Source organism: Pedomonas sp. V897, assembly GCF_051304405.1.
Lineage (GTDB): Bacteria > Pseudomonadota > Alphaproteobacteria > Sphingomonadales > Sphingomonadaceae > Pedomonas.
This window is the reverse complement of record NZ_JBPPGG010000001.1, coordinates 385182-608172: the sequence shown is the minus strand read 5'-3', so window position 1 is coordinate 608172 and position 222991 is coordinate 385182. Positions and strand designations below refer to the sequence as shown.

Below are 222991 nucleotides of genomic sequence, written 5' to 3'. Positions count from 1 at the left end.
GCGGTAGCGGATGACCGGGAACGCCTCCTTGGTGAGGGTGGTGAACACCAGCTCGCCCAGCTGGCCGTCCGGCACCGGCTCGCCGGTTTCGGGATCGACGATCTCCGGGTAGAAATGGTCCTCCCAGATGGTGGGGCCGTCCTTGGAGTCGGCGCATTCCATGGCGACGCCCGGGCCCATCACCTCGGAGAGGCCGTAGATATCGACCGCGTCGATGCCGAAGGTCTCCTCGATCTCGCGGCGCATCTGCTCGGTCCAGGGCTCGGCGCCGTGGATGCCGATCTTGAGGGAGCTGTCGCGCGGGTCCAGGCCCTGGCGGCGGAACTCGTCGGCGATGGCCAGCATGTAGGATGGCGTCACCATGATGATGCGCGGCTGGAAGTCCTGGATCAGCTGCACCTGCTTCTCCGTCGCCCCGCCCGACATGGGGACGACGCAGCAGCCGAGCCGCTCCGCGCCGTAGTGCGCGCCAAGGCCGCCGGTGAACAGGCCATAGCCGTAGGCGATGTGCACCGTATCGCCCGGCCGCCCGCCCGCCGCGTGGATGGAGCGGGCGATGAGACTGGCCCAGGTGTCGATGTCGCGCTGGGTGTAGCCGACGACAGTCGGCTTGCCCGTCGTGCCGCTGGAGGCGTGGATGCGCACCAGCTTCTCCTTCGGCACGGCGAACAGGCCGAAGGGGTAGTTGGCGCGCAGGTCCGCCTTGGTGGTGAAGGGCAGCAGGCGGATGTCCTCCAGCGACCGGATGTCGTCCGGGTGGACGCCCCTGGCGTCAAAGGCCTGCCGGTAGTGCGGCACGTTCTCGTAGGCGTGGCGGACGCTCCATTTCAACCGCTCCAGCTGGAGGGCCGAGATCTCGTCCCGGCTCGCGGTTTCAATCGGATCAAGTCCAGCGGCGGTTTTGCGGTCAGCCATAGTTTCCGATTACCCTAGCGATCTGGTTGTTGTGTTGCCGGGCCCCTGACCCGTTGCTCCCCTTGAAAAGAATATGGTGCGGTCTTGCCTCACACCCGCTCGATGATGGTGGCGATGCCCTGGCCGACGCCGATGCACATGGTGCACAGGGCGTAGCGGCCGCCGGTGCGCTGCAACTCCTCCGTCGCGGTGAGGAGCAGGCGCGCGCCCGACATGCCGAGCGGGTGGCCGAGCGCAATGGCCCCGCCATTGGGATTTACGCGCGGATCATCGTCCGCGATCCCCAGATCGCGCAGCACGGCGAGCCCCTGCGCGGCGAAGGCCTCGTTCAGCTCGATCACGTCCAATTGGTCGAGGCCGAGCCCGGCAAGCGCCAGCACCTTGCGGGTGGCGGGGGCCGGCCCCATGCCCATGATGCGCGGCTCGACGCCCGCCACGGCGCCGGCGACGATGCGGGCGCGCGGCGTCAGGCCATGCCGGCGGGCCGCCTCCGCGCTGGCGATGAGCAGGGCCGCCGCGCCGTCGTTGACGCCGGAGGCGTTGCCCGCCGTCACCGTGCCGCCCTCCTTGCGGAAGGGGGTGGGAAGCCTGGCCAGCGACTCCAGCGTGGTGCCGGCGCGGGGGTGCTCGTCCTTGTCGACGACGGTCACCGCGCCCTTGCGGCCGGGAATGGTGACGGGCACGATCTCGGCGGCGAGGCGGCCGTTCTCCTGCGCCGCCACCGCCTTCTCCTGCGAGCGGACGGCGAAGCGGTCCTGATCCTCCCGCGAAATGCCGAACTGCTCGGCCACGTTCTCGGCGGTCTCCGGCATGGAGTCGATGCCGTACTGTTTCTCGATCAGCGGGTTGACGAAGCGCCAGCCGATGGTGGTGTCGTAGATCTCCGCCTTGCGGGAGAAGGCCGTCTCCGCCTTCGGCATGACGAACGGCGCGCGGCTCATGCTCTCGACGCCGCCCGCGATGGCGAGCTGGCCCTCGCCGCAGCGAATGAGGCGCGCCGCGTACAGCGCCGCGTCCATGCCCGAGCCGCACAGGCGGTTGATGGTGGTGCCGGGCACGTCCACCGGCAGGCCCGCCAGCAGCGTTGCCATGCGCGCCACGTTCCGGTTGTCCTCGCCCGCCTGGTTGGCGCTGCCGAGCACCACGTCGTCCACGGCGGCCCAGTTCACGCCCGGGTTGCGCTCCACCAGCGCCTTCAGGGGAATGGCGGCCAGATCGTCGGCCCGCACGGCGGAAAGCGCGCCGCCGAAGCGGCCGATGGGCGTGCGGATGCCGTCGCAGATGAAGGCGTCAGTCATGGAACAAGAACTCCTGCGGAGGACGCGGCGGCGTCCTCGATGATTTCACCCTGGATGCGGCGCGACAGGCCGCGGAAAATGGCGACGGCCTCGCCATCATGGCCGGTGACGAGGACATCATAGACACCGGACCGGCCGCTCCCGGCCTGCCGCCGCGCTTCGGCGATGAGCCGTGCTCCCGCCGGGACGGGCTTCAGAAACGTGATGCTGCAATGCTGCGCCACGGTGCGTTCGTTTCGGGAGTTGCAGGCGAAGGCGAAGGCCGAATCCGCCAGCACGAACAGAAAGCCGCCGTGGCAGGTGCCGTGGCCGTTGAGCATGTCCGCGCGCACGATCATGCTCACCCGCGCCCAGCCGTCCCCGGCCGCCTCGACGGACATGCCCATGGCCTGTGACGCCTTGTCCTCATTGAACATTCTGGCCGCCACGCGCTGCGCCAGACGGTCCGCTTCGGTCTCTGCCACGCGTTTCTCCCCGAGGTGGGCCCGGCATTTTCCAGATGCAAAGCCCCTTGCCGTTAATAATCCGAACGGACATACTATTAATCGGGAACGAAGCCCTGTCTAGGGGGGAAGCGCGCCGCCCGCATTGCGGACCCCGGCGATGCAGCAAGCCAGGAGAGCCATGTGACGACCTATTCCACCATCCTGTACGAGTGCCGGGACGGCATCGCCCGGCTGACCCTGAACCGGCCGGAGAAGCTCAACAGCTTCAATGTCATCATGCATGGCGAGGTGGCCGATGCGCTCAGCCGCGTGGAGGCGGACGGAGCGCGGGTGCTGGTCATCACCGGCGCGGGCCGGGCCTTCTGCGCCGGGCAGGATCTGGACGACCGCGCGGTCAAGCCGGACGACCCGGCGGTGGACCTGGGGGAGAGCCTGGAGAGCTATTACAACCCGCTCATCCGCCGAATCACCGGGCTGAAGCTGCCGGTGATCTGCGCCGTCAACGGCGTGGCGGCGGGGGCGGGCGCCAACATCGCGCTGGCCTGCGACATCGTCATCGCCGCCAAACCCGCCAGGTTCGTGCAGGCCTTCTGCAAGCTGGGGCTCGTGCCCGATTCGGGCGGCACGTGGATCCTGCCGCGCCTTGTCGGCACGGCGCGGGCGCTTGGCCTCTCCCTGCTCGGCACGCCGATCGACGGCGAGACGGCGGAGCGCTGGGGTCTCATCTGGAAGGCGGTGGAGCCGGAGGCGCTGGCGGCCGAGGTGGACGGGCTCGCCCGCCACTTCGCCACCCAGCCCACCGGGGGCCTCGCCGCCATCAAGCAGGCGATTCGCGCGGCGGCCACCCACACGCTCGACCAGCAGCTGGATCTGGAGCGCGATCTCCAGCGCGCGCGCGGCCGCTCGGCCGACTACCGCGAGGGCGTGGCCGCCTTCCTTGAAAAGCGCGAGCCGAACTTCACGGGGGCCTGATCCAATCGGCGCTTGGGCCCCGGGGACTTCCAGCCCGGGGGCAAGACCACACGAAATCCCGCCCGAAACGGGAGAGAAGGAGAACACTTCAATGAAGCTGATGAGCTTTGCCGAAGGCCGCTGGGTCGAGCCGCAGGGCCGCCTGACCGAGGTGGTGAGCGCCGTTGACGGCTCCCTTGTGGGCGTCTGCTCGAGCGAGGGGCTGAACTTCGCCGGCATGGCCCGCTACGCCCGCGAGGTGGGCGGTCCGGCCCTGCGGAAACTGACCTTCACCGAGCGCGCCGACATCCTGAAGCAGCTGGCCGCCTACCTGATGGAGCGCAAGGAAGAGCTGTACGCCCTCTCCTGGCACACGGGCGCGACCCGCAAGGACGGCTGGGTGGACATCGAGGGCGGCATCGGCACCCTGTTCGCCTACGCCTCGCGCGGCAAGCGCGAGCTGCCGAACGAGAAGCACCTGATCGACGGCGACGTGGAGCAACTCTCCAAGGGCGGCACGTTCGTGGGCCTGCATGTGCTGACGCCGCTCAAGGGCGTGGCGGTGCACATCAACGCCTTCAACTTCCCGTGCTGGGGCCTGCTCGAGAAATTCGCGCCCACGTTCCTCGCGGGCGTTCCGGTCATCACCAAGCCCGCAACGGCCACCGCCTATCTCGCCGAGAAGCTGGTGCGGATGATGATCGAATCGGGCCTGCTGCCGGACGGCGCGCTCCAGATCATCGTCGGCTCGACCGGCGACCTGCTCGACCATCTGACCATGCAGGATGTGGTCTCCTTCACCGGCTCGCTGGAGACCTCGGTGAAATTGCAGGCGCACCCCAACATCCTCCGGAACGCGGTGCGCTTCATCGCCGAGCGGGATTCGCTCAACGCCTCCATCCTCGGGCCGGACGCCGCGCCGGGCACGCCGGAGTTCGACCTGTACATCAAGGAAGTGCAGCGGGAGATGACCACCAAGGCGGGCCAGAAGTGCACCGCCATCCGCCGCGCCATCGTGCCGAGGCAGTATGCCGACGCGGTGGCCGAGGCGCTGAAGGCGCGGCTGGCCAAGGTGGTCGTCGGCAACCCGCAGGCGGAGGGCGTTACCATGGGCGCACTGGCGAGCCTGTCCCAGCGCGACGACGTGCGCTCCAAGATCCAGCTGCTGCGCTCGGAAGCGCAGGTTGTGTTCGGCGACCCGGAGAATTTCGAGGTTGTCGGCGCGGACCGGGAGAAGGGCGCGTTCCTGCCGCCGGTGCTGCTGCGCTGCGACGAGCCGTGGAAGGCAACCCACGTGCATGACGTGGAGCCCTTCGGCCCCGTCGCCACCATCGTGCCCTATGACACGCTGGAGGAGGCGGTGCGCCTCGCCAACCGGGGCGAGGGCAGCCTGGTCGCCTCCGTCTTCACCTATGACCCGGCCGTGGCCGACGAGCTGCTGTTCGGCAGCGCCTCCTTCCACGGCCGCCTCGTGTTCATCGACCGCGACTGCGCCGGGGAGTCGACCGGCCACGGCTCGCCGCTGCCGCACATGATTCACGGCGGCCCGGGCCGCGCCGGCGGCGGCGAGGAAATGGGCGGCCTGCGCGGCGTGAAGCATTACATGCAGCGCACGGCGCTTCAGGGCTCGCCCGCCCGCCTCGGCCAGCTTGGCCGGTCGTGGATTCGCGGCGGCGTCGAGATCGACGCGGGCGCGCACCCGTTCACCCGGCCGTTCGATGCGCTGCAACTGGGCGAGACGCTCTACACCCGCGAGCGCACCGTCACGCTGGAGGACATCGAGCACTTCGCCCGCTTCACCGGCGATACCTTCTACGCCCACATGGACGAGGAAGCCGCCGCCGCCAACCCGTTCTTCCCGGGGCGCGTGGCGCACGGCTACCTTCTGATCTCCTTCGCGGCCGGTCTGTTCGTCGAGCCCGCGCCGGGGCCGGTGCTCGCCAACTACGGCCTCGACAACCTGCGCTTCCTGAAGCCGGTCTCGCCGGGCGATACCATCAAGGTGCGCCTCACGGTGAAGTCCAAGAAGGCGCGGCGGGAATATGGCGAGGTGCGCTGGGACGTGCAGATCACCAACCAGAATGGCGAGACGGTCGCCAACTACGACCTGCTCACCATGAATGCTTTTGGCGGGGAGCAGGCTGCGAACTGATTTTTTGCAGAGGGTCGCGGACCCTCTGCACTCCCCTTCGTTTTCAGGGCCGCATCTTTCCTCAAGGGTGCGGCCCTTTTCCTTTGCCGGGATTTTTATCGGACTGTGCGCGGCCTGACCGGCGCGGCCGGAACCGTTCCGCGAGGTTGCCAGGAGGGTCGGAGATCCTCCTGTAAAAAACAAATCAGTCCAGTGCGACCCCGGCCGGGCGGCGCATGATCCACTGGTCGATGGCCTTGTGCGGCGTGAACAGCGTGTCGATCTCGAAGCCGAATTTCCGGTAGAAATTGATGGCCCGGTCGTTGTGGATGACGACGGTGAGCCACTGAGGCTGGCGTGGGTCGAGCCAGTCGATGCCTGCGCGCATGAGGGCGGCGGCAATGCCGAGGCCGTGGTGGTCGGGGTGGACCATCATCCAGTCGATCTCGCGGCTGTCGGCGGCGTGGCGGGTGGCGATGAGAAAGCCGCCCAGCCGGCCCTCGACGAAGGCGCACACCAGCCGCTGGTTTTCGCTGGCGGCGGCCGTGGCGCAGGTGTCGGCGCTGATGTGGACGATGCGCTGGATGGCGGCGATCTGCTCGGGGCCGAGCCCGTCGCGGTAGTAGGTGGAGCGGGTCGCCGCGTCGGTGAGGGCGGCGATCTCCGCCGCGCTGGTGCGGGTCATGGCGTCGGCATCGAACGCCAGTTCAGCCTGCCGGATGCGGGCTTCGGTCATGGACGATTCTTCCCCTGTTTTGTCTTCTGTCGCTGGCGCACCGGTCGCGGCGCGCAAGTTGGGCGGGTGTGCAAGATTTCTCATGGATTTCAAAACCATGATGCGCCCGGCAGTGGGAAATGTGCGACGTCCGCCAAGGCCCGTCCGGGCTGTCGGAGGGCTGGAACTTCCCCTCCGGCCGGCGGTTGCTCCTGGCAGGTGGAGGGCTGTCCCCCACGGACGGCCTCCCATCGCCTGTGGACACAAAGGAGGCTGACATGCCGACAAACACACCCGGCGGTACGCCGCATCTGGCGCGCTCCACCGCTGCCGCGACAGGCGACAAGGTTGCCGACGCCACCGATCTGCTGCAGCGGGATCACCGGCAGGTGGAGAGCTGGTTTCACGCCTGTGAATCGCTGAGCGATGAAGAGCAGAAGGCGGAGCTGATCGAGAAGATCTGCATGGCGCTCAAGGTGCACACGCAGATCGAGGAGGAGATCTTCTATCCCCGCTTCCGCGCCGAAACGGGCGAGCAGGGACTGGTGCAGGAAGCCATCGACGAACACGCGGAGGTGAAGCGCCTCATCGCCGACGTCGAGCAGCGCCAGAGCCAGGGCCTCGACTGCACCGAGCAGCTGGAGGCGATGCGTCAGGCAGTGCAGCATCACGTGCAGGAAGAGGAAAACGAGATGTTCGCCAAGGCGCGCAACACGGACATCGACCTGTTCGCCCTCGGCGCCGAACTGGCGACGCGCCGCTCCGAACTGATGCAGCAGTTGTCGGCGCAGAAGATGCAGCAGGGGAGCACCCTCGACTCGGGCAGCGGCATCTGACGAAGGCGGCGCGCCCATGGCTCGGGAGGACCGGTGGGGAGGCGGCGGAGGAGGCGCGCCGGAGCGCGGCGCCCCGCGCGAACTCGGCACGGCCGGCGCGACGCTGGGCTTCGCGCTGGGCGGCTTCTTCGACGGCATCCTCCTGCACCAGATTCTCCAGTGGTACCATGTGCTGAGCGGACTTGGTGATGTGTCCCGGGGCGGGGCGTCCTGGCACAGCCTGCGCGTGCAGGTGCTGGCCGACGGCCTGTTCCATGCGCTGATGTACGTCATCGCGCTGACGGGTCTGTGGCTGCTGTGGCGCGCCCGGCGCGTTGCGCCCGATCTTCCCGGCCGCCGCTTTCTCGGGGCAGTGCTGGCGGGGTTCGGCCTGTGGCATGTGGTGGACGCGATCGTCTCCCACTGGCTGCTCGGCCTGCATCACATCCGCATGGAGGCGGAGTCCGTGCTGTTCTGGGATGTGGCCTTTTTCGTCGCCGGTGCGGCGCTGCTCGTTGCGGGCGCGGCGCTGTGGCGCGAAGGAAGCCGGGGCGGCGATGGCCCGGGCGTCTCGACGCGGGGGCGGTCGTCCGGCCGCACCGCGTTCCTGCTCGGCCTCGTCGTGCTCGCGGCCGGCGGCTGGGCGCTGCGTCCCGTGCCGGAGGCATTGCCGGACGGGCTGGCGCTGGTGGTGTTCCCGCCCACGGCGCCGCCCCAGGCCGCGCTGCGGGCGGCGGGTGCGGCGGGCGGGCGCGTGGTCTGGCTCGATGCCGGGGGCGGCGTTGCCGTGCTCGCCCTGGACGGCGGCATGACGGACCGCTGGCGGCTGTACGGCGCGGGCGCGCTGTTCGTCAGCGGCACGCTCTCGCCGCCGGGCTGTTTCGCCCGGGGCCCCGCTCCGGTCCGCAGCCGGCCGGCCTGACCCTCAGTCCACCATCAGAACGCCGCAGGCGGTCGCCCGCCGGACGGCGGCCTGGCGGTTGTGCACCCCCAGCTTGCGCATGATGTTCTTCAGGTGCCACTTGATGGTCTCGGGCGTCAGGTGAAGCTGGCGCGCGATCACCTTGTTGGAGTGGCCCGCGGCCACGCCGCGCAGCACGTCCAGTTCCCGGGGCGTCAGCGCGCGCGGAGGCGGCACGACGGCCGGCTCCAGCACGGGCCGGGGCTCAAGCCGGGCCGCCGGCGTCATCAGACGCGGCAGGTGGGTGGCGACAGCCGGCGCCAGCAGCGACGCCAGGCGGGCAAATCCCATCTCGCCGGCAACCGCAGACGAATGGTTCAGGGTGAGTGAAGCTTTAGATGCCATAAGCCAAAACACACTGCATTCCGCAGTCCTCCCCGTGGCTTTTGGTGAATGCTCTTTTTTTGTTCTTGCCTGCCCGGGTCCGGCAGGGCCGGATGGCAGGAGGCGGCTTTTGCCGTTCCGTTCTTTTCATAATGGTGTGCGGTTTCGGGAAAGACTCAAGACCCGTATTTGGAAACTTTTGGGTGGTGCGACAGGGCGGATAGGGTCCAGCGAGCCTTGGCACTAGCACCGAATGCGCGGAAATCCGCACTTTCTGAAGAGGGAAAGCCGGGGCGTCAGGCCGTTTCCGGCTGCTGACGGCGGCTGAGGATTCTGCCGGGGTGTTGCATACCGACAACAGGAAAATCGCTCGACACCCCCAAAAGAGTCGCTATCCGATTCTTCAAAAAACGGTAACATGGCCGCCAAGGAACAGGGGCTGGCCAAACCGCCCCGCCAGACATGTCCAGGGGGAGGATGAGTCGATGAATCTGGAATTCTCGCCGGAGGACGAGTCGTTCCGGCAGGAAGTGCGGGCGTTCATTGCCGAGCATTATCCGCCCGCCTTGCGCGGCAGGGGAGAGTCGGTCGAAGGGCTGAGCAAGGAGGAGATTCTCTCCTGGCACCGCGTGCTCGCCAGGAAGGGCTGGGTCGCGCCGCACTGGCCGGTGGAATACGGCGGCGCGGGCTGGACGCCGGTGCAGCGCCACATCTGGGAGGAGGAGTGCGCGCGCGCCGACACCATCCCCGTCATTCCCTTCGGCATCAACATGGTGGGGCCGGTCATCTACACCTTCGGCACGCCGGAGCAGAAGCAGCGCTTCCTGCCGCCGACGCTTGCGGGCGACATCTGGTGGTGCCAGGGCTATTCCGAGCCCGGCGCGGGCTCGGACCTCGCCTCGCTGCGCACCCAGGCGCGGCGCGAGGGCGACCACTACATCGTGAACGGCCAGAAAACCTGGACCACCCTGGCCCAGTATGCGGACTGGGGGTTCTTCCTCGTCCGCACCGACCCGACCGCGCGGCCGCAGGAGGGCATCAGCTTCCTGCTCATCGACATGAAGTCGCCGGGCGTGACCGTGCGGCCCATCATCACGCTGGGCGGCGAGCACGAGGTGAACGAGGTATTCCTCGACAACGTGCGGGTGCCGGTGGAGAACCGCATCCACGAGGAAAACAAGGGCTGGACCTGCGCCAAGTTCCTGCTGGCCCACGAGCGCACCGGCATCGCGGCGGTGTCCCGCTCCAAGCGCGGGCTGGAGAAGCTGCGGGCGATCGCGCGGGAGGAGCGCAGCGGCGGCCGGCCGCTGATCGAGGACCCCTTCTTCGCCCGCAAGCTCACCGAGCTGGAGGTGGATCTGCTGGCGCTGGAATATACGGTGCTGCGGGTGCTGGCATCGGAGAGCGCGGGCCGCGGGCCGGGGCCGGAGTCCTCGCTGCTCAAGATCCGGGGCTCGGAGATCCAGCAGCGGCTGACCGAGCTGGCGCTGGAGGCGGCGGGCCATTACGGCGCGCCCTATTTCCGGGGCTTCCCCGAGGCCGGAGGCAATGTGCCGCCCATCGGGCCGGCATACGCCCACCGGGCCGCGCCCGCCTATTTCAACATGCGCAAGACGTCCATCTACGGCGGCTCCAACGAGATCCAGCACAACATCATCGCCAAGCAGGTGCTGGGGCTGTGAGCACGCCCCTGCCGCAGACAGGATATGCCGGGGAGTGAGGCATGGATTTCAATTTCACCGAGGAACAGACGCTGCTGCGGGAGCAGGTCTCCCGCTTCCTGGCGGACCGCTATGACTTCGAGACGCGCCGCCGGGTGGTGGCCTCGCCCGAGGGATGGCGGCCGGAGATCTGGCAAGCCTTCGCCGGGGAGCTGGGGCTGCTGGGCGCGGCCCTGCCGGAGAGCCTGGGCGGCTTTGGCGGCGGCCCGGTCGAGACCATGATCATCATGGAGGAGTTCGGCAAGGCGCTGGTGGTGGAGCCGTATCTGGGCACCGTGGTGATCGGCGGCGGCCTTCTCAAACATTCCGGCTGGCCGCAGGCGCGGGATCTGGCGGAGCGGATCATCAGCGGCGAGGCGCGTCTTGCCTTCGCCTATGCGGAGCACAAGGCGCGCTACACCTGGCGCCATGTGGAGACCACCGCCAGGCGGCGCGGCGGGGCGTATGTGCTGACGGGCCACAAGGCGGTGGTCATCGGCGCGCCCTGGGCGACGCACCTGATCGTCACCGCGCGGACGGACGGCGACGTGGACTCGCCGGAGGGTCTGTCGCTGTTTCTGGTGGAGAAGGGGGCGCGGGGCCTCCACGCCACCGACTTCCCGACGGTTGACGGCCTGCGCGCCTCGGAGATCCGCTTCGACGGGGTGGAGGTGCCGGCGGAAAATCTCATCGGCGCGGAAGGCGCGGCGCTGCCGCTGATCGAGCAGGTGATCGACGAGGCGACGGCGGCCGTGTGCGCGGAGGCGGTCGGCTGCATGCGCAGGCTGCACGAGGGCACGCTCGACTATGCCCGCCAGCGCCGCCAGTTCGGCGTGCCCATCGCCAGCTTCCAGGTGCTCCAGCACCGGATGGTCGACATGTTCATGGCCCTGGAGCAGTCCGTCTCCATGACCTATCTCGCCACGCTCAAGCTGGGCGCGCCGCCGCAGGAGCGGGCGCGGGCGGTCTCCGCCGCCAAGGCCTATGTGGGCCGGTCGGCCACGTTCGTGGGACAGAACGCCATCCAGATCCACGGCGGCATGGGCATGACCGACGAACTGGCCATCGGCCATTATTTCAAGCGGGCAACCATGATCGAGGGGCTGTTCGGCACCACCGACCATCATCTGTCGCGCGTCGAGACGCTCGCCGACGCCGCCTGAGGCGGCCGGGAAAAAGACCGGAAAAAAAGGGCGCGGCCGCATGGGGTCCGCGCCCTTTTCCGGTCTCTGCCGGGAGTCTGTCGAGAAGGGCGGGCAGACGGTCAGTGCGCGCTCTCGGCCCGCACTTCGCCGAGCTGCCAGGCCCGCACAAAGGGGATCAGCTGGTAAAGGGCCGACAGCCCCACCAGCGCATAGACGATGTTCGTCAGAGTCGTGTCGACTCCGAACAGGGCGGTCACCAGGTTGAAGTCCGCCAGGGCGATCAGGCCCCAGTTGATGCCGCCGATGATCGTCAGAATCAGCGTAATGAGATTCAGCGTTTTCATACGCGCCTCCATCGTCCGCCCGGGAACGCCGCAGGGTGGGGGTTGTTCCTGCCGTTGAGCCCGGCCGTCGGCGCTCTGGCGCGGAACCGCGCCTTTGCGAAACCGTTGCTGAAACAACGGCGCAGTGCCGAAACGTCAAGGAGTGGACGATGGCAGCAACAGGAGCCAGGAAGTCTGGCGGAAAGTCCCGCGGGCGGGCCGCGCAGAGCCGGAAGGGGACTGGGGCGCGGCAAGCCGCGGGACGGTCGAGGAGCGACGCGCAGATGGCGCCGTCCGACGACGCCTCCAGCCAACGCAGCCAGTCCCGGACCGCACAGGCGCGCGCGGACTCCCGCGCAGGGTCCGTCTCCCGCAGCGCCGCGAAGGCGGCGGCGGGCGGAGCGCGCACCGGCAGCGCGAAAGCCCCGGCCGGGCGGCAGGCGGCCCGGCGTGGTCAGGATGCGGTGCAGTTCCTGAAGCAGGATCACCGCCTGGTGGATGCGTTGTTCAAGCAGTTCGAGGAGGCGGGAGACGGCCGCACCCGCGCAAGCGTGATGCGCCGGATCGCCCAGGCGCTGACCGTGCACGCCCGGATCGAGGAGGAAATCTTCTACCCGGCGGCGCGGGCGGAGCTGAGCGAGCAGGATCTGCTGGACGAGGCCCAGGTGGAGCACGACTCCGTCAAGCGGCTGATCGCCGAGATCGAGTCCATGCGTCCCTCCGAGCCGCTCTACAACGCCAAGGTCACGGTGCTGAAGGAATATGTGAAGCACCACGTGAAGGAGGAGGAGCGCGAGCTGTTCCCCCAGGTGAAAAAGACCGGCCTCGACCTTGTCGCCATGGGGGAGGAGCTGGCCGCCCGTCATGCCCAGCTGATGAAGCAGGGCGGCGCGGGTCGGCGCCGCACCGCCACCGCCGAGACCGGGATGCAGGCGCGCACCTGAGCCTCGTCTGCCGGAAGGCGCCGATAAACGGAACGGGCGGTCCATCGGGCCGCCCGTTCGCGTTTCAGGGGGCGCTTGCGCTGCCCCGGCTGCTCGTCCCCGGTTACTCGGAGGCGGGCGTGTTGTCCTGCTTCTCCCCGGCCTTCCGGCGCGCAGCCCGCCGCGCCAGAATGTTGAGGGTTTCAACACCGGCCGAGAACGCCATCGCGGCGTAGACATAGCCCTTGGGCACGTGCGCGCCGAAGCCTTCGGCGATCAGCGTGGTGCCGATGAGCAGCAGGAAGCCCAGCGCCAGCATCACGACCGTCGGGTTGGCGGCGATGAAGTTGGCCAGCGGCGTCGCCGCCACCAGCATCACCGTCACCGCCACGATGACGGCGATGAACATGATGGCCAGGTTGTCGGTCATGCCGACGGCGGTGATGATGCTGTCGATGGAGAACACCAGGTCGAGCAGCAGGATCTGGCCGATGGCCGCCGTGAAGCCGATGCCGGCCTTGCTGGTGTCGAACACGTCATCGGTGGGCGTGGGGTCGACGTTGTGATGGATTTCCTTGGTGGCCTTCCACACCAGGAACAGGCCGCCCGCAATGAGGATCAGGTCGCGCCAGGAAAAGGCGTGATCGAACAGCGTGAAGATCGGCTGGGTGAGCTGCACGATGAACGCCACCGTGCTGAGGAGCGCCAGCCGCATGATCAGCGCCAGGCTGATGCCGATTCGCCGCGCCTTTTCGCGCTGCCCTTCCGGCAGCTTGTTGGAGAGGATCGAGATGAAAATCAGGTTGTCGATGCCAAGCACGACCTCCATGGCGATGAGGGTCGCAAGCGCCGCCCAGGCTGCGGGGTCGGTGGCAATCGCGGCGAGGTGTTCCATCAAGCGGAAGATCCTTCGTGTAGCTGCGTGAGGTTTCGTTTCTACCAAAGACCAAAGCGGAGAGAAGAGGATACCGAACGTAACGCACACGACCGGTAAACGGGCCGGCCGGCAGGGGGATCCTCGGCGCCGGTGGATGCGTTAGCGATACAGCCCCGCGCGCGGGGTTGTCTTCGCTGTGGAAGGGATCGTGATATGCGTTTCAAGCTCAAGGGGGCCGCTGCGGCGGGCGCTGTGGTTCTGGCGGCCGGCCTGTCCGGCCCCGGCGCTGCCCGCATCGACGAGGCGGTGGTGCCGCGCAACGTCGAGAACGCCGAGCCCACGGAACTGCCTGCGGATCAGGACTTTGAGTACGGCTGGGTCGGCCTGCTCGGGCTGGCGGGCTTGCTCGGCCAGCGCCGGATGCGCCGCACCGCGCGGGAGCACGCCTGATCGCCGGAGAAAAGGGGAGCGCCGCCGGCTCCGGCGCTCCCGCCCCCCTGTTGTCCCCCTGCGCGCCGTTACGCGCGGTTCCGCCGCCGCAGGGCGAGGCCCAGCGGCGCGAGGCCGGTCAGGAGCAGGGCCGCCGCGCCCGGCTCGGGCACAGGGTTGAGAGCGTGCATGTGCATCTCCAATGGTTGAGCTGAACGAGGGTGGTGAGGCCGAAAAGCGGACGTCACGCAAAGGAAAAGGCCCGATGATAAAGACGTCTTAGATGAAGATCCGCCCTGTTGCGGCTGGACAGCTTGCCGGAGAATCCTGGCGAGCCGGGAAGGATCTATTACAGGCGAGCTATAGCCGGACAAATCGAGGCAGAGCTTAGGCGTTGGAGCTTGCGCGACTCCATGCCTTCCTTTCCGTTTCGAGCGCTTGGCTGTAGAGAAGCGCCGATGGAAGCGTTTGATGTCATCATTCTGGGCGCGGGCGCGGCGGGCCTGATGTGCGCCGCAACCGCCGGCCAGCGCGGGCGGCGCGTGCTGCTGCTCGACCATGCCGACAAGGTCGGCTCGAAAATCCTCATCTCGGGCGGCGGGCGCTGCAACTTCACCAACGTGGATGCGGGGGCGGAGCGATACCTGTCGCAGAACCCGCACTTCGCCAAGTCGGCCCTCAGCCGCTACACGGCGCGGGACTTCATCGCCCTCGTCGAGAAGCATCGCATCCCCTACCACGAGAAGACCCTCGGCCAGCTGTTCTGCGACGGCTCGGCGCGGGAGATCGTCGCCATGCTGATGAACGAGTGCCAGGCCGGCAACGTGGATGTGAGGGTGCGCCACCGGATCACCGATGTCGCGGGCGGCGAAGGCTTCCGCGTCGAGACCGACCGGGGCGCTTTCCACGCCCCCAGCCTCGTGCTGGCGACCGGCGGGCCGTCCATCCCCAGGATGGGCGCAACCGCCTTCGCCCATCAGCTGGCCCGGCGTTTCGGCCTTGCGCTCACCGAGACGCGCCCCGCGCTGGTGCCCCTGAAGGCGGAGGCCGACCTGCTGCCCTTCTGCCAGCAGCTGGCGGGCGTGGCGGTGGATGCGGTCGCCGCGTGCGGCAAGCAGGAATTCCGCGAGAACATCCTGTTCACCCACCGGGGGCTGTCCGGCCCCGCGATCCTGCAAATCTCCTCCTACTGGCGGGAGGGGCAGGCGATTGCCCTTGACCTTGCGCCGGGGCTCGACGCGCTGGCGTTCCTAAAGGCGCGCAAGCGCGAGCGCCCCAAGGCCGAGCCCCGCACCGTGCTGGGCGAGATCCTGCCCGCGCGCCTTGCCGCCGCGCTCGCCGAGCAGCAACTGCCTCAGGGCCCCATGGCCAACCTGCCGGACAAGGCGCTCGCCGCATTCGCCGAACGGCTGAAGCGCTGGACGATCACGCCCGCCGGCAGCGAGGGCTACGCCAAGGCGGAGGTGACGCTGGGCGGCATCGACACCGACGGCCTGTCGGGCAAAACCATGGAGGCGCGCGCCGTGCCCGGCCTCTATGCCATCGGCGAGGCGGTGGACGTGACCGGCTGGCTCGGCGGCTACAATTTCCAGTGGGCCTGGGCCAGCGGCTGGGTGGCCGGTCAGGCGGTCTAGCCGCCGGACAGTCTTGTATCACCTGTTTGTCGCGTCGCCTGGGGGGAACAGGCCCGCCATCTCTTCCGTTCCCGGTGGCTCAAGGGGCAGCCGCTGGTGGCTGCCCCGGTTCATCGGGAGAGACAGGCATGGCCAATATTCTCGACGGCAAGCGCGTCGCCATTCTGGCGACGGACGGCTTTGAACTGGTCGAATTGACCGAGCCCCTGCGCGCGTTGCAGCGGGCGGGCGCGCAGGTGGAGGTGGTCGCCCCCAAGGCCGGGTCAATTCAGGGGTACAACCATCATGACAAGGCGGACACCATTCCGGTGGACCGCACGCTCGAACAGGCCCAGGGCGAGCGGTATGACGCCCTGATGCTGCCGGGCGGCGTCATCAACCCGGACGCGCTGCGGCTGGAGCAGACGGCGATCGCCTTCATCCGCCATTTCGTCGAGGCCCGCAAACCCATCGCCGCCATCTGCCATGGCCCGTGGACGCTCATCAACGCGGGCGGCGTCGAGGGGCGGCGGGTGACCTCCTGGCCGTCGCTGGAGGCGGATCTGAGGAACGCGGGGGCGGACTGGGTGGACCAGGCCGTGGTGGTGGACCGGGGGCTCGTCACCTCCCGCCGCCCCGACGACCTGCCCGACTTCTGCGTGGCCATGGTGGAGGAGATCAGCGAGGGCCGGCACGCCGAGGCCCCCGGCGGCCGGGTGGGCGCGGCGCAAAGCGGGGCCAGCTCGGCGAATATGCCGTGAGCGTGTGGGGGGAAAAGGAAAGGGCCGTGTTTCCATGCCACCTCGCCGGAAACGCGGCCCGAAAACCGGAACGGGGGTCGCAGGGGGATCAGGGATCCCCCTGCATCTCGAGCGTTCAACCCCCGGAGCGACCCTAGCAGCAGCGGGCGCCGCCCGCGCCGTAGCGGGCGGCCATCCGGTTGCGGAAGAACTCGGTCTCGCTCATGGGCGGCACGTCCGGGTGGCGCTCCGCCATGTGGCGGCGGTAGGCCTCGTAGGAGGGAATGCCGATCATCAGGTTGGCCGTGTCGCGCACGCCGCTGAAGAAGCGGCGCAGGGCATATTTTCCGTTCTGGTGCATCGCGCTTACTCCGCCGGAACGCCGCTGATTTCCGTCGCCGTCGGCCGGTCGATGCGCAGGGCGGCGATGGCCGTGCGGATGCCGAAGACGACGGTCGAGATCACCACGAACAGGAAGATGACGCACAGGGTGGCGTCGATCCAGTCGTTCATGATGACCCGCTGCATCTGCTCCAGCGACTTGGCCGGGGCGAGCACCTGCCCCTGCGCCAGCGCGTCGGAGAATTTGCGCGCGTGCGCCACGAAGCTGACCGTGGGGTCGGAGGAGAGCACCTTCTGGAGACCCGCGGTCACGGTGCAGACCACCAGCCAGGTGGCGGGCAGGATGGTGACCCAGGCGAAGCGGTGCTGCTTCATGCGGAACAGCACCACCGTGGCCAGCGTCAGGGCGACGGCCGCCAGCATCTGGTTGGCGATGCCGAACAGCGGCCACAGGGTGTTGACGCCGCCCAGCGGGTCGGTGACGCCCTGGTAGAGGAAGTACCCCCACGCGCCGACGCACAGTGCCGTGGCGATGAAGCCGGGCACCAGCGAGGACACCTCCCGGAAGCGGGGCGCAACGAGGCCGATGAGGTCCTGCAGCATGAAGCGTCCGGCGCGGGTGCCGGCGTCCACGGCGGTCAGGATGAACAGCGCCTCGAACAGGATGGCGAAGTGGTACCAGAAGGCCTTCATCGTCTGCCCGCCCACCACGTGGGAGAAGATCTCCGCCATGGCGACGGCGAGGGTCGGCGCGCCGCCGGTGCGGGAGATGATGGTGGACTCGCCCACGTCCCGGGCTGTCTGCACCAGCATTTCCGGGGAGATCGGGAAGCCCATGGCCGTCACGGCCGCCGCTGCGCTCTCCGGCGTGGTGCCGATGAGGGCGGCAGGGCTGTTCATGGAGAAGTAGAGGCCGGGGTCGAGGATGGAGGCACCCACCAGCGCCATGATGGCGACGAAGCTCTCCATCAGCATACCGGCGTAGCCGATGAACGGCGCGTCACGCTCGCTGGAGATCAGCTTTGGCGTGGTGCCGCTGGCGATCAGCGCATGGAAGCCCGAAACCGCGCCGCAGGCGATGGTGATGAACAGGAACGGGAACAGGTTGCCGGACCACACCGGCCCGCCGCCTGCCGCGAACTTGGTCAGCGCCGGCATCTGGAGCGGCGGGGCCATGACGACGATGCCGATGGCCAGCGCCACGATCGCGCCGATCTTGAGGAAGGTGGAGAGGTAGTCGCGGGGCGCCAGCAGCAGCCACACCGGCAGGATGGCGGCGATGCCGCCGTAGCCGATCAGCAGCCAGCACAGCTGCACCGGCGTCAGGGTGAACAGGGGGCCGAGCACCGGCGAGGCCGCCACGTCGCGGCCATAGACGATGGCGAGGATCAGCAGCACGAAGCCGATGATGGAGATTTCCGCCACCCGGCCGGGCCGGATGAAGCGCAGGTAGAGCCCCATGAAGATGGCGATGGGGATGGTGGCGGCCACGGTGAACAGGCCCCACGGGCTGTCCGCCAGCGCCCGCACCACGATGAGGGCGAGCACGGCGAGAATGATGACCATGATCATGAAGGCGCCGAACAGGGCGATGGTGCCCGCGACCGGGCCCATTTCCATGCGGACCATCTCGCCCAGCGACTTGCCGTCGCGGCGCATGGAGATGAACAGCACCATGAAGTCCTGCACCGCGCCGGCGAGGATGACGCCGAACAGGATCCACAGCGTGCCGGGCAGGTAGCCCATCTGCGCGGCCAGCACAGGCCCCACCAGCGGGCCCGCGCCGGCGATGGCGGCGAAGTGGTGGCCGAACAGCACGTAGCGGTTGGTGGGCACGTAATCGAGCCCGTCCTGCCGCCGGACAGCGGGCGTCGGCCGGTCGGGGTCGAGCCGCATGACGGAGCGCGCGATGTAGAGCGCGTAGAAGCGGTAGCCGATGAGATAGAGCGATACCGCTGCGATGACGATCCAGAGGGCGTTGATGGGCTCGCCCCGTTCAAGGGCGATAACGCCCAGAGCGGCTGCGGCGAGCAGGGCGACCAGCGCCCAGCCGATTTTGGAGAGAATTTGCACAGTTCCTGTCCCGTCGGTTCTGTTGGTCCCCCAAGGGGGGGGAAATAACCCCCAAGCTAATGCTCAAGACAAGCCTACGCCAAAAGATAGATTGGGGGGACGTTGTGGCCACAGGCTTGCGGCGCGCTTCGGCGCGGCGGGGCGAGGGTGGATCCGGCGGACCGTTGATACGGGCCGATGATAAAGGCTGGCTGGCCCTGTCTTCAGAAAAACTATGTGGTGCGATTGTCTATTGCCTTGGTAGGGTCGGGTATCCGCTGGAGTGTTCCGGGACGCGTACCATGACCCATCGTTCTGCCGCTGCCGCTTCTTCCCGCCTGCCTGCCGCCCCGGCGGCCGGGGCTGCGGGCCTGCGCCCGTGCAGGACGCGCCGAATGTGTTGTTGCCGCAGCATCTGAGGTTCTGCCGCACGTTTCGTTCGACACATTCGGGTTTCCAGATCATGAGTGACCGCAAACCCCTTCTTGGCATTGTCAGTTGCAGCCGCGACGTGGGCGGCCGCCAGGTCCACGCCGTCTCGCACCGCTATGTGGAGCCGGTGCTCGATCGCCTCGGGGCGACGGGCCTCATCGTGCCGTCGCAGGCCGATGCCGCCAGCGTCCGCCAGCTGGCGACGCTGTTCGATGGCCTGTTCCTGCCGGGCAGCTTCTCCAACGTGAACCCCCGGCACTACGGCGCCGAGGCCGAGGCCGGGCACGGCCCGTTCGACGAGGGCCGGGACCGTACGGTGTTCCTGCTGCTGGAGGAGATGCTGAAGCAGGGCAAGCCGGTGTTCGGCATCTGCCGGGGCTTTCAGGAGCTGAACGTGTTCTTCGGCGGCAGCCTGCGCTGCGATCTCGGCCATGAGGCGGCGGGGAGCATCCCCCATCACCTGCCGGTGCACGAGGAGACGGCGTTCGCGCAGCTGTTCTCGCTGAATCATGCGGTCTCGATCGCGCCGGGCGGCGTGCTGGAGACGGTGGTCGGCCGCCGCCGGGTGGTGGTGAATTCGGTACACCACCAGGGTGTCGACCGGCTGGGGCGCGGTCTCCGGGTCGAGGCGCTGGCGGACGACGGGCTGGTGGAGGCCATTTCCTGGCAGGAAGGCGGGGCCGCCGTCCTTGGCGTGCAGTGGCACCCGGAATGGGATCTGGCGACCGATCCGGTGAGCCAGGCGATCTTCGACCACTTCGGCCGCCTGCTGCATGGGGAGGGCCATGGCGCCCTCGCGTCTCCCGCCCTGCGCCGCGCCGGCGCGTAAGGACGCCGCGCCAGGGTCGCGCGCAGACGCGTTCTCCCCGAAAAGACAGTGCCCGGAACGCAGAAAGCCCCGGCCGTGAGGCCGGGGCTTTCCGTTTGTGCTCTTGTGTTCCGCGCGGGGGCGATGGTTGGTCTGTCGCGATGGGGCTCGTCGCTGTCAGGTTGCCCATCTGTTGCCTCGGGGTGCGGGAGGAGTCCTCCCTCACGACCCCCGCGCGGTTGGCTCTTTACGGCCGGGGCACGCCCTTCTCCGGCCAGCCCAGCTTGACCTTCTCCTGACGGACCATCTCGGCCACATCCTCAAGGAGCTTCTTGGCGTCGTAAACAACACCGTCCTTGATGGTGTAGCTGACGCCGCCAACGCGCTCCAGCTGCTGGGTCTGCTCGTTCAGGCGCAGGTGACCCGTGCCGTACAGAGTCTTGAAGTTCTGCAGCGGGTTTTCCTTCACCAGAACGATGTCAGCCAGCTTGCCGACGCGCACGGTGCCGATCGGCGGCACCTTCTGGCCCTTCGGTTCGTACAGGGTCAGCGCGCCGTTCAGCGTGGCGGCGGTGAGCACCTGCGACGGGTTGAAGCCGGCTTCCTGCAGCAGCTCCAGCTCCTCGATGTAGCCGAAGCCGTAGGTCTTGAAGATGAAGCCGGAGTCAGAGCCGGTCACCACACGCCCGCCGATGTTCTTGTAGTCGTTAAGCAGGCGCATGTACTTGGCGTAGAAGTTCTTCCACTTCGTCTCGATTTCCGTGGTCCAGTCGAAGAAGTAGGACCCGTGGTTCTCGCGCGAGGACTGGAAGAAGTACCACAGCTGCGGCATGGTGTAGGCATCGTGCCAGTCCGCATTGCGGGCGCGCATCAGGTCGCGCGAGGCCGCGTAGATGGTCATGGTCGGGTCGAAGGTGACGCCGGCTTCCTTCTGCGCTTCCAGGTAGGCCCACCATTCCTTGGAGCCCGGCTCGAAGCTCTCCCAGGCGAGGTTCGCCACGTTGCCGAAGCGGTGCTGCTCGTTCTGGTAGTTGTAGTCGACCGGCCAGTTCTGGATCGGGCCGTTCTTCAGCATGGACTCGAAGTGGCCGTAGAAGTGGGTCACGGTGCCGAGGCCCGCCTTGCCGGCCTGCGCCGCGCTCATGCGGGCAACGCCGATCTGCGACAGGTGGGCGGTGGTGCCCAGGCCCTGCTTCTTGGCCTCGTCGAGGATCGCCTCGACAACTTCCGGCGGCTGCGACGGGTCGTTGAACAGCTTGATGCCGTCGATGCCCTGCTTGGCCGCCCAGCGCACCCACTCACGCGCCTTCTCGGGCGTGTCGGTGACGCCGCCGGTCCAGCCCTTGCCGCTGCCCGGGGTCTGGTAGGCGAAGATGCGCGGCGCGACGATCTCGTTGCGGGCCGAACGGGCGCGCTCGCTGAGCGAGGTCTCCACGTCGCCGAGCGGCACACCGCGGACGGTGGTCACGCCGTGCGCCAGCCACAGCTTGTAGGAGTAGCTCATGTCCGGCGCCTTGTCGTCGGAGGAGCCGTGGGCGTGCAGGTCGACGAAGCCCGGCAGGGCGTACATGCCGGTGGCGTCCAGCTCGTAGTCGAAGTCGCGCGGTTCGCGGCTGTCCTTCATCGGCAGGCCAGGAGTGCCGGCCGGCCGGATGTCGGTGATGACGTTCTTCTCGATCACGATGTCGACCGGACCACGCGCCGGCGCGCCGGAGCCGTCGATCAGGGTGACGCCGCGGATCACCATCTTGCGGAACGGACCCGCGCCCTCGCCGGGCTTGCGGGCCGGAGCCGGCGTCACGCCGGCGAAGCCTTCGATGCGCGCCGGAGCCGGAACCTTGGTGAGATCGGCGAACTGCGCCGATGCGGTGCCGGCCATGGCAAAGGCCGCGCACGCTGCCGTACCGGCAAGAACGGTGCGGCGGAAGATGGACAGTGACTTTTTCATTAGTCCCCCGTTTGAATGGTCCCTGAAACCAGACGGGGTGCCGCCGGAAGATCCGTCGGCGCCCCGCATGGATCTGCTAGTTGAGCTTCTTCATCAGGCTGATGTCGAAGGTGAGCGGCGGCGTGCTGTAGACCGAGGTCTTGCCGCCCGTGTTCGAGCCGGAGCTGCGGTTGTTGACCGCGGTGCTGTCGAACACGTTGTTCACGAAGAAGGAGAGGCTCCGGTTGTTTTCCAGCCGGGGCTTTCCCCGGGTTTTGCCCCTTGCGCTTTCGCGGGGGGCGGTGGGCGGTCCGGCGACGTCAGCTCGCCGGACCGCACGCTTGTGCCTCGGGGTGCGAGAAGGAGTTACCCGCTCGCCCCCCGCGATCGCCGCTTACGGCCGGGGCACGCCCTTTTCCGGCCAGCCCAGCTTGACCTTCTCCTGACGGACCATCTCGGCCACGTCTTCGAGAAGCTTCTTGGCGTCGTAGACGATGCCGTCCTTGACGGTGTAGCTGACGCCGCCAACGCGCTCCAGCTGCTGGGTCTGCTCGTTCAGGCGCAGGTGACCCGTGCCGTAGAGCGTCTTCAGGTTCTGGAGCGGGTTCTCCTTCACGATGACCAGGTCCGCCAGCTTGCCGACGCGCACGGTGCCGATCGGCGGCACCTTCTGGCCCTTCGGTTCATAGAGGGTCAGCGCGCCGTTCAGCGTGGCGGCGGTGATCACCTGCGACGGGTTGAAGCCGGCTTCCTGCAGCAGCTCCAGCTCCTCGATGTAGCCGAAGCCGTAGGTCTTGAAGATGAAGCCGGAGTCCGAACCGGTCGCCACGCGCCCGCCGATGCTCTTGTAGTCGTTAATCAGGCGCATGAACTTGCTGTAGAAGTTCTTCCACTTGACCTCGATTTCCGTGGTCCAGTCGAAGAAGTAGGACCCGTGGTTCTCGCGCGAGGACTGGAAGAAGTACCACAGCTGCGGCATGGTGTAGGTGTCATGCCAGTCCGCATTGCGGGCGCGCATCAGGTCACGCGAGGCCGCGTAGATGGTCATGGTCGGGTCGAAGGTGACGCCGTTGGCCTTCTGCTCCTCGAGGTAGGCCCACCATTCCTTGGAGCCCGGCTCGAAGCTCTCCCAGGCGAGGTTCGCCACGTTGCCGAAGCGGTGCTGCTCGTCCTGGTAGTTGTAGTCGACCGGCCAGTTCTGGATCGGGCCGTTCTTCAGCAGCGACTCGAAGTGACCGTAGTAGTGGGTCACGGTGCCGAGGCCCGCGCGGCCAGCCTGCAGCGCGTTCATGCGGCCGACGCCGATCTGCGACAGGTGGGCGGTGGTGCCCAGGCCCTGCTTCTTGGCCTCGTCGAGGATCGCCTCGATCACCTCGGGCGGCTGATCCGGGTCGGCGCCCAGCTTGATGCCGTCGATGCCCTGCTTGGCCGCCCAGCGCACCCACTCACGCGCCTTCTCGGGCGTGTTGGTGCGGCCGCCGGTCCAGCCCTTGCCGCTGCCCGGGCGCTGGTAGGCGAAGATGCGCGGCGCGACGATCTCGTTGCGGGCCGAACGGGCGCGCTCGCTGAGCGAGGTCTCCACGTCCGCCAGCTCGACGCCGCGAACGGTGGTCACGCCGTGGGCCAGCCACAGCTTGTAGGAGTAGCTGAGGTCCGGCGCCTTGTCGTTGGTGGAGCCGTGGGTGTGCAGGTCAACGAAGCCCGGCAGCACGTACATGCCGGTGGCGTCCAGCTCGTAATCGACGTCGCGCGGCTCGCGGCCGTCCTTCATCGGCAGGCCGGGGGTGCCGGCGTTGCGGATGTCGGTGATGACGTTGTTCTCGATCACGATGTCGACCGGGCCGCGCGGCGGCGCGCCGGAGCCGTCGATCAGGGTGACGCCACGGATCACCATCTTGCGGAACGGACCCGCGCCCTCGCCGGGCTTGCGGGCCGGGGCCGGCGTGGTGCCAGCGCGGCCTTCAATGCGCGGCGGAGCCGGAACCTTGGTGAGATCGGCGAACTGCGCCATGGCCGTGCCGGTCATGGCGAAGGCCGCACACGCTGCCGTGCCTGCCAGGATGGCGCGGCGGCAGATGGAAAATGTGCTCTTCATTGTTCCCCCGTTTGGATGTCCCTGAAAGTGGAACGGGGCGCCCGCCCTTTTTTCCGGCGGACGCCCCGCTCGGAGCCCCTTAGTTGAACTTCTTCGTCAGACTGAGGCCGAAGGTCCGCGGCGGTGCGCTGTAGACCATCGTCTTGCCCCCGGTGTTCGAGCTGGAGCTGCGGCTGTTCACGGCCGCGGCGTCGAACACGTTGTTCACAAAGAAGTAGACGCTCCACTCGCCTTCCGGAGCCTGCACGCCGAAGCGGGCATTCACCAGCTCGTAGGAGTCAACCTTGCGACGATAGATGTCGGTCGAGCTCAGGGTGCTGTAGGACGAGCTCACGTGAGCCGCATCCAGGCGCACCAGGCCGTCCAGCGAGTCGTGGATCGCCCAGGTGTACTCGGCCGTACCGCTCAGGCTCCACTTCGGCACGAAGGCCAGGCGGTCGCCCTTGCGGCCGGTGGCCACCACCACCTCGCTCACCTGGTCCTCGGACAGCTTGGCGTCGGTGTAGCCGACGTTGGTGCTGAGCGAGAGGCCCGGCATCGGGTAGACCGACAGTTCCGCTTCCACGCCCTCGATGCGCGCGGCGCCGGCGTTGGAGATCAGGCCGAACACCGAGCCGGTGCCGGACGTGCGGCCGGAGACCTGCAGGTTGTCCCAGTCGATCCGGTAGCCGGTGAGGTTGAAGTAGACACCCGGCAGCGGCTGGCTCTTCATGCCGACTTCGTAGTTCCACAGGCTGTCGGACGAGTAGGCAGCCAGGGCGGCCGGCAGACCGATCACCTGGTTCACGCCGCCCGGACGGAAGCCTTCCGCCGCCTGACCGTAGATCATCAGGCTCGGGCTGAACTCATACGCGACGTTGATCTTGTGGACGAAGCCGTCTTCCTTCGAGCGCTGCTCCTGGTATGGCGTCACGCGCGAGGAGTAGTGCACCTGGCCCTTGTCGATGCGGCCGCCCACCAGCTTCTTGTACTCGTAGTAGCGGGTGCCGAGGGTCAGGGTCAGCGCGTCGAAGAACTTGTACGACAGTTCCGCGAACAGCGCCGTCTGCTTCAGCTTGTCGTTGATGGTACGGTCGTAGAACAGGTTCTCGTCGACGAAGTCCTGCAGCTTGCCGGTGTTCGGGTCGGCGGTCAGCAGGGTCGAGCGGACGACGGTCTTGCGATCCTGCAGGAAGCCGCCCACGGTCCAGTTGAACGGACCATCGCCGGTCGAGCTGACGCGCAGTTCGTGCGTCCAGTTCTTCACCGTCTGCGGCTGATAGAGGCTGGAGAAGAGGATCCGGTTGGTATAGCCCAGATACTCGTTCAGCTCCGCCGCAGAGCAGGTCAGCGAGGTGTCGCCCAGGTGATAGCGGGCGCAGCCGGCAGCGTTGTCGCGACCGTTGAAGGTGTCGCTCACGTCACCCACCTGGATGCGGTCGCGATCCTGGTAGCTGGACACCGCCGTGATGCTGAAGTCGTCGAAATCGTAGTTCAGACGGGCGCTGAACAGCAGATTTTCGTCGTAGTTGCCCGATTCCGCGCGACCATCGGTGGCGTAGCGAATGCCGGTCTCGTCGATCCAGCGCTGGCTGTCCGTGGAGACCTTCTCGTAGTAGGCCGCCAGGTCGAGGGTCAGACGGTCGGTCGGGGTGACGCGCAGCAGGGCGCGGCCGCCGTAGCTGTGGCCGTCGTTGATGTTCTTGTCGCCGTAGTAGACGTTGTCCACGTAGCCGGCGAACTGGTTGTAGTTACCCACAACGCGCAGGGCCAGCTTGTCCTCGACCAGCGGGACGTTGACCATCGCGTCAACCGAGGCGCCAAGGCTGCCGCCTTCAACCGCCGACAGAGAGGCGGCAACAGCGCCTTCCCAGCGGTCGGCCTTCGGCTTGTTGTAGATGATACGCATCGTACCACCCATCGAGCCCGAACCGTACAGCGTGCCCTGCGGACCGCGCAGAACTTCGGCGCGCTCCACGTCGAACATGCGGAAGTCCGGGGTGGACGAAGCGGAGTCGCTGGTGGTGCTGACCGAGCCGGCAACCGGCGATTCGTCGAAGTACACGCCCACCGTCGGCTCACCCGCCGCGGTCACGCCGCGCAGGATGACGCGACGGTTACCCGGGCCGCTGTCGACGATGCGAAGGCTCGGGGTGTTGCGGGTCAGGTCGGTGAAGCTGGTGTTACCCGCACGCTGGAGGGTATCACCCGTGACGGCCGAGATGGCGAGCGGCGTGTCCTGCAAGCGCGTGTCGCGCTTCAGCGCAGTAACGACGATCTCGCCTTCGGAGGCCTGCTGGGCCTGGGCCGGGTGAAGCATGGCAACCGATGCCACACCAGCCAGGAAGGCGGTCTTTCCCATACGCAAATCAACATAACGCAACATTCGTGCGTAGTTACTCTTATGACTCTTTAACATGGATTTGCCCCTGTTTCCTCATATCAAATCCACTCCCCCTTCAGGATTTTCTGTTTTTTTCCTGAATTTTTAAACGATATCACTGAAATTTCCGAATGTGCTTCGGTTTTGAAACCTTTTAAAAAATATCCTCTGGCGAGCGGCGGGAAACAAGCCCTAAAAAGCAAGGAAATTCGGAATCCGCGTTCAGAGTTGCAAGTCTCTGCTGCCAGCAACAAAAACGTTGAAATAAAAGATTAGCGAATCACAACATTGTTACTTGGAGTGCTGCTGGCGCGGGCCGGGGCGGGGGTCCGGCCCCGGGGCGGGCCACCGGCGGGCTCCGCGCGGGTCATGAACGGGTCACGAATCGCACTTTTGCGCCGGACGAGGGGAGGGGGGAGGCCCGGCACGGGGAGTCTGGCCCCCTGCCGGGTCTCCGGTTCGGCGTGTGCCTGCCTGGCTCCGGCCTACTTGGCCCGCTCGACAAGCACCGTGAACACATGCTCCTCGCGGCCGGCGCTGACCTTCACCAGCATCTCGGTCGGCTTCTTCTTGTTCTTGTTGACCGCCTTCTGGGCCTTCTTGGGCAATTCGAAGATGACCGTGCCGCCGAAGGAGTCGCCGGGGTCGACCGTTGTCGTGCTCAGCAGCTCCGTCAGGTTGACCGTCCGCTCCGGCCGTTCCGCGCCGGACTGGCCGAGCAGGGAGTCGCCGGCCTTCTTCGCCTTGGCAAAGGTGGCAAACTCGCTGGAGTAGCTGGCGGCCGCCGCGTTGATGCCGCTGCCGACGAGGCCCGAGAGCGTTTTCCAGAAGCCGCCGCCCTTCTTTTCCTTCTTGGCCACCTCCTCGTAGGAGAGGATGCGGATGGGCGTGCCGTCTGCCAGGGTGGCGGAGAGGTGCTCGGTGCCGAAGTCGAAGGGCTCGTCGCCCCCGTTCACCACCAGCACCTGGAAGGCGCTTTCCTCCTCGAACGGCTCGTTGGAGGCCATGAACCGGATCAGGCTCGACTCCTGCGCCGACTGGACGGCCCGGACGCCCCGGTCCATGCGGGCCTGCTGCCCGGCGGTCGCCTGGGCCTTCACACTATATTTATCGGCATAGGCCGGAGCGGATGCCGCGATCACGAGGCCAAGAGCCGTCAATGCGGTTGTTATCTGTCTCATTGTGCCGCCACGCTTTCTACTCACGCTACTGATGCGTTCAGGTTGGAAAAAGGCGGCGCATATTTGTAAGCGATCGTTAAGGATCGGTAACAAATTGTTGCTGGCAGCGGGCAATGGGAAGCGTGGCACCCGGGGCGGGCGCGCGAACGCCACGGGCAGGACAAGCCGGGAGGGTCCTGGGCCGGGGCCTGCGGGGGGTCGGACTTGCGGGGGCCGGGCTTGCCGGCGCTTTTCGTCTTTCGGGGGAATTTTCAGAAGGATCTGGCGGAGAGGGGGGGATTCGAACCCCCGATACGGTTGCCCGTATGCCGCATTTCGAGTGCGGTGCTTTCAACCACTCAGCCACCTCTCCCTGGTCTGCCGGGGCGGTGCCGCAAGGGCCGCCCGGCTGAGCGAGCCGCGTACATAAGCCAAGGCAGGGTCGTTGTGAAGCCCCAGTTTGCGACGCGCTGCGCAATTCTTTTGTCCGGCTCCGCCGTCGCGCCTGTGGGATTTCGGCATCAGCCGGCAAAAGTCCGGCGCGGGGCGCGGGCTTTTGCCCGTGTGCAGGCGTATAGTCTTGTGCGCTCGTCCTGTGAGCCGGGGCCGCGGGTGCCTGCCGAGGGACTTAAAACGGCCCCGGCTGGCTCCTATATCGGTCTTGAGGTCTTAACCTTGGGGTCAACCCCGTCGGTTCGAAAGGATCGGCATATGGAAAAGGTGCAACAGGGAAATACGGAGCTCAAGACGGCGGCGTTTCGCATCGGACAGGTTGTGCGTCACCGCTTTTATCCCTTCCGGGGCGTGATTTTCGACGTGGACCCGGAGTTCAGCAACCCCGAGGAATGGTGGCTCGCCATTCCGGAAGGCCTGCGGCCGGACAAGAACCAGCCCTTCTACCACCTGCTGGCCGAGAACGATCAGACCAGTTACATCGCCTATGTGAGCCAGCAGAACCTGGTGGAGGACGATTCGCGCGAGCCGGTCACCCATCCGGCGATTCCCCACGTCTTCTCCGGCTTCCGTGACGGCCAGTACCAGCTGCGGCGCGAGCGGACGAACTGAGGCGCCCGCCCGCCACGCCGGGCACCGTGGGCAGGCAAAGCGCTTTCTCGGGGCGAATTTCGGCCTTGGGAGGCGCTTTTCATTGATATGGCCGGGCGAATCAGGCATGGAGACGCCGAGGCCTGTTGCCGGAGGTGCAGCACGCGGGGCGGATTGTCCCGTGTCGTTGTCTTTGCGGCAACAAGCGGTTGACTCATGGTCAACGGTAAGTATAACTCCGCGCTTCCAAGGATCGGCCGCCGGGACCGAGTGTGTCCTGCTGTGCCGCCCAACGAATGAGAAGGTTTGAGCCATGTACGCTGTGGTGCGCACGGGTGGTAAGCAATACCGGGTCGCCGCCAACGACCAGATCACGGTCGAGAAGCTGGCCGGTGCGGCCGGTGAGACCGTTACCCTGTCCGATGTCCTGATGGTTGGCGAAGGCGCCGACGTGAAGCCGGGGAACGGCATCACCGTCACCGCCGAGATCGTCGATCAGACGAAGGGCGACAAGGTCGTCATTTTCAAGAAGAAGCGTCGTCACAACTACCGGCGCAAGCTGGGCCACCGTCAGCAGCTGACGGTGCTGAAGATCAAAGCGATCGGCTAAGTCAGAGGAGACTAGGTCATGGCACATAAAAAAGCAGGCGGCTCCTCGCGCAACGGTCGTGATTCCGCTGGCCGTCGTCTTGGCGTGAAGAAGTTCGGCGGCGAGCACGTGCTCGGCGGCAACATCATCGTGCGCCAGCGCGGCACCAAGTTCCACCCGGGCCGCAACGTCGGCATGGGCAAGGATCACACGCTCTTCGCGACCATCGAAGGCACCGTGTCGTTCCATGAGGGCAAGCTTGGTCGTCAGTACGTCAGCGTCGACCCGATGCCGATTGCAGCCGAGTAAAGCGCGGCCTGCATGAACGTCCGGGTCGCCGCAGGATGGTGACCCAGACGAGAATTTCCGGAGAGGGAGATGGGTCGCCATCTCCCTCTTTGCATTTTGACTCCCTCTCCCCACGTTCAACCTGACGGTGGGAGAGACCCATGTTCATTCGTACACCCCGGCTGCTGTTGCGGCCGCCCTGGCCGGAGGATGCGGCTCCCCTCGCTGCCTGCCTGGCGGACGGATCGATCGCGCGCCGGGCGGCCGCGATTCCGTACCCCTACAGCCTCGACGATGCCCGGGCCTTCATCGCCTGGTGCGAGGATGAGGGCGCGCCCCGGCCCGTGTTCGCGATTCTGGCCCGCGAGGCGCAGGGCGAGCATGGCCCGGATGTGGCGGTTGATGCCGCTGGCCTGCCGTTCGCAGGCGCCATCGGCCTGACGCGGGACGAGGTGACCGGCGCGTGGGAGCTGGGCTACTGGATCGCGCGGCCGTTCGAGGGGCGGGGCTACGCCACCGAGGCGGCGGCCCATGTCCTCGAGCTGGCGTTCCTGGGGCTGCGGCTGAAGCGGGTGACGGCAAGCCATTTCCTGGACAACCCGGCGTCTGCCCGGGTGCTGGCGAAGCTGGGCTTCCTGGAGGCTGGGCGCACCCGGCGCTGGTGCCCGGCGCGCAATTGCGACGTCGACTGCCGAAACGTGGCGTTGACGCGAGAGGTCTGGCTCGCTCATAGAGCAGGCCAAGTGGAGATGCACGCGGCATGAAGTTTCTCGATCAGTGCAAGATTTACCTCAAGTCCGGCGACGGCGGCGATGGCTGCGTCTCGTTCCGGCGCGAGAAGTTCATCGAGTTCGGCGGCCCTGACGGCGGTGACGGCGGCAAGGGCGGCGATATCGTCATCGAGTGCGTTGACGGGCTGAACACGCTGATCGACTACCGCTACACCCAGCATTTCCGGGCCGAGCGCGGCCACCACGGCATGGGCCGCAACCGCACCGGCGCGAACGGCAAGGATCTGGTGCTGAAGGTGCCGGCGGGCACGCAGGTGCTCTCCGACGACAAGGAGCACGTGCTCGCCGACCTCACCGAGCCCGGCCAGCGCGTGGTGCTGCTGCGCGGCGGCGATGGCGGCAAGGGCAACACCCACTTCAAGAGCGCCACCAACCGCGCGCCCCGCAAGTTCATCCCCGGCTTTCCGGGGCAGGAGATGTGGGTGTGGCTGCGCCTGAAGCTGATCGCGGACGCCGGGCTGCTCGGCCTGCCGAACGCGGGCAAGAGCACCTTCATCAATGCCGTCTCCAACGCCAAGGCCAAGGTGGGGGACTATCCCTTTACCACCCTGAAGCCGCAGCTGGGCGTGGTGCGCCACAAGGCGCGCGAGTTCGTGCTGGCGGACATCCCCGGGCTCATCAAGGGCGCGGCGGATGGCGTCGGCATCGGCGACCGCTTCCTCGGCCACATCGAGCGCTGCCGGGTGCTGCTGCATCTGGTGGACGGCACGGCGGAGAGCCCGACCAAGGCCTACCGTACCGTGCGGCGCGAGCTTGAGCTTTACGGCGCGGGGCTTGAGGACAAGCCCGAGATCGTCGCCCTCAGCAAGGTGGACACGATGGACGAGGCCGCGCGCAAGCGCCGCCAGCAGGCGCTGTCCAAGGCCATCGGCAAGCCGGTCTACCTGCTCTCCGCCGCCACCGGCGAGGGGCTGGAGCCGGTGCTCGACATGCTGATCGAGACGGTTGGCCGCGCCGCTCCGGTGGAGACGGAAACCGCATGGTCGCCCCTGTAGATCTGTTCGCCCCGGCGCGCTGCCACCGTCTGGTCGTCAAGATCGGCTCCTCGCTGCTGGTGACGCCGGACGGGCGGGTGCGGCGCGCATGGCTGGAAGGGCTGGTGGCGGAACTGGCCGCCCGCCGCGGCGCAGGGCAGCAGATCCTGGTGGTCTCCTCCGGCGCCGTGGCGCTGGGGGCACGCCGTCTCGCGATGCCGAGGGGCGGGCGCGCCAGCCTTGAGGACGCGCAGGCCAGCGCCGCCGTCGGCCAGATCGAGCTGGCGCAGGTCTACAGCGAACTGTTCGCCGCCCACGGCATCCAGGCGGCGCAGATGCTGCTCACGCTCCAGGACCTGGAGGACCGCCGCCGCTATCTCAACGTGCGCGCCACCGCCAACCGGCTGGTGGAGGCGGGAGCTGTCCCCATCATCAACGAGAACGACACCGTCGCCACCAGCGAGATCCGCTTCGGCGACAACGACCGGCTCGCCGCCCGCATGGGGCAGGCGGTGGAGGCGGGCGGCGTCATTCTGCTGTCGGACATCGACGGCCTGTTCACCGGCGATCCCAAGCGCGACCCGGACGCCCGGCTCATCCCCGTGGTGGAGCGGCTGACCTCCGAGGTCGAGGCGATGGCGGGGGGCGCGGGCGCCTCCGGCATGGGCTCGGGCGGCATGGTCTCCAAGCTTCAGGCGGCGCGGATCGCGGCCTCGGGCGGCTGCCACATGGCGATCATCTCCGGCAAGGTGGACCGGCCGCTCACCCGCTTCGAGACGGAGAAGATCGGCACCGTCTTCCCCGCGCCCGAATCGGCCCCGGCCGCGCGCAAGCGCTGGCTTGCCGGGCGGCTCAAGGTGGCGGGGCGGGTCGTCATTGACGACGGCGCGGTCGAGGCCCTGCGCCACGGCCGCAGCCTGCTGCCGGCGGGCGTGCGCGCGGTCGAGGGCGTGTTCGAGCGCGGCGACGTGGTGGATGTGGCGTCCCTGTCCGGCCAGCTGGTGGCGCGGGGCCTCTCCAGCTACCCCTCCCGGGAGGCGGTGCTGCTCTGCGGGCGCAAAAGCCATGAGATCGAGGGCATTCTGGGCTATGCTCCCCGGGCAGCCCTCGTGCACCGCGACGACATGGTGATTCTATGAACGAGATGTCCGCCGTTCCCGACACAACCCTGTCCGCCGACCCGGTGGCGCTGGTTCGCGGCATGGCGCAGCAGGCGCGCGCGGCCGTGCAGGCGCTGGGCCTCGCCACGGCGGAGACCAAGAACGCCGCCATCCGCGCCGCTGCCGGCGCCCTGCGCCGCCGCGCGGCGGAGATTCTCGCCGCCAACGAGGCGGACATGGAGGCGGGCCGCGCCAAGGGGCTGAGCGCTGCCATGCTCGACCGTCTGGCGCTGAACCCGGCCCGTATCGAGGGAATCGCCAGGGGGCTGGAGGCGGTGGCCGAACTGCCGGACCCGGTTGGCCGGGTTCAGTCCAGCTGGACGCGCCCCAACGGGCTTGTCATCGAGCGGGTGTCGGTGCCGCTCGGCGTCATCGGCGTCATCTACGAGAGCCGCCCCAACGTGACGGCGGATGCGGGCGCGCTCACCCTCAAGGCGGGCAATGCGGTCATCCTGCGCGGGGGCTCCGAGTCCATCCATTCGTCCCGGGCCATCCACGCCTGCCTCGCGGACGGGCTGCGGGAGGCCGGGCTGCCCGAGGCTGCCATCCAGCTGGTGCCGACCACGGACCGCGCGGCGGTCGGGGCCATGCTGACGGCGGTGAACCTCATCGACATCATCGTGCCGCGCGGCGGCAAGTCGCTGGTGGCGCGGGTGCAGGAGGAAGCGCGGGTGCCGGTGTTCGCGCACCTGGAGGGCATCTGCCACACCTACCTCGACAAGGCGGCGGACCTGGACATGGCCCTCCGCGTGGTGCTCAACGCCAAGCTGCGCCGCACCGGCATCTGCGGCGCGACCGAGACCCTCCTCATCGACCGCGCCGCCGCCGACCGGCTGGCCGGGCCGGTCATCGCCGCGCTGCTGGAGGCGGGGTGCGAGATCCGGGCCGAGCCCGCGCTTCAGGGGCTGGACGCGCGCATCAAGCCGGCGACGGACGAGGACTGGGTGACCGAGTATCTGGACGCCATCCTGTCGGTGAAGCTGGTGGACGGCGTCGCCGGGGCCATTGACCACATCAACCGCTACGGCTCCCACCACACGGACAGCATCATCACCACGGACGAGGCGGCCGCCGCCCGGTTCCTGCGCGAGGTGGATTCGGCCATCGTCGTCCACAACGCCTCCACCCAGTTCGCCGACGGCGGCGAGTTCGGCTTCGGCGCGGAAATCGGCATCTCGACGGGCCGCATCCACGCGCGCGGGCCGGTCGGCGTCGAACAGCTGACCACCTACAAGTACGTGGTGCGCGGCGACGGCCAGATCCGCCCGGCGTGAGCGAGCCGCAGCCTTGCCGTATGAGCGCTGATCCCGTCTCCGGTTCGGTGGCGCGGCGCAATGCCGCGCGCTGGCAGGGCAAGCGGGTGGGGCTGCTGGGCGGCTCGTTCAACCCGGCGCACCGGGGGCACCTGCACATCAGCCGGGAGGCGCTGAAACGCCTGCGGCTGGACGCGGTCTGGTGGCTGGTCAGCCCCCAGAATCCGCTGAAATCCGCGGACGGCATGGCCCCGCTTGCCGTGCGTCTTGCCTCGGCCCGGGCCATGGCGCGCGACCCGCGCATCGTGCCGACGGACGTGGAGAGGAAACTCGGCACCCGCTACACCGTTGATACCCTGGAGGCGTTGGTGGCTCTGCACCCGGGCACCCGCTTCATCTGGCTGATGGGCGGCGACAACCTTCAGGGTTTCCACCGCTGGCGCCAGTGGCGGCGGATTGTTCGGGTTGTGCCGATTGCGGTGCTGCTGCGCCCGAGCTATTCTGGGGCACGCCGGTCGGCGCGGGTTCTGGGGCCGCTGCGAAAAGCGCTCAGGCCCGACCGGGCGGCTTCGAGGTGGACGCAATGGCCCTTGCCTGCGATAATCTGCCTTGAACAGCCCGGTGTAGACGAGTCATCAACGGCGCTGCGGCAGCGTCGGCCGGATTGGGCAGATGCTTATGGTCACACCGACAAGTAGGGAGAAAGGATTGCCTTCGATTGTCGCCGCCGATGGTGGCGTTCAGAGTCAGACCTCGCAGGATGCTGGTCTGCATGATCTGGTGCTCAGATCGCTCGACGATGATAAAGCCGTCGATGTCATTTCCATTCCGCTGAAGGGCAAGAGCTCGATCGCCGACGTGATGGTGATCGCCAGCGGCAACTCGTCCCGTCAGGTGGCGGCCATGGCCGATCATCTCATGGAGCGCATCAAGGCCAAGTTCGGCATCGTGGCGCGGGCCGAGGGTCTGCCGCAGGCGGACTGGGTGCTCATCGATGCCGGCGATGTGGTGGTTCATCTGTTCCGGCCCGAGGTTCGCAGCTTCTACAACCTCGAGAAGATGTGGTCGGTGGAGGTGCCGGCGGGACCCGCCGCTGCCTGATGCTGCTGCACATCATCGCGGTGGGCCGGATCGGCCGGTCGCCCGAGGCGGAGCTGGTCGCCCGCTACGCGGCCCGGCTTGGCCCCTCGCTCAGGATCACGGAACTCAGCGAACAGAAGGCGCAGCGCCTCCCTCCCCCCGAGGGCGGCGTGCGCACCGTCGTGCTCGACGAGCGCGGCAAGATGCTTTCCTCCGAGGCCTTCGCCGCCCGGCTGGGTGCCTGGCGGGATGAGGGGGTGCGGGAGGTGCGGTTTCTCATCGGCGGGGCGGACGGCCATGCCGACGAGGTGCGGCAAAGCGCCGACCTGCTGCTCTCGTTCAGTCCCATGACTTGGCCGCACATGCTGGTTCGGTCTATGTTGGCCGAGCAACTTTACAGGGCGACGAGCATCCTTGCGAACCACCCCTACCACCGCGGAAACTAGGGTACCGGCGTGACCAGGCGGACGAGGCGGAGACGGACCGGCCTTGTGGTCGCGATGACGGCGCTTGCCCTGGCGGCGGGCGCGGCGTCCGCCGTTGCCCAGCAGGCGGGGGCGGGCCAGGAAAAGTCCGCCCGCAGCCGCCTCAAGGCGGTGGAGGCGGACATGGCCGAGGCGCGCAAGCGTCAGGCCGCGCTGGAGAGCGAGGCCCGCAAGCTGGCCTCCGAGATCAACGAGACCGAGCGCCGGATGGTGGCGCTCGCCCGGGACATCCAGACCCGGGAGCGCAACCTCTCCCAGATCGAGCAGCGGCTGAAGACCCTGACAGCGGAGCGCGACGCCCAGGTGCAGGCGCTCCGGGAGGGACAGCGGGAGGTCTCCCAGCTGCTGGCGGCGCTGCAAACCATGTCGCGCCGTCCGCAGGCGCTCATGTTCCTGCGGCCCGCCTCGGCGGCGGAGACGGTGCGCTCGGCCAATGTCATGAAGGCGGTGCTGCCCGCGCTTCAGGACCGCACGGCGGCGCTGCGCCGCCAAGTGGAGGACCTGAACGAGACCCAGGCCGCGCTCACCGCCGAGGAAGGCAAGCACCGGGAGGAGCTGGCCGGGCTGGTGGAGGATCGCAAGAAGCTGGAAGCCCTGCGCGCCGAGCGGGAAGGGCAGCGCAAGGAGGTGCTCGCCCGGGCGGAGGAGGAGAACGCCCGCCTGCGCAAGATGGCGGAGGAAGCGAAGGACATTCAGGACCTGCTGGCCAAGCTGGACGCGGAGGCGCGCCTGCGCGAGCGTTACGCCAGCCTGCCGGGGCCGAAGCCGCGCCCGGCGGGGCTGGCCGAGCAGGTGCGCGCCGCCCGGTCGAAGGGCGCCGAGACCACCACCGCCGCCCGCACGCCCGAGCGCACGGCCCCGCCCACGGTGGCGCTGACGCCGCCCGCCAACCTGCGCGACGGTTTCCGCATGCCGGTTGCCGGGTCCATCGTCCAGCGGTTCGGCGCAGCGACGCATGGGGGCGGATCGTCGAAAGGCATCTTGATCCGCACGCGCGCTGCGGCACAGGTAGTCGCACCCTCGGATGGTCGTGTGGTGTTTGCGGGCCCCTTCCGTGGCTATGGGCAACTCTTGATCATCGCGCACGGCAATGGATATCATTCCTTGCTTGCAGGGATGGCCCGCATCGACGAGAAAGTCGGCGCAAACGTCCAGGCTGGCTCACCCGTCGGTGTCATGGCTGCAACGGAGCAGGGTGATCCCGAGTTGTATCTTGAGCTTCGCCAGCGCGGGACTCCCGTCGATCCCCTGCCCTGGCTGGGCGGCAAGCGCGGAAATACCGCAGGATAAGGTCAGGCTCTTCATGGCATTCACTCTCCGGCGTCGCATCGTTCTGGCAGCCACCGTGGCTTGGGCCTTTGCGGCTCAGCCCGCGTTCAGCGCCCCCGATACGGAAACCTATCGCCAGCTTGACCAGCTCATGGACGTGTTCGAGCGCGTGCGCGCCGAATATGTTGAGAAGGTGGACGACAAGAAGCTGCTGGAAGGGGCCATCAACGGCATGCTGGCGGCGCTCGACCCGCACTCCAGCTTCCTCGACGCCCGCGACTTCGAGACCATGCGGACCCAGACCGAGGGCGAATACGGCGGCCTCGGCATCGAGGTGACGATGGAGGATGGCGCGGTGAAGGTCGTCTCCCCCATCGACGACACGCCCGCGTCCCGCGCCAACATCAAGGCGGGCGACTACATCACCCACATCAACAAGGAGCCGATCTTCGGCACCTCGCTCACCGAGGCGGTGAGCAAGATGAAGGGGCCGCCCAAGAGCACCATCACCCTCACCATCGTGCGGGAAGGGGCGCCCAAGCCGTTCGATGTGACGCTCACCCGCGAGATCATCACCCTGAAGCCGGTGCGCTACGAAGCCAAGGGCACCATCGGCTACATCCGCATCGCCCAGTTCAGCAAGCCGACCGGCCCGGGCCTGCGCAAGGCCATCGCCGACCTGCAACAGCAGATCGGCGGGGCGGACCGCGTCACCGGCTACGTGCTCGACCTGCGCCGCAACCCGGGCGGCCTGCTCGACCAGGCCATCGAGGTATCGGACGCGTTCCTGGAGCGCGGCGAGATCGTCTCCCAGCGCGGCCGCCGCAAGCAGGACATCCAGCGCTACTACGCCCGCTCCGGCGATCTGACCGGCGGCAAGCCCGTCGTGGTGCTGGTGGACGAGGCCAGCGCGTCGGCGTCCGAGATCGTCGCGGGCGCGTTGCAGGATCAGCGCCGCGCCATCGTCATCGGCCAGCGCACCTTCGGCAAGGGCTCGGTGCAGACGCTGATCCCGCTGTCGCCGAACACGGCGCTGCGGCTCACCACCGCCCGCTACTACACGCCCGCCGGGCGCTCCGTGCAGGAGCTGGGCATCGAGCCGGACATCGAGGTGCCCCAGCTCTCCGACCCGGACCTGAAGGACCGCTTCACCCTGCGCGAGGCGGACCTGCGCAACCACCTGCTCAACGGCACAGCAGGGGGCGAGCGGGCGGAGGAGAAGGACTCCAAGCCCGATCCGCGCTTCCAGAACATCACCGCTGAGAGCCTGAAGAAGCAGGGCATCACCGACTTCCAGCTCGACTACGCGTTGAAGCTGCTGCGCCGCCTCGGGACGGGCTCTCGCATCGCCGCGAACTGACACAACGGCAAACGGGGGCGCGAGCGGGGGGCAGCGCGGCATGGAGGAACGGGCGGATCGGGAGGACGGCGCAGAGGGGCAGAACCCGGGCGAAGGCCGGGGTGCGCTGTCCAGCGCGGTGCCCGGTACGCCGTCCGGCGGTTTGTCCGGGGCGCCCTCCGGCGCTTGGGATGAAGACGAGGATTTCCCCGATCTGCGCCGCCGCCCGCTGTGGCGCTGGCTGGCGGGCGGCCTTGCCGGCCTCGCGCTGTTCGCCGGGCTGACCGCCCTGTTCGCCGACGTGCTGGCCCGCCATGTGCGCCATGTCCCGGCCGAGGAGGTGCTCGGTGCCCTGGCGTCCGCCAGGGGTGCTGCCACAACGCCTGCTGCTCCGCCATCCGAGGGGCCCGCGCCCGCCGCGTCCGAACCTGCCGCAACCGCATCCGGGCCATCCGCACCCGCCGTGCCCGCCGTCCCCGCGCTGCCGGAGGGGCCGCACATCGTGCTGCTGCTGGCGGATGCGGGGGCCAATCCGGCGCTCACCCGCCGCGCCATCGAGGAGCTGCCGCCCGAGGTCGCCATCGGCTTCAACCCGTATCCGGCCGAGCTGCCCGCGCTGGTGGAGGCCGCCCGCGCCAGAGGGCACGAGATCTGGCTCGGCATCCCCATGGAGCCGCAGCGCTATCCGCAGGTGGACCCCGGTCCGCAGGCGCTGCTGCTGGCATCCAGCCCGGCGCGCAACCTGGCCCGGCTGGAATGGGCGCTCGCCCGCATCGACGGCGAGGTGGGGCTCTACTCCATCATGGGCTCGGCCTTCACCGCCAGCGAGGCGGCGCTGCGCCCGGTTCTCGCCGCCATGGCGGAGAAGGGCCTGCCCTTCCTCGACAGCCGCGCCACCGGTCGCACCCGCAGCCCCCGCCTTGCCGAGGCCATCGGCCTGCCGCTGCTGGTCAACGACACCTTCGTCGGCGGCGCGGTCTCGGCCGCCGACATCGACGCACAACTTGCGACGCTGGAGCGGCTTGCCCGCAACCGGGGTCGCGCCGTTGGCGTCATCGAACCCTCCGCGGCCGTCCTTGACCGCATCGGCCCGTGGGCGGCGGGCCTGTCCGCCCGCAACATCGCCCTCGCGCCGCCCCGCGCCCTGCTGGACGCGGACGCGCAGCGGGGCGGCTGAGGGGGCGGCGGTCTGCGACCAACGCACCGGGGCCGTTCAGCCCCGGCTGGGCGAAAGCGGCTGTTGCCCGTCCCCCATTCTTGCTAAAGGCGGAGCAACACAGAAACGGCGACAGGGCGGGGCGATGATCCGCAGGCTTTATGACTGGACGATGCGACTGGCCGAAGGTCCGCGCGCCCTGTGGAGTCTGGCCGCCATTTCCTTTGCGGAAAGCTCGTTCTTTCCCATCCCGCCCGATGTGGTGGTGGTGCCGATGGTGCTGGCGCGGCCGAGGCAAGCGTGGCTCATCGCCGCCATCTGCACCGTCGCGTCCGTGGTGGGCGGCCTGTTCGGCTATGCCATCGGGTACTTCGCCATGGAGTCGATCGGCGCCTGGCTGATCGAGCTGTACGGGATGCAGGACAAGGCGGCCGAATTCCACGCCAACTATGCGGAGTGGGGGCTGTGGGTCATCCTCATCAAGGGGCTGACGCCGATCCCCTACAAGCTGGTGACCATCGTCTCGGGCGCGGCCCAGTACGCGCTGGGGCCGTTCATCCTCGCCTCGATCATCACCCGCGGCCTGCGGTTCTTTCTCATCGCCGCGCTGCTGCGCGTCTATGGCGAGCCGATCCGCGCCTTCATCGAGCGGCGGCTCACGCTGGTGACCACGGTGTTCGTCGCCCTGGTGGTGGGCGGCTTCATGGTGCTGAAATACATATGACGAAAACGAAACGGGCACTGGCGGCAGCCGCCGCCACCTCGGCCGCGCTGCTGGGCGGCGCACTGGCCTTTCAGTACATCGGCGGCCTGCATCCGTGCGAGATGTGCCACTGGCAGCGCTGGCCGCACATCGCGGCGCTGGTGTTCGCCGCCGCCGGGGGCCTCGCGCTGGCGCAGGGCCGCCCGGGGCTGGCGCGCCTCGCCGCCGCACTGGCGGGCCTCGCCCTGCTGACGACGGCGGCCATCGGCCTGTTCCATGTGGGCGTGGAGCAGAAATGGTGGGAAGGCATCACCTCCTGCGCCGTCATCGGCGGCGGCGGCTCGGCGGAGGACATCTTCGCCGCGGTCATGGCGGCGCCGGTTGTCCGCTGCGATGCGATCCCCTGGTCCCTGTTCGGCATCTCGATGGCGGGCTATAACGCCCTCATCTCATTCCTCATGGGAGGGCTTGTCCTATGGCTGAGCATGACGCGGAAACGGTAACGCCTGCCGCTCCCGGAACCGGAGCCGGACACGCGCATCCCGCCACCCGGCCGCTGAAGGAACGGGCGGCGGAGATGGTGCGCGTCGACCAGGCCGGCGAGTACGGCGCGGCGCGCATCTACGCGGGCCAGCTGGCCGTCATGGGCAGCCGTCATGCCTATTCGGGGGAAATCCGCCGCATGGCGGAGCAGGAGCAGCAGCATCTCGACCGCTTCAACCGGATGATGGTGGAGCGCGGCGTGCGACCCACGGCGCTGCAACCGCTGTGGAGCGTCGCGGGCTTTGCCCTCGGGGCGGCGACCGCCCTCATGGGGCCGCGCGCCGCCATGGCGGCCACCGCCGCCATCGAGGACGTGATCGAGAAGCACTACGCCCGTCAGCTTGAGGAACTGGGCGACCAGGACCCGGAGCTGTCGGCCGTGGTGAAGCAGTTCCGCGACGAGGAGATCGAACATCACGACTCCGCCATCGCGCACGGGGCGGAAAGCACGCCCGGCTATGCGCTTCTCTCCGCCGCCATCAAGACGGGGTGCCGCATCGCGATCCGGGTTGCCGAAAAAATCTGAACAAATGGGAAGGGGGGCAAGCCCATGCGTCACCTGTTCACCATGTTGGTTGGAGTTTTCATGACTGCAAACATCGCCAGCGCCGCACCCCAGGCGGCGCCTGAAGGCCGCTACGCCATCGCCGTTCACGGCGGTGCGGGCCGGTATGAGTACGACCAGTTCTCTGACGCCCAGAAGGCCGCCTACAAGGCCGGGCTGGAAGACGCCCTGCGCGCCGCCCAGAAGGTGCTGGAGGCCAACGGCACAGCGCTGGACGCCGTCACTGCCGCCGCCATGTCGCTGGAGAACACCCCCCTGTTCAACGCCGGCAAGGGCGCGGTGCTCAACGCCGAGGGCGAGGTGGAGCTGGACGCCGCCATCATGCGCGGCGACACGCTGGAGGCGGGCGCCGTCACCGGCATCAAGACCGTGAAGAACCCCATTCTCGCCGCCCGGGCGGTGATGGAGCAATCCCAGCATGTCATGCTGCAATCGGCCGGGGCCGAGGCCTTCGCCCGGTCCGTGGGACTGGAGCTGGTGCCCAACAGCTATTTCATCACGCCGCAGCGGCGCGAGCAGCTGGAGCGCGCCAAGGCAAGCAAGGAGGCCATGAACCTCTCCAAGTTCGGCACCATCGGCGCGGTGGCGCTTGACCGGCACGGCAACGTGGCCGCCGCCACCTCCACCGGCGGCATGACCAACAAGCAGTGGGGCCGCGTGGGCGACTCGCCCGTCATCGGCGCGGGCACCTACGCGGACAACGCCTCCTGCGCCGTCTCCGCCACCGGCCACGGCGAATATTTCATCCGGGCGACCGTCGCCCGCACCATCTGCGCGCTGGTGGAATACAAGGGCCTCTCGCTTGAAGACGCCGCCAACCAGGTGGTGAGGGACAAGCTGGTCAAGATGGGCGGCGAGGGCGGCATCATCGCCGTCAACACCAAGGGCGACGTCGTGCTGGTGATGAACACGCCGGGCATGTTCCGCGGCTCGCTGAAAGAGGGCGGTGAGCCCTACACCGCCATCCTCGCGGACGAGTAAGGTCTTTCCTCCGGTTTTCGGGTTTTTGCAGGAGGGTCTCGGACCCTCCTGCAACCTCCCTATCATTTCATCGGACCGCGTTTCCCGAGCGAACTGGAACCACGGCCGAATGATCTGTTGAGAAGAATTGGGACGCGCCCTTGAGCCTGCCGGATGCGAGCCTGCCGACCGTTGCAGAAAGCACCTTCCGTTCTGCCATGCGCGGCCCGCTCAAACCCTTTCTTCCGAAAGCGCACAAGCTGATCTCAGGCGCGGCCCTTTAAACGAAGGGGAGGTGCAGGAGGGACAAGTCCCTCCTGCTTCCATAAAACCGGACAGGACCATCAATCAGGAGGGCGGTGACGTGGAGCGCTGTGCCTTGTGTGGCCGTCCGCTGGGGGCGCGGGTGGAGTGGCATCATGTGGTGCCGAAGAGCCGGGGCGGGCGCGATGTGGTTCCGGTGCATCCCATCTGCCACCGGACCATTCATGCGACGCTTTCGGAAGTGGAGCTGGAGCGGCTTTACCCCGGCATGGATGCGGTGCGCCAGCATCCGGCCATTGCCCGTTTTCTCGCCTGGGTGGCGGACAAGCCGCCTGATTTCCACAAGCGCACGGAACCAAAGGGCGGCCGCAGGCGGCGGTAGGCGCGCCTCCTCACCCGTCGGTAAGGGGCATCCATTCAGGGGCATCATCGGCCACCGGCCGTCAGCGGGGTGCCGCTCGGCGTCTGCCGGGTGGTGCCACGAGGCGATCCGGCCTTACAGGTTGAGCAGCTTCCCGAACACCGGACCGATCAGCGCGCCGATGGCCACGCCGAGCGTGACCATGCCGACGAAGGTGGCGGCCGCGGTCATGAGCCACGATTTGCTCGGCTTCTCGGCCAGCTCCAGCTTGGTGGCGAGTGTGGGCAAGACCGTCTCCAGCCCGGCCTTGAGGAGATCGTGCCGGCTATCCAGCCGGGCGACGTCATCGCGGGTGGCGAGTGTGGGCAGGACCGTCTCCAGCCCGGCCTTGAGAAGATCGTGCCGTCCCTCCAGCCGGATAAAGTCGTCGCGGGTGGCGAGAACAGGCAGACGGGCGTCGAGTTCTGCCCGGAGGGCAGCCTGGGTGCCTTCCAGCCGGGCGAAATCTTCCTTTGTGGCCAGCGTGGGCAGGCGAATGTCCATCTCGGTTCGCAGGCCGTTGAACGACTCGGCCAGCCGCGCCTGCTCGCCTTCGAGACGGGCCACATCGGCGCGGGTGGCCAGCTCGGGCAGCTTGGCTTCCAGCAGGCCGCTGAGACGGGACACGTTGGCATCGATCCGGTTCACGGTGTCGGAGAGCCGGTCCATGCCGGCTTCCAGCTTTTCGATTCTGGCAAGCATGAGATCGTCCTCTCCTTCCACGCCGCTGCTCTCCCCGGAGACCTCTCCGCTGCTCTCTCCGCTGTCTGTGGCCGCCGGTTCGTAAACGCCGGTGCCCGGCTGCGGGTGCCGCGTGGTGGGGGCCTGTTGCAGGGACGTGGCAGCCTGCGAGGGTTGGGCGGCGGCGGGCGGGTCCGCGCCGGGCACCCCGCTGGATGGAGGCCGGGTCTGGAGGGTGCCGGAGGCGGTGTTACCGGGAAGGGACGTGCGGGCGCGCGGCCGAAGGGTGGGAAGGGTGGTCGGCATTTTGTTGTTCTCTTTGCCTTCGCGTTTCGTATCGGCGAAAGAGAGCTTGCCTTGCCACCCTGCAAAGCGTCTTCTTCAATTTACAAGCATTCGACCATTTTTCCGTCGAACGCTGGTGTTCTGTCGAACGCCGCGCCTCAGTCGGTCAGGTCGTCCCACAGTTCCTTGAGGCGGGAGAAGAAGCCGGTCGATTGCGGGCACTGCTCGCCGGTTTCGATCTGGCAGAATTCCTCCAGCAGCTCGCGCTGGCGCTTGGTCAGGTTGACCGGGGTTTCCACTGTCACCTGCAGCACCAGGTCGCCGGTGCCCGTGCCGTTCAGCGCGGGCATACCCTTGCCGCGCAGGCGGAACTGCTTGCCGGTCTGGGTGCCGGCGGGAATTTTCACCTTGGCGCGGCTGCCGTCCAGCGTCGGCACCTCGATCTCGCCGCCCAGCGCCACCGTGGTGATGCTGACCGGCACCTCGCAGAACAGGGTGGTGCCGTCCCGCTCGAAGATGCGGTGGGGCTTGAGGCTGACGAAAATGTAGAGGTCGCCCGGAGGGCCGCCGCGCAGGCCGGCCTCGCCTTCGCCCGCCAGGCGGATGCGGGTGCCTTCGTCCACGCCCGCCGGAATCTTGACCTGGAGGGTTTTCTCCTTCTCCACCCGGCCGAGGCCGCTGCACGCCCGGCACGGCCTGGCGATGATGCGCCCGGTGCCCCGGCAGGTGGGGCAGGTGCGCTCCACCATGAAGAAGCCCTGGGTCGCCCGCACCTTGCCGATGCCGCTGCAGGTGGGGCAGACCTCGGGCTCGGTGCCGGGCTCGGCGCCGGAGCCGTTGCACGCCTCGCAGGTGACGGTGGTCGGGACGGTGATCGTCTCCGTGCGGCCGCGGTAGGCGTCCTCCAGCGTGATTTCCAGATTGTAGCGCAGGTCCGAGCCGCGCACGGCGCCGGAGCGGCCCTGGCTGCGCCGCCCGCCGCCCATGAATTCGTCGAAGATGTTCTCGAAGATGTCGGCGAAGCTGCTGCCGCCGAAGCCCTCGGCGCCGCCGAATCCGCCCCCGAACCCGCCGTTGCCGTTGAAGGCGGCCTTGCCGTAGCGGTCGTAGGCGGCCCGCTTCTGCGGGTCCTTCAGCACGTCGTAGGCTTCGTTGATTTCCTTGAACTTGGCTTCGGCCGCCTTGTCGCCCGGGTTGCGGTCCGGGTGATATTTCATGGCCAACTTGCGGTAAGCGGACTTGAGCGCCTTGTCGTCTGCCTGTCGATCGACGCCAAGCACCTCATAATAGTCAGTGTCAGCCATGTCTTCCTGTCCGCTTGTTACATCACTGCCCGGCATACGCAGTCCGGGCGGGGATGCGTTTTCCGCCGTGCCCCGCCCGGAATCCGTTCATGCCCGAAGGCCACGCGTGAGGCCGCGGCGGCCTCACTTCTTGTTGTCGTCCACCTCGGAGAACTCGGCGTCAACCACGCCTTCGTCCCCGCTCGAGGCATCGCCTTCGGCCGCGCCTGTGCCTGCGCCGGCAGCCGCGCCGGGCTCGGTCTTGTAGATGGCCTCGCCCAGCTTCATCGACAGCTGACCCAGCGCCTGGGTCTTGGCCTGGATGGCGGAGGCGTCATCACCGCCCAGCGCGCCGCGCAGGTCGCTGATGGCCGCCTCGATCTGCGACTTGAGATCGCCCGGCACCTTGTCGCCCGCTTCCGAAACCGAGCGCTCGGTGGTGTGGATCAGGCTTTCGGCCTGGTTCTTCGCCTCGGCCAGCTCGCGGCGCCGCTTGTCCTCGGCGGCGAACTGCTCGGCTTCCTTCACCATCTTCTCGATGTCGGCGTCCGACAGGCCGCCCGAGGCCTGGATGCGGATCTGCTGCTCCTTGCCGGTGCCCTTGTCCTTCGCCGACACGGAGACAATGCCGTTGGCGTCGATGTCGAAGGTCACCTCGATCTGCGGCACGCCGCGCGGCGCGGGCGGAATGCCGACCAGATCGAACTGGCCGAGCAGCTTGTTGTCCGCCGCCATCTCGCGCTCGCCCTGGAACACGCGGATGGTCACGGCCGTCTGGTTGTCCTCGGCGGTCGAGAACACCTGGCTCTTCTTGGTGGGGATGGTGGTGTTGCGCTCGATGAGGCGGGTGAACACGCCGCCCAGCGTCTCGATGCCCAGCGACAGCGGGGTCACGTCCAGCAGCAGCACGTTCTTCACGTCGCCCTGGAGCACGCCCGCCTGCACGGCGGCGCCCAGCGCCACCACCTCGTCCGGGTTCACGCCCTTGTGCGGATCGCGGCCGAAGAAGCTCTTCACGGTCTCGATCACCTTGGGCATGCGGGTCATGCCGCCCACCAGCACCACTTCGTCCACCTGGTTGGCGGAGATGCCGGCGTCCTTCAGCGCCTTGCGGCAGGGCTCCAGCGTGCGCTCGATCAGGTCGGCGACCAGCGTCTCCAGCTTGGCGCGGGAGAGCTGCTTCACCAGGTGCTTCGGACCCGACTGGTCGGCGGTGATGAACGGCAGGTTGATTTCGGTGCTCTGCGCCGAGGACAGCTCGATCTTGGCCTTCTCCGCCGCTTCCTTCAGGCGTTGCAGGGCGAGCTTGTCGTTGCGCAGGTCGATGCCCTGCTCCTTCTTGAACTCGTCGGCCAGCCAGTCGATGATGCGCTTGTCGAAGTCCTCGCCGCCGAGGAAGGTGTCGCCGTTGGTGGACTTCACCTCGAACACGCCATCGCCGATCTCCAGGATCGAGATGTCGAAGGTGCCGCCGCCAAGGTCGTAGACGGCGATGGTCTTGCCGTCCTGCTTGTCGAGGCCGTAGGCCAGCGCGGCCGCCGTCGGCTCGTTGATGATACGCAGCACTTCAAGGCCCGCGATGCGGCCGGCGTCCTTGGTCGCCTGGCGCTGGGCGTCGTTGAAGTAGGCCGGAACGGTGATCACGGCCTGGGTGACCGGCTCGCCCAGATACTGCTCGGCGGTTTCCTTCATCTTCTGGAGAATGAAGGCGGAGATCTGCGACGGGCTGTACTTCTCGCCGCGCACTTCCACCCAGGCGTCGCCGTTGTCGGCCTTGGCGATCTTGTAGGGAACGAGGCCGATGTCCTTCTGGGTCATCGGGTCGTTGAAGGTGCGGCCGATAAGCCGCTTGATGGCGAACAGCGTGGCTTCCGGGTTCGTCACCGCCTGGCGCTTGGCCGGCTGGCCGACAAGACGCTCGCCATCCGCCGTGAAGGCAACCATCGACGGCGTGGTGCGCGCGCCTTCGTTGTTCTCGATCACCTTCGGCTGCGTGCCGTCCATAATGGCCACGCAGGAGTTGGTCGTGCCGAGGTCGATACCAATGACCTTACCCATGTTCCTACCTCTTTCTGCCCCGCCGATCGCCTCCGGGAAGCACGATCGACGCTGGCGGTTAATGTTCTGTTGCTGTCGGACCGGGCCCACTCCCGAACCACGCTCCGTCGCTTTGCATCGCGATATAGGGAGGCAGCTTGACGGCTACAACCCATCCCGTGCGGGAATGAGGGGCGGGAAAAGCGCGAGCGGCGGTTGCGTCTGCCGCCCCGCCTCGCATGGGGGACAGGCAGCGGGCAGGTGGGGCAGACTGCCGCAAGCGACCATCTGGCACGGCTCCGGGGATTGCTGGCGGGCCGTTCCGTCCTAAAACTGTAGCGGTGCCGGCGGCCTGTCGTTTGCCGTCCGGTTCCCAATCTCCTGTCAGGGAAAGCATCCCATGCCTTTGCGCATTCTCGGGTTCGGTGCCATTCTGCTGTCGGCCGTGCTTCTGGTCATGGCCGTGTTCGGCGGCATGGCGGAGGATCACCCGCACGGCGCGGCGGCGTCCGGGGCCGGGAAGGCGTTTCCGCTCCTGTTGACCCACGATCACACGGACGAGGCGGCGTCTCATGCCAGAACGAGGATGTCAGGCGACGGATCCGGCACCGGGCTCGGTGACGGGCTCGGCGACGGGCGCGGCCAGGCTGTGGCAGGGCCTTACCGGTCTGGTCCGGCGGCTGGCCGGTAACCGTCCCCGGCCCGCCGGGCCGCCGCGCGAGCGGCCGCTGACGCAGGGGGAGCAGGCGCTGGCCGCCGCCGTGTTCGGCACTGCGCTCGATGTGCGTCGCGTCACCGTGCGCCGGCGCAAATGGTGGCCCTTCCAGCCGCGCCGCACCGTCATGGCGCCCGACGGCCACATCTACTTCCATCCCCGCTGCCCGTTCTATCGCGAGGACTTCGGCTGCGCCCCGCTTGGGCTGCAAGCGCTGTTCGTCCATGAGCTGACCCACGTCTGGCAGCACCAGTCCGGCCGCAACGTGGCGCTCGCGCGCGGCCCCTTCGCCCGCTACCGCTACCTGCCCCTCATCCTTGGCAAGCGCTTCGAGGAATACGGCATCGAACAGCAGGCCGAGATCGTGCGCCACGGCTTCGTCCTCTCCCGCGGCGGCGCGGTGGAAGGCGCCCCGCCGCTGGCGGTCTACCGCCGGCTTGTGCCCTTCGGACCGGGGGCACTGGAAAGACCGCTGGTGTAGGAAGGGCTGGCTGCGGCCCCCATCGTTTCCGGCCTTACGGGCAGGGCTCCTGCGCCCGGCAAACAAGAACGGCGGCAGGTTCGCACCCGCCGCCGTCTCGAAAATCAGACTGACCCCTGCGCGGTTACACGCTGGTGTCCACCTGCGCGCCGGGGGCGCTGGGCTCGCCTTCCGCCGGCTTGGCGACGGCAACGAGGGCCGGGCGCAGCAGGCGGTCCTTGATGACGAAGCCGGTTTGCAGCACCTGCACCACGGTGCCGGGTTCGGCCTCGTTGGTGGGCACTTCCAGCATGGCCTGGTGCTTGTTCGGGTCCAGCTTCTGGCCGAGGGCCTCCACCTGGGCGATGCCGTACTTGCCGAAGATGTTGAACACCTCCCGCTCGGTCATCTCGACGCCGGTGATGATGTTGGCGAAGGTGGGGTCGGTGCGGGCGGCGTCCGGCACGGCTTCCAGGGCGCGGCGCAGGTTGTCGGCCACGGCGAGGATGTCCCGCGCAAAGCTGGTGACGGCATAGGCGCTCGCCTCCTGCTTTTCCCGCTCGAGGCGGCGGCGCACGTTTTCGGTCTCGGCCATCTGGCGCAGCAGCTGGTCCTTCAGCGAGGCAATCTCCGCCTGCGCGTTCGCCAGCGCTTCATCCTGGGCCGGGGGGGCTGCAGCCTCAGCCGCGGCGTTGTTCTCGTCCTGCGTTTCGGTCTGCACAGTTTCCTCGGTCATTGTTGCGATACCAGTCTGGTCAGGACGCGGGCGGTGTAGTCCACCATGGGAATGACCCGCGCATAGTTGAGCCGTGTGGGGCCGATGACCCCGATGACACCAACAATCCGTTCATCGGCGCCGCGATAGGGGGCTGCGATAACCGATGAACCGGAGAGTGAAAAGAGCCTGTTCTCCGATCCGATGAAGATCTTCATGGCGCTGGCGTTCAGCGCCAGCTCCAGCAGGCGGGCCAGCTCGCGCTTGCTCTCGATGTCCTCGAGCAGCTGGCGCACCCGCTCCAGATCGCCCCGGGCGGCGGCATCCTCGATCAGGCGGGACTGGCCGCGCACGATGAGGACGTCGCGGTGGTCGTCATCCGCCGACCACACGGCGAGGCCCTTCTCCACCACCTGGGCGGCCAGCGCGTCCAGCTCGGCCTTGTTCTGCGACAGCTCCTCCTCGATGAGCTTGCGGGCCTGATCGAGCGTGCGGCCCACGAGGCGGGCGTTGATGTAGTTGGCCGCCTGGATGAGGGCTGCGGACGGCATGCCCGGCGGCAGCTCGAAGGTGCGGTTCTCAACCGATCCGTCCTCGCCCACCAGAATCGCCAGCGCCCGGTGCGCCGAGAGCGGAATGAGCTCCACCTGCCGGATGGGGATGTCCGCCTTCGGCACCAGCACCAGCCCGGCGCAGGAGGACAGGCCGGAGAGCGTGGAGATCGCCCGGCTGAGGGCATCCTCCAGGCTGATGCCGTCGGCCTTGACCTGCGCCTCGATCTGGGCGCGCTCCTCCGAGGAAATCTCGCCCACCTGCATCATGCCATCGACGAACAGGCGCAGGCCCAGTTCCGTCGGCATGCGGCCAGCCGAGGTGTGGGGGGCGGACAGCAGGCCGATTTCCTCCAGATCCTGCATCACGTTGCGGATGGAGGCGGGAGACAGGTTCATCCCGGGCAGGCGCGAGAGCGTCCGCGAGCCCACGGGCTCGCCGGTCGCCAGATAGGCTTCCACGATCTGGCGGAAGATGTCGCGCGCCCGCTCGTTGATATCGGTAATCGAAAGTGTCTTCATGGCCGGGCTCGAATGTAGGTGTACCGCCTGTATGGTTCAACCATTGTGGCCGGCAGGGCGTCCGGACCCGCCGCGCCTGGCGCATTCCAGCGCATTGTTGACGGTCTTGCCTGCCGCGCTCGCTTGAAGCGGCGCGGCGGGACCGGTAGAAGCACGGGGTCCGGCGGCGTTCGGCGCGCCGGGGACAGGGATTTTGGTTCGCTCCACTCGATACAAGGATATTGCTTCATGCGTCCCTCCGGCCGTGCTCCCGATCAGATGCGCCCTCTCGAGATGATCGTGGGGTTTGCCAAGCATGCCGATGGCTCCTGCCTGGTGAAGTTCGGCGACACCCATGTGCTGTGCACGGCCTCGGTCGAGACCAGCGTTCCGGGCTGGCTGCGCGGCAAGGGGCAGGGCTGGGTGACGGCCGAATACGGCATGCTGCCCCGCGCCACCCACAGTCGCACCCCGCGCGAGGCCGCCAAGGGCAAGCAGACCGGCCGCACCCAGGAGATCCAGCGCCTCATCGGCCGCTCGCTGCGGGCGGTGGTGGACCTGCAGAAGCTGGGCGAGCGGCAGATCGTGGTGGACTGCGACGTGATTCAGGCGGACGGCGGCACCCGCACGGCGTCCATCTCCGGCGCGTGGGTGGCGCTGCATCAGGCGCTCACCCGCCTCCAGGCGGCGGGCCTCATCGGCGAGTTGCCGCTCACCGGCCAAGTGGCCGCCGTCTCCTGCGGCGTCTATGAGGGCGTGCCGGTGCTGGATCTGGACTACGCCGAGGATTCCACCGCCCACACCGACGCCAACTTCGTGCTCACCGACACCGGAGGCATCGTCGAGGTGCAGGGCACCGCCGAGGGCGCACCGTTCAGCGAGGAAACCCTGCTGCGCATGCTGCGTCTCGCCCGCATCGGCACGAGCGAGATCTTCGCCCTGCAGCGCCGCGTTCTGGGGATCTAGAGGGGTTTGTTTTGATAATGCGAGGGTCGCGGACCCTCGCGCTCCCTTTCGTTTTTCGGGCCGTGGTTCCGGCGCGCACTGGAAAACACGGCAATTGAAAAGGGCCGCGACCTTCATGAAGCGTGCGGCCCGATAAAGGAAAGGGAGGTGCAGGAGGGTCAAGACCCTCCTGCAAATCGAATGCAAATTGCTCGTGGCAAACGTTTTGAGGATTTAACCCTATGGCGCGCAAGCTGACACCGGGCAGGCTGGTCATCGCCAGCCACAATCAGGGCAAGGTGCGGGAGATCCGCGAGTTGCTTGCCCCCTTCGGCATCGAGCCGGTGTCGGCGGGCGAGCTGAACCTGCCCGAGCCGGAGGAGACCGGAACCACCTTCGCCGCCAACGCCGAGATCAAGGCGCTGGCCTCGGCGCAGGGGGCGGGCTTGCCCGCGCTGGCGGATGACTCCGGCCTCTGCGTCGATGCGCTGGGGGGCGACCCCGGCATCTATTCGGCGCGCTGGGCCGGCCCGGGCAAGGATTTTGCCGTCGCCATGGAAAAGGTGACGCGGGCGCTGGACGAGAAGAACGTCGCTCAGGCGGACCGCACGGCGCATTTCGTCTGCGCCCTGTGCCTGGCCTGGCCCGATGGCCACACGGAAGTGTTCGAGGGCCGGGTCTCCGGCACGCTTGTGTGGCCGATGCGCGGCGCCCACGGCTTCGGTTACGATCCCATCTTCCAGCCGGAGGGCTTTGACATCACCTTCGGCGAGATGGAGCCCGCCGCCAAGCACGCCATGTCGCACCGCGCGCGGGCTTTCGCGCAACTGGTGGCTGAAGTCATTGACAAGTAACCCTCTCTCTTCCGGCGTCTCCGTGTCCGGCGAGGATGGCCTCGCGGTTTACGTGCACTGGCCGTTCTGCGAGTCCAAGTGCCCGTATTGCGACTTCAACAGCCACGTGCGGGAGAGCGTGGACCATGCCCGCTGGCGGGCGGCGCTCCTGCGCGAGCTGGCCAATGAGGCGTCCCTCACGCCGGGGCGGCCGGTCGTCAGCCTTTTCTTCGGCGGCGGCACCCCGTCGCTGATGGAGCCCGCCACGGTCGCCGCCATCATCGACGCGGTCGCCCGCCACTGGCCGGTGGCGGACGACGTGGAGATCACGCTGGAGGCCAACCCCGGCAGCGTGGAAGCCGCCCGGTTCAAGGGCTTCGCGCAGGCGGGCGTCAACCGCGTCTCGCTGGGCGTGCAGGCGCTGGATGATGCGGCGCTGCGGCTGCTCGGCCGCCGCCACAGCCTTGCGGAAGCGCTGGCGGCGCTGGAGCTCGCGACCGGCACGTTCGGGCGCGTCAGCTTCGATCTCATCTACGCCCGGCCCGGTCATACGGTGGACAGCTGGCGGGCGGAGCTGGCCCGGGCGCTCGCCTTCGGGACGGATCACCTCTCGCTCTACCAGCTGACCATCGAGCCGCAGACCCGCTTCGCCGAGCTTTACCGGCGCGGCGATCTGGTGCTGCCGGACGAGGAGACGCAGGCCGACCTCTACCAGCTGACGCAGGAAATGACGGCGCAGGCGGGGCTGCCGCTCTACGAGATTTCCAATCATGCCCGGCCGGGCAGCGAGAGCCACCACAACCTCGTCTACTGGCGCTACGGCGACTATGTGGGGGTGGGGCCCGGCGCGCACGGCCGGCGCAACGCCGTTGCCACCCAGCGCCGCCGCAAGCCGGAAGCCTGGCTGGAATCTGTGGAAACCCTCGGCCACGGCCTGGAGGAGGAGACACCCCTGTCGCCCGGAATGCGGGCGGACGAGGCCCTCGTCATGGGCCTGCGGCTGGCGGAAGGCATCGACCGCGCCCGCTTCCTGGCCCGCACTGGCGTTGCGCTTGAGGACGCCATCGACATGGACGCCGCCGCGCGCATGGCGGCGCTGGGGCTGGTCGAGCTTACGCCCGCCGTTCTGCGCGCCACGCCCCAGGGGCTGATGGTGCTCAACAGCCTGCTCGCCGAGCTGGCGCGCGTGTAATGCGCCCGTGCAGAGCGCCGGGCCGAAACGCATCCGGGCTGGCGTGCAGGTAAGGGCGGGCTGGCGCGCAGATTAGGGCGGGCTTGCGCGCAGGTAAGGGGCCGGCCGACCCCCAGCGCGTCTGAAGCACCGCCCGGCCCCCTTTGCCGGCGGCCTAATCCCTGCGGCGTTTTTCAAGCGACAGTCCGAGCCGGACCGCCGCTATCAACAACGCCAGCAGAGAAATGACGACAGCCAGCACTTCCACTGTTGGCAAGGCATACCCCTCCTTTCCAGCCCGCCGATTTCCGCGCCAACGGTTGATGCGAGCACGGATTCTGGCCGATTGACGGCAGACGCGCTGCCGTGCCTCCCAACCGGCCAGACGGGCGGGGAAATGGAAGCAGGCGAAGCATGGCTTCGCAATAGGGTTGTGGTCGTATAGTATTGAAAATAAACAAGTTTTATTAAAAACTGGGTGCACTATTCGACTATAAGGCTGTTGCACCCGATGGACCCCTAGGTAAGATGACAGCCATTCCACCAAGGCAAGGCAAAGCCTCCTTTCACAGACCCCGCGGGCGCCTACCTCGCGGGGTCTATTGAGCCCGGAGCTGGGCCCGGGGCTGAACTTGGAACGTGCGTGCTGATTCAGTTCAGCTGTTTCAGTGCATCCGGATGCCGGACAGGTTTTCGGGACTGTTCGTGGGCTTGGATGCGCCCTGAAGGCACTCGGTCAAATCGCGTCGGTAAGATCCCTTGTTGAAAGGGGGCTGCATGCCACGGAGGCATAAGCACCCCGGAACCCTGCAGGTTCGTGCCAGGGCTGCCAGAGCCCTACAGGCTCATGACAGCCTCTCGCTTGTGACGGCCTCTCGCTTGTGACGGCGGCGATTTGACGGTGGCGATTGGAATCGGAGCGGCTGGCCGAACCGTCAAGCCTGTTCCCCGCCCGGGGCCCAAGCCGGGAGGTGCTTCCCAAGACGGGAGGTGAGGTGCTTCCCAAGGCGGGAAGCGCTCCTCCAACGGGGCGTGCCAACCCGGATCCAGAGGCGTCTTGACCCAGAGGCGCCTTGACCCAGAGGCGCCTTAGTGCGTCAGCTCGGTGGGGAAGGCGTTGGGCGCGGGGGCCACAACGCGCGTACCGTCGTTCGTCACCTCGTTCACCTGCATGCCGCGCTCGGCGACGCCCGTCGCGTTGAAGCGGAACAGGCCGTCGATGCCGGTGTAGCCGCCGGGGGCCGTCAGGATGGCGCGGGGGAAGGGGGTGCCCAGCTTCCAGCCGGAAGCGGTCGCGGCGTGCACCAGCAGGATGCTGTCATAGCCCATGCTGGCGAAGCGGGAGGGGCGGCTGCCAAAGCGGCTCGCATAGCGCTGGGAGAGGGAGTCGAAGGTGTAGTCCGGCACCGAGGCGAACCATGCGCCCGTCAGCGTGCCGCCGCGGGCGATGTTGCTTTCCGTGTTCCACAGGCCGGGCCCGATCACCCGCACCTTGGCGGTGTCCACGCCATACTGCTTGAGCGCGGGGATGAAGGCGCGGGCATAGTCGGCCACGTCGGCGATCAGCAGCGCGTCGAAGCCCGGGGGCGGAAGTTTCGCGCCAGCCGCGCCGACAACGCCGGTGGCCTCCGCCGCCTGAGCGCGGGCCTGCGCCAGGCGGGCGTCGTAGTTGGCGACGCGGCGGGCAGCGGTGAGCAGCCGGGCGCGGTCGCGCGGGTAGGTCTCGATGGCGACGACGCTGCCGCCGCTGTCGCGCACCGCCTGCACGAAGGCCTCGCTCGCCCGCTTGCCGTAGCTGCCGCTGGGGATGAGGGCGGCGAATTTCTTCACGCCCTGCTGGGTGGCGTGGGACACCACCCGTTCGATTTCCTGATCGGGCTGGTAGCCCAGCACGTAGGTGCCGTTGCCGGCCAGCGTCGCGTCATTGGAGAAGGTGATGACCGGAACACCCTTGCTCGCGGCCAGCGGCTGCACCGCCTTCACGTTCTCGGCGAGCAGCGGGCCGAGGATGATGCCCGCACCGTCGGCAAGCGCCTGGGCGGCCACCGATTCCGCGCCCTGGGCGGTGTTGTAGACCTTGAGGTGGATCTGCGGATTGTTGATGTCCAGCAGCGCCATGCTGGCCGCATTGGCGATAGACTGGCCAATGGGGGCATTGGGGCCGCTCATCGGCACCAGAAGCGCCACGTGGTGCTGCTGCGGAGCCGGCTTCAGCGTCTCGGGCGGGGGCGGCGGGGCCGCCTCCTGCGCGGGCGGCGCGGCGGGCGCGGGCGCCGGGGCGCGCACGGCGGTGTTGTTCTGGGAAGCGCAGCCCGCAACCGCCAGAAGGCCGAAGGCCGCGACGATTGATCCCATCCGAAGACTGCCCATCCGAAGACTGAACGTCATGGAAGCGCTCCCTCAAAACAAGCCGCAAACGCACAAGTTGCTGCGGTTTTCGATTGCCCGTGACCGGCCCGACGGGGCACCATTGGTCATTATGAACGACACCCTGCCGCCTGGCCTATATATCGTTGCGACCCCAATCGGCAACCTTGGGGACATTACCATCCGTGCCGCCGATGTCTTGCGCAAAGCGGAACTCATCGCCGCTGAGGACACACGGGTAACCGCAAAGCTGCTGCAACATCTGGGCGTTCGCGCGCCGATGACCAGCTACCACGACCATAACGCGGACCGGGTGCGCCCGGATCTTCTGGAGCAGGCGAAGACGAAGGCGGTGGCGCTGGTGACCGACGCCGGCACGCCGCTCATCTCCGATCCCGGCTACAAGCTGGTGCGCGCGGCGCACGAGGAGGGGATCGCGGTTACCACCCTGCCGGGGCCGTGCGCGGCCGTGGCGGCGATGACCGTGGCCGGCCTGCCGACGGACCGGTTCCTCTTTGCCGGGTTCCTGCCGCCCAAAACGGCGGGGCGCACCAAGGTTCTGGAGGAACTGAAGCAGGTGCGCGCGACTTTGGTTTTCTATGAGACCGGGCCCCGTCTGGCCGATTGCCTGGCGGATATCGCGGCGGTGCTGGGCGACCGGGAAGTGGCCATCGCCCGCGAACTCACCAAGCTGCACGAGGAGGTGCGGCGCGGGCGAGCGGGCGATCTGGCGCGGGCGCTGGTGGCGGAAGGCCCGCCCCGGGGCGAGATCGTGCTGGTGGTTGGCCCGCCGGTGGAGGAAACGTTCAGCCAGGAGGCCATCGAGGCGCGGCTGAAGGCTGCGCTTGCGACCCTGTCGGTCAAGGAAGCGGCGAAGCAGGTGGCGGCGGAGACCGGCGGCAACCGGCAGGAGCTGTACAAGCTGGCGCTCGGCCTGACCGGGCGGACGTGAGGCCGGAATGGGTGGTGCGGGCCGCTCCCGGGCCGATCGGCAACAGGGGCGCCGGCGCGACGAGGCGCGGGGGCGCCTCGCCGAGGACGTGGCGGCCTGGTGGCTGCGGCTCAAGGGCTACCGGATCGTGGGGCGGCGGGTCCGCACGCCCGTGGGCGAGGTGGATCTGGTGGCGATGCGCGGGCGGTGCCTCGTTTTCGTCGAGGTGAAGTATCGTCCCACCCTCGCACAGGCGGCAGAAGCGGCCGCGCGGGGGCGCATGGCGCGGGTCCGGCGCGCGGCGGTGGTGCTGGCGGCACGCTATGGCCGGTTGGCGAATTCTGTGCGTATCGATGCGGTTCTGGTTGCGCCCTGGCGATTGCCAAGGCACCTTTGTGCAGTCGCAGGCGAGGATGGACTATGAGCCTCGATGAACTCATCCGCTTCGGGGCGCTCGATGACCCCGAGATCGATCTGGCCGAGGCAGCGCTCATGCTCGCCGGGCTCGACCATCCGCGCGCGTCCCTGGCGCAGTATCGCGCCTTTCTGGACGAGATGGCCGGGGAGGTGTTCGAACTCGGCCTGCACGCCGAAGGGCCCGCCGAACAGGCGGCGGTGCTGCAATCGGTCATTGCCGGGGCGTTCGGCTTCGCGGGCGACCGGGAGAGCTACGACGATCCCGCCAACGCCAACCTCATCGACGTCATCGAGCGCCGCAAGGGGCTGCCGGTGGCGCTGTCCATTCTCTACATCGGCGCGGCGCGTGCGGTGGGCTGGCAGGCCCATGGCATCAACATGCCGTCCCATTTCCTCATCCGCATCGGCAGCGGGACCAACGCGGTCATTCAGGACCCCTTCTCCGGCGGGGCGGTGCTGGACGATGTGGATGTGGCCGTGCTCCAGCGGAGCGTGACCAGCCCCGGGATGTCTCTCGATCCGCGCCACATGGAGCCGCTGTCCAACCGGGCCATTCTGGTCAGGCTGCTCAACAACATCGCCTGGCGGGCCGAGGAGAGCGGGGACAGCCAGCGGGCGCTGGTCATTCACGAACGCATGACCGCCATTGCACCCACCTTCAGCAACCTGTGGTGGGAGCGGGCGCGGCTGGAGCAGGAGCTGGGCCGCATCTCCTCGGCGCGGGGCTCTCTCTCCGCCATGCTGGAGACGACACGGGACGAGGCCACCTCCCGCCGGATCCGTCAGGCGCTTGAAAGGCTTGCACGCTCCATTAACTAGCCGATACTCACACGTCCCCTGATCCCAAGCGTAGGAACCTCACATGGCGTTGCAGGTCGCGGTCCAGATGGACCCGCTCGAAGGCATCAACATCAACGGCGATTCCACCTTTCATCTCATGCTGGAGGCTCAGGCCCGCGGCCACCAGATGTGGCACTACCTGCCGGACCAGCTGAGCTACCGCGACGGCAAGGTGACCGCCCGCGCCTGCCGGGTGGAGCATGTGCAGCGCGTCGCCGGCAGCCACTACACGCTGGGAGAGGAGGCGGTGCTCGACCTCTCGTCGGACGTTCAGACCATCCTGATGCGGCAGGACCCGCCGTTCGATCTGGCCTACATCACCGCCACCCACCTGCTGGAGATGGTGCACCCGAAGACGCTGGTGGTGAACAACCCGACCGAGGTCCGCAACGCGCCGGAGAAGCTGTTCGTCACCCGCTTCCATGACCTGATGCCGGAGACCCTCATCACCCGCCGTCTCGACGACGTGGAGGCCTTCCGCCGCGAGCACGGCGAGATCGTCATCAAGCCGCTCTACGGCAACGCGGGCACGGCCGTCTTCCATGTGGGGCTGAAGGACCCCAACCTCTCGGCGCTGGTGGAGGTGTTCAGCGCCATGGGCCGCGAGCCCTTCATGGTGCAGCGCTTCATGCCGGAGGTCTCCCAGGGCGACAAACGCATCGTCCTTGTCGACGGCAAGCCCGCCGGAGCCATCAACCGCCTGCCGAAAAGCGGCGAGATCCGCTCCAACCTGGCGGCGGGCGGCCGGGCCGAGGCCTGCGAGCTCACCGCCCGCGAACAGGAAATCTGCGAGCGCATCGGACCGGAACTGGCGAAGCGCGGCCTGCTGTTCGTCGGCATCGACGTGATCGGCGGCTATCTCACCGAAATCAACGTCACTTCGCCCACCGGCATCGTCGCCATCGACACGTTCAACGGCACCAACACGGCCGGCCTGATCTGGGACGCCATCGAGTCCAAGCTGGGCTGAGTTTTTGAGGGGGGGTGTTATGCGGGGGGCTCGACCCCGCGCCCCCAATCGTTTTATCCGCGCCTTTGTTTCAGACATCCCCAGCCGTTTGCAGGTACAGCTTCAGCATTTCTCGATAGCGGCTAAGTCGTTATAATTATTCATTATAATAAAGATGCTGGGGAAGTGGCCTGTTATAAATCCTCCTGACGGCCAGCACTGCGGTAATTCCGCTGTATTGCAATCTCGGCCGCCAAAGGGGGTGATATCTATAAGCGTTGAGACAATAGCCACACTGATCATCGGCGTGCTTACGCTGATGATCGCCTTCGCGATGCTTATTCTCAAGATCGTGGAGGTTTCTCGCTCGAAATAGAGCGCGGGACGGGTTCGGGGCTGGCACCCCGGACCCCCTTGATAAAGCCCGTATTCGATAAAAAAAGCCCGGACTCTGGCACGCCCGGGCTTTTTGCAAGTGGAGGTGATTTACGTTGACTCACTAGCCACGACTGCAAAATACCACAGCGGTATGCTGTTTCAAGGCACCCGCCGCCATCTACGACCATTCACGCCCTCGGGTGGGCGTTGCGGTAGATGTCCAGAATCCGGGCGGCGTCCACTTCCGTATAGACCTGGGTGGAGGACAGGCTGGCGTGGCCCAGCAGCTCCTGAATGGCGCGCAGGTCCGCGCCTCGGGCGAGCAGGTGGGTGGCGAAGCTGTGGCGCAGCGCGTGGGGTGTGGCGGAATCGGGCAGGCCGAGCGCGATCCTTGCGCGCTGCATGGCCAGCTGCACCATGCGCGGGTTGAGCGGGCCGCCGCGCGCGCCGATGAACAGCGGGCCGTCGGCGGGCAGCGGGTAGGGGCAGGCGGCAAGGTAGGCTTCCACCGCCTCGGCGACCACCGGCAGGATGGGCACGCGCCGCTCCTTGTTGCGCTTGCCGAGCACGGTCATCGCCTCGCCGAACGGGGCGGACGACCGTTTGAGGCTGAGGGCCTCGCTGATGCGCAGGCCGCAGCCGTAGAGCAGCAGCAGCACGGCGGCGTCGCGGGCGGCGATCCAGGGTTCGGCATCGGGCCGCTCGGCGGCCGCAGCGACGGCGGCCGCATCCACCGGCGCGAGCGGGCGCGGCAGCGGCTTGTTCGCCTTGGGAGATTGGAGGGCAGTAATGGCCGGGTTCTTCAGCCCTTCGGCGCGGGCGAGCCAGCGATACCAGGCCTTGAGGCTGGAGGCGGCGTGGGCGACGGTCGAGGGGCCGGCCCCCTCCGCCCGGCGGCGGGCGAGAAAGGCGCGAAAGTCGGTAAGGTCGGCCCCGGCCAGCGTCTCGGCGGTGACCGGCCCGCCGGTGTGGCCTTCCATGAAGGCAATGAACTGGCGGGCGACGCGGCCATAGGCGGTGAGCGTGTGCACGGAGGCGCGGCGCTCGTGGGCGAGGGCGGCCAGCCAGCGCTGGGCGAGACGTTCGGCGTCCGCCGTCATGCCTGAACGCTGAGCCAGTGGCCGAGGCAGCGGGCGCTGACGGCCCCGAGGAACGACAGCAGCTCGACGTTGGCGAGCGTCTCGAAGGCGTTGGGGACGCGCGAGCCGAGCGCGAGCAGGCCGCGCGGCCAGCGGTCCGCCATGGGCAGGCGGATGAGGGCCTGCGACTTGATGAGGCCGGCGGCGGGCCCGAACAGGGGCAGGCCGATCTCCACATCGCGGGCGCCGACCGCGCTGCCGCCGTCGAGCCAGGCGGCAAGCTGGCCGGGGCCGATGAACTGGAGGCCGGGCGGGGCGAGGCGCACCGCCTCCGGGCTGGTCTCCAGTGCAATCGCCACGGCGTCCACGCCCAGAATGTCCACCCAGTCCTGCGTCAGCACATGGATGAAATGTTCGGGGGAGCTGGCGTCCATCATCGCCAGTACGGCGGCGTGGATGCGGGACTGGGCATCGCCGCGGCTGCGCGCGGCGGCCAGCAGCGAGGCGTGGGACTCGCCCAGCGCATCGACCTGCTTGCGAAGCCGGGACATGGCCTCGAACTGGAAGTCGATGATGTTGGGAGTCTCTGCCACCTGCCAGTGTCCTTTGGTTTTTGGAAAGGCGAGGATCGCGGACCCTCGCGCTCCCGTACGTTTACAGGGCCGCGCCCTTCATGCCGCGTACGGCCCTATAGAAGTACGGGAGGTGCAGGAGGGGCAAGCCCCTCCTGCAAACCGAAAACCAAACGCCTTACAGGATCGACTGGCCGGTCTTTTCCCAGTCGGCGAGGAAGGCCTTGAGGCCGTTGTCGGTGAGCGGGTGGTTGGCCAGCTTCTTCAGCACGTCGGGCGGCAGGGTGCACACGTCCGCGCCGATCTTGGCCGCTTCCAGCACGTGGACCGGGTGACGCACCGAGGCGACCAGGATTTCGGTGTCGAAGCCGTAGTTGTCGTAGATGGTGCGGATGTCGTCGATCAGATCCATGCCGTTCCACGACACGTCGTCATGACGGCCGACGAACGGGGAGACGAAGGTCGCGCCCGCCTTGGCGGCCAGCAGCGCCTGGTTGGCGGTGAAGCACAGGGTGACGTTGGTCTGGATGCCGCGATCGGTCAGCTTCTTGCAGGTCTTGAGGCCGTCGAGAGTCAGCGGCAGCTTGATGCAGATGTTGGAGGCGATCTGGATCAGCTTTTCCGCTTCCTTCATCTGGGTCTCGTGGTCCATGGCGACCACCTCGGCCGACACCGGGCCATCGACGATCGAGGCGATCTCGGCGATGACTTCCAGAAAGTTGCGGCCCGACTTGGCGATCAGCGACGGGTTGGTGGTCACGCCGTCCAGCAGGCCGGTTTCAGCCAGCTCGCGAATCTGGGCCACATCGGCCGTGTCGACAAAGAATTTCATGAAACGCTCCTGAGCCCGCGGGCTCCGTTGACATGGATTTGCGGCGTTCTTAACCCTGCTCAAATGTCCACTTCAAGCGACGACACGCCACAGGCAGGCAGAATAGCGGGCAACCGCGTCCGTGTCCTCCTGTGTCAGCACGGCCTGTCGGTCTTTGACTACAGAATTCCCGAAGGCGAAACCCTCCGTCCGGGGGATGTGGTGCGCGTGCCGCTCGGCCCCCGCCAGGTCACGGGCGTGGTGTGGGACCCGGACGTCTTTGCGGTGCAGGAGGTGGCGGAGAGCCGCCTGCGGCCCGTCTCGGCGCGGCTGCCGGTGCCGCCGCTGCCGGAGGCGACGCGCAAGCTCGTCAGCTGGACCGCCCGGTATTACATGGCCCCGGCGGGTGCGGTGCTGCGGATGGTCCTCAGCGTCGCGGACGCGCTGGAGGAGGCCAGAACCATCCTTGAATACCGGGTGGCGGAGCCGCTGCCCGCAGGCGCGCCGCTGACAAAGAAACGGCTGGAGGCGCTGGAGCTCCTGGCGGGCAAGCAGGGAACGGTGCGGGATCTGGCCCGGGCGGGCGTCTCGGAGTCCATGATCCGCACGCTCATCGCAGCTGGCGCCCTGCGCGCCGTGCCGGTGGCGGCGGATGCGCCCATCCCCCAGCCGGAGCCGGACTTCGCCCGGCCCGTGCTCAGCCCCGAACAGGCCGAGGCCGCCGATGCCTTGCGCCGCCCGGTGACGGAGGGGCGGTTCGCGCCCCTGCTGCTGGAGGGGGTGACGGGCTCGGGCAAAACGGAAGTCTACTTCGAGGCGGTGGCCGAGGCGCTCCGCCAGACGAACAATGGCATGGGCGGGCAGGTGCTGGTGCTGCTGCCCGAGATCGCGCTGACCGAGCCGTGGCTGAACCGCTTCAAGGCCCGCTTCGGCTGCCTGCCGACGGCCTGGCACTCGGACCTGACGCAATCGGCGCGGCGGCGGGCGTGGCGCGCGGCGGCCAGCGGCGAGGCGCGGGTGGTGGTGGGCGCACGCTCGGCGTTGTTCCTGCCTTATCCCAACCTCAAGCTCATCGTGGTGGACGAGGAGCACGAGACCACCTTCAAGCAGGAGGAGGGCGTGCTTTACCACGGCCGGGACGTGGCAGTGATGCGGGCGAGCCTTGAGGGGTGCCCGGTCATCCTTGCCTCGGCGACTCCGGCGCTGGAGACCCGCCTCAATGCGGAGAGCGGCAAATACTCCCACGTCCGCCTGCCGGACCGCTTTGGCGGCGCGTCCATGCCCGCCATCGCCAGCCTCGATCTGCGCCGCACGCCGCCGGAGCGGGGGCGCTGGCTGTGCGAGCCGCTGCACCGGGCCGTGGCGGAAACGCTGGCGCGCGGCGAGCAGGCGCTGCTGTTCCTCAACCGGCGGGGTTATGCGCCGCTTACCCTCTGCCGCACCTGCGGGGAGCGCATCACCTGCCCCATGTGCTCGGCCTGGCTGGTGGAGCACAGGCTGACCGGCCGTCTGCACTGTCACCACTGCGGCTTTGCCATGCCCATTCCCAAGGCCTGCCCGAAGTGCGGCGACACCGATTCGCTTGTCGCCTGCGGCCCGGGCGTCGAGCGGGTGGCGGAGGAGGTGGAGCGCTTCCTGCCCGAGGCGAAGGTGGCGGTGGTCACCTCCGACACCATCTATTCCCCGGCGAAGGCGGCGGCGTTCGTCGAGAGCGTCGAGACCGGCGCGGTCAATGTGCTGGTCGGCACCCAGATGCTCGCCAAGGGCTACCACTTCCCCAACCTCACCCTTGTCGGCGTGGTGGATGCGGATCTGGGTCTGGCGGGCGGCGACCTGCGCGCGGCGGAGCGCACCTTCCAGCAGATCACCCAGGTGGCGGGGCGCGCCGGGCGCGGCGAGAAGCCGGGGCGGGTGATGCTCCAGACCTACCAGCCGGAAGCGCCGGTGCTGAAGGCGCTGGTCGCAGGGGACATCGAGGGATTCTACCGGGCCGAGAGCGCCGCGCGGGAGCGCCACGGCATGCCCCCGTTCGGGCGGCTGGCGGCGCTCATCCTCTCCGGCCCCGATCAGGGTGCGGTCAACGACGCCGCCCAGGCCCTTGCCCGGCAGGCCCCGCGAATGGCCGGGCTGGAGGTGCTGGGGCCCGCCCCCGCGCCGCTCGCCCTGCTGCGCGGGCGGCACCGGATGCGCTTTCTCGTCAAGGCCCGCAAGGGCCTGCCGCTGCAAGCGATCCTCGGCGAATGGCTGGGGCGGGTGCGCTGGCCCTCCTCGGTGCGGGTGACGGCGGACATCGACCCGCAGAGCTTCCTCTGAGGGCGCGAATCGGGGCAGGGCGCCCCCCGGTTTCGGGGGCGGCTCCGGGAGGCCCGGGTGGCGGAGACGGAATGACCCCGGGGGACAAGCCGGGGCCGGGGGCGCGCGCGGGCGGCACTCGCGGCGGCGCGAGGGGCCATATTCCCTGCGCGGATGGTCGCAGAAGGGGCGTCAAGCCTTTGTTGCCTTGCAACATGGGGCCGCGCGTGCTAGCTGGCTCGCGCTCGCGCCGGAGTAGCGTCTCCGGCGTGCTGTCTATGGTTTTACAAATGCAAGGGGCACCACGTGGCCGACGCTCAAATGAACGTTTCGGGACTTGCCGGTCGCTACGCCACCGCCCTTTTTGAGCTTGCTCGTGATTCGAACGCCATTGATACGGTCGCGGCGAGCCTGAAAACGGTGGCGGCGGCGCTCGACGAGGGCGGCGACTTCGCGGCCCTGGTCAAAAATCCGCTGGTTGGGCGGGAGGCCGGCGCAAGGGCGGTGACCGCCGTTGCCAAGGCACTTGGCCTGGATGGGCTGACGACCAATTTCCTTGGCGTCCTGGCTCAGAACCGCCGCTTGGGCGTGCTGCGCGACGTTGTGCGCGATTTCGGCGTGCTCGTGTCGGCGCACCGGGGCGAAGCTACGGCCCGGGTGACCGCGGCGCACGCGCTGAGCGACGACCAGCTCGGACAGCTTCGCGAGAAGCTCAAGGCCGGTCTCGGCCGCGACGTGGCTGTTGATCTGCACATTGATCCGTCGATTCTCGGCGGTCTCATCGTCCAGGTGGGCTCGAAGATGATCGACAGCTCACTCAAGACCAAACTCGACACTCTCTCCCTCGCCATGAAAGGGTAAGTCATGGAGATCCGTGCAGCGGAAATCTCAAAGGTCATCAAAGACCAGATCGCCAACTTCGGCGCTGAAGCCCAGGTATCGGAAGTCGGCCAGGTTCTCTCGGTCGGTGACGGTATCGCCCGCGTCTACGGTCTCGACAACGTCCAGGCGGGCGAGATGGTCGAGTTCCCGGGCGGCATCAAGGGCATGGCCCTGAACCTCGAAACCGACAACGTCGGCGTCGTGATCTTCGGCGAAGACAAGCAGATTCGCGAAGGCGACACCGTGCGCCGCACCGGCACCATCGTGGACGTGCCGGTGGGCAAGGGCCTGCTGGGCCGCGTGGTGGACGCGCTGGGCAACCCGATCGACGGCAAGGGCCCGATCGAGTACACCGAGCGCCGCCGCGTCGAAGTGAAGGCCCCGGGCATCATTCCGCGCAAGTCGGTGCACGAGCCGATGCAGACCGGTCTGAAGGCGCTCGACGCCCTGGTGCCGGTGGGCCGTGGCCAGCGCGAGCTGATCATCGGTGACCGCCAGACCGGCAAGACCGCCGTCGCCATCGACACCTTCATCAACCAGCGCGAAGCCAACAAGGTTCTGCCGGACAACCAGAAGCTGTTCTGCATCTACGTTGCCGTCGGCCAGAAGCGCTCCACGGTCGCCCAGATCGTCCGCTCGCTCGAAGAGAACGGCGCGATGGAGTACTCGATCGTGGTCGCCGCGACCGCGTCCGAGCCGGCCCCGCTGCAGTTCCTGGCGCCCTATGCCGGCTGCGCCATGGGTGAATACTTCCGCGACAACGGCATGCACGCCGTGATCGTGTACGACGACCTCTCCAAGCAGGCCGTCGCCTACCGTCAGATGTCGCTGCTGCTGCGCCGTCCGCCGGGCCGCGAGGCTTACCCGGGCGACGTGTTCTACCTGCACTCCCGCCTGCTGGAGCGCGCCGCGAAGCTGAACGACGCCAACGGCGCCGGTTCGCTGACCGCGCTGCCGATCATCGAAACCCAGGCGGGCGACGTGTCGGCCTACATTCCGACCAACGTGATCTCGATCACCGACGGTCAGATCTTCCTCGAGACGGAACTGTTCTACCAGGGCATCCGTCCGGCCATTAACGTCGGTCTGTCGGTGTCCCGCGTGGGTTCGGCCGCCCAGACCAAGGCGATGAAGAAGGTTGCGGGCTCCATCAAGCTCGAACTGGCGCAGTACCGCGAAATGGCGGCCTTCGCCCAGTTCGGCTCGGACCTGGACGCCGCCACCCAGAAGCTGCTGAACCGCGGTGCGCGTCTGACCGAGCTGCTGAAGCAGCCGCAGTACCAGCCGATGGGCTTCGAGGAGCAGGTGGTTTCGATCTTCGCCGGCGTGAACGGCTATCTGGACGCCATCCAGGTGAAGGACGTGGTCCGCTTCGAGCGCGCCTTCCTCACCGAGATGAAGACCAAGCATGCCGACGTGCTGGAGACCATCCGCACCGAGAAGGATCTGTCCGACGCAACGCGCGCCAAGCTCAAGGAGATCCTGGACGCGTTCGCCAAGACCTTCGCGTAAGCGGATTGGAGTAGCCGGGCATGCCGAGCCTCAAAAGCCTCAAGAATCGCATCGCCAGCGTGAAATCCACGCAGAAGATCACCAAGGCGATGAAGATGGTGGCCGCCGCCAAGCTGCGCCGTGCGCAGGAGGCGGCGGAGGCCGCACGCCCCTATGCCGAGCGCATGGAGGCGGTGCTGGCGTCGCTTGCGACCAAGGCCGAACGCGGTGAATCCGCGTCCCGGCTGCTGGTCGGGACGGGCCGCGACGACGTTCACCTCGTCGTTGTCGCCACGTCCGAACGCGGTCTTTGCGGCGCGTTCAATACCAACATTGTCCGCGGCGCGCGTCAGAAGATCGACGCGCTGCTGCGCGCGGGCAAGCAGGTGAAGATCCTGTGCGTCGGCAAGAAGGGCCGGGCCGTCCTGCGCCGCTTCTATGGCGAGCTGATCGTCGACACCATCGACCTCAGCGACGTGCGCCGCCTGGGCTTCGCCAACGCCCAGCCGATCGCCGAGCGCATCATCGACATGTTCAATGCCGGTGAGTTCGACGTGGCCTGGCTGTTCTACGCCAAGTTCAAGTCGGCGCTGGTGCAGGAAGTCACCGAGCAGCAGCTCATCCCGGCGGCCCTTCCGGCCTCCGCCGAGGGTGGCGCGGCCGCTGCCGAGAGCGTTGTGGAGTACGAGCCCGGCGAGGAGCAGATCCTTGAGGCGCTCCTGCCGCGCAACATCTCCGTGCAGATCTTCCGCGCGCTGCTGGAAAATGCCGCGTCCGAACAGGGCTCGCGCATGACGGCGATGGACAACGCCACCCGCAACGCAGGCGACATGATCAATCGTCTGACCCTCCAGTACAACCGGAGCCGTCAGGCCGCGATCACCACGGAACTCACTGAAATCATCTCCGGGGCCGAGGCCCTGTAATACGGTTGCACGAGGAAGGACCGACCATGGCGACCCAGAATATTGGACGCATCACGCAGGTGATCGGCGCGGTCGTGGACGTTCAGTTCAACGACCACCTGCCCGCCATTCTCAACGCGCTGGAGACGACGGTCGATGGCCGCCGCCTGGTGCTCGAAGTCGCCCAGCACCTGGGCGAGAACACGGTTCGCACCATCGCCATGGACTCGACCGACGGCTGCGTCCGCGGTCAGGAAGTGGTCGACACGGGCGCCCAGATCTCGGTGCCGGTTGGCCCGGGCACGCTCGGCCGCATCATGAACGTGATCGGTGAGCCGATTGACGAGCGTGGTCCGATCAAGACCGACAAGACGGCTCCGATTCACGCCGAGGCTCCGGCCTACGTCGACCAGTCGACCGAGGCCCAGATCCTCGTCACGGGCATCAAGGTCATCGACCTGCTGGCTCCGTACGCCAAGGGCGGCAAGATCGGCCTGTTCGGCGGCGCGGGCGTGGGCAAGACCGTGACCATCATGGAGCTCATCAACAACATCGCGAAGGGCCACGGCGGTTACTCCGTGTTCGCGGGCGTGGGCGAGCGTACCCGTGAGGGCAACGACCTCTACCACGAAATGATCGAGTCCAAGGTTATCGACCTGGAGGGCGACAACTCCAAGGTGGCCCTGGTCTACGGTCAGATGAACGAGCCGCCGGGAGCCCGTGCGCGCGTCGCTCTCACCGGTCTGACCGTTGCGGAATACTTCCGCGACGTGGAAGGCCAGGACGTGCTGTTCTTCATCGACAACATCTTCCGCTTCACCCAGGCGGGTTCGGAAGTGTCGGCGCTGCTCGGCCGTATTCCGTCGGCGGTGGGCTACCAGCCGACCCTGTCGACCGAAATGGGCGCGCTCCAGGAGCGCATCACCTCCACCACCAAGGGCTCGATCACCTCGGTGCAGGCGATTTACGTGCCCGCGGACGACCTGACCGACCCGGCGCCGGCGACCTCGTTCGCCCACCTGGACGCCACCACCGTGCTGTCGCGTCAGATCGCCGAGCTGGGCATCTTCCCGGCGGTCGACCCGCTCGACTCCACCTCGCGCGTGCTTGATCCGCGCGTCGTCGGCGAGGAGCACTACGAGGTGGCCCGCTCGGTGCAGGCGGTGCTGCAGAAGTACAAGTCGCTCCAGGACATCATCGCCATTCTCGGCATGGACGAGCTGTCGGAAGAGGACAAGCTGATCGTGGCCCGCGCCCGCAAGATCCAGCGCTTCCTGTCCCAGCCGTTCCACGTGGCCGAGGTGTTCACCAATATCCCGGGCAAGTTCGTCCAGCTGGAGGACACCATCCGCTCGTTCAAGGCGATCGTGGCCGGCGAGTACGACCACCTGCCGGAAGCGGCCTTCTACATGGTCGGCTCCATCGAGGAAGCCGTCGAGAAGGCCCAGAAGATGGCGGCCGAAGCGGCCTAAGTACGGTAGCGCGGGGGCGCCGGCCCGTCCGGTGCGCCCGCGCCCTTCCATGGCGAAGCTCGGCCCTCGCGCCGGGCTTCCTTTCAGGTGAGACCCATGGCTGACAAACTGCACTTTGAACTGGTGAGCCCCGAGCGGCTGCTGAGCTCGGCCGAGGTCGAGATGGTCGTCGTGCCGGGCGAGGACGGCGACTTCGGCGTCCTGGCCGGTCACGCGCCGCTGATGGCCACCATTCGCCCGGGCGTCATCGAGATTCACGCCGATGCCGGTGCGGCTCCCGAGCGCGTGTTCATCGACGGCGGCTTCGCCGAGGTGAACGAGAAAGGCCTCACCATCCTGGCCCAGCAGGCGATCCCGGTTGCCGAGCTGAACCCGGAGGAGCTGGCCCGCAAGGTGGCCAATGCCCGCGAGGACGTGAACCTGGCCAAGACGGACCAGGAGCGGCTTCAGGCGCAGCGCCAGCTCGCCATTCTGGAAGCCCAGCTGGCGGCTGTCCGCCACTGATCCGGCGGCATCCGGGTAAAGGATCAAACGCGGGGCGCGGTTCCGACAGGGGCCGCGCCCCGCGGCCGTTTGCGGCCCCCCGGTCCGGGCCTCTTGTCAAACTTCCGTGATCTTCCCTAAAGGAACAGCCATGTCACGCTGGACCCTCGACGATATTCCCTGGGACAGGTTCGACCCCTCCCGGGTCGATCCCGATCTTCTTGCCGTCATCAAGACAGCGGCCCTGGTGGAAGCCAACGCGGCCGATTACGTGGTCTACCTGCGCAACGTGTTCCGCGAGGACGCGGACTTCGTCGCCGCCGCCGAGACGTGGGGCGTCGAGGAGGAACAGCACGGCGCGGCGCTGGGCCGCTGGGCCGAGATGGCGGACCCCGGCTTCTCCTTCCGGCAGGCGCTGGCGGACTTCCGCGCGGGCTATTCGCTGGACCTCCAGACCACCACCTCCATCCGCGGCTCCCGCGCCGGGGAGCTGATCGCCCGGCAGGTGGTGGAGACGGGCACGTCGTCCTTCTATTCCGCCATCCGCGACGCCACCGACGAGCCGGTGCTGAAGGCCATCGCCGGGCGCATCGCCTCGGACGAGTTCTTCCACTACCAGCTCTTTGCCAAACATTTCCGCCGCTACCAGGAGCGCACCCGCCTTTCTACCTGGTCGCGCCTCAGGATCGCGCTCGGCCGTATGCAGGAGGCGGAGGACGAGGAACTGGGCTACGCCTTCTTCGCCGCCAACGTGCTCCAGCGCGACCGGAGCGCCGACTTCAAGGCGATGAACTACGGCCGCGAGTATCAGCGCCGCGCGCTGCAACTCTACCGCCGCCCGCACATCGACAACGCCGTGCGCATGGTGCTGCGCGCCGCCGACCTCAAGTCAAACGGCTGGCTCTACACGCTGGCCTCGAAGCTGCTGTGGCGGGTCATCTCCTCCAAGTCCGCCAGCATGGCGCGGGCGGCCTGAGGGGGCGTACTGATCCTCCGGGCCGATTCTCCGCAGCGCCTCAGGGCGTCGGCGGCAATTCGGAATAAGCAGCGCCGGGGACGCCCCCTGGCGCCGCCGGAGCCCTTCGCGCCAGGGCGCGGCGATTGAGGATGCGGCGGACCCAGCCCACCAGCACAGCAGCGCCGAGGAGGAGGACCGTCAGGCCCAGCCCCGCGATTGTGAAGAACTCCTTGGAGTCTTCAAGGAGCATGGGCCGGGGTGTCACGCGGGGATCGCCCCCCATCGCGCGGATGGCGGAGGCGACAGCCCGGGTCAGGCCGTTCTTGTCCCAATTGAACGTGGTCAGGTGGGTGTAGGTCTCGAGGTTGCGCTTGTACCGGTTGATCTTGTCCGCGGGGCCCCGTTCCGCCGCAAGCTGGTCCAGACGCGTGTTGAGGATTTCCGGCTGCGCCATCAGCCGCTGAACCGGAAGGAAGCGGCCGTCCCGGTCAGGGAAGGTGATGTTGTAGACCGAATCGAGGGGCGTCCAGCCGTCGGGCGTCCTGGCGAGGACGACGGTGTGCACGGGCTCGCACTGCGCGTCGCAATGGTAGAGCATGGCCATGGTGGCGGGGATGGACAGCTCGCGCAGCAAGGCCGTCAGCAGCTTGGACTTGTCCTCGCAGTCGCCGCCGCCTTCCACCACCTGCATGGGGGTCGCCTCAAGGCGCTTCCACAGGAAATACCGTCTGTTTTTCTCGAATCCTTGATTGGAATAGACCCATTGCGTCAGATTGGTGAGCGTCTCGCGCAGGTCGCCGGATCGGGATTCCACACTGTGGGCGATTTCGCCCAGGCGGCTCCGGTCCTTCTGCCAGGAGATGAACATCCCGCCCGTCGCCGTGAGCGAGAGCAGGGCGAGAAGCAGCAAGCCATAAAAGATGCCGGCAAGAATCCGGTTGGCAGACATCAGGACCTCGCCCCAGAGTGCGCGCTTCGACTCTTTCCAGTATAAACTAAATAAATTGCTTTAAATAGCGTGGGGCGACGAAATTTGTTTCAGGGCGCGAACGGACAGGCGCCGGCGGCCCATGCCCCGGCGGCCCATGCCCCGGCGGCCCATGTCCCGGTAGTCCATGCCCCGGCGTTGCTCCGGCGCCCGGATGGGGGTCAGTCAGGCCGCCAGAGGTGTTTCTGGCAGAGGTGTTTCTGGCAGACGTGCTTCAGGCAGACGCCCTTCAGGAGACGGGCTGCGCGACGTCAGGCCACGGGCCTGGCGATGTGGGCGAATTCGCGGACGATGTCCTGGTAGAGCTTGCGCTTGAACGGCACGATCAGGTTCGGCAGGCGTTCCAGATATTCCCAGCGCCAGGCGCAGAATTCGGGGTGTTCGGTTTCCAGGTTGATGTCGCCGTCCTCCCCCAGGAAGCGCATGGCGAACCACTTCTGGCGCTGGCCCCGGTAGCGGCCCTTCCACACCTTGCCCACCAGCTCGGGCGGCAGGTCGTACTGAAACCAGTCTTTCGACTCGGCGATGATCTCGGCCTTGTTGGTGCCGATCTCCTCTTCCAGCTCGCGCAGGGCGGCGGTTGCCGGGTCCTCGCCCTCGTCGATGCCGCCCTGGGGCATTTGCCAGGCCTCCTGCTCGGTATCGATGCGGCGGGCGACGAACACCAGCCTCTCCCGGTTGAGCAGCACGACGCCGACGCAGGGGCGGTAGGGAAGGTCTGAAATGTTGATGGTCATGGAAATCCCAAACCTGAAACGGACGCAGTCTGGACGTGCCCCGGGGCGGAGAACGCGCAGGCATGGCCCCGCGGCCCGACCGGAAAGCCGATGTAAAGCAGATGTCGGGCGCTTAGTCGATCATCCGGCGAAGACTGTCGAGACAGCGGGTGAGTTGCGTCTGCGCCGAGGGCAGGGCCTTGCGCATGACGAGGCAGCCGTGCACCTGCCCCGCTGCCTCCTCGTGCACCACCGGCACGCCCGCCTCCGCCAGCTTTGCCGCGTAGGCCCGGCCCTGATCGCGCAGCGGGTCGAGTCCGCAGGTGAGGACGAGCGCGGGCGGCAGCCCCGCCAGCGACTCCGCCAGCAGGGGAGAGACGCGCGGGTCTGCCCGCAGGACGCGCCGGGGCAGGTAGGCGCGGGTGAAGAACTGAAGGTCCTCCGTATCCAGCATGTAGCCCTGCGCGAACTGCTCGGCGGACGCATAGCGGTTGGCGATGTCCGTTGCCGGGTAGAACAGGCACTGGGCCAGAAGCGGCACCGGAAGCGCGCCTGAGAGCTGCTGGCTGGAGAGCTGCTGGCAGGCTACGGCGGCGAGGTTGCCGCCCGCGCTGTCCCCGGCGAGGACGAGCCCGGTGACCCCGCCTTCCAGCGCGGCGGGGCCGGAGGCCGCCCAGCGGATGGCGGCGAGGCTGTCCTCCAGCGCGGCGGGGAAGGGGTGCTCGGGGGCGAGGCGATAGTCCACCGCCACCAGGCGCAGGCCGGTCTGGCGGGCGATCTCCGCGCACAGGCGATGGTGGCTGGCGAGGTTCCCGTACACCCAGCCGCCGCCGTGGAAGAACATCACGACCGGCCCTGCCGCACCCTGCCCGTGCGGATCGTAGAGCCGCAGCGGAAGAATGCCGCCGGGGCCGGGGATGGTAACATCCGTGACGCGGGCGAGCGCGGGGGCGGGCAGGTCGAGCAGTTCGGCCGCGCCTTGGAACATGCGCCGGGCCCGCTCCGGCGGCAGGCTGGAGAGCTTGGGCGCATCCGGCAGCAGCACACGCTCGAGCAGGGCGCGGGTTTCCTCAAGCATGGACTCCGGGGGCATGGACTCTGGGGGCATGGTCACGGGCGGTCTCCCTCCACGGCGAAGGTGCGGCGATACAGGCGCGGGTAGAGCGCCCACTGGCCCATCCAGCGGGCGAGCATCAGCAGGCAGAAGGCGAGCCACAGCCCGTCATTGCCCAGCCACGGCACCAGCAGGGCCACGCCGCAGAAGAAGGCGGCCGCCCCTCCGGCCATGGTCAGCAGCATGGCGCGCGTCCAGCCCGCGCCGATGTAGAGCCCGTCGAACACGAAGCTGGCGAAGCCGCAGAACTGGGCGAGGACGCCCCACACCAGATGCTGGTTGGCGTAGGCGGCGGTGGCGGCGTCCTTGGCGAAGGCGCGGATGATGGCCGGGCCGCCGAAGGTGTAGATCGCGGCGATGCCGAGGCTGGCGACGGCCGCACCCTGGAAGCAGCCCTTCACGAGGGCGGAGAAGCGCTGCCCGTCCCGCCCGCCGACGGCGGCGCCGCCCAGCGTCTGGGCGGCGGCCTCGAAGCCGTCGAGCACCAGCGCCGCCAGCAGGAAGAACTGGAGGATGACCGTGTTGGCGGCCAGCGGAACCTCGCCCAGCCGCGCGCCGGTGCGGGTGAGCATGTAGATGCAGCCCATCAGCAGCGCGGTGCGCAGCAGCAGGTCGCGGTTGACGGCGAACAGCGCCGCCACCGCCGGGCCGCGCCAGGTGGCGGCCTGCCGCGCGATCCGGCCGACCCGCGCCAGCCCCGCGTGCGGCTGCACGCAGGCGAGGGCGGCGAGGAGCTTGGCGACCTCGGCGATCAGGCTGGCCCAGGCGACGCCCGCGATGCCCCAGCCGAGGCCAAGCGCCAGTGTGGCGGAGAGGGCGGCATTGATGAGGTTGTAGCCCACCTCGATGGCGAGCACGGTGCGCGCCCGTTGCAGGCCGAGCAGCCAGCCGGTCAGCACCATGTTGAGGAGCACGGCGGGCGCGACCCACCAGCGGATGGACAGGTACAGGTGCGCACCGGCGCGCACGCCTTCGTCCGCGCCGAAACTGTCCAGCAGCGGGCCGAGCACCAGGGGCCTGGCGAGCAGCAGCGCCAGCCCCAGCGCGCCCGCCACGGCGAGGCCGCGGGCGAGCACGGCGCGCCGCTCGGTGTCGTCGCCCGCCCCGTGGGCGCGGGCGGTAAGGCCCGTGGTGCCCATCCGCAGCACGTTGAACAGGGTGAGCAGGGTCGTAAAGGCGGAGGAGCCCATGCCGGTTGCCGCCAGCAGCACGGCGCTGGCCGCCTGCCCGATGACCCAGGTGTCGACAAGCCCGATCAGGCCGGTTGCCGCATTGGTCGCCATGGCGGGCAGGGCGATGGCGAGAATGGCGCGGCGCGGCGTTCGGGAGGCGGAGGACGGTAAACTCATGATGCCAACCTGTTAGCCCGTTTTCCGGCTTTTTGCAGGGGGTTCCGTGCGCGGACTGTGCGGGTGCGTTCCATGTCATGCCATGCGCCTGTCACAGGGGGCTGGACGCGGGGGCGGGCCGCGCCGATAGTGGCGGCGGACCATGCGCTATCCGATCTTCCATCATCCCGGGTATGTGGCCTCGCTGCCGGCGGGGCACCGGTTCCCCATGTCCAAGTACGCGGCGGTGGTCGAGGAGCTGAAGCGCCTCGGCAGCGATGACTTTGCCGAGTTTCACAGCGCCGAACCCGTGCCGCGCGCGGTGGTGGAGCGGGCGCACGAGGTGGCCTATGTGGCGCAGCTGTTCGCGCTCGACGTGGACCCGGCCATCGAGAAGCGCATCGGCTTTCCGGTGACGGAGCAGGTGCTGCGCCGTGCTCGCTATTCCTCGGGCGGCACGCTGGCGGCGGCGCGGCGGGCGCTGGAGGTGGGCGCCGCCTCCAACGCGGCGGGCGGCAGCCACCATGCCCACCCCGGCTTCGGCTCGGGCTACTGCGTGCTCAACGACGTGGGCGTCGCGGCCAGCCAGCTGCTGGCGGAAGGCGCGGTCGAGCGCATCCTGGTGGTCGATCTGGACGTGCATCAGGGCGACGGCACCGCCGCCATGTTCGCCGCCGAGCCGCGCGTGTTCACTTTCTCCATGCACTGCGAGGCCAACTTCCCGGTGCGGAAGATGGCAAGCGATCTGGACGTGGGCCTGCCGGTCGGCATGGGGGACGCGGACTACCTGTCGCTGCTGGAGACGCATCTGCCCCGTATTCTGGAGCGGCACCGGCCCCGGCTTGTGTTCTACAACGCGGGCGTCGATGTGCACGCCGAGGACCGGCTGGGGCGGCTCTCCCTCACCGACGAGGGGCTCGCCGCCCGCGACCGGTATGTGGCGCGGTGCTGCCTGGGGGCAGGGATCCCGTTCGTCACCGTGATGGGCGGCGGCTATGGGGCGGATGTCAGCGTGATTGCCCGGCGCCATGCGCGGAGCATTGTCATTGCCGCCGAGGTCTGGAGGCAGGCGATGCCCGGGCCGCAAGCGCGGGCGGCATCGACCGCAGGTTCCTCTTTTAAACCAGTGACTTGAGACAAAGGCTTCAGCCCGCCGCATGCGGTCTGGCGGGTCGGTCGCCGCACGCGTTGCGGCCTGGCTGCGGTTCATCGCGCGTTCTTCTCTGTTGGCCGCGCGCACTGGCGGCACGCCGGCGCGAAGGATTGCGCTCGCCGCCGACGTACTGTCACAAAGAGCCCATGGAAGAGGCGGACATAAACGGGCTGGACGACACGCTCCTCATGGAGCGGATCGGGGGCGGGGACAACACCGCCTTCCAGGTTCTGGTCCGCCGTCACTACCCCATGGCTCTGCGAATTGCCGGCCGCGTCCTGACCCTTCAGGAGGAGGCCGAAGATGCGGTGCAGGAGGCGTTCCTCAAGATCTGGCGCATGCCGGACCGGTTCGTCCCCGAGCGCGGCGCCTTCAGGTCGTGGCTGGTGCGTGTGGTGGTGAACCAGTGTCTGGATCGGCGGCGGACCCTGCGTCCGGTGGACTCGATCGAGACGCTCGCGGAGACTGCGGATGAGGGGCCGACGCCCGAGGACGCCGCGGCGGATGCGGACCGCAGGAGACGCCTGATGGCGGCGATGGAGACGCTGCCACCCCGGCAGAGGGCTGCTCTTGCCCTCTTCTATGGCGAGGGTATGAGTATGGCCGAGGTGGCCGACATGATGGATCTGAACGTCAAGGCGGTGGAATCGCTGCTCTCTCGCGGCCGGGCCGGGCTGCGCGGTGCGCTTGGTCTTCTGGCACGGGAGGCGGCGGAATGAGCGCACGCGAACGTCTGGCGGACATTCTCCAGTCCTGCGGGGCGGCTCCGGGCCGCTGGCCCGCCGGGGAACGCACGGCCCTGCGCGCGGCGCTGGAGGCGGACCCCGGCCTTCGCGCCATGGCGGCGCGGGAGGCGGTGCTGGATGACTGGCTCAAGGCATGGGACGTGCCCGCGCCCCGGGACTCCGCCATCGAGGCGCTGCTGACGGCCAGCCGCGCGACGGCTCAGGAGGTCGGCTGGCGCGGAGCGGCTTTCCCGCCCGCCTGGGTGCGGCCGATGCGGCGGCGGGAGCGCTGGCTCTCCAGCGGCGGCGCGGTGGGTCTGGCGGCGGGGATCGTTGCCCTGCTCCTGCTGGCGGGCGAGACGAGCCGGCAGGCGCAGGTGGAGGCGCCGGACGCCTCCATGATCGCGCTCGCCTTCTCGGCGGATCAATCGGAAGGTTGGCTGTGATGCGTATGATGACCTGGCGTCCGAACAAGCGGCATCTGGCGGCCCTTGCCGGTCTGGTTCTGGCAGGCGTGGCCGGCCCGGTGCATGCGCTGACGCCGCCTTCGTCCCCGTCGGGCCCGGTGTCGAGCCCCGAAGTGCCCCGGCCGCCACGGTTCCAGGAGGTGATCGCGCCCATGTCGCCCGCCGGGCGGGCGATCATGGAAGACGCCGTGCGCAAGAGCGCGGCGGAGCAGCAGATCCTCGACGCGCTCAAGCAGACCCGCGAGGATATCCTCCGGCTGATCGCCGCCCCCAACCTGGACGCCGAGGCGCTGGAGGCGGCCTTCATGCGCGAGCGCAAACTGTCCTTCAAGTTGCAGGCCGGGCGTCATGACGCCCTGCTGAAGGCCGCCGGGCGCCTGAGCCCGGAGGACCGGCAGATCTTCGCCGAAGGGCTGCGCGCGACCCGGCTCCATATTCCGGGCGAGACGGTCAAGCAGATCCAGAAGGCGAAGGAGCGCTGCGCGGAAGAGCCAGGCGCCCAGAAACGCGCGCGCTGACCGGCAGGCGGCCGGGGCTTATACCAGCCCCCGCGTCGCCCAGGCCACCAGACGCAGGTAAAGCCCGTAGGGCAGCAGCCGCAGGAGCTTCAGCAGGTAGGTGAAGCGGCGGGGGAAGGTGATCTCGAACCCGCCCCGGGCCATGCCGTCCGCGATGCGCCGGGCCGCCTCCTCGGCGCTGACGAGGCAGGGCATGGGGAAGTCGTTCTTGTCGGTGAGCGGCGTTTTCACGAAGCCGGGGTGAATCACCTGCACGGTCACACCGTCGCGCCGGCACTCGAACCACAGCGCCTCGGCAATGTGGGTGAGCGCTGCCTTGGATGCGCCATAGGCCAGCGCCCGCGGCAGGCCGCGAAAACCCGCAACCGACGAGATGATGGCGACCCGCCCGGCGCGGCGCGCCCGCAAGGCGGGCAGGCCCGCTTCCAGCATGTGCAGGCAGCCGGACACGTTGGTCTCGAACACCGGGCCGCAGATGTCGGCCACCGCCTGACACCGCCCCTCGGGTGCGTGAGTGGCGGCGGCAAACAGCAGCGCCTCCGGCGCGCCGTGCGCCGCCTCGATGCGCGCCCAGGCCGCCAGCATGGCCTCGCGGTTTGTGGCGTCAACGGGCACGGGTATGATGGACCCCGCCGCCGGTGCCTCCCGCGCCAGCTCTTCCAGCAACGCGGCGCGGCGGGCGGAGGCGAACACCGTGACCCCGCGCCGCGCCATCTCCAGCGCCGTCGCCCGGCCGATGCCGGTGGAGGCGCCAACGATCCAGATGGATTTGAACGACAATGCCATGCTCGCCCCTTACGGCGCAGGTTCAACGGGATGCAAGGAAGCAGGCAGTCGCTGGAGAATGCAAGGGGGTGCGAATTGACCTTGCCCTGCGGGGCCTCCTGTGTGTTTACGCTGTCGTTCGTGAACAGGTCAGGCAAGGAGACGGCGCGATGGCCGAGGCGACAAGAATGACCCCCTGCGTTTCGCTGGTGGTGGCGCGGGCGGACAACGGCATCATCGGCCGCAACAACGCCTTGCCGTGGCGGCTGCCGGCCGACCTCCGGCACTTCAAGCAGCTGACCGTGGGCAAGCCGGTCATCATGGGCCGCAAGACCTTCGAGTCCATCGGCAAGCCCTTGCCCGCGCGCCACAACATCGTCGTCACCCGCAATCCCGACTGGACCGCCGAGGGCGTCACCGTCGTCCCCAACCTGGCGGAGGCCATCGCCGCCGTCGGGCTCGACCCCAAGACCCGGGCGGAGGAAATCATGGTCATCGGCGGGGGCGAGATCTACGCCCAGTCCCTGCCGTTCGCCCGCCGCATCTACCTCACGGAAGTGCACCTGGAGCCGGTGGGGGACGCCTCCTTCCCCATGCCCGACCCGCACGAGTGGGTGGAGACCAGCCGCGAAACCTTCCCCGAGGAAGGCGAATACCCCGCCTACAGCTTCGTGACGCTGGAGCGGCGGGGGTAGTTTTTCCTGCGGAATTGTCTGCAAGGGGGTCGCCGACCCCCTTGCGATCCCCCTTCCGTTTTGAAGGGACGTGTTTCCAGCGGACACTGGAAACGCCGCCGGGATAACGAAGGGGAGGTTGCCAGGAGGGACCGAGTCCCTCCTGCGAAAATAAACAATCACAATGACTTGACTGGAATCCCTCACCCGATTGGCGGCAGGCCGAGGCGGGGGATTTCGATCTTGGGGCAGCGGTCCATCACCACCTTGAGGCCGGCGGCTTCGGCGCGGGCGGCGGCGGCTTCGTCGATGACGCCGATCTGCATCCAGATGGACTTGGCGCCCCTGGCGATGGCGGCGTCCACCACCGGGCCCACCTCCTCGGAGCGGCGGAAGATATCCACCATGTCGGGCGGCGCGGGCAGGTCCTCAAGGCTGGCATAGACGGTCTGGCCGAGGATCTGTCCCTCGGCATGGCCGGGGTTGATGGGGAACACCTCGTAGCCCTGCGCCATGAGGTACTCCATCACCTGGTAGCTGGGACGGGACTCCTTGGGAGAGGCGCCGACCACCGCGATGGTGCGGGTTTCCTGCAAGAGCGCGGCGATTTCCTTGTCCGTCTGCAACATGGCGCAACCTGTGAAATGCGTACCGGATTTGTACGGAAGATGGCGACGATGCCGGGTTTGACAAGGGCGGGCCCCGTCCGCTCCCGGCGGGGGCCCTCAGTCCACGATGCGGATGGCGGGCAGGGGCTTCTGGGGCTCCGCGTCGAAGCTGGCCAGCACCTGATCGGCAATGGCGAGGATCGCGCCGCCCGCCGTGCTGGCCGGGTCGCACACCACCACCGGGTGGCCCTTGTCGGAGCACTCGCGCACTTCGAGGGTGAGCGGGATCTCGCCGAGGAACGGCACGCCGATCTGGGCCGCCGTTTCCCGCGCGCCGCCGTGGCCGAAGATGTGGCTGGGGTTGCCGCAATGGGGGCAGACGAAGGTGCTCATGTTCTCGACGACGCCCAGCACCGGCACGTTCACCTGCCGGAACATGGTGACGGCCTTGCGCGCGTCGATGAGCGCCAGATCCTGCGGTGTCGAGACGATCACCGCGCCCGCGAGCGGCGTGCGCTGGGCCAGCGTCAGCTGGATGTCGCCGGTGCCCGGCGGCATGTCGAGCACCAGCACGTCGAGCGCGCCCCAGGCGACGTCGGTCATCATCTGCATGAGGGCGGAGGTGGCCATGGGCCCGCGCCAGATCATCGCCGTGTCCGTGTCCACCAACATGCCGATGGACATGGCCTTGATGCCGAAGGCCTCCAGCGGTTGCAGCATCTTGCCGTCCGTCTCCGGCTTGCGGTTGATGCCCAGCAGCTTCGGCACGGAGGGGCCGTAGATGTCCGCATCGAGCAGGCCGACGGTCAGGCCGAGGTGGGCAAGGCTGAGGGCAAGGTTCGCCGCCACGGTCGATTTGCCGACGCCGCCCTTGCCCGAGGCCACGGCGATGATGCGCTCCACTTGGGCGATGCCGGAGGGGCGCGTCTGGCCCTGTGTCTGGCCGCCGGGGCGGCCGTGCCCCGGCGTCTGGCCGGGGGTGCGGGCCGGGGCGTGGGCCGGGGCGTGGGCGTGCGCGTGCGCCGCCTCGGGCGGGCGCTCCGCCGTCAGCACCACCGTGACGGCCTTGACGCCGGGCATGGCGCTCACGGCCTTTTCCGCCGCCGCGCGCAGGGGCTCCTTGGTCCGGGCTGCGGCGGGCTCCACTTCCAGCACGAAGCCCACCTGATCGCCCCGCACGGTCAGGCCCGTTACCAGACCGGAGGAGACGATATCGCGCCCTGTCGCCGGATCTATCACCAAACGAAGGGTTTCCAGCACAGCTTCACGGGATATAGTCATGGCGCAAGGCTCGCATTTGTGAAATTCGACGCTTATATAGGCGCTCAAGGTCGAGGAAAGCAGCAGGAATAGGATGCCCTGGCAAAACAATGGCGGTAGCGGCGGCCCCTGGGGGTCTGGAGGCGGTTCCGGCGGCGGGCCGCGCAATCCCTGGGGAGGCGGCTCTGGTGGCGGCGGGCAGCAGCCCCCCAACCTGGATGACCTCATCCGGCGGGGGCAGGAGCGCCTGCGCGCGACCCTGCCCGGCGGCAGCGGGGGCGGCAACATCGTGGGGCTGGCCGTTGGCGCCCTGGTGCTGCTCTGGCTGGCGACCTCGTCCGTCTACCGGGTCAACGCGGATGAAGTGGGCGTGGTTCAGCGGTTCGGCGCCTATGTGCGCCAGACCTATCCGGGCCTGCACTTCAAGCTGCCCGCGCCGATCGAGACCGTCACCAAGCCGAAGGTGACGCAGGAAAACACCATCGAGATCGGCAGCGCGGACCGGGCGACCGAGACGCTGGTGCTCACCTCCGACCAGAACATCGTCGACATCTCCTACACGGTGCGCTGGAAGATCAGCGACGCGCCCAACTTCCTGTTCCGCCTGGCCAACCCGGAGCTGACCATCCGCGAGGTGGCGGAATCGGCCATGCGCGAGGCCATTTCCAACACGCCGCTCGATGCCGCCATCGGCGAGCAGCGCGGGCAGGTGGCCCTCCGGGTGCAGAACCGGGTGCAGGAGATCCTCGACAGCTACGACGCGGGCATTGAGATCACCGGGGTCTTCTTCCGTCAGGTGGACCCGCCGGCGGCGGCCGAGCAGGCGTTCAAGGACGTCTCCGCCGCCCAGCAGGATGCCCAGAGCTTCATCAACCAGGCCAACGCCTACCGGCAGCAGCTGGTGGCGAAGGCGCAGGGCGAAGCGGCCCGCTTCAATGCGGTGTACGAACAGTACCGGCTGGCTCCGGCGGTGACGCGCAAGCGCATCTATCTGGAAACGCTGGAGGATGTGCTGGGCGACGTGGACAAGGTCATCCTCGATTCGAACACCGGCAACGTGGTGCCCTACCTGCCGATCAACGAGCTGCGCAAGCGCCGCGCCGCGCCCGCTGCCCAGGCCTCGTCGGCCTCGTCTGACTGAACCGGAGACCGATAGCCCATGCCTCGTTCCTTCATCAGCGCCATCGTGCTGGCGGTCCTCGGATTGATCGTTCTGAGCAGCTCCGTCTTCACCGTGAGCGAGACCAAGCAGGCGATCGTCCTGCGTCTGGGCAAGCCCCAGCGCATCGTTCGCGAGCCGGGTGTCGCCTTCAAGGTGCCGCTCATCGAAAACGTGATCCTGCTGGAGAAGCGCATTCTCGACCTCGACATGCCGCAGCAGGAAGTGCTCTCCACCGATCAGCTCCGCCTGGTGGTGGACGCCTTCGCCCGCTTCCGCATTGTCGATCCGCTGACCACCTACCGGTCGGTCGGCTCGGAGGAAGGGGCCAAGCGCCGCCTCTCCGGCATTCTGGCCTCGCGCCTGCGCGACGAGCTGGGCCGCCAGCCGTTCACCGCGCTGCTCTCGCCCGAGCGCGGCGAGGTGATGGAGGTGGTGCAGAACTCGGTCAACCGCGAGGCCAAGCGCTTCGGCGCCGAAATCGTTGACGTGCGCATCAAGCGCGCCGACCTGCCGACCGGCGATCCGCTGAACTCGGCGTTCGAGCGCATGCGCACGGCGCGTCAGCAGGAAGCCCGCGCCATCCGCGCGCAGGGCGCGAAGCAGGCCGAGATCATCCGCGCCGAGGCGGACGCCGAAGCGGCGAAGATCTACGCCGACAGCTTCGGGAAGGACCCGGAGTTCTTCGCCTTCTACCGGTCGATGCAGGCGTATCGCCAGGCGCTGTCCAACCGGGACAACACCTCGATCATCCTGTCGCCGGACAGCGAATTCCTGAAGGAACTGCGGGGTCGGTAACGAAAACGCCCTGAGCCAGGGGAGATGGACGCGCCGCGGGACGGCTGCCCTGTCCGGCCCACCAGCCGCCGGCGGGGCAGGATGGGCGAGGGGGCGTCCATGGTGGATATGGTGGATTTCTTTGCCGCTCTTGGCGTGGCGCTGATTCTGGAGGGGGCCGCCTACGCGCTGTTTCCCGATGCCATGCGCCGCATGATTTCCCAGGTGCTGTCCACACCGGATCAGGTGGTGCGCGCGGCTGGTCTTGCTGCGGCGCTTTTTGGTCTGATTCTCGTGTGGCTGGCGCGCGGCGTGACTTGATCGGGCCGGAAACTTGCGACCATAACGATCTCAAAACAACAAAACAGCTCAGGAGAACCGACCCGTGCGTAGCCGTCTTACCGTCGTTCGTTCGGCGATGCTTGCCGCCGTGGCGGCCAGTGCCGCCTTCGGCGTTGTCCAGGTGCCGGCCCCGGTCCTGGCGCGCGCGGCTCCCGAAAGTTTCGCCGACCTTGCGGCGAAGTTGCAACCGGCTGTGGTCAACATCTCGACCACCCAGCAGATCGAGGTGGGCCGCCAGTTTCCCGGCATGCCCGCCCTGCCGCCCGGCTCGCCGTGGGAGGAGTTCTTCCGCCGCTTCATGGAAGAGCGGGGCTCCAATGGCGAGGAACAGGGTGAGCCCATCACCCGCGAGGCCCGCTCGCTGGGCTCCGGCTTCATCATCGACCCCGAGGGGTACATCGTCACCAACAACCACGTGATCACCGGCCGCGACGGCCAGACCGTGGTGGACAAGATCACGGTCATCCTCAACGATGACCGCCGCTTCGAGGCCCGGGTGGTGGGCCGCGACCCGGCAACCGACCTCGCCCTGCTCAAGATCGACGCCAAGAACCTGCCCTACGTGCAGTGGGGCGACAGCACCTCGACCCGCGTGGGTGACTGGGTGATCGCCATCGGCAACCCGTTCGGCCTCGGCGTCACGGTGACGGCGGGCATCGTCTCGGCCCTGCACCGCGAGATCGGCGTCGGCCAGTATGACCGCCTGATCCAGACGGACGCCTCCATCAACCGGGGCAACTCGGGCGGCCCGATGTTCGACACCGACGGCAAGGTCATCGGCATTGCCACGGCCATCCTGTCGCCCACGGGCGGCAACATCGGCATCGGCTTCGCCATTCCGGCGGATCAGGCCAAGCCGATCATCGAGCAGCTGCGGACCCTCGGCAAGGTCCGGCGCGGCTGGCTGGGCGTGCGCATCCAGGTGGTGAGCGAGGACATCGCGGCCGGCCTCGGCCTCGACGAGCCCAAGGGCGCGATCGTCGCCAATGTGGAGGACAACACCCCGGCCGCCAAGGCGGGCGTGCGCCAGGGCGACGTGATCCTCAAGTTCAACGGCAAGGAAGTGACCCGCCAGCAGTCGCTGCAGTCCATCGTGTCGGACACGCCGATCGGCTCGACCGCCACCATGGAGATCCTGCGCGAAGGCAAGCCGATGACGCTGCAGGTGACCGTGGCCGAACGGCCGACCGGCGACGGCCTGACCGGGGGGCAGCCGGAGCAGCAGCCCAAGCAGGAGCAGGCGCCGGGCGAGAAGACCAGCCAGCATCTCGGCCTCGGCCTCCAGCCGCTGACGGCGGAGGTGCGCCAGCGCCTCGGCCTCGGTGCGGACGTGACCGGCGTCGTCATCTCCAGCGTCAACCCGGCCAGCGATGCCGCCGCCAAGGGTCTGCGCCCGGGCGACGTGCTGCTCGCCATCAACCAGAAGCGCGTCTCGACGCCGACCGAGGCGGCAGCGCTGGTGGAAGCCGCCCGCAACGCCGGCCGCGACGCGGTGGTGCTGCTGGTCCAGCGCGGCGAGGATGTCATCCACCTCGGCATCAAGATGATGGCGCTGAAGGAAAAGACCAAGTCGGACGCCAAGAAGTAACACGCCCGGCGGGCTTGCCGTCGGCAGACATCATCCCCCGTCCGGGTCGCCCGGGCGGGGGATTTGCTTGAGAGGGGTATTCCCATGGTCCTGATCCGCATGGCCACCCCGGCCGACCGGGACGCGGTGGCGGCGCTCCACACCGCCAACTGGCAGGACGCCTATCGCGGCCTCCTGCCGGATGCCTATCTGGACGGCCCGCTGGCCGCCGACATGCAGGCAGCGTGGGCGGAGAAGTTCGCCGACAGGGCAGCGGGCAGGTCGGGCGTGCTGGTGGCGGAGGACGACAGCCGCCTCCTCGGCTTCATCCGCATCGTCCCCAATGCCGACCCCCGCTGGGGCCACTACATCGACAACCTTCACGTCGCCGCCGGAGGCCGGGGGCGGGGTGTCGGCCGCACCCTGTTCCAGGCGGGCGCAGACTGGGCCAGGACGCACGGCGGCGCGGCGGGGCTCTACCTCTACGTCTACGCCGACAACACCCCCGCACGGGCCGCCTACGCCCGCTGGCAGGGCCGCGAGGTGGAGCACTTCCTCGACGACGCACCCCACGGCGGGAAAATCCCCGCCGTCCGGTTGGTGTGGGAGGCGGGCGCCGGGGTGGAGTGATTTGATTTGTTTGCAGGAGGGACTCGGTCCCTCCTGCACCTCCCATTCGATTATCGGGCCGCGCCCTTCACCACACGCACGGCCCTGTAAAAAAGCAGGGAGTGCAGAGGGACCAGGTCCCTCTGCAAATCAAAGCCCGAAGGGCACAAAAAAGCGGCGCTGGTGCGCCGCTTTTCTTTTGAACGCGTTTGCGCCGTCAGGCTCAGCCGGCCTTGGCGACGGTGGCGATTTCCGGCTGGCGGTCGCCCGGCTGGGCGTCCAGCAGTTCCTTCAGGAACGCGCCCTTGTCGGCGACCACGGTGCCGTCGTCGCGCAGGGCGGAGCGGATATCCGGCGTCACGCGGCCCGCGCCGGCGGCGTCGAGCAGGGCCTGCTCGCCGTCCGACTTGGGCGGAAGCTGAACGCCGGTGCCGAACAGCGCCTCGATGGCCTGGCTCTGGGCGTCCACCTCATGCGGGCGGGGTTCGCCCGGCCGCGGCGGGCGCAGGTTGAAATCCGGCGGCACGACCAGCGGCGCCTGCCGGGTGACGGCCAGTTCGTTCGGCCCGGCGCTGGCGCTAAACGACTTCGGCCTGCTGCCACAGCCGGAGAGGGCCAGCAGGGCCACGGCGCCAAGCCCGATAAGGGTGCGGGTGCTGATCATTCAGCCGACTCCACTTTGTCATTCTGTTCCTGCTTTCTTAGGCCGAGAAGCAGGATAATCGCAACGCCAATGGTGATGGCGGCATCCGCCACGTTGAACACGTAGCTCCAGTAGGGGATGCCCTTCACGTCGATGAAATCCGCGACGGCCCCGAAGCGGGTGCGGTCGATGATATTGCCGATGGCCCCGCCGAGGATGGCGCCGAGCGCCACCGCCTGCCAGCGGTTGCGCTCCCGCCACAGCCAGATGGCGACGCCGACGGAGATGGCGGCGGTGAGCGCCGTCAGCAGCCAGCGGCCCAGCTCCGACTCCGCCGTGAACAGGCCGGTGGAGACGCCCCGGTTCCACACCATGGTCAGGTGCAGGAAGCCCTCGATGACGGGCACCGACCCTTTCTCCGGCAGGCGAAAGACCTCCAGGATCCACCACTTGGACACCTGATCGGCCACCAGCACCAGCACAGCGCAGGCATAGCCCAGGGCGCGGTGCGGCGTGTCGAAGGGCGCGCCCGCGCCCGAAGGGCGGGGCCAGCCGGAGAAGGCCGGGTCAGGCCGCATTCACCACCTCTTCGCAGCGCAGGCACAGGTCAGGCTGGCGCGCGCTCTTGCCCACTTCCGGCAGCACCTGCCAGCAGCGCTGGCACTTGCAGCCCTCGGCGCGGGCGGTCTTGACGGCAACGCCCGCCACCTCTTCCAGCGTAAACGCCTCGGCGGGCGGCTGGTCCAGCGAGACGGTGAGGGCGGAGGTGATGCAGATTTCCGCCATGTTGACGGTGGCGAGCAGCTGGGCGTCGCCCGATTCGGTGACATAGAGCGTCGGGGCCGATTCGAGGCTGGCGCCGATGCGCTTCTCCCGCCGGTCGATCTCCAGCGCGCCGGTGACCACCGAGCGCACCTCGCGGATGCGCTTCCACTTGGCGGCCAGTTCGTCGTTGCGCCAGTCGGCCGGGATCTCGGGCCACAGCTCCAGATGCACCGAGCCGTCTTCCGAGGGGAAGCGGGCCTGCCAGGCTTCCTCGGCGGTGAAGACGAGGATCGGGGCCAGCCACTTGGTGAGGCAGTGGAACAGCAGGTCCATCACCGTGCGGCAGGCGCGGCGGCGGATGCTGTCCTTGGCGTCGCAGTAGAGGCTGTCCTTGCGGATGTCGAAGTAGAACGAGGACAGGTCGTTGATGCAGAAGCTGTGCAGCGCCGTGTAGTAAGGGTTGAAGTCGAACCCGTTGGCCTTGGCGCGCAGGTGCTGGTCCATCTCGACGAGCCGGTGCAGAACCCAGCGCTCCAGCTCCGGCATCTGGTCGTAGGGCAGCTTTTCCGCATCGGTGAAGCCGTCCAGCGCGCCCAGCAGATAGCGCAGCGTGTTGCGCAGCTTGCGGTAGGCGTCCACCTGACCGGCGAGGATCTCCTTGCCGATGCGCACGTCCTCGAAATAGTCGGTGGAGACCACCCACAGGCGCAGGATGTCTGCCCCGTTTTCCTTGATGATGGTCAGCGGGTCGATGACGTTGCCCTTGGACTTGGACATCTTCTCGCCCTTGGCGTCGAGCGTGAAGCCGTGGGTCATCACCGCGTTGTAGGGCGCGCGGCCACGGGTGCCGCAGCTCTCCAGCAGCGAGGACTGGAACCAGCCGCGATGCTGGTCCGAGCCTTCCAGATAGAGGTCCGCCGGCCACTGGAGGGCGGGCCACTTGCCGCTCTCCAGCACGAAGCTGTGGGTCGAGCCCGAATCGAACCAGACGTCCAGAATGTCCCGCGCCTGCTCGAAGTCCTCGGCGTTGTACTTGTCGCCCAGGAAGTCCTGCGCCGGGGTCACGTACCAGGCGTCCGCGCCGCCCTGGCGCACCGCCTCGACGATGCGGGCGTTGACCGCCTTGTCCTTGAGGATCTCGCCGGTCTTCTTGTTCACAAACACGGTGATGGGCACGCCCCACGCGCGCTGGCGGGAGAGCACCCAGTCCGGGCGGCTCTCGACCATGGAGCGGATGCGGTTCCTGCCCTGCGCCGGCACCCAGGTGGTCTCGTCGATGGCCTTGAGCGCGGCGGCGCGCAGGCCGGTCTTCTCAAGGCTGACGAACCACTGCGGCGTGTTGCGGTAGATGAGCGGGGCCTTGGAGCGCCAGGAGTGCGGGTAGCTGTGCACCAGGTCGCCCTGCGACAGCAGCGCGCCGGCTTCCTCCAGCAGGCCGCACACCCGGGGCGCGGCCTTGTACACATGCTCGCCCGCGACGAGGGCCACGTAGTCGTAGTAGCGGCCATCTTCGGCCACGGTGAACGGCGCCTCGACGCCGAACTTCTGGCCGAGGGCGAAGTCCTCCTCGCCGTGGCTCGGCGCGGTGTGGACAAGGCCGGTGCCCGCGTCGGTGGTCACGTGGTCGCCCGGCAGCAGGGGCACGTCGAAGTCGTAGTGGCCGCCCGCCTCCGGGTGGCCGCGCCACGGATGGGCGCAGACGGTGCCCTCAAGCTGCGCGCCGGTCAGCGCCTCGATGACGTTCCAGGCCAGAATTCCGGCGCGCTTGGCGAATTCGGAGGCCAGCGCCTCCGCCACGAGGAAGCGGTCGCCCACCTTTGCCTTCGCGGTCTCGCTCACCTCGGTCACGTCGATGACCAGATAGTCGAGCTCGGGACCGTAGGCGATGGCGCGGTTGGCGGGGATCGTCCAGGGCGTCGTTGTCCAGATCACCGGGCGCGCCTTCAGGAGCACGGCGCGCGGGCTGGAGACCACGGGGAAGGCCACGTCGATCATGGTCGAGGTGTGGTCGTGGTATTCCACTTCCGCCTCGGCCAGCGCCGTCTTTTCCACCGGCGACCACATCACCGGCTTGGAGCCGCGATAGAGGCTGCCGTTCATGGCGAACTTCAGCAGCTCATTGACGATGGTGGCCTCGGCCTCGAAGGCCATGGTGGTGTAGGGGTTCTCCCAGTCGCCCACGATGCCGAGCCGCTTGAACTGCTCGCGCTGCACGCCCAGCCAGTGCGCGGCAAAGGCGCGGCATTCCTTGCGGAATTCGACCGGGTCCACCTCGTCCTTGTTCTTGCCCTTCTTGCGGTACTGCTCCTCGATCTTCCACTCGATGGGCAGGCCGTGGCAGTCCCAGCCGGGCACGTAGGGCGCGTCCTTGCCCTGCATCTGCTGGGCGCGGACAATCACGTCCTTCAGGATCTTGTTGAGCGCGTGGCCGATGTGAATATCGCCGTTCGCATAGGGCGGGCCGTCGTGCAGGATGAACTTGGGGCGACCGGCGGCCTGCTCGCGCAGGCGCTGGTACAGGCCCAGCTTCTCCCAGCGCTCCAGCCACTTCGGCTCCTGCGCGGCCAGGCCAGCCTTCATGGGGAAGTCGGTCTTGGGCAGAAAGACGGTGGCGCGATAGTCGGTCTTGTTGTCTTGGCTGTTGTCAGCGGTCATGCGGCACTCGGCAAATGGCAGTTGGTGTCAGGTTCTCTGGGTAAAAAGCAAAACGACCCCGGCCCCGCAGCAACTCACGAGGCCGGGCCGCTAATTCGCACGTGGAACCAGGACCCAAGCATGGGCCGGTTCTAGCGGGGAACCGCTGAGGTGTCGAGGGCTATGGCCAGCGGGGCCACCCGGGGGAGCAGCCGGGAGACGGGCGCCGAACGCGCAAAAAAAAACGCCGGTGGGGCTACCGGCGCCAAGGTTCAGGGGGAGGATCAAATTCAAACGGAGGAGGAACTGGAAGACAATCCGCACATAGGACAGGTTGGACCGTACATCCCGGGAGACTGGATCGCCCGTTGGAGAGTTCGAGGGCAGGGCATGAGGTCCGCAAGAGACCCGGTATGTCCTGCTGTTTCCCCTCATTAACGATTTGAGCCTGAACCCTGACTGAATGGCGCTGCGGCTGTGGATGGCGGCCCCATGCCCTATGCCTCGGCTTGCTCGTGCCGGTGCTCGCCCGGGGGCTGGCTGAGGGCGGTGAGGATCTGGCACTCGGCCACCGTGCCGTGGGCGCAGTGGCCGATCAGCCGGGTCAGCTCCGCCTCCAGCGCTTCCAGCTGGCGGATCTTGCGGCGGATCTCGGCGCGATGCTCCCGCGCCAGCCGGTCCACGTCCGCGCACGGGCTGTCCGGGTGCCCGGCAAGCTGGATCAGCGTGGCGATTGCCTCGATGGAGAAGCCCAGATCCCGCGCCTGCCGGATGAAGCCCAGCCGCTCCAGATGCGCCCGCCCGTACAGCCGCCGGTTGCCCGCCGTGCGGGGCGGCTCGGGCATGAGGCCGATGGACTCGTAATAGCGGATGGTCGGTATCTTCACCCCCGTCTCGCGGGAGAGGTCGCCGATCGTGAATTCCATGGCGAAAGCCTCTTGCTCCTCTAGTGACTAGAGGATCTACATAGGAAGCCATCAGGAGTCGGGAAAGAGTCTCGGGAGCAAACGATGGCAGGGACGTGCGGAACACAACAGGCGGCGCAACACGGGGCAGCCTCGGGCGGCTGCTGCGGCTGTTCCAGCGGCACCGTCACATTCGACGGCACGGACCACCGCTACCGGCGGGTGCTGTGGATCGTCATTCTGCTGAACGCCGCCATGTTCTTCGTCGAAATGGGCGGCGGCATCGCCTCGGGCTCGCTGGCGCTCCAGGCGGACAGCCTCGACTTCGCGGGCGACGCCATGACCTATGGCCTGTCGCTGGCGGTCATCGGCATGGCCGCTGCCGTGCGGGCGAAGGCGGCCCTGCTCAAAGGGTTCAGCCTTGGCCTCATCGCCGCCTACATCCTGGGCTCGGCGCTCTACCGCACCTTTGTCGTCGGCGTGCCCGAGCCGCTGACCATGGGCGTCATCGGCGTCGCGGCGCTGGCAGTGAACCTGGGCTCGGTCGCCCTCCTGTGGAAATGGCGCGAGGGCGACGCCAACGTGCGCTCGGTGTGGCTGTGCTCCCGCAATGACGCAATCGGCAACCTCGCCGTGCTCGGCGCTGCGGGCATCGTCGCCCTCACCGGCACCCAGTGGGCCGACCTCGCCGTCGCGGCGCTGATGTCGTGCCTGTTCCTCTCCACCTCCGTGCAGGTGGTGAAGGCGGCGCGAACCGAACTGGCGGCGGCGTAGGGGGGCGGAGTTCTTTCCGGTTTTTTGCAGGAGGGTCGCGGACCCTCCTGCACCTCCCCTTCGTTCGTCGGGCCGCATCCGTCATCACAGGCACGGTCCGATAAAACGAAAGGGGTGCAGGGGACCGAGTCCCCTGCAAAATAAAGGTTTATTCCCAATATCCTGGTCTTATCCCCGCGCCTTCGTCGCCAGCCAGACCACATGGCGGGTGCCGTGGGCGCGGATGACCTGTTCCTCCACGGCAAATCCGGCCCGCTTCAGGCGGTTGGTGAAGGGGCTGTCGGGGGTGATCGACCACACGGCCAGAATGCCGCCGGGTTTCAGCGCGTCGCGGGCGTCGAGGAGGCCGCGGCGCTGGTAGAGGGCGTTGTTGGCGTCCTGCACCAGCCCTTCGGGGCCGTTGTCCACGTCGAGAAGGATGGCGTCGTAGCCCGCGCCGGGCTGGATGAACTCGGCCACGTCGGCCACGGCCAGCGACAGGCGCGGGTCAGAGAGGCTGTTGCCGAAGAGGTCCGCGAGGGGGCCGCCTGCCCAGGCGACCACTTCCGGCACCAGTTCGGCGACGTCGATGCGGGCCCTGGGCCCCAGGGTGCGGAGCGCCGCGCGCAGGGTGAAGCCCATGCCGAGCCCGCCGATGAGGATGCGCGGCGCGGGCAGACCCGCCAGCTTCTCGCACGCCAGCGTTGCCAGCGCTTCCTCGGACTTGCTGAGGCGGCTGTTCATCAGCTCGATGTTGCCGAGGGTGATGGAGAACTCGGTGTCGCGCTTGAACAGCTGAAGCTGGCCACCGTCGGGCAGGGGAGCGGTGGCGAGCAGGATGCGGGGCTTCATGGGGTGTCTCCGGTGACGCGGGGCAGGGGATGCCTGTAAAACAAACGGGAGGCAGCCATGGGCCGCCTCCCTTCGCTGTTTCAGCGCTGCGTCTGCGCTCAGGCGCAGGCGGCTTTTATGCCCAGCTTCTGGAGCAGGGCGGTGTCGCGGTTTTCCGCCGGGTTGGGGGTGGTCAGCAGCTTCTCGCCGTAGAAGATGGAGCTGGCCCCGGCCAGGAAGCACAGCGCCTGAAGCTCGTCCGTCATGGTCTCGCGGCCCGCCGACAGGCGCACCACGGACTTGGGCATGAGAATCCGCGCCACAGCGATGGTGCGCACGAATTCCAGGCTCTCCAGCTCGTCCTGCCCGTAGAGCGGCGTGCCCTTCACCTGCACCAGCCGGTTGATGGGCACGGACTGTGGGTGCTCCGGCAGGGTGGCGAGGGCATGGAGCATGCCGACGCGGTCCTCGCGGGTCTCGCCCATGCCGACGATGCCGCCCGAGCACACGTTGATGCCCGCCTCGCGCACGTGGGCCAGCGTCTCCAGACGCTCGTCGAACGAGCGGGTGGTGATGATCTCCTTGTAGTGCTCGGGCGAGGTGTCGATGTTGTGGTTGTAGTAGTCGAGCCCCGCGTCCTTCAGCTTCTTGGCCTGGTGGGCCTCCAGCATGCCGAGGGTCACGCAGGCTTCGAGCCCCAGCTCCTTCACGCCCTCGATCATCCGGGCGATGGCGTCGATGTCCCGGTCCTTCGGGCGGGTCCAGGCGGCGCCCATGCAGAAGCGGGAGGCGCCCGCTTCCTTGGCGGCGCGGGCCTGCTCCAGCACCTTCTCCACGTCCATCAGCTTTTCGGCCTTGAGGCCGGTTTCCTTGGCGTACTTGGCCGATTGCGGGCAGTAGGCGCAGTCCTCGGCGCAGCCGCCCGTCTTGATGGAGAGCAGCTGGGAGAGCTGCACCGTGTTCGGCGCGTGATACTGGCGGTGAATGGTCTGGGCCTCGTACACGAGATCAAGGAACGGCCGGTCGAACAGGGCGTGGATTTCCTCGCGGGTCCAGTCGTTGCGGATGGCGGCATCGGTCATCAGGGTCATTCCTTGCTCGGGTCACATGCTGGCACAGCGGTAGCGGCGGGCCGGGACGCGGTCAACGCCGCAATGTGCAAATGAGCTAGAACGGAATGGATGTCCGTCCTCACGCCCTGGCGGCGGACCGGGGCGCCTTGAAGCGGCCGGGAGCATAGGCCGGCTGGCGCAGGATCTTGAGCGCCGAGGCGCTGTCGCTGCCGATCTGCCGCCTGAGGGCGTCCAGTCCGTCGAACTTCATCTCGGGGCGGATGAACTCGATCAGCTCCACCCGCACATCGGCGCCGTAGAGATCGCCCGAGAAATCGAACAGATGGACTTCCAGCAGCTCGCGCGGTGGGGTGAAGGTGGGACGGATGCCGATGTTGGCCACGCCCTCGGCCACCTGGCCGCCGGGAAGGGTCACGCGCACCGCATAAACGCCGTAGCGCGGGCGGGCATAGTCGCCGAGGCTGACGTTCGCCGTGGGAAAGCCGATGGTGCGGCCGCGCTGGTCGCCCCCTTCCACCGTGCCCTCGATGCCCCACCAGCGCCCGAGCAGGCGCGCGGCGGCGGTCACGTCGCCCTCCGCCAGCTTGCTGCGGATGAGGGTGGAGGAGACCGCCTCGTCGCCCTCCACGCACACGGGCTCCACGATGGCGCTGGCCATGCCGTGGCTGTCGGCCAGGCGTTGCAGGGTTTCGGTCGTGCCGCTGCGGCCCTTGCCGAAGGTGAAGTCATAGCCGGAGACCACGCCCTTGAGGCGCAGCCGCTCCACCAGAACCTGCCGGAAGAAGTCCTCGGGCGACAGGGCGGCCAGCGGCGGGTCGAAGGTGAGCACCACGAGGGCGTCAACCCCGAACGCCGCCATCAGCCGCGCGCGCTCGGCAATGGAGGTCAGCTGGAACGGCGGCTGGTCCGGACGGAAGAACCGGGCCGGATGGGGATCGAAGGTGATGACCAGAAGCGGCCCGCCGCGCTCCGCTGCAAGCGCGCTGGCCTGCCGGACGACGGCCTGATGGCCGGGATGAAATCCATCAAAGTTGCCAAGGGCCGCGACGCCGCCCGCCAGATGGTCCGGCAATGGCTGCTGCCCAGTAATCAGTTCCATGCGACGGCTTCCATTTTGTCGCGTCTATAGGGCCCTGCGGCCATCCCGCCAAGCCCTTAATGCAGCGGTATCAGGTTCAGGAAGGGGCCGGGCCAGACGATCTGCGTAAACGATCTGCTTAACCGAAAATTTAGGACAGCTCCGTAATTTGCCCTTCACGCGGGGGACCAAGGGCTGATTCCCCGGGGTGGTAATAATTTAGCTGCGGGTAACAACATGGCTGTCGACCTCTCCATGCCGATTCTGATCGTGGACGACTACAAGACGATGCTGCGAATCGTCCATAACCTGTTGAAACAGATCGGTTTCGAGAACATCGACGAAGCGACGGACGGCTCGATGGCGCTCTCGAAGATGCGTCGGAAGAAGTACGGTCTGGTGATCTCCGACTGGAACATGGAGCCGATGACCGGCTACGAGCTGCTCAAGGAAGTGCGTGCCGACGCCGAGCTGAAGACGACGCCGTTCATCATGGTGACGGCCGAATCGAAGACCGACAACGTGATCGCCGCGAAAAAGGCCGGTGTGAACAACTACATCGTGAAGCCCTTCAACGCCCAGACGCTGAAGCAGAAGCTCGTCTCGGTCCTCGGCGAATTCTAAGCCGAAGCGGCAGCACCCGCCGGGACCGTCCGGCGGGAGAGCCCGTCAGAACAGCCACGGCCGCCCATTCCGGCGGCCTTTTGGCGTTTGTGCGCGGTTTTCAAGATTGTCTGCCAAGGGGGTCTCGGCCCCCCTTGGCGATCCCCCTTCTTTTTTGAAAGGGATGCGCCAGAACGACCGGGTGCGTCCCGACAAGGAACGGGAGGTGCAGGAGGGACCAAGTCCCTCCTGCGATAAGAAAATCGCCGGGAAAACCCCCGCCTCAGGCGGCGGCGTAGCCCAGCACGGCCTTGGTTTCGAGGAACTCCAGCAGGCCGTGGACGCCGAACTCGCGCCCGTTGCCGGACTGCTTGTAGCCCCCGAACGGGGCGCGCGGGTCGATCTCGGCGCCGTTGAGATGCACGTTGCCCGCGCGCAGGCGGGCCGCGACGCGGCGGGCGCGATCCAGATCGGCGGAGGTGACGTAGGCGGAGAGGCCGTAGGGCGTGTCGTTGGCGATGCGGATGGCCTCCTCCTCGGTCTCATAGGGAATGAGCACGAGCACCGGGCCGAACACTTCCTCGCGGGCGATGGTCATGTCGTTGGTGACGTCAGCGAAGATGGTGGGGCGCACATAGTAGCCCACGTTCAGCCCCTCCGGCTTGCCCGGGCCGCCGGTGACTAGCCGCGCGCCTTCCTTGAGGGCGGTCTCGATCAGCCGCTGGATCTTGTTCCACTGCGCCTCGCTGGCGACCGGCCCGTAGGTGACGTTCGCCTCGCGCGGGTTGCCGACGACCACCTTCTCGGCGGCGGCCTTCGCGATGGCGACCGCCTCCTCGTAGCGGGCGCGGGGCAGGAGCATGCGGGTGGGGGCGTTGCAGGACTGGCCCGCGTTGACGCACACGCTGCGGAAACCCGCTGTCACCGCCTTCTCCAGGTTCGCATCGTCCAGGATGATGTTGGGGGACTTGCCGCCCAGCTCCTGGGCCACGCGCTTCACCGTGTCCGCCGCGTTCTTCGCCACCTCGATACCGGCGCGGGTGGAGCCGGTGAAGGAGACCATCGCCACGTCCGGGTGGCGGGAGAGGGCGGCGCCCACGGTCGGCCCGTCGCCGTTGACCAGATTGAACACGCCGGCGGGCACGCCCGCCTCGTGCAGCACCTCGGCGAACAGGATGGCGTTGAGCGGCGCGATCTCGGAGGGTTTCAGCACCATGGTGCAGCCGGCGGCGAGCGCCGGGGCCACCTTGGCGGCGATCTGGTTGATCGGCCAGTTCCAGGGCGTGATCATGGCGACAACGCCGATGGGCTCGCGGAAGACATGGGTGGTGCCAAGCTGCTCTTCGAAGGCGAAGTCCGCGAGGGTCTGGCGAGCGGTCGTCAGATGCACCAGCCCGATGGCGGCCTGCGCCCGCTGCGCCAGCCAGAGGGGCGCGCCCATTTCGTCGCAGATGGTCTCGGCGATGTCGTTGAGCCGGGTCTTGTAGACCTCGATGATTCGATCGAACAGGGCGAGCCGTTCCTCGCGGCTGGTGGCTTCCCAGGCGGGGAAGGCGGCCTGGGCGGCGGCCACGGCCTTGTTCACGTCCGCCTCGGTGCCGAGCGCGATCTGGCCGATGGGCTGCTCGGTGGCGGGATTGATGACGTCAAGGCGCTGCGTCCCTTCGGGCTCGACCCACGCGCCGTTGATGTAGAACCGGGTGGCGTTCTGCATGGTGTATCCTCTCCCCTCCTGCGCGGGCTCTGTCTGTCGTGTCTGCCGCGCTGACACCCCGAGTCATAGTCGGTTGGCGGGGACGGGAACAGGGGCTCAAAACGAAACGGGCGCCGCGAGGGCGCCCGTTCCGGTCTGAGTTGGGTCTGCTCCGGGAGGATCAGTACACGCGGGCCTTCGGCTTGATGTACTCCACCTCCTCGGTGAGGGTGTAGGTGTGGACCGGACGATAGTCGATGTTCACCTTGCCGTTGTCGAACCAGGCAATGGTGTGCTTCATCCAGTTCTCGTCGTCGCGGTTCGGGTAGTCCTCGTGCATGTGCGCGCCGCGGCTTTCCTTGCGGTTGGCGGCCGAATGCATGGTGATGATCGCCTGGGGCATCATGTTGTCCAGCTCCAGGGTCTCGATCAGGTCGGTGTTCCACACCAGCGAGCGGTCGGTGATGCCGATGTCGCTCATGCCCTGATAGACGTCGCCGATCTTCTGGATGCCTTCCTGCAGGATCTCGTCCGTGCGGAACACGGCGCAGTTGGCCTGCATCGTCTTCTGCATGGCAAGGCGCAGCTTGGCGGTCGGCGTGCCGCCCTTGGCGTGGCGGAACTTGTCCAGGCGGCCGAGGGCGAGGTCCGCCGAATCCGACGGCAGCGGATGGTGCGGCGTGCCCGGCTTCACGATCTCGGCCACGCGCTTGGCTGCGGCGCGGCCGAACACCACCAGGTCGATCAGCGAGTTGGAGCCGAGGCGGTTCGCGCCGTGCACCGACACGCAGGCCGCTTCACCCACCGCGAACAGGCCGGGGACGACCGTATCCGGGTTGCCGTCCTTCAGGGTGACGACCTCGCCGTGATAGTTGGTCGGGATGCCGCCCATGTTGTAGTGGACGGTCGGCACCACCGGGATCGGCTCCTTGTGCAGGTCCACACCCGCGAAGATCTTCGCGGTTTCGGTGATGCCCGGCAGCCGCTCGGCCAGAATCTCCGGCGCGATGTGGTTGAGGTGCAGGTAGATGTGGTCGCCTTCCTTGCCGACGCCACGGCCCTCACGGATTTCCATGGCCATGGAGCGGGAGACCACGTCGCGCGAGGCCAGGTCCTTGGCCGACGGCGCGTAGCGCTCCATGAAGCGCTCGCCCTTGGAGTTGGTGAGGTAGCCGCCTTCGCCGCGCGCGCCCTCGGTGATGAGCACGCCCGCGCCGTAGATGCCGGTCGGGTGGAACTGCACGAACTCCAGATCCTGCAGCGGCAGGCCGGCGCGCACCACCATGCCGCCGCCGTCGCCGGTGCAGGTGTGGGCCGAGGTGGCCGAGAAGTAGCAGCGGCCGTAGCCGCCGGTGGCCAGAACCACGGCGTGCGAGCGGAAGCGGTGGATGGTGCCGTCTTCCATGCACATGGCGATGACGCCGCGGCACTCGCCGTTGACCATGATGAGGTCAAGGGCGAAGTACTCGATGTAGAAGTCGGATTCGTACTTCAGGCTCTGCTGGTACAGCGCGTGCAGCATGGCGTGGCCGGTGCGGTCCGCCGCCGCGCAGGTGCGCTGCGCCGCCGGGCCCTGGCCCATGTTCTGGGTCATGCCGCCGAAGGCGCGCTGGTAGATCTTGCCTTCCTCGGTGCGGCTGAACGGAACGCCGTAGTGCTCCAGCTCGTACACCGCATTCGGGGCTTCGCGGCAGAGGTATTCGATGGCGTCCTGGTCGCCCAGCCAGTCCGACCCCTTCACGGTGTCGTACATGTGCCAGGTCCAGTGGTCCGGCCCCATGTTGCCCAGCGAGGCGGCGATGCCGCCCTGCGCCGCCACGGTGTGGCTGCGGGTGGGGAACACCTTGGTGATGCAGGCGGTCCTCAGGCCCGCTTCCGCCAGACCCATGGTCGCGCGCAGGCCCGAGCCGCCAGCGCCCACGACGACGGCGTCATAGACATGGTCGATAATCTTGTAGGCCTCAGGCATGTTCAGGCTCCGAACGCGATCTTGAGTACAGCGACGATGCCGGCGAGCGCGCCGACAATGGCGAGAAAGTCGATGATCAGCAGGCTGGCGATCTTGTTGCCGTGCTCATGCACATAGTCCTCCACCACGACCTTGAGGCCCATGGCCGCGTGGTAGAAGGCAACGGCAACGAACAGGATCAGGAGAACGGCCACCAGCGGGTTGGCGATCCACTCCGTCAGAACGGCGTGCGACGAGGCGACGCCCGACACCAGAGAGGCCAGAAGCCACACCGACAGCGGGATCAGCGCCACCGAGGTAACGCGCTCCATCCACCAGCGGGCGCTGCCGGACTTGGCGGCGCCAAGGCCGCGGACCTTGCCGAGTTCCGTACGCATGTCCGTCTCCTTACGCGAAAATGATGATGGCCCAGACGGCCAGGGTCAGCACCACGGTGCCCACGATGGTCAGGGCGGCCATCCGGCGGCTGCGCGCCGGCTCGTAGCCCGCGCCGGTGTCCATGTACAGGTGACGCAGACCGGAGAAGAAGTGCTGGAAGAACACGGCGGTCAGGCCGAACAGCACGAAGAGCCCGAACGGATGAAGGGCAAGCTCGAGGAACTTGCCGTAGGCTTCCTCCCCGCTCGCGGCGGCGAGAAGCCACCAGAGAAGGATGCCCGCTCCAACGATGGAGAGGCCGATGCCGGTGGCGCGATGCAGGATCGAGACCAGCATGTTGGCCCGCCAGCGGTAGACCTGGAGATGAGGTGAAAGCGGCCGTGCGCGGTTTGCTGCCATGTTATTATCGCCCAATCAGACTGCCCATTTGTGACATCGCTTTAGTCATCATGCTGCGCGGATGGAAGGTTGAAATGACGATACCCCGTCATTTGGGCAGGGAAACTGCAATCCCATGGCCCAAACAGGCATGAACTCGGGCTGCCTCTCCGCCGCCACGGCGCGTCGCTCGCCGGGCCGATTCGCGTTGCCGGCAACGAGTCGCCGCTGTGCCCGGAACGCGAGTCGACGGGACAGGGTTCGGCAGCCGGGGGCTGAAACGGCGGAAGGCCGCACCGCCGGAAGGGAAGTGAGGGAAGGACGGCAGGGGGGCGCGCACCCTGCACCGCGTCGCCTCGGCGGACCGGGTCGGCAAGCCGTGAACGGCTCATAATATCGGGTAATACCGGGAGGATCGCTCGGGGAGATGGCGGTGACGGAGGGATTCGAACCCTCGATACGGGTTATCCCCGTATAACGGTTTAGCAAACCGCCGCCTTCAGCCGCTCGGCCACGTCACCTTGTGCCAGCCCCTATAGCGAAGGCTTTTCGGTTGTTCAACGGCGCATCTGCATCGGAAGGGCGATTGGGATCAAATAATTCATCAGGTTTGAGGTAGGGCCGCTGCCCGGCCCAGAACCGCACCAGCGCCGTGACAATGCGGTCGGCGGCCTTTCCGTCACCGAAGGGGGACCGGCCCGCTGGCGGCCGGGGCGCGCCCAGCGCCTGGCGGATCGCCCGGAGCAAGGCCGCCGGATCGCAGCCGGCCAGCCAGCCGCCGTGAGAGAGGATCTCCGGCCGTTCGGTCGCCTCCCGGCAGAGCACCACCGGCACGCCCAGCATGGAGGCTTCCTCCTGCAAGCCGCCGGAATCCGTGACGACGGCGGCGGCCCCATCCAGCAGGGACAGGAGGCACCGATACGGCTGGGGCGGGAGCAGATAGATGCGCGGCTGATCGCCGAGGATGGCCCGCACCTGCGACAGCAGGGCGGGATTGGGATGCGCGAGGAACAGAATGTCGTGCGTGTCCGACAGCCTGGCACAGGCGGCAAGGGCGGAGCACAGGGCGGCGAGCCCGCCGTCCCAGTTCTCGCGCCGGTGGCAGGTGGCGAGGATGTGGGGACGGGGCCACACCGGGCGCAGCGCGCGGGGGTGGAACCGGGCGATGGCGTCGATCACCGTGTTGCCGACGCAGAAGATCGAATCGGGGTTGATCGATTCGGTCAGGAGATTGCGCACGGCCAGCGGCGTGGGCGCAAAATGCACCGTGGCGTGGGTTGCGATCTGGCAGCGGTTCAACTCCTCGGGGAAGGGGGCGTGGCGCAGGCCGGTGCGCAGCCCCGCCTCCACATGCATCACCGGGCGGCGGGCGTAGCTGCCCGCCATGGCTCCGGCCAGCGCGGAGTGGGTGTCGCCCTGCACCACCACGATGTCCGCATGGGCCTCCACCTGGGGGGCGAGCGCCGACAGAAGGGCAGCGAGGCGCGCGCCCAGACCTTCGTCGGTCGCGGAGAGGGGGACGGCCGGAAGGGAGAGCACGTCATCCGGCATGATGTCCAGCTCCCGGCACATCTGGCCGGTCAGGTCAGGGTGCTGGCCTGTGGCGATGAAGCGGACCGGCCAGTTCCGCGTCTCGGGCCGCTGCCGGAGCGCATGCAGCACCGGGGCCAGCTTGATGAACTCGGGCCGGGTGCCGGCGATCAGGCACAGGCGGGGGGATGACGCATGGTCTCCTGACGCGGATTTCATTGCCGCACGGTGCATCGCCGCGCGGTCGTTCTTTGCACGATTCATGAGGGGCGTTCCCAACGGTTGTTGCTCGGGTCATAGGCCGCAGGTGCAACAGAACAGGCCGCCGTCGGGGACTATCGGGCAATCGGACCGGGTTTGGAACAATCTCGTAGTCGAATATGGCTCGTTGCCGAAGGGGACAGAGGGCGGCGGCGTGTCAGCCGCGCCCGCCATAAAAAGGGCCATGGCGGCGTGTCAGCCGCGCCCATAGGTGTCCTCGAAGCGGACGATGTCGTCCTCACCCAGATAGGAGCCGGACTGCACCTCGATGATGTGCAGCGGGATCTTGCCCGGATTTTCCAGCCGGTGGGTCACGCCGATGGGAATGAAGGTGGACTCGTTCTCGTGCAGGTCGATCACCTTCTCGCCGCAGGTGACGCGGGCCGTGCCCTGCACCACGATCCAGTGCTCGGCGCGATGGTGGTGCTTTTGCAGGGACAGCTTCTCGCCCGGTTTCACCACGATGCGCTTGGTCTGGAACCGCTCGCCCCGGTCGGTGGTCTGGTAGGTGCCCCACGGCCGGTGCACCACGGTGTGAACCATGTGCTCCTCCCGGCCGTCCGCCTTGAGGCGGTCGACGATCTTCTTCACGTCCTGCGACCGCTCGCGGGAGGTGACGAGCACCGCATCGGGCGTTGCCACCACGATGAGATTCTCCACCCCGGCCAGCGCCACTGCCGGCCCGTTGGTGCGGGCGTAGCAGTTGCTGGCCTCCTCGATCAGCACATCGCCGTGCACGGCGTTGCCGTTGCCGTCCTTGGGGCTCACTTCCCAGAGCGCGGTCCACGAGCCCACGTCCGACCAGCCCATGTCTACCGGCACCACGGCGGCGCGGCGGGTGCGCTCCATCACCGCATAGTCCACCGAGTTCGCGGGGCAGCGGCGGAAGGTTTCCTTGTCGGGGCGGAAGAACAGGCTGTCCCAGACCCCCTTGTCCATGGCCGCGCCGGCGGCCTCGGCCATCTCCGGCTCATGGGTGGCCAGCTCGTCCAGATAGTCGGCGGCGCGGAACAGGAAGATGCCGCTGTTCCACACATAGTTGCCGTCGGCCACGTAGGTCTCGGCGGTTTTCAGGTCCGGCTTCTCGACGAAGCGGTCCACCGCATGCACGTCGTTGTGCCCCTCCAGCGGCGCGCCGCAGCAGATGTAGCCGTAGCCCGTCTCAGGCCGGTCGGGGCGGATGCCGAAGGTGAGCAGCGCGTGCCGCTCTCCGGCGGCCACCGCCGCGGCCTCGACCGCCGCGGCGAAGGCGGCTTCGTCGCGGATCAGATGGTCGGACGGCATCACGAGCAGAAGCGCCTCCGGGTCGCGCTCCAGCGCGAAGCGGGCGGCAAGGGCAATGGCCGGGGCAGTGTTGCGCCCCTCCGGCTCGAGGATGATGGCCTCGGGCGCGCAGCCGCACTGGCGCAGCTGCTCAGCGATGATGAAGCGGTGCTCCTCGTTGGCCACCAGCAGGGGCGCGCGGTACCGCGCCCCGTCCATGACCCGGCGGACCGTCGCCTGAAGCATGGTGCGGGAATCGACCAGCGGCAGCAGCTGCTTCGGATACAGGGAGCGGGACAGTGGCCACAGCCGCGTGCCCGAGCCGCCGGAGAGGATGACGGGCCAGATCGTCTTGTCGGTGGTCATATCGACTTCCCTTCCGTGGATGCGCCCGGACCATGACGGGCGGCCAGCCTTGCCACAACGGCTCTGCGCTCCTGCGCCGTCATGGCGGACCAGCGGCTGATTTCCTCTAACGTGCGGCCGCACCCGAGACAACGCAGGCCGGCCGCATCCAGCTTGCAGACGCGCATGCAGGGGGACGCCACATCGTCCTCGCCCGCCCCGGCGACGGAGGCCTTCGACAGGGCCGTTTGCGGCCGTATGGGACGACAGGGGTCTTGCACAGGCGCACGCAATCCTCAATGAAGCGGCGAGCGATCAATGCCTGGTCACTCTGGAGACAGTGCTGACCAGGGCGCTGACAGGCCGCCAACCGGCCATCAGTCTATTTGGTCACACATTGCCAAGCCGTCAACGAAGCCAAAAAGGTAGCGTGCCATGACCCTTCCTCCCGTGCCTGAACTGAGCGGCCTGCCGCTGGATGACATCCGTGCCGTCGCAGCCCAGGCGCCCGACCGGGACGAGGCGGCGGCCGCCGCGGCCGAAGCGCACCAGAAGGCGCTGTATTTCGCACCGGCGGAGCGGGGCAGGCTGTCGGCGCTGCCGGTGTGGCTGGCGGGGTGGCAGGGGCGCGAGCCCTCGGCGGCGCGTGTGGAGCTGTGCCTGTTCGCGGGCGCGCAGCGCTGGCTGGGCGAGGCGCAGGCGACCCGCGCCGAGGACGAGGTGCGCAAGCGCATCCTGCTGCTCTCGGCCGGCGGGGCGACGCCCAGCCCGCTGGCGGCGAGCATGGGGGCCGGCCTCAAGGTGTTCGACCTGGCGGTGGAGCGGCCGGCGCCCAATCCGGCGGAAGGCCTGGCGATGAGCGACCGGGAATGCGTGGCGGCCATGGCCTTCGGCATGGAGGCGGTGATGAGCCAGGCGGACGTGCTCTGCCTTGGCGCGTTCGGCGTCGGCACGCGGGAGGCGGCGGCATGTGTGGCGCTCGCCCTGTTCGGCGGCAAGCCGTCCGACTGGCTGGCGGGCCAGACGGGGGCGCTGTCGGCCCCCTATGCCCAGGCGCTGCGTCAGGTGGAGGCGGTTGCCAACGGCCCCGCCTGGACCACGGACGATCCGCTGCGAATCCTGCATCACATCGGCAACCGGGAACTGGCGGCGCTGGCCGGTGCCATCCTGGCGGCGCGGACCCAGCGGGTGGCGGTTGTGCTCGACGGATACGAGGCGGCGGTGGCGGCGGCCCTGCTGGCCCGTGTGCGGCCGGGCCTTGCCGATCATTGCCTCGTGGCGGCGCGGGATGGCTCGGCGGCGCACGACCGCCTGATCGAGGCCCTGGGCGCGGAACCTTTGATGGACCTGGGGATTGAAAAGGGCGACGGGCTTGCGGCTTTGATGGCGTCCCAGATTCTCCGAACGGCATGTGACATTCACGCGGGCGGGGCAACGATCGCCCAGATGGAACACCTGTTGAACGATGCGGCGGGCGGCGACGGCCCGGGGGATGGCGCGTAAGGGCCGATTCCCGGCGTTCTCCGGCAAAAACACGGATCCAGAACAAGGAGGCGAGGGGAGAACGGCCGGAAGTGGTTTATTAATGAACTTGGTCTAATTCTGTTGGGGTTGGACGTGCCTCGCGGGGCAGGTTTCGACGGAGCAATGGCCTCGTAATCGTGCGTTCATGCTGTCTGTGCATCTTGCCGGCCTTTGCAGTGAAGTTGCGGCGGGTCACATGGATTGATGGCGCACCGTGATATGAGGGATCCGCGAGTAGATGGCACAGTATTCGAGCCCCAATCATGGCGTAGAGAGCCAGCCAGCGCAGAAGGCCCCCAATCGGTCTGGCAGGGCGCCTGGCCTTGCCGAGACGTACAACCATTTCTTCTATTACCGCATCGCGCGAACCCCCGAGGACATCGCCGCGGCGCATCGCCTGCGCTACGAAGTCTATTGCGAGGAAACGGGCTTCCTGCCCAAGGAAGAGCACCCGGACGGCCTGGAGCGGGACGAACATGACACCCACGCCGTGCAGAGCGTGCTGTTCTACCGGCCCCTGAACCTGCCGGCCGGCACGGTGCGCGTGGTGCGCCCGATCGCCGACGCGAAGGGGTGCGCTCTGCCCGCCCGGCTCGCCGCGCCCGAGCTGGACAATCTGCCGGAGCGGATCCTGCCCCGGGGCGGAACCGGCGAGATTTCGCGCTTCTCCATCCATGCAGGCTTCCGCAAGCGACAGAACGACGGCCTCTATGCCGCCGTGCACGACCCGCGCGCGGGCGGCGGCGATCCGCGGCGCATCCTGCCCCACATGACGCTGGGGCTGATGACGTCGATCCTCGAGATCTCGCTCGAGACCGACCTGACCCACCTGTGCGCCATCATCGACCCGGCCCTGCTGCGCATGTTGCGGATGCTGGGCCTGCATTTCGAGGCGGTGGGGCCGCTGGTGGAATTCCATGGACCGCGCCAGCCGGTCTTTGCCCCGATCAAGCAGCTGGTCGATGGCGTGGAGCGGGACTTCCCCGAAGTCCATGCGGTCATCACCGCCAATGGACGTCTGCAAGTTCACGGGCACCATGCCGCGGCCTGAGGACGGCATCGACGCAAACGCCCATGCGGCGCCGCCGGGGGAGCCCGGGCTGTCTGCTCCATGGTTTGACTACGATCTCGCCTTCTCCCGCAACATCGGCTGGCTGTCCGATCTCGAGCAGGCCCGGCTCAGGGAGAAACGGGTGGCCATCGCCGGCATGGGCGGGGTTGGCGGGGTGCACATGCTCACGCTCGCCCGCCTTGGCGTCGGCCGGTTCCACGTCTCGGACATGGACCGGTTCGAGCTGGGCAACTTCAATCGCCAGATCGGGGCCTTCCAGCACACGCTTGGCCAGCCGAAGGTGGACTCCGTCGTCGCCATGGCGAAGGAGATCAACCCGGAGCTGGACGTGAAGATCTTCGGGGAAGGGGTGAACGAGGCCAACCTCGACGCCTTCCTCGACGGCGTGGATGTCTACATCGACGGCCTCGACTTCTTCGTGCTGGACATCCGCCGCAAGCTGTTCGCCCGGGCCCGGCAGAAGGGCATCCCCTGCATCACCGCCGGTCCGCTGGGCTTCGGCAGCGGCTACATCGTCTTCACGCCCGACGGCATGAGCGTCGAGGACTATTTCCGCTTCGAGGGCAAGACGGAGCAGCAGCAGTACGTCAACTTCCTGATGGGGCTGACGCCCTCGCTCCTCCACCTGCGCTACCTGAAGGACGGCTCGCGGGTGGACATGCCCAACAAGAAGGGACCCTCCACCGCCATCGCCTGCATGATCTGCGCGGGCGTTGCCGCCTGCGAGGCGGTGAAGCTGATGATCGGCCGGGGGCCGGTGCGCGCCGCGCCCCACTACCATCATTTCGATCCCTATCTGGGCCGGTTCCTCGTCCGCAAGCTGCGCTGGGGCAACAACGGCCCCATCCAGAAGCTGAAGACGGCGTTCGTCGCCTGGATCGCCAGCTCCTTCTCCCGGGGCGCACGTCCGCGCGAGGTGGAGCTGGAGCCGGGCACGCCCGTGCTCACCCGCATTCTGGAAGCCGCCCGCTGGGCGCCGAGCCCGGACAACAGCCAGCCCTGGCGGTTCGAGGAATTGGGCGAGACCCGCGTGCGGGTGCATGTGGATCTGGAGCGGGAGAACCCCTACTCCTACCGCAACTCCGAACCCCTGTGGCTGTCCCACGGCATGCTGCTTCAGGCGCTGCGGCTGGCGGCCAGCATCCACGGCTGGGGGATGGACTGGCAGCTGGCGGGCACCCCGGAGCGGCCGGTGCTGGATGTGACCTTCGACCCGGCGGCGGGGGTGCCGGTTGACCCGCTCGCCTACTACCTGAAGGCCCGGACGGTCGATCGCGGCGCGTACCGCATGAAGCCGCTCACCATGGCCGACAAGGCGGCGCTGGAGGCGGCGCTGGGGCCGGGCCTCTCGGTTCACTGGATCGAATCGCTCGGCGAGCGCTGGCGGCTGTCCTGGGTCAACGCGCGGGCAACCGCCATCCGCCTGCGCTCGCAGCGCTGCCACGCAGTGCATCAGCAGGTCATCGACTGGACCCACCGGTTCAGCCGCACCGGCATGCCGGCCGGCGCGCTCGGCATGGACCGCCTCGGCCAGCGGGTGATGAAGTTCGTGCTGGCGGACTGGGAGCGGATGAAGCTCTCCGCATCGCTGGGGGCGGGGCTCTATGCGGGGCTGGAGATGGATGTCATCCCCTCCGTGTGCAGCGGCGGCTTTGCGGTGATTCGGCGGACCGGCGCGTCGGGCGACCCCCGGACGCCGGAGGAGCGGCTGCGGGTCGGCGAGCGGCTGCTGCGCTTCTGGATCGAGGCCAACCGCCGGGGTCTGTCGTTCCAGCCGTCGCTGGCGGCGGTGTTCTGTTCGGCCCAGGGGCGGGAGGAAGACCCGGGGCGCGGACTGGAGCCGGCGCTGCGCCCGGCGGCCGCAAGGGTCGCCGAGGACTATGCCAGGGTCACGGGGATCGACCCGCTCGATGTGGTGTTTCAGGCGCGTCTCGGCGTCTCCAGGGCCAGGGCGGATGCGCCGCGGTCGATCCGCAAGCTGCTCACCGATCTGAAAACGCAGCCGGACGCGCGACTCTGACCTATATATTTTTAGTCATTTGAACTAATTCCAGGGTGCGGGAAGAAAACAGGGGGACTAACGACCGCATGATTCGCGTTTTTCGGCATTATGTACCCTTGCCTCTTCTGGTGCTGGGCATCATCGAGTTCGTGGCGCTGATTCTGGCTGCCGTGCTGGCCTGGTATGGCCGCTTGTGGCAGGCGGACCTGCAGTTCGATTCCGGTTTCAACGTCCTGCCCGAGGTGCTGACCTACGCCTGCGTCACCTATGTGGTGATGCTGGCGGTGGGTTTGTACCAGAGCCAGTGCTACCGCTCGGTGCGGATGACCGCGGTGCGGCTGGCGGTGGCGCTGGGCATCGACTTCGTTGCCCTGTCGGTGATCTTCTTCACCTTCCCGAGCGTGACCACCTGGCGGTCGGTGTTCGTGGTCGCGGCGCTGCTGACCTACGTGTTCATCCTGATGCTGCGCTGGATCTTCAGCCGGCTGGTGGGGTGGCACCGCTTCCGCCGCCGCGTGATTGTCCTTGGCGCCGGGGCGCGGGCCCGCCGCCTCCAGGCCATGGCGGAGGCGCCGGGCGCGGGCTTCGAGGTGTTCCGCTATGTGCAGATGGCGCCCGGGGAAGCGGATATCGAAGGGGCGGTGCCGCGCGAGAGCATCGGCTCGCTGGCATCCTTCATGGAGAAGAACAACGTCGAGGACGTGGTGGTGGCCTTGCAGGAGCGGCGCGGCGCGCTGCCGGTCTCCGATCTCCTCCACGTGCGCATGAGCGGCTTTGGCGTCTACGAGCTGTCCGCCTTCATCGAGCAGCAGACGGGCCGGGTGGACCTGGACTCGCTCAACCCGAGCTGGCTCATCTTCTCCGAGGGGTTCCGCAGCAGCCGCCGCTCGGCGCTCATCATCAAGCGCCTGTTCGATATCCTCGCCAGCTCCCTTCTGCTTCTGCTGACGGCGCCGATCCTGGTGGTCACCGCCATCGCCATCCGCCTGACCAGCCCGGGGCCGATCTTCTACCGGCAGGTGCGGGTGGGCCAGTTCGGCGAGCAGTTCGAGGTGCTGAAGTTCCGCTCCATGCGGGTGGATGCGGAGAAGGACGGCAAGCCCCGCTGGGCGCAGGCGGGCGACCCGCGCGTCACGCCCATCGGGCGCATCATCCGCTCCACCCGCATCGACGAAATCCCCCAGATCTTCAACGTGCTGCGCGGGGACATGAGCTTCGTCGGCCCGCGCCCGGAGCGGCCCTTCTTCGTCGAGGAACTGGCGACGAAGATCCCCTTCTACAACGAGCGCCACATCGTGAAGCCGGGCATCACCGGCTGGGCCCAGCTCAACTACCCCTACGGCGCCTCGGAGGAGGACGCCCGCCACAAGCTGGAGTTCGACCTCTACTACATCAAGAACTATACTATCTTCCTGGACCTGCTCATTCTGATCCAGACGGTTCGGGTAGTGCTGTGGCAGGATGGGGTACGCTGAGCCTCCGTCTCATGTGAGGTCGGTCATCCGGTATCCGGGTGTTCCGGGCCGGGCCGCCGTCGTGCGGTCCGGGCGCGGAAGGGGCGCAGCGCTGGGGGGAGCATGACGGGGGCATGACGCCGCTGATTTCGGAGGTCGGGCTGGTCGCCCATGGACTGGCCTGCCTTGCCTTTCTCGCTCTGGCAGGGTCGCTGGTGGTCCAGAAGGACCAGACCGTGTCCAGCATCTGGCTGGCGACGGCCGCGCTGACCACCGCGGTCTGGGCGGGGACGTTCGTCTTTGCCGTGCGCTTCGGCGGCCCGTACGTGGAGCTCGTCTCGCCGATGGAGACGCTGCGCACGGCGGCGTGGATTGCCTTTCTCGTGTCGTTGCTGGTGCGCTCGTGGCGCCTCTCGGACCGCATCAACCTGTCGTTCCTGCTGGCTGTCGCGCTCGGCTTCGTCTTCGCCGCCCAGCTGCTCACCGACCTGACCGGCTGGTTCGTCGTGCCCGATGGCTCGCCGCTGCGCCACGCCCTCGTGGCGTACCTGTTCATCATCAGCCGCCTCGTCTGCGCCATCGGCGCGCTGGTTCTGGTGCACAACGTCTACAGCAACGCCGTGCCCGACCAGCGCTGGGGCGTGCGGTTCGTCTGCATCGGCCTGGGCGGCTTCTTCGTCTACGACATCCACCTCTACACCCTGGCGGCGCTCTCGGGCGGGGTCAGCTGGGACCTCTACAACGCCCGGGGCCTCGTGGACGCGCTGGTGGTGCCGCTCATCGCCCTGTCCATCCGGCGCAACCGCCTGTGGAAGATGGAGCTGCAGATCTCCCGCGAGGTGGTGTTCCACTCCCTCTCGCTGGTGGCGGTGGGCTGCTACCTCATTGCCATGTCGCTCGCCGCCTACGGCCTCAAGCTGGTGGGCGGCAGCTGGGGCACGCTGCTCCAGGTCAGCTTCCTGTTCGGCACGCTGGTGCTGGCGGCGGTGGTGCTGTTCTCGGGACGCTTCCGCGCCTGGGCGCGGGTGAAGATCAACAAGCACTTCTTCGCCTACAAATACGACTACCGGCAGGAGTGGCTGCGCTTCATCGCCACCCTCTCGGGCGCGGGGGCGGGCGATCGCCCGTTGGAGGCGCGCGCCATCCAGGCGGTGTGCGACATCGTCGACTCCCCGGGCGGCGCCCTCTGGCTGCCGGGGGAGGACGGGGCGTTCACCCTGGCGTCCCGCTGGAATTTCCGCACCGCCGGCAACGGCGCGGAAGCGCCGGACGGGGCGCTGGTCCGCTTCCTCGCCACACGCCAGCGCATCATCGACTTCGACGAGCTGCGCGACGGCGTGGGCGACTACGACGACCTCACCCTGCCGGACTGGGCAGCGGAAGACGACCGCGCCTGGCTGGGCGTGCCGCTGCTGCACCTCGACCGGCTCATCGGCTTTCTGGTGATCGAGCGGTCGCGCAGCCCGCGCACGCTCAACTGGGAGGATTTTGATCTCCTTCGCACTGTCGGGCGGCAAACCGCGAGCTATATTGCAGAACAGACCAGTCAGGCCGCCTTGCTGGAGGCGCGACAGTTCGAGGAGTTCAACCGCCGGTTCGCCTTCATCATGCACGATATCAAGAACCTGGTGAGCCAGCTCTCGCTGGTGGCGCGCAACGCCGAGCGCTTCGCCGGAAACCCCGAGTTCCAGAAGGACATGGTGCTGACCATCCGGGATTCGGTGGACAAGATGAACGACCTGCTCGTCCGCCTCGGGCAGCACAATACGGCGCGGCGGGAGGCCGAGGCGGTGGATCTGGCCGGGCTGCTGGCGGAGGTGGTGCGGCAGAAATCCATGCAGCACAGCGGAATCAGACTGAATTGCACCGGGGGCGGAATGATTGTACGGGGGGATGCGGGACGCCTGGAGCAGGTCTTTACGCACCTGATCCAGAACGCCATCGACGCCTCGGGGGCAGAGGGTGCCATCCTGGTGGAGGCGGGCTGCCTGGACGGGCATGTGCGGGTTCAGGTGGCGGACAATGGCTGCGGCATGTCGGAGGAGTTCATCCGGCATGACCTGTTCAAGCCCTTCCGCTCGACCAAGGCGGGCGGGTTCGGCATCGGGGCTTACGAGGCCCGGGAAATTGTCAGGAGTTACAATGGCCGGCTGGATGTGAGCAGCCGGCCGGGCGAAGGCACAGTTTTTACCGTCAGCCTGCCGCTGGCGTGAGGGGGACGGACGCGGGCATGAGCGAGGAGAAGCCGAAACTGCTGGTCGTCGAGGACGACCCCGGATTGCAACGGCAGTTGAAGTGGTCTTACGAAGGCTATGAGGTGCTGACGGCGGGTGACCGGCAATCCGCCATCGATTTGCTGCGCGCCGAGGAGCCGAAGGTGGTGACGCTCGACCTCGGCCTGCCGCCCGATCCGGACGGGACCAGCGAGGGGTTCGCCACGCTGGAGGAAATCCTGCGCCTCGCGCCCAACACCAAGGTGATCGTCGCCTCCGGCCATGGCGCCCGGGAGAGCGCGCTCAAGGCCATCGCCATGGGCGCGTGGGACTTCTACCAGAAGCCGGTGGACATCGACGAGCTGGGCCTGATCGTCAAGCGCGCCTTCCATGTCCACCAGCTGGAGGAGGAGAACCGCCGTCTCCAGGAAAACGCCCAGACCAGCGTGCTGGGCGGCATCATCACGGCCGCGCCCAACATGATCAAGGTGTGCCAGATGGTGGAGCGCGTGGCCTCCACCGACGTGTCGGTGATGCTGCTGGGCGCCTCGGGCACGGGCAAGGAAGTGCTGGCGCGCGGGCTGCACCAGTCCAGCCGCCGGGCCAAGGGGCCGTTCGTTGCCATCAACTGCGCGGCGATCCCCGAGAACCTGCTGGAAGCCGAGCTGTTCGGCTACGAGAAGGGCGCCTTCACCGGCGCGGTCAAGACCACCGAGGGCAAGATCGAGCTGGCCCAGAAGGGCACGCTGTTCCTCGACGAAGTGGGCGACATTCCGCTGCCGCTCCAGGTGAAGCTGCTGCGCTTCCTTCAGGAGCGGGTGATCGAGCGCATCGGCGGGCGCAAGCAGATCGAGGTGGACGTGCGGATCGTCTGCGCCACCCACCGCAACCTCGAGCAGATGATCGCCGAAGAGAGGTTCCGCGAGGACCTCTACTACCGCCTCGCCGAGATCGTGGTGAACATCCCCTCTCTGGCGGAGCGCCATGGCGACGCAACACTGCTGGCCCATGCCTTCCTGCAACGGTTCAACCGGCAGATGGGCCGCAACCACAAGGGCTTCACGCCCGATGCCCTCGAGGCGCTGAACAGCTGGCACTGGCCGGGCAACGTGCGCGAGCTGGAGAACCGGCTGAAACGCGCCGTCATCATGGCGGAAGACAACCGCATCACCGCCGCCGACCTCGATCTGGACGGCAAGGCGACGGAGCCGGAGATCCTCAACCTCAAGCAGGTGCGCGAGGAGGCCGACCGCCGGGCGATCCGCCAGGCGCTGGCCCGCTCCGACGGCAATATCACCAATGCGGCGAAATTGCTGGGGATCAGCCGGCCAACTTTCTACGATTTGCTGCGTCAGTATAGCATTAAGGTCTAGGTTATACCGTTCAAGGCGCTGTGTTCCGCTTTCTGAGGGAGACATAAAATGACCAGGCGGATAAAAACCATGAGTGGTGCAGCGTTGGTCGCCGCAGCCGCGACACTGGGGTGTGTCACCCTCGCGCCGCAGGGCGCCTGGGCGGAAAAACCGGCAACGTCCACGAGCCCGCTCAGCCGGGCTCAGGCGCATTTCAACCGGGGCGACTACCGCTCCGCCACCATCGAATTGCGCAACGCGCTGCGCGCCAATCCCAACAGCGTGCCGGCGCGGCTCCTCCAGGCGCGGGTCTACCTGCGCCTGAACCAGGGCCTGCCGGCGCAGACGGAAGTCGAGGCCGCGCGCCGCGCCGGCGCGACGAAGGACTCCACCCGCCACCTGATGGCGGAGGCGCTCGTGCTCCAGCGGCGCTTCGCCGACGCGCTGGAGGAGGCGAAGGCCGATCTGGTGCCCGCCGCCTACGCCTCCGAGGCCGCCCGCGTGCGCGGCCTCGCGCAGATGGGCCTCGGCAAGATGGACGAGGCCAAGGCGGAGCTGCTCAAGGCCGCATCGCTCGCCCCGAAGAACGAGAACGTGCAGCTGGATCTGGCCCGCTACTACGTGGCCGCCCGCGACCGCGCCAGCGCCGAGGCGGCGGTGGACAAGGCACTCGCCCTCAACCCGCGCAGCGTGCGGGCGCTGGTGATGAAGGGCGATCTGGTGCGCGCCACGCAGGGGCTGGAGAAGTCGCTGCCGCTGTTCAACCAGGCCTTGCAGATCGACCCGCAGAGCCTGGAGGCGCGTCTGGAGCGCGCCGCGACGCTGACCGACCTCAAGCGCCACGATGAGGCGCTGGCCGACCTGCAACGGGTCGACAAGGTGGTGCCGGAGCATCCGCTGTCGCTCTACCTCCAGGCGGTGATCAAGGTGCGGGAGCGCAAGTTCCCCGAGGCCGAGGCGCTGATGACCCGCACCAAGGGCGCGCTCGACACGTTCGGCCCGGCGGCGCTGTTGCAGGGCGTGATCGCCTATGAGCGGGGCAACTTCCAGCAGGCGTCGACCCGCTTGCAGGATGTGCTGCGCATGGCGCCGCGCCACCCGTTCGCCCGCCGCCTCTATGCGGCGACGCTGCTGCGGACCGGCGACGCGGACGGCGCGATCAAGGCCGCCCAGCCGCTGCTGGAGGGGGAGAATCCGGATGGCCGCCTGCTGGCGCTGGTGGCCTCCGCCTATGCCCGCAAGGGCGACTATGATCAGGCCGAGACCTATCTGGAAAAGGCCGTGGCCGCCGATCCGAAGCAGGCGGCGCTCAAGACCCAGCTGGCCATGACCCGCGTGGCGCAGGGCGACGACGCCGAGGCGCTGCGCGACCTCGAAGCCGTGCTGCAGGAGGATCCCAAGTCGCTTCAGGCGCTGATGATGTCCGCGCTTGTCAAGATGCGCGCGGGCAACTTCAAGGAAGCGCTGGCGGCCGCCGACCGGCTGGTGAAGGCCTACCCGGACATGGGTATCGGCTACAACATGCGCGGCGCGGCCTACCTCGGCATGAACAACATGAAGGAGGCGGAGGCCAACTTCCGCACCGCCATCCAGAAGAAGCCGAACTACCATGAGGCCCGGCGCAACCTCGCCCAGCTTCTGGTGGCCGACAAGAAATACGCCGAGGCCCGGCGCGAGCTGATGCGCGCGCTGGAAGCCGACGGCCAGAACGCGAAGACGCTGATGGCGCTCTCCGAACTGGCGCGGCTGGAAGGCAAGCAGGATGAGCGTATCGACTGGCTGAAGAAGGCGGTCGCGACCAACCGGGAGTCGATCGCGCCCCGGCTGCGGCTGATCCAGGCCTATCTCGACACCAAGAAGAACCAGCAGGCCATCGCCGAGGCCAACGCCCTCAGCCGGGACTTCTCCGACAATCCGGCGGCGCTGGAGGCGATTGGCCGCGCCCAGGTGGCCGTCAACGACCTGACCGCAGCCACCGCCACCTTCGAGAAGCTCACCAAGGCGCGGCCCAACGATGTGCAGGCGCGGCTGCTCCATGCCCGCGCCCTGGCCAGCAACGGCCGCACCGAGGCCGCGCGGCGCGCCTACACCATGGCGCTCAAGATCCCCAATGCGAACCTGGTGCCGGTCTATCTGGAGCTGATCGGGTTCGAGACGCGCCAGGGCAACACCAAGGACGCGCTCGCCTACGCCAACGAACTGAAGGCCAAGTATCCCAAGTCCTCCGTGGCGGACCGGGCGCTGGGCGACCTCTACATGAGCAATCGCCAGTGGGACAAGGCGATCGCCTCCTACGAGGCGGCCCGCAAGCAGGGGGCGGACCGGGCGCTGAACCTCAGCCTCGCCCAGGCCTACCTGAACGGGGGCAAGCAGGCGCAGGCCGTCACCGTGTTGCAGGAGGCGCTGAAGAAGGACCCGCAGGACGTGGCCGCCCGCGTGGCGCTGGCGGACATCCATATGCGCGAGAAGCGCTATCAGCAGGCGCTGGCCCAGTACAACGCGCTTGACGAGAAGACGCGCCAGAACCCGGGCATCCTCAACAACATGGCGTGGCTGTACGGGGAACTGAAGGACAAGCGGGCCATTCCCACCGCCGAACAGGCCTACAAGCTGGCGCCCAAGTCGCCGGAGGTGGCCGATACGCTCGGCTTCCTGCTGGTGCAGAACCGAGTCGACGTGAAGCGCGGGCTGACGCTGCTCCAGCAGGCGGTCAAGGCGCGGCCGGACGACCCGGATATGCGCTACCACCTAGCCCTGGCGCTGGACGCCAACGGCAAGCGGGCCGAAGCGCAGAAGGAGCTGGAGAATATCCTCAGCAAACACAAGTCGTTCGAGAACATGGCCCAGGCCCGGCAGACCTTGAACCAGATCAAGTCCGCCGGGCGCTAGGGGCGCGCGGCGGCCGGGTCAAGCGAGGCCTGGCGGAAAAATGTTAAAAATCAGGTGCAACGGGGGCTTGCGATTGCCCCCTTGCGCCCTTACAAGGCTCTCCACGGTCGGAGCGTAGCGCAGCCTGGTAGCGCATCACACTGGGGGTGTGGGGGTCGTGGGTTCGAATCCCGCCGCTCCGACCAGCTTTCCTCCCCCGCCACGGCTTCTGCTTTCACGACTTCTGCTTTCACAGCTTCTCCAATCAGCAGCAGCGGTCTTTCCGCGACGGGTCTTTCCGCGACGGCACCGCTATTGCGGCGGCCGCGGCTTTGCCGGCGCTAACCTTCGGGGCCGACTGACATTTGGCGTATGCAGGGGGTTGGCGCGGCCCGGCGGTTCTGGTTTGATGCGGGCCATGAAACAGCTGTTCCTTGCCTTGTTCGCCGCCGCCGCGACGTTCGCTGCACAGGCCGCCGAGCCGCAACAGACGCAGCCCGCCCGGCTGCGGCCTGTCACCTTCTACACGGACTGGAAGGCCCAGGCCGAACATGGCGGCTTCTACCAGGCGGTGGCGCTGGGACTCTACGAGAAGCGCGGCCTCAAGGTGACGATTCGCGCCGGGGGCCCGCAGTCGGACAACACCCGGCTGCTGGCGGCGGGCGCAATCGAGACCGGTATGCTCTCCAACAGCTTCCAGGCGCTGAACCTGGCCGCCAAGGGCGCCAACGTGAAGGTGGTGATGGCCCCTTTCCAGAAGGACCCGCAGGTGCTGATGGTGCACCCCGGCACCGGCGTGAACAGCCTCGCCGACCTCAAGGGGCGGCCGATCTACGTGGCCGATGCGGCGCTCGGCTCCTACTGGCCGTGGCTGCAGCGCAAGTTCGGCTTCACCGGCGCGCAGATGCGCAAGTACGCCTATTCCCTGCTGCCGTGGCTACGCAACAAGCAGGCGGCGCAGGAGGGGTATCTCTCCTCCGAGCCGTTCACGGCGGCCAAGGCCGGGGTCAAGCCGCAGCTGTTCCTGCTGGCCGACAACGGCTGGACCGGCTACGCGGCGATGGTCGCCTTCCGGGGCGAGGTGATCGAGAAGGAGCCGGAGGTGGTGCGGGCCTTCGTCGAGGCGACGCGCGAGGGCTGGCGCAGCTACCTGACCGACGATCCCGCGCCGGGCAACCGCCTGATCCTCAAGGACAACCCGGAGATGACGCCGGAGCTGCTGGCCTATGCCCGGGGCAAGATGATCGAGCACGGCGTGGTGATCTCGGGCGACGCCACCGCCGCCAGCATCGGCACCATGACGCCGGCGCGCTGGCAGGCCTTCCACAAGGACATGGTCAGCCTCAAGCTCATCCCCGCCGCGCTTGACCCGAAGAAAGCCTACACCCTCGACTTCCTGAAGCCATGACGGCGGCAGACCCCTTGCTGCGGCTGGAGGCCGTCAGCCGCCGGTTCCCGGGCGGACTCGCGGCGGTGGAGGCCGTCAGCCTCGACGTGGCGGAGGGGGCGTTCGTCACGCTGCTCGGCGCGTCCGGCTCGGGCAAGACGACGCTCCTGCGCCTGATCGCCGGGCTCGACCAGCCGACGGCAGGGCGGATCGTCTGGCGTGACGGCGCGCCGCCGCCGCTCGGCTACGTGTTCCAGAGCCCGACCCTGCTGCCGTGGGCGAGCGTTTCCGAGAACGTCGCGCTGCCGCTGACCCTCAAGGGGGCGCGGGACGAGGGGGCCGTCGCGCGTGCACTGGCCGCCGTGGGGCTGGCGGAGCGGGCCGGGGCCCGCCCGGCCGAGCTTTCGGGCGGTATGCAGATGCGCGTCTCCATCGCCCGGGCGCTGGTGGGGCGGCCGCGGCTCCTGCTGCTGGACGAGCCCTTCGCGGCGCTCGACGAGATCACCCGCGACCGGCTGGGCACGCTGGTGCAGCGGCTGTGGCGGGAGGAGGGCCTGACCGTGGTGTTCGTTACCCATTCCATCCGCGAGGCGGCGTTCCATGCCACCCGCGCGGTGGTGCTGGAGCGCACGCCGGGGCGGGTCTCGACCGTGATCGACCTGCCGCCGCCCGCAGGGCTGCGCGACCGCACGAGCGAGGCCTATTTTGCCACCTGCGCCCGGCTGGCGGCGGCGCTGGAGGGCACCATGCGGCAGGACGAGGAGGCGCTGGATGCGTGAGCGGCTGGCCCCCCTCCTGGTGACGCTGCTGCTGCTCGCCCTGTGGGAAGGGCTGGTGCGGTGGCTGGATGTGGACCCGTTCGTGCTGCCCGCGCCCAGCGCCGTGGCGGCGGCGCTCGCGGGCAAGGGCGAGTCGCTGCTGCCGGCGTTTCTCTACACCCTCCGGGTGACATGGATCGCGCTGGGGCTGGCGCTCGCCTCGGGCGTGGCGCTGGCGTTCCTCATCCACCGCTCCCGCCTGGCGGAGGCGGCCGTTCTGCCCATCGCGGTGGTGTTGCAGGTAACGCCCGTCGTTGCCATCGCCCCCATCATCCTCATCTGGACCGGCGTCGAGGAGCCGGCGCGGGCGCTCGTCATCATCGCCTGGATCGTGGCGTTCTTCCCCGTGCTCTCCGGGCTCCTCTCGGCGCTCAAGGCCATCGACCCGGCCCTGCGCGACCTGTTCCGCCTCTATGGCGCCGGGCCGTGGGCCACCCTGTGGCGGCTGGAGCTGCCCGCCTGCCTGCCCGCGCTGGTCTCCAGCCTCAAGGTGGCGAGCGGCCTCGCGCTCATCGGCGCGGTGGTGGCCGAGTTCGCCGCCGGGGCGGGCACCTCCCAGGGGCTGGCCTGGCGACTCATCGAGGCGGGCAACCGGCTGGAGGTGGACACCATGTTCGCTTGCCTCGTGCTGCTCTCAGGGCTTGGCCTCGCGCAATACGCGCTGCTGGGCGTGCTGGAGCGGGCGGTGCTGCGCCGCCGGGGACTGCTGCGCGCCAGCCCGCAGGGCCGATAACCGGAAAGACAGAACGGGACCCGGGACGGCGTGCCGTTGTTTGCGAAGGCGCTGGCGGATGATCGTCAAACAACGATCGGTAAAAACCTATTGACAATCGTCAAACAGGAGCCTAGCGTGCGGACATTGGCGAGGGAGGCGAGGCAATGGCGATGCAGACGGGGACGGGAACGGGAAAGGCGGGGATGTTCGAGCGGCTGCTGGAGGATCTGCTGCGCCGCGAGGGCGGTTACGCCTACCACCGCGACGACCGGGGCGGGGAGACCATGTTCGGCATCACCGAGGCGGTGGCGCGCCAGCACGGCTACGACGGGCCGATGCGGTCCATGCCCCGGGCGGTGGCGGTGGAGATCTACCATCAGCGCTACTGGGTGCAGCCGGGGTTCGACCGGGTGGCGGGGCTGAGCGCGCCGGTGGCGGCGGAGCTGTTCGACACCGGCGTCAACATGGGTCCGGCGGTGGCCGGGCGCTTTCTCCAGCGGGTGCTGAACGCCCTCAACCGCCAGCAGCGGGACTATGCGGACGTGGCGGTGGACGGCAGCGTCGGCCCGCGCACGCTGGAGGCGCTGTCCCGTTACCTGCTGGTGCGCGGGCGAGAGGGCGAGACGGTGCTGCTGACGGCGCTCGGCTGCCTCAAGGGCGAGCGCTACATCGCGCTGGCCGAGCAGCGCGTGGCCAACGAGAGCTTCGTCTATGGCTGGCTGCGCACGCGGATCGGGGCGGGCGCCGCAGCTCCGTCCGGGCCGGCGATTCGCCTGATGTAGGCGGGCCGGGGCCGGGCACCGAACAGAACAACAATCCCGCAAACAGAACCAGCCGAAGGGCGAACGGGGGAGGGACAGATGGGTGTGATGGATGCGATCATCGGGCCGATGTCGCGGGTGATCGACAGGGTGATCCCCGACCCGGAGGCGCGGGACCGGGCCAAGCTCGAACTGCTCAGGCTGGAGGGCAGTCAGGAGCTGGAGCAGATGAAGGCCCAGCTCTCCGCCATCATCGCGGAGGCGCAGTCGCAGGACCCGTGGACCAGCCGGGCCCGGCCGAGCTTTCTCTACGTGATGTACATCCTGCTGCTGTTCGCCATCCCCATGGGCCTGCTGAGCGCCCTCGACGGGGAGGCTGCCCGGCGGATCACGGAGGGCATGACCGGCTACCTCCAGGCCATTCCCGAGCCGCTCTACGTGCTGTTCGGCACCGGCTACCTCGGCTACACCGCCGCCCGTCAGTGGGGCAAGGCGAAGGGGAAAGAGCGCTAGGGGCTGCCCGGAGTCCCCCTCAGACTCCAAAGGCCGGCAAGGATGGGCCTTGCCGGTCTTAACCGAGGAGACATCGCATGAGGATGCTCTTGCGGGTCGAGTGGAACCGGCTACGTCTGAGACTCGTAGTCCGCTTCTGATCTCAGCCCCCCGGGCGGAAGGGGCTGCATCCCTTTCGTCCGGGATCGGTAAGTTACCAAGGCAGCGGACCAGCGACAACGGGCATGAGGCGCGGCAGACAAGGTTTATGGTCGTAGAGCGCGGGGCAATGGCCCCGCTCGCCCCTGGCGAAACCGCGCCCATATGGTGGGGAAGGACAACCGCCACGGAGGCTTCCATGGCCCGCCACCAGCTCCAATCCCGAACGCACTCCGGCCCACAGGCCCAGGCTCAGGCGCAGCCCCAGACTCAACCCCAGACTCAACCCCAGACTCAGCCCCAGCCCCAGACTCAGCCGGAAACCCAGCCCGGGCCACGGCGGGGGCCGGAGATCCAGCCGACCACGCCGACCGATCCGCAGCCGGGCGCGCCGCCCGAAATCCAGCCCGCCACGCCGCCGGAGACACACCCCGGCGAGCAGCCGGACACCAACCCGGGGCACCGGCCCGGGGGCGTGCCCGAGGTGCCGACCTATCCCGAAGTGCAGCCCGCCCGGGAGACGCCGTGTCCCGGCCCGCTCCCCGGCCCAAGCCACGAGCCGGAGCCGCTGCCCCAGCCGGACCAGCCCCTGCCGACGCCGGGCCCCGGCCCCACCGCCGCCTTCAAGGCGTGAGGGACGGGGCGGCGTGCCGGGGGGGCGGCGAGACCCTGGGCGCCACCTTGCACGACAGATAGGTTGCAGAGGCTGGCGCGCGCGCTATAAGGCCGATGAACAAATAATAAGTGAGGACCGCGGCCATGGCTGAATTTTCATTGCCAGCGAATTCGAAGGTGAAGAAGGGCAAGACCTATCCGGCCCCTCAGGGCGCCAAGAAGGTTCGGAAGTTCAGCATCTACCGTTGGAATCCCGACGACGGCCAGAACCCGCGCATGGACACCTACGAGGTGGACATGGCGGAATGCGGCCCGATGGTCCTTGACGCTCTCATCAAGATCAAGAACGAGATCGACTCCACGCTCACCTTCCGCCGGTCCTGCCGCGAGGGCGTGTGCGGCTCGTGCGCGATGAACATCAACGGCCAGAACGGTCTCGCCTGCACCACCGCCGTCGAGGACTGCAAGGGCGACGTGAAGATCACCCCGCTGCCGCACATGGAGGTGATCAAGGACCTGGTGCCGGACTTCAAGACCTTCTACGCCCAGTATGCCTCGATCAAGCCGTGGCTCCAGACCGTGACCCCGACTCCGTCGGGCGCGGAGCGCCTCCAGTCCCGCGAGGACCGCGCCAAGCTGGACGGCCTCTACGAGTGCATCCTGTGCGCCTGCTGCTCCACCTCCTGCCCGAGCTACTGGTGGAACGGCGACAAGTACCTCGGCCCGGCCATCCTGCTGCAGGCCTACCGCTGGCTGGCCGACAGCCGCGACGAGATGACGGGCGAGCGCCTCGACAACCTCGAGGATCCGTTCCGCCTCTATCGCTGCCACACCATCATGAATTGCGCCAACGTCTGCCCGAAGGGGCTGAACCCGGCCAAGGCGATCGCCGAGATCAAGAAGATGATGGTGGAACGCCAGCTCTGATCCTGCCCCACCGCAGGAGAGGCTTTCCTCTTTTCCGTAAGGGCCGCGCCGGAAGGTGCGGCCCTTTGCGTTTGCGGGGTGTGGATACTTCGGCTCGGGACGCAGGGCCTAGAAAAAAAGGGTGAGGCAGGAGGCGCGGAGGCCGCCGGGACCGGCGCCGAAAAGGGCGGGGCGGACAGGGCTGCGGCGGCCGGCGCGGGAAGGTCCATGATGTCCGGCGCGTCCGGGCCAAGCCGGTTCCCGGCCGCGCGCGACTCGGTGTTGGGCGCGGCGGGCACGTCCGGGGCCCGCCCCCGGGCCGGTTCGGCCCGCGGCAGCGGCTCGGTGCGGGTGACCACCCGGTTGCGCCCGGCGTCCTTGGCCGCATAGAGCGCGTGGTCCGCCCGCACGAAGGCCGCGTGCAGCGTATCCTCCGGCAGGAGGATCGTCAGGCCGATGCTGGTGGTGACGTGGAATTCGTGGTGGTCCACCCGGAACGCCGTCTGCTCCAGCGTCGAGCGGATGCGCTCGGCAACGGCGGTGGCCTGCTCGAGGTCGGTGGCGGGCAGCAGCGCTGCGAACTCCTCCCCGCCCATGCGGGCCACGATGTCCCCGGCGCGGGTGCAGGACTTCAGCATCACGCCGAACTGGCGCAGAACCTCGTCGCCCGCATGGTGGCCGTAGCGGTCGTTCACGTGCTTGAAGTGGTCCAGGTCCAGCACCATGAGCGCGGGCCAGGCATGGGAGCGGTCGGCCCGGGCCAGCTCCACGTCGGCGATCTGGTTGAAGGCGCGGCGGTTGAACACGCCGGTCAGATCGTCAATCGCCACCTTGACCCGCAGCAAGCGGTGGATGCGCTCCATCACCAGCAGCACGAAGCTGATGTTGAGGATGATGCTGGTGCACAGGATTTGCAGCAGCGCCATGCTGGCGGAGGGTGCCTGGCTCCGGAACAGGGGCCCGACCGGCAGCGTCCACAGGGTGTGGATCATCCACAGGCAATGGGTGACCGCCTGAAGGGCAAACCCCAGCAGCAGGTACGGCACGGCCACCGAATAGGTGTACTCGCCCCAGCGCCGCTGCCGCAGCACCGCCAGCGGCCACAGCGCCAGCAGCGTCAGGAGGGCCGAGGTGCTGAGGAGGCGCGCCCACAGCAGCGGCTGGACATAGACGAAATAGGCGTGAACGGCGAACTGCGCGGCAATGAGGCCGCTCAGCACCACCGGCCGGGTGGGGCTCTGGATGAACCGCATCAGGCCCGCCACCAGAAGGGCGGTGCCCGCCGTCAACGTCAGGATGGGGAGGATGACGGTGACCGGCGAGGGGAAATCGGCCTGAAGGGAGGCCAGCACCGAGCCGAGGCCGATCAGCGTATTGCCCGCGGCCCACACGGCGATCGAGGACTCGCCGGGGTTGAGCCGGTAAATGCCCATCAGCAGCGCCGCACTGAACAGGCTGGCGCAGGCAATGGCGATGAAAAGGGTGTTCGAATCCAGAAACATCGGGATGATCGTTTTATCGGTCCTGGTGGCGCCCCCGGGGATGAGGCCATTAAACGCACAAGTCGGAAAAAGGTGGCGTCACCCGGCAGAAAGAGTTGCGCCGGGCGTGCGCTGTGACGCCGCTTTCGGACGGGCGAAAAATGCTTTATGGCCCGGAGCCTATGAGCGTCATTTCTGCGTATGAAAATCTGGTGGCCCAATCCGAGCTGCGTCCCGACCCGGACCAGGCGCGGGTGGCGGCCCGCCTCGACCGGCTGGCGCGGGAGCTGGATGCCTGGACGCCGCCGTCTCCCTCGTGGCTCGGCCGCCTGTTCGGCGGCGGCAGGCGGGCGGACGCGCCGCCGCGCGGGCTGTACATGTGGGGGTCGGTGGGGCGCGGCAAGTCCATGCTCATGGACCTGTTCCACGACAACGTGACCATCAGCCCCCGGCGGCGGGTGCATTTCCACGAGTTCATGCTGGAGGTGCACGCCGCCATTCACGACTATCGCCAGATGAGCGAGGCGCAGCGGCGCGAGACGTTCGGCCGCCACGCCGGGGATGACCCGATTCCGCCCGTCGCCGGAAAGATCGCCAGCGAGGCGCGGCTGCTGTGCTTCGACGAGATGCAGGTGACGGACGTGGCCGACGCCATGATCCTCGGCCGCCTGTTCACCGAGCTGTTCCGCAACGGCGTGGTGGTGGTGACCACCTCCAACCGCCCGCCGCGCGACCTCTACAAGAACGGCCTCAACCGCCAGCTTTTCCTGCCGTTCATCGACCTGCTGGAGGCGACGCTGGACGTGGAGACGCTGAACGGCCCCACCGACTACCGGCTCGACCGGCTGGGCGGCCGGCCGGTCTATTACGTGCCCAACGGCCCGGAGGCGACTCAGGCCCTGTCCGAGGCCTTCTTCCGCCTGACCGACTACGCGGTGGAGGACCGGGAGAAGGTGCCCTCCGACACGCTGACGGTGCAGGGGCGGCAGCTGTTCGTGCCCAAGGCGCTGAAGGGCGTGGCGGTGTTCTCGTTCAAGCGGCTGTGCGCCAGCCCGCTGGGCCCGGCGGATTACCTCGCCATCGCCCAGAAGTACCACACGGTCATCATCGTCGGCATCCCGAAGCTGGGGCCGGAGAAGCGCAATGAGGCCAAGCGCTTCGTCACGCTGATCGACGCGCTCTACGAATACCGGGTGAAGCTGCTGTGCGCCGCCGACGCGCCGCCGCAGGAGCTGTACACCGAAGGCGACGGCGCCTTCGAGTTCGAGCGCACCGTCTCGCGCCTCATGGAAATGCAGTCCGCCGACTACCTGGCGCAGGGCCACGGCATCGCCGCCTGACCGGCGCGCCCGCCGGAGGGGCGGGGAGGGCCGGGCGCCCTGTTTCGGCCAAATATTGGACACGTGTGTACAAAAATAATAATGGACACACGTGTACAGGAATGATATCGGCGCGGCAGTTTCTCCCCCGACCGCGAGGATTCTCCGTTCCATGCGCGATTTGACCCGTAAACGTCTGCTTTTGATCTTCTGCGTGGTGGCCGTGCTTGGCGCGGCGGCTGGCGGCATCTGGTGGTTCACCACCGGGCGCTATTTCCAGAGCACGGACAACGCCTATGTGGAGGCGGAAATCGTCCACATCGCCCCCAAGGTGGAAGGCTATGTGGCCGAGGTGGCGGTGGAGGACAACCAGCCGGTCAAGGCGGGCGACCTCCTGCTGCGGCTGGACGACAAGGATTATCGCGCCCGGGTGGCCGAGGCGGAGGCGGCGCTGGCGTCGCGCTTCGCCATGGAGCGCTCCCTGCACGAGTCGCTCAAGAAGCAGGAGCTGAGCGTGCGCGAGGCGGAAGCCGCGCTGGCCAGCGCCCGCGCCGACGCGGAGCGCGCCACCAAGGACCGCACGCGCTACGCCGAACTGGCCAACAAGCAGTGGGTCTCCGCCCAGCGGCTGGAGTCGGCCGTGGCGCAGGCCCGGCAGGCCGAGGCCTCGGTGGCGGAGAAGCAGGCGGCACTGGGCGGCAGCATCCAGCAGCTGGGCGTTCTGAGGACCCAGCTGGATGCGGTGGCCGGCAGCATCAAGCAGGCGGAAGCGCAGCTGGAGGAGGCGCGGCTGGCGCTTTCCTACACCGAGATTCGCGCGCCGCGTGACGGCGTGATCGGCAACCGCACGGCGCGGGTGGGCCAGTTCGTGCGCCCCGGCACCACGGTGATGGCGCTGGTGCCGCTTCAGGACGTCTATGTGGTGGCCAACTTCAAGGAAACCCAGCTGACCCGGGTGGCCGAGGGCCAGCCGGTGACGCTGGAGGTGGACGCCTTCCCGGGCGTCGAGGTGCGCGGCCGGGTGCAGAGCATCGCCCCCGCCAGCGGCTCGCGCTTCTCGCTGCTGCCGCCGGAGAACGCCACCGGCAACTTCACCAAGATCGTGCAGCGCCTGCCGGTGAAGATCGTGCTCGACCAGCCCCTGCCCAAGGGCGTGTGGCTGACGCCGGGCATGTCGGTGATCGCCACCATCGACACCCGCGGCGGCGCGCAGAAGAAGACCGAGGCGCCGTCCGCCATGCACCTGGCGGCGGCCGGGGGAAGCGACTCCCATGAGTGAGTCGACCCCGGCGGCCGCGCCTGCCGGCGCCGCCGGCGACGCGGGGGAGAAGACCGGCTGGTACCCGGGCTACGACGGCCCCGAGTGGCCGCCCGTCCGGCTGCTGGTGGGCTTCTTCCTGATGGTGCTCGGCATGTTCATGGCCGTGCTCGACATCCAGATCGTCGCGGCCTCCATCGGCGACATCCAGGCCGGCCTCGCCGCCAGCCCGGACGAGGCGAGCTGGGTGCAGGGCTCCTACCTGATCGCGGAGATCATCATGATCCCGCTCTCGGGCTACCTCTCCCGCGCGCTCTCGACGCGGGTGATGTTCAGCCTGTCGGCGGCGGGCTTCACGCTCGCCAGCATCCTGTGCGCCACCGCCACCTCCATGGAGGAGATGATCCTCTACCGCGCGATCCAGGGCTTCCTCGGCGGCGGCATGATCCCCTCCATCTACGCCAGCATGATCCTGGTGTTCGGCCGCAGCCGCCAGAAAACCATGATGGTGGTGGTGAGCCTCATCGTCACCATGGCGCCCACGGTGGGCCCGACGCTGGGCGGCTGGATCACCGACGCCATCAGCTGGCACTGGCTGTTCCTCGTCAATGTCGTCCCCGGCATCATCGTGGCGGTGGGCGTGTGGCTGTGCGTGGACGGGCTGGACAAGCCGGACTACGCGCTGCTGCGCCGCGTCGATCTGCTCGGCCTCCTGATGATGGCCGTGTTCCTCGGCTGCCTCGAATATGTGCTGGAGGAAGGGGCCAAGGACCAGTGGTTCGAGGACAGCACCATCTTCTGGCTGACGGTGATCTCGGTCAGCGCGGGCGTGGCGTTCATCTGGCGCACGCTCACGGTGAAGGAGCCCATCGTCAACCTGCGGATCTTCGGCAACTACAACTTCACCTTGGGGGCGCTGCTCGGCTCGCTGGTGGGCATCGGCCTGTTCGGCCTCGTCTACATCTTCCCGCTGTTCCTCGGGCGGGTGGCGGGCCTGTCGAGCGTGCAGATCGGCAGCGTGCTCTCGATCAGCGGCATCGCCATGATCCTCGGCGCGCCGGTCACCGGCTTCCTCCAGAAGCACGTGGACCTGCGCCTGCTGGCGGTGATCGGCATGGCCATGCTCGCCTACGCCACCTGGATGACCCACACCCTGACGGCGGACTGGCGCTTCCACGAGCTGATCGTGCCTCAGGTGCTGCGCGGCTTCGGCCTGATCCTGTGCCTGTCCACCCTCAGCGCGATCTCGTTCGCGACGCTGCCGATCGACCGGCTGAAGGACGCAGGCGGACTCTACACCCTCTGCCGCAACTTGGGCGGCGCGTTCGGCCTCGCCTTCATCAACACCGTGCTCCAGTGGCGGGAGAACTTCCACTGGTCGCGGCTGGGCGAACACCTGAACCACGGCCGGCCGGAGGTGGAGGCGTGGCTCGGCGGCGTCGAACAGCGCATGACCGATCTGGGGCTGCCCGACCCGACGGGCGCGGCGATCAAGCAGCTGCTCCTCCTGTTCCAGCGGGAGGTGACGGTGCTGAGTTACGCCGATTGCCTGGCCCTCCTGGGCGGCATATTCTTCGTGGTGGCGGTCCTGCCGCTGCTGCTGAAACCGGCCCGGGGCGCGGCCGGAGGAGAAGCACATTGAGGCACGACGATCCCGTTTCCGCCAGGGCCCGCAAGGGCCGCCGCCCGGGGCCGGGCCGCCCCGTGGACCTGGCCAAGCGCGAGGCGATCCTCACGTCCACCCGCGAGCTGCTCCAGCAGCGCGGGCCGGCGGTGACGCTGGAGGAGGTAGCGGAGGCCGCCGGCGTCTCGCGCCAGACCATCTACAACAACTGGACCAGCAAGGAGCAGCTGATCGACGAGGTCATCGGCAGCTGCGTCGACGAGCTGATGACCCCCCTGCGCACGGCGGCGGAAGACGCCAGCGTGGAGGAGACGCTGACGGCGCTGGCCACCGCCTACCTCAACATGCTCATCAACGCGGCCACCCATGCGCTGCTGCGGGTGGTGCTGTCGAGCCGCGAGCAGTATGGCCCGTCCTTCTACGCTGCCGGGCCGCGCCGCACCCAGCGGTATCTGGCGGACTATTTGCGCCGCCAGGCCGCGCGGGGCGTTCTGGAGATGGAGGACCCCGACCTCGCCGCCGAGCATTTCATCGGCATGCTCAAGGGCAACTATTTTCTGAAGGTGATGCTGCATGGCCCGAACGCCATCGAACCGGAGGGGCATATGCAGCGTATCACGACGAGCGTCGCCACCTTCTTGCGTGCCTACGGACGCCGCCGGTAAAAGAGACCGGCGGCGCAACGGTGTGGCGGAGACCCGGGGTCCTGCCCGTGTCGGGCGCGACGCAGCGGAACGTTAGGGAGCGCGGCGTGGGTGCCATCTCAACCGACCAGGCCTACCGCCAATACCTGATCCGGGCGACGCTGGCCGAAGGGCAGGGCCGTCTGGACGAGGCGATTCAGGCGCTGGAAATCGCGACGGCGCTGGAGGAGAAGCGGCCGGAGGCCTGGCACCATCTCGCCCGGCTGCTGGCGCTGGACCCGGCCCGCCGCGGCGAGGCCGAGGAGGCGCGCGCGCGGGCGGACGGCCTGCGCCGCCTCAACCCGCCGCCGGGGCGCCCCGGCCAGACCGGAGGCGCGCCGCTGTCGGGGGAAGGCTCCCGGTCCCTTTCGGAGTCCCTGTCCCTGCCGCCCCACGCGCTGGGGCCGACCATGGCCGACGAGCACGCCGAGGCTGCCTGGCTGGAGCGGGCCGGGCGGTATCTGGACGCCTGCGCGGTGTGGGAGCGGATCATCGCCGCCCACCCGGACGACGCCGAGGCCTGGGTGAACCTGGGCCGCCTGCTCGCCGACCATCTGGCCCGGGACGAGGACGCGGAGGCGGTGCTGCGCCGCGCCGTCGCCATCGACGACCAGAGCGAGGTGGCCTGGGCCTATCTCGGCCGGGTGATCCACGACCGGGAAGGCGACCTGGACGAGGCGGAGGAGGCGCTGACCCAGGCGCTCATGCTGGACTGGAACTACGCCACCGCCTGGGCCTGGAAGGCGCGGGTGCTGCACACGGCGGGCGAGCGCCTCGAGGAGGCGGAGGAGGGCTACCGGCGCGCCATCGCGCTCAGCCGCAGCTACCCGTGGGCCTGGGCGCAACTGGGCCTGCTCTATCAGGAGGAGCTGGGCCGCTTCCGCGACGCCGAGCACGCCTACCGCAAGGCGGTGGAGGAAAACCCGGACTATGCCTGGGCCTGGGGCCAGCTCGGCCAGTTGCTCGGCACCGAGCTGAAGCGCCCGGCGGAGGCCGAGGCGGCGCTGCGCCGGGCCCTCGAACTGGACCCGGAGGACGACTGGGACTGGGCCCAGCTGGGCGAGCTGCTCTCCCACCAGCCGGGCCGGGAGGAGGAGGCGGACGCGGCCTTCCGCAACGCCATCGACCGCGCGCCCGACTATGCCTGGGCGCTGGCCCACTACGGGCGGTTCCTCGCCGACTCCATGGACGCGCCGGAGGAGGCGGAGGCCCTGTTCGAGCGGGCGCTGGCGGCCCGCCCCGGCTACTGGTGGGCCGAGGGCCAGCTGGCCCATGTGCGGCACCTGAAGCTGGACAAGCTGGCAGAGGCCGAGGCGGGCTACCGGCGGATGCTGGAGGGCGAGCCGGACAACGCCTGGGCCTGGGCGCAACTGGGCCATCTGCTCGCCTTCAAGATGCAGCGCCCGGCCGAGGGCGCGCGCGCGTTCCAGGAGGCGCTGCGGATCAACCCGGACTACGAATGGGCCTGGGCCCATCTGGGGCAGGTCTACCACGAATGGCTGGGCCAGCCGCGCGAGGCGGAGGCCGCCTACCGGCGCGCGCTGAATCTGGCGCCGCAGGAGCCGTGGAACTGGAGCCAGCTGGGCGCGCTCATCGCCCAGACGGATCTCGCCCGCGCGGATGAGGCCGAGTCGGCCTTCCGGGAGGCGTTGCGCCTGAAGCCCGACTACCGCTGGGCGTGGAGCGAGCTGGGCCGCCTGCTGGCGCAGGTGCCGGGCCGCGCGGCGGAGGCGGAGGCCGCCTTCCGCCGGGCGCTGGAGCTGGACCCGGACCATGCCTGGACCTGGGCGCAGCTGGGGATGCTGCTCTACCCGGCCATGCAGCAGCCCGAGTCCGCCGTGGCGGCGTTGCGGGAGGCGCTGGCGCGGGAGCCGAACACCGCCTGGCTGTGGCAGCGCCTAGCAGAAGTGTTAGCCGACGGGCTGAGCCTGACGGCGGAGGCGGAGCTGGCGCTGCGGCAGGCAGTGGCGCTGGCCCCGGATGACCATGAGGTGTGGCACCAGCTCGGCGTGCTGCTGGAGACCAGGCTGCACCGCACGGATGCCGCGCGGGAGGCCTACGAGCGTGCCTTTTCGCTGAATCCGGCCTGTCCGACCATCCGGGGCGACCTGGAGCGGCTGCGTCAGGGCGGAGAGTCGGGGTCGGACGCCACGTCGTCCTGTCACGGCGTGTAAAGACCCGGTAAAAATTGCGCTCAGGGCGGCGGCAATTCTGACTGCGCGCCCTTGCGAGCGCAGGAGATTCAGTCTATTCCCACGGCCGTTTGGGCATTCGTTTCGTGTGTCCTGCGACTTTTGAATGGCAGTCACGATAGAGACGTTCATGGCACGCAAAAAAATTGCGCTGATCGGCAGCGGGATGATCGGGGGAACGCTTGCCCACCTGATCGGCCTGAAAGAACTTGGCGACGTGGTGCTGTTCGACATCGCCGAGGGGCTGCCGCAGGGCAAGGCGCTGGACATCGCCGAATCCTCGCCGGTTGACGGGTTCGATGTCCGCCTGCGCGGTGCCAACGACTACAAGGCCATCAAGGGCGCGGACGTGTGCATCGTCACCGCGGGCGTGCCGCGCAAGCCGGGCATGAGCCGCGACGACCTGCTCGGCATCAACCTGAAGGTGATGAAGTCGGTGGGCGAGGGCATCCGCCGCTACGCCCCGAAGGCGTTCGTCATCTGCATCACCAATCCGCTCGATGCCATGGTGTGGGCGCTGCGCGAGTTCTCCGGCCTGCCGCACAGCAAGGTGGTGGGCATGGCCGGCGTGCTGGACTCCGCCCGCTTCCGCTACTTCCTGGCCGAGGAGTTCAATGTCTCCGTTGAGGACGTGACGGCCTTCGTCCTGGGCGGCCACGGCGACACCATGGTGCCGCTGACCCGCTACTCGACCGTTGCCGGCATCCCCGTGCCCGATCTGGTCAAGATGGGCTGGACCACGCAGGAGCGGCTGAACCAGATCGTGCAGCGCACCCGCGACGGCGGCGCCGAGATCGTCGGCCTGCTCAAGACCGGTTCGGCCTACTACGCTCCGGCCGCCGCGGCCGTGCAGATGGCCGAGAGCTACCTGAAGGACAAGAAGCGCCTGCTGCCCTGCGCCGCCTATGTTGACGGCGCCTACGGGCTTGACGGGCTCTATGTCGGCGTTCCGGTCGTCATCGGCGAAGGCGGTGTTGAACGGATCGTCGAGATCGACCTGAAGGCTGCGGAACGCAAGATGTTCCAGAACTCGGTCAATGCGGTGCGCGGCCTCGTCGATGCGTGCAAGCAGATCGATCCCACCCTGGCTGGCTCCGCCGCTCCGCGCGCGAAGGTTGGCCGTCCCGCCAAGGCTGCTTCGGTCCCGGCTCCGGCCGCTCCGAAGAAGCGTGGCCGTCCCAAGAAGAAAGCGTAAGCGACGATGAACATTCACGAGTATCAGGCGAAGGAACTGCTCGCCAAGTTCGGCGTGCCCGTTCCGGCAGGCTATGCTGCCTTTACTGCTGATGAAGCCGCCGCAGCTGCGGAAAAGTTGCCCGGACCCATTTACGTGGTCAAGGCGCAGATCCACGCGGGTGGTCGCGGCAAGGGCAAGTTCGTGGGCGCTGCCCCGGACGCGAAGGGCGGTGTGCGTCTCGCCCGCTCCATCGACGAAGTGCGCCAGCACGCGTCGGAAATGCTGGGCAAGACCCTGGTGACCGTCCAGACCGGCCCGGCCGGCAAGGAAGTGGGCCGCGTCTACATCACCGACGGCGTGGACATCGCCAAGGAACTCTACCTCTCCATGCTGGTTGACCGTGGCACCGGCCACATCGCCATCATCGCCTCGACCGAAGGCGGCATGGACATCGAAGAGGTGGCCGAGAAGACCCCGGAGAAGATCGTCACTGTCGACATCGACCCGGTGATGGGCCTGTCGGGCTTCCACGCCCGCAAGGTGGCCTTCGCGCTGGGCCTGAGCGGCGACCTGTTCAAGCAGGGCGTGGACGTGGTGACGAAGCTCTACAACGCTTTCGTTGCCTGCGACTGCTCGCTGCTCGAAATCAACCCGCTGGTCATCACCCAGGACAACCAGATCAAGGTCCTGGACGCCAAGATGTCCTTCGACTCGAACGCGCTGTTCCGTCACCCGGACATCCTCGCGCTGCGTGACATCACCGAGGAGGACCCGAAGGAAGTCGAGGCCTCCAAGTTCGACCTGTCCTACATCGCGCTGGACGGCAACATCGGCTGCATGGTCAACGGCGCCGGCCTTGCCATGGCGACCATGGACATCATCAAGCTCTCGGGCGGCGAGCCGGCCAACTTCCTCGACGTGGGCGGCGGCGCTTCCAAGGAGAAGGTGACCGCGGCGTTCAAGATCATTCTGTCCGACCCGCAGGTGAAGGGCATTCTGGTCAACATCTTCGGCGGCATCATGCGCTGCGACATCATCGCCGAGGGCGTGGTGGCAGCGGCCCGCGAAGTCAGCCTTTCCGTGCCGCTCGTGGTGCGTCTGGAAGGCACGAACGTTGAACTCGGCAAGCAGATCATGCGCGATTCCGGCTTGCCCATCATCCCGGCAGACGACCTGGGCGATGCCGCCCAGAAGATCGTGGCAGCAGTTAAGAAGGCGGCGTAACCATGGCAATTCTGATCAACAAAGAGACGAAGGTCATCTGCCAGGGCTTCACCGGCAAGCAGGGCACCTTCCACTCCGAAGCGGCGATTGCCTATGGGACCCGCATGGTCGGCGGCACCGCGCCGGGCAAGGGCGGCACCACCCACCTGGGCCTGCCGGTGTTCGACACCGTGGCCGAGGCCAGGGAAAAGACCGGCGCCGATGCGTCCGTGATCTACGTGCCGCCCGCAGGCGCGGCTGACGCCATCCTCGAAGCCATCGACGCCGAGATCCCCCTGGTGGTCTGCATCACCGAGGGCATCCCCGTGCTCGACATGGTGCGCGTGAAGCGCGCCCTCCAGGGCTCCAAGACCCGCCTGATCGGTCCGAACTGCCCGGGTCTGCTGACCCCCGGCGAGTGCAAGATCGGCATCATGCCGGGCAACATCTTCAAGAAGGGCAAGGTGGGCGTCGTCTCCCGTTCGGGCACGCTGACCTACGAAGCCGTGTTCCAGACCTCGGCGGTCGGCCTCGGCCAGACCACCGCTGTCGGCATCGGCGGCGACCCGGTCAACGGCACCAACTTCGTTGACGTACTGGAGATGTTCCTGGCGGACCCGGAAACCGAGTCCATCATCATGATCGGCGAAATCGGCGGCGACGCCGAGGAGCAGGGCGCGGAGCTGCTGAAGCGCTCGAAGATCAAAAAGCCGACCGTCGGCTTCATCGCGGGCCGCACGGCGCCTCCGGGCCGCCGCATGGGCCACGCCGGCGCCATCGTCTCCGGCGGCAAGGGCAAGGCGGAAGACAAGATCGAGGCCATGCGTTCTGCTGGTATCGTTGTCGCCGACAGCCCGTCGGCTCTGGGCACCACCCTTCTTGAGGTGTTAAAGGGCTAATTGATCGTGTTCCGGCCCCGAGTGGGGGAGTCTCGGGCCGGAACCGCAGGCTTTGGCCGTCCGCGATGCGCCTGTCGGTCGCGGACGGCCCAGGTTTAACGATAGGCTCGTTTTGGCGCGCCGGATGTACGCGCGCCGGACTAAGGAGCAGAGTCGCAATGGGTTACGAAGGCGATCTTCCCCAGGGCATCGAAGGTGCCAGTGCAGCCTTCATCGAAGCGTTGTACGAGAAGTATGCGGCCGACCCGAACGCGGTCGACCCCAGCTGGCAGCGCTACTTCGCTGGTCTGGAAATGGCTGCGGGCGCAACCAAGGCGGGCCCGTCATGGCAGCGCAGCAATTGGCCGTTGCAGCCGAGCGACTCGCTGACGCAGGCTCTCGACCCCACCCAGATGAGCCTTGAGCCGAAGCCGGCCAAGGGCAAGGGCCAGGAGGCCGCCCCGGCCGCCGCGCCGGCCGCCGGCGCCACCGCCGAGGACATCCGCCGCGCCGCCGACGACACGCTGCGCGCGTTCACCTTCATCCGCACCTTCCGCGTGCGCGGCCACCTTGCCGCCAAGCTGGACCCGCTGGGTCTGGAGAAGCGCGCGGAGCATCCCGAATTGCAGCCGGCCTTCCACGGCTTCGGCCCCAACGATCTGGACCGCCCGATCTACCTCGGCGGCCTCCTCGGCCTGCAGATGGCCACCATCCGTCAGGTGCATGAGACCCTGTGCCGCAACTACTGCGGCAACATCGCGGTCGAGTACATGCACATCAACGACATCGAGGAGCGCCGCTGGATCCAGGAGCGCATCGAGGGCCCCGAGAAGGACGTCTACTTCACCAAGGAAGGCAAGCTCGCCATCCTCAACAAGCTGATCGAGGCCGAGTCCTTCGAGAAGTTCCTCGCCCGCAAGTACGTGGGCACCAAGCGGTTCGGCCTGGACGGCGGCGAAGCCATGATCCCGGCGCTGGAAGCCGTCATCAAGGTGGGCGGCGCCCTCGGCGTCGAGGAGATCGTGATCGGCATGCCGCACCGTGGCCGCCTGAACGTGCTCACCAACGTGATGCAGAAGCCGTTCCGCCAGCTGTTCCATGAATTCGCCGGCGGCTCGTCCCAGCCGGACGAAGTGGGCGGCTCGGGCGACGTGAAGTACCACCTCGGCACCTCCACCGACCGCGGCTTCGACGGCAACATGGTGCACCTGTCGCTGACGCCGAACCCGTCGCACCTGGAGACGGTCAACCCGGTGGTGCTGGGCCGCGTGCGCGCCAAGCAGACCCAGCGCGGCGACAAGGAGCGCACCAAGGTGCTCCCGCTGCTGCTGCACGGCGACGCCGCCTTCGCCGGCCAGGGCGTGGTGGCCGAGTGCTTCGCCATGTCCGGCGTGCCGGGCTACAACACCGGCGGCACCATCCACTTCATCGTGAACAACCAGGTGGGCTTCACCACCTCGCCGAAGTTCGCGCGCTCCTCGCCCTATCCGTCGGACGTGGCGAAGATGGTGCAGGCGCCGATCTTCCACGTGAACGGCGATGATCCCGAGGCCGTGGTGTTCGCCACCAAGCTGGCCACCGAGTTCCGCCAGACCTTCAAGCGCGACGTCGTCATCGACATGTGGTGCTACCGCCGCTTCGGCCACAACGAGGCCGACGAGCCGGGCTTCACCCAGCCGAAGATGTACGCGGCCATCAAGAGCCATCCGTTCGTCTCGGCCATCTACGCCGAGAAGCTGAAGGCCGAGGGCGTGGTCACCGACGAACAGGTCAAGCAGATGGAAGACACCTACGTCTCCCGTCTGGAGGACGAGTTCGAGGCCTCCAAGGGCTACAAGCCCAACAAGGCCGACTGGTTCGAGGGCCGCTGGTCGGGCCTGCACCGCCCGGTCGAGGGCGTGAACGGCCGTCGCGGCGCCGACACCGGCGTGTCGGCCGAGGCGATCAACGCCGTCGGGCAGGTGATGACCACCTGGCCGGAGTCCTTCAAGATCCACCGCACCCTCGAGCGCGTGATCAAGGCCCGCGCCGAGGCGCTCAAGTCCGGCGACGGCATCGACTGGGCCACCGCCGAGCAGCTCGCCTTCGGCACCCTGCTGAAGGAAGGCTTCGGCGTGCGCCTGTCGGGCCAGGACGTGGGCCGCGGCACCTTCTCGCACCGTCACGCGGTCTTCACCGACCAGGAGACGGAAGAGAAGTACATCCCGCTGCTCCAGATCAGCCCGAACTACGAGGTCTATGAGTCCATCCTCTCCGAGTATGGCGTCATGGGTTACGAGTACGGCTTCTCGCTGGCCGAGCCCAACTGGCTGACCCTGTGGGAAGCCCAGTTCGGCGACTTCGCCAACGGCGCGCAGATCATCATCGACCAGTATCTGTCGTCGTCGGAAGTGAAGTGGCTGCGCGCCTCCGGCCTCGTGCTGCTGCTGCCGCACGGCTACGAGGGCCAGGGCCCCGAGCACTCCTCCGCCCGCCTGGAGCGCTACCTCCAGCTGTGCGCCGAGGACAACATGCAGGTGGCCAACTGCACCACGCCGGCCAACTACTTCCACATCCTGCGCCGCCAGCTGCACCGCGCCTTCCGCAAGCCGCTGGTGATCATGACGCCCAAGTCGCTGCTGCGTCACAAGAAGGCGGTCTCGCGCCTCGAGGACTTCCTCGAGGGCAGCCAGTTCCACCGCGTGCTGCGCGACGATGCGGAAACCGGCCGCCAGTCCGAGCTGAAGCTGCGGCCGGATGAGCAGATCACCAGGCTCGTCCTCTGCACCGGCAAGGTCTACTACGACCTGCTCGAGGAGCGCGACCGCCGCGGCCAGGACGACACCTATCTCCTGCGTGTCGAGCAGCTCTATCCGTTCCCGGCACAGGCGATCGCCAAGATCGTCTCCCGCTTCCCGAACCTCAAGACCGTGGTCTGGGCGCAGGAAGAGCCGAAGAACATGGGCGCGTGGAGCTTCATCAATCCGCTGATCGAGGAAGTGCTGGTCGAGTGCGGCACCAAGCCGACCCGGCCCGTCTACGCCGGCCGCGCGGCTGCGGCGGCAACCGCGACCGGCTTTGCGAAACGTCACGCCGAGGAACAGGCCCGCCTGGTGGCCGACGCCCTCGACGCTTAATCTGGTATAGGAGCGAGTACATCATGGCCACGGACGTCAAGATCCCGGCGCTCGGCGAATCCATCACTGAGGCGACAATCGCCGAATGGCTGAAGAAGCCCGGCGATTACGTGAACCAGGACGAACCCATTGCCAGCCTGGAGACCGACAAGGTCGCCGTCGAGCTGCCGGCCCCGGTCGCCGGCGTGCTGACCGCGATCTCGCAGGAAGCCGGCGCAACCGTCCAGGTGGGCGCGATCGTCGCCCAGATCGACGAAACCGCCACCGCTGGCGCCGCTGCCCCGGCTCCGGCCGCCGCCCCGAAGGCCGAAGCGGCGCCCGCTCCGGCCCAGACGGCCGCTCCGGCTCCGGCCGCGGCGCCCGCCCCGGCCGCCGCTCCCGCCGCGCAGCCGGCCGCCGAGCTGGTTGCCATCGCTCCGGCGGTGCGCAAGATCCTCGAGGACTACAACCTTGATCCGGCGTCCATTTCCGGCACCGGCAAGGACGGCCGCCTCACCAAGGAAGACGTGCTGAAGGCGATCGAAAACGGCACCGCCCGTCAGCGCGCCGCCGCCGGCGCCGCCCCGGCCGCTGCCGCTGCGCCGGCCGCCGCCGAGCGCGTCGAGGAACGGGTCAAGATGACCCGCCTGCGCCAGACCATCGCCCGCCGCCTCAAGGAAGCCCAGAACACCGCCGCCATGCTGACCACGTTCAACGACGTGGACATGTCGGCCGTGATCGAGGCCCGCGCCAAGTACAAGGACCTGTTCGAGAAGAAGCACAACATCCGCCTCGGCTTCATGGGCTTCTTCACCAAGGCCGTGACCCTGGCGCTGAAGGAAGTGCCGGCGGTCAACGCCTCCATCGAAGGTGACGAGATCGTCTACCGCAACTACGCGGACATCGGCATCGCCGTCTCCGCCCCGAACGGCCTCGTCGTCCCCATCCTGCGCAACGCCGACAAGCTGTCGTTCGCCGAGGTGGAAAAGGGCATCGCCGACTTCGGCAAGCGCGCCAAGACCGGCCAGCTCAAGCTGGAGGAACTCCAGGGCGGCACCTTCACCATCACCAACGGCGGCGTGTTCGGCTCCATGCTGTCCACCCCGATCCTGTCGCCGCCGCAGTCCGGCATCCTCGGTATGCACCGCATCGAGGAACGCCCGGTCGTCCGCGACGGCCAGATCGTCATCCGCCCGATGATGTACCTGGCGCTGTCCTACGACCACCGCATCATCGACGGCCGCGAAGCCGTCACCTTCCTCGTGCGCGTCAAGGAAGCCATCGAAGATCCCACCCGCCTGCTGCTGGACATGTAAGCCAGCACAGACCCAAAGGGTTCGCAAGAAAACGGCTCCGGTGCCAACCGGGGCCGTTTTTGTCTTGCCGGGGGATTTTTTTTGACAGGGAAAAAGGAGGAAAGGGGGTCTTGGACCCCCTTTCGATCCCCCGTTCGTTATCGGGCCGCGTCTCCCGCGCCTTCTGAAGGGGCGGGGGCAGGGCAGGGGCGCACCCGGCATTTGCGGGTGCGAAGGCTGGATGGGAGCGGCGCAGCCGCTCCTTAAAATCATTCAAGGTATGTGGGGCAGGGGGAGTAGGGCGCAGCCGGAGAAAACCCGGGCTTGCCAGAGAGGCGCATAGCTGGATGCCGTGCGCGTCCCTGAAAACGAAAGGGAGGTTGCCAGGAGGGTCCGAGACCCTCCTGGCGAAAAACACTCAAATCTCGACAGAAGTCCCGAAGAGACGCCCCGAAACAGACGTCCGGGGCAATTCCTCTCAGGCGGCGGTGCGGCGGCGGCGCAGGGCGGCGATGCCGATGAGGCCGGCGCCGAGGAGGCCGAGGGCGGCCGGCTCGGGCACTTCCTGGACCGGGGGCGGCACCGGCGTGCCGCTGGTGCGGTTGTAGAAGCCGAGGGTGTGGTTGTCGGATTCGTAGCCCGCGTTGCCCGGTCCCTGGCTGAAGACCACGCGATCGAACACGGTGCCTTCCGGGGCGAAGAAGTTCAGGAAGACATAGGGCTCGTGATCGTTGTCTCCCTCGTACTCGCCCGGGCCGGGGTGGCCCCAGTATTCGGGCTTGCCGGTGAGCAGGGCTTCCACGTTGCCCTGGTTGAATTCGAACAGCATCTCATCGCCGTTCCAGAAGGAGACGTAGTTCTCCGAGTCGAGCGCGGAGAGCCAGTAACCGAAGTAATTGACGCCCTTGGCGTCGGTCCCGGTGGTGATGATGTCGATCGTGTAGGAGGTGGTGAGGCCCAGGCCCGCGACGGCGTAATCCGTGCCATTCGCGCCGCCGTACTTGTCGGCATTGCGAATCATCACGTTGTTGTATTCGAGGAAAATCGTCACGCCGTCGTGGGTGAACGTCGAGGTGAAGTTGGTCTGCCCGGCCTTGCCGTCGAAGGTTTCGATGCCGAGGTAGTCGAAGCCGGCCGAGCTCGTGGTTTCGCCCGCTGCTTCGTAGGTCACCAGGAAAGGTGCCGCCGCGGCAGGGGTTGCGATCGAAGCAATGGAAGCGAGGGCCGCAACCGCTGCGAGAGAGGTGATGCTGCGCATGAATTTCACTTTCCTGGCAGTTCGATATCCGTTTGTTTGGAACTCCTCCAAGCAACGGCCGTGCCAGTTGCGTAACATTATGAAAATGTGACTGTTTTCATTGTCGACGAGAAATATTTATCAGCAACTTCGTAAGAATTTCCGACGAAGCGTCGCCGTGCCGCTGACCTGCGCCTTTTGGCCCTTTTGGGGGCTTTTGCGGGCCGTGTGCGTTCCGGATGTGCCGAATGCGGCAAAGTCGTTTGCCGTTGCGGGGCATTGCGTTAGAACGGGCGTGGGATCGGGATTCCCGACCTGCGCGAAGCGGAGCGGCTGGCGGCCGGTGACCTGGCAAGGCCGGATCGTGCCCCCTTCAACAGGATGGCGAGGCGGTGTACTACCGCCGGGATTCCGGCGTTTCATCGGCTGAGTGAGGACAGACATGGCGTACGACTTTGACGTGGTGGTAATTGGCGCGGGGCCGGGCGGCTATGTGGCCGCGATCCGGGCGGCGCAGAACGGCCTGAAGGTGGCCTGCATCGAAAAGCGCGGCACGCTCGGCGGCACCTGCCTCAACGTGGGCTGCATCCCGTCAAAGGCCCTGCTGCACGCCTCCGAAAAGTATGAGGAAGTGACCAGCGGTCAGCTCAAGACCTACGGCATCAGCATCAAGGACGTGAAGTTCGACCTTGAGGACATGATGTCCGACAAGAACGAGACCGTGAAGCAGTTGACCGGCGGCATCGAGTTCCTGTTCAAGAAGAACAAGGTGGAATGGATCAAGGGCTACGGCCGCTTCCAGGACGCCCACACCCTCGAGGTGGAGGCGGAGGACGGCTCGAAGCGCACCGTCACCACCCGCAACACCATCATCGCCACCGGCTCGGACGTGGTCAGCCTGCCGGGCGTGGCGATTGACGGCGAGATCGTCGTCAGCTCGGATCAGGCCATCGCCCTGCCGAAGGTGCCGGAGCATCTGGTGGTCATCGGCGGCGGCGTCATCGGCCTGGAGCTGGGTTCGGTGTGGCGCCGCCTCGGCGCCAAGGTGACCGTGGTCGAGTACCTCGACCGCATCCTGCCGACCATGGACGGCGAGGTCTCCAAGGAGATGGGCCGCATCCTCAAGAAGCAGGGCATGGACATCAAGACCGCGACCAAGGTCGTGGCGGTCGAGGTGGACAACAAGGGCAAGAAGCGCGGCGCGGTCGTGCGCGTGGAGCCCGCCCAGGGCGGCGCGGCCGAGGAGATCAAGTGCGACGTGGTGCTGATGGCGATCGGCCGCCGTCCGTTCCTCGACGGCCTGAACCTGGACAAGGTGGGCGTTGCCGTTGACGAGCGCGGCCGGGTGAAGGTGAACCACGACTTCTCCACCAGCGTGCCGGGCATCTACGCCATCGGCGACGCGATCCCGGGGCCGATGCTCGCCCACAAGGCCGAGGACGAAGGCGTGGCCTGCGCCGACAACATCGCCGGCCTCAACGGCATCGTGAACCACGACGTGATTCCGTCGGTGGTCTACACCATGCCGGAAGTGGCCTCCGTCGGTAAGACCGAGGAGGAGCTGAAGGCGGCGGGCGTGAAGTACAAGGCGGGCAAGTTCCCGTTCCTCGCCAACAGCCGCGCCAAGGCCAACCACGACACCCAGGGCTTCGTGAAGGTGCTGGCGGACGCCGCCACCGACCGGGTGCTGGGCGTGCACATCATCGGCTCGCTGGCGGGCACCATGATCGCCCAGGCAGCGCAGGCGATGGAGTTCGGCGCGTCGTCCGAGGATATCGCGCTGACCTGCCACGCGCACCCGACTCACTCGGAGGCGATGAAGGAGGCCGCCATGGCCGCCCACGCCAAGCCGATCCACATCTGAGACCGGACAGAACAGCGGCGACGCGGGGGCGGCATCCGCCCGCGCGTCGACCGGAACGCGAAGCCCCGGCCGGAGCCCTCCGGCCGGGGCTTTTCTTTTGGCGCACCGTCGTTTCGGCTCGCTTACAGTAATCGACAAAATCAATAAATCGATATTTCCACTGAGGGGAAAGATCGCAATTTTGAGCCAAATATGTGAAAAGTCACAAAAAATAGGGCGTTATCGAGGTTGTCTTTCACAGTAATCAGAATAATTCCTGCCAAGTAGGGTTGCGCTGGTGCTTCGAAAATCGATATGTTCGATTTGTAACCCGTGAGCGCAGCGTGCCGGCCCCGGCTGGCGAGAAAAACAAAGTCCGATTGTTGGGAGATACCCCCGTGTCAGAGAAACAGACTTGCCCCTATGCGTCGATGGCACCATCCACCACAGCCGCTGGCGCACCCGCCGTCAGCGACCGCAATTCGCTGACCCTCGGGGCAGACGGGCCGATCCTGCTGCATGACGTGCACCTGATCGAGCAGCTCGCCCACTTCAACCGCGAGAAGGTGATCGAACGCCAGCCGCACGCCAAGGGCTCGGGCGCGTTCGGCATCTTCGAGACCACCGAGGACGTGTCCGCCTACACCAAGGCGGCGCTGTTCCAGAAGGGCGTGACCACCGAGCTGCTGCTGCGCTTCTCCACCGTCGCCGGGGAGCAGGGCAGCCCCGATACCTGGCGCGACGTGCGCGGCTTCTCGATCAAGTTCTACACCAGCCAGGGCAACTACGATCTGGTCGGCAACAACACGCCGGTGTTCTTCGTGCGCGATCCGATGAAGTTCCCCCACTTCATCCGCAGCCAGAAGCGCCTGCCGGACCGCGGCCTGCGCGACAACCACATGCAGTGGGACTTCTGGACCAACAACCCGGAATCCGCGCACCAGGTGACCTACCTGATGGGCCGGCGCGGCCTGCCGCGCACCTGGCGGCACATGAACGGCTACGGCTCGCACACCTACATGTGGGTGAACGCGCAGGGCGAGAAGTTCTGGGTGAAGTACCACTTCCACTCCCAGCAGGGGCTGGAATTCTTCTCCAACGCCGAGGCGGCGAAGATGTCGGGCGAGGACGCGGACTTCCACCGCCGCGACCTGTTCGAGGCGATCGAGCGCGGCGCCTACCCCAGGTGGACGCTCTCGGTGCAGGTGATGCCCTATGACGTGGCCAAGACCTACCGCATCAACCCGTTCGATCTCACCAAGACCTGGCCGAAGAAGGACTTCCCGCTGATCAAGGTCGGCGTCATGACCCTGAACCGCAACCCGGAGAACTTCTTCGCCCAGATCGAACAGGCGGCGTTCTCGCCGGGCAATGTGGTGCCGGGCATCGGCCTGTCGCCGGACCGGATGCTGCTGGCCCGCTCGTTCGCCTACGCGGACGCCCAGCGCAACCGCATCGGCGCCAACTTCCACCAGCTGCCGGTCAACCAGCCCAGGTGCCCGGTGAACACCTACATGTTCGACGGCCCCATGGCCTACCACCACACCGGCAGCGCGCCGGTCTACGCCACCAACAGCGGCGGCCGCCCGTGGTCCGACCAGACCGGCCCGGTGGACAACGGCTGGGAGGCGGACGGCACCATGGTGCGCATGGCCTACACCCTGCGCGAGGGCGATGACGACTTCTCGCAGGCCGGAATCCTCGTCCGCGAGGTATTCTCCGACGCCGAGCGCGACGATCTGGTGGAGACGGTGGTCGGCTCCCTCGCCGGCGTGCGCGAGCCCGTGCTCTCCCGCGTGTTCCAGTACTGGAAGAATATCGATGCGGACGTCGGCGCCCGCATCGAGGCCGCAGCGAAGGCGCGAAGCGCCTGACCCCCCGGCCCGTTGTGTTGCGTGAAGTTGCGTTTGTTGCGTCCGCGTATTGTTCGTGTCGTGGTGAGTATGCGTTGCGTTGCGTGACGTTGCGTCAGGCGTAACAGGAAAGGCCCCGGCCGGACTGCTCCCGCCGGGGCCTCTTGTTTTCCGGGGGACGTGATTTTTCATTCGCAGGAGGGTCGCGGACCCTCCTGCACCTCCCTTTTTTCAATAGGGACGTGCGTGTGAGAGCGGGCGCGGCCCTTTTCTTCGGCTGATTTATTGGGTCGTGCGGGTGGGGGCGGGCGCGGCCCTGTCAAACGAATGGGAGCGCGAGGGTCCGCGACCCTCGCATTCTATCCTTCAGAATCCTGCCCGTCACATGCAGGGTCAGAGGCTCGTTTCGTACCAGATGAGGAGGCCGATGATGATCGCCGCCGCAAAGGCGAGCAGGCCGATGAGCTTCTTGTCCTGTGCGAGGCTGGGTTTGGCTTTCTTCTTCGACATGCCTACAGGCTAGCGCGGCGATCGTTTCGGTCAAGTCTCGGCGGGGTCGGAGGCCGTGGCGGGCTGGGGCGCGGGCAGCCAGTCCGGCCAGGTGACCTCCACGGCCGCGCCGCCCAGGGTGAGGGGCGCGCCCGCCTCCACATGCTCCAGGCGCAGGAAGGCCAGCCCCAGCGTGCCGTGGTGGCTGCGCAGCTCGCCCGCCTCCTTGCCATCGGCGGTGAGGAGGGACGTGTCCGCGCCCGTTGCCGGGGCGGCGAGGCGGACCGGGAGCAGGCGCTTGCGCACCTTGGCGCGATGGTACATGCGGGCGGTGTTCTCCTGCCCCACGTAGCAGCCCTTGCGGAAATCGACGCCGTTGAGTTCGGCGGCGTTGGTCTCCAGCCACAGCATCCGGTCGACGGCGATGTCGCGGCTGCCGTCCGGGATGCCGTGCTCCAGCCGGTGGCGGTCGTAGTCCTCGGGCGTGGCCGTTGCTGCGAGGCCGGGGGCGGCGATCCAGCGCCAGCCGAGCGCGGCAAGGCGTGGGTCGGCGGCGGCGCCCGCGGGCGCGGGGCCGTCGCCCCAGGCGGCATGGACCGCCAGGTCCGGGCGGGGCGTGATCTCGACCCTGGCGCGCAGGCGGTACAGGGAGAGGCGCTTCGCCAGCGGCTCCAGGCGGTCGGCTTCCGTGTCCAGCAGGAAGCCGTCTCCCTCCGGGTGCGCGAAGATCAGGAAATCGAACAGGTACTTGCCCTGCGGGGACAGCAGCCCCGCCCACACCGGCGCACCCGGGGCAACCCGGGTGACGTCGTTGGTGACAAGGCCTTGCAGGAAGCCGGTTGCGTCCGGTCCCCGGACTTCGAGGACGGCGCGGGCGGGAAGGGACGTGAGATGCGTGGTCATGTCCCCAAGGTAATGGCTGTGCTGCCCCGCTCAAGAGGCGATGGCGGGTTCCGGGGCGCGATCGGCGATGCGATCAGGGCGCGATCAGGGCGCGATCAGCGGTCCTTGCGGCGACCGCGGCGCCCGCCCAGGAGGGCGAGACCGGCCAGACCGCCCAGCGCCACGCCCAGCGTGCCCGGCTCCGGCACCTTGACCGGCGGCTTCGGCGGCGGAGGCAGCGGTGGGGGCAGTTCGCTGTTGGGCGGCGTGTCGCCGCCCGGCGGGTTGCCACCCGGAGGATTACCGCCCGGCGTGTCGTCGCCCGGAGGATTGCCGCCCGGCGGGGGATCATACGGCACGGTCTCATTGCTGCCGCCACCGCCGCTGCCACCGCCGCCGCCGATGCCGCCGGGCATCATCGGCACGGTGGGGCCCACATTGCCGGGGCCGGACGACTGCGGCCGGCCCGGCGCCAGCGCGGTCAGCGGCGACAGGACCGGGCTCTGCATCGGGCTGATGTCGGGGAACACCGAGGCCAGCGCTTCCTTGCCTGCGCCGGGCTCGATCAGATCCTTGAGATTGGTCGGCAGCCCGGCCAGGTCTTCCGGGTTGCTGCCCGCGCCGGGGCAGGCATCGGGAATCACGAGCGGCTTGGCCGCCACGGTGGTGACCTTCGGCTTGGGCTTGGGGCGCGGCTTCGGCTTGGCCTGCGCCACGGCAGCGCCCTCGGCCGGTTGCGGCAGGGGCTGGGCCGGCGTGGAGACGGGGGCCTTCTTCGCGGCCACCTTCTTCACAACCGGTTTCTTCACAACCTTCTTGTCGGGCTGGGGAATGACAATCGGGTCGCAGTCCTCAGCCGAAAGAAGGGTCTGCGGCGGCGTCGCGGCCACGGCGGTCGAGGCGCCGACCATCAGCGCGACCATTGCCGATGCCGCGCCAAAGGCCCGATGGCGCAACAGCCTGCTTCCGCGGGATATGGTCCTGCTCTGCGATAGGTTGCGGGACACCCTCGATCACTCCCAGGTTCCGGTCACGATACGTCTGGCGGACCGCGGTTCTGTCGCTGCCGGCAGTCGCGGGATAGCGGAAATGGTTCCGCGTGCGTACCGTGCCCTTAATACCAGCGAACGCTTAATATGCAATTTCTTACAGAACGCAACCCCAGGTTCGGCATAGGTCGCCGATCCGCACGCAAATTTTGCGGACTAATCATGAATATTTCATTAAAATAATTGGTAAATATATTCAGTGAATAGCCAGACTAATGCTTTGGCGGGTCAGCAGATCCGGTTTGACACCATCGACCGTCAGCACGCGAATTTCGCGGATGCGGCAGCCGGGGGTGCGCTGGAGCTGCTCCACATAGGCATGGAGCACGGGAAATTCGGGCGCCAGATCCAGCTCCTGGCCGTAGAGGGTCTTGACGACGCCGGGCGCGTCGTCGGTCTCGATGTCGATTTCGGCCGATGTCAGCCGGTAGCCGCGATACCACAGGTGCGACTGATATTCGCGGGGCAGCCGGTTGAAGGGGAGCAGCAGCTCGTCCAGCGGGAAGGTTTTGTGCGCGTCGGCCATCGGACTCCAGCCCTTTCCAAACGCCCCCCGTGGTCTCTATAAGTCCCCGCGCCATGAGGTACGGGAAGATGGTAAACAACCCGTTAATCATTTCGGGGCGGAGCAATCACGGTCACGGCCAGGGACGTGCCGGGTTCGAGAGGCAGGCGACATGGATCTGGCGTGGCTGGCGACCTGGTATTTCTCGGTAGGGCTGGGCATCGGCATTGCCGCTGCCGCGCCCATCGGCCCGGTGAACATCATCGTCATCCAGCGCAGCCTGCACCGGGGCATGGCCTCGGCGCTGCTGCTGGGGCTGGGGGCGGCGCTGGGCGACGCACTGTTCGCGGCCGGGGCGGGCTTCGGCCTGCGCGCGCTCCAGACGCTCATCAACGACAATCACGACCCGATTCGGGTGGTGGGCGGCCTGGTGATGGCGGGCTTCGGCATCGCGGTGTGGCGCTCGGCCCCCCATCTGAATGATCCGGGCCGCAAGCTGCCCCGCGCCCGGCACATGGCGCTGGCCACCTTCCTGATGACCGTGACCAACCCGGCAACGCTGCTGTGGTTCGCCGCCACCTTCGGCTCCATCGGCTTCAAGAACATCGGCCACGCCAACCAGGAGGCGCTGCTCAACTCCGCCCGGCTGGTGGGGGGGGTGTTCTCGGGGTCCATGGTGTGGTGGGTGGCGGTCTCCGCCACCGCGCGCCGGTTGCGCGGGCGGCTGAGCGACCGGCATCTGGCGGTGTTCAACCACGTCTCGGCCGTGGTGCTGCTGCTGTTCGGGCTGGTCGCGCTGGTGGCGGGGCTGGACTGAGGGCGAAAGCGCCGCTCAGCGCCGCCGGGGCGCGCCGGGGGCAGGGGCCTTTTCCAGCACCGCGTGGCGCATATCCAGCGTCTGCTTTCCGGCCTCCTCGAACATCACCGTCACCCGTGTTCCGATGGCGGACTGCACCTGCCCCAGCCCCCACTCTGGACGGGCGGGCAGAGAGACATACTCTCCTGGAAGGAACCGTGTGATCATCGTAACCCTTGCGCTTGATTGCTTCGTTGCATAGCTGTTCCGGAAGTTGGCCAGACGCATGACCCGCATGCGGGGCTGGGCCCGGGGGGAGATTGCACATGAAGTCTGTGGAATTTGCGAGCCTGCTGTGCTCCCGGCTGTGTCATGATCTGGTGAGCCCGGTGGGGGCGCTGTCCAATGGTGTCGAACTGCTGGCGGACGAAACCGATCCCGAAATGCAGGCCCAGTGCCTGCAACTGCTCGCCGACAGTGTGCAACAGGCCGCCAACCGGCTGAAGTTCTTCCGCCTCGCCTTCGGCGGCGGCGGCAGCTTTTCCGCCCAGGTGGACGTGCGCGAGGCGCAGTCCGCCATTCAGGGCATGTTCCCGGCCGACAAGGTGAAGATCGAATGGATGATCGGCCCGTCGGCGCTGCCCAAGACGGCGATCAAGATCCTGCTGAACCTGGCGCTGATCGCCGGGGACACGCTGCTGCGCGGCGGCGTGCTCCAGGTGGCGGCGGAGCAGACCGGCGACATGCTGGACATCGCCGTGCGCGCCGAGGGGCCGCGCCTGCTGCTGGGCGAGGACCTGCGCCAGGCCCTGAGCGGCCAGGTGCCCGACGGCGAGGTGACGCCGCGCGAGGCGCCCGCGCTGCTGGTCCGCACGCTGCTGGCGGAGGCGGGGGTCTCGTTGCAGGTCTCCGAGCCCGAGCCGGGCGTGCTGCTGCTGGGCGTGAGCTTCCCGGTCTGACCGGCCCGCCTGCCGGGCCCCGGGGTGCCGCCGCGTCCGGGCGGCTGTTGCCAGAAGCGATGATTTAGAGGTTTTTAACCCCGATCCATCAAGGTTACGGCTCCGGCAAGGGGCCGTGTGCCCTCGCCACAGGATTTATGTACTGCGAGAGGCGGATAGCATGGATGATCTGCTCACAGAGTTTCTGACCGAGACCAACGAAAGCCTCGATACCATCGACAACGAACTGGTCCGCCTGGAGCAAAATCCCAACGACAAGGCCGTTCTCGACAATATCTTCCGCCTTGTTCACACCATCAAGGGCACTTGCGGCTTCCTCGGCCTGCCCCGGCTCGAGTCGGTGGCGCACGCGGCGGAGAACGTGCTGGGCAATTTCCGCGACGGCAAGCTGACGGTGAACTCCGAGCTGGTGTCGCTGATTCTCCAGGCGCTGGACGCCATCAAGGTGATCCTGCGCGGCCTTGAGGAAACCGGGGCCGAGCCCGAGGGCGATGACTCCATGCTCATCGCCATGCTGGACGAGGCGGCCGCCGGCAAGCTGTCGTCGGCACCTGCGCCCGCGCCGGTGGCCGATGCGGACGCCGCCCGCGCCGAAACCGAGAAGCTGCTGGGCCGCGCCCTGAAGCCGGGCGAGGTCTCGCTGGAGGAACTGGAAGCGGCCTTCGCCGCCGCGCCGGGCCCGGACGACGAGCCCGAGCCGGCTGAGGCCCGGGCCCAGTCCCAGCCCGAGCCCCAGCCCGTTGCGGCGGAGGCCAGGGCGCCCAAGGCCGAGGCGGCCAAGGCGCCGGCCCCCGCTGCTGCTGCTGCGGAAGACGCGGGCTCCAAGGCGGCGAACCAGACCATCCGCGTCTCGGTGGACCTGCTGGAGAACCTGATGAACCTGGTCTCCGAGCTGGTGCTCACCCGCAACCAGCTTTTGCAGACCGCGCGCCGCCACGAGAACAACGAATTCACCGTGCCGCTTCAGCGCCTGTCCCAGTGCACCACCGAGTTGCAGGAAGGCGTGATGAAGACGCGCATGCAGCCGGTGGGCAACGCCTGGCAGAAGCTGCCGCGCATCGTGCGCGACCTCAGCCACGAACTGGACAAGAAGATCGAGCTGGAAATGCGCGGCGCCGAGACGGAACTGGACCGTCAGGTGCTGGAGCTGATCAAGGACCCGCTCACCCACATGGTGCGCAACTCGGCGGACCACGGCATCGAATCGCCCGCCGACCGCGTCGCCGCCGGCAAGCCGGAGGTGGGGCACATCCGCCTCAACGCCTATCACGAGGGCGGCCACATCATCATCGAGATCAGCGATGACGGGCGGGGCATCAACGTCGAGAAGATCCGCAAGAAGGTTCTGGAGAACGGCCTTGCCACCGAGGCCGAGCTGGACGGCATGTCCGAGAACCAGATCCAGAAGTTCATCTTCCACCCCGGCCTGTCGACGGCGGAGAAGGTCACCTCGGTTTCGGGACGCGGCGTCGGCATGGACGTGGTGCGCTCCAACATCGAGAAGATCGGCGGCACCGTCGAGCTGGAGTCGAAGTTCGGCAAGGGCACGCGCTTTGCCATCAAGATTCCGCTGACCCTGGCGATCGTCTCCTCGCTGGTGGTGGGCGCGGGCGGCGAGCGCTTCGCCATTCCGCAGATCTCGGTGCTGGAGCTGGTGCGCGTGATGAGCGGCGGCGAGCACGTCATCGAGCACATCAACAACACGCCGGTGCTGCGCCTGCGCAACCGCCTGCTGCCGCTGGTGCGGCTCGACCGGGTGCTGGGCCTCGAAAAGACGTCCGAGGCCGGGGCGGCCAACGACAACGACCAGTGCTTCGTGGTGGTGGCGCAGGTGGGCGCCTTCACCTTCGGCATCGTGGTCGACGAGGTGTTCGACACCGAGGAAATCGTGGTGAAGCCCATGGCGCCGATCCTCAAGGATCTCACCGTCTATTCGGGCAACACCATTCTGGGCGACGGCAGCGTCATCATGATTCTCGATCCCAACGGCATCGCGCGCGCGGCCGCCACGGTGCAGGACAACGAGGGCGCCGAATCGCTGGAGCTCAAGGGCCGCAGCGCGGACGGCGACCAGGAGGCCATGCTGGTGTTCCGCGCCGGCTCGGACAGCCCGAAGGCGGTGCCGCTGTCGCTGGTGGCGCGCCTGGAGGAGGTGGACGTCTCCACCATCGAATACGCGGAGGGGCGGCCGATGGTGCAGTATCGCGGCAACCTGATGCCGCTGCTGACGGTCGATCCGCATCTCCAGCTCAAGACCGAGGGCATGCAGTTCGTGCTGGTGTTCGCCGACGGCGACCATGTGATGGGCCTGGCGGTGGACGAGATCCTCGACATCGTCGAGACCGAGCTGAACCTGGAGCTGACCGCCGACATGCGGAACGGGCGGCTGGGCAACGCCGTGGTGGCGGGCAAGATCACCGAGATCATCGACGTGGCCCACTACCTGCGCCTCGCCTTCAAGGATCTCCTGCGCGGCAAGAACCAGGACGCGGCCGCCAGCCGCAAGGGCGCGCCGCCGCGGGTGCTGCTGGTGGACGACAGCTCGTTCTTCCGCAACATGCTGCGCCCGCTCCTCAAGGCGGGCGGCTACGAGGTCACCTGCGTCGGCAGCGCCGAGGAAGCGCTCAGGCTGCGCGACGACGGGGCGGAGTTCGATCTCATCATCTCCGACATCGAGATGCCCGGCCTCAGCGGCTTCGAGTTCGCCGAGGAAGTGCGCCAGAGCGGCCGCTGGGCCAACCTGCCGCTCGTGGCGCTGTCGTCGCTGGCCTCGCCCGCCGACTTCGAGCGCGGCCGCCAGGCGGGCTTCAACGACTACGTGGCCAAGTACGACCGGGATTCGCTCCTGAACGTGCTTGAGGAGCAGCTGGATTTCGCCCGCAGCGCGGCGGCCTGAGGAGCGGGGAGTAAGGACGCATGAAGGAAGGTTCCAAGGACTTCGTCACCATCCGCCTGGCCGGGCAGCTGCTGGGCATCCCGGTGCTCGTGGTGCACGACGTGCTGAAGTTGCAGAACGTGACCCGGGTGCCGCTCGCCCCGCCGTGGGTGGCGGGCGTGCTCAACCTGCGCGGCCGCATCGTCACCGCCATCGACCTGCGCGAGCGCCTCGGCATGCCCGCGCGCATGCCCGGCGAGAAGGCGATGAGCGTGGTGGTGGACTTCAAGGGCGAGTCCTACTCGCTCATCATCGACAGCGTGGGCGAGGTGCTCAGCCTGCCGGATTCCCTGTTCGAGAAGAATCCGGTGACGCTCGACCAGAGGTGGCGCGAGGTGTCCGACGGCATCTACCGGCTCGATGACGAGCTGCTGGTGGTGCTGGATGTGCGCCGCGTGCTCGACATCGACCGGGCAGCGGCTGCCTGACGGACCGCAAGACCTTAACCCGGCGGCAAGTTTTGCGCGCCTATTGTTCAGGACGCGAGATCCTCGAGTGGAGCATGAGGCATGAAGTCCTGCTTGGTTGTTGATGACTCGAAGGTGATCCGAAAGGTTGCCCGGCGCATCCTGGAAGATCTGGAGTTTGAGATCACGGAAGCTGTGGACGGGCAGGACGCCTGGGAGCAATGCCAGGCCGCCATGCCCGATGTGGTCCTGCTCGACTGGAATATGCCGGTGATGAACGGCCTCGATTTCCTGAAGGCGCTGCGCTCGGCGGACGTGGAAAAGCAGCCGCTGGTGATCTTCTGCACCACGGAAAATGACATGGCGCACATCCGTGCCGCCATCGAGGCGGGGGCGGACGAATACATCATGAAGCCCTTCGACAGGGAAATCATCGAAGCAAAGTTCTCGCAGGTCGGCCTGATCTGAGGCCGCCTGCGGCTTACGTTTTTTTGTTCGGTGGCGTTTGCGAAGTTGAATGTCGCGCATGCGGCCAAGGGATTGGATGAATGGGCGTGTCAGCGTTGGGTGCGGCAGGCGAGCCGGGTCGGGCGACCCCGCCAAATCATGTAAGGGTACTGGTTGTCGATGACTCGGCGGTGATTCGCGGCATCCTGTCCCGCTGGCTCGAGGATGACCCGATGATCCGGGTCGTTGCCACCGCCCATAACGGCGTCGAGGCCGTGCGCCGGGCCCAGCAGCAGCGCTTCGACGTCATCGTCCTCGACATCGAAATGCCGGAAATGGACGGCCTGACCGCCCTCCCGCTGCTGCTTGAGGCGCAGCCGGGCGTGCAGATCCTCATGGCCTCCACCCTGACGCTGCGCAACGCGGACATCTCCCTGAAGGCGCTGGGCCTGGGCGCGGCGGACTACATCCCCAAGCCCCAGAGCACGGGCATCATCACCAACGGCGTCGATTTCCGGCGGGAGCTGCTGGAGAAGGTGCGGACCATGGGGCAAGTGGCCCGCCGCCGCCGCCGCGAGCCGCTCATCGATTTCGAGACCCGGGGGCCCATTCCCGCCAGCCAGCCGCTCCAGCCGCGCCGGAGCCCGGCCGCCGCGCCCGAGCCGAAGCCGGCCCGGGCCCAGCCTTCCCGCGCGCGCCCGAGCGTGCTCGCCATCGGCGCGTCGACCGGCGGCCCGCAGGCGCTGTTCAGCCTGCTCGGCAGCCTGCCGAAGCCGTTCCGGCTGCCCATCCTCATCACCCAGCACATGCCCCCCAACTTCACCCGGATTCTCGCCGAGCACATCCAGCGCCAGACCGGCTTCACGGCCGCCGAGGCGGTGGACGGCGAGCCGATCCGGCCGGGGCGGGTCTACATCGCGCCGGGGGGGCTGCACATGCGGGTGGCGGGCAACGCCAGCCAGCCGGTCATCGCCACCGATGACAGCCCGCCGGTGAACTTCTGCCGCCCGGCGGTCGATCCGCTGTTCGAGTCCGCCGCGCGGGTCTACGCCAGCGCCTGCCTGGCCGTGGTGCTGACCGGCATGGGCCACGACGGGCGCGACGGCGCGGCCGAGGTGGTGGCCCACGGCGGCACCGTCATCGCGCAGGATGAAAATTCGTCAGTGGTGTGGGGCATGCCCGGCGCCGTCACCCAGGCCGGCCTCGCCAGCTATGTCCTGCCGCTCGGCAGGATCGGCGCGACGATCGGCTCTCTCATGGAGGGGCGTTGCCCATGAGCTTGCTCGCGCCGCAGGATTTCCAGTTCCTCGCCGACTTGCTCAAGTCGCGCTCCGGCCTCGTGCTCGGCCCGGAGAAGGGGTATCTGCTGGAGTCGCGCCTCACACCGGTGGCGCGGCGGCGCGGTCTGGATGATCTGCCGCAGCTGGTCAGGCTGATCCGCCACAAGCCGGACGAGACGCTGCTGCACGAGATCTCGGAAGCCATGACGATCAACGAGTCGTTCTTCTTCCGGGACAACCTGCCGTTCGATACCCTGGCCCACCACGTGCTGCCCGCGCTCCGCACGGCGCGCGCCAACAGCCGCCGCCTGCGCATCTGGAGCGCCGCCTGTTCGACCGGGCAGGAGCCCTATTCCATCGCCATGATCCTCGACCAGCAGCGGGCGATGTGGGCGGACTGGACCATCGAGATCATCGCAACGGACCTCTCCTCCCAGGCCATCGCCAAGGCGCAGGCGGGGATCTACTCCCAGTTCGAGGTGCAACGCGGCCTGCCCATCAAGAACCTGATGACCTATTTCACCAAGGTGGGAGACCTGTGGCAGATCTCCCCCGAGATCAGGAGCAAGGTGAAGTTCCGCACCTTCAACCTGCTGCAGCCGCTGACGCCGCTGGGCATCTTCGACGTGGTGTTCTGCCGCAACGTGCTGATCTACTTCGACGCCCCCACCAAGGCGCGGGTGCTGGAGGCGATCCGCCGGCAGATGCCGAACGACGGCAGCCTGTTCCTCGGCGCGGCCGAGACGGTGCTGGGCCTCACCAAGGCGTTCAAGCCCGTGCGCGACATGCGCGGCCTTTATGTTCCCGCCGAAAGCGAGGCGGTGCAGGCGATCAGCGCCTGAGCTGACGGGTGCGGGGCGGTCTTTCCCCGCGGTTTTCTCCCCTTTTTCATCCGCCCTTGTTCATGATCCGCCGCCTCCTGAGGCGGGGCGTGGCGTGATTTGCCGCAGCGCCGAACCAGCCGGTTTCCAGCGCCGCCGGAATTGCTTAAATTGTCCGGGAAAAAGAATTTCCTGACACAGAGGCCTGACATAGGGGCCTGACACAGAGGGGCGCATTCCACCTTACTTCTGGCTGAGCTGTCTGCCCTGGCCGCGCGGCGCAAGGCGGGGGCGGCCGGCAGCCGGAGCGGGGACGGGTGCGCTGACGCAACGACAGACCGACACAAGTCTGACGGACGCAAGACAGACGGACGCAACGAAGCAGGGACGGAACGCCGGTTCAACGCATGTCAATCTGGGGCAAGCTCATCGGCGGCGCAGCGGGACTGGCCATTGGCGGCCCGATCGGCGCCTTGATCGGCATCGTCATCGGCCACGCCGTGGTCGATGTGCCGGTCGAGCGCTGGCGCACGCCCGAGGCGGAGCGCCGCCAGGTGGCCTTCACCATCGCCGCCATCGCCCTGGCCGCCAAGATGGCCCGCGCCGACGGCCGGGCGGACGAGGCCGAGTTCTGCGCCTTCCGCCGCCTGTTCCGGGTGGACCCGGCCGAGGAGGCCAACGTCATCCGCTTCTACCGCCTCGCGCAGAAATCGACGGACGGCTACGAGGCCTATGCCCGCCAGGCGGCCCAGCTGTTCGGCGAGGGCTCGCCGATCCTCGAGGACCTGCTGGACGCCCTGTTCCTCATCGCCCGCGCCGACGGCTACGTGACCGGGGAGGAAATGGCCTACCTGGAGACGGTGGGGCGGCTGCTCGGCTTTCGCGGCGGGGCCTTTGCCCGCATCCGCTCCCGCCATCTGCCCAGCCACCCGGATGACCCCTATGTGATTCTGGGCGTGGACCCGGGGGCGGATCTGGCGGAGGTGCGGGCCGCCTACCGTCAACTGGTCAAGGAACACCACCCCGACCGCCACATCGCGGCGGGCGTGCCGACCGAATTCATTCGCGTTGCCGAGCAGCGCATGGCGGCGATCAACGCAGCCTACCGCACCATTCTGGCTCAGGAAGAGGCTGCATGAAGCCGTTGCACTTCGCGTTCCTCATGCTCATCAACGTGGCATGGGGCTTCAACATCGTGCCGGTGAAGCTGGCGCTCATGGAGCTGGACCCGCTGGCGGCGGCCGTCATCCGCTTCGGGTTCCTGTTCCTCCTCTGCGCGCCCGCCCTGCGCTGGGTGCCGGGGCGTATGGGCGCGGTGCTCGCCACCGGCCTGGTCATGGGCGCCCTGCAATTCTCGGTGATGAACGTGGCCTTCTCCATGGCCACCAACATCAGCGCGCTCGCCATCGCCTCCCAGTTGTGGGTGCCGTTCAGCCTCATCCTCGCCATCGCCCTGCTCGGCGAGCGCATCCGCTGGATCCGCACCGTGGGCATCGTGCTTGCGTTTGCCGGCATCGCCTACCTGTCGTTCGACCCGCACGTGTTCGAGGAACGGGTGCCGCTGGCGCTGATGACCGTCTCCGCCTTCGCCGCCGCGCTGGGCACGGTGATGGTGCGCCGCCTGACGGGGATCACGCCGCTCAACCTCCAGGCGTGGATTTCCCTCACCAGCATTCCCATTCTCTCCGTACTGTCGCTGGCCTACGAGCCGGGCGTGCTGACCCACCCGCAGGACATCCCGCTCAAGGTCTACGGCTACCTGCTGTTCGCGGCGGGCTTCTCGTCGGTGATCGGCCACGCGGGGCTGGCCTGGCTGCTCCAGCGCTACCCCGTGACGATCATCTCGCCCTTCACCCTGCTGTCGCCCATGCTCTCGGTGCTGTTCAGCGTGTGGATCTTCGATAACGTGCTGACGCGGCAGATGATCACCGGCGGCCTGATCGCGCTGGCGGGCGTCGCCATCATCACCTTCCGGGGCGCGCAGAAGGAGGAGGCGCAAGTGAGCGGAAACGGGAGCCGGCAGCCATGAAGCAGGTGGCGCTTCCTTCCCCGAACCATGACGACCGGCGCGGCCAGCCGGTCTCCATGCTGGTGCTTCACTACACGGGCATGGAATCGGCCGAGGCCGCGCTGCGGCAACTGACCAACCCGGAGGCCAAGGTCTCGTCCCACTACACCATCGACGAGGACGGCACGGTCTATGTCCACGTGCCGGAGGACCGCCGCGCCTGGCATGCGGGCGTCTCCTGCTGGCGGGGGGTGACGGACGTGAACGCCGCCTCCATCGGTATCGAGCTGGTCAATCCGGGCCACGAGTTCGGCTACCGCCCGTTCGCGGAGCCGCAGATGGCGGCGCTGGTCGCGCTCGCCCGCGAGATCGTGGGACGCCATGCCATTCCCGCCCGCAACGTCATCGGCCACTCGGATGTGGCCCCGGCGCGCAAGACCGACCCCGGCGAGCTGTTCGACTGGCGGCAGCTGGCGGCGGAAGGGCTGGGGGTGTGGCCGGAGCGGGTGAAGCCGGGCGACTTTCCGCTGCTCGGGCCGGGCGACAAGGGCGCGCCGGTGCTGCGCTATCAGGCCCGTCTCAAGGCTTGGGGCTACGCCATTGAGGAAACAGGTGTTTTCGATTCCATGACCGAAGTGGTCACCATCGCCTTCCAGCGCCATTTCCGCCCCGAGGGCGTGACCGGCTACGCCGACACCCAGACGCAGGAGCGGCTGGCCGCCCTGCTGGCGGGGGAAGGGCTGATCGTCTAGGGGCGCCGGGCGCGGTCTCGCGCCCCCGGTCATTGCCCCTGGTTGTTCATTGCCCCTGTTTATTGCGGGATGATGGGCTCGCCGAGGTGGGCGCGATTGGCCGAATCGCCCGCCAGGTTGTCCGGCAGTTTCCTTGCGGCCTTCTTGATGTCTTCCCCGATGGTCAGGGCCGCCCTGGGCTTGCCGCCGGTGGTCTCGACCCGGTCGGACTTGCCGCCGCAGGCGGCCAGCAACAGGCTTGCGGAAATCAAGATAAGTCCAACGCGCATGCGGTCTTCTCCTCGTTGCCCTGAACCCGTAAGGCGCGTCTCGGCGATTGGCAAGGGCCAGAAGCGCCAGCCGGTATTCCGCGCGCGCCCGGTTTTCTCCATTGGCAAGGTGGGACGATTTCCCATATCAGGGTCACGGCAGAGGATCGGACGGCCGCCGCCCGCGTTCGGCGCGGGGGGAGGAAAGTCCGGGCTCCACGGATCAACAGCGCCGGGTAACACCCGGCCGGGGCAACCCGAGGGACAGTGCCACAGAGATCGAACCGCCGGCCGACCGGAAGCCCGCTTCCGACCGCCGGTAAGGGTGAAAAGGTGCGGTAAGAGCGCACCGCTGGGCTGGCAACAGCACAGGCATGGCAAACCCCGCTGGGAGCAAGACCGAGTAGGGACGGCGCGGCAGCCTTTCGGGGCTGCCAATGCGGATCCGGCATGACCGTCCGGGTTGGTTGCTGGAGGCAGGCGGCAACGCCTGTCGTAGAGGAATGGTCGTCGGCGTGGGATTTCATCCCACGTGCACAGAACCCGGCTTACAGATCCTCTGCCGCTTTTCCTTTTCCCTTCAATCCGGGCCAGATGTGTCCGGAACAATCTCTTGAAAATTAACGGAAAATTTACGAACGGGCCAATTGCGCCCGCGAAACGGGTCCGTTTGCGCCCGTTTGCCCGGGAAGTGGCGGCAAACCACCCCGTTTTGGGACGTAGTGGGGCTTTTTCCCATTGAAAACCCATGTTGTGGCATGTACACCTTGGCTGTGGGCGGCGTTTTCTTCTCTTTCCCGAGTCAGGATGCAGGGCGCGTTTCGCGCCGGTCGTGAGTTTGTGAGGAGAAGGCGTGCGCCCCAGTGGAGGGCACGGCACGCGTGGTCGAACAGGGCGAACAACTGTTTTATGGCAACGCTCTCAACAGCGTTGACAGCAAGAACCGGGTCTCGGTTCCTGCGCAGTTTCGCGCTGTCATCAAGGCCCGCACCGGCGGCGAGGAATTCCTCATTCGCGAGCACGAGGAGCTGCCCTGCCTCGTGGCTTACGATCACACCTACCTCAAGGAGCTGCGCGAGGAGGCCGAGGCGCGTCTGGCGCAGGACCCGACCGCCAACCGCGAGGACATCCGCCGCAGCCTGTTCGGCGCCGCCGATTCTGTGAAGTTCGACGATGCCGGCCGAATCGTTCTGGACGGCTTCTTCATCGATTACGCCGCGATCGAGAAAACCGCGCTGTTCCTTGGCGCCCAGGGGTATTTCGAAATCTGGAACCCCTACACCTTCCTCGAGACCCAGGCGCACCAGAAGGCGCTGTGCCGCAAGGTCGTCTACCTCCTGAAGCAGAAGAAGCTGCCGCTGCCGGGGGAGGAGGGATGATGGCTGCCCTTGCCGACACGCCCCACATTCCGGTGCTGCGCGATGAAGTGCTGGCGGCGCTCGCCCTCTCCGGGGGCGAGGTGGCGGTGGACGCCACCTTCGGCGCGGGCGGCTACACCCGGGCGATTCTCGGCCGGGGCGTGGCCCATGTCTATGCCTTCGACCGCGACCCCAACGCCATCCGCGACGGGCAGGCGCTGGTGCAGGAGGCCGGCGGCCGCCTGACGCTCATTCACGGCCGCTTCGGCGAAATGGCGGAGTTGCTGGCCGAGCGGGGCGTTGCGCAGGTGGACGCCATCGCCTTCGACATCGGCGTCTCCTCCATGCAGCTGGACCAGGCGGAGCGGGGCTTCTCCTTCCAGAACGACGGCCCGCTCGACATGCGGATGGAGCAGGCCGGCCCGAGCGCGGCGGATGTGGTGAACACCGCCAGCGAGGAGGAGCTGGCCGACATCTTCTATTACTACGGCGAGGAGCCCAAGGCGCGCCGGGTGGCCAAGGCCATCGTCAAGGCGCGGGCCGAGCGGCCGTTCGAGCGCACCGAGCAGCTGGCGGAGGTGATCCGCGCGGCGCTGGGCGGGCGGCGCGGCCCCAAGGATCCGGCGACCCGCAGCTTCCAGGGTCTGCGCATCCATGTGAACGCGGAGCTGGACCAGCTGAAGGACGGGCTGCGCGCGGCGGAGCGGCTGCTGCGCCCCGGCGGGCGGCTGGCGGTGGTCAGCTTCCACAGCCTGGAAGACCGCGTGGTGAAGAACTTCCTGCGCGAGCGCGGCGGCATGGTCGCGGGCGGCTCCCGGCACCTGCCGGAGCGGCCCGGTCCCGCGCAGGCTCCGAGCTTCGAGAAAATCGCAAAGGCGATTCGTCCCTCCGACGAGGAAATCGCCCGCAATCCGCGCGCCCGGTCCGCAACCTTGCGGTCGGCCGTCCGAACGTCAGCACCGGCCTGGGAGAACTAGGAAATGCGCTACTACACAGGCATCATCATGGCACTGGCGACCGCGGTTTCTGCTGCGGTGTGCTTTGCCGTCAGCCTGGAGGTGGGAGAGCGCCGCGACGAGGTGATGGCGCTGAAGCGTCAGATTGCCGGCGACATGCGGGAGGTGCGCCGCCTTCAGGCCGAGTGGCAGATCCGGGTGCGGCCGGGCCAGCTGCAGCGGCTGAACGATACCTACTTCGGCCTGACCGCGCCGACGGCGGACCGCTACTTCGCCTCGGCGGAGAGCTATGTGGCGTTCGCGGCCGATCCCAATTCGGAGCCGCAGAAGCCGCAGGTGCTGCCCGCCATCGAGCAGCAGATGGACTCCCACGAGGCGCCGCAGACCTACCTCGCCAAGGCGACCGACGGCGGCAAGGCGCAGCTGGTGGCCGTGTCCTCCGACGGCCCGGCCGTCGCCATGCGCCTGCCGTCCCTCCCGGTCTATGCGACCGTGCAGAAGCCGCGTCCGTCCGGCTTCGGCGAGGCGGCGCCCAAGGTGCATCTGGCGTCCTGGTCCGAGCCGGTTGCCGAGCCCGCGCCGCGCCCGCGCAAGGAAAGCATTGCCCTGGCGATGCGGACCCCGGCCGAGACGGCCGGTGCCGAGGCCTACGCGCCGGCCCTGCCCAAGAAGGCGGCCCCGCTCGGCGGGCTTGACGCCGCCACCATCGCATCCATCGAGCGCCTGGCCGCGAGCGAGGCGGGCACTCAATGAACGAAGCCGCGCTGCGTTCGCTCAGGATTCAGCTTGCGGGACACCGCCAGCAGGCGCTGGAGCGGTCGCGGCAGCGGCTGGTGATCGGGGCGCTGGTGTTCGCGGCGGCGACCGTGGTCATCGGCCTGCGCCTGATGGATCTGGCCGTTCTCAAGGCCATCGACCGCTCGGCGGGCCGGGCGGATATCTTCGCCACGCTCCGGCCGCCGCGCGCCGACATCATCGACCGCAACGGCGAGGTGCTGGCCACCACCCTCAAGGTGCAGGCGCTGGCCGTGCGCCCGCACAGGGTCATCGGCGACAAGGAGGCGCTGGCCCGCAAGATCGTCGAGGTGCTGCCGCATCTGGATCTGGACTTCGTGCGCCGCCAGCTCAACTCCAGCGCCAAGTTCCGCTATATTTCCCGGCGGCTGACGCCGGAGCAGGTGAGCCGCATCAATGCGATCGGCGAACCGGGACTGGAGTTCCAGGACGAGGCGGAGCGCGTCTACCCGAACGGCGTCCTCGCCTCGCACGTGCTCGGCTACACCAACATCGACGGCAAGGGCATGGCGGGGATCGAACGCTCGTTCGACACGCGGCTGACCGAGGAGAGTCAGCTGAACAAGCCGTTGCAACTGTCCATCGATGTCCGCGTGCAACATGCGCTGGAATATGAACTGAACGCGGCCATGGAAAAGTTCAGCGCTATTGGCGCGGCCGGCATCATCCTGGACGTCCACACGGGCGAGCTGCTGGCGATGGCCTCGCTGCCCGCCTTCGATCCCAATGCCGTCTCGCGCACCCCTTCGGAGACCTGGTTCAACCGGGCGACGCAGGGCATCTACGAGCTGGGCTCCACCTTCAAGGCCTTCACCACCGCCATGGCACTGGAGGAGGGCATCGTCACGCTCGGCAAGAAGTATGACGTGTCCGCGCCGCTCGCCATCGGCCGCTTCCGCATCCGCGACACCCATCCCGAGAACCGGTCGATGACGGTGCCGGAAATCTTCATGCACTCCTCCAACATCGGCACGGCGCAGATCGCGCTGGACGTGGGGCCGGAGACCCAGCAGGCCTACATGCGCCGGCTCGGCTTCCTCGAACCCGTGCACATCGAGCTGAAGGAGTCGGCCCAGCCGATGTACCCCAACCCGTGGGGCAAGGCCTCCACCATGACCATCAGCTACGGCCACGGCATCGCCGTGACCTCGCTGCATCTGGCGACGGGGTACGCAACGCTGGTCAACGGCGGCGTGTGGCGGCCGGCCACGCTGATGAAGATCGCGCCGGGCACCGAGCGCTCCACCGGCGAGCGCATCTTCAGCGAGGAAACCTCGAAGATCATGCGCCAGCTGATGCGCCTGGTGGTGGTGCAGGGCACCGGCAAGCAGGCGAACGCGCCGGGCTACCGCATCGGCGGCAAGACCGGCACGGCGGAGAAACCGGGCGTCGGCGGCTACCAGCGCAAGGCGCTCATCACCACCTTCGCGGGCGCGTTCCCGATGGACGATCCGCGCTATGTGGTGATCGCCACGCTCGACGAGCCCAAGGGCATCAAGGAAACCTACGGTTTCGCCACCGCCGGCTGGAACGCCGCGCCGGCGATGAAGGCGATCGTGCAGCGGGTGGGGCCGATTCTGGGCGTCGAGCCCAACGTGAACAAGGACGTCGATCTGAGCCCGCTGCAAAGATACATCGCGGGCTAGCAGACCGGAACAGGCGGGACGAGTTGCTGTGGTGATTACCTTGCACGATTTGACGGGGTGGACCGGGCCGGAGCATCTGGCCCCGGTCAGCGGCCTTGCGATCGATCATCGCAAGGTGACGCCCGGCACCATTTTCGGCGCCTTCCCCGGCGTCCGCTTCAACGGCGAGGACTTCATCGAGGACGCCATCGGGGCGGGCGCCGTCGCCATCGTCGCCCGCCCCGAGGCAAAGGTGGACACCGCCCGCGCCGTGCACATCGTGGCGGCGAACCCGCGCCAGCGCTTCGCCGAGATCGCCGCGCGCTGGTACGCGCCCATGCCCGCCACCATCGCGGCGGTGACCGGCACCAACGGCAAGACCTCCGTCGCGGACCTGCTGCGCCAGATCTGGACCCGGCTGAGCCGCCCGGCTGCCAGCCTCGGGACGCTCGGCGTCATCACCGCCATCGGCAAGCGCGACCTGGGCATGACGACGCCCGACGTGCTCACCTTCCTGTCGAACCTCGGCGGCATGGAGCGGGCGGGCATCAGCCACGTGGTGTTCGAGGCCTCCTCCCACGGTCTCGACCAGCACCGGGTGGACGGGGTGGCGGTCAAGGCCGCCGCCTTCACCAACCTGACCCGCGACCACATGGATTATCACGGCACGGTCGAGGCCTACCGGGACGCCAAGGCGCGCCTGTTCTCCGACCTGCTGGTGCAGGACGGCACGGCGGTGCTGTGGATGGACGATCCGGTAAGCGCGTACATGGCCGAGGTGGCGGCAAGCCGGGGCATCGCCATCCTGCCGGTGGGCACGGGGGACGCCGCGGCCGAGGGCCTGCGGCTGACGGGGCGCGAGGTGCTGCCGGACGGGCAGAAGCTGACGGTGGCGTTCCAGGGCAAGGCGCACGGGATTCGTCTGCCGCTGCTGGGCGGCTACCAGGCCGCCAACGCGCTAGTGGCGGCGGGGCTTGCCATTGCCTGCGGCGAAGCCCCCGCCAGGGTGTTCGAGGCGCTCCATCATGTGAAGGGCGTACCGGGGCGGTTGCAGAAGGCCGCCGTCACGCCCGCGGGCGCGCCGGTGTTCGTGGACTATGCCCACACGCCCGACGGCCTGCGCGCCGCCATCGAGGCGCTGCGCCCGCACTGCCCGGGCCGCCTCATCACCGTGTTCGGCTGCGGCGGCGACCGCGACCGCGGCAAGCGGCCGCAGATGGGCGCAATAGCTGCAAGTCTGTCCAACTTGGTCTATGTGACCGACGACAACCCCCGTTCGGAATCCCCCGAAGCGATCCGCGCCGAAATTCTGGCAGCGGCGCCCGGGGCCATTGATATCGGTGATCGCGCCGAGGCAATCCGTGCCGCCATGCAGACGGCCCGGGCCGGTGACCTCGTGCTGATTGCCGGCAAGGGTCACGAGCAGGGGCAGATCGTGCAGGGCGTCGTCCACCCGTTCGATGACGTGGAGGTGGCGGCGCGTCTTGCGCAGGAGATGGGCGCCCGGAACGGGGCAGGGCAAGGGCAGACGGCATGACCGCTTTGTGGACTTCCGCGGAACTGGCATCCGCCACCGGCGGCACCGCCTCCGGTGACTTCGCGGTGGGCGGCGTGACCTTCGACAGCCGCGAGGTGATGCCGGGCGACCTGTTCATCGCGCTCAAGGGCGAGAAGATGGACGGGCACAGCTTTCTGGCGCAGGCCTATGCCGCCGGTGCGGCGGGTGCGCTGGTGTCGGACCCGGCGCGGCTGCCGTCGGCCGATGCGCCGCACGTGGCGGTGCGCGATACCTTCGCGGCGCTCAATGATCTGGCGCGGGCCTCCCGCCGCCGCATGGGCGGAAAGGTGATCGGCGTCACCGGCAGCGCGGGCAAGACCGGCGTCAAGGAGGCCCTGCGTCTGGCACTCGACCGCTCCGCGCCGGGGCGGACCCATGCCTCGGTCAAGTCCTACAACAACCACACCGGCGTGCCGCTGTCGCTGGCGCGCATGCCGCAGGACAGCCTCTATGGCGTGTTCGAGATGGGCATGAACCACCCCGGCGAGCTGACCGAGCTGGCCCGGCTGGTGCGCCCGCACGTCGCCATCGTCACCACCATCGCCAGCGCCCACCGCGCCTTCTTCGCCAGCGAGGAGGCGATTGCGGACGCCAAGGCGGAGATCTTCACCGGGCTGGAGCCGGGCGGCACCGCCGTGCTCAACCGGGACAATCCCCATTACGCGCGCCTGCGCGCGGCGGCCGAGGCCAGCGGCGCGGCGCGGATCATCAGCTTCGGCGTCAAGGCGGCGGACGCGGACGTGCGGCCGCTGAAGGTGGCGCCGTCGGACATCTGCACCTCCATGACCGCCGACGTGCTGGGCGAGCGGCTCACCTTCAAGATCGGTATGCCGGGCGAGCACTGGGCACTGAATGCGCTGGGCGTGCTGGCGGTCGTCAAGGCCGTGGGCGCGGACCTGGGGCTGGCGGGGCTGGCGCTGGGCGAAATGCAGGGCCTCGAAGGCCGTGGCCAGCGCTCGTTCATCGCCGTGGGCGCGGGCAAGGCCATGCTGCTGGATGAAAGCTACAACGCCAACCCGGCCTCCATGGCGGCGGCGCTCAGCGTGCTGGGCGGCTTCGAGCCCCGGCGGCGCGGTCGGCGCATCGCCGTGCTGGGCGCGATGAAGGAACTGGGCGACGAGACGGCGGCGATGCACGCCGATCTGGCCGGCTCCATCGAGGCGGCGGGCGTGGCGGAGGCCATTCTCGTGGGTGCGGAAATGGCGGCGCTGGCCGAGGCGCTGCCCGCGCGCATTCCCCATCATGTGGTCGGCTCGGCCGAGGAGGCGCTGACGCTGCTGCGCGACATGGTGCGGGCGGATGATATCATTTTGGTGAAGGGTTCAAACAGCGTGGGACTCGGGAGAGTCGTGCGGTCGCTGAACCAGCACGGAGTAGAGTAGAAGCAGATGTTGTCTTTGCTGGCCAATCTGGACCTGGACTTCCCCGGCAACAACCTGTTCCGGTTCCTCACGTTCCGCACGATCGCCGCGGTTCTGACCGCGCTGTTCATCGGCCTTGTGGCCGGCCCCCGGCTGATTGGCTGGCTGCGCCTCAAGCAGGGCAAGGGCCAGCCCATCCGCGAGGACGGGCCGCAGTCGCACCTGCTCACCAAGAAGGGCACGCCCACCATGGGCGGCTTTCTCATTCTCATCGCCATGACGATCTCGACCCTGCTGTGGGCGGATCTGACCAACGGCTACATCTGGGTGTGCCTGGCGGTCACGCTCGGCTTCGGCGCGGTCGGCTTCTATGACGACTACAAGAAGGTCACCAAGGCCACCCATGACGGCCTCTCCGGCAAGACCCGGCTGCTGATCGAGTTCGCCATCGCCGGGGCGGCGGCGCTCTACATCTCCTCCCGCACCGGCACCACCCTGTGGCTGCCGTTCTTCAAGGATCTGGGGCTGAACCTCGGCTGGGGCTATCTGCTGGTGGCGGCGTTCGTGGTGGTCGGCGCGGGTAACGCGGTCAACCTCACCGACGGCCTCGACGGCCTTGCCATCATGCCGGTCATCATCGCGGCGGTCACGTTCGCCATCATCGCCTACCTCATCGGCAACGTGAATTTCGCCAACTACCTCCAGGTGCGCCACGTGCCGGGCTCGGGCGAGCTGGCGGTGTTCTGCGGCGCGCTCATCGGCGCGGGGCTGGCATTCCTGTGGTTCAATGCGCCGCCCGCCATGGTGTTCATGGGCGACACCGGCTCGCTGGCGCTGGGCGGCGCGCTCGGCTCCATCGCGGTCGTCACCAACCACGAGATCGTGCTGGCGGTGGTGGGCGGCCTGTTCGTGCTGGAGGCGGTTTCAGTCATTGTTCAGGTGGCCAGCTATAAGTTGACCGGCAAGCGGGTGTTCCGCATGGCGCCCATTCACCACCATTTCGAACAGAAAGGCTGGGCCGAATCCACCGTGGTGGTCCGTTTCTGGATCATTGCGCTCGTGCTCGCCCTCATTGGCCTTTCGACCCTGAAGCTGAGGTAAGATGATCACTGCCCGCGCCTTTACTGGAAAACGCTACGCCGTCTTCGGACTGGCCCGGACCGGGCTGGCGACGGCCCGCGCGCTTGCCGCCTCCGGCGCCGAGGTGCTGGCGTGGGACGACGGCGCGGCCGCGCGCGACAAGGCGGCGGCCGAGGGCATCGCGCTTGCCAACCTGTACGAGACGGATTTCGCCGGGCTCGACGGGCTGCTGCTCTCGCCGGGCGTGCCGCTGCATCTGCCGACGCCCCATCCGCTGGCCGAGAAGGCGCGGGCGGCGGGCGTCGCCATCATGGGCGACATCGAGCTGTTCGCGCGGGCGCGGGGCGAGCTGCCCGCGCACCGGGTGGTCGCCATCACCGGCACCAACGGCAAATCGACGACGACGGCGCTCATCCATCATGTGCTGAAGGAAAGCGGCATCGAGGCACGGCTCGGCGGCAACATCGGCCTGCCGATCCTGGGCGAGGAGCCGCTGCCGGAGGGCGGGGTCTATGTGCTGGAGCTGTCCTCGTTCCAGATCGACCTCATCCACAACCTCGCCGCCGACGTGGCGGTGCTGACCAACATCACGCCCGATCACCTGGACCGCCACGGCGACATGGCGGGCTATGCCCACGCCAAGGAACGCCTGTTCCGCATGCAGACGGCGGAGCAGACGGCGGTGATCTCGGTGGACGACGCCTACTGCCGCGCCATTGCCGCGGTGGCGACGGCAAAGGTGTGCCCGATCTCCATCGAGGCGGCGCAGCCCGAGGGCGTGGCCGTGCTGGAGGGCCAGCTCCTTGCCGGCGGCGCGGCGCTGGGCGCGCAGAGCGCCTGGCCGCGCCTGCAGGGGCCGCACAACGCCCAGAACGCCGCCGCCGCCTTCGCCGCGACGCGGGCACTGGGTGTCGCGCCGGAGCAGATCCTGCGGGCGTTCGAGACCTACCCGGGCCTGCCGCACCGGATGGAATTCGTGGCAGAGATCGGGGGCGTCACCTACCTCAACGACTCCAAGGCGACCAACCCCACCTCCACCGCCCCGGCGCTGGCGGCCTATCCGGCCATCCACTGGATCGCGGGCGGCAAGGCCAAGACGGACGAGCTGGACGCCTGCCTGCCGCACCTCGGCAGCGTGCGCGCCGCCTACACCATCGGCGCCGCCGAAGAGCTGTTCGCCACGCTCCTCAGCCCCCACGTGCCGGTGGAGAAGGCGGGCACGCTGGAGAACGCCGTGAAGCTGGCAGCACGCCGCGCCAGACCGGGCGAGGTGGTGCTGCTCTCCCCGGCGTGCGCCTCCTATGACCAGTTCCGCGACTTCGAGGCGCGCGGCGAGGCCTTCCGTGCGGCGGTGGCCGCGCTCCGGGAGGACGGCACGGCATGATTCCGTTCCGCCGCACCGACCGCACCGCCGTCAGCCGATGGTTCTGGACCATCGACCGGGTGCTGCTGGGCATGTTGCTGCTGCTGGTCTCCATCGGCATCGTGGCCGTGCTCTCGGCGAGCCCGGCGGCGGCGCACCGCTATTCGGGCGGTTCGGTCCGGCTCAACGAGATGATGTACTTCCAGCGCCACCTGTTCTGGGTGGCGCTCGGCCTGCCGGTGATGATCGCCACCTCCATGCTGCCGATCCAGTGGGTCAAACGGCTGTGCGTCGCGGGCTTTCTGGTGTTCCTGGCCGCGCTGATGGCGGTGCCGCTGGTCGGCTCCGACGCCAACGGCGCCGTGCGCTGGATCAGTCTCGGCGGCTTCCAGTTCCAGCCCTCCGAGTTTCTGAAGCCGGCGTTCATCGTCACCACCGCGTGGATCCTCTCCAGCCGCTATGACGACAGCACCGTGCCCGCCTTCCATGTGGCGGCCGTGCTTCTTGTGCTGGTGATCGGCTTTCTGGTGGTGCAGCCGGACTATGGCCAGAGCGCGCTCTACATGGCCGTGTGGTTCGCCCAGGCGCTGCTGGCGGGGCTCAACTTCTACATCTTCGCCGTGATGGCGGTGTCGGGCCTCGCGGGCATGGGGCTCGCCTACATGTTCGTGCCCCACGTGCAGTCGCGCATCGACCGCTTCCTGTTCTCCGAGGGCGACACCTACCAGATGGACAAGGCGCTGGAGTGCTTCCAGTCCGGCGGGCTGTTCGGCACCGGGCCGGGGCAGGGCATGGTGAAGATGCAGCTGCCCGAGCCGCACACCGACTACATCTTCGCCGTCATCGGCGAGGAATTCGGCATGCTCGCCTGCCTGCTGCTGGCCATTCTCTACCTCGGCATCGTCATGCGCGTGCTGTTCCAGCTGGTGAACGAGGATGATCCCTTCATCGTGCTGGCGGTGGCGGGGCTCGCGGCCCAGTTCGGCATGCAGGCGTTCATCAACATGGGCGTGAACCTGCACCTGCTGCCGTCCAAGGGCATGACCCTCCCGTTCATCAGCCACGGCGGCTCGTCGTTCATCGCCACGGCCGTGACCATGGGGCTGGTGCTGGCGCTGACCCGCCGCAACCGCTTCCTCGACGCCAGCCCGTTCGTGGCGGGGAGGGCGGCATGACCGGCGCGTCCCGCAAACCGCTGATCGTGGTGGCGGCCGGCGGCACCGGCGGCCACATGGTGCCTGCCCATGCCGTCGCGCAGCGGCTGGAGGGCGAGGGCTTTCGCGTCGCGCTGATGACCGACACGCGCGGCCTGCGCTACCCCGGCCTGTTCGAGGGCGTGCCCCGGCACGTGCTGGCGGCCGGCACGCTCGGCAATGGCGGCCTTGCGGGCCGGGTGAAGGCGCTGGCGCAGATCTACGAGGGCGCGCGCACCGCCCGCCGGCTGATGCAGGCGGACCGGCCCGCCGTGGTGGCGGGCTTTGGCGGCTATCCGGCTCTCCCGGCGCTGCTGGCGGCCATTTCCCTGCGCATTCCGGTTGTCATTCACGAACAGAACGCGGTGCTGGGGCGCGTCAACCGCCTGCTGGCGGGCTTCACGGCGGCCATCGCCACCTCCTACCGTCAGACCCGGGGCCTCAAGGCGCGGCTGGCGCGGCGCGCGGTGCTGACCGGCAATCCGGTGCGGCAGGACATCCTCAAGCTGCGGGATCTGCCGTTCCCCGAGTTCAACGCGCAATCGGCCTTCCGCATCCTCGTGGTGGGCGGCAGCCAGGGCGCCAAGGTGCTCGCCGACGTGGTGCCCGCCGCCATCGACCTGCTGCCGCCGGAGCTGAAGCGGCGCATCCGCATCACCCAGCAGTGCCGGGAGGCGGATGTGGAGACGGTGCGGGACCTCTACACCCGCGCCCGGGTCGCGGCCGAGTGCAGCGCCTACATCACCGACATGGTGGACAAGCTGCGCCTGGCCCATCTGGTCATCGCCCGCGCCGGGGCGTCCACCCTCTCCGAGCTGACCGCCGTGGGCCGGCCGTCGATCCTCGTGCCGCTGCCCACCGCCATGGACGACCACCAGACCGCCAACGCGCGGGACGTGGCGGATCAGGGCGGCGCGCGCCTCATCCCGCAGAGCGAATTCACGCCCGAGGCGCTGGCCGGTGTCATCCGCGCCTTCGCCGACGCGCCCGAGCGCCTCGCCGAGATGGCCGCCAGCGCCCGGGCCGCGGGACGGCCGGAGGCGGCGGCGCATCTGGCGGAGCTGATCGCCCGCGTGGCGGGGGCGTCCACCCGAACGACAACCGGCGGCACGGCCGTCGCCAGCAAGGCAAAGGCAGCAGTATGAGTGGCCTCGAACGCGACATCGGCACCATCCACTTCGTCGGCATCGGCGGCATCGGCATGTCGGGCATTGCCGAGGTGATGAAGAACCTGGGCTACAGCGTCCAGGGCTCCGACGTGGCGGAGAGCTACAACGTGGTGCGCCTGCGCGAGCGGGGCATTCCGGTGTTCATCGGGCACAAGGCGGAGAACCTGGGCGACGCCTCGGTGGTGGTGGTCTCCTCCGCCATCCGCAATGGCAACCCGGAGGTGGATCTGGCGCGGGAGAAGTTCATCCCCGTCGTTCGCCGCGCCGAAATGCTGGCCGAGCTGATGCGCCTCAAGAACACGGTCGCCGTCGCCGGCACCCACGGCAAGACCACCACCACCTCGCTGGTGGCGGCGGTGCTGGACAAGGCCGGGCTCGACCCCACCGTCATCAACGGCGGCATCATCAACGCCTACGGCACCAACGCCCGCCTCGGCGAGGGGGACTGGATGGTGGTGGAGGCGGACGAGTCCGACGGCTCGTTCCTGCGCCTGCCCCCGACCATCGCCATTGTCACCAACATCGACCCGGAGCACCTCGACCACTACGGCTCGTTCGAGAAGGTGAAGCAGTCCTTCATCGAGTTCATCGAGCATGTGCCGTTCTACGGCGCGGCGGTGCTGTGCCTTGACCACCCGGAGGTGCAGGCGATCATCCCGCATGTGACCGACCGGCCGATCGTCACCTACGGCTTCAACGCCCAGGCGGACGTGCGCGGCGACCAGGTGACGCCGTTCCCCGGCGGCAACCGCTTCAACGCCGTCATCACCAACCGCCGCACCGGCGAGCAGCGCACCATCGAGGGGCTGGAGCTGGCCATGCCGGGCCGACACAACGTGCAGAACGCGCTCGCCGCCATTGCCGTGGCGCAGAAGCTGGGCGTCTCGGACACGGCGCTGAAGGCGGCTTTCGCCTCCTTCGGCGGCGTCAAGCGCCGCTTCACCCGCGTGGGCGAGGTGGATGGCGTCACCATCATCGACGACTACGGCCACCACCCGGTGGAGATCCGCGCCGTGCTGGCCGCCGCCCGCGAGGGCATCGGCGAGGGGCGCGTCATCGCCGTCGCCCAGCCGCACCGCTACACCCGCCTGCGCGACCTGATGGCCGAGTTCCGCACCTGCTTCAACGACGCCGACACGGTGGTGGTGGTGCCGGTCTATCCGGCGGGCGAAGCGCCGATCGAGGGCGTTGACCGCGACGCGCTGGTCAAGGGCCTGCGCGCCAGCGGCCATCGCCATGTGCTGGCGGCGGACGATGCGGCGCATCTGGCGGATCAGCTGGCCGAACTGGTGCGGCCCGGCGACATGGTGGTGTGCCTCGGCGCGGGTGACATCACCCGGTGGGCGGCGGGCCTGGCGGACGCCATCAAGGCGCGGCGGGAGGGCGCGGCGGCATGACCCTGGCCCCGGCCACTCCTGACCTGATCGCGCGGCTGCCCGCCGTGCGCGGCGAGATGGTGCCGAACGGTTCGCTGGCGGACTTCATCTGGTTCCGCTGCGGCGGGCCGGCGGACGTGCTGTTCCGCCCCGCCGACCTTGCGGACCTGGTGGACTTCCTGAAGGCGTGCCCCGGGGACGTGCCGGTGCTGCCGGTTGGCGTCGGTTCCAACCTCCTGGTGCGCGACGGCGGCGTCGAGGGCGTGGTCGTGCGGCTGTCCAAGGCCTTCGCCCGGGTGCAGGTAGAGCCGGGCAACCGGATTCGCGCCGGGGCTGCCGCCATGGGCATCACCGTTGCCAGCGCCGCGCGCGACGCCGGGATCGGCGGCATGGAGTTCCTGCGCGGCATTCCGGGCACCATCGGCGGGGCCGTGCGCATGAACGCGGGCGCCTATGGCCGCGAGACGGCGGACATTCTGGTGGAATGCACCGTGGTGCACCGGGACGGCCGCGTCGAGACGCTGCCGAAGACGGCGCTGGGCTATTCCTACCGCCACTCCGAGCTGCCGGACGGGGCGATTGTCGTCGAGGCCGTGCTGGAGGGCGTGCCCGCCGATCCGGCGGTGATCGGCGCGGAGATGGACCGCATCGCCGCCGAGCGGGAGGCAAGCCAGCCGCTGCGCACCCGCACCGGCGGCTCCACCTTCAAGAACCCGGAGGGTGACAAGGCCTGGCGTCTCATCGATGCCGCCGGCTGCCGGGGCCTGCGGCGCGGCGGCGCGCAGGTGAGCGAGAAGCATTGCAATTTCCTCCTGAACACCGGAGACGCCACCAGCGCCGATCTGGAAGCGCTGGGCGAGGAGGTGCGCGCCCGCGTGAAGGAGGCGAGCGGGGTCGATCTCCACTGGGAGATCCAGCGGATCGGCCGTCCGGGAACGGGAAGTGCCAGCGGAAGGAAGGGTGAAGCATGAGCCGTCATGTCGTGGTGTTGATGGGCGGCTGGTCCGCTGAGCGGGAGGTGTCGCTGACCTCGGGCAACGCCGTGGCCGACGCCTGCGAGCGGCTGGGCTACCGCGTCACCCGGCTCGACATGCAGCGGGACGTGGCCCGGCGTCTGGCCGAGCTGAAGCCGGACGTGGTGTTCAACGCGCTTCACGGCTCGCCGGGCGAGGACGGCACGGTGCAGGGCATGCTCGACCTGATGGGCATTCCCTACACCCACTCCGGCCTGACCACCTCCGCCGTCGCCATCGACAAGCAGCTCACCAAGACCGTGCTGACGGCCGCGGGCATCCGTATGCCGGGCGGCCGCGTCATCGAATCGGAGAGCATCTTCGAGGCCGATCCGCTGCCGCGCCCCTATGTGCTGAAGCCGGTGAACGAGGGCTCGTCGGTGGGCGTCGCCATCGTCACGAACGAGAGCAACTACGGCAGCCCCATCAGCCGCGACGCGAAGGGGCCGTGGCAGGAGTTCAGGGAGCTGCTGGCCGAGCCGTTCATTCCGGGCCGGGAGCTGACCGTTGCCGTGCTCAACGGCGAGGCGCTGGCCGTGACCGAGTTGCAGCCGACTCAAGGGTTCTACGACTACGAAGCCAAGTACACCAACGGCCTCACCCGCCACATCGTCCCGGCGCCGATTCACCCGGAGGCGGCGCGGCAGGCGATGGAAATGGCGGTCGCCGCGCACAATGCGCTTGGATGCCGGGGTGTTTCGCGCTCCGATTTCCGCTATGACGATACGGCGGGCGAACCAGGAATTCTCTACCTGCTTGAGGTTAATACACAACCGGGTATGACCCCGCTGTCGCTGGTGCCGGAACAGGCGGCATTCAGGGGTATCAGTTTCGACGCATTGGTTGGTATGCTGATCGAGGAGGCAGGGGGCAGTCGATGAGCAAACGCTCATCCAGATCGAAACAGCGGAAGGCGGGCATCCCCTGGCGGGGCTTGCGCCGGGGCCTGATGCTGGCTGGCGGCCTCGCGGCGGCCGGTGCCGTGGCGGGGCTTGGCCTGTGGTACTTCGACGTGCCGCAGCGGGTGAAGTTCGGCCTGGCCCATGGCGTTGCCAGCCTGGGTTTCGAGGTGACGACCCTGCACGTGAGCGGCCTCAAGAACGCGCCGCGCCTTGCCGTCTACAGCGCCGTGCTCGACGGCCGCACCAACTCCATGCTCGCCATCGACCTTGACGACGTGCGGGCGCGCCTGCTGGAGAATCCCTGGATTCAGGAAGCCTCCGTCTCGCGGCAGCTGCCGGACACGCTCAACATCGTGGTGGAGGAGCGCAAGCCCGTCGCCCTCTGGCAGCATCAGGGGCGGCTTGCCGTCATCGATCTTTATGGCCGGGTGCTCGAGACCGAGCGGGTGAAGCCCTTCGCCCGCCTGCCCATCGTGGTCGGCCCCGACGCCAACCGGAATGCCATGAGCCTGTTCACCATGCTTTCCATTCATCCCGAACTGCGCGCCCGCATGGATGCGGCGACCTGGGTCGGCGGGCGGCGCTGGGATCTGCGCTTCCGCTCGGGCGAGCTGCTGATGCTGCCGGAAGGCGAGGAGGCCGCCCGCAAGGCGCTGGAGAAGTTCTCCGAGCTGGAGCGCAACACGGGGCTGCTGGGGCGCGGCTTCGCCCGCTTCGACATGCGTCAGGGCGATCGGCTTTACACCCGCCGCGCCGCCACCATGTCCAGCAGCGGCGAGACCCGGAACGCCGTCGCGCAGGCAGGGGGGGTCAGGATATGAGCGGGAACCGGCGCAGAGGCGGGGCCAGACTTGCCCTTTCCAAGGGCGAGCGGATCGTTGCCGCGCTCGACGTGGGCAGCTCCAAGGTAGCGGCGCTGATCGCGCTGCTCACACCGGGCAGCGAGCCGCGCGTCCTCGGCTTCGGCCATCAGCTGTGCACCGGCGTGCGCAAGGGCATGGTCGCGGACATGGAAGCGACCGAGCGGGCCATCCGCGCCGCCATGGACCAGGCCGAGAAAATGGCCGAGACCACGGTGGACAAGGTGATCGTCAACATGTCCTCCGGCGGCCTCAGCTACCAGATCCATCAGGTGGATGTGGACATCGCCGGGCACCGCATCGAGCGGGCGGACATCGAGCGCGTGCTGAGCGAAGGCCGCGACCGCATCGACCCGGCCGGGCGCACCATCCTGCACGCCATTCCCGCCATCTACACCATCGACGGGCTGACGGGCGTGGTGAACCCGCTCGGCTTCCATGCGGAGCGGCTGGGCGTGGACATTCTGGTCGTCTCCGCCGAGACCGCGCCGCTGCGGAATCTGGACCTGTGCGTGCGTCAGGCGCTGCTCGGTGTGCAGGCGATCGTCGCCTCGCCGCTGGCGAGCGGCCTGGCCTGCCTCGAGCCCGAACAGCGCGAGCTGGGCGTGGCGCTGGTCGAGATGGGCGCGGGCGTCACCAACGTCTCGGTGCTGGCGCGCGGCATGGTGGTGGGCATGGCCTGCGTGACCATGGGCGGCTCGGATATCGTCGATGACATCGCGGCGGCCTTCAACACCCGCCGCAGCCATGCGGAGCGTATGCTCTCGCTGCACGGCACGCTCATCACCACCAGCCGGGACAACCACGATCTGGTGGAGGTGCTGCCGATTCGCGAGGGCGGGCCGGCCACCTGGATCACCAAGGCGCAACTTTCCAGCGTTATCCGCATGCGGGTGGAGGCGATTCTGTCCGAGGTGGCGCAGCGGCTCGACGAGCTGGGATTCCGGCGCGCCGTCGGCCGTTCGGTCGTGCTGACCGGGGGCGTGGCGGACCTCAACGGCATCGCCCATTTCGCCACCGGCGTGTTCGGACGGGAAACAAAAATTGCGACACCCCGCCCACTTGAGGGATTACCAGAGGCGGCGACAGGGCCGGCGTTCTCGACTCTCGTGGGGCTGGTGCAGCACGAGCTGAAGCAGGGCCAGGACATCTGGCGGGACGGGCGGGTTTCCATGAACCGGATCTCGCGCAGCCCGCTTGAGCGCATGATCGAGATTCTGAGGGGGAGCCTTTAGAAATGTCCCCTGACGGATCAAAGGGATAAGAACGAAACCGGGTATTTCGGTCAGATACGAACTTCGTCGAGACAAGGAGGTAAGGGCATGGGTATCGAACTGAAGCGGCCAGAGCTGACAGAGCTCGCCCCGCGCATCATGGTGATCGGTGTGGGCGGCGCGGGCGGCAACGCCGTCGCCAACATGATCAATTCCGGCCTGCAGGGCGTCGATTTCGTCGTCGCCAACACGGACGCCCAGGCGCTCGCCAGCAGCCCGGCGGAAACCCGCATCCAGCTGGGCCTCAAGATCACCCAGGGCCTGGGCGCCGGCTCGCGCCCGGAGATCGGCCGCGCCGCCGCCGAGGAAACGCTGGAAACCCTCGAGTCCTCCCTTGAAGGCGCCCACATGGTGTTCATCACCGCCGGCATGGGCGGCGGCACCGGCACGGGCGCGGCGCCCATCGTGGCCCGCGCGGCCCGCGAGAAGGGCATTCTCACCGTCGGCGTCGTCACCAAGCCGTTCAGCTTCGAAGGCGCCCGCCGCATGCGCTCGGCGGAGGAAGGCATCGCCGAGCTTCAGAAGCACGTGGACACGCTGATCGTCATCCCGAATCAGAACCTGTTCCGCATCGCCAACCCGCAGACCACCTTCAAGGAAGCCTTCTTCATGGCCGACGAGGTGCTGCACGCGGGCGTGCGCTCCATCACCGACCTGATGGTGATGCCGGGCCTCATCAACCTGGACTTCGCCGATATCCGCACCGTGATGAGCGAGATGGGCAAGGCCATGATGGGCACGGGCGAGGCCGAAGGCCCGAGCCGCGCCATCGAGGCCGCCCAGGCCGCCATCGCCAACCCGCTGCTCGACGAGGTGTCGATGCGCGGGGCCAAGGGCGTCATCATCAACATCACCGGCGGCGATGACCTCACCCTGTTCGAGGTGGACGAGGCCGCCAACCACATCCGCGAGATGGTGGACCCGGAGGCCAACATCATCGTCGGCTCCGCCTTCAACGAATCCCTGACCGGCCGCATGCGCGTGTCGGTGGTGGCGACCGGCATCGACGTGGCCGCGCCCGCGACCCAGCAGACGGCCGCGCCGCAGCCGCAGGCGGCGGCCCGCCCGGGCATGGGCTTCGCGCCCGTGGCGTCCTCCTTCCCGGCCGCAGGCGCTGCTGCCGCCGCCAAGCCGGCCGCCAGCGCTCCGGCACAGGCCGCCCCGGCCGCTCCGGCCGCTGAGCCCGCCGCTCCGGCCGAGGATGACATTCTCTCGCTCGACGCCAGCGCCCAGGTGACCGAGCCGGAGGTTGCGCCCGCGCCGGCCGCCCCGGCCGCGCCCGCTTCGGTTCGTGCCGAGCTGACCGTGGAAGCGCCGCGTCCCGCTCCGGCGGCCCCGGCCGCGCCGGCGCCCGAGCCGGTCGCCAAGCAGCCGGTCTACCCCGAGCCGGTGCGCCCGGCCCGCCGCCAGGAGCCCCAGCGCGCCCCGACCCTGTTCGAGCGCATGATGGGCATCACCCGCTCCACCCCGGTCGAGGAACCGGAGGAGCCGGCGCCCCAGCCGCGCAACCAGCGCGGGCAGGGGGATGACCCGCTGGAAATCCCGACCTTCCTGAAGCGTCAGGCCAACTAGGCCGCACCGCTTCTTCTCGTATCTCGACGAAGACTGGCCTCTCCCCGGCGTGCCGGGGGGAGGCTTTTCTTTTGGGGTTTGCCGGTTATGCGCGGTGGCGTGCGGAAGGGATCAGGCGAAGCGGAGACCGGCCCGCAAAAGAGGGCGGCAAGGCACTGAAAGACAAGCGGAAATCAAACGTGCCGCATCAGGCGGGCCCCGGTGTATTCGATCGTGGGGATTCGACCATGGGTGTATTCGACCATGGTGCCGTTGCTCCGGGAGCCGGAGCTGCTACCGTAAGGGCTCCGTCGGATGCCCTTGTTTGATCATCCTTCACAACCCCGCAGGCGGTCAACCTGCGGGGTTTCGTTATCAGGGATGTGGAACGGGGGCTGCCGCCGAATCAGGGCCACCTGGACTTGCTCAGGGCCACTTGGACTCGCTCAGGGCCACTTGGCCTCGGGCGGCAGGCTCATGAGAATGGCTTCCACATTGCCGCCGGTCTTGAGGCCGAAGGTGGTGCCCCGGTCGTAGACCAGGTTGAACTCGGCGTAGTAGCCCCGGTAGCGCAGCTGCTCCTCGCGCTGCTCGGGCGTCCATTCCTCCTTCGCGTGGCGGCGCACCAGCTCGGGGTAGATGTGGAGGAAGGCCTTGCCCACGTCCTGGGTGAAGGCGAAGTCCCGCTCCCAGTCGCCGGTGTTGTGGTGGTCGTAGAAGATGCCGCCCACGCCCCGCGCCCGGTTGCGGTGGGGGATGAAGAAGTACTCGTCGCACCACTTCTTGAAGCGGGGGTAGTAGTCGGGATCGTGCCGGTCGCACGCGGCCTTGAAGGCGGCGTGGAAGTCCGCCGTGTCCTGCTCCACGGGGAAGGGCGGGTTGAGGTCGGCCCCGCCGCCGAACCACCATTTGGTGGTGACGAGGAAGCGGGTGTTCATGTGCACGGCGGGCACCAGCGGCGAGCGCATGTGGGCCACCAGGCTGATGCCGGTGGCGAAGAAGCGCGGGTCTTCCTCCGCGCCGTTGATCTGCCGGGCGAACTCGGGCGGGAAGGTGCCCTCGACGGTGGAGATGTTCACGCCCACCTTCTCGAACACCCGCCCCTTCATGAGGGACATGACGCCGCCGCCGCCGGGCGCGCCGGTGTAGTCGGTGCGCTCCCAGGCCTTGCGCTCGAAGCGGCCCGGGGGCAGGTCCGAGCCCGGCCCGTCGGTCTGCTCGTCCTCGATCGCCTCGAAGGCGGCGCAGATCTGGTTGCGAAGCTGCTCGAACCACGTGGCCGCCTGCTGCTTGCGGTCATCCATCTGGTCGGTCATCAGAGAAACCCTCCCGTTTGTCGCAACGCCTCGGACAGTACGATGGCGGCGGCAGTGGCTACATTGAGCGAGCGCAAGCCCGGTTTCATGGGAATGCGGACGACCGCATCGCAGGCCGCTTCCACCTCGGGTGGGGTGCCGGAGGTCTCGCGGCCGAGCATGATGATATCCTTGGGCGAATAGGCAAAGTCGATGTGGCGCAGCGTCCCGGTGGTCTCCACCAGCACGAGGCGATACCCCTCCGCCTGACGCCAGGCGTTGAAGGCGGCGAACTCGATGTGCCGCTTCACCTCGGCGAAGTCCACATAATCCAGCCCCGCCCGCTTGAAGCTGCGGTCGGAGAAGGGGAAGCCGCACGGCTCGATGATGTCCACCGGCACGCCAAGGCAGGCGCCAAGGCGCAGCATGGTGCCGGTATTGGGCGGAATCTCGGGTTCGAACAAGGCCAGGCGCATGGCCAGCGCCTCTAGCGGCTTGCCCCCAGGCACATCAAGACCCCTCGCTCATAGACCGAGCCGACGAACAGGCGGCCGCGCGGGTCCACCATCGCCACCGACGAGGCGGAGAACAGGCTGCCGTCGTCCACGAAGGGCAGGGGCAGGGGCGTCTCCGGCGCGGGATAGGGCAGGGCGGCGGGGTCCAGCCGCAGCGCCATGGAGGGCGCGCGGCGCTGGTCCGGCGCCCGGGCGTAGGACTCGAAGGCGAGCGGGCGCGGATGGCCGGCGGCGACCACCGTGCCGTCCGGCTGGAGCACCAGATTGTCCGTCGCCATCGGCACGGGGATGTCGCCCTGCCTGATGAGCTCGCCAGTGAAGGGGTTGCGGCGGTACACCGCGACCGAGCGGCCCACCGATTCGCCCACCAGCAGCCACTGGCCGTCCGGCGAGCGGGTGATGCCGTTGGCAAACCGCAGGCCATCGGCGGCGACGCGGGTGGTGCGGCCGTCGTGATAGACGACCGTGTTGAGGGGCAGCGCCAGATAGGTGGCGGCCAGACGCCGCCAGGCAGAGTCGTCGAAGGGGTCGTTGGTCACGTAGAACTGTTCGGACGAGACGGCGACGATATCGTTGGGGGAGGTCAGCGCCGTGCTGCGGAAGGTGCGCGCGAGGGTGAGGCGGCCGTCCTCGCCGATGTCGAACACCTTGACCGAATGGTCCCGCCCGTCCGCGCCGTGGTCGATGACGAACAGGCGGCGATTCCCTGTGAAATCGATAAACAAATCAAGGCCATGCGGGAAAAAGTTTTCATCCCGCCCCACGTTCAGCGGCGTGAGAGACGGTGTGTCCGTGCTGAAGTCGAGGAGGAAGATGTCGCCCCGGGGCCGCCCGCCGGTCTCGACCGCGTGGCGGTCGGCGCTCGACACGTAGGCGCGCCGGCGCTCCCAGTCCACCGCGAAGTCCTCCGCGCCGACGGGCCCGGCCAGGCGCACGCACTGCCCGGGCGTGCGGGGCTCCAGCGGCTCAAGCCAGCCGGTCAGCGGCAGCAGGAAGGCGATCGCGGCCGTGACCGCCAGCATGGCGAGGATCGCCACCATCCTGAGTCCCCGCTTTTGGCCGCGCATATGCGTGTCTTTCCTGTCCGATCTTCGTCTTGAAACAACGCCTTAAACCATTCTTTCGAACCGTGCAGGGGGCAATGCGTCCAAATTGCCCATTGCACCATACTGTCAGGGTTATTATGGAACCCGGCATATTGGGGGCATGGGGGCCTCCCAATGGGCTTTTGGACCGGCGGCTATCGGGGCTGTCGGTCGTAGTTGCATCAGGGACCACGACAGATATGGCTACAGCCGAAACACCAGCCGCCGCTCAGCCAGGGACGACGGAGGAGGGCGTTCGCCGCCGCGACTTCATCCACATCGCCACCGGTGCCTTCGTGACGGGCGGCGCCGTCATGGCGGCTTGGCCGTTCATTTCTCAAATGAATCCCGCCGCGGACACCCGCGCGCTCTCGACGGTCGAGGTTGACCTGGCGCCGATTCAGGTCGGCCAGGCGATCAAGGTCATGTGGCAGGGCAAGCCGGTCTTCATCCGCAACCGCACGGAGGCCGAGGTCGCCAAGGAGCGCGCCGTCAACGTCTCCGAGCTGCGCGACCCGCAGACCGACCAGGACCGCGTCAAGGAAGGCCACGACAACTGGCTGGTCACCCTTGGCGTCTGCACCCACCTCGGTTGCGTGCCGCTGGGCGCCGCCCAGGGCGAGCCGAAGGGTGAGTACGGCGGCTACTTCTGCCCGTGCCATGGTTCGCACTACGATGCTTCGGGACGTATCCGCAAAGGCCCGGCGCCGAAAAACCTTGAAGTGCCCCAGTACGCCTTCAAGACGCCGACCTCCATTGTGATCGGGTGAGGTAAGACATGTCGTTTCATTGGGCCAAGCCATACGAACCCAAGACCGCGCTGGAGAAGTGGTTCGACAGCCGCCTGCCGCTTCCGCGGCTGATCTATGAGCACGGGGGCTCCTACGAGGCTCCGAAGAACCTGAACTACTGGTGGAACTTCGGTTCGCTGGCGCTGGTGTTCATGGTCATCCAGATCGTCACCGGCATCGTGCTGGCCATGCACTATGCGGCCAACGAGACCGTGGCCTTCGCGTCGGTCGAGCGCATCATGCGCGACGTCAACTTCGGTTGGCTGATCCGCTACATGCACGCCAACGGCGCGTCGTTCTTCTTCATCGTGGTCTACGTCCACATCTTCCGCGGCCTCTACTACGGTTCCTACAAGGCGCCGCGCGAGATGCTGTGGATTCTCGGCGTCGTGATCTTCCTCCTCATGATGGCCACCGCCTTCATGGGCTACGTGCTGCCGTGGGGCCAGATGTCCTTCTGGGGCGCGCAGGTGATCACCGGCCTGTTCACCGCCCTGCCGGTGGTGGGCGAGCCGATCCAGACCCTGCTGCTGGGCGCTCCGTTCGTGGGCAACCCGGCGCTGAACAAGTTCTTCTCGCTGCACTACCTGCTGCCGTTCGTCATCGCCGGCGTTGTGATCCTGCACATCTGGGCGCTGCACATCCCGGGTTCGAACAACCCGCTGGGCATCGACGTGAAGGGCCCGCAGGACACCGTGCCGTTCCACCCCTACTACACGATCAAGGATCTGGTCGGCGTCGTTGTCGCGCTGATCGTGTTCTCCGCCTTCGTGTTCTTCATGCCGAACGCGCTGGGCCACCCGGACAACTACATCCCGGCCAACCCGCTCGCGACCCCGGCGCACATCGTGCCTGAATGGTACTTCTGGCCGTTCTACGCGATCCTGCGCGCCTTCACGGTCGACTTCTTCGGCATCCCGGCCAAGCTGTGGGGCGTGCTGGCGATGTTCACCTCGATCCTGCTGCTCCTCTTCCTGCCGTGGCTCGATTCGTCGCCGGTCCGTTCGGCCCGTTTCCGCCCGGTCTACCGGCAGCTGTTCTGGGTGCTGGTGGCTGACGTGCTGCTGCTGGGCTACTGCGGTCAGGCTCCGGCCGAGGAACCGTTCGTCCGCATCAGCCAGTTCGCTGCTGCCTACTACTTCATCCACTTCCTGATCCTGGTGCCGATGGTCGCGCGTCTTGAAACGCCCAAGCCGCTGCCGCGCAGCATCGCGGATCCAGTTCTGCCGGGCGAAACCGTCGCCCAGCCGGCCGAGTAAGGGGGGCCTGCGTAATGATCCGTTTCGTATCCTTCGGTGTGGGCGCGGTCTTCTCGCTTGCCCTTCTGGTTGGCGCTTTCACTCCGCGTGAGACGCCGCAGCCGGACCCGATCAAGGCCCTGCAGAAGGAGCACAAGGAAGTGCACTTCGCCCATCAGGGCATCTTCGGCCAGTACGACCGGGCGCAGTTGCAGCGCGGCTTCCAGGTCTACAAGGAAGTCTGCGCCGCTTGCCACAGCCTGAACCTGGTGGCCTTCCGCACGCTGGAAGACCTCGGCTACAACGAGGCCGAGATCAAGGCGATCGCCAAGGCCTATGAAGTTCCGGCCATCGACGAGAAGACCGGCGAGGACACCACCCGCCCGGCGATCCCGTCGGACAAGTTCCCGAGCCCGTATGCCAACAGCGTTGCGGCCTCGGCCGCCAACGGCGGCAAGATCCCGCCGGATCTGTCGCTGATCGTGAAGGCGCGCGAGGGTCACGAGGCCTACATCTACTCGATCCTGACCGGATACGAGGACGCTCCGGCCGGCTTCCAGCTGCCGGAGGGCGGCCACTTCAACCCGTACTTCCCGGGTACCGTCATCGGCATGCCCAAGCCGCTGTCCGACGACCAGGTCACCTACGAGGATGGCACGCCGGCGACCGTCGACCAGATGGCCAAGGACGTGACCGCGTTCCTGGCCTGGGCCGCCGAGCCCAAGCTGGAGAACCGCAAGCGCGCCGGCGTGGGCACCATCGCCTTCCTGGCGATCCTGCTGGTGCTCAGCGTCATCAGCTACAAGAAGATCTGGGCGGGCGTGAAGGGTCCGAAGCCGCACGAAGGCTGAGACTGACGTCAGGCTTGCCTGATCCGAACACGGCAAGGGCCGGGGCACTGCTCCGGCCCTTGTTTTTTTTACGCCGCCGAATCTTCCGGGGCTTGCCTTGGCCGCGCTCCTCGTGTCCCTTTGCGGCCGATACGGTGGCAGAACACGAAAGGCGTGACCCCTATGGCGGAGACGGCGTCTGAGGGCCGGCTGGGCATCATCGGCGGCAGCGGGCTCTATCGCATGGCAGCCCTGGAGGAGGCCCGCTGGCAGGCCGTGGAGACGCCCTGGGGGCGGCCTTCGGACGACCTGCTGACCGGGCGGCTGGCCGGCCGGGAGGTGGTGTTCCTGCCCCGCCACGGCCGGAACCACAGCATCGCCCCGCACGAGCTGACCCACCGGGCCAACATCGCCGCGCTCAAGACGCTGGGCGTGACGGAAATCCTCTCCATCTCCGCCTGCGGCTCCTTCCGCGAGCACCTGCCGCCGGGGACGTTCGTCATCGTCGACCAGTACATCGACCGCACCCAGGGGCGGGCGCGCACCTTCTTCGAGGACGGCGTGGTCGCCCACGTGTCGATGGCGGAGCCGTCCTGCGGCCGGCTGGGGCAGGCAGCGGCCGAGGCCTGCACGGCGCTCGGCATCCCGCACCAGAGGGGCGGCACCTACCTGTGCATCGAGGGGCCGCAGTTCTCCACCCGCGCCGAGAGCCGCCTCTACCGCTCCTGGGGCGCGGACGTGATCGGCATGACCAACCTGCCGGAGGCCTACCTCGCCCGGGAGGCCGAGATCTGCTACCAGAGCGTTGCCATGGTGACGGACTTCGACAGCTGGCACGAACACCATGCGGCGGTCGAGGTGAGTGACGTGGTCCGGGTGCTGACCTCCAACGCGGCGCAGGCCCAGCAGCTTGTGGCGCAAGTGGCGGCCCGGCTGGCCCCGCCCGCCGGGGCCTGCCCCTCCGGTTGCGACCGCGCGCTGGAGCACGCCATCATCACGCCAGGGACGAACTGGCCGGAGGAGGCGCAGACGCGCCTCAGGTCCATCGCCGGGCGCGTCATGGGAGAAGGGCGATGATCGAACCGAACGAGGACCTGAAGCGGCTGATCCGCACCATCCCCAACCACCCGCTGCCGGGCGTGCAGTTCCGAGACATCACCACGTTGCTGGGCGACTCCTACGGCCTTGGCGAATGCGTGCGGCGGCTGGCGGACCGGCTGCGGGACGTGGGCGGGCACAAGGTCGCGGGCATCGAGGCGCGCGGGTTTATCATCGGCGGCGCGGTCGCGGCCGCGCTGGGGCTGGGCTTCGTGCCGGTGCGCAAGCGCGGCAAGCTGCCGTTCGAGACCGTGGGGCGGGATTACGAACTGGAATACGGCACGGACCGGGTGGAAATCCACGTGGATGCCATGCGGCCGGGCGAGAAGGTGATCCTCATCGACGACCTGATCGCAACGGGCGGCACCGCCCTCGCGGCGGTCGAGCTGTTCCGCACCGTCGGCGTGGACGTGGCCGCCAGCGCGTTCGTGGTGGACCTGCCGGATCTGGGCGGCAGCCAGCGGCTGCGGGAGGCCGGCGTGCCGGTCGCGACGCTGATCGCGTTCCCGGGTGCGTAGGTTCTTGGTTTCTTGCAGGAGGGTCTCGGACCCTCCTGGCAACCTCCCTTGCCTTTACAGGGACATGCGCCGGGCACAGGGCCTGCGCGCTGGCGAGGGTTTGAAGGGCCGTGCCTGTCCTTCCTCCCGGCTGTCCGGGAGAAAGCCTCCGTGCCTGCCGGATGCGGCCGATAGACGAACGGGAGGTGCAGGAGGGGCAAGCCCCTCCTGCATGAAAAACACCGCTTCACCCGCGCGTGTGTGTCAGACCGGGCGCTGTCTGAAGAACACCGTGGAGGTCATGGTCATGACCGGCTTGCCGGCTGCGTCCACGGTCTGCTGTTCGAACGTGACAAGGCCGTAGCCCGGGCGGCTGCCGGACAGGCGCGCCCCCACCACCTTGACGCGCATGCTGAGCACGTCGCCGGGCACCACCGGGCGCAGCCAGCGCAGCTGTTCGATGCCGGGCGAGCCCTCGCTGGTCTGGCCGCTTTCCTGCATCCACTGCACCAGCATCCGCATGGTCATGGCGCAGGTGTGCCAGCCGCTGGCGCAGAGGGTGCCGAACAGGGACTGTTTGGCTGCCTCGGGGTCGATGTGAAACGGCTGGGGATCGTACCGGCGGGCGAAGTCGATGATCTCTTCGGCCGTCACCTCGTAACGGCCGAAGCGCACCTCGTCGCCAACATTGAAGTCTTCGAAGTACTTCACTCAGGTCTCACGTGTTGAAGCGGAAGAGCATGATGTCGCCATCCTGAACGACATAGTCCTTTCCTTCAAGACGCATGCGGCCTGCTTCCTTGGCGCCGACTTCCCCGCCGAACTTGATGTAGTCGTCGTAGGCGATGGTCTCGGCGCGGATGAAGCCGCGCTCGAAGTCGGAGTGGATGACGCCCGCGGCCTCCGGTGCCTTCGCGCCCTTGCGCACGGTCCAGGCGCGGGCTTCCTTGGGGCCGACGGTGAAGAAGGTGATGAGGTTGAGCAGGCCATAGCCGGCGCGGATCACGCGGGCGAGGCCGGTCTCCTCCAGGCCCAGATCGGCGAGGAACGCCGGGCGGTCGGCCGGGTCCATCTGGGCGATCTCCGCCTCGATGGCGGCAGAGATGACCACGCTGAACGCGCCCTCGGCGGCGGCTTTCTCGGCCACGCGCTGCGAGAAGGCGTTGCCGGTGGCGGCGCTGCCCTCGTCCACGTTGCACACATAGAGCACGGGCTTGGAGGTGAGCAGCTGGGCCTGCTTGAACACCCGGGCTTCCTCATCGTCCTTCGGCGTGAAGAGGCGGGCGGGCTTGCCGTCGCGCAGCAGCTCGAGGACGGGCGTGAACACCGCCTCCTGCACCTTGGCTTCCTTGTCGCCGCCCTTGGCCTTCTTGGAAATGGCGACGAGGCGGCGCTCCAGGCTGTCCAGGTCCGCCAGCATCAGCTCGGTTTCCACCGTCTCGGCGTCGGCGATGGGATCGACCCGGCCCTCGACGTGGGTGATGTCGCCCTCGAAGCAGCGCAGCACGTGGATGATGGCATCCACCTCGCGGATGTTGCCGAGGAACTGGTTGCCAAGGCCTTCGCCCTTGGACGCGCCGCGCACCAGACCGGCGATGTCGACGAAGGCCAGCTGGGTTTCAACGATGCGCTGGGACTTGGCCAGCTCCGCGATCTGGTTCAGCCGCTTGTCCGGCACCGGCACCTGGCCCACGTTGGGCTCGATGGTGCAGAAGGGATAGTTGGCGGAGGCCGCCGCAGCGGTCTCGGTCAGCGCGTTGAACAGGGTGGACTTGCCGACGTTGGGCAGCCCGACGATGCCGCATTGAAAACCCATGGTGATCCTTGTCTCGCATACTGGCGTCCGGGCCGAGGCCGTGTGGCGGCCCGCCGGACCGAATATTCGGGGCGCTTCTTAGCGCTTCTTGCTGAATTTGTCGAAGAGCGACTGCAGGGTCGGCATGACCCGCGTCGCGTTGCTGGGCGCCTCCAGCGCCGCCGCCGGGCGGGGGGAGGCGGAGATGACCCGCGTCGCCGGTGCGGCGGGCCCGGCCGAGGCGGCAGGGGAGGCGGCCCCGGCCTCGCCTGCGCTCTTGTCTTCCGCCGCCTTGTCCTTCTTCGGGCGCGGCGGGGTCAGCCGCTGGGCAACGCTGGAGGCGAAGCGGGCGTCGTTGCCCTTGGCCAGCCAGCCGGCCTCCCTGGCGATGGCGTCGAGAAAGGCCTCGAGCCAGGGCTGGTCCGCCTTGGCGAAGTCGCCCAGCACCCAGCCGTGCACCCGCTCCTTCGAGCCGGGGTGGCCGATGCCGAGCCGGGCGCGGCGGTAGTCGGGGCCGAGGTGGGAGTCGATGGAGCGCAGGCCGTTGTGGCCGGCCGCGCCGCCGCCCACCTTCATCTTGAGCTTGCCGGGGGCCACGTCCAGCTCGTCATGGAAGACCAGCAGGGCCTCCAGCGGCAGCTTGTAGAACCGCATGGCCTCCGCAACGGACTCGCCCGAGAGGTTCATGTAGGTCTGGGGCTTGAGCAGCAGCACCTTCTCGCCGTTGATGACGCCCTCCGCCGTCAGCCCCTTGAAGCGGCTGCGCCACGGGCCGAAGCCGTACACCTCGGCGATGCGGTCAACCGCCATGAAGCCGATGTTGTGGCGGTTGCCTGCGTACTGGCTGCCCGGATTGCCCAGGCCGACAAAGAGCTGCATGGCCTTGTCCCTCGAAAACTCCCCGTTCCTATAAGCAAAAGGGGCGCAGGATCAAATCCCGCGCCCCCTTCAAGCCGGATATGCCGGAGTGGCTCAGGCGTTGGCTTCGCCCTCGGCGGCTGCCTCTTCCGACTTCAGGCCCGACGGCGCCACGATGGTGGCGATGGTCGCGTCGCGATCCTGAATGACGGTGGTGACGCCGGCCGGCAGGGTCAGGTGGCTGAGGTGCAGCGAGTCGTTGATCTCGAGACCCTTCAGCGACACGACCAGCTCGTCGGGAATCTGGTTGGCCGGGCAGACCAGCTCGACCTCGTGGCGCACGATGTTCAGCACGCCGCCGCGCTTCAGGCCCGGGCTCTGGGCCTCGTCCTCGAAGCGGACCGGAACGGCCACGGTCACGGTGGTGTTGGCGGAGACGCGCAGGAAGTCCACGTGCAGCGGACGGTCGGTCACCGGGTGGAACTGCACGTCGCGCGGCAGGGTGGTCTCGACCGAGCCCTCCACGTCCAGCTCAACGGTCGAGTTCATGAAGTGGCCGCGGTTGAGGAGCTTCCACAGCTCGTTCTCCGACACCGCGATCAGCGTCGGCTCCTTGTTGTCGCCATAGATAACGGCCGGAACAAGGCCCTTCTTGCGGGTTGCACGGGCCACTCCCTTGCCGGCACCGTTCCGCAGCTCGGCTTTCAGAGAAAGCACTTGGCTCATGGGTGATCTCCATAGAACATGGGCGGACCTCCAGGGATGTACCGCCCGGATTGCGAAGCCGCTGTCTCTAGCCAAAGGACAGCCAAAAGGCAAGGGCGGGTGCGCTCCCCCTGGCGGAAACGGGACGTTCTTGACGGACAAGGAGGGACGCTATGCCGCAGCCCGCTTCCTTCGCCACACATAAACTTGACCGCCCATGGGGGCGTCGCTAGGGTCCGCCGTCCGTTTCAACAGCGGGGTAGGCGGCACAGTGGCCGACGCGAAGAAACTATCGTTTCAGGATCTCATTCTCACCCTCCAGCGCTACTGGGCGCAGCAGGGCTGCGTGGTGTTGCAGCCCTATGACGTGGAGGTCGGGGCAGGCACCTTCCATCCGGCGACCACCCTGCGCTCGCTGGGGCCGGAGCCGTGGAAGGCGGCCTATGTCCAGCCGTCCCGCCGGCCGACCGACGGCCGCTACGGCGAGAACCCGAACCGGTTGCAGCACTACTACCAGTTTCAGGTGATCCTGAAGCCGAGCCCGGAGAACATCGTCGAGCTGTATCTGGGCTCGCTGAAGGAGATCGGCATCGACCTCAACATGCACGACATCCGCTTCGTCGAGGACGACTGGGAGAGCCCGACGCTGGGCGCCTGGGGCCTCGGCTGGGAAGTGTGGTGCGACGGCATGGAGGTGACCCAGTTCACCTACTTCCAGCAGATGGGCGGCTTCGACTGCAAGCCGGTCGCGGGCGAGATCACCTACGGCCTCGAGCGCCTCGCCATGTATATTCAGGGTGTGGACAACGTTTACGACCTGGACTTCAACGGCCAGGGCGTCACCTACGGTGACGTGTTCCTCGCCAACGAGAAGCAGTTCTCCGCCTTCAACTTCGAGCACGCCAACACCGAGATCCTGTTCCGCCAGTTCCGGGAGGCGCAGGAGCAGTGCCAGGCGCTGCTGGAGGCAAAACTGCCGCTGCCGGCTTATGATTTCGCCATCAAGGCCAGCCATCTGTTCAATCTGCTCAATGCCCGGGGCGTCATCTCGGTGGCGGAGCGCCAGGCCTACATCGGCCGCGTGCGCGAGCTGGCCAAGGGATGCTGCAAGGGCTGGATCGACGTGAACGCGGACCGCTGGGCCCGTGAGTTCGGGTGGAGTGCCGCCTGATGTCTGAACTGTTGCTCGAGCTGCAATCGGACGAGATTCCGGCGCGCATGCAGGCCCGCGCCATCGAGGATCTGTCCCGCCTGCTGGGCGATGCCCTGAAGGCACAAGGTCTGGAGCCGGAGAGCCTGGAAGCCTTCGCCACACCCCGCCGCCTGGCGGTGGCGGTGAAGGGCCTGCCCGACGCCCAGCCGGATGTGGAGGAGGAGCGCCGCGGCCCCCGTGTCGACGCGCCCGCCCAGGCCATCGAGGGCTTCCTCAAGTCCACCGGCCTCACCCGCAGCCAGCTGGAGGAGCGCACGGAGGGCAAGGGCACGTTCCTGTTCGCCCGCATCTCCCGCAAGGGGCGGCCGACGCTCGAGGTGCTGCCGGAGATCATCCCCGGCGTCATCCGCAGCTTCCCGTGGCCCAAGTCCATGCGGTGGGGGGAGCACTCCCTCTCCACCGATTCCCTGCGCTGGGTGCGCCCGCTCCAGTCCATCCTCTGCCTGTTCGACGGGCAGGTGGTGCCGCTGGAAGTGGAGGGCGTGCGCAGCGGCAACATCACCCGCGGTCACCGCTTCATGGCCCCGTCGCCCTTCCCGGTGAACAACCCGGAGGAGTACCGGACCAAGCTGCGCGTCAGCAAGGTGATCCTCGACATCGCCGAGCGCCAGCGCGTCATCGACACGGCCGCCCGCAAGCTGGCGGAGACCGCCGGTCTGGAGCTGGTGGAGGATCCGGGCCTCCTGGCGGAGAACGCCGGTCTCACCGAATGGCCGGTGCCGCTGATGGGCCAGTTCGACGAGAGCTTCCTCAAGGTGCCGCCCGAGGTCATCCAGCTGACCATGCGGGCGAACCAGAAGTATTTCGCCCTGCGTGACCCGCAGACCGGCAAGCTGGCCAACCGCTTCATCTGCGTGGCCAACGTGGAGGCGAGCGACGGCGGCAAGGCGATCGTCGCCGGCAACGAGCGGGTGCTGGTTGCCCGCCTGTCGGACGCCAAGTTCTTCTACGAGACGGACCTCAAGACCCGCCTCGAGGACCGCCTGCCCAAGCTGGCGGACATCGTGTTCCACGAGAAGCTGGGCACGCTCGCGGCCAAGGTGGAGCGGGTGGCGGGCCTGGCCCGCACGCTGGCGGCCTATGTGCCGAACTGCGACGCCGATCTCGCCGAGCGCGCCGCGCGCCTCGCCAAGGCGGACCTCGTCAGCGGCATGGTGGGCGAGTTCCCCGAGTTGCAGGGCGTGATGGGCGGCTACTATGCCGAAGCGCAGGGCGAGCCGCTCCAGATCGCCCAGGCGATCCGCGAGCACTACAGCCCGCTCGGCCCCAACGATGCGTGCCCGACCGCGCCGGTCTCCGTCGCGGTGGCGCTGGCGGACAAGCTGGACACCCTCGTCGGCTTCTTCGCCGTGGGCGAGAAGCCCACCGGCTCGAAGGACCCCTACGCGCTGCGCCGCGCGGCGCTGGGCGTCATCCGCCTCATCCTCGAGAACAACCTGCGCCTGCCGCTGCTGGCGGCGCTGAAGGCCGCCCGCGCGGCGCTGAACGTGGCGGACGCGACGGACGCGCTGGACCAGGTCCTGCTCGACTTCTTCGCCGACCGCCTCAAGGTGCAGCAGCGCGAGGCCGGCGTGCGGCATGATCTCATCGATGCCGTGTTCAGCCTCGGCGGCGAGGACGACCTGGTGCGCCTGCTGGCGCGCGTGTCGGCGCTCAGCGCGCTGCTGGCGAGCGAGGATGGCGCCAATCTGCTGGCGGGCTACCGCCGTGCCGCCAACATCCTGCGGATCGAGGAGAAGAAGGACGGCTGCCGCTATGACGGCGCGGTCGACTCCGCCCTCTTCACCCAGGACGAGGAGCGGGCGCTGTCCGAGGCGCTCGTCGGTGCGCGGGCGGAAGTGGACAGCCTGCTCAGGGTCGAGGATTTCGGCAGCGCCATGTCCGTGCTGGCCCGTCTGCGGCCGCTGGTCGATGCCTTCTTCGACAACGTCACCGTCAACGCGGAAGAGGCGGCCGTGCGAGCGAACCGCCTCAACCTGCTCAACGCTCTGCGGGCAGCCGTGCATACCGTGGCCGATTTTGCCCGCATCGAAGGTTAATCGCGCGGAGCCATCGCACCCGAAGATTATATCGGGTTGACTTTTGGATCGTCGCGGTCATTTCAAGGCGCGTAGCTTTGCTGCGTTGCAACAAAGTTGCACGCGCATGAACGGAGGCAGCAAGACCATGACCAAGTGGGTGTACAGTTTTGGCGCAGGAGCGGCGGAAGGCAATGCAGGCCAGAAGACGCTTCTTGGCGGCAAGGGCGCGAATCTGGCCGAAATGGCCTCCATCGGCCTGCCGGTTCCGCCAGGCCTGACCATCACCACCGAGGTCTGCACCTACTACTATGACCATGGCCAGACCTATCCGCCCGAGCTGAAGGGCCAGGTGGAAGCCGCGCTGGCGAAGGTGGAAGAGGCCGTGGGCGCGAAGTTCGGCGACCGGCAGAACCCGCTCCTGGTCTCGGTGCGCTCGGGCGCCCGCGTGTCCATGCCGGGCATGATGGACACCGTCCTCAATCTCGGCCTCAACGACGAGACGGTGGAAGGCCTCGCCGCCAACAGCGGCAACCCGCGCTTCGCCTGGGACAGCTACCGCCGCTTCATCCAGATGTATTCGGACGTGGTGCTGGGCCTGGAGCACTACCTGTTCGAGGAACAGCTCGAAATCCTGAAGGAGGAGAAGGGCGTCTCCCTCGACACCGAGCTGGACGCGGACGACTGGAAGACCCTGGTCGGCACCTACAAGGGGCTGGTGGAGAAGCAGCTGGGCCGTCCGTTCCCGCAGGACGTGAATGACCAGCTGTGGGGCGCCATCGGTGCCGTGTTCGGCTCGTGGCAGTCCGAGCGCGCCAAGGTCTATCGCCGCCTGAACGACATCCCCGAGGACTGGGGCACCGCCGTCAACGTGCAGGCGATGGTGTTCGGCAACATGGGCGAGGACTCGGCCACGGGCGTCGCCTTCACCCGCGACCCCTCCACCGGCGAGCGCGCCTACTACGGCGAGTACCTCATCAACGCCCAGGGCGAGGACGTGGTGGCGGGCATCCGCACGCCGCAGTACCTGACCAAGGTGGCCCGCGAGAAGGCGGGCGCGACCGCCCCGTCCATGGAAGAGTCGATGCCGGAGACCTACCGGCAGCTGGCCGAGGTGTTCGAGATCCTCGAGAAGCACTACCGCGACATGCAGGACATCGAGTTCACGGTGCAGCGCGGCAAGCTGTGGATGCTCCAGACCCGCTCCGGCAAGCGCACCGCCAAGGCCGCTCTCAAGATCGCGGTGGACATGGCCAACGAGGGGCTCATCACCCGCGAGGAAGCCATTCTGCGCGTCGATCCGCAGGCGCTGGACCAGCTGCTGCACCCGACGCTCGACCCCAAGGCCAAGCGCGACGTGCTGACCAAGGGCCTGCCGGCCTCTCCGGGCGCGGCCTCGGGCGTGGTCGTCTTCACCGCTGACGAGGCCGAGCGCCTCGCCAACGCCGGCAAGGACGTGATCCTCGTCCGCATCGAGACCTCGCCGGAGGACATCCACGGCATGCACGCGGCCCGCGGCATCCTCACCAGCCGCGGCGGCATGACCAGCCACGCGGCGGTGGTCGCCCGCGGCATGGGCCGCCCCTGCGTCTCCGGCGCGGGCACGCTCGCCATCGATCTCAAGGCGCAGGTGATGCGCTGCAACGGCCGCGAGGTGAAGGCAGGCGACATCATCACCATCGACGGCTCCACCGGCGAGGTGATGGTGGGCGCGGTGCCGACCATCCAGCCGGAGCTGGCGGGCGACTTCGCCACCCTGATGGGCTGGGCCGACAGCCACCGCCGCCTCAAGGTGCGCGCCAATGCGGAAACGCCGCTGGACTGCCGCACCGCCCGCGATTTCGGCGCGGAAGGCATCGGCCTGTGCCGCACCGAGCACATGTTCTTCGACGCGGACCGCATCGTCTCCGTGCGCCAGATGATCCTGGCGGAGGACGAGGCCGGGCGCCGCGCTGCGCTCGCCAAGCTGCTGCCGTACCAGCGTGAGGACTTCGTGCAGATCTTCACCATCATGGCGGGGCTGCCGGTGACCATCCGCCTGCTCGATCCGCCGCTGCACGAGTTCCTGCCGCACAAGGAGGAGGAATTCGCCGACGTGGCCGCCCAGGCGGGCGTGTCGGTCGAGTCGCTGCGCCGCCGCGCCAACGAGCTGCACGAGTTCAACCCGATGCTCGGCCATCGCGGCTGCCGCCTCGGCGTCACCTTCCCGGAGATCTACGAGATGCAGGCCCGCGCCATCTTCGAGGCGGCGGTGCAGGTGGCCAAGGCCTCCGGCCAGACGGTGGTGCCGGAGGTGATGATCCCGCTCGTCGCCACGCCCAAGGAGCTGGCGCTGATGAAGAAGGTGGTGGAGGAAACCGCCGCGAGCGTGTTCGCCGAGACCGGCACCACGCTGGACTACATGGTCGGCACCATGATCGAGCTGCCGCGCGCCGCCCTGCGCGCGGGCGAGATCGCCGAGCACGCGGCCTTCTTCTCGTTCGGCACCAACGACCTGACGCAGACGGCGCTGGGCATCTCCCGCGACGACGCGGGCCGGTTCCTCGGCACCTATGTGGACAAGGGCATCTACGCCAAGGACCCGTTCGTCTCCATCGACGTGGACGGCGTGGGCGAGCTGGTGCAGATCGCGGCGGAGCGGGGCCGCAAGACCCGTGGTGACCTCAAGCTCGGCATCTGCGGCGAGCATGGCGGCGACCCGGCCTCCATCCGCTTCTGCGAGAGCGTGGGGCTGGACTACGTGTCCTGCTCGCCCTACCGCGTGCCCATCGCCCGTCTGGCGGCCGCTCAGGCGGCGCTGGCGAAGAAGTAAGGGGCCGCTGGTACTCTCTGGCCGGAGAGGTGCCTGCCCCCTTTCCGGGCGCTTCAGAGAGCCAGAGTCAGGGCCGAATTCTGGGCCAGGTTCAGGGGCCGTGTCCGAGGCATCGGGCGCGGCCCTTTTCTGTTGCCGGGATACGAAGCGCAAGTACCGGGCAGGTGATCGTTCCACGGACTGTAGTTTGGAATTAGAGGAACTTTAATAAAACCGGCCGGTTTTCCAGAGAGCCAGCATGGTTCAATGGCCAAAAACAAGTCCAGAGGTATCCCTTTCCCCTCTGGATACAAGGGCTCAGGCAGGATTGTTGCTCCGAACATCCCTGAAATCGGAGAGTGTCATGAGTGTGAAGCGTTCGAACAGTGTGTTGCCCGGCTTTGTGACTGTTACGGTTCTTGGCGCGGTGCTTGGCGCAGCCGGGGCGGCGCAGGCGGCGGAACCGGCCCGGCGGTATGTCGTGGTGCAGTGGGATCTGGAAGCCGCCATGAAAAACGAGTCTCTCGATGCGGCCCGCTACGCCCGGTTCGCCCAGCAGGCGCGGGAGCGCGGCAACGCGCAACTGGCCGACGTCTTCGAGCGCGTCGCCACGGCCGAGCGCGGGGAGCATCTCCAGAGGCTGGCCGCCCTGTCCGGTCAGGAGGCTGCCCCGGACCCGGCGGAACAGCAGGCCGCGCTGGCCCGGCTGCCCAACCAGTCCGACGCGGCCAACCTGCGCGACGCCATCACCAACGAGCGCTCCCAGGCCAACACGCTGCGCTCCGAGATGGTCAATCGCGCCCTGAAGTATGGGGATGTCGAGGCCGCGCAGACGTTCCTGACCGTCGGGCGGGGGGAAATCGACAACCTGCTGGCGCTCCGCGCCGCCCGCAAGCTGGCCCGGCAGATGGCGGGTTCCTGACCCGCCCGGTCCGGGCGGCGTTTCATCGCCTCCGAGACCAAAGGGCCTGCCGGGGTCAGCGCACCGGGTGGAAGTGATCGTAGATGGCCTGCGCCATGGCGGTGGAGATGCCGTCCACCTTGGCGATGTCGTTGACCCCGGCGCGGGCCACCGCCTGCGCCGTGCCGAAGTGCAGCAGCAGGGCACGCTTGCGGCTGGGGCCGATGCCGGGGATGTCGTCGAGCGGGCTGCGGGCCATGTCCCGGGCGCGCTTCTGGCGGTGGCTGCCGATGGCGAAGCGGTGCGCCTCGTCGCGCAGGCGCTGGATGAAGAACAGGGCGGGACTGCCCGGCTCCAGCGTCATCTCCCGGCCGCCGGGCAGGTGAAACACCTCGCGCCCGGCGTTGCGGTCCGGCCCCTTGGCGACGCCCACCATGGGCATGTCCTCGATGCCCAGATCCTCCAGCACGGCAAGGGCGGCGTTGAGCTGGCCCCGGCCGCCGTCGATGAACACCAGATCGGGCCAGTCGCCCTTCGAGCGGTCCGGGTCTTCCTCCTGAAGGCGGGCGAAGCGGCGGGTGAGCATCTCGCGCATCATGGCGAAGTCGTCGCCCGGCTTCAGCTCGGTCGAGCGGAAGTTGAACTTGCGGTAGGCGTTCTTGCGGAAGCCCTCGGGCCCGGCCACGATCATGGCACCGACGGCATTGGTGCCCTGGATGTGGCTGTTGTCGTAGACCTCGACGCGCTGGGGCGGGGCCTCCAGATCGAAAACCTCCGCCAGCAGCGCCAGATGCCGGGCCTGGCTGCTGGTTTCGATCATCCGCCGGTCGAGCGCGTCGCTGGCATTGCGCGCGGCCAGCTCGACAAGCTGGGCCAGCTTGCCCCGGCGCGGCATCTCCAGCGAGACCCGGTGCCCGGCGCGGGTGGAGAGCGCTTCCTCCAGCAAGTCCATCTCGGGGAGCTGCCGGTCGAGCAGGATGCGGCGGGGCGGCAGCTTGTCCTCGTAAAACTGGGAGAGGAAAGCGAAAACCACGTCCTCCAGCGTCTCGGTCCTGTCGTGGCGCGGGAACAGGGCGCGGTTGCCCCAGTTCTGCCCGCCGCGGATGAAGAAGATCTGGATGCAGGTGACGCCGCCCTTCTGGCAGGCGGCCACCACGTCCGCGTCGCCCGCGCTTTCGGCGTTGATGCCCTGCTCCTGCTGGATGAAGGTGAGCGCCCGCAGCCGGTCGCGGAACACGGCGGCGCGCTCGAAGTCGAGGGCCTCGGCGGCCTCCTCCATGCGGGCGGCCAGGCGCTTCTGCACGTCCTGGCTGCGGCCGGAGAGGAACGCCTTGGCGTCACGCACGAGGCCGGCGTAGCTCTCCGCATCGATGCGGCCGGTGCAGGGGGCCGAGCAGCGCTTGATCTGGTAGAGCAGGCACGGGCGCGAGCGGTTGGCGAAGAAGCTGTCCGTGCAGGAGCGCAGCAGGAACACCTTCTGGAGCGTGTTCAGCGTGCGGTTGACCGCCCCGGCCGAGGCGAAGGGGCCGTAGTAGCTGGCCTTGCCCTTGGCACGCGCGCCCCGGTGCTTGCCGATCTGGGCGAAGGGGTGGTCCTCCCGCAGCACGATGTAGGGGAAGCTCTTGTCATCCCGCAGCAGCACGTTGAACGGCGCGCGGTAGTGCTTGATGAGGTTGGCTTCCAGCAGCAGCGCCTCGGCCTCGGTGTGGGTCGTCACCACCACCATGGAGCGGGTCTGGGACACCATGCGCTGCAGGCGCACCGGCAGGCGGTTGACCTGCGTGTAGCTGGCAACGCGCTGCCTCAGGCTCTTGGCCTTGCCCACGTAGAGCACGTCGCCCCGGGCATCGACCATGCGGTAGACGCCCGGCCGGGCGGGCAGGGTGCGCACCACCTCGCGGATCACGGCGATGCCGCGCTCCAGATCGGGCGCGTCGCTCCCCTGAACGGTGAAGATGGCCTGTTCTTCCGAGAAGCGGTCGTTGAACGGAGGGTTACTCATGCACGCCAATATATGCGGGGCAGGCCGTCTGCCCTAGGCCGTTTGATGTTTCGGAGAAGAACGAATCAAGCCTGCGGCCAGGGCTCGATCCGAAGCCAAAAACTTATCCACTCAGCCTGTGGATAAGTTTGTGGGCATAGCGTTGGCGAACTCGTCAAACCCGCAGAACTCTGCCATTCCCTGCCCGTTGCCTGTTTTTTGAGCATATTGACCAAGTTATTGAAAGTAATCGACTTTTTTCTTGTCAACACTGTAGAGCTTCGGCTCGAAAGGGCGGAAATGGCCGAATTTCCCTGAAACACGGCAGTCTTGCGGGGATGTGTAAAACTTACCGCTTCGGCCCCGGCTCATTCGCCGGTTCCGCCGCCGCCCGGCACGCGGGCGCGTGTGCGGGTGATCTCCACGCCCACCGACTCCGTTCCGGCCACGGCATCGAGCTTTTCCACCCGCACTGTCACCGCCAGCGCCTCGGGATAGCCGAGCACGAATGCCGCGATCTCGTCGGCGATGGTTTCCACGAGGTGGATGTGGCGACCGGCCATGACGCGCCGCATGCCCTCGGTCAGCTCGGCATAGCACAGCACGTTCTCGAGGCGGTCGTCGTGGGGGCGGGTGGCGTCGGTGACCACGTCGAGGTTGAGGCGCACCCGCTGGGTGCGGCCCTTCTCGGACTCGAGGACGCCCACCTCGGCCTCCACCAGCAGGTCGCGCACGAAGACGCGGCGCAGGGCGTTGACGGCGGGCGGGGGCAGGGCGGGGGCGGCGGTTTGCATGTCAGCTGGCTCCGTCGAGGTCGGGGGTCTCCCAGGCCAGATGCTGACCGCCGTCCACGGCGATCATCTGCCCGGTGATGGAGGGCGCGCACAGGAGGAACAGCACCGTCTCGGCGATCTCCTCCGGCGAGACGGAGCGCTCCAGCAGGACGCGGGAGGCTTCGCGCGCGAAGGCGTCCGGAGTCTGGTAGATGCTTTGCAGCACCGGCCCGGGGCCGATCCCGTTGACCCGGATGCGGGGGGCAAGCGCCTGCGCCAGCGTTTGCGTCAGGGTCCATAGGCCGGTCTTGCTCACGGTGTAGCTGGTGAAGTCGGGGTTGAGCCGCCACACCCGCTGGTCGATGAGGTTGACGATGGCGCCGCTCTCCCCCTCCGGCAGTTGCCGGGCGAAGTCCTGGGAGAGGCGGAAGGGTGCCCACAGGTTGACGTCGAGATTTCGGTTCCAGCTTTCGCGCGTCACCGTATCCCATTGATCCCGCACGAAAACCGAGGCGTTGTTCACGAGCGCGGCAAGCGGCCCTGCCGCCTCCCGCGCCCGGGCGACAAGGCTGGCGCTCTCCGCGTCGCAGCCGAGATCGGCCTGGACGGCGACCGCGTCGCCGCCCTCCGCCCGAATCGCGGCAACGGTGTCGGCCGCGGCCTCATCGGAGGTGTTGTAGTGAACGGCCACGCGCCAGCCCGCGCGGGCCAGCCGCAGCGCGATGGCGCGGCCGATCCGCTGGGCGGCGCCCGTGACCAGCACGGACTTCGGGGCCGCAGACGTCACTGGCAGGGCCCCACGCTCGCGCGCAGGCGCTTGTAGTCCGCCCGCACCGCGTCCGCGTCGCCCATGGCGGCGGCCGTCTCCAGCACCGACTCCGGCAGGGACTCGGGCAGGCCGCAGGCGAGGAAGTAGCCGAGGAGCGACTGCTGCTGGAGCGGCTGGGTCTCGCCCAGGCTGTCCGGCAGCTCCACCTGGATCGTGCCCCCGCCGCCTGCGGTCTCCGGCACGCTCACGGTCAGCATGCCCTTCTCGGCGGTCTCGACGAGGAAGTGGGTGGCGAAGTCCTCGTCGGCGCGGCGCTGCATGCGGGTGGCGTCGGCCACGCCCGTCACCCGGTAGCCGAAGCCGCTGCCGCGAATCGGGTCGGCGGCCACCTTGCGGACCAGATCGACCGCCTGGCCCGGCTTCAGCATCTGGGCGTTCTGCGCCACCAGCTGGTAGATGCGGTCGTTGCCGGGGATGGCCCGGAGGAACAGCAGGACCGGCTCGCCCTTCAGCTTGGGACGCTTGCCGAAGGTGGCCTCCGGCGCATCCCAGACGTAGACGATCTCGCCCGGCACGGCGCGCGGTGCCAGCAGCACGCCGGTCACGGCGGCGCGGATGACGAAGCGGTTGTACCCCGGCTGGACATCCGGCGCTTCCTTGGCGGACTGGCGGTCGATGGCGGAAATGGTGGCGGTCAGCACCACATCCGCGTTGAGGGTGAGGTTGGCGATCAGGGGATAGGTGACGTCACCCGCGGCGAGACTCGGGGCCGTCTGCGCCATCGCGGCGGCCGGCGCGGCGAGGGCAAGGCCCGAGGCCAGCAGAATCCGTGAGGCGAGGGAGGCGGAAAAATACTTCCGTCGCATTGACCGAACGTCTGATCGCATTGCCAGCATGGCTTCCCTTCTTATGAAATTGGCAGACCCATTTCCGTATATGGCCCGGATGTGATGTGGAGGCCAGAATCGGAGCGTCTACCTTATTTTACAATGAACAGCGGGCCGCGATTGACTGTGGAGAGGCAGAAGAAGTCAAGCTTCAAAGGCGCTGTTCAGCCCCGTTCTATGCCGTGATTTGCACGGTTGCTGCATTCTTTTCGGGGCCTTTTACCTATCGAAAAAGCGGTTGCGACAGCGAACCGTCGCGGCTACTACTCAGGGTAAGTGGGGGTCCGGCGTCAGTCGGCGGGCGTCCACTTTTCGTTTTTGGTACGCGCAGCGGCCGCAGAGGACAGAAATCGGCCGTCAGAGCTGCCAAGGGCGAAATATCTCAGTTCATGGGAGAGGAGCTGACCCCCTTCGATGGCGTACACTGACCAGCAAATGAGTAAGGGACGCATCGGCGCAATTGTCGTCGTTGTTGCCATCCATATTATGCTCGGCTGGGCGTTTTCTGCCGGCTTGGCGCCGAAGTTCGTCAAACTCATCCAGGGGCCGCTGGAGGTAACCGATATTAAGGAAGCCCCGCCGCCCGAGGACGAACCACCGCCGCCGCCTGAAGAGCTGGTGGAAATTCCGCCTTATGTGCCGCCGCCCGATCTGCCGATCGAGCTGCCGCCGCCGCCGGCACCGCCGCCAATCACGACCCAGCAGACCGTCAGGCAGGTTGAGCCCCCGCGTGTGGTGCAACCCGCTCCGGCGGCTCCCGTTGAGGCCAAGCCTGCCGTGACCCGTGTCCCGGCCAAGCCGAGCCGCCGCAACGTGATCGGTGAAGACGACTATCCGTCTGCTTCACTGCGCGCTGAGGAAGAGGGCGTGACCCGCGTCCGGTTTGTCGTCAATGCCGAAGGCCGTGTCGAGCAGTGCTCGGTCGTCGAGAGCTCGGGTCACCCGCGCCTTGACGAACGGACCTGCGAACTTGTCGTTCGTCGCTTCCGGTTCGAACCGGCGACGGAGAATGGCAAGCCGGTCCCCGAGACGCGGACCCAAAGCGTGAAATGGCAGATCCGCCGTTAATCCGGCAGGCATCATTGAGCATAAAAAGCCGAGAAACGAATTTTAAAGAGGAAGTTCGAAATGGAACAGGTTGCCGTTGACAATCCGTACGGTTTCCGCGCTGCGATGGAGCAGGGCGGCATCGTTGCCCAGGCCACGTTTGGCATCATGGCCGTGATGTCGCTTGTTTCCTGGTACATCATCTTCACCAAGGCCTGGGATCAGTCCAAGATCCTCCGCCAAGGCAAGGAACTCGACAAGAAGTTCTGGACCTCCAGCAGCCTGAAGGACGGCGCTGCCAAGCTGGGCAAGAACACCGCTTACCGCCAGATCGTGGACGACGGCCTGCGCGCCGCCGAGCACCACGAGGGCCGTCTGACCGACAAGATCGACCAGCACGAGTGGGTGACCATGTCGCTGCAGCGCTCGGTCGGCGCGATCAACAGCCACCTGCAGGGCGGCCTGTCGTTCCTGGCTTCGGTGGGCGCGACCGCTCCGTTCATCGGTCTGTTCGGTACCGTGGTCGGCATCTACCGCGCTCTGGTGAACATCGGCATGTCCGGTCAGGCCTCGATCGACAAGGTCGCCGGCCCGGTCGGTGAAGCGCTGATCATGACCGCGATCGGTCTGGCCGTCGCCGTGCCGGCCGTGCTTGGCTACAACTGGCTGACCCGCCGCAACAAGGCGATCATGGACGGTCTGAACAACTTCGCGGCTGACATCCACGCGTTCCTGATGTCGGGTGCCCGCGTTGCCCCGACCGCTCCGACCGCTGCTGCTCCGGCTGCCAAGAAGTAAGTAGCGCCGCACGTCAATTTCACCACGGGGAGACCATCCCATGGCAATGAGTGTAGGATCTGACGGGGACGGCGAAGGCAAGGCCATGTCGGAGATCAACACGACGCCGCTCGTCGACGTCATGTTGGTGCTTCTGATCATCTTCCTCATCACCGTTCCGGTCGTGATTCAAACCGCGCCGGTGGAACTGCCGAAGGTGGCGAGCATCCCCCTTCAGACCAAGCCTGAAAACATCGTCATTTCCGTCGATGCCCAGGGCAACGTCTACTGGGGTGCTCAGCTGGTGGCTGGCGGCAAGACGGAGCTGCGCGAAATGGTGAAGGAGCGGGTGATCAACGCCGTCCAGGCGGGCCAGCCCATTCCGGAAGTCCATATCCGCGGCGACCGTAACACGCCGTACCAGTACATCGGCGGTGTCATCTTCAACGTGCAGATGGCAGGCATTCCGAAGGTCGGATTCATTTCCGAGCCTCCGGCAGGCATGGTCGTCACGCGCTGAGCCACCGGCTCCGGAGGAGTAACGAAAATGGCAATGAGCGTTGGAGAAGGTGGGGGCGACGGCGCCCCGATGGGCGACATGAACACCACGCCGTTGATCGACGTGATGCTCGTTCTGCTCATCATGTTCATCATCACCATTCCCATCCAGACTCACGCAGTGAAGCTGGATATGCCGCAGCAGACCAACCAGCCGCCGCCAGAGACCAATGAGCGGCCGGTCATCCACCGGGTCGAGGTTGATTTCCTCAACCAGATTTACTGGGATGGCCAACCGGTCGATCTGCCGACGATCCAGGAGTATTTCCGTCAGGCGGCCAGCAAGCCGAACCAGCCGGAAATCCACATCCGCCCGGACGCGATGGCGCAGTACGAGGTCGTTGACCAGGTGCTCGCCGCCGCCCAGACGGTCGGTGTGACCAAGATGGGCTTCGTCGGCAATGAGGCTTACGCCCAGTAAGCTTCATGCGGAACTGGTATAGCCAGAGTTCATAGTGGGTTAAGCGTAGGGCCGGTACATCCGGCCCTACGTGTTTGGGGAAGGCCGCACCACACAAAGCGGCCAAGCGGGAGAAAGCCAACATGTTGAAATCACGCATTCGTCCTTTCGCGTCAGCCCTGGTGCTCGCCACCATGACGGCCGCTGGCGCGGCAATGGTCGCCACGCCGGCGCTTGCCCAGAAGAAGGACGAAGCCCCCAAGCCGCCGAAGCCGAGCCGCAAGGCCACCAAGGGGCTCGGTGACATCCAGAAAGCGCTGGGCGCGAAGGATTTCGAGACCGCCAAGGCGAAGCTCGCCGAGCTGGAAGCCGCGGGCGACCTGACGGAGGAGGACCTGTACTTCGTCTCCAACTTCAAGTTCCAGGCCGCCGCCGAGACGCAGGACAACGCCCTGCTCGAGAAGGCCCTGGAGCAGATGGCGGTCAACAAGTACACCACCCCGACGGAAGTTCCGAAGATCCGCAACAACCTGATCGCCCTGGCGATCCAGGCCCAGGACTACCCGAAGGCGATCCAGCGCTCCAAGGAAGCCCTGGCGGCCGATCCGACCAACGTCGAGATCATGCTCAACATGGGTCGCATCTACTTCCAGCAGGACGACTACCAGAACGCGATCGCCTCCTTCCGTCAGGCGGCCGACGTGGCCAAGAGCCAGGGCCAGACGGTCGAGGAGAACGTCTACAAGCTGATCGCCCAGGCGGCGATCAAGTCGGAGAACCCGGCGGCCATCCAGTCGGCCATGCTGGATCTGGTGCGCAACTACCCGTCCCAGACCAACTGGCGCGACGCGCTGGTGCTCTATCGCAGCCAGCCGGGCGTTGGCGATCCGCAGACGCTCGACTCGTTCCGCCTGCAGTGGGTGACCAACTCCCTCGATGGTCAGCGCGACTATATCGAGATGGCCGAGCTGGCCATGAAGCGCGGTCTGCCCGCCGAGGCCAAGGCGGTGCTGGAGAAGGGCGCCGCGGCGAACGTGTTCGGCTCCGCCAAGGCGCTGGCCGACGAGATGCTGGCCTCGGCCCGCAACCGCACGGCCGCCGACCTCAAGGAACTGCCGTCGCTGGAAGCGGAAGCCCGCTCGGGCAAGACCGGCGATCTGGCCGCGTCCACCGTGGGTCAGGGCTACCTCAGCCACGGCAACTATGCCAAGGCGGTCGAGTTCTACAAGCTCGGCCTCGACAAGGGCGTGAAGAACAAGGACGAGGCCACCCTGCAGTATGGCATGGCCCTGCTGGGTGCCGGTCAGGCGCAGGACGCCCTCGCAGCCTTCCAGTCGGTCGGCGGCACCCTGAAGCCGCTGGCAGACCTGTGGGCCGCTCACGCCAACAACGTGGTGCAGGGCCGCTAAGCCCGCCCGCACACGCGCTGGCGCAGAAACGGAAACGGCGGCCTTCGGGCCGCCGTTTTTGTTTTGGGGATTTTGTTTTGGGGATATGGATGCGAGGGACGCAGTCCCTCGCGCTCCCTTTTGTCAGAACAGGCCGCGTTTCAGGAGCGCACTGGAAACACGGCCCTTCCTGTTTTCCCGGGGCCTTGCCCGCGATGCCGCGCAGGGCCCTTGAAAACGAACGTGAGGTGCAGGAGGGGCGAAGGCACGGCCTGCGCGTCCCTCCGGCAGATCAAGGATCAAAAGGGATCAGAGATCCTGGAGATAGAAGCTGCGGATCGGCTTCAGGTCGTCGTCGAGGTCATAGACCAGCGGCTGGCCGGTCGGGATCTCCACCTTGGTGATCTCCTCGTCGGTCAGGCCGTCCAGGTGCTTGACGATGCCGCGGATCGAATTGCCGTGGGCGGCGATGATGACGCGCTTGCCCGCCTTCAGGTCAGGAGCGATGCGCTCCTCCCACAGCGGCAGCACGCGGGCGACGGTGTCCTTCAGGCTCTCGGTGCGTGGCACCGGCAGGCCGGCGTAGCGGCGGTCCTTCGACACGTCGAACGGGCTGGTCTCCTCCAGCTCCGGCGGCGGGATGTCGTAGCTGCGCCGCCAGATGAACACCTGCTCCTCGCCCACCTTGGCGGCCATCTCGGCCTTGTTGAGGCCGGTCAGCGCGCCGTAGTGACGCTCGTTCAGCCGCCAGTCCTTCACCACCGGCAGCCACAGCTCGCCCATCTCCTCCAGCACCAGGTTCAGGGTCTTGTTGGCGCGGGTCAACAGCGAGGTATAGGCCACGTCGAACGCATAGTCGCGCGCCTTCAGCTCGCGCCCGGCCGCCCGGGCTTCCTCGACGCCCTTCTCGGTGATGTTCACATCCCACCAGCCGGTGAAGCGATTCTCAAGGTTCCAGGCCGACTGGCCGTGACGGATCAAGACAAGCTGAGGCATTGCAATCCTATCCCTGCGGATGAAACAAAGGGGTCTGGTCTGGCGCTGTGTAGCCAACTCGGCAGGCACAGGCAAAGGCGCTTTTCTGACGCGCCTTCAGGAGAATACGGCGGGAGCCCGGAGGGGCGAGGACAGGCAGGCGCGCGGGGGCCGGGGCCTGCGCGCCGCCTTCGGGATCCCGGCCGCCGTCTCAGGCCGGTGCGGTCATCAGGTCCTTGAGCGCGTGGTCGGGATCGCACAGCAGGGTGCGGTCCGGCTCCAGCCCGGCGGCCACGAGCTTCTTGCCCGCCATGAAGTCCTTGATGCTGTTGATGCAGTCGAGCGCGATCAGCTTGCCCTGGCGCAGGTAGCACACGGAGAAGGGCGCCGCCTCCGGCGAGCCGCGCACGATGATCTCGTCGTAGTCGATGGCAAGGCCGGCGGTTTGCAGCTTGATGTCGTACTGGTCGGACCAGAACCACGGCAGGTCCGCGTAGGGCTCGGGCGTGCCGAGGATGACGCCGACGGCGGTCTTGGCCTGGTCAACCGCATTCTGCACCGACTCCAGCCGCAGCGCCCCGGGGGCAAAGCGGTTGGGGTGACGCGCGACGTCGCCGATGGCGAGGATCGCCGGGTCCGCCGTGCGGCAGAACGCGTCCACCACGATGCCGTTGTCGCAGGGCAGGCCCGCCTCCTGCGCCAGTTCGCTGTTGGGGAGGATGCCGATGCCCACCACCACGACATCGGCCGGAATGACCTCGCCCGAGCCGAGCTGCACGCCGGTGACGGCGGTCTCGCCCACAATGGCGGCGACGGCGGTGTTCAGGCGCACGTCCACGCCCTCGGCGCGGTGCTTGGCCTCGAAGAAGCGGGAGACCACGGGGCTGGTGACGCGGGCGAGCACCCGGTCCAGCGCCTCGATCAGCGTCACCTCATGGCCCAGCTTGCGGGCAGAGGCGGCCACTTCCAGGCCGATGTAGCCGCCGCCGATGACGGCCAGCCGCGCCCCGGGCTTGAGGGAGGCGCGGATGCCGTCCACGTCCTCCAGGGTGCGCAGATAGTGCACGCCCGGCAGGTCCGCCCCCGGGCAGGGCAGGGGACGCACGCGCCCGCCGGTCGCAAGAATGCACCAGGTGTAGCGGATGGCCTCGCCCGTGCTCAGCGTCGCGGTGCGCGCCTGGGGGTCGAGCCCCGTCACCCGGGTGGACAGGCGCACGTCGATCGCGCGCTCCTGCCAGAACTCGGCCTTGCGAAGATAGAGACGCTGGGCCTCCAGCGTGCCGGCGAGATAGGCCTTGGAGAGCGGCGGGCGCTCATAGGGCAGGGCGGCTTCCTCGCCCACCATGGCGATGGACCCGGCGAACCCCTTCTGCCGGAGGCCGACCGCCGCCATGGCTGCCGCATGGCCCGCACCCACAATCAGAACATCACGCTCAACCGTTGCCATGGTCACTCCGCTTGCCTCAACGCCTGATACAAGCCCCATGGGTAGCAGCCGGGGAAACGCCCGTCATGCTCGCCTTTGGTAGAGGGGCGAGCCGGCGCACCCCGGCGGCGTTCCCGGTGGGGCGCAGCCCTAGCGCAGGTCGTCCACCAGCGCGAACAGGGCGTCGAGGCAGGCGCGGCCCAGATGCATGGAGCGCTCGGGCGACCAGCCGTGCACCGGGTCCGGGTTCTCCTCGGCATCCTTGAAGGGCATCTCCAGCGTCATGGCGAGGCACTTGTAGCGCGCCGCGATGGCGTTGGTGGACATGCTCATGTTGGCCTCGCCCGGTTTGGAGGGCGCATAGCCCACGCGGGTCTGGAAGTCCGGGCAGAGGCGGGCGAGCGTGGTCTTGTAGCGCTCCAGCAGGCTGAACTGGTGCTCGGTTGCCTCCAGCACGCCCTCGAAGCCGGCGATGAAGTTGTGGGGCAGGGCTTCGTCCCCGTGCATGTCGAGGCAGAAGTCGCAGCCGACCCGGTCCATGTGGTTGCGCACCAGATACACCTCCGGGCTGCGCTCCAGGGTCGGGTTGTCCCACTCCCGGTTCAGGTTCACGCCCGCAGCATTCGTGCGCAGGTGGCCCCGGCGCGACCCGTCCGGGTTCATGTTGGGCACGATGTAGAACACGCACGTCTCGCGCAGCCGCTTTGCCACGGAATCATCCGGGTCGGTGAGGCGGCGCAGCACGCCCTCGGCCGCCCATTCGGCCATGGTCTCGCCCGGGTGCTGGCGGGCGATGATCCAGATCCGGCGCTTGTTCTCGCCGGGCTGGCCGATGGTCACGAGGTCCAGATCCTGCCCGTCCAGCGTCTGGCCGAGCACGGAGACATCCACGTCCGGCTCCTGCGCGATTTCGGCCAGCAGGTCGTGGTGCCGCTCCATGCTGTAGGGCGCGAAATAGGCGAACCACACGCTGTTGCTCATGGGCGTGTAGCGGAAGGTCAGCTCGCCATTGGCGTAGCTGGTCTCCACCTGCGTCCAGCTCATCCGGTCCTCCGACACGCGGGCCCGGTAGCCGGGCCAGCCGTCGGGGTAGGCCGAGCCGCCCGCGTTGGTGATGGTCAGCGTGCAGGGAACGCCCGCCGCGCCGGTCAGGCGGAAGTGGAACCACTGGTAGAAGTCCGAATTGTGGTCCCGCCGGATGGCGAGCCGGATGTTCTCCGGGTTGTCGAGAGACAGGACCTCGATGTTGCCGCTGTCAAAGTTCGCGGACACCGCAAGAGCCATGGGGGTTACTTTCCTGAAGGTTCGACATAACGGGTGGTCCGGCCGGAGGGGCCGGGGAAGTCGGACAGAAGGGCGTCCGCCAGACCAGGCAGCAGGGAGGCGAAGTCGCCGCCCTTTTCCTTGCTGGTCTCGGCGGTGGCGCGGCCCTCCCAGACGGTCTGGCCATCGGGCTTCATCAGCCGGAGCGAGAGGGTGTGCACGCGGGTGCCGCTGCCCTCGCTCTTGCGGCCAAGGCCAAAGGACGTGCCGACGCTGACGCCGACGTGGCTGCCGACGCCGCCAACGCCCACCCCGACCGAGACGGGCGAGGACGAGCCGTCGCGCAGGGCGGCGCGGGTGGAGGTGACATAGCCCACCTCGCCGATCAGGTCCGCCGTGCCGCCCTCGGCGGGGCGGAAGCCGTGACGCGCCAGCCGCTCGCCAATGACGGCGGCATACTGCTGGAACTCGAGACTCCGGGTGACCTGCGGGTCCGCATGACGGAGCGAGACGGTTGCCGCCCGCGCCACGTCATTCTGGTGGAAGCGCACCACATCCGCCTCGAAACGAGGGCTGGAACAGGCGGCAAGGGACGAGGCCACAAACGCGGCTGCGAAAATACGGGTGAGGGACACGTGTGTGACTCCCTGAGACAGGAACTGTCTGTAAATCTAGGCGTCTCCGGCCGTAACAGCAATCATGGACCGGGAGATGCCCCCGTTTCCCGCCCCGCCGGGCAGACGGGGCCAGACGGCGGCAGGAGGCAGCAGCGCAATCGGGGAAATCATCCTAACAGCTTGAAATCGTGATGGCGCCACCCCAACTCCTTTGCTGCCGGCGCGCCGACGCAGCAGGTTTTGTTGCCAAGCTCAAACGTATGAGGTAGCCGAGCCGACATCGCATCTTCTACTATCCTGATCATTTATTCCGGACGTTCTGGAGGGGGCCTTGAAGGACACGACTGTTCTGGTGACCGGCGGTGCGGGCTATATCGGCAGCCACGCGGTCCTGGCATTGAAGGACGCGGGTTTCCCGGTCGTCGTCATCGACAATCTGGTGACAGGCTTCCGCTGGGCGGTGCCGGAGGATGTGCCCTTCTATCAGGGCGACATCGCCGACGAGGCGCTGGTGGACATCATCTGCAAGACCCACGGCATCAGCGCCATCATGCACTTCGCCGGCTCGGTGGTGGTGCCGGAGTCGGTGGAGAACCCGCTCAAATACTATCACAACAACACGGCCAAGAGCCGCACGCTCATCGAAAGCGCGGTGCGGAACAAGGTGAAGCACTTCATCTTCTCCTCGACCGCCGCCGTCTACGGCATCCCCGAGCGGGTGCCGGTGGCGGAGGACTTCCCGACCGTGCCGATCAACCCCTACGGCGCCTCCAAGCTGATGACCGAGGTGATGCTGCGGGACTGCTCGGCGGCCTACCCGATCAACCACGCGGCGCTGCGCTACTTCAACGTGGCAGGGGCGGACCCGGCGGGGCGCACCGGCCAGTCCACCCGCAACGCCACCCACCTCATCAAGGTGGCGGCGGAGGCGGCGCTGGGCAAGCGCGCCTCCATCAGCATCTATGGCACGGATTACCCGACCGCCGACGGCACCGGCGTGCGCGATTACATCCATGTCTCCGACCTGGTGAACGCCCACGTGCTGGCGCTGGAGCGGCTGATCGAGGAGCCGAAGCAGAACCTGCTGCTCAACTGCGGCTACAACCGGGGCTTCTCGGTGCTGGAGGTGATCGAGGCGGTGGAGCGCGTCTCCGGCGTCGCGATCCAGCGGGAGCTGGCCCCGCGCCGGCCCGGCGATCCGGCGGCGCTGGTGGCCGACAACCGCAAGATCCAGGAAACTTTCGCCTGGCAGCCGCGCTACGGTAACCTGGACTTCATCGTCGAGACCGCCCTCAACTGGGAGCGGCAGGTCGAGACGCGGAGAGCGGAAAGGCAGCTGAACTAGGATGACGGTGCCCAAGGACGGAAGCGGCTTCGATCAGATCTGCGAAGAACTGGTGCACAGGCCGCTCCGGCAACTGTCCGCCGCCATGCCCCCCCGGTCCCCGTTCCTCGTGAACGTCGGGCCGCTGCTGTTCGATTTCACCCGCACCCACTGGCATCCGAGGCTGTGGGACGCCGCGCGGCCGCTGTGGCCGCATGGCGGGTGGCAGGGGGCGTTCCGCGCCCTGACGCAAGGGGCCCTCGTCAACACGACGGAGGGACGGGCGGCCCTGCACACGGCGGCGCGCGGCTTCGACGTGCCGGAGACGGCGGCGGACGGCAGCCCGGTGCGGGCGGTGGTGGCCGAGGGCGACGCGCGGATGAAGGCGCTCGTCAACCGGCTGCGCGCCCACAAGGCCAGCGACTACGACGCGGTGCTGCACATCGGCATGGGCGGCAGCGTGCTGGGCCCGGCGCTGGCGGTGGAAGCCCTGGCCGCCGGGCACAAGGGGCGGTTCACCACCCGCTTCATCGCCAACATCGACGGCCATGCCTTCCGGCGCGCCATTGACGGCCTCGACCCGCGCCGGACGCTGGTGATCGCCGTCTCCAAGAGCTGGACCACCGCCGAGACCCGGGCCAACCTGAGGCTCGCCTGCCGCTGGCTGGAAGAGGGCGGGGTGGTGGTCCCGGCGCAGTCGGTGATCGCCGTCACGGCGGCGCGGGACAAGGCGCTGGCGGATGGCATCCCGGAGGCGCATGTCCTGCCCTTCGGGGAGTGGGTCGGCGGGCGCTATTCGGTGTGGTCGCCGGTGGGCGTCACCCTCGCGCTGCAATACGGCTGGGACGTGTTCGAGGCCTTCCGCGCCGGCGGGCGGCTGATGGACCAGCATGTGGCCGAGAGCGGCGACACCCCGAGCGCGCCGACCATCGCCGCCGTGCTGGGCTACGCCTATGCCCGGTGCAGCAAACGGGCCACGCGGGGCGTGTTCGCCTATGACGAACGGCTGGCCGCGCTGGTGCCCTACCTCCAGCAACTGGAGCTGGAGAGCAACGGCAAGAGCGTGAAGGCGGATGGCAGCCCCTACGACGGCCCGGCCATGCCGGTGGTGTGGGGCGGCGTCGGCACCTCCGCCCAGCACGCGGTGTTCCAGTGGCTGCACCAGTCCACCGACTGGGCGCCGGTGGACTTCATCGCCGTCGCCTGCCCGGATCACGGCTTCGAGGCGTCGCACCGGGCGCTGCTCGCCAACTGCCTCGCCCAGGCCAGCGCCCTGATGGAAGGCACGGACGGCGGCGGCGACCCCGCCCGGCGCCACCCGGGCAACCGGCCGTCCACGATCATCCTGCTCGACCGGCTCACCCCCGAGGCGCTGGGGGCGCTGCTCGCCTTCTACGAACACCGCACCTACGCCTTCGGCTGCCTGATGGGCATCAACTGCTTCGACCAGATGGGCGTGGAGCTGGGCAAGCGCCTGGCGGGCGGCGTGGAGACGGCGCTGGAGACCGGCAACGTGGCGGGGCTCGATCCCTCCACCGCCAATCTGGTGCGCCGCCTGATGTCACGCGGGCAGTGATCGCCTCGAGGTGTTGAGCGATCAGGAGGCAGGAGGGTCCTGGACCCTCCTGGCAACCTCCCGTTCTTTCTTGGGCCGTGCCTGCCGGGCCGCCGCGCGCATACGGGCCTGGCCGGGTGCGTCCCGGAAAAACGAAAGGGGGATCTCAAGGGGGTCCAGGACCCCCTTGAAGAATAGCTTATCTTACCTGAAACCCCGCCTCAGGCGGGCCGCAGGGGCCCGGCCGAGAGGAAGCGGCGGCTCCGCCCCTCCAGAATGACGGCGGTCAGGACCCCGCTGCGCCACGCGCCGGTGTCGACCGCGATGCGGTTGGGCAGGCTCTGCGGCTCGGGCACGATGGTGTGGCCGTGGACCACCACCGCCCCCAGGTCCTCCGTCGAGGACAGGAAGGGCTCGCGAATCCAGATGAGGTCCTCGTTCTGCTGCGCGGCGAGCGGCACGCCGGGGCGCACCCCGGCATGGACGAAGAGATAGTCCCCAAGGCGTAGGCTGATCCCGGTGTTCGCCAGAAACTGGCGGTGGTGCGCCGGCACGGCCGCGCGGGCGGCGGCGAGAATCGCGTCCATCTCGCCCGAGTAGAGCAGCGGGGTGCCGAGGCCATAGCTGGAGAGGGTTTCCATGCCGCCGTAGTCGAGCCAGGCGGCCACCGTCTCGGCCGGGGCGACGCCCTCGAGCACGTCGAGGAAGCACTGCTCGTGATTGCCGCGCAGGTAATGGACCGATGCCCATGGCGGCGACAGGGTGACAAGACACTCCAGCACCTCGGCCGACAGGGGGCCGCGGTCGATGTAGTCGCCCAGGAAGATGAGGCGGGTCTCGGGGCCGGGGTTGGCCGCACACCAGTCCTCCAGTTGCCGGAGGAGCGCCTGCAGCAGGTCGAGACGGCCGTGGATGTCTCCCACGGCGATCAGCCGCATCCCCTCCGGCGTCGAGGCATGGGCGAACGGTTGCGCCTGCGCAGACGGCGCATCCATCTCGCTGCGACTCGCCAGCCGGGTCAGCAGCTGCCTGATCATTGTTGTCCGCCCTCCCGCTTCGCGCCCGTGTTCTGTGCCGTGTCCTTTCCAGACACGTTTTCTGTTCGGGCTCCTGCCGTGCATCCCCGCGTTGCCGCGGGGACGGAAGGGATGTATAGCGCGTTCGGGCAGCGCCTGCACCAAAGACCCGCACAAATTCACAAAAGGGGAAGGGGGGGCGCGCCGGTGTTTCTTCTCAATTTGGGACCGGCAGGCTTGACAAAAGGGCCGCCACCCCATATCCGCGCTGCTTCAAGTTTAAACCACGACAAAAACGGCAAGCGTCATGAAAATCCGTAACTCGCTCAAGTCGCTCAAATCCCGCCACCGCGATTGCCGGGTCATCCGTCGTCGTGGCCGCGTCTACGTGATCAACAAGACCAACCGCCGCTTCAAGGCCCGCCAGGGTTAATTGTGGCGACCAACGGAGGGCCGTCGGCGGTCGTCTTCGACGTCGGCGGCGTTCTGTGTGACTGGGATCCCCGTCACCTCTACGTCAAGCTGATCCCGGATCCGGAGGAACTGGACTGGTTCCTCGCCAACGTGGTCACCCACGCGTGGCACTTTCAGCACGACGCCGGCCGCTCGGTGCACGAGACCATTCCCGAACTGGCGGCCCAATTCCCCAAATACGCCGACCTGATCGCGCTGTACGATTCGCGCTGGCTCGAGACCATCGCCGGCGCCATCGAGGGCACCTGCACGCTGGTGGAACAACTGGCGGCCCGGGGCGTGCCGCTCTACGCCATCACCAACTTCTCGGCCGAATTCTTCCCGCGCTACTGCGAAGCCTACCCGGTCATGCGCCACTTCCGCGACATCGTGGTGTCGGGCGAGGTGAAGGTGATGAAGCCGGACCCGCGCATCTACGAGATCGCGCTCACCCGCTTCGGTCTCAAGCCCGGCGAGGCCTGGTTCATCGACGACCGGCTGGACAACGTGGAAGCCGCCGCCGCCGCAGGCTTCGTGCCGCACCACTTCCGCTCCCCCGAGGCCCTGCGCGCCGAACTGGAAGCCGCCGGGCTGCTCCAGGGGGATCTGGTCCTCTGATTTGTGTTTGATTTGCAGGGGTCTTGGACCCCTGCGACCCCGTTCGTTTGTCCAGGTCGGCAGGTCGGTGTTGCTATGCCTCCGGGTTTTGGCACAGGGGAGAAGGGGATTTCTGGTGGCCTGCCAGATGAGACTAGATTAAAATTCTGTGAATTATAGGTAATTGTTTGTAGTATGCTGCTTGCGGTTTGTAAAACGAATCTGTGAGTGGGGCAGGGGTGTGCTTGGAATTATAATATTGCTTTTGATTATTGTTGTGGGATTGTTGGGGTTATATTTGGCCTTTGCCGGGGCTATAATGTTGCTTGGATGGGCTGTAGAGCAGGGATTTATTGGTCTTGCTGCTTATGTTGCATGTTGGGTCTTCTTATTCCCATTTATGGTAGGTATTTGTATTATAATGGGGATTATTACTGTCCTCAGTGATTAATTTAAGAGATTATTGCCATTTAAAGTTCTTTTCTGGTTGCGTTTCCTTCGTTTCCTTATTTGAAAAGTATGCACTTTGCGGTCAATCTGCTCTAGAAGCATTCAACGAATTGAGAGGCGGAAAGGGCTGGGACAGCGCGGCCGTTTGAAACGAAGGGAGGTTGCCAGGAGGGTCCAAGACCCTCCTGGCGAAAAGACCCCTTTTCGAAGAACCCCCTCTCCGAAAAGCCCCCTTCTGCGACCGCGCCTGCGCCTCAGAGGCGGGTGCCCAGCTTTTTCAGCTCGTCGCCCTGGAGGCGGGCGATGTGCAGCACGTTGGTGGAGCCGGGGGTTCCGAAGGGGTAGCCGGCCATGAGGATGATCTGGTCGCCGGCGCCTGCCAGCTGTGCGCGCAGGGCCATGCGCTTGGACTTGCCGACCATTTCCTCGAAGTTCTCCACGTCCCGGGTGCGGATGGCGTGGAGGCCCCACACCAGGCCCAGGCGGCGGGCCGTCTCCAGCTTGGGCGTGAGCACCAGGATGGGCGTGATCGGCCGCTCGCGGGCGGCGCGCAGCGCGGTCGAGCCCGAGGTGGTGAAGCAGCAGATGGCCTTGGCTCCCAGCGACGTGGCGATCTGGCGGGCGGCGGCCGAGATGGCGTCGGCGGTGGTGGCCTCGGGGTGGATTTCGCTGAAGTGGACGCGGGCCTGGTAGGTGGGGTCGCGTTCCACCTGCGCGGCGATCTCGTCCATCATGCTGACCGCTTCCAGCGGATAGGCGCCGGCGGCGGATTCGGCCGAGAGCATGATGGCGTCGGCGCCGTCGTAGATGGCGTTGGCCACGTCCGACACCTCCGCCCGGGTGGGCGTGGGCGACTGGATCATCGACTCGAGCATCTGGGTGGCGACCACCACCGTCTTGCCCTTGGCGCGAGCGGCGGTGACGATCTGCTTTTGCAGGCTCGGCACCTCGGCGATGGGGGCCTCGACGCCCAGGTCGCCGCGGGCGACCATGACGGCGTCGGCGAGGTCGAGGATCTCGTCGAGGCGCTGCACGGCAGCCGGCTTTTCGATCTTGGCCAGCACGCCCGCGCGCCCCTGAATGAGCTTGCGGGCCTCCGCCACGTCTTCGGGGCGCTGCACGAAGGACAGGGCGATCCAGTCCACGCCCATCTCCAGCGCGAAGGCAAGGTCGCTGCGGTCCTTCTCGGTGAGCGCGGCCAGCGGGATCACCGCATCGGGCACGTTGACGCCCTTGTTGTTGGAGAGGCGGCCGCCCACCACGACCTGGGTCACGATGCGCTCGGGCTGCACCTCCAGCGTTTGCAGGCGGATCTTGCCGTCATCGAGCAGCAGGCGCTGGCCCGGCTGAAGGGCGGCGAACAGCTCCCGGTGGGGCAGGTGGACCCGGCTGGAGTCGCCCGGCGTCGGGTCGAGGTCGAGCACGAAGGTCTGCCCGGACGCCAGCTCGACGGCGCCCTCGGCAAAGGCGCCGACGCGCAGCTTGGGCCCTTGCAGATCCACCAGAATGGTGGTCGGCCGGCCCATCTGGCTCTCCAGATCGCGGATGCGCTGGATGACCTCGGCGTGGCCGTCCTGCGTGCCGTGGGACATGTTGATGCGGAATACGTCGGCGCCCGCTTCGAACAGCGCCCGAATCATCTCGGGCGAGCGGCTGGCGGGACCAAGCGTGGCGAGAATGCGGACCTTACGGCGGCGTGGCTTGAACATTGTGATAACGCGGGTATCTCGATGTCAGGGAAGCCGGGAATAGCTTCGGGCAGCAACTTTACAGAGACTTGTTACAAAGGAAACCGTAAATGGATCAGGCGACTCGCACCGAACTGGAAGCCGCGGCATTCCGGCGGCTCATCACCCATCTCCAGCAGCGCACGGACGTCCAGAACGTCGATCTGATGGGGTGGGGCGGGTTCTGCCGCAACTGCCTCTCCGACTGGCTGGCGGAGGAAGCGGCGGCGCGGGGCGTCGCGCTGGACAAAGCCCAGGCGCGCGAATGGGTTTACGGGATGCCCTACGAGGACTTCAAGGCCCGCTACCAGACGCCCGCCACCCAGGAGCAGCTGGACCGGATGAACGCCAGCGTTGAACAAAACAGGAAGGTGCGGGGGCAGATCTGATCGCAACCCCCTTGTTTGCGCCCCCCTTGGCCGCTACGGATGCCGCCTTTGGCAAAGGGTATCACCACAAGGATCGGGCAGGATGAGCGAAGTAATTGCGGCCGACCTGTTGCGCCAGCTGATCGAGCGCGTTGAGCGGTTGGAAGAGGAAAAGAAGGGCATCGCCGAGGACATCCGCGAGGTGTTCGCCGAGGCCAAGGCCCAGGGCTTCGACGTGAAGACCATGCGGCAGGTGATCAAGCTGCGGAGCATGGAGAAGCACAAGCGCCAGGAAGCCGAGGCGCTGCTGGAGACCTACATGGCCGCGCTGGGCATGGTGGAATAACACCTCCGCCCCTCGGGCCTTTCGGATCGAGGGAGAAGGCGGCAGGCCCGGACCGGGGTCTGCCGCCTTTCCTTTTTGGGCGGGAGAGGGTGTTGTCAAAAACCTATTGACGATCGTCACGATGCAATGGTAGCGTCGGCGCACGCTGGGAAGCTGCGCCGGGGGGCTGGCAGGACTGCCGCTTTTCCTTCGGCCGGTGCGTGTTACGCTTTCATTCTGCCTCTGCAACAGGCCCCGGGGTCGGGGCCGTTCCTGCAACAGCTCACGCAACAGGGAGCCGGACCATGCTGATCACGACCACCTCCGTTCTCGAAGGCAAGCCGATCCGGGAGTATCTCGGGATGGTGACCGGCGAGGTCATCCTTGGCGCCAACATCTTCAAGGATCTGTTCGCGGCGGTGCGCGACGTGGTGGGCGGCCGCTCCGGCGCCTATGAGAGCACCCTGCGCGATGCGCGCGCCACCGCCATCGACGAAATGGTGCGCGAGGCCCGCGCCCTCGGCGCGGATGCGGTGATCGGGGTGGACATCGATTACGAGACCGTCGGCCAGGGCGGCTCCATGCTGATGGTCACGGCGACCGGTACGGCGGTGAAGCTCGCCTGAGCGGATTTGCTTCCGGGCTGGCTCTGGTGTAGGAGCCGGGGCGATAGTCCTCAACAAGATGATATCGGACCTCAAGGCCGCTCGCCTTGGGCCGAGCCCGGAGTCTATGGCAGGTCATTCCAAATTCAAAAACATCATGCATCGGAAGGGCGCGCAGGACGCCAAGCGCGCGCGCCTGTTCTCGAAGCTCTCCCGCGAAATCACGGTGGCCGCGAAGCTGGGCGCCCCGGACCCGGAACACAATCCGCGTCTGCGCGCCGCCATCAGCGCCGCCAAGGCGTCGCAGATGCCGCGCGACAACATCGAGCGCGCCATCAAGAAGGCGCAGGGCGGCGATGTGGAGAACTACGAGGAAGTGCGTTACGAGGGCTTCGGCCCCGGCGGCACGGCGCTGATCGTCGAGGCGCTGACCGACAACCGCAACCGCACCGCCGGCGAGGTTCGCTCCTACTTCTCCAAGTACGGCGGCAACCTGGGCGCGAACGGCTCGGTCTCCCACGGTTTCGACCGTCTCGGCCAGATCGTCTACCCGGCCAAGGCCGGCACGGCGGACGCCGTGTTCGAGGCGGCGCTGGAAGCGGGCGCGGATGACGTGGTCTCCGACGACGAGACCCACGAGATCTATTGCAGCCCGGAGAACCTGCACGAAGTGGCCCGCGCGCTGGAAGCGGCGCTCGGCGAGCCGGACAGCGCCAAGCTGGCCTGGCGTCCGCGCGACATGGTGACGGTGGACGAAGCCGCCGCCATCAGCCTGATGAAGCTGATCGACGCGCTGGAAGACAACGACGACGTGCAGACCGTCTGGGGCAACTATGAAGTGCCCGACGACGTGATGGCCAAGCTCGGCTGACGACGGTGGCCAGGGCCCGACGCCTGATCGGTCTGGATCCCGGCCTCGCCCGAACGGGCTGGGGCATCATCGACGTGGACGGCCTGCGCCTCACCCACGTCGCCAACGGCGTCGTCTCGACCGACCGGGTGGATGATCTGGCGGAGCGCCTGGTGGCGCTCCACCAGGGCCTGCTCGCCGTGCTCAGCGAATGGCGGCCGGACGGGGCGGCGGTGGAGGAAACCTTCGTCAACAAGAACCCCACCTCCACCCTCAAGCTGGGGCAGGCGCGGGGCGTGGTGCTGATGACCGCCAGCCTCTTCGGCCTGCCCGTCGCCGAATATACCCCCAACCACGTGAAGAAGGCGGTGGTGGGCGTGGGCCACGCCGCCAAGGAGCAGGTGGATGCCATGGTGCAGCGCCTGCTGCCGGGCGTGAAGATCGCCGGGCCCGACGCCTCGGACGCGCTGGCCGTCGCCATCGCCCATTCCTACGCCGCCGGAGCGCAGGCGGTGCTCGCCAAAGCCAGGAGGATGGTCTGATGATCGCCAAGCTGCGCGGTGCCGTTGACGCCATCGGCGAGGACACGGTTGTCATCGACGTGAACGGGGTGGGCTACCTCGTCCACGCCTCCAGCCGCACGCTCTCCCAGCTGCCGGCGGTGGGCCAGACCGTCTCCCTGTTCATCGAAACCCAGGTGCGCGAGGACGCCATCACCCTGTTCGGCTTCGCCAAGAGCGAGGACCAGCGGTGGTTCCGGCTGCTGACCACGGTGCAGGGCGTGGGCGCCAAGGTGGCGCTGTCCATCCTCACCGCCCTCTCGCCCGCCGAACTGAGCGCCGCCGTCGCCCACCAGGACAAGACCGCGCTGGCCCGCGCCAACGGTGTCGGCCCCAAGCTGGCGCAGCGCATCGTCATCGAACTCAAGGACAAGGTGGGCGCCATCCTGCCGGACTTCGAGGTGGCCCCCGCCGTCGCCGCCGCGCCCGGCTCGGCCCTCGCCGACGCGGTCTCCGCGCTGGTGAACCTGGGCTACCGCCCCGCCGAAGCCAGCGCCGCCGTCTCCGCCGCCAGAGCCAAGGTGGGCGAGGCGGGACTGGACGACCTCATCAAGGCCGCGCTGAAGGAGGCCATGAGCGGGCGGCTCTGACGCCCGCGACCATCCATGACATGCGGGCGGCTCTGACGCCCGCGGGTCATCCATGACATGCGGGCGGCTCTGACGCCCCGTGCTTCCGGTGGGCGCGGGATATTCGACTATGAGGGGTCTTACGGCCGATGGGCGATTTTGGTATGGATGTCCCTGCGGTGACGACTTCGATTTGAATGTTGAAGAACACCTCCTCAAGAAAAGCCCGGATGTGCTGGCGTCCGGGCTTTTTCATTTGCTTTCGCACCAGGAGAGGGGCCCGGTTCATCGAGAGGATGGGCTGGCTCAAAAATGAGAAGGGTCCGGGGTGCTGGCCCCGAACCCTTGGCCTGCTCTATTTCGAGCGGGCCACCTCCACGATCTTGAGAACAAGAAGCGCGAAGGAAATCATCAGCGTGGGAACGCCGATGATAAACGCGGCAGTTTCTCCGATTTGAATAGGAATCACCTCCTCTCGACGGCGGGATTACAGCGCTGCCGGATGGCAGCGGTGCGGCCGTCGGGAGCAACCATAGCAGGTGAAAAAGACAGCCGCTTTATTAAAATAACAATAATTACAAGGACTTAATGGTGCTCTGCCGGTGGTGCATGGCGTGGAGAAATGCAGGGTATTCGACCATGGGCAGTCTTATGGGCGGGCAGCGATCGTGGTATTCAGAATCCCGCTGGTATTGGATCTATTGGGAAATCACCTCCTCAAGAAAAGCCCGGGCGTGTCGGCGTCCGGGCTTTCTGTTTGATGGCAGGAGCGTGTTTGATGTCAGGAGCGAGACGAAGCCCTGCATCTGCTCCTTAAAATCATTCAACGAACCGTTGGGCGGCGGAGAGTGGGGGCGCGGCAGCGAGGGGAGGGGGCGGCGGCGCGTGAGGGCGTGGCAGAGAGGGGACGGAGAGGACGGGCGTAGTCGCGACTGAAGGCGCGGCGGATAGGGAGGCACGGCGGACAGAGGGCGTAGCGGAGAGCGGGGGCGGCGGCCGATCGCAGTGCGGCGGCGCGTGAGGGTGCGGCGGCGGCGCGGGGGCGCGGTGGCCGATCGCGGCGCGGCGGTTGCGGGCGGTTGGTGCGGGGCGAAGCCGGAGGGGCAGGGGCGCAGGGGCTGGAGGCCGGGCGCGGCGGCGAGCAACGAAGGGGAGGTTGCCAGGAGGGGCTGCGACCCTCCTGCGAAAAATCATCAGGACTAAAAAATCATCAGGACCAAAAACCAGCAGGGCCAGAAACCAGCAGACCTGAAACCAGCAGGGCGAAAACCCTCCAGGCGAAGCTACCGCCCGGGGTGAAACAATCGATCAAGGCGAAGCTCCCAAAAAACGGGATTTATGACGCTGGCGGCTATTCCGCTTTTGTTCGCCACCGCGTAAACAGGGGCCATGAGTGACGAGCAACAGCGACTGGTGGGGGGCGCGCGCAGCGAGGAGGACTTCCTCGAGGCGAGCCTGCGCCCGCAGCATCTCGACGAGTTCATCGGCCAGCAGACGGCGCGGGAGAACCTGCGCGTCTTCATCGAAGCCGCCAAGTCTCGGGGCGATGCGCTGGACCATGTGCTGTTCTTCGGCCCGCCGGGCCTGGGCAAGACCACGCTGGCGCAGATCATCGCCCGCGAGATGGGCGTCAACTTCCGGGCGACCTCCGGCCCGGTCATTGCCAAGGCGGGGGATCTGGCCGCGCTGCTGACCAACCTGGAAGCGGGCGACGTGCTGTTCATCGACGAGATTCACCGGCTCAATCCGGCGGTGGAGGAGGTGCTCTACCCGGCGATGGAGGACCGGCAGCTGGATCTCATCATCGGCTCGGGGCCTTCGGCGCGGTCGGTGCGGATCGACCTGCCGCCGTTCACGCTGGTGGGGGCGACCACGCGCTCGGGCCTCATCACCACGCCGCTGCGCGACCGCTTCGGCATCCCGGTGCGGCTTCAGTACTACAGCACCGATGAGCTGGAGCTGGTGGTGCGGCGCGGTGCCCGGGTGCTGGGCGTGGAGATCGCCAACGACGGCGCGCGGGAGGTGGCGGCGCGCTCGCGCGGCACGCCGCGCATTGCCGGGCGTCTGCTGCGGCGGGTGCGGGACTTCGCGGCGGTGGCGGGCGAGCCGGTCATCAACCGGGCGGTCGCCGATGCGGCGCTGACCCGCCTCGACGTGGACCGGCTCGGGCTCGACGCCATGGACCGGCGCTACCTCAGCATGATCGCCGACACCTACAACGGCGGCCCGGTGGGGGTGGAGACCATCTCCGCCGCGCTGTCCGAGCCGCGCGACACGCTGGAGGAAGTGATCGAGCCGTACCTGATCCAGATCGGTTTCGTCGCCCGCACCGCCCGCGGGCGCATGCTGACCCCGGCCGCCTTTGAGCATCTGGGGCTCGCACCGCCCAGCCGGGCGCAGCAGCCGCTTCCCCTTCTCGACGGGGAAGGGTAAGGCTGCGCATGGTTTGGTTCCAAGGTGGCTTTCTGGATGCGATCGGCTCGTCATGACTGAGGCACATCACGGCGACGTGGCCTATCAGGGCCGTATCGACAACGGTATCCATCGGTACTCCCTCAGGGTCTACTTTGAGGACACCGATGCGGGCGGCGTGGTCTACCACGCCAACTACCTGCGATTCATGGAGCGCGCCCGGACCGACATGCTCAGATGTGCCGGCATCGAACAGCGTCAGGGCCTGGAGGCGAGCGGGGCCGACAAGGGCTATTACGTCGTCGAATCGCTTCAGATCGACTACAGGCGGCCGGCCCGTCTTGACGACGTGGTGACGGTGGTCTCCGCGGTCGAGAAGGTGGGGGCGGCCTCCTGCGTCATCCGGCAAAGGATTGTCAGACAAGAGGAACTATTGACTGACGCAACGGTGGTCGTCGCCTATGTGGGCGAGGGGGGACGGCCCCGGCGTCAGCCGGCTGCCTGGCGGGCGTATTTCGAGCGGCTCTGCCAGGCCAAGGATATCCAAGAGGAAGCGTGATGGAAGAAGCAGTAAGCGCGGTGTCTCTGGCCGCAGGCGAAGTGGATTTCTCGGCCTGGGCCCTGTTCTGGCAGGCGGATATCGTCGTCAAGGCCGTGATGATCGGCCTGGTCATGGCCTCGATCTGGACGTGGGCGATCATGATCGACAAGAGCCGGCGCGTCGCGCGCATCAAGCGCGAGGCCGACCGGTTCGAGGACAGCTTCTGGTCCGGCTCCTCGATGGACAAGGTGTATGAAAACGCCAAGGCGCGGGGCAACCACCCGTTCGCCATGGTGTTCGGCGCGGCCATGGAGGAATGGCGGCGCTCGTTCAGTGGCGGCCGCATCGACAAGGCGTCGGTGAAGCAGCGGCTCGCCACCACCATGCGCGTGACCTTCGAGCGCGAGATGGACAAGCTGGAGAGCAACCTCACCTTCCTCGCGACCGTGGGGTCGGTGGCGCCGTTCGTCGGCCTGTTCGGCACCGTCTGGGGCATCATGCGGTCCTTCACCGGCATCGCCCAGACCCAGAACACCTCGCTCGCGGTGGTGGCCCCCGGCATCGCCGAGGCGCTGTTCGCCACCGCCATCGGCCTTGTCGCCGCCATTCCGGCGGTGATCGGCTACAACAAGATCCAGGGCGAGGTTGCCCGCTACGGCAACCGCCTGTCCACCTTCTGCGACGAGTTCCACGCGCTGCTGTCGCGCCAGCTCGACGAAAAGGTCGATTGAGAGGGGAGGGCCGACATGGCTATGCATGTGGTGCCACCCGGCGGCGGGCGCGGACGCGGCCGTCGCCCCATGGCCGACATCAACGTCACCCCGCTGGTGGACGTGATGCTGGTGCTGCTCATCATCTTCATGGTGACGGCGCCGCTGCTGGTGACCGGCGTGCCGGTGGACCTGCCGGACGCCCGCGCCAACGCGGTGAACGACGACGACAACAAGCCGGTGCAGGTGTCGGTGGATAACAGCGGCGCGATCTACATCGACGAGATGCAGATCCCGCTGGAGGAGCTGGCGCCCAAGCTGGCCGCCATCGCGGAGGCGCGCCGGGACGAACCGCGCATCTACGTGCGGGCGGACTCGACGCTCGATTATGGCGCGGTGATGCGGGTGGTGGGCGAGATCAACACCGCCGGCTTCAAGAAGGTCGCCCTCATCACGGAGCACAAGGGGAAGTAAGGCGTGGAACGGTCGAGCTTGGTCATATCGGCCGTCGGCCATGCGACACTTGCCGCGATTCTGGCCCTGAACTGGCCGGTCTCCGCGCCCGAGCGCGTGCCCGCGGACCCCATCCCCATCGAGCTGGTTGACGTGGCCGACGTGCCGCGCGTGACGGAAAAGCCCAAGCCTTCCAAGGAAGCGGCGCCGCAGGAAACCCAGGAGCCGGACGCGGTGCAGCCCGAGCCGGAACCCGAGCCCAAGCCGGAGCCCAAGCCCGAGCCCAAACCGGAGCCCAAGCCGGACGCGGTGCCCGAGCCCAAGCCCGAGCCCAAGAAGGAAGAGCCGAAGCCGGAGCCGAAGAAGGAACAGCCCAAGAAGGAAGAGCCCAAGAAGCCGGAGAAGCCCAAGGAGCGGCTGAACGCTTCGAAGCTCGAGAACCTGATCGACAAGCGGCTGGAGAAGGCGGACCGCAAGCCGCTCAACGTCTCCAAGCTGGCCGAGACGCTGGAGAAGGATATCTCCAAGAACGCCATGCTCGACGCGCGGGCGGCCGCGACCATCCAGCAGCTGATGGACGCGCAGGTCTCCCGCTGCTTCAATCCCCCCACCGGGGGACGGGACGTGATGGCGATGACCGTGACGGTGCGTCTGCGGCTGGACCCGCAGGGGCGGATCCTCGATCAGCCGGTGGTCGTGGGGCAGACCGGCGTGACCGCCGGCAACCAGGCCTACGCCCAGGCTCTGGCCAGCGCGGCACGGCGGGCTATTCTGCGCTGCGCGCCCTATTCGCTGCCCGCCGAGCTGGCCCCGATCTGGGCCGGCCAGGAAATGGAACTGAACTTCGACCCGTCGCGGCTGATGTGACGGGCCTGACGTGAAAGGTTGAGCCGTGAAACGTTTGCTTCTTGCAGCCATTGTTGCACTTTCCGCTGCAACGTCTCCCGCCCACGCCGTGATCCGCATCGACGTGACCGGCGGTGTCGTGCAGCCGGTGCCGGTTGCGGTGCCCGCTTTCCCGGCCACATCCGAGGCGGCGACCCCGGCCGGGTCCGCCGGGCAGCTGGGCGAGGAAATCGCCAGGGTGATCGCGGCGGATCTGGACCGCTCCGGCCTGTTCCGCCCCATCGACCCGCGCGCCTTCACCACCCGGGTGACCCCGGCCGACGTGCCGAGCCCGCAGTTCGCCTCCTGGCGCACGGTGGCGGCGCAGGCGCTGGTGACCGGCTACGTCCAGCCCAACCCGGACGGCTCGCTGCTCGTTGCCTGCTACGTCTATGACGTGTTCGGCGAGGAGGAGATGGGCCGCACCGGCTTCACCGCCCGCAACCCGCGCGACTGGCGGCGCACCGCCCACAAGTGCGCGGACTTCGTCTACGAGAAGGTGACGGGCGAGAAGGGCTACTTCGACAGCCGCATCGTCTACGTGAGCGAGAGCGGCCCCAAGACCAACCGCATCAAGCGGCTGGCCATCATGGACCAGGACGGCGAGAACCACCGCTTCCTGACCTCGGGCCAGAGCATGGCGCTGACGCCGCGCTTCTCGCCCACCCAGCAGCAGATCGCCTATCTCTCCTACTACCAGAACAAGCCGCGGGTGTTCCTCTATGACCTGAACAGCGGCCGCCAGGAGGTGATCGGCGACTTCCCCGGCATGAGCTTCTCGCCGCGCTTCTCGCCGGACGGCCGCTCGGTGCTGCTCAGCCTCAGCCGGGGCGGCAACACGGACATCTTCCTGATGGACCTGCGCACCCGCCAGATGCGCCAGCTCACCAACTCGCCGGGCATCGACACCGCCCCTAGCTTCTCGCCGGACGGCAGCAAGATCGTGTTCGAATCGGACCGGGGCGGCAGCCAGCAGCTCTACGTGATGAACGCGGACGGCTCGAACGTGCAGCGCATCTCGTTCGACACCCGCAACCCGCGCTCGCGCTACGCCACCCCGGTGTGGTCGCCGCGCGGCGACTACATCGCCTTCACCAAGCTGAACGACGGCAAGTTCCGCATCGGCGTGATGCGGCCGGACGGCTCGGGCGAGCGCGTGCTCACCGACGCCTGGCAGGACGAGGGCCCCACCTGGTCGCCCAACGGGCGGGTGATCGTGTTCTTCCGCACCGAAAGGTACGGCCGGGGCGGCACCGGCGGCGGCAGCCGGCTGTGGTCGGTGGACCTGACCGGACAAAACGAGCGCCCCGTGCCGACGCCGCTGGATGGGTCCGATCCGGCGTGGTCGCCGTTGTTGCCCTAGCAACACATTTGTAAATTTGGTGGAAATGCTGCAACTTAGCCGTTGCGGTTGCTTGACGGTTCTTTTGTCTGGCTTATAACCGATAAGGTGGCGACCGGTTTGATTGGCCGGTCGTGCCAAATGGTTGCCGTAAGGAAGAAGACATGCAAAAATTCAAGGTAATCGCTGTCGTCAGCGGTCTGGCCATGATGGCCGCCGCTTGCTCCAAGAAGGAAGTGGAGACGCCGCCGCCGCCCCCGCCGGCTCCGGCTGCTCCGGCTCCGGCCCCCGCTCCGGCTCCGGCTCCGGTGACCCCGTCGGTTGTCCCGGGCAGCTTCCAGGACTTCGTGAACACCGCCGGCTCTGACCGCGTGTTCTTTGCTTACGACAGCTACGCGCTGGACGATGCCGCCCGCGCCACCCTGTCGAAGCAGGCGGAGTGGCTGAAGAAGTACCCGAACGTCAAGGTGACCATCGAAGGTCACGCCGACGAGCGCGGCACCCGCGAGTACAACCTGGCGCTGGGTGACCGCCGCGCCAACTCGGTCCGCACCTTCCTGGTTGCCCAGGGTGTGGAAGCGAGCCGCATCACCACCATCTCCTACGGCAAGGAGCGTCCGGAAGTTCTGGGCTCGGATGAGGACGCCTGGTCCAAGAACCGCCGCGGCGTGACCGTGCTGCAGGGCGCTGCCAGCTAAGCGCTGTCAGCATTCGCTGAATGCCGAACGCTCCGGTGCGCCCGCGCGCCGGGGCGTTTGGTTTTTCAGGCCAGGCCCCGGCACGCAGAGGGCGCGCCGCCGCCCGGCTGGCATAATGCGGTGCCGGCTTGATCCCCGATGCTGGCAAAATCCGAATTCAGTCAGTAACTATTCAGCTTGTTGCGAATACGCGTGAGCAGACCCGCCGAGAGGAGACCGTTCCCGATGCTCAAATGCCGTCAGGTATCCGTTGCGCTTGTCCTTGCTGTCCTGGCAATGCCGCTGGCCCAGGGGCCGGCCGCGGCCCAGTCGCAGGCGACGGCCGACGTGAGCAAGCGCATCGAGAAGCTGGAAGCGGAAATGCGGGCGGTGCAGCGTCAGGTGTTCCCGGGCGGCGCCTCCAAGTATTTCCAGCCGGAGTTCACCGACCAGCAGGCGGCGGGGGCCGCCGCCCCGGCCCGGAGCGATGCCACCGGCGAGCTGATCGCCGACATGCAGGCCCGCCTCACGCAGCTGGAGCAGCAGCTGGCCAGCCTCACCGGCCAGGTGGAGGAAGCGAACTTCCGCGCCCGCCGCGCCGAGGACTCCCTGACCCGCCTGCGCGAGGACATGGAATACCGCCTGACGGTGCTGGAAGGCGGCGACCCGGCCGCCGCCGGCGCTGCGGCGGGTGCCGCTGTGGCCGCAGGCGCGGGTGCCGGCGCTGGCGCGGCGACGGGGACGGGCACCGCCCGTCCGGCCGCCGAGCCGGGCGGGGCCCAGCCGTTCCCGCCGCCGGGCTTCGACCCGAATGCCCCGGGGACGAGCGGCAACGCCACCGACGCGGGCGCGACCGTCGCCGCTTCCGAGCTGACGCCGGAGGAGCAGTACAAGGCGGCCTACGCGTTCGTGAACCAGAACGACTATCCGCGCGCCGAGGCGGCACTCAGGACCTTCATCGAGAAGAACCCCAAGTCCGCCCGCACGCCGGATGCCATGTACTGGCTAGGCCGGGTGCTGCTGGTGCAGAAGAGCTACGCCCAGGCGGCCAAGACCTTCCTCGACACCTACCAGAAGTTCCCCAAGGCCAACCGCGCGCCCGACAGCCTGCTCGGGCTGGGCGACGCGCTGATCGGCCTCGGCAACGCGCAGGAAGCCTGCCAGGCCTACAACCAGCTGGAGATCGACTATCCGTCCAAGATCACCGGCTCGCTCAAGACCCGGCTCGAACAGGGCCGCGCCAAGGCCAAGTGTGGGTGAGCAGGACCCCGCGCTGACCCCGGAGCGCGTGCGCGCCGCCATCCTTGCGGCGGCGGCACGGGCCGGGCTTGAGGGCCTCGCAGAGGGCACGTCCCGGCTGGCGGTTGCCG

Annotated in this window: 208 protein-coding genes, 3 tRNA genes, 1 other RNA gene and 2 pseudogenes (2 of these 214 only partly in view); 143 read left to right on the top strand and 71 right to left on the bottom strand. The window is 67.8% G+C overall.

The window, feature by feature from the left end; genetic code table 11:
* The 3 genes from paaK to paaI all read right to left on the bottom strand — a co-directional run.
* Window positions 1–915 carry the 5' portion of a phenylacetate--CoA ligase PaaK gene (gene paaK, locus ACSJJU_RS03000; RefSeq protein WP_435913686.1) on the bottom strand. Its footprint begins 399 nt before the window's first position, so 915 of the gene's 1314 nt are visible here — the first part of the coding sequence; it begins with the start codon at window positions 913–915; its stop codon lies off the left edge, out of view.
* A gap of 89 nt (window positions 916–1004) precedes the next feature.
* The gene (pcaF, locus tag ACSJJU_RS02995; protein WP_435913685.1) at window positions 1005–2213 is read right to left on the bottom strand and encodes a 3-oxoadipyl-CoA thiolase; all 1209 of its coding nucleotides are present in this window, start codon (window positions 2211–2213) and stop codon (window positions 1005–1007) included.
* Window positions 2210–2677: a hydroxyphenylacetyl-CoA thioesterase PaaI gene (paaI, locus tag ACSJJU_RS02990; RefSeq protein WP_435913684.1), complete on the bottom strand. Its 468-nt coding sequence runs from the start codon at window positions 2675–2677 to the stop codon at window positions 2210–2212. Before paaI ends, pcaF begins: the two co-directional genes overlap by 4 nt.
* A gap of 162 nt (window positions 2678–2839) precedes the next feature.
* Between paaI and paaG the strand changes: the two genes are divergently transcribed.
* Entirely contained in the window at window positions 2840–3631 is a 792-nt protein-coding gene (gene paaG, locus ACSJJU_RS02985; RefSeq protein ID WP_435913683.1) for a 2-(1,2-epoxy-1,2-dihydrophenyl)acetyl-CoA isomerase PaaG, read from the top strand.
* Window positions 3632–3722: 91 nt separating this feature from the next.
* Complete coding sequence (gene paaZ, locus ACSJJU_RS02980) at window positions 3723–5762, top strand: phenylacetic acid degradation bifunctional protein PaaZ (protein ID WP_435913682.1); 2040 nt, start codon at window positions 3723–3725, stop codon at window positions 5760–5762.
* Window positions 5763–5946: 184 nt separating this feature from the next.
* Here paaZ and ACSJJU_RS02975 read toward each other — a convergent pair whose 3' ends face one another.
* On the bottom strand, window positions 5947–6477 hold the full coding sequence (locus ACSJJU_RS02975) for a GNAT family N-acetyltransferase (RefSeq protein ID WP_435913681.1): 531 nt from the start codon (window positions 6475–6477) through the stop codon (window positions 5947–5949).
* Window positions 6478–6734: 257 nt separating this feature from the next.
* On the opposite strand from ACSJJU_RS02975, the gene ACSJJU_RS02970 reads away from it, so the two are divergent.
* Together ACSJJU_RS02970 and ACSJJU_RS02965 are read left to right on the top strand one after the other, a co-directional pair.
* On the top strand, window positions 6735–7292 hold the full coding sequence (locus tag ACSJJU_RS02970) for a hemerythrin domain-containing protein (RefSeq protein WP_435913680.1): 558 nt from the start codon (window positions 6735–6737) through the stop codon (window positions 7290–7292).
* A 16-nt stretch (window positions 7293–7308) separates the two neighbouring features.
* The gene (locus tag ACSJJU_RS02965) at window positions 7309–8193 is read left to right on the top strand and encodes a DUF2243 domain-containing protein (RefSeq protein WP_435913679.1); all 885 of its coding nucleotides are present in this window, start codon (window positions 7309–7311) and stop codon (window positions 8191–8193) included.
* A gap of 3 nt (window positions 8194–8196) precedes the next feature.
* Here the strand turns inward: ACSJJU_RS02965 and ACSJJU_RS02960 are convergent, their stop codons facing one another.
* A complete protein-coding gene (locus tag ACSJJU_RS02960; RefSeq protein ID WP_435913678.1) occupies window positions 8197–8577 on the bottom strand; it encodes a response regulator transcription factor in 381 nt (126 codons plus the stop codon).
* Window positions 8578–9041: 464 nt separating this feature from the next.
* Here ACSJJU_RS02960 and ACSJJU_RS02955 point away from each other — a divergent pair, with 464 nt between their 5' ends.
* Both ACSJJU_RS02955 and ACSJJU_RS02950 read left to right on the top strand, forming a co-directional pair.
* A complete protein-coding gene (locus ACSJJU_RS02955; RefSeq protein ID WP_435913677.1) occupies window positions 9042–10238 on the top strand; it encodes an acyl-CoA dehydrogenase family protein in 1197 nt (398 codons plus the stop codon).
* Window positions 10239–10279: 41 nt separating this feature from the next.
* Window positions 10280–11419: an acyl-CoA dehydrogenase family protein gene (locus ACSJJU_RS02950; protein ID WP_435913676.1), complete on the top strand. Its 1140-nt coding sequence runs from the start codon at window positions 10280–10282 to the stop codon at window positions 11417–11419.
* Window positions 11420–11520: 101 nt separating this feature from the next.
* Here ACSJJU_RS02950 and ACSJJU_RS02945 read toward each other — a convergent pair whose 3' ends face one another.
* Window positions 11521–11745, bottom strand: a complete 225-nt coding sequence (locus ACSJJU_RS02945; protein ID WP_435913675.1) for a DUF378 domain-containing protein — start codon at window positions 11743–11745, stop codon at window positions 11521–11523.
* A 263-nt stretch (window positions 11746–12008) separates the two neighbouring features.
* Here ACSJJU_RS02945 and ACSJJU_RS02940 point away from each other — a divergent pair, with 263 nt between their 5' ends.
* Window positions 12009–12668, top strand: coding sequence for a hemerythrin domain-containing protein (locus ACSJJU_RS02940; protein WP_435913674.1), 660 nt, complete (start codon window positions 12009–12011; stop codon window positions 12666–12668).
* 103 nt (window positions 12669–12771) lie between these two features.
* On the opposite strand, the gene ACSJJU_RS02935 is transcribed toward ACSJJU_RS02940, so the two are convergent.
* On the bottom strand, window positions 12772–13542 hold the full coding sequence (locus ACSJJU_RS02935) for a TerC family protein (RefSeq protein WP_435913673.1): 771 nt from the start codon (window positions 13540–13542) through the stop codon (window positions 12772–12774).
* Window positions 13543–13737: 195 nt separating this feature from the next.
* Between ACSJJU_RS02935 and ACSJJU_RS02930 the strand changes: the two genes are divergently transcribed.
* Window positions 13738–13974: a WGxxGxxG family protein gene (locus tag ACSJJU_RS02930; protein ID WP_435913672.1), complete on the top strand. Its 237-nt coding sequence runs from the start codon at window positions 13738–13740 to the stop codon at window positions 13972–13974.
* A gap of 68 nt (window positions 13975–14042) precedes the next feature.
* Here the strand turns inward: ACSJJU_RS02930 and ACSJJU_RS02925 are convergent, their stop codons facing one another.
* A complete protein-coding gene (locus ACSJJU_RS02925; RefSeq protein WP_435913671.1) occupies window positions 14043–14144 on the bottom strand; it encodes a PEP-CTERM sorting domain-containing protein in 102 nt (33 codons plus the stop codon).
* A 267-nt stretch (window positions 14145–14411) separates the two neighbouring features.
* Between ACSJJU_RS02925 and ACSJJU_RS02920 the strand changes: the two genes are divergently transcribed.
* Together ACSJJU_RS02920 and ACSJJU_RS02915 are read left to right on the top strand one after the other, a co-directional pair.
* Window positions 14412–15587 carry an NAD(P)/FAD-dependent oxidoreductase gene (locus ACSJJU_RS02920; protein WP_435913670.1) on the top strand — a complete coding sequence of 392 codons (1176 nt, stop codon included), beginning with the start codon at window positions 14412–14414 and terminating at the stop codon, window positions 15585–15587.
* Between the two features lie 128 nt (window positions 15588–15715).
* Entirely contained in the window at window positions 15716–16327 is a 612-nt protein-coding gene (locus tag ACSJJU_RS02915) for a type 1 glutamine amidotransferase domain-containing protein (protein ID WP_435913669.1), read from the top strand.
* A 133-nt stretch (window positions 16328–16460) separates the two neighbouring features.
* Here the strand turns inward: ACSJJU_RS02915 and ACSJJU_RS02910 are convergent, their stop codons facing one another.
* Window positions 16461–16667: a YbdD/YjiX family protein gene (locus ACSJJU_RS02910; protein ID WP_435913668.1), complete on the bottom strand. Its 207-nt coding sequence runs from the start codon at window positions 16665–16667 to the stop codon at window positions 16461–16463.
* Between the two features lie 5 nt (window positions 16668–16672).
* Window positions 16673–18721, bottom strand: coding sequence for a carbon starvation CstA family protein (locus ACSJJU_RS02905; protein ID WP_435913667.1), 2049 nt, complete (start codon window positions 18719–18721; stop codon window positions 16673–16675).
* A 442-nt stretch (window positions 18722–19163) separates the two neighbouring features.
* Here ACSJJU_RS02905 and ACSJJU_RS02900 point away from each other — a divergent pair, with 442 nt between their 5' ends.
* Complete coding sequence (locus ACSJJU_RS02900) at window positions 19164–19961, top strand: gamma-glutamyl-gamma-aminobutyrate hydrolase family protein (protein ID WP_435913666.1); 798 nt, start codon at window positions 19164–19166, stop codon at window positions 19959–19961.
* Between the two features lie 226 nt (window positions 19962–20187).
* On the opposite strand, the gene ACSJJU_RS02895 is transcribed toward ACSJJU_RS02900, so the two are convergent.
* From ACSJJU_RS02895 to ACSJJU_RS02870, 6 genes are all read right to left on the bottom strand, one after another.
* Window positions 20188–21819 carry an amidohydrolase family protein gene (locus ACSJJU_RS02895; RefSeq protein ID WP_435914370.1) on the bottom strand — a complete coding sequence of 544 codons (1632 nt, stop codon included), beginning with the start codon at window positions 21817–21819 and terminating at the stop codon, window positions 20188–20190.
* A 145-nt stretch (window positions 21820–21964) separates the two neighbouring features.
* Window positions 21965–22093, bottom strand: a complete 129-nt coding sequence (locus ACSJJU_RS02890; protein ID WP_435913665.1) for a hypothetical protein — start codon at window positions 22091–22093, stop codon at window positions 21965–21967.
* Between the two features lie 168 nt (window positions 22094–22261).
* The gene (locus ACSJJU_RS02885; RefSeq protein WP_435914369.1) at window positions 22262–23878 is read right to left on the bottom strand and encodes an amidohydrolase family protein; all 1617 of its coding nucleotides are present in this window, start codon (window positions 23876–23878) and stop codon (window positions 22262–22264) included.
* Window positions 23879–24041: 163 nt separating this feature from the next.
* The gene (locus ACSJJU_RS02880) at window positions 24042–26303 is read right to left on the bottom strand and encodes a TonB-dependent receptor (protein WP_435913664.1); all 2262 of its coding nucleotides are present in this window, start codon (window positions 26301–26303) and stop codon (window positions 24042–24044) included.
* Window positions 26304–26809: 506 nt separating this feature from the next.
* Window positions 26810–27505 (bottom strand): hypothetical protein, encoded by a 696-nt coding sequence (locus tag ACSJJU_RS02875; RefSeq protein ID WP_435913662.1) that lies wholly within the window; start codon window positions 27503–27505, stop codon window positions 26810–26812.
* A 262-nt stretch (window positions 27506–27767) separates the two neighbouring features.
* Window positions 27768–27857: transfer RNA gene (locus tag ACSJJU_RS02870), tRNA-Ser, on the bottom strand.
* 338 nt (window positions 27858–28195) lie between these two features.
* On the opposite strand from ACSJJU_RS02870, the gene hspQ reads away from it, so the two are divergent.
* The 18 genes from hspQ (at window position 28196) to ACSJJU_RS02780 (ending at window position 42329) form a co-directional block, all read left to right on the top strand.
* Window positions 28196–28549, top strand: a complete 354-nt coding sequence (gene hspQ, locus ACSJJU_RS02865) for a heat shock protein HspQ (RefSeq protein ID WP_435913661.1) — start codon at window positions 28196–28198, stop codon at window positions 28547–28549.
* 292 nt (window positions 28550–28841) lie between these two features.
* A complete protein-coding gene (gene rplU, locus ACSJJU_RS02860; protein WP_435913660.1) occupies window positions 28842–29138 on the top strand; it encodes a 50S ribosomal protein L21 in 297 nt (98 codons plus the stop codon).
* A gap of 18 nt (window positions 29139–29156) precedes the next feature.
* Complete coding sequence (gene rpmA, locus ACSJJU_RS02855; protein WP_435913659.1) at window positions 29157–29426, top strand: 50S ribosomal protein L27; 270 nt, start codon at window positions 29157–29159, stop codon at window positions 29424–29426.
* Window positions 29427–29566: 140 nt separating this feature from the next.
* Window positions 29567–30169, top strand: a complete 603-nt coding sequence (locus ACSJJU_RS02850; RefSeq protein ID WP_435913658.1) for a GNAT family N-acetyltransferase — start codon at window positions 29567–29569, stop codon at window positions 30167–30169.
* Entirely contained in the window at window positions 30166–31191 is a 1026-nt protein-coding gene (obgE, locus tag ACSJJU_RS02845; protein ID WP_435913657.1) for a GTPase ObgE, read from the top strand. Before ACSJJU_RS02850 ends, obgE begins: the two co-directional genes overlap by 4 nt.
* Window positions 31176–32309, top strand: coding sequence for a glutamate 5-kinase (proB, locus tag ACSJJU_RS02840; protein ID WP_435913655.1), 1134 nt, complete (start codon window positions 31176–31178; stop codon window positions 32307–32309). The genes obgE and proB overlap by 16 nt, the downstream gene beginning before the upstream one ends.
* Entirely contained in the window at window positions 32306–33604 is a 1299-nt protein-coding gene (locus ACSJJU_RS02835; RefSeq protein ID WP_435913654.1) for a glutamate-5-semialdehyde dehydrogenase, read from the top strand. The genes proB and ACSJJU_RS02835 overlap by 4 nt, the downstream gene beginning before the upstream one ends.
* A gap of 20 nt (window positions 33605–33624) precedes the next feature.
* Window positions 33625–34281, top strand: a complete 657-nt coding sequence (locus tag ACSJJU_RS02830; RefSeq protein ID WP_435913653.1) for a nicotinate-nucleotide adenylyltransferase — start codon at window positions 33625–33627, stop codon at window positions 34279–34281.
* 10 nt (window positions 34282–34291) lie between these two features.
* A complete protein-coding gene (rsfS, locus tag ACSJJU_RS02825) occupies window positions 34292–34684 on the top strand; it encodes a ribosome silencing factor (protein WP_435913652.1) in 393 nt (130 codons plus the stop codon).
* A complete protein-coding gene (locus tag ACSJJU_RS02820; RefSeq protein ID WP_435914368.1) occupies window positions 34684–35109 on the top strand; it encodes a 23S rRNA (pseudouridine(1915)-N(3))-methyltransferase RlmH in 426 nt (141 codons plus the stop codon). Before rsfS ends, ACSJJU_RS02820 begins: the two co-directional genes overlap by 1 nt.
* A 54-nt stretch (window positions 35110–35163) precedes the next feature.
* Complete coding sequence (locus tag ACSJJU_RS02815; protein ID WP_435913651.1) at window positions 35164–36438, top strand: murein hydrolase activator EnvC family protein; 1275 nt, start codon at window positions 35164–35166, stop codon at window positions 36436–36438.
* A 13-nt stretch (window positions 36439–36451) separates the two neighbouring features.
* Window positions 36452–37777, top strand: a complete 1326-nt coding sequence (locus ACSJJU_RS02810; RefSeq protein ID WP_435913650.1) for a S41 family peptidase — start codon at window positions 36452–36454, stop codon at window positions 37775–37777.
* Between the two features lie 40 nt (window positions 37778–37817).
* Entirely contained in the window at window positions 37818–38933 is a 1116-nt protein-coding gene (locus ACSJJU_RS02805; RefSeq protein WP_435913649.1) for a divergent polysaccharide deacetylase family protein, read from the top strand.
* A gap of 124 nt (window positions 38934–39057) precedes the next feature.
* On the top strand, window positions 39058–39636 hold the full coding sequence (locus ACSJJU_RS02800; protein ID WP_435913648.1) for a YqaA family protein: 579 nt from the start codon (window positions 39058–39060) through the stop codon (window positions 39634–39636).
* A complete protein-coding gene (locus tag ACSJJU_RS02795) occupies window positions 39633–40118 on the top strand; it encodes a disulfide bond formation protein B (RefSeq protein ID WP_435913646.1) in 486 nt (161 codons plus the stop codon). Before ACSJJU_RS02800 ends, ACSJJU_RS02795 begins: the two co-directional genes overlap by 4 nt.
* A gap of 74 nt (window positions 40119–40192) precedes the next feature.
* On the top strand, window positions 40193–40684 hold the full coding sequence (locus ACSJJU_RS02790; RefSeq protein WP_435914367.1) for a demethoxyubiquinone hydroxylase family protein: 492 nt from the start codon (window positions 40193–40195) through the stop codon (window positions 40682–40684).
* Between the two features lie 60 nt (window positions 40685–40744).
* Window positions 40745–41704: an isoaspartyl peptidase/L-asparaginase family protein gene (locus ACSJJU_RS02785; protein ID WP_435913645.1), complete on the top strand. Its 960-nt coding sequence runs from the start codon at window positions 40745–40747 to the stop codon at window positions 41702–41704.
* A 343-nt stretch (window positions 41705–42047) separates the two neighbouring features.
* Complete coding sequence (locus tag ACSJJU_RS02780; protein WP_435913644.1) at window positions 42048–42329, top strand: HNH endonuclease; 282 nt, start codon at window positions 42048–42050, stop codon at window positions 42327–42329.
* A gap of 114 nt (window positions 42330–42443) precedes the next feature.
* On the opposite strand, the gene ACSJJU_RS02775 is transcribed toward ACSJJU_RS02780, so the two are convergent.
* From ACSJJU_RS02775 to dnaK, 3 genes are all read right to left on the bottom strand, one after another.
* Window positions 42444–43334, bottom strand: a complete 891-nt coding sequence (locus ACSJJU_RS02775) for a hypothetical protein (protein ID WP_435913643.1) — start codon at window positions 43332–43334, stop codon at window positions 42444–42446.
* 137 nt (window positions 43335–43471) lie between these two features.
* Window positions 43472–44617 (bottom strand): molecular chaperone DnaJ, encoded by a 1146-nt coding sequence (gene dnaJ / locus ACSJJU_RS02770; RefSeq protein ID WP_435913642.1) that lies wholly within the window; start codon window positions 44615–44617, stop codon window positions 43472–43474.
* A 123-nt stretch (window positions 44618–44740) separates the two neighbouring features.
* Window positions 44741–46654 carry a molecular chaperone DnaK gene (gene dnaK, locus ACSJJU_RS02765; RefSeq protein ID WP_435913641.1) on the bottom strand — a complete coding sequence of 638 codons (1914 nt, stop codon included), beginning with the start codon at window positions 46652–46654 and terminating at the stop codon, window positions 44741–44743.
* A 551-nt stretch (window positions 46655–47205) separates the two neighbouring features.
* Between dnaK and ACSJJU_RS02760 the strand changes: the two genes are divergently transcribed.
* On the top strand, window positions 47206–47829 hold the full coding sequence (locus ACSJJU_RS02760) for a vgr related protein (protein WP_435913640.1): 624 nt from the start codon (window positions 47206–47208) through the stop codon (window positions 47827–47829).
* Window positions 47830–47953: 124 nt separating this feature from the next.
* Here the strand turns inward: ACSJJU_RS02760 and grpE are convergent, their stop codons facing one another.
* Together grpE and hrcA are read right to left on the bottom strand one after the other, a co-directional pair.
* Window positions 47954–48544, bottom strand: coding sequence for a nucleotide exchange factor GrpE (grpE, locus tag ACSJJU_RS02755; protein ID WP_435913639.1), 591 nt, complete (start codon window positions 48542–48544; stop codon window positions 47954–47956).
* Window positions 48541–49596, bottom strand: a complete 1056-nt coding sequence (hrcA, locus tag ACSJJU_RS02750; RefSeq protein WP_435913638.1) for a heat-inducible transcriptional repressor HrcA — start codon at window positions 49594–49596, stop codon at window positions 48541–48543. The genes grpE and hrcA overlap by 4 nt, the downstream gene beginning before the upstream one ends.
* 228 nt (window positions 49597–49824) lie before the next feature.
* On the opposite strand from hrcA, the gene rph reads away from it, so the two are divergent.
* From rph to hemW, 3 genes are all read left to right on the top strand, one after another.
* On the top strand, window positions 49825–50541 hold the full coding sequence (gene rph / locus ACSJJU_RS02745; protein WP_435913637.1) for a ribonuclease PH: 717 nt from the start codon (window positions 49825–49827) through the stop codon (window positions 50539–50541).
* Between the two features lie 221 nt (window positions 50542–50762).
* On the top strand, window positions 50763–51374 hold the full coding sequence (gene rdgB / locus ACSJJU_RS02740; protein WP_435913636.1) for an RdgB/HAM1 family non-canonical purine NTP pyrophosphatase: 612 nt from the start codon (window positions 50763–50765) through the stop codon (window positions 51372–51374).
* Window positions 51364–52545: a radical SAM family heme chaperone HemW gene (gene hemW / locus ACSJJU_RS02735; protein WP_435913635.1), complete on the top strand. Its 1182-nt coding sequence runs from the start codon at window positions 51364–51366 to the stop codon at window positions 52543–52545. The genes rdgB and hemW overlap by 11 nt, the downstream gene beginning before the upstream one ends.
* A 1068-nt stretch (window positions 52546–53613) precedes the next feature.
* On the opposite strand, the gene ACSJJU_RS02730 is transcribed toward hemW, so the two are convergent.
* Window positions 53614–54912, bottom strand: a complete 1299-nt coding sequence (locus ACSJJU_RS02730) for a penicillin-binding protein activator (RefSeq protein WP_435913634.1) — start codon at window positions 54910–54912, stop codon at window positions 53614–53616.
* A 91-nt stretch (window positions 54913–55003) separates the two neighbouring features.
* Between ACSJJU_RS02730 and rsmI the strand changes: the two genes are divergently transcribed.
* From rsmI to gshB, 4 genes are read left to right on the top strand one after another with little or no spacing between them, the layout of a single operon-like run.
* Entirely contained in the window at window positions 55004–55843 is an 840-nt protein-coding gene (rsmI, locus tag ACSJJU_RS02725) for a 16S rRNA (cytidine(1402)-2'-O)-methyltransferase (protein ID WP_435913632.1), read from the top strand.
* A 7-nt stretch (window positions 55844–55850) separates the two neighbouring features.
* Window positions 55851–56246, top strand: a complete 396-nt coding sequence (locus ACSJJU_RS02720) for a YraN family protein (RefSeq protein WP_435913630.1) — start codon at window positions 55851–55853, stop codon at window positions 56244–56246.
* A complete protein-coding gene (locus ACSJJU_RS02715; protein ID WP_435913628.1) occupies window positions 56243–57058 on the top strand; it encodes a SirB1 family protein in 816 nt (271 codons plus the stop codon). The genes ACSJJU_RS02720 and ACSJJU_RS02715 overlap by 4 nt, the downstream gene beginning before the upstream one ends.
* Before the next feature lie 43 nt (window positions 57059–57101).
* Complete coding sequence (gshB, locus tag ACSJJU_RS02710; protein ID WP_435913626.1) at window positions 57102–58049, top strand: glutathione synthase; 948 nt, start codon at window positions 57102–57104, stop codon at window positions 58047–58049.
* A 545-nt stretch (window positions 58050–58594) separates the two neighbouring features.
* Here the strand turns inward: gshB and ACSJJU_RS02705 are convergent.
* From ACSJJU_RS02705 to fsa, 3 genes are all read right to left on the bottom strand, one after another.
* A complete protein-coding gene (locus ACSJJU_RS02705; RefSeq protein ID WP_435913625.1) occupies window positions 58595–59506 on the bottom strand; it encodes a tyrosine recombinase XerC in 912 nt (303 codons plus the stop codon).
* Complete coding sequence (locus ACSJJU_RS02700; RefSeq protein ID WP_435913624.1) at window positions 59503–60078, bottom strand: DUF484 family protein; 576 nt, start codon at window positions 60076–60078, stop codon at window positions 59503–59505. The genes ACSJJU_RS02705 and ACSJJU_RS02700 overlap by 4 nt, the downstream gene beginning before the upstream one ends.
* A gap of 157 nt (window positions 60079–60235) precedes the next feature.
* Window positions 60236–60889, bottom strand: coding sequence for a fructose-6-phosphate aldolase (gene fsa / locus ACSJJU_RS02695; protein ID WP_435913623.1), 654 nt, complete (start codon window positions 60887–60889; stop codon window positions 60236–60238).
* Window positions 60890–60952: 63 nt separating this feature from the next.
* On the opposite strand from fsa, the gene ACSJJU_RS02690 reads away from it, so the two are divergent.
* The 7 genes from ACSJJU_RS02690 to ACSJJU_RS02660 all read left to right on the top strand — a co-directional run bounded on the left by ACSJJU_RS02690 (window position 60953) and on the right by ACSJJU_RS02660 (window position 69369).
* Window positions 60953–63181: a primosomal protein N' gene (locus ACSJJU_RS02690; protein WP_435913622.1), complete on the top strand. Its 2229-nt coding sequence runs from the start codon at window positions 60953–60955 to the stop codon at window positions 63179–63181.
* 300 nt (window positions 63182–63481) lie between these two features.
* Window positions 63482–64021: a F0F1 ATP synthase subunit delta gene (locus tag ACSJJU_RS02685; protein ID WP_435914366.1), complete on the top strand. Its 540-nt coding sequence runs from the start codon at window positions 63482–63484 to the stop codon at window positions 64019–64021.
* A 3-nt stretch (window positions 64022–64024) separates the two neighbouring features.
* Complete coding sequence (gene atpA, locus ACSJJU_RS02680; protein WP_435913621.1) at window positions 64025–65554, top strand: F0F1 ATP synthase subunit alpha; 1530 nt, start codon at window positions 64025–64027, stop codon at window positions 65552–65554.
* 20 nt (window positions 65555–65574) lie between these two features.
* Window positions 65575–66459: a F0F1 ATP synthase subunit gamma gene (locus ACSJJU_RS02675; protein WP_435913620.1), complete on the top strand. Its 885-nt coding sequence runs from the start codon at window positions 65575–65577 to the stop codon at window positions 66457–66459.
* Between the two features lie 26 nt (window positions 66460–66485).
* Complete coding sequence (gene atpD, locus ACSJJU_RS02670; RefSeq protein WP_435913619.1) at window positions 66486–67910, top strand: F0F1 ATP synthase subunit beta; 1425 nt, start codon at window positions 66486–66488, stop codon at window positions 67908–67910.
* Window positions 67911–68006: 96 nt separating this feature from the next.
* The gene (locus ACSJJU_RS02665) at window positions 68007–68414 is read left to right on the top strand and encodes a F0F1 ATP synthase subunit epsilon (protein WP_435913618.1); all 408 of its coding nucleotides are present in this window, start codon (window positions 68007–68009) and stop codon (window positions 68412–68414) included.
* 130 nt (window positions 68415–68544) lie between these two features.
* Complete coding sequence (locus tag ACSJJU_RS02660) at window positions 68545–69369, top strand: hypothetical protein (RefSeq protein ID WP_435913616.1); 825 nt, start codon at window positions 68545–68547, stop codon at window positions 69367–69369.
* A gap of 40 nt (window positions 69370–69409) precedes the next feature.
* Here ACSJJU_RS02660 and ACSJJU_RS02655 read toward each other — a convergent pair whose 3' ends face one another.
* The 4 genes from ACSJJU_RS02655 to ACSJJU_RS02640 all read right to left on the bottom strand — a co-directional run bounded on the left by ACSJJU_RS02655 (window position 69410) and on the right by ACSJJU_RS02640 (window position 73518).
* Window positions 69410–70300 carry a transglutaminase domain-containing protein gene (locus ACSJJU_RS02655; protein ID WP_435913615.1) on the bottom strand — a complete coding sequence of 297 codons (891 nt, stop codon included), beginning with the start codon at window positions 70298–70300 and terminating at the stop codon, window positions 69410–69412.
* Window positions 70301–70590: 290 nt separating this feature from the next.
* Window positions 70591–71076: an RNA pyrophosphohydrolase gene (locus tag ACSJJU_RS02650; protein ID WP_435913614.1), complete on the bottom strand. Its 486-nt coding sequence runs from the start codon at window positions 71074–71076 to the stop codon at window positions 70591–70593.
* A gap of 112 nt (window positions 71077–71188) precedes the next feature.
* Window positions 71189–72163, bottom strand: a complete 975-nt coding sequence (locus ACSJJU_RS02645; RefSeq protein WP_435914365.1) for an alpha/beta hydrolase — start codon at window positions 72161–72163, stop codon at window positions 71189–71191.
* Between the two features lie 2 nt (window positions 72164–72165).
* Window positions 72166–73518 (bottom strand): MATE family efflux transporter, encoded by a 1353-nt coding sequence (locus ACSJJU_RS02640; protein WP_435913613.1) that lies wholly within the window; start codon window positions 73516–73518, stop codon window positions 72166–72168.
* 142 nt (window positions 73519–73660) lie between these two features.
* Between ACSJJU_RS02640 and ACSJJU_RS02635 the strand changes: the two genes are divergently transcribed.
* The 4 genes from ACSJJU_RS02635 (at window position 73661) to ACSJJU_RS02620 (ending at window position 76360) form a co-directional block, all read left to right on the top strand.
* Complete coding sequence (locus ACSJJU_RS02635) at window positions 73661–74632, top strand: histone deacetylase family protein (protein ID WP_435913611.1); 972 nt, start codon at window positions 73661–73663, stop codon at window positions 74630–74632.
* Window positions 74633–74796: 164 nt separating this feature from the next.
* Window positions 74797–75369 (top strand): sigma-70 family RNA polymerase sigma factor, encoded by a 573-nt coding sequence (locus ACSJJU_RS02630; RefSeq protein WP_435913610.1) that lies wholly within the window; start codon window positions 74797–74799, stop codon window positions 75367–75369.
* Complete coding sequence (locus ACSJJU_RS02625) at window positions 75366–75821, top strand: hypothetical protein (RefSeq protein ID WP_435913609.1); 456 nt, start codon at window positions 75366–75368, stop codon at window positions 75819–75821. Before ACSJJU_RS02630 ends, ACSJJU_RS02625 begins: the two co-directional genes overlap by 4 nt.
* Entirely contained in the window at window positions 75821–76360 is a 540-nt protein-coding gene (locus ACSJJU_RS02620; RefSeq protein WP_435913608.1) for a periplasmic heavy metal sensor, read from the top strand. Before ACSJJU_RS02625 ends, ACSJJU_RS02620 begins: the two co-directional genes overlap by 1 nt.
* Before the next feature lie 18 nt (window positions 76361–76378).
* Here the strand turns inward: ACSJJU_RS02620 and ACSJJU_RS02615 are convergent, their stop codons facing one another.
* Window positions 76379–77146 (bottom strand): SDR family NAD(P)-dependent oxidoreductase, encoded by a 768-nt coding sequence (locus tag ACSJJU_RS02615; RefSeq protein WP_435913606.1) that lies wholly within the window; start codon window positions 77144–77146, stop codon window positions 76379–76381.
* Between the two features lie 167 nt (window positions 77147–77313).
* On the opposite strand from ACSJJU_RS02615, the gene ACSJJU_RS02610 reads away from it, so the two are divergent.
* A complete protein-coding gene (locus ACSJJU_RS02610; RefSeq protein WP_435913605.1) occupies window positions 77314–77820 on the top strand; it encodes a dihydrofolate reductase in 507 nt (168 codons plus the stop codon).
* A 182-nt stretch (window positions 77821–78002) separates the two neighbouring features.
* On the opposite strand, the gene ACSJJU_RS02605 is transcribed toward ACSJJU_RS02610, so the two are convergent.
* Both ACSJJU_RS02605 and ACSJJU_RS02600 read right to left on the bottom strand, forming a co-directional pair.
* Complete coding sequence (locus ACSJJU_RS02605; protein WP_435913604.1) at window positions 78003–78428, bottom strand: CoA-binding protein; 426 nt, start codon at window positions 78426–78428, stop codon at window positions 78003–78005.
* A 96-nt stretch (window positions 78429–78524) separates the two neighbouring features.
* On the bottom strand, window positions 78525–79688 hold the full coding sequence (locus ACSJJU_RS02600) for an Mrp/NBP35 family ATP-binding protein (RefSeq protein ID WP_435913603.1): 1164 nt from the start codon (window positions 79686–79688) through the stop codon (window positions 78525–78527).
* Between the two features lie 73 nt (window positions 79689–79761).
* Between ACSJJU_RS02600 and hflK the strand changes: the two genes are divergently transcribed.
* The 5 genes from hflK to ACSJJU_RS02575 all read left to right on the top strand — a co-directional run bounded on the left by hflK (window position 79762) and on the right by ACSJJU_RS02575 (window position 84142).
* Complete coding sequence (hflK, locus tag ACSJJU_RS02595) at window positions 79762–80808, top strand: protease modulator HflK (RefSeq protein WP_435913602.1); 1047 nt, start codon at window positions 79762–79764, stop codon at window positions 80806–80808.
* An 18-nt stretch (window positions 80809–80826) separates the two neighbouring features.
* Entirely contained in the window at window positions 80827–81624 is a 798-nt protein-coding gene (hflC, locus tag ACSJJU_RS02590) for a protease modulator HflC (protein ID WP_435913601.1), read from the top strand.
* A 99-nt stretch (window positions 81625–81723) separates the two neighbouring features.
* On the top strand, window positions 81724–81924 hold the full coding sequence (locus ACSJJU_RS02585) for a DUF2065 domain-containing protein (RefSeq protein ID WP_435913600.1): 201 nt from the start codon (window positions 81724–81726) through the stop codon (window positions 81922–81924).
* A 64-nt stretch (window positions 81925–81988) separates the two neighbouring features.
* Window positions 81989–83533: a DegQ family serine endoprotease gene (locus ACSJJU_RS02580; RefSeq protein WP_435913599.1), complete on the top strand. Its 1545-nt coding sequence runs from the start codon at window positions 81989–81991 to the stop codon at window positions 83531–83533.
* 84 nt (window positions 83534–83617) lie between these two features.
* Window positions 83618–84142, top strand: coding sequence for an N-acetyltransferase family protein (locus ACSJJU_RS02575; protein WP_435913598.1), 525 nt, complete (start codon window positions 83618–83620; stop codon window positions 84140–84142).
* A 202-nt stretch (window positions 84143–84344) separates the two neighbouring features.
* Here the strand turns inward: ACSJJU_RS02575 and ACSJJU_RS02570 are convergent, their stop codons facing one another.
* The 4 genes from ACSJJU_RS02570 to ACSJJU_RS02555 all read right to left on the bottom strand — a co-directional run bounded on the left by ACSJJU_RS02570 (window position 84345) and on the right by ACSJJU_RS02555 (window position 89089).
* On the bottom strand, window positions 84345–84785 hold the full coding sequence (locus ACSJJU_RS02570; protein ID WP_435913597.1) for a DUF3035 domain-containing protein: 441 nt from the start codon (window positions 84783–84785) through the stop codon (window positions 84345–84347).
* Window positions 84782–85342 (bottom strand): signal peptidase II, encoded by a 561-nt coding sequence (gene lspA / locus ACSJJU_RS02565; RefSeq protein ID WP_435913596.1) that lies wholly within the window; start codon window positions 85340–85342, stop codon window positions 84782–84784. The genes ACSJJU_RS02570 and lspA overlap by 4 nt, the downstream gene beginning before the upstream one ends.
* Complete coding sequence (gene ileS / locus ACSJJU_RS02560) at window positions 85332–88184, bottom strand: isoleucine--tRNA ligase (protein WP_435913595.1); 2853 nt, start codon at window positions 88182–88184, stop codon at window positions 85332–85334. The genes lspA and ileS overlap by 11 nt, the downstream gene beginning before the upstream one ends.
* A 476-nt stretch (window positions 88185–88660) precedes the next feature.
* Window positions 88661–89089 carry a MerR family transcriptional regulator gene (locus tag ACSJJU_RS02555; RefSeq protein WP_435913594.1) on the bottom strand — a complete coding sequence of 143 codons (429 nt, stop codon included), beginning with the start codon at window positions 89087–89089 and terminating at the stop codon, window positions 88661–88663.
* Window positions 89090–89173: 84 nt separating this feature from the next.
* On the opposite strand from ACSJJU_RS02555, the gene ACSJJU_RS02550 reads away from it, so the two are divergent.
* A complete protein-coding gene (locus tag ACSJJU_RS02550) occupies window positions 89174–89842 on the top strand; it encodes a cation transporter (RefSeq protein WP_435913593.1) in 669 nt (222 codons plus the stop codon).
* 168 nt (window positions 89843–90010) lie between these two features.
* On the opposite strand, the gene ACSJJU_RS02545 is transcribed toward ACSJJU_RS02550, so the two are convergent.
* From ACSJJU_RS02545 to ACSJJU_RS02535, 3 genes are all read right to left on the bottom strand, one after another.
* Complete coding sequence (locus tag ACSJJU_RS02545) at window positions 90011–90673, bottom strand: spermidine synthase (protein ID WP_435913592.1); 663 nt, start codon at window positions 90671–90673, stop codon at window positions 90011–90013.
* Window positions 90674–90771: 98 nt separating this feature from the next.
* On the bottom strand, window positions 90772–91734 hold the full coding sequence (gene bioB / locus ACSJJU_RS02540) for a biotin synthase BioB (RefSeq protein ID WP_435913591.1): 963 nt from the start codon (window positions 91732–91734) through the stop codon (window positions 90772–90774).
* Window positions 91735–91843: 109 nt separating this feature from the next.
* Window positions 91844–92824 (bottom strand): bifunctional riboflavin kinase/FAD synthetase, encoded by a 981-nt coding sequence (locus tag ACSJJU_RS02535; RefSeq protein WP_435913590.1) that lies wholly within the window; start codon window positions 92822–92824, stop codon window positions 91844–91846.
* Between the two features lie 216 nt (window positions 92825–93040).
* On the opposite strand from ACSJJU_RS02535, the gene ACSJJU_RS02530 reads away from it, so the two are divergent.
* Window positions 93041–93427 carry a response regulator gene (locus tag ACSJJU_RS02530; protein WP_435913588.1) on the top strand — a complete coding sequence of 129 codons (387 nt, stop codon included), beginning with the start codon at window positions 93041–93043 and terminating at the stop codon, window positions 93425–93427.
* 262 nt (window positions 93428–93689) lie between these two features.
* On the opposite strand, the gene ACSJJU_RS02525 is transcribed toward ACSJJU_RS02530, so the two are convergent.
* The 8 genes from ACSJJU_RS02525 to ACSJJU_RS02490 form a co-directional block, all read right to left on the bottom strand.
* Entirely contained in the window at window positions 93690–95120 is a 1431-nt protein-coding gene (locus ACSJJU_RS02525) for an aldehyde dehydrogenase family protein (protein WP_435913587.1), read from the bottom strand.
* A gap of 160 nt (window positions 95121–95280) precedes the next feature.
* A complete protein-coding gene (gene sdhA / locus ACSJJU_RS02520) occupies window positions 95281–97068 on the bottom strand; it encodes a succinate dehydrogenase flavoprotein subunit (RefSeq protein ID WP_435913586.1) in 1788 nt (595 codons plus the stop codon).
* A gap of 2 nt (window positions 97069–97070) precedes the next feature.
* Complete coding sequence (gene sdhD, locus ACSJJU_RS02515) at window positions 97071–97445, bottom strand: succinate dehydrogenase, hydrophobic membrane anchor protein (RefSeq protein ID WP_435913585.1); 375 nt, start codon at window positions 97443–97445, stop codon at window positions 97071–97073.
* A 10-nt stretch (window positions 97446–97455) separates the two neighbouring features.
* Window positions 97456–97845 (bottom strand): succinate dehydrogenase, cytochrome b556 subunit, encoded by a 390-nt coding sequence (gene sdhC / locus ACSJJU_RS02510; RefSeq protein WP_435913584.1) that lies wholly within the window; start codon window positions 97843–97845, stop codon window positions 97456–97458.
* Between the two features lie 407 nt (window positions 97846–98252).
* Window positions 98253–98345 (bottom strand) — tRNA-Ser (locus tag ACSJJU_RS02505).
* Entirely contained in the window at window positions 98341–99618 is a 1278-nt protein-coding gene (wecB, locus tag ACSJJU_RS02500) for a non-hydrolyzing UDP-N-acetylglucosamine 2-epimerase (protein ID WP_435913583.1), read from the bottom strand. The genes ACSJJU_RS02505 and wecB overlap by 5 nt, the downstream gene beginning before the upstream one ends.
* Window positions 99619–99810: 192 nt before the next feature.
* Window positions 99811–101244, bottom strand: a complete 1434-nt coding sequence (locus ACSJJU_RS02495; RefSeq protein ID WP_435913582.1) for a mannose-1-phosphate guanylyltransferase/mannose-6-phosphate isomerase — start codon at window positions 101242–101244, stop codon at window positions 99811–99813.
* A complete protein-coding gene (locus tag ACSJJU_RS02490) occupies window positions 101241–101411 on the bottom strand; it encodes a DUF1289 domain-containing protein (RefSeq protein WP_435914364.1) in 171 nt (56 codons plus the stop codon). Before ACSJJU_RS02490 ends, ACSJJU_RS02495 begins: the two co-directional genes overlap by 4 nt.
* 247 nt (window positions 101412–101658) lie before the next feature.
* Here ACSJJU_RS02490 and ACSJJU_RS02485 point away from each other — a divergent pair, with 247 nt between their 5' ends.
* The 15 genes from ACSJJU_RS02485 (at window position 101659) to ACSJJU_RS02415 (ending at window position 119582) form a co-directional block, all read left to right on the top strand.
* Window positions 101659–102726: a nicotinate-nucleotide--dimethylbenzimidazole phosphoribosyltransferase gene (locus tag ACSJJU_RS02485; RefSeq protein WP_435913581.1), complete on the top strand. Its 1068-nt coding sequence runs from the start codon at window positions 101659–101661 to the stop codon at window positions 102724–102726.
* Between the two features lie 259 nt (window positions 102727–102985).
* A complete protein-coding gene (locus ACSJJU_RS02480; protein WP_435913580.1) occupies window positions 102986–103798 on the top strand; it encodes a PEP-CTERM/exosortase system-associated acyltransferase in 813 nt (270 codons plus the stop codon).
* Window positions 103785–105839: a ThiF family adenylyltransferase gene (locus tag ACSJJU_RS02475; RefSeq protein WP_435913579.1), complete on the top strand. Its 2055-nt coding sequence runs from the start codon at window positions 103785–103787 to the stop codon at window positions 105837–105839. Before ACSJJU_RS02480 ends, ACSJJU_RS02475 begins: the two co-directional genes overlap by 14 nt.
* Before the next feature lie 68 nt (window positions 105840–105907).
* Entirely contained in the window at window positions 105908–107296 is a 1389-nt protein-coding gene (locus ACSJJU_RS02470; RefSeq protein WP_435913578.1) for a TIGR03013 family XrtA/PEP-CTERM system glycosyltransferase, read from the top strand.
* Between the two features lie 113 nt (window positions 107297–107409).
* A complete protein-coding gene (prsK, locus tag ACSJJU_RS02465; protein WP_435913577.1) occupies window positions 107410–109488 on the top strand; it encodes an XrtA/PEP-CTERM system histidine kinase PrsK in 2079 nt (692 codons plus the stop codon).
* A 17-nt stretch (window positions 109489–109505) separates the two neighbouring features.
* Window positions 109506–110861 carry a PEP-CTERM-box response regulator transcription factor gene (prsR, locus tag ACSJJU_RS02460; protein WP_435913576.1) on the top strand — a complete coding sequence of 452 codons (1356 nt, stop codon included), beginning with the start codon at window positions 109506–109508 and terminating at the stop codon, window positions 110859–110861.
* Window positions 110862–110930: 69 nt separating this feature from the next.
* Entirely contained in the window at window positions 110931–113729 is a 2799-nt protein-coding gene (prsT, locus tag ACSJJU_RS02455) for an XrtA/PEP-CTERM system TPR-repeat protein PrsT (protein WP_435913575.1), read from the top strand.
* Between the two features lie 108 nt (window positions 113730–113837).
* Window positions 113838–113914, top strand: a tRNA-Pro gene (locus ACSJJU_RS02450).
* Window positions 113915–114126: 212 nt separating this feature from the next.
* Complete coding sequence (locus ACSJJU_RS02445) at window positions 114127–115116, top strand: ABC transporter substrate-binding protein (RefSeq protein ID WP_435913574.1); 990 nt, start codon at window positions 114127–114129, stop codon at window positions 115114–115116.
* Window positions 115113–115874 (top strand): ABC transporter ATP-binding protein, encoded by a 762-nt coding sequence (locus ACSJJU_RS02440; protein ID WP_435913573.1) that lies wholly within the window; start codon window positions 115113–115115, stop codon window positions 115872–115874. Before ACSJJU_RS02445 ends, ACSJJU_RS02440 begins: the two co-directional genes overlap by 4 nt.
* Window positions 115867–116646, top strand: coding sequence for an ABC transporter permease (locus ACSJJU_RS02435; RefSeq protein WP_435913572.1), 780 nt, complete (start codon window positions 115867–115869; stop codon window positions 116644–116646). Before ACSJJU_RS02440 ends, ACSJJU_RS02435 begins: the two co-directional genes overlap by 8 nt.
* Before the next feature lie 152 nt (window positions 116647–116798).
* Window positions 116799–117410: a glycoside hydrolase family 108 protein gene (locus ACSJJU_RS02430; protein WP_435914363.1), complete on the top strand. Its 612-nt coding sequence runs from the start codon at window positions 116799–116801 to the stop codon at window positions 117408–117410.
* A gap of 78 nt (window positions 117411–117488) precedes the next feature.
* Entirely contained in the window at window positions 117489–117902 is a 414-nt protein-coding gene (locus tag ACSJJU_RS02425) for a holin family protein (protein ID WP_435913571.1), read from the top strand.
* Window positions 117903–118239: 337 nt separating this feature from the next.
* Window positions 118240–118674, top strand: a complete 435-nt coding sequence (locus ACSJJU_RS02420; protein WP_435913570.1) for a hypothetical protein — start codon at window positions 118240–118242, stop codon at window positions 118672–118674.
* A gap of 125 nt (window positions 118675–118799) precedes the next feature.
* On the top strand, window positions 118800–119582 hold the full coding sequence (locus tag ACSJJU_RS02415; protein ID WP_435913568.1) for a succinate dehydrogenase iron-sulfur subunit: 783 nt from the start codon (window positions 118800–118802) through the stop codon (window positions 119580–119582).
* On the opposite strand, the gene ACSJJU_RS02410 is transcribed toward ACSJJU_RS02415, so the two are convergent.
* The gene (locus ACSJJU_RS02410; RefSeq protein WP_435913567.1) at window positions 119474–121063 is read right to left on the bottom strand and encodes a diguanylate cyclase; all 1590 of its coding nucleotides are present in this window, start codon (window positions 121061–121063) and stop codon (window positions 119474–119476) included. The two genes, ACSJJU_RS02415 and ACSJJU_RS02410, sit on opposite strands and share 109 nt — an antisense overlap.
* 161 nt (window positions 121064–121224) lie before the next feature.
* On the opposite strand from ACSJJU_RS02410, the gene zapE reads away from it, so the two are divergent.
* The 10 genes and pseudogenes from zapE to odhB all read left to right on the top strand — a co-directional run bounded on the left by zapE (window position 121225) and on the right by odhB (window position 135787).
* A complete protein-coding gene (gene zapE, locus ACSJJU_RS02405) occupies window positions 121225–122382 on the top strand; it encodes a cell division protein ZapE (RefSeq protein ID WP_435913565.1) in 1158 nt (385 codons plus the stop codon).
* Window positions 122383–122533: 151 nt separating this feature from the next.
* The gene (locus ACSJJU_RS02400; protein ID WP_435913563.1) at window positions 122534–123640 is read left to right on the top strand and encodes an HlyD family secretion protein; all 1107 of its coding nucleotides are present in this window, start codon (window positions 122534–122536) and stop codon (window positions 123638–123640) included.
* Complete coding sequence (locus ACSJJU_RS02395; protein WP_435913562.1) at window positions 123633–125261, top strand: DHA2 family efflux MFS transporter permease subunit; 1629 nt, start codon at window positions 123633–123635, stop codon at window positions 125259–125261. The genes ACSJJU_RS02400 and ACSJJU_RS02395 overlap by 8 nt, the downstream gene beginning before the upstream one ends.
* A complete protein-coding gene (locus ACSJJU_RS02390; RefSeq protein WP_435913561.1) occupies window positions 125258–125908 on the top strand; it encodes a TetR/AcrR family transcriptional regulator in 651 nt (216 codons plus the stop codon). The genes ACSJJU_RS02395 and ACSJJU_RS02390 overlap by 4 nt, the downstream gene beginning before the upstream one ends.
* Window positions 125909–125994: 86 nt before the next feature.
* On the top strand, window positions 125995–128100 hold the full coding sequence (locus tag ACSJJU_RS02385; RefSeq protein ID WP_435913559.1) for a tetratricopeptide repeat protein: 2106 nt from the start codon (window positions 125995–125997) through the stop codon (window positions 128098–128100).
* Between the two features lie 148 nt (window positions 128101–128248).
* Window positions 128249–129208 (top strand): annotated as a pseudogene (gene mdh / locus ACSJJU_RS02380) (malate dehydrogenase); the annotation flags it as partial.
* 111 nt (window positions 129209–129319) lie between these two features.
* Window positions 129320–130519, top strand: coding sequence for an ADP-forming succinate--CoA ligase subunit beta (sucC, locus tag ACSJJU_RS02375; RefSeq protein ID WP_435913558.1), 1200 nt, complete (start codon window positions 129320–129322; stop codon window positions 130517–130519).
* Between the two features lie 2 nt (window positions 130520–130521).
* Window positions 130522–131397 (top strand): succinate--CoA ligase subunit alpha, encoded by an 876-nt coding sequence (sucD, locus tag ACSJJU_RS02370; protein WP_435913556.1) that lies wholly within the window; start codon window positions 130522–130524, stop codon window positions 131395–131397.
* A gap of 158 nt (window positions 131398–131555) precedes the next feature.
* Window positions 131556–134492 (top strand): 2-oxoglutarate dehydrogenase E1 component, encoded by a 2937-nt coding sequence (locus ACSJJU_RS02365; protein WP_435913555.1) that lies wholly within the window; start codon window positions 131556–131558, stop codon window positions 134490–134492.
* Window positions 134493–134515: 23 nt separating this feature from the next.
* Window positions 134516–135787 carry a 2-oxoglutarate dehydrogenase complex dihydrolipoyllysine-residue succinyltransferase gene (gene odhB, locus ACSJJU_RS02360; protein ID WP_435913554.1) on the top strand — a complete coding sequence of 424 codons (1272 nt, stop codon included), beginning with the start codon at window positions 134516–134518 and terminating at the stop codon, window positions 135785–135787.
* A gap of 457 nt (window positions 135788–136244) precedes the next feature.
* Here odhB and ACSJJU_RS02355 read toward each other — a convergent pair whose 3' ends face one another.
* The gene (locus tag ACSJJU_RS02355) at window positions 136245–136937 is read right to left on the bottom strand and encodes an Npun_F0296 family exosortase-dependent surface protein (RefSeq protein WP_435913553.1); all 693 of its coding nucleotides are present in this window, start codon (window positions 136935–136937) and stop codon (window positions 136245–136247) included.
* A gap of 508 nt (window positions 136938–137445) precedes the next feature.
* Between ACSJJU_RS02355 and lpdA the strand changes: the two genes are divergently transcribed.
* Together lpdA and ACSJJU_RS02345 are read left to right on the top strand one after the other, a co-directional pair.
* A complete protein-coding gene (gene lpdA / locus ACSJJU_RS02350) occupies window positions 137446–138867 on the top strand; it encodes a dihydrolipoyl dehydrogenase (RefSeq protein ID WP_435913552.1) in 1422 nt (473 codons plus the stop codon).
* A 410-nt stretch (window positions 138868–139277) separates the two neighbouring features.
* Window positions 139278–140720 (top strand): catalase, encoded by a 1443-nt coding sequence (locus ACSJJU_RS02345; RefSeq protein ID WP_435913551.1) that lies wholly within the window; start codon window positions 139278–139280, stop codon window positions 140718–140720.
* 519 nt (window positions 140721–141239) lie between these two features.
* Here ACSJJU_RS02345 and ygfZ read toward each other — a convergent pair.
* From ygfZ to ACSJJU_RS02330, 3 genes are all read right to left on the bottom strand, one after another.
* Complete coding sequence (ygfZ, locus tag ACSJJU_RS02340) at window positions 141240–142091, bottom strand: CAF17-like 4Fe-4S cluster assembly/insertion protein YgfZ (RefSeq protein WP_435913550.1); 852 nt, start codon at window positions 142089–142091, stop codon at window positions 141240–141242.
* Between the two features lie 95 nt (window positions 142092–142186).
* On the bottom strand, window positions 142187–142993 hold the full coding sequence (locus ACSJJU_RS02335; protein WP_435913549.1) for a PEP-CTERM sorting domain-containing protein: 807 nt from the start codon (window positions 142991–142993) through the stop codon (window positions 142187–142189).
* A gap of 322 nt (window positions 142994–143315) precedes the next feature.
* Entirely contained in the window at window positions 143316–143645 is a 330-nt protein-coding gene (locus ACSJJU_RS02330; RefSeq protein WP_435913548.1) for a hypothetical protein, read from the bottom strand.
* Between the two features lie 151 nt (window positions 143646–143796).
* On the opposite strand from ACSJJU_RS02330, the gene ACSJJU_RS02325 reads away from it, so the two are divergent.
* A complete protein-coding gene (locus ACSJJU_RS02325; RefSeq protein ID WP_435913547.1) occupies window positions 143797–144441 on the top strand; it encodes a LysE family translocator in 645 nt (214 codons plus the stop codon).
* 15 nt (window positions 144442–144456) lie between these two features.
* On the opposite strand, the gene ACSJJU_RS02320 is transcribed toward ACSJJU_RS02325, so the two are convergent.
* Window positions 144457–144648, bottom strand: a complete 192-nt coding sequence (locus ACSJJU_RS02320; RefSeq protein ID WP_435913546.1) for a DUF3553 domain-containing protein — start codon at window positions 144646–144648, stop codon at window positions 144457–144459.
* 98 nt (window positions 144649–144746) lie between these two features.
* On the opposite strand from ACSJJU_RS02320, the gene ACSJJU_RS02315 reads away from it, so the two are divergent.
* From ACSJJU_RS02315 to ACSJJU_RS02275, 9 genes are all read left to right on the top strand, one after another.
* Complete coding sequence (locus tag ACSJJU_RS02315; RefSeq protein WP_435913545.1) at window positions 144747–145379, top strand: histidine phosphotransferase family protein; 633 nt, start codon at window positions 144747–144749, stop codon at window positions 145377–145379.
* Between the two features lie 160 nt (window positions 145380–145539).
* Window positions 145540–148275: a hybrid sensor histidine kinase/response regulator gene (locus ACSJJU_RS02310; protein WP_435913544.1), complete on the top strand. Its 2736-nt coding sequence runs from the start codon at window positions 145540–145542 to the stop codon at window positions 148273–148275.
* A gap of 20 nt (window positions 148276–148295) precedes the next feature.
* Window positions 148296–148742, top strand: coding sequence for a chemotaxis protein CheW (locus tag ACSJJU_RS02305; protein ID WP_435913543.1), 447 nt, complete (start codon window positions 148296–148298; stop codon window positions 148740–148742).
* A gap of 81 nt (window positions 148743–148823) precedes the next feature.
* Window positions 148824–149189, top strand: coding sequence for a response regulator (locus ACSJJU_RS02300; protein ID WP_435913542.1), 366 nt, complete (start codon window positions 148824–148826; stop codon window positions 149187–149189).
* An 80-nt stretch (window positions 149190–149269) separates the two neighbouring features.
* The gene (locus ACSJJU_RS02295) at window positions 149270–150445 is read left to right on the top strand and encodes a protein-glutamate methylesterase/protein-glutamine glutaminase (RefSeq protein ID WP_435913541.1); all 1176 of its coding nucleotides are present in this window, start codon (window positions 149270–149272) and stop codon (window positions 150443–150445) included.
* Complete coding sequence (locus tag ACSJJU_RS02290; protein ID WP_435913540.1) at window positions 150442–151290, top strand: CheR family methyltransferase; 849 nt, start codon at window positions 150442–150444, stop codon at window positions 151288–151290. Before ACSJJU_RS02295 ends, ACSJJU_RS02290 begins: the two co-directional genes overlap by 4 nt.
* Before the next feature lie 386 nt (window positions 151291–151676).
* Complete coding sequence (locus tag ACSJJU_RS02285) at window positions 151677–152408, top strand: TerB family tellurite resistance protein (RefSeq protein ID WP_435913539.1); 732 nt, start codon at window positions 151677–151679, stop codon at window positions 152406–152408.
* Window positions 152405–153298 (top strand): DMT family transporter, encoded by an 894-nt coding sequence (locus ACSJJU_RS02280; protein WP_435913538.1) that lies wholly within the window; start codon window positions 152405–152407, stop codon window positions 153296–153298. Before ACSJJU_RS02285 ends, ACSJJU_RS02280 begins: the two co-directional genes overlap by 4 nt.
* Window positions 153295–154029: an N-acetylmuramoyl-L-alanine amidase gene (locus ACSJJU_RS02275; RefSeq protein ID WP_435913537.1), complete on the top strand. Its 735-nt coding sequence runs from the start codon at window positions 153295–153297 to the stop codon at window positions 154027–154029. The genes ACSJJU_RS02280 and ACSJJU_RS02275 overlap by 4 nt, the downstream gene beginning before the upstream one ends.
* Before the next feature lie 59 nt (window positions 154030–154088).
* Here the strand turns inward: ACSJJU_RS02275 and ACSJJU_RS02270 are convergent, their stop codons facing one another.
* A complete protein-coding gene (locus ACSJJU_RS02270) occupies window positions 154089–154298 on the bottom strand; it encodes a hypothetical protein (protein WP_435913536.1) in 210 nt (69 codons plus the stop codon).
* Window positions 154299–154436: 138 nt separating this feature from the next.
* Between ACSJJU_RS02270 and rnpB the strand changes: the two genes are divergently transcribed.
* The 17 genes from rnpB to ftsZ all read left to right on the top strand — a co-directional run bounded on the left by rnpB (window position 154437) and on the right by ftsZ (window position 173732).
* Window positions 154437–154844, top strand: an RNA gene (rnpB, locus tag ACSJJU_RS02265) — RNase P RNA component class A.
* 314 nt (window positions 154845–155158) lie between these two features.
* The gene (locus tag ACSJJU_RS02260) at window positions 155159–155656 is read left to right on the top strand and encodes a division/cell wall cluster transcriptional repressor MraZ (RefSeq protein ID WP_435913535.1); all 498 of its coding nucleotides are present in this window, start codon (window positions 155159–155161) and stop codon (window positions 155654–155656) included.
* On the top strand, window positions 155653–156612 hold the full coding sequence (gene rsmH / locus ACSJJU_RS02255; RefSeq protein WP_435913534.1) for a 16S rRNA (cytosine(1402)-N(4))-methyltransferase RsmH: 960 nt from the start codon (window positions 155653–155655) through the stop codon (window positions 156610–156612). Before ACSJJU_RS02260 ends, rsmH begins: the two co-directional genes overlap by 4 nt.
* Before the next feature lie 3 nt (window positions 156613–156615).
* Complete coding sequence (locus ACSJJU_RS02250) at window positions 156616–157344, top strand: hypothetical protein (RefSeq protein WP_435913533.1); 729 nt, start codon at window positions 156616–156618, stop codon at window positions 157342–157344.
* Window positions 157341–159032, top strand: coding sequence for a peptidoglycan D,D-transpeptidase FtsI family protein (locus ACSJJU_RS02245; RefSeq protein WP_435913532.1), 1692 nt, complete (start codon window positions 157341–157343; stop codon window positions 159030–159032). Before ACSJJU_RS02250 ends, ACSJJU_RS02245 begins: the two co-directional genes overlap by 4 nt.
* 31 nt (window positions 159033–159063) lie before the next feature.
* On the top strand, window positions 159064–160548 hold the full coding sequence (locus tag ACSJJU_RS02240; RefSeq protein WP_435914362.1) for a UDP-N-acetylmuramoyl-L-alanyl-D-glutamate--2,6-diaminopimelate ligase: 1485 nt from the start codon (window positions 159064–159066) through the stop codon (window positions 160546–160548).
* Window positions 160545–161951, top strand: a complete 1407-nt coding sequence (locus tag ACSJJU_RS02235; RefSeq protein ID WP_435913531.1) for a UDP-N-acetylmuramoyl-tripeptide--D-alanyl-D-alanine ligase — start codon at window positions 160545–160547, stop codon at window positions 161949–161951. Before ACSJJU_RS02240 ends, ACSJJU_RS02235 begins: the two co-directional genes overlap by 4 nt.
* A gap of 6 nt (window positions 161952–161957) precedes the next feature.
* Window positions 161958–163031 carry a phospho-N-acetylmuramoyl-pentapeptide-transferase gene (mraY, locus tag ACSJJU_RS02230; RefSeq protein WP_435913530.1) on the top strand — a complete coding sequence of 358 codons (1074 nt, stop codon included), beginning with the start codon at window positions 161958–161960 and terminating at the stop codon, window positions 163029–163031.
* Window position 163032: 1 nt separating this feature from the next.
* The gene (murD, locus tag ACSJJU_RS02225; protein ID WP_435913529.1) at window positions 163033–164394 is read left to right on the top strand and encodes a UDP-N-acetylmuramoyl-L-alanine--D-glutamate ligase; all 1362 of its coding nucleotides are present in this window, start codon (window positions 163033–163035) and stop codon (window positions 164392–164394) included.
* Complete coding sequence (locus ACSJJU_RS02220) at window positions 164391–165548, top strand: FtsW/RodA/SpoVE family cell cycle protein (protein ID WP_435913528.1); 1158 nt, start codon at window positions 164391–164393, stop codon at window positions 165546–165548. Before murD ends, ACSJJU_RS02220 begins: the two co-directional genes overlap by 4 nt.
* Window positions 165545–166711, top strand: coding sequence for an undecaprenyldiphospho-muramoylpentapeptide beta-N-acetylglucosaminyltransferase (gene murG / locus ACSJJU_RS02215; protein WP_435913526.1), 1167 nt, complete (start codon window positions 165545–165547; stop codon window positions 166709–166711). The genes ACSJJU_RS02220 and murG overlap by 4 nt, the downstream gene beginning before the upstream one ends.
* Window positions 166708–168132 carry a UDP-N-acetylmuramate--L-alanine ligase gene (murC, locus tag ACSJJU_RS02210; RefSeq protein WP_435913525.1) on the top strand — a complete coding sequence of 475 codons (1425 nt, stop codon included), beginning with the start codon at window positions 166708–166710 and terminating at the stop codon, window positions 168130–168132. The genes murG and murC overlap by 4 nt, the downstream gene beginning before the upstream one ends.
* On the top strand, window positions 168129–169082 hold the full coding sequence (gene murB, locus ACSJJU_RS02205; RefSeq protein WP_435913524.1) for a UDP-N-acetylmuramate dehydrogenase: 954 nt from the start codon (window positions 168129–168131) through the stop codon (window positions 169080–169082). Before murC ends, murB begins: the two co-directional genes overlap by 4 nt.
* Window positions 169079–170005 (top strand): D-alanine--D-alanine ligase, encoded by a 927-nt coding sequence (locus ACSJJU_RS02200; RefSeq protein ID WP_435913523.1) that lies wholly within the window; start codon window positions 169079–169081, stop codon window positions 170003–170005. The genes murB and ACSJJU_RS02200 overlap by 4 nt, the downstream gene beginning before the upstream one ends.
* Window positions 170002–170847 (top strand): cell division protein FtsQ/DivIB, encoded by an 846-nt coding sequence (locus tag ACSJJU_RS02195; protein ID WP_435913522.1) that lies wholly within the window; start codon window positions 170002–170004, stop codon window positions 170845–170847. Before ACSJJU_RS02200 ends, ACSJJU_RS02195 begins: the two co-directional genes overlap by 4 nt.
* Entirely contained in the window at window positions 170844–172121 is a 1278-nt protein-coding gene (ftsA, locus tag ACSJJU_RS02190; RefSeq protein ID WP_435913521.1) for a cell division protein FtsA, read from the top strand. Before ACSJJU_RS02195 ends, ftsA begins: the two co-directional genes overlap by 4 nt.
* Before the next feature lie 87 nt (window positions 172122–172208).
* Window positions 172209–173732, top strand: coding sequence for a cell division protein FtsZ (gene ftsZ / locus ACSJJU_RS02185; RefSeq protein ID WP_435913520.1), 1524 nt, complete (start codon window positions 172209–172211; stop codon window positions 173730–173732).
* Window positions 173733–174157: 425 nt separating this feature from the next.
* Here the strand turns inward: ftsZ and hemF are convergent, their stop codons facing one another.
* From hemF to ACSJJU_RS02170, 3 genes are read right to left on the bottom strand one after another with little or no spacing between them, the layout of a single operon-like run.
* Entirely contained in the window at window positions 174158–175027 is an 870-nt protein-coding gene (hemF, locus tag ACSJJU_RS02180) for an oxygen-dependent coproporphyrinogen oxidase (RefSeq protein ID WP_435913518.1), read from the bottom strand.
* On the bottom strand, window positions 175027–175482 hold the full coding sequence (locus ACSJJU_RS02175; RefSeq protein ID WP_435913517.1) for a tRNA (cytidine(34)-2'-O)-methyltransferase: 456 nt from the start codon (window positions 175480–175482) through the stop codon (window positions 175027–175029). The genes hemF and ACSJJU_RS02175 overlap by 1 nt, the downstream gene beginning before the upstream one ends.
* Before the next feature lie 11 nt (window positions 175483–175493).
* Entirely contained in the window at window positions 175494–176588 is a 1095-nt protein-coding gene (locus ACSJJU_RS02170; RefSeq protein ID WP_435913516.1) for an SMP-30/gluconolactonase/LRE family protein, read from the bottom strand.
* A 218-nt stretch (window positions 176589–176806) separates the two neighbouring features.
* On the opposite strand from ACSJJU_RS02170, the gene petA reads away from it, so the two are divergent.
* The 5 genes from petA to ACSJJU_RS02145 all read left to right on the top strand — a co-directional run bounded on the left by petA (window position 176807) and on the right by ACSJJU_RS02145 (window position 181081).
* Window positions 176807–177376, top strand: a complete 570-nt coding sequence (gene petA, locus ACSJJU_RS02165) for a ubiquinol-cytochrome c reductase iron-sulfur subunit (RefSeq protein WP_435913515.1) — start codon at window positions 176807–176809, stop codon at window positions 177374–177376.
* Window positions 177377–177384: 8 nt separating this feature from the next.
* Window positions 177385–178656 carry a cytochrome b gene (locus ACSJJU_RS02160; protein ID WP_435913513.1) on the top strand — a complete coding sequence of 424 codons (1272 nt, stop codon included), beginning with the start codon at window positions 177385–177387 and terminating at the stop codon, window positions 178654–178656.
* A 14-nt stretch (window positions 178657–178670) separates the two neighbouring features.
* Window positions 178671–179486, top strand: a complete 816-nt coding sequence (locus tag ACSJJU_RS02155) for a cytochrome c1 (protein ID WP_435913512.1) — start codon at window positions 178671–178673, stop codon at window positions 179484–179486.
* 162 nt (window positions 179487–179648) lie between these two features.
* Window positions 179649–180542, top strand: a complete 894-nt coding sequence (locus tag ACSJJU_RS02150) for an S-methyl-5'-thioadenosine phosphorylase (RefSeq protein WP_435913511.1) — start codon at window positions 179649–179651, stop codon at window positions 180540–180542.
* The gene (locus tag ACSJJU_RS02145; RefSeq protein ID WP_435913510.1) at window positions 180539–181081 is read left to right on the top strand and encodes an adenine phosphoribosyltransferase; all 543 of its coding nucleotides are present in this window, start codon (window positions 180539–180541) and stop codon (window positions 181079–181081) included. The genes ACSJJU_RS02150 and ACSJJU_RS02145 overlap by 4 nt, the downstream gene beginning before the upstream one ends.
* A 243-nt stretch (window positions 181082–181324) precedes the next feature.
* Here the strand turns inward: ACSJJU_RS02145 and ACSJJU_RS02140 are convergent, their stop codons facing one another.
* The 4 genes and pseudogenes from ACSJJU_RS02140 to ACSJJU_RS02125 form a co-directional block, all read right to left on the bottom strand.
* Entirely contained in the window at window positions 181325–181771 is a 447-nt protein-coding gene (locus tag ACSJJU_RS02140) for a MaoC family dehydratase (protein ID WP_435913509.1), read from the bottom strand.
* 7 nt (window positions 181772–181778) lie between these two features.
* The gene (gene ychF, locus ACSJJU_RS02135) at window positions 181779–182876 is read right to left on the bottom strand and encodes a redox-regulated ATPase YchF (protein WP_435913508.1); all 1098 of its coding nucleotides are present in this window, start codon (window positions 182874–182876) and stop codon (window positions 181779–181781) included.
* A gap of 297 nt (window positions 182877–183173) precedes the next feature.
* Window positions 183174–183734 (bottom strand): annotated as a pseudogene (gene pth / locus ACSJJU_RS02130) (aminoacyl-tRNA hydrolase); the annotation flags it as partial.
* 93 nt (window positions 183735–183827) lie between these two features.
* Window positions 183828–184439, bottom strand: a complete 612-nt coding sequence (locus ACSJJU_RS02125; RefSeq protein ID WP_435913506.1) for a 50S ribosomal protein L25/general stress protein Ctc — start codon at window positions 184437–184439, stop codon at window positions 183828–183830.
* Window positions 184440–184635: 196 nt separating this feature from the next.
* On the opposite strand from ACSJJU_RS02125, the gene ACSJJU_RS02120 reads away from it, so the two are divergent.
* The 4 genes from ACSJJU_RS02120 (at window position 184636) to ACSJJU_RS02105 (ending at window position 191362) form a co-directional block, all read left to right on the top strand.
* On the top strand, window positions 184636–185589 hold the full coding sequence (locus ACSJJU_RS02120) for a glycine--tRNA ligase subunit alpha (RefSeq protein ID WP_435913505.1): 954 nt from the start codon (window positions 184636–184638) through the stop codon (window positions 185587–185589).
* Window positions 185589–187670, top strand: a complete 2082-nt coding sequence (gene glyS, locus ACSJJU_RS02115; RefSeq protein WP_435913504.1) for a glycine--tRNA ligase subunit beta — start codon at window positions 185589–185591, stop codon at window positions 187668–187670. Before ACSJJU_RS02120 ends, glyS begins: the two co-directional genes overlap by 1 nt.
* A 127-nt stretch (window positions 187671–187797) precedes the next feature.
* Complete coding sequence (ppdK, locus tag ACSJJU_RS02110; RefSeq protein WP_435913503.1) at window positions 187798–190461, top strand: pyruvate, phosphate dikinase; 2664 nt, start codon at window positions 187798–187800, stop codon at window positions 190459–190461.
* 343 nt (window positions 190462–190804) lie between these two features.
* Window positions 190805–191362, top strand: coding sequence for a ferritin family protein (locus ACSJJU_RS02105; protein ID WP_435913502.1), 558 nt, complete (start codon window positions 190805–190807; stop codon window positions 191360–191362).
* A 55-nt stretch (window positions 191363–191417) separates the two neighbouring features.
* Here ACSJJU_RS02105 and uvrC read toward each other — a convergent pair whose 3' ends face one another.
* The 4 genes from uvrC to ACSJJU_RS02085 all read right to left on the bottom strand — a co-directional run bounded on the left by uvrC (window position 191418) and on the right by ACSJJU_RS02085 (window position 195730).
* Window positions 191418–193343, bottom strand: a complete 1926-nt coding sequence (gene uvrC / locus ACSJJU_RS02100) for an excinuclease ABC subunit UvrC (protein WP_435913501.1) — start codon at window positions 193341–193343, stop codon at window positions 191418–191420.
* 347 nt (window positions 193344–193690) lie between these two features.
* Window positions 193691–194116, bottom strand: coding sequence for a dihydroneopterin aldolase (locus ACSJJU_RS02095; protein WP_435913500.1), 426 nt, complete (start codon window positions 194114–194116; stop codon window positions 193691–193693).
* Window position 194117: 1 nt separating this feature from the next.
* A complete protein-coding gene (locus tag ACSJJU_RS02090; protein ID WP_435913499.1) occupies window positions 194118–194882 on the bottom strand; it encodes an SDR family oxidoreductase in 765 nt (254 codons plus the stop codon).
* Complete coding sequence (locus tag ACSJJU_RS02085; protein ID WP_435913498.1) at window positions 194879–195730, bottom strand: hypothetical protein; 852 nt, start codon at window positions 195728–195730, stop codon at window positions 194879–194881. Before ACSJJU_RS02085 ends, ACSJJU_RS02090 begins: the two co-directional genes overlap by 4 nt.
* A 435-nt stretch (window positions 195731–196165) precedes the next feature.
* On the opposite strand from ACSJJU_RS02085, the gene ACSJJU_RS02080 reads away from it, so the two are divergent.
* From ACSJJU_RS02080 to ACSJJU_RS02060, 5 genes are all read left to right on the top strand, one after another.
* Entirely contained in the window at window positions 196166–196819 is a 654-nt protein-coding gene (locus ACSJJU_RS02080; protein WP_435913496.1) for an energy transducer TonB, read from the top strand.
* A 60-nt stretch (window positions 196820–196879) separates the two neighbouring features.
* The gene (locus ACSJJU_RS02075) at window positions 196880–197596 is read left to right on the top strand and encodes a MotA/TolQ/ExbB proton channel family protein (RefSeq protein WP_435913495.1); all 717 of its coding nucleotides are present in this window, start codon (window positions 196880–196882) and stop codon (window positions 197594–197596) included.
* Between the two features lie 40 nt (window positions 197597–197636).
* Window positions 197637–198095, top strand: coding sequence for an ExbD/TolR family protein (locus tag ACSJJU_RS02070; RefSeq protein ID WP_435913494.1), 459 nt, complete (start codon window positions 197637–197639; stop codon window positions 198093–198095).
* A gap of 27 nt (window positions 198096–198122) precedes the next feature.
* The gene (locus tag ACSJJU_RS02065; RefSeq protein ID WP_435913492.1) at window positions 198123–198554 is read left to right on the top strand and encodes an ExbD/TolR family protein; all 432 of its coding nucleotides are present in this window, start codon (window positions 198123–198125) and stop codon (window positions 198552–198554) included.
* Between the two features lie 122 nt (window positions 198555–198676).
* The gene (locus tag ACSJJU_RS02060; protein ID WP_435913491.1) at window positions 198677–199942 is read left to right on the top strand and encodes a tetratricopeptide repeat protein; all 1266 of its coding nucleotides are present in this window, start codon (window positions 198677–198679) and stop codon (window positions 199940–199942) included.
* A 288-nt stretch (window positions 199943–200230) separates the two neighbouring features.
* Here the strand turns inward: ACSJJU_RS02060 and gpmA are convergent, their stop codons facing one another.
* The 4 genes from gpmA to ACSJJU_RS02040 form a co-directional block, all read right to left on the bottom strand.
* Window positions 200231–200917: a 2,3-diphosphoglycerate-dependent phosphoglycerate mutase gene (gpmA, locus tag ACSJJU_RS02055; protein ID WP_435913490.1), complete on the bottom strand. Its 687-nt coding sequence runs from the start codon at window positions 200915–200917 to the stop codon at window positions 200231–200233.
* Between the two features lie 190 nt (window positions 200918–201107).
* A complete protein-coding gene (locus ACSJJU_RS02050) occupies window positions 201108–202343 on the bottom strand; it encodes an NAD(P)/FAD-dependent oxidoreductase (RefSeq protein ID WP_435913489.1) in 1236 nt (411 codons plus the stop codon).
* 129 nt (window positions 202344–202472) lie between these two features.
* Window positions 202473–203606, bottom strand: a complete 1134-nt coding sequence (locus ACSJJU_RS02045) for a M14 family metallopeptidase (RefSeq protein WP_435913488.1) — start codon at window positions 203604–203606, stop codon at window positions 202473–202475.
* Window positions 203607–203611: 5 nt separating this feature from the next.
* Entirely contained in the window at window positions 203612–204220 is a 609-nt protein-coding gene (locus ACSJJU_RS02040) for a DUF4136 domain-containing protein (protein ID WP_435913487.1), read from the bottom strand.
* Window positions 204221–204533: 313 nt separating this feature from the next.
* Between ACSJJU_RS02040 and galE the strand changes: the two genes are divergently transcribed.
* Both galE and ACSJJU_RS02030 read left to right on the top strand, forming a co-directional pair.
* Complete coding sequence (galE, locus tag ACSJJU_RS02035) at window positions 204534–205547, top strand: UDP-glucose 4-epimerase GalE (protein ID WP_435913486.1); 1014 nt, start codon at window positions 204534–204536, stop codon at window positions 205545–205547.
* Between the two features lies 1 nt (window position 205548).
* On the top strand, window positions 205549–207102 hold the full coding sequence (locus tag ACSJJU_RS02030; protein ID WP_435913485.1) for a glucose-6-phosphate isomerase: 1554 nt from the start codon (window positions 205549–205551) through the stop codon (window positions 207100–207102).
* Window positions 207103–207302: 200 nt separating this feature from the next.
* Here ACSJJU_RS02030 and ACSJJU_RS02025 read toward each other — a convergent pair whose 3' ends face one another.
* Window positions 207303–208118, bottom strand: a complete 816-nt coding sequence (locus ACSJJU_RS02025; protein WP_435913484.1) for a metallophosphoesterase family protein — start codon at window positions 208116–208118, stop codon at window positions 207303–207305.
* A gap of 286 nt (window positions 208119–208404) precedes the next feature.
* On the opposite strand from ACSJJU_RS02025, the gene ykgO reads away from it, so the two are divergent.
* Both ykgO and ACSJJU_RS02015 read left to right on the top strand, forming a co-directional pair.
* Entirely contained in the window at window positions 208405–208530 is a 126-nt protein-coding gene (gene ykgO / locus ACSJJU_RS02020) for a type B 50S ribosomal protein L36 (RefSeq protein WP_259277371.1), read from the top strand.
* A gap of 2 nt (window positions 208531–208532) precedes the next feature.
* Window positions 208533–209168 carry an HAD family hydrolase gene (locus ACSJJU_RS02015; protein WP_435913483.1) on the top strand — a complete coding sequence of 212 codons (636 nt, stop codon included), beginning with the start codon at window positions 208533–208535 and terminating at the stop codon, window positions 209166–209168.
* Window positions 209169–209851: 683 nt separating this feature from the next.
* Here the strand turns inward: ACSJJU_RS02015 and pyk are convergent.
* Complete coding sequence (pyk, locus tag ACSJJU_RS02010; RefSeq protein WP_435913482.1) at window positions 209852–211306, bottom strand: pyruvate kinase; 1455 nt, start codon at window positions 211304–211306, stop codon at window positions 209852–209854.
* Window positions 211307–211395: 89 nt separating this feature from the next.
* On the opposite strand from pyk, the gene ACSJJU_RS02005 reads away from it, so the two are divergent.
* From ACSJJU_RS02005 to tilS, 15 genes are all read left to right on the top strand, one after another.
* The gene (locus ACSJJU_RS02005; RefSeq protein WP_435913481.1) at window positions 211396–211713 is read left to right on the top strand and encodes a DUF1244 domain-containing protein; all 318 of its coding nucleotides are present in this window, start codon (window positions 211396–211398) and stop codon (window positions 211711–211713) included.
* A gap of 82 nt (window positions 211714–211795) precedes the next feature.
* Entirely contained in the window at window positions 211796–212038 is a 243-nt protein-coding gene (locus tag ACSJJU_RS02000; protein ID WP_435913480.1) for a DUF2312 domain-containing protein, read from the top strand.
* Window positions 212039–212322: 284 nt separating this feature from the next.
* The gene (locus ACSJJU_RS01995) at window positions 212323–212643 is read left to right on the top strand and encodes a heavy metal-binding domain-containing protein (RefSeq protein WP_435913479.1); all 321 of its coding nucleotides are present in this window, start codon (window positions 212323–212325) and stop codon (window positions 212641–212643) included.
* Window positions 212644–212749: 106 nt separating this feature from the next.
* Entirely contained in the window at window positions 212750–213493 is a 744-nt protein-coding gene (locus ACSJJU_RS01990; RefSeq protein WP_435913478.1) for a YebC/PmpR family DNA-binding transcriptional regulator, read from the top strand.
* A 5-nt stretch (window positions 213494–213498) separates the two neighbouring features.
* The gene (ruvC, locus tag ACSJJU_RS01985) at window positions 213499–214014 is read left to right on the top strand and encodes a crossover junction endodeoxyribonuclease RuvC (protein ID WP_435913477.1); all 516 of its coding nucleotides are present in this window, start codon (window positions 213499–213501) and stop codon (window positions 214012–214014) included.
* Window positions 214014–214622 carry a Holliday junction branch migration protein RuvA gene (gene ruvA / locus ACSJJU_RS01980; RefSeq protein ID WP_435913476.1) on the top strand — a complete coding sequence of 203 codons (609 nt, stop codon included), beginning with the start codon at window positions 214014–214016 and terminating at the stop codon, window positions 214620–214622. Before ruvC ends, ruvA begins: the two co-directional genes overlap by 1 nt.
* Before the next feature lie 1368 nt (window positions 214623–215990).
* Window positions 215991–217034 carry a Holliday junction branch migration DNA helicase RuvB gene (ruvB, locus tag ACSJJU_RS01975; protein WP_435913475.1) on the top strand — a complete coding sequence of 348 codons (1044 nt, stop codon included), beginning with the start codon at window positions 215991–215993 and terminating at the stop codon, window positions 217032–217034.
* 52 nt (window positions 217035–217086) lie between these two features.
* Window positions 217087–217572, top strand: a complete 486-nt coding sequence (gene ybgC / locus ACSJJU_RS01970; protein WP_435913474.1) for a tol-pal system-associated acyl-CoA thioesterase — start codon at window positions 217087–217089, stop codon at window positions 217570–217572.
* Window positions 217572–218285, top strand: a complete 714-nt coding sequence (tolQ, locus tag ACSJJU_RS01965) for a protein TolQ (RefSeq protein WP_435913472.1) — start codon at window positions 217572–217574, stop codon at window positions 218283–218285. The genes ybgC and tolQ overlap by 1 nt, the downstream gene beginning before the upstream one ends.
* A gap of 15 nt (window positions 218286–218300) precedes the next feature.
* Window positions 218301–218738 (top strand): protein TolR, encoded by a 438-nt coding sequence (gene tolR / locus ACSJJU_RS01960; protein ID WP_435913471.1) that lies wholly within the window; start codon window positions 218301–218303, stop codon window positions 218736–218738.
* Window positions 218739–218741: 3 nt separating this feature from the next.
* Complete coding sequence (locus ACSJJU_RS01955; RefSeq protein ID WP_435913470.1) at window positions 218742–219584, top strand: hypothetical protein; 843 nt, start codon at window positions 218742–218744, stop codon at window positions 219582–219584.
* 25 nt (window positions 219585–219609) lie between these two features.
* The gene (tolB, locus tag ACSJJU_RS01950; RefSeq protein WP_435913469.1) at window positions 219610–220965 is read left to right on the top strand and encodes a Tol-Pal system beta propeller repeat protein TolB; all 1356 of its coding nucleotides are present in this window, start codon (window positions 219610–219612) and stop codon (window positions 220963–220965) included.
* Between the two features lie 143 nt (window positions 220966–221108).
* Complete coding sequence (gene pal, locus ACSJJU_RS01945; protein ID WP_435913468.1) at window positions 221109–221642, top strand: peptidoglycan-associated lipoprotein Pal; 534 nt, start codon at window positions 221109–221111, stop codon at window positions 221640–221642.
* Between the two features lie 225 nt (window positions 221643–221867).
* Entirely contained in the window at window positions 221868–222881 is a 1014-nt protein-coding gene (gene ybgF, locus ACSJJU_RS01940; protein ID WP_435913467.1) for a tol-pal system protein YbgF, read from the top strand.
* Window positions 222874–222991 carry the beginning of a tRNA lysidine(34) synthetase TilS gene (gene tilS / locus ACSJJU_RS01935; RefSeq protein WP_435913466.1) on the top strand. It continues 899 nt past the right edge of the window, so the window shows 118 of its 1017 coding nt (coding positions 1–118); it begins with the start codon at window positions 222874–222876; the stop codon falls past the right edge of the window. The genes ybgF and tilS overlap by 8 nt, the downstream gene beginning before the upstream one ends.

Excerpts from the sequence above, each read along its gene's own strand:
- pcaF (WP_435913685.1), bottom strand. The coding sequence starts at position 2,213 with ATGACTGACGCCTTCATCTGCGACGGCATCCGCACGCCCATCGGCCGC.
- paaZ (WP_435913682.1), top strand. The coding sequence starts at position 3,723 with ATGAAGCTGATGAGCTTTGCCGAAGGCCGCTGGGTCGAGCCGCAGGGC.
- ACSJJU_RS02975 (WP_435913681.1), bottom strand. The coding sequence starts at position 6,477 with ATGACCGAAGCCCGCATCCGGCAGGCTGAACTGGCGTTCGATGCCGAC.
- ACSJJU_RS02970 (WP_435913680.1), top strand. The coding sequence starts at position 6,735 with ATGCCGACAAACACACCCGGCGGTACGCCGCATCTGGCGCGCTCCACC.
- ACSJJU_RS02965 (WP_435913679.1), top strand. The coding sequence starts at position 7,309 with ATGGCTCGGGAGGACCGGTGGGGAGGCGGCGGAGGAGGCGCGCCGGAG.
- ACSJJU_RS02960 (WP_435913678.1), bottom strand. The coding sequence starts at position 8,577 with ATGGCATCTAAAGCTTCACTCACCCTGAACCATTCGTCTGCGGTTGCC.
- ACSJJU_RS02955 (WP_435913677.1), top strand. The coding sequence starts at position 9,042 with ATGAATCTGGAATTCTCGCCGGAGGACGAGTCGTTCCGGCAGGAAGTG.
- ACSJJU_RS02950 (WP_435913676.1), top strand. The coding sequence starts at position 10,280 with ATGGATTTCAATTTCACCGAGGAACAGACGCTGCTGCGGGAGCAGGTC.
- ACSJJU_RS02945 (WP_435913675.1), bottom strand. The coding sequence starts at position 11,745 with ATGAAAACGCTGAATCTCATTACGCTGATTCTGACGATCATCGGCGGC.
- ACSJJU_RS02940 (WP_435913674.1), top strand. The coding sequence starts at position 12,009 with ATGGCGCCGTCCGACGACGCCTCCAGCCAACGCAGCCAGTCCCGGACC.
- ACSJJU_RS02935 (WP_435913673.1), bottom strand. The coding sequence starts at position 13,542 with ATGGAACACCTCGCCGCGATTGCCACCGACCCCGCAGCCTGGGCGGCG.
- ACSJJU_RS02930 (WP_435913672.1), top strand. The coding sequence starts at position 13,738 with ATGCGTTTCAAGCTCAAGGGGGCCGCTGCGGCGGGCGCTGTGGTTCTG.
- ACSJJU_RS02925 (WP_435913671.1), bottom strand. The coding sequence starts at position 14,144 with ATGCACGCTCTCAACCCTGTGCCCGAGCCGGGCGCGGCGGCCCTGCTC.
- ACSJJU_RS02920 (WP_435913670.1), top strand. The coding sequence starts at position 14,412 with ATGGAAGCGTTTGATGTCATCATTCTGGGCGCGGGCGCGGCGGGCCTG.
- ACSJJU_RS02915 (WP_435913669.1), top strand. The coding sequence starts at position 15,716 with ATGGCCAATATTCTCGACGGCAAGCGCGTCGCCATTCTGGCGACGGAC.
- ACSJJU_RS02910 (WP_435913668.1), bottom strand. The coding sequence starts at position 16,667 with ATGCACCAGAACGGAAAATATGCCCTGCGCCGCTTCTTCAGCGGCGTG.
- ACSJJU_RS02900 (WP_435913666.1), top strand. The coding sequence starts at position 19,164 with ATGAGTGACCGCAAACCCCTTCTTGGCATTGTCAGTTGCAGCCGCGAC.
- ACSJJU_RS02895 (WP_435914370.1), bottom strand. The coding sequence starts at position 21,819 with ATGGCCGGCACCGCATCGGCGCAGTTCGCCGATCTCACCAAGGTTCCG.
- ACSJJU_RS02885 (WP_435914369.1), bottom strand. The coding sequence starts at position 23,878 with ATGGCGCAGTTCGCCGATCTCACCAAGGTTCCGGCTCCGCCGCGCATT.
- ACSJJU_RS02880 (WP_435913664.1), bottom strand. The coding sequence starts at position 26,303 with ATGGGAAAGACCGCCTTCCTGGCTGGTGTGGCATCGGTTGCCATGCTT.
- ACSJJU_RS02875 (WP_435913662.1), bottom strand. The coding sequence starts at position 27,505 with ATGAGACAGATAACAACCGCATTGACGGCTCTTGGCCTCGTGATCGCG.
- hspQ (WP_435913661.1), top strand. The coding sequence starts at position 28,196 with ATGGAAAAGGTGCAACAGGGAAATACGGAGCTCAAGACGGCGGCGTTT.
- rplU (WP_435913660.1), top strand. The coding sequence starts at position 28,842 with ATGTACGCTGTGGTGCGCACGGGTGGTAAGCAATACCGGGTCGCCGCC.
- rpmA (WP_435913659.1), top strand. The coding sequence starts at position 29,157 with ATGGCACATAAAAAAGCAGGCGGCTCCTCGCGCAACGGTCGTGATTCC.
- ACSJJU_RS02850 (WP_435913658.1), top strand. The coding sequence starts at position 29,567 with ATGTTCATTCGTACACCCCGGCTGCTGTTGCGGCCGCCCTGGCCGGAG.
- obgE (WP_435913657.1), top strand. The coding sequence starts at position 30,166 with ATGAAGTTTCTCGATCAGTGCAAGATTTACCTCAAGTCCGGCGACGGC.
- proB (WP_435913655.1), top strand. The coding sequence starts at position 31,176 with ATGGTCGCCCCTGTAGATCTGTTCGCCCCGGCGCGCTGCCACCGTCTG.
- ACSJJU_RS02835 (WP_435913654.1), top strand. The coding sequence starts at position 32,306 with ATGAACGAGATGTCCGCCGTTCCCGACACAACCCTGTCCGCCGACCCG.
- ACSJJU_RS02830 (WP_435913653.1), top strand. The coding sequence starts at position 33,625 with ATGAGCGCTGATCCCGTCTCCGGTTCGGTGGCGCGGCGCAATGCCGCG.
- ACSJJU_RS02820 (WP_435914368.1), top strand. The coding sequence starts at position 34,684 with ATGCTGCTGCACATCATCGCGGTGGGCCGGATCGGCCGGTCGCCCGAG.
- ACSJJU_RS02815 (WP_435913651.1), top strand. The coding sequence starts at position 35,164 with ATGACGGCGCTTGCCCTGGCGGCGGGCGCGGCGTCCGCCGTTGCCCAG.
- ACSJJU_RS02810 (WP_435913650.1), top strand. The coding sequence starts at position 36,452 with ATGGCATTCACTCTCCGGCGTCGCATCGTTCTGGCAGCCACCGTGGCT.
- ACSJJU_RS02805 (WP_435913649.1), top strand. The coding sequence starts at position 37,818 with ATGGAGGAACGGGCGGATCGGGAGGACGGCGCAGAGGGGCAGAACCCG.
- ACSJJU_RS02800 (WP_435913648.1), top strand. The coding sequence starts at position 39,058 with ATGATCCGCAGGCTTTATGACTGGACGATGCGACTGGCCGAAGGTCCG.
- ACSJJU_RS02795 (WP_435913646.1), top strand. The coding sequence starts at position 39,633 with ATGACGAAAACGAAACGGGCACTGGCGGCAGCCGCCGCCACCTCGGCC.
- ACSJJU_RS02790 (WP_435914367.1), top strand. The coding sequence starts at position 40,193 with ATGGTGCGCGTCGACCAGGCCGGCGAGTACGGCGCGGCGCGCATCTAC.
- ACSJJU_RS02785 (WP_435913645.1), top strand. The coding sequence starts at position 40,745 with ATGACTGCAAACATCGCCAGCGCCGCACCCCAGGCGGCGCCTGAAGGC.
- ACSJJU_RS02775 (WP_435913643.1), bottom strand. The coding sequence starts at position 43,334 with ATGCCGACCACCCTTCCCACCCTTCGGCCGCGCGCCCGCACGTCCCTT.
- dnaJ (WP_435913642.1), bottom strand. The coding sequence starts at position 44,617 with ATGGCTGACACTGACTATTATGAGGTGCTTGGCGTCGATCGACAGGCA.
- dnaK (WP_435913641.1), bottom strand. The coding sequence starts at position 46,654 with ATGGGTAAGGTCATTGGTATCGACCTCGGCACGACCAACTCCTGCGTG.
- ACSJJU_RS02760 (WP_435913640.1), top strand. The coding sequence starts at position 47,206 with ATGCCAGAACGAGGATGTCAGGCGACGGATCCGGCACCGGGCTCGGTG.
- grpE (WP_435913639.1), bottom strand. The coding sequence starts at position 48,544 with ATGACCGAGGAAACTGTGCAGACCGAAACGCAGGACGAGAACAACGCC.
- hrcA (WP_435913638.1), bottom strand. The coding sequence starts at position 49,596 with ATGAAGACACTTTCGATTACCGATATCAACGAGCGGGCGCGCGACATC.
- rph (WP_435913637.1), top strand. The coding sequence starts at position 49,825 with ATGCGTCCCTCCGGCCGTGCTCCCGATCAGATGCGCCCTCTCGAGATG.
- rdgB (WP_435913636.1), top strand. The coding sequence starts at position 50,763 with ATGGCGCGCAAGCTGACACCGGGCAGGCTGGTCATCGCCAGCCACAAT.
- ACSJJU_RS02730 (WP_435913634.1), bottom strand. The coding sequence starts at position 54,912 with ATGACGTTCAGTCTTCGGATGGGCAGTCTTCGGATGGGATCAATCGTC.
- rsmI (WP_435913632.1), top strand. The coding sequence starts at position 55,004 with ATGAACGACACCCTGCCGCCTGGCCTATATATCGTTGCGACCCCAATC.
- ACSJJU_RS02720 (WP_435913630.1), top strand. The coding sequence starts at position 55,851 with ATGGGTGGTGCGGGCCGCTCCCGGGCCGATCGGCAACAGGGGCGCCGG.
- ACSJJU_RS02715 (WP_435913628.1), top strand. The coding sequence starts at position 56,243 with ATGAGCCTCGATGAACTCATCCGCTTCGGGGCGCTCGATGACCCCGAG.
- gshB (WP_435913626.1), top strand. The coding sequence starts at position 57,102 with ATGGCGTTGCAGGTCGCGGTCCAGATGGACCCGCTCGAAGGCATCAAC.
- ACSJJU_RS02705 (WP_435913625.1), bottom strand. The coding sequence starts at position 59,506 with ATGACGGCGGACGCCGAACGTCTCGCCCAGCGCTGGCTGGCCGCCCTC.
- fsa (WP_435913623.1), bottom strand. The coding sequence starts at position 60,889 with ATGAAATTCTTTGTCGACACGGCCGATGTGGCCCAGATTCGCGAGCTG.
- ACSJJU_RS02690 (WP_435913622.1), top strand. The coding sequence starts at position 60,953 with ATGTCCACTTCAAGCGACGACACGCCACAGGCAGGCAGAATAGCGGGC.
- ACSJJU_RS02685 (WP_435914366.1), top strand. The coding sequence starts at position 63,482 with ATGAACGTTTCGGGACTTGCCGGTCGCTACGCCACCGCCCTTTTTGAG.
- atpA (WP_435913621.1), top strand. The coding sequence starts at position 64,025 with ATGGAGATCCGTGCAGCGGAAATCTCAAAGGTCATCAAAGACCAGATC.
- ACSJJU_RS02675 (WP_435913620.1), top strand. The coding sequence starts at position 65,575 with ATGCCGAGCCTCAAAAGCCTCAAGAATCGCATCGCCAGCGTGAAATCC.
- atpD (WP_435913619.1), top strand. The coding sequence starts at position 66,486 with ATGGCGACCCAGAATATTGGACGCATCACGCAGGTGATCGGCGCGGTC.
- ACSJJU_RS02665 (WP_435913618.1), top strand. The coding sequence starts at position 68,007 with ATGGCTGACAAACTGCACTTTGAACTGGTGAGCCCCGAGCGGCTGCTG.
- ACSJJU_RS02660 (WP_435913616.1), top strand. The coding sequence starts at position 68,545 with ATGTCACGCTGGACCCTCGACGATATTCCCTGGGACAGGTTCGACCCC.
- ACSJJU_RS02655 (WP_435913615.1), bottom strand. The coding sequence starts at position 70,300 with ATGTCTGCCAACCGGATTCTTGCCGGCATCTTTTATGGCTTGCTGCTT.
- ACSJJU_RS02650 (WP_435913614.1), bottom strand. The coding sequence starts at position 71,076 with ATGACCATCAACATTTCAGACCTTCCCTACCGCCCCTGCGTCGGCGTC.
- ACSJJU_RS02645 (WP_435914365.1), bottom strand. The coding sequence starts at position 72,163 with ATGCCCCCAGAGTCCATGCCCCCGGAGTCCATGCTTGAGGAAACCCGC.
- ACSJJU_RS02640 (WP_435913613.1), bottom strand. The coding sequence starts at position 73,518 with ATGAGTTTACCGTCCTCCGCCTCCCGAACGCCGCGCCGCGCCATTCTC.
- ACSJJU_RS02635 (WP_435913611.1), top strand. The coding sequence starts at position 73,661 with ATGCGCTATCCGATCTTCCATCATCCCGGGTATGTGGCCTCGCTGCCG.
- ACSJJU_RS02630 (WP_435913610.1), top strand. The coding sequence starts at position 74,797 with ATGGAAGAGGCGGACATAAACGGGCTGGACGACACGCTCCTCATGGAG.
- ACSJJU_RS02625 (WP_435913609.1), top strand. The coding sequence starts at position 75,366 with ATGAGCGCACGCGAACGTCTGGCGGACATTCTCCAGTCCTGCGGGGCG.
- ACSJJU_RS02620 (WP_435913608.1), top strand. The coding sequence starts at position 75,821 with ATGCGTATGATGACCTGGCGTCCGAACAAGCGGCATCTGGCGGCCCTT.
- ACSJJU_RS02615 (WP_435913606.1), bottom strand. The coding sequence starts at position 77,146 with ATGGCATTGTCGTTCAAATCCATCTGGATCGTTGGCGCCTCCACCGGC.
- ACSJJU_RS02610 (WP_435913605.1), top strand. The coding sequence starts at position 77,314 with ATGACCCCCTGCGTTTCGCTGGTGGTGGCGCGGGCGGACAACGGCATC.
- ACSJJU_RS02605 (WP_435913604.1), bottom strand. The coding sequence starts at position 78,428 with ATGTTGCAGACGGACAAGGAAATCGCCGCGCTCTTGCAGGAAACCCGC.
- ACSJJU_RS02600 (WP_435913603.1), bottom strand. The coding sequence starts at position 79,688 with ATGACTATATCCCGTGAAGCTGTGCTGGAAACCCTTCGTTTGGTGATA.
- hflK (WP_435913602.1), top strand. The coding sequence starts at position 79,762 with ATGCCCTGGCAAAACAATGGCGGTAGCGGCGGCCCCTGGGGGTCTGGA.
- hflC (WP_435913601.1), top strand. The coding sequence starts at position 80,827 with ATGCCTCGTTCCTTCATCAGCGCCATCGTGCTGGCGGTCCTCGGATTG.
- ACSJJU_RS02585 (WP_435913600.1), top strand. The coding sequence starts at position 81,724 with ATGGTGGATATGGTGGATTTCTTTGCCGCTCTTGGCGTGGCGCTGATT.
- ACSJJU_RS02575 (WP_435913598.1), top strand. The coding sequence starts at position 83,618 with ATGGTCCTGATCCGCATGGCCACCCCGGCCGACCGGGACGCGGTGGCG.
- ACSJJU_RS02570 (WP_435913597.1), bottom strand. The coding sequence starts at position 84,785 with ATGATCAGCACCCGCACCCTTATCGGGCTTGGCGCCGTGGCCCTGCTG.
- lspA (WP_435913596.1), bottom strand. The coding sequence starts at position 85,342 with ATGCGGCCTGACCCGGCCTTCTCCGGCTGGCCCCGCCCTTCGGGCGCG.
- ileS (WP_435913595.1), bottom strand. The coding sequence starts at position 88,184 with ATGACCGCTGACAACAGCCAAGACAACAAGACCGACTATCGCGCCACC.
- ACSJJU_RS02555 (WP_435913594.1), bottom strand. The coding sequence starts at position 89,089 with ATGGAATTCACGATCGGCGACCTCTCCCGCGAGACGGGGGTGAAGATA.
- ACSJJU_RS02550 (WP_435913593.1), top strand. The coding sequence starts at position 89,174 with ATGGCAGGGACGTGCGGAACACAACAGGCGGCGCAACACGGGGCAGCC.
- ACSJJU_RS02545 (WP_435913592.1), bottom strand. The coding sequence starts at position 90,673 with ATGAAGCCCCGCATCCTGCTCGCCACCGCTCCCCTGCCCGACGGTGGC.
- bioB (WP_435913591.1), bottom strand. The coding sequence starts at position 91,734 with ATGACCGATGCCGCCATCCGCAACGACTGGACCCGCGAGGAAATCCAC.
- ACSJJU_RS02535 (WP_435913590.1), bottom strand. The coding sequence starts at position 92,824 with ATGGAACTGATTACTGGGCAGCAGCCATTGCCGGACCATCTGGCGGGC.
- ACSJJU_RS02530 (WP_435913588.1), top strand. The coding sequence starts at position 93,041 with ATGGCTGTCGACCTCTCCATGCCGATTCTGATCGTGGACGACTACAAG.
- ACSJJU_RS02525 (WP_435913587.1), bottom strand. The coding sequence starts at position 95,120 with ATGCAGAACGCCACCCGGTTCTACATCAACGGCGCGTGGGTCGAGCCC.
- sdhA (WP_435913586.1), bottom strand. The coding sequence starts at position 97,068 with ATGCCTGAGGCCTACAAGATTATCGACCATGTCTATGACGCCGTCGTC.
- sdhD (WP_435913585.1), bottom strand. The coding sequence starts at position 97,445 with ATGCGTACGGAACTCGGCAAGGTCCGCGGCCTTGGCGCCGCCAAGTCC.
- sdhC (WP_435913584.1), bottom strand. The coding sequence starts at position 97,845 with ATGGCAGCAAACCGCGCACGGCCGCTTTCACCTCATCTCCAGGTCTAC.
- wecB (WP_435913583.1), bottom strand. The coding sequence starts at position 99,618 with ATGAATCGTGCAAAGAACGACCGCGCGGCGATGCACCGTGCGGCAATG.
- ACSJJU_RS02495 (WP_435913582.1), bottom strand. The coding sequence starts at position 101,244 with ATGACCACCGACAAGACGATCTGGCCCGTCATCCTCTCCGGCGGCTCG.
- ACSJJU_RS02490 (WP_435914364.1), bottom strand. The coding sequence starts at position 101,411 with ATGCGCGTCTGCAAGCTGGATGCGGCCGGCCTGCGTTGTCTCGGGTGC.
- ACSJJU_RS02485 (WP_435913581.1), top strand. The coding sequence starts at position 101,659 with ATGACCCTTCCTCCCGTGCCTGAACTGAGCGGCCTGCCGCTGGATGAC.
- ACSJJU_RS02480 (WP_435913580.1), top strand. The coding sequence starts at position 102,986 with ATGGCACAGTATTCGAGCCCCAATCATGGCGTAGAGAGCCAGCCAGCG.
- ACSJJU_RS02475 (WP_435913579.1), top strand. The coding sequence starts at position 103,785 with ATGCCGCGGCCTGAGGACGGCATCGACGCAAACGCCCATGCGGCGCCG.
- ACSJJU_RS02470 (WP_435913578.1), top strand. The coding sequence starts at position 105,908 with ATGATTCGCGTTTTTCGGCATTATGTACCCTTGCCTCTTCTGGTGCTG.
- prsK (WP_435913577.1), top strand. The coding sequence starts at position 107,410 with ATGACGCCGCTGATTTCGGAGGTCGGGCTGGTCGCCCATGGACTGGCC.
- prsR (WP_435913576.1), top strand. The coding sequence starts at position 109,506 with ATGAGCGAGGAGAAGCCGAAACTGCTGGTCGTCGAGGACGACCCCGGA.
- prsT (WP_435913575.1), top strand. The coding sequence starts at position 110,931 with ATGAGTGGTGCAGCGTTGGTCGCCGCAGCCGCGACACTGGGGTGTGTC.
- ACSJJU_RS02445 (WP_435913574.1), top strand. The coding sequence starts at position 114,127 with ATGAAACAGCTGTTCCTTGCCTTGTTCGCCGCCGCCGCGACGTTCGCT.
- ACSJJU_RS02440 (WP_435913573.1), top strand. The coding sequence starts at position 115,113 with ATGACGGCGGCAGACCCCTTGCTGCGGCTGGAGGCCGTCAGCCGCCGG.
- ACSJJU_RS02435 (WP_435913572.1), top strand. The coding sequence starts at position 115,867 with ATGCGTGAGCGGCTGGCCCCCCTCCTGGTGACGCTGCTGCTGCTCGCC.
- ACSJJU_RS02430 (WP_435914363.1), top strand. The coding sequence starts at position 116,799 with ATGCAGACGGGGACGGGAACGGGAAAGGCGGGGATGTTCGAGCGGCTG.
- ACSJJU_RS02425 (WP_435913571.1), top strand. The coding sequence starts at position 117,489 with ATGGGTGTGATGGATGCGATCATCGGGCCGATGTCGCGGGTGATCGAC.
- ACSJJU_RS02420 (WP_435913570.1), top strand. The coding sequence starts at position 118,240 with ATGGCCCGCCACCAGCTCCAATCCCGAACGCACTCCGGCCCACAGGCC.
- ACSJJU_RS02415 (WP_435913568.1), top strand. The coding sequence starts at position 118,800 with ATGGCTGAATTTTCATTGCCAGCGAATTCGAAGGTGAAGAAGGGCAAG.
- ACSJJU_RS02410 (WP_435913567.1), bottom strand. The coding sequence starts at position 121,063 with ATGTTTCTGGATTCGAACACCCTTTTCATCGCCATTGCCTGCGCCAGC.
- zapE (WP_435913565.1), top strand. The coding sequence starts at position 121,225 with ATGAGCGTCATTTCTGCGTATGAAAATCTGGTGGCCCAATCCGAGCTG.
- ACSJJU_RS02400 (WP_435913563.1), top strand. The coding sequence starts at position 122,534 with ATGCGCGATTTGACCCGTAAACGTCTGCTTTTGATCTTCTGCGTGGTG.
- ACSJJU_RS02395 (WP_435913562.1), top strand. The coding sequence starts at position 123,633 with ATGAGTGAGTCGACCCCGGCGGCCGCGCCTGCCGGCGCCGCCGGCGAC.
- sucC (WP_435913558.1), top strand. The coding sequence starts at position 129,320 with ATGAACATTCACGAGTATCAGGCGAAGGAACTGCTCGCCAAGTTCGGC.
- sucD (WP_435913556.1), top strand. The coding sequence starts at position 130,522 with ATGGCAATTCTGATCAACAAAGAGACGAAGGTCATCTGCCAGGGCTTC.
- ACSJJU_RS02365 (WP_435913555.1), top strand. The coding sequence starts at position 131,556 with ATGGGTTACGAAGGCGATCTTCCCCAGGGCATCGAAGGTGCCAGTGCA.
- odhB (WP_435913554.1), top strand. The coding sequence starts at position 134,516 with ATGGCCACGGACGTCAAGATCCCGGCGCTCGGCGAATCCATCACTGAG.
- lpdA (WP_435913552.1), top strand. The coding sequence starts at position 137,446 with ATGGCGTACGACTTTGACGTGGTGGTAATTGGCGCGGGGCCGGGCGGC.
- ACSJJU_RS02345 (WP_435913551.1), top strand. The coding sequence starts at position 139,278 with ATGGCACCATCCACCACAGCCGCTGGCGCACCCGCCGTCAGCGACCGC.
- ygfZ (WP_435913550.1), bottom strand. The coding sequence starts at position 142,091 with ATGACCACGCATCTCACGTCCCTTCCCGCCCGCGCCGTCCTCGAAGTC.
- ACSJJU_RS02335 (WP_435913549.1), bottom strand. The coding sequence starts at position 142,993 with ATGGTCGCGCTGATGGTCGGCGCCTCGACCGCCGTGGCCGCGACGCCG.
- ACSJJU_RS02330 (WP_435913548.1), bottom strand. The coding sequence starts at position 143,645 with ATGGCCGACGCGCACAAAACCTTCCCGCTGGACGAGCTGCTGCTCCCC.
- ACSJJU_RS02325 (WP_435913547.1), top strand. The coding sequence starts at position 143,797 with ATGGATCTGGCGTGGCTGGCGACCTGGTATTTCTCGGTAGGGCTGGGC.
- ACSJJU_RS02320 (WP_435913546.1), bottom strand. The coding sequence starts at position 144,648 with ATGATCACACGGTTCCTTCCAGGAGAGTATGTCTCTCTGCCCGCCCGT.
- ACSJJU_RS02315 (WP_435913545.1), top strand. The coding sequence starts at position 144,747 with ATGAAGTCTGTGGAATTTGCGAGCCTGCTGTGCTCCCGGCTGTGTCAT.
- ACSJJU_RS02310 (WP_435913544.1), top strand. The coding sequence starts at position 145,540 with ATGGATGATCTGCTCACAGAGTTTCTGACCGAGACCAACGAAAGCCTC.
- ACSJJU_RS02305 (WP_435913543.1), top strand. The coding sequence starts at position 148,296 with ATGAAGGAAGGTTCCAAGGACTTCGTCACCATCCGCCTGGCCGGGCAG.
- ACSJJU_RS02300 (WP_435913542.1), top strand. The coding sequence starts at position 148,824 with ATGAAGTCCTGCTTGGTTGTTGATGACTCGAAGGTGATCCGAAAGGTT.
- ACSJJU_RS02295 (WP_435913541.1), top strand. The coding sequence starts at position 149,270 with ATGGGCGTGTCAGCGTTGGGTGCGGCAGGCGAGCCGGGTCGGGCGACC.
- ACSJJU_RS02290 (WP_435913540.1), top strand. The coding sequence starts at position 150,442 with ATGAGCTTGCTCGCGCCGCAGGATTTCCAGTTCCTCGCCGACTTGCTC.
- ACSJJU_RS02285 (WP_435913539.1), top strand. The coding sequence starts at position 151,677 with ATGTCAATCTGGGGCAAGCTCATCGGCGGCGCAGCGGGACTGGCCATT.
- ACSJJU_RS02280 (WP_435913538.1), top strand. The coding sequence starts at position 152,405 with ATGAAGCCGTTGCACTTCGCGTTCCTCATGCTCATCAACGTGGCATGG.
- ACSJJU_RS02275 (WP_435913537.1), top strand. The coding sequence starts at position 153,295 with ATGAAGCAGGTGGCGCTTCCTTCCCCGAACCATGACGACCGGCGCGGC.
- ACSJJU_RS02270 (WP_435913536.1), bottom strand. The coding sequence starts at position 154,298 with ATGCGCGTTGGACTTATCTTGATTTCCGCAAGCCTGTTGCTGGCCGCC.
- rsmH (WP_435913534.1), top strand. The coding sequence starts at position 155,653 with ATGATGGCTGCCCTTGCCGACACGCCCCACATTCCGGTGCTGCGCGAT.
- ACSJJU_RS02250 (WP_435913533.1), top strand. The coding sequence starts at position 156,616 with ATGCGCTACTACACAGGCATCATCATGGCACTGGCGACCGCGGTTTCT.
- ACSJJU_RS02245 (WP_435913532.1), top strand. The coding sequence starts at position 157,341 with ATGAACGAAGCCGCGCTGCGTTCGCTCAGGATTCAGCTTGCGGGACAC.
- ACSJJU_RS02235 (WP_435913531.1), top strand. The coding sequence starts at position 160,545 with ATGACCGCTTTGTGGACTTCCGCGGAACTGGCATCCGCCACCGGCGGC.
- mraY (WP_435913530.1), top strand. The coding sequence starts at position 161,958 with ATGTTGTCTTTGCTGGCCAATCTGGACCTGGACTTCCCCGGCAACAAC.
- murD (WP_435913529.1), top strand. The coding sequence starts at position 163,033 with ATGATCACTGCCCGCGCCTTTACTGGAAAACGCTACGCCGTCTTCGGA.
- ACSJJU_RS02220 (WP_435913528.1), top strand. The coding sequence starts at position 164,391 with ATGATTCCGTTCCGCCGCACCGACCGCACCGCCGTCAGCCGATGGTTC.
- murG (WP_435913526.1), top strand. The coding sequence starts at position 165,545 with ATGACCGGCGCGTCCCGCAAACCGCTGATCGTGGTGGCGGCCGGCGGC.
- murC (WP_435913525.1), top strand. The coding sequence starts at position 166,708 with ATGAGTGGCCTCGAACGCGACATCGGCACCATCCACTTCGTCGGCATC.
- murB (WP_435913524.1), top strand. The coding sequence starts at position 168,129 with ATGACCCTGGCCCCGGCCACTCCTGACCTGATCGCGCGGCTGCCCGCC.
- ACSJJU_RS02200 (WP_435913523.1), top strand. The coding sequence starts at position 169,079 with ATGAGCCGTCATGTCGTGGTGTTGATGGGCGGCTGGTCCGCTGAGCGG.
- ACSJJU_RS02195 (WP_435913522.1), top strand. The coding sequence starts at position 170,002 with ATGAGCAAACGCTCATCCAGATCGAAACAGCGGAAGGCGGGCATCCCC.
- ftsA (WP_435913521.1), top strand. The coding sequence starts at position 170,844 with ATGAGCGGGAACCGGCGCAGAGGCGGGGCCAGACTTGCCCTTTCCAAG.
- ftsZ (WP_435913520.1), top strand. The coding sequence starts at position 172,209 with ATGGGTATCGAACTGAAGCGGCCAGAGCTGACAGAGCTCGCCCCGCGC.
- hemF (WP_435913518.1), bottom strand. The coding sequence starts at position 175,027 with ATGACCGACCAGATGGATGACCGCAAGCAGCAGGCGGCCACGTGGTTC.
- ACSJJU_RS02175 (WP_435913517.1), bottom strand. The coding sequence starts at position 175,482 with ATGCGCCTGGCCTTGTTCGAACCCGAGATTCCGCCCAATACCGGCACC.
- ACSJJU_RS02170 (WP_435913516.1), bottom strand. The coding sequence starts at position 176,588 with ATGCGCGGCCAAAAGCGGGGACTCAGGATGGTGGCGATCCTCGCCATG.
- petA (WP_435913515.1), top strand. The coding sequence starts at position 176,807 with ATGGCTACAGCCGAAACACCAGCCGCCGCTCAGCCAGGGACGACGGAG.
- ACSJJU_RS02160 (WP_435913513.1), top strand. The coding sequence starts at position 177,385 with ATGTCGTTTCATTGGGCCAAGCCATACGAACCCAAGACCGCGCTGGAG.
- ACSJJU_RS02155 (WP_435913512.1), top strand. The coding sequence starts at position 178,671 with ATGATCCGTTTCGTATCCTTCGGTGTGGGCGCGGTCTTCTCGCTTGCC.
- ACSJJU_RS02150 (WP_435913511.1), top strand. The coding sequence starts at position 179,649 with ATGGCGGAGACGGCGTCTGAGGGCCGGCTGGGCATCATCGGCGGCAGC.
- ACSJJU_RS02145 (WP_435913510.1), top strand. The coding sequence starts at position 180,539 with ATGATCGAACCGAACGAGGACCTGAAGCGGCTGATCCGCACCATCCCC.
- ychF (WP_435913508.1), bottom strand. The coding sequence starts at position 182,876 with ATGGGTTTTCAATGCGGCATCGTCGGGCTGCCCAACGTCGGCAAGTCC.
- ACSJJU_RS02125 (WP_435913506.1), bottom strand. The coding sequence starts at position 184,439 with ATGAGCCAAGTGCTTTCTCTGAAAGCCGAGCTGCGGAACGGTGCCGGC.
- ACSJJU_RS02120 (WP_435913505.1), top strand. The coding sequence starts at position 184,636 with ATGGGGGCGTCGCTAGGGTCCGCCGTCCGTTTCAACAGCGGGGTAGGC.
- glyS (WP_435913504.1), top strand. The coding sequence starts at position 185,589 with ATGTCTGAACTGTTGCTCGAGCTGCAATCGGACGAGATTCCGGCGCGC.
- ppdK (WP_435913503.1), top strand. The coding sequence starts at position 187,798 with ATGACCAAGTGGGTGTACAGTTTTGGCGCAGGAGCGGCGGAAGGCAAT.
- ACSJJU_RS02105 (WP_435913502.1), top strand. The coding sequence starts at position 190,805 with ATGAGTGTGAAGCGTTCGAACAGTGTGTTGCCCGGCTTTGTGACTGTT.
- uvrC (WP_435913501.1), bottom strand. The coding sequence starts at position 193,343 with ATGAGTAACCCTCCGTTCAACGACCGCTTCTCGGAAGAACAGGCCATC.
- ACSJJU_RS02095 (WP_435913500.1), bottom strand. The coding sequence starts at position 194,116 with ATGCAAACCGCCGCCCCCGCCCTGCCCCCGCCCGCCGTCAACGCCCTG.
- ACSJJU_RS02085 (WP_435913498.1), bottom strand. The coding sequence starts at position 195,730 with ATGCGACGGAAGTATTTTTCCGCCTCCCTCGCCTCACGGATTCTGCTG.
- ACSJJU_RS02080 (WP_435913496.1), top strand. The coding sequence starts at position 196,166 with ATGGCGTACACTGACCAGCAAATGAGTAAGGGACGCATCGGCGCAATT.
- ACSJJU_RS02075 (WP_435913495.1), top strand. The coding sequence starts at position 196,880 with ATGGAACAGGTTGCCGTTGACAATCCGTACGGTTTCCGCGCTGCGATG.
- ACSJJU_RS02070 (WP_435913494.1), top strand. The coding sequence starts at position 197,637 with ATGGCAATGAGTGTAGGATCTGACGGGGACGGCGAAGGCAAGGCCATG.
- ACSJJU_RS02065 (WP_435913492.1), top strand. The coding sequence starts at position 198,123 with ATGGCAATGAGCGTTGGAGAAGGTGGGGGCGACGGCGCCCCGATGGGC.
- ACSJJU_RS02060 (WP_435913491.1), top strand. The coding sequence starts at position 198,677 with ATGTTGAAATCACGCATTCGTCCTTTCGCGTCAGCCCTGGTGCTCGCC.
- gpmA (WP_435913490.1), bottom strand. The coding sequence starts at position 200,917 with ATGCCTCAGCTTGTCTTGATCCGTCACGGCCAGTCGGCCTGGAACCTT.
- ACSJJU_RS02050 (WP_435913489.1), bottom strand. The coding sequence starts at position 202,343 with ATGGCAACGGTTGAGCGTGATGTTCTGATTGTGGGTGCGGGCCATGCG.
- ACSJJU_RS02045 (WP_435913488.1), bottom strand. The coding sequence starts at position 203,606 with ATGGCTCTTGCGGTGTCCGCGAACTTTGACAGCGGCAACATCGAGGTC.
- ACSJJU_RS02030 (WP_435913485.1), top strand. The coding sequence starts at position 205,549 with ATGACGGTGCCCAAGGACGGAAGCGGCTTCGATCAGATCTGCGAAGAA.
- ACSJJU_RS02025 (WP_435913484.1), bottom strand. The coding sequence starts at position 208,118 with ATGATCAGGCAGCTGCTGACCCGGCTGGCGAGTCGCAGCGAGATGGAT.
- ykgO (WP_259277371.1), top strand. The coding sequence starts at position 208,405 with ATGAAAATCCGTAACTCGCTCAAGTCGCTCAAATCCCGCCACCGCGAT.
- pyk (WP_435913482.1), bottom strand. The coding sequence starts at position 211,306 with ATGTTCAAGCCACGCCGCCGTAAGGTCCGCATTCTCGCCACGCTTGGT.
- ACSJJU_RS02005 (WP_435913481.1), top strand. The coding sequence starts at position 211,396 with ATGGATCAGGCGACTCGCACCGAACTGGAAGCCGCGGCATTCCGGCGG.
- ACSJJU_RS02000 (WP_435913480.1), top strand. The coding sequence starts at position 211,796 with ATGAGCGAAGTAATTGCGGCCGACCTGTTGCGCCAGCTGATCGAGCGC.
- ACSJJU_RS01995 (WP_435913479.1), top strand. The coding sequence starts at position 212,323 with ATGCTGATCACGACCACCTCCGTTCTCGAAGGCAAGCCGATCCGGGAG.
- ACSJJU_RS01990 (WP_435913478.1), top strand. The coding sequence starts at position 212,750 with ATGGCAGGTCATTCCAAATTCAAAAACATCATGCATCGGAAGGGCGCG.
- ruvA (WP_435913476.1), top strand. The coding sequence starts at position 214,014 with ATGATCGCCAAGCTGCGCGGTGCCGTTGACGCCATCGGCGAGGACACG.
- ruvB (WP_435913475.1), top strand. The coding sequence starts at position 215,991 with ATGAGTGACGAGCAACAGCGACTGGTGGGGGGCGCGCGCAGCGAGGAG.
- ybgC (WP_435913474.1), top strand. The coding sequence starts at position 217,087 with ATGACTGAGGCACATCACGGCGACGTGGCCTATCAGGGCCGTATCGAC.
- tolQ (WP_435913472.1), top strand. The coding sequence starts at position 217,572 with ATGGAAGAAGCAGTAAGCGCGGTGTCTCTGGCCGCAGGCGAAGTGGAT.
- tolR (WP_435913471.1), top strand. The coding sequence starts at position 218,301 with ATGGCTATGCATGTGGTGCCACCCGGCGGCGGGCGCGGACGCGGCCGT.
- pal (WP_435913468.1), top strand. The coding sequence starts at position 221,109 with ATGCAAAAATTCAAGGTAATCGCTGTCGTCAGCGGTCTGGCCATGATG.
- ybgF (WP_435913467.1), top strand. The coding sequence starts at position 221,868 with ATGCTCAAATGCCGTCAGGTATCCGTTGCGCTTGTCCTTGCTGTCCTG.